The 230686-nt window shown below is 46.2% G+C and carries 185 protein-coding genes (2 of these 185 running past the window's edge); 45 read left to right on the top strand and 140 right to left on the bottom strand.

Features of this window, described 5'->3' with window-relative positions:
- Positions 1 to 1126: the 5' portion of a CotH kinase family protein gene (locus MHI14_RS25670; protein WP_341131526.1), read on the bottom strand. 875 nt of this gene lie to the left of the window's left edge; 1126 of the gene's 2001 nt are visible here — the first part of the coding sequence; its start codon is at positions 1124 to 1126; its stop codon lies off the left edge, out of view.
- Positions 1127 to 1591: 465 nt separating this feature from the next.
- On the opposite strand from MHI14_RS25670, the gene MHI14_RS25675 reads away from it, so the two are divergent.
- Entirely contained in the window at positions 1592 to 3328 is a 1737-nt protein-coding gene (locus tag MHI14_RS25675) for a methyl-accepting chemotaxis protein (protein ID WP_091035139.1), read from the top strand.
- Positions 3329 to 3427: 99 nt separating this feature from the next.
- Here MHI14_RS25675 and MHI14_RS25680 read toward each other — a convergent pair whose 3' ends face one another.
- Positions 3428 to 3964 carry a hypothetical protein gene (locus MHI14_RS25680; RefSeq protein WP_341131527.1) on the bottom strand — a complete coding sequence of 179 codons (537 nt, stop codon included), beginning with the start codon at positions 3962 to 3964 and terminating at the stop codon, positions 3428 to 3430.
- A gap of 105 nt (positions 3965 to 4069) precedes the next feature.
- Positions 4070 to 4432, bottom strand: a complete 363-nt coding sequence (locus MHI14_RS25685; protein ID WP_091034290.1) for a hypothetical protein — start codon at positions 4430 to 4432, stop codon at positions 4070 to 4072.
- 306 nt (positions 4433 to 4738) lie between these two features.
- Here MHI14_RS25685 and MHI14_RS25690 point away from each other — a divergent pair, with 306 nt between their 5' ends.
- Both MHI14_RS25690 and MHI14_RS25695 read left to right on the top strand, forming a co-directional pair.
- Positions 4739 to 5335 (top strand): TetR/AcrR family transcriptional regulator, encoded by a 597-nt coding sequence (locus MHI14_RS25690; protein WP_091034292.1) that lies wholly within the window; start codon positions 4739 to 4741, stop codon positions 5333 to 5335.
- Positions 5336 to 5394: 59 nt separating this feature from the next.
- Positions 5395 to 7581: a YhgE/Pip domain-containing protein gene (locus tag MHI14_RS25695; protein ID WP_341131528.1), complete on the top strand. Its 2187-nt coding sequence runs from the start codon at positions 5395 to 5397 to the stop codon at positions 7579 to 7581.
- 129 nt (positions 7582 to 7710) lie between these two features.
- Here the strand turns inward: MHI14_RS25695 and MHI14_RS25700 are convergent, their stop codons facing one another.
- The 4 genes from MHI14_RS25700 to MHI14_RS25715 all read right to left on the bottom strand — a co-directional run bounded on the left by MHI14_RS25700 (position 7711) and on the right by MHI14_RS25715 (position 10954).
- Positions 7711 to 8085 carry a DUF4190 domain-containing protein gene (locus MHI14_RS25700; protein ID WP_445670355.1) on the bottom strand — a complete coding sequence of 125 codons (375 nt, stop codon included), beginning with the start codon at positions 8083 to 8085 and terminating at the stop codon, positions 7711 to 7713.
- 537 nt (positions 8086 to 8622) lie between these two features.
- Positions 8623 to 9378 carry an amino acid ABC transporter ATP-binding protein gene (locus MHI14_RS25705; RefSeq protein ID WP_341131530.1) on the bottom strand — a complete coding sequence of 252 codons (756 nt, stop codon included), beginning with the start codon at positions 9376 to 9378 and terminating at the stop codon, positions 8623 to 8625.
- 33 nt (positions 9379 to 9411) lie between these two features.
- Positions 9412 to 10071, bottom strand: a complete 660-nt coding sequence (locus MHI14_RS25710; RefSeq protein ID WP_091034303.1) for an amino acid ABC transporter permease — start codon at positions 10069 to 10071, stop codon at positions 9412 to 9414.
- A 112-nt stretch (positions 10072 to 10183) separates the two neighbouring features.
- Positions 10184 to 10954 carry an amino acid ABC transporter substrate-binding protein gene (locus tag MHI14_RS25715; protein ID WP_341131531.1) on the bottom strand — a complete coding sequence of 257 codons (771 nt, stop codon included), beginning with the start codon at positions 10952 to 10954 and terminating at the stop codon, positions 10184 to 10186.
- 412 nt (positions 10955 to 11366) lie between these two features.
- Between MHI14_RS25715 and MHI14_RS25720 the strand changes: the two genes are divergently transcribed.
- Entirely contained in the window at positions 11367 to 11789 is a 423-nt protein-coding gene (locus MHI14_RS25720) for a hypothetical protein (protein ID WP_341131532.1), read from the top strand.
- A gap of 118 nt (positions 11790 to 11907) precedes the next feature.
- Here the strand turns inward: MHI14_RS25720 and MHI14_RS25725 are convergent, their stop codons facing one another.
- Both MHI14_RS25725 and MHI14_RS25730 read right to left on the bottom strand, forming a co-directional pair.
- Positions 11908 to 13413, bottom strand: coding sequence for an alpha-glucosidase/alpha-galactosidase (locus tag MHI14_RS25725; RefSeq protein WP_091034312.1), 1506 nt, complete (start codon positions 13411 to 13413; stop codon positions 11908 to 11910).
- 189 nt (positions 13414 to 13602) lie between these two features.
- Positions 13603 to 14616 carry an AraC family transcriptional regulator gene (locus tag MHI14_RS25730; protein ID WP_341131533.1) on the bottom strand — a complete coding sequence of 338 codons (1014 nt, stop codon included), beginning with the start codon at positions 14614 to 14616 and terminating at the stop codon, positions 13603 to 13605.
- Positions 14617 to 14796: 180 nt separating this feature from the next.
- Here MHI14_RS25730 and MHI14_RS25735 point away from each other — a divergent pair, with 180 nt between their 5' ends.
- A complete protein-coding gene (locus tag MHI14_RS25735) occupies positions 14797 to 15414 on the top strand; it encodes a histidine phosphatase family protein (RefSeq protein ID WP_091034321.1) in 618 nt (205 codons plus the stop codon).
- A 445-nt stretch (positions 15415 to 15859) separates the two neighbouring features.
- Here MHI14_RS25735 and MHI14_RS25740 read toward each other — a convergent pair whose 3' ends face one another.
- The 8 genes from MHI14_RS25740 to MHI14_RS25775 form a co-directional block, all read right to left on the bottom strand.
- On the bottom strand, positions 15860 to 18196 hold the full coding sequence (locus tag MHI14_RS25740) for a rhamnogalacturonan lyase (protein ID WP_341131761.1): 2337 nt from the start codon (positions 18194 to 18196) through the stop codon (positions 15860 to 15862).
- A gap of 652 nt (positions 18197 to 18848) precedes the next feature.
- Complete coding sequence (locus MHI14_RS25745) at positions 18849 to 21293, bottom strand: glycoside hydrolase family 6 protein (protein ID WP_341131534.1); 2445 nt, start codon at positions 21291 to 21293, stop codon at positions 18849 to 18851.
- A 572-nt stretch (positions 21294 to 21865) separates the two neighbouring features.
- Positions 21866 to 22942, bottom strand: a complete 1077-nt coding sequence (locus tag MHI14_RS25750; RefSeq protein WP_341131535.1) for an efflux RND transporter periplasmic adaptor subunit — start codon at positions 22940 to 22942, stop codon at positions 21866 to 21868.
- 28 nt (positions 22943 to 22970) lie between these two features.
- Positions 22971 to 24341: an ABC transporter permease gene (locus MHI14_RS25755; protein ID WP_341131536.1), complete on the bottom strand. Its 1371-nt coding sequence runs from the start codon at positions 24339 to 24341 to the stop codon at positions 22971 to 22973.
- Positions 24342 to 24359: 18 nt separating this feature from the next.
- Positions 24360 to 25043, bottom strand: coding sequence for an ABC transporter ATP-binding protein (locus MHI14_RS25760; RefSeq protein ID WP_105600927.1), 684 nt, complete (start codon positions 25041 to 25043; stop codon positions 24360 to 24362).
- Between the two features lie 217 nt (positions 25044 to 25260).
- Positions 25261 to 26424 (bottom strand): hypothetical protein, encoded by a 1164-nt coding sequence (locus tag MHI14_RS25765; RefSeq protein WP_341131537.1) that lies wholly within the window; start codon positions 26422 to 26424, stop codon positions 25261 to 25263.
- Positions 26421 to 27887, bottom strand: coding sequence for a sensor histidine kinase (locus MHI14_RS25770; RefSeq protein WP_091034335.1), 1467 nt, complete (start codon positions 27885 to 27887; stop codon positions 26421 to 26423). Before MHI14_RS25770 ends, MHI14_RS25765 begins: the two co-directional genes overlap by 4 nt.
- Positions 27884 to 28597 carry a response regulator transcription factor gene (locus tag MHI14_RS25775; protein ID WP_036606313.1) on the bottom strand — a complete coding sequence of 238 codons (714 nt, stop codon included), beginning with the start codon at positions 28595 to 28597 and terminating at the stop codon, positions 27884 to 27886. The genes MHI14_RS25770 and MHI14_RS25775 overlap by 4 nt, the downstream gene beginning before the upstream one ends.
- Positions 28598 to 28812: 215 nt before the next feature.
- Here MHI14_RS25775 and MHI14_RS25780 point away from each other — a divergent pair, with 215 nt between their 5' ends.
- Together MHI14_RS25780 and MHI14_RS25785 are read left to right on the top strand one after the other, a co-directional pair.
- Positions 28813 to 29289, top strand: coding sequence for an RNA polymerase sigma factor (locus tag MHI14_RS25780; RefSeq protein ID WP_091034338.1), 477 nt, complete (start codon positions 28813 to 28815; stop codon positions 29287 to 29289).
- Between the two features lie 221 nt (positions 29290 to 29510).
- Positions 29511 to 32297 carry a DUF5689 domain-containing protein gene (locus MHI14_RS25785; RefSeq protein ID WP_445670379.1) on the top strand — a complete coding sequence of 929 codons (2787 nt, stop codon included), beginning with the start codon at positions 29511 to 29513 and terminating at the stop codon, positions 32295 to 32297.
- A gap of 502 nt (positions 32298 to 32799) precedes the next feature.
- Here the strand turns inward: MHI14_RS25785 and MHI14_RS25790 are convergent.
- The 5 genes from MHI14_RS25790 to MHI14_RS25810 form a co-directional block, all read right to left on the bottom strand.
- Entirely contained in the window at positions 32800 to 33060 is a 261-nt protein-coding gene (locus tag MHI14_RS25790; protein WP_105600932.1) for a hypothetical protein, read from the bottom strand.
- 315 nt (positions 33061 to 33375) lie between these two features.
- Positions 33376 to 34182: a phosphonate ABC transporter, permease protein PhnE gene (gene phnE / locus MHI14_RS25795; protein ID WP_017690380.1), complete on the bottom strand. Its 807-nt coding sequence runs from the start codon at positions 34180 to 34182 to the stop codon at positions 33376 to 33378.
- On the bottom strand, positions 34179 to 35030 hold the full coding sequence (phnE, locus tag MHI14_RS25800; RefSeq protein ID WP_105600934.1) for a phosphonate ABC transporter, permease protein PhnE: 852 nt from the start codon (positions 35028 to 35030) through the stop codon (positions 34179 to 34181). The genes phnE (MHI14_RS25795) and phnE (MHI14_RS25800) overlap by 4 nt, the downstream gene beginning before the upstream one ends.
- On the bottom strand, positions 35027 to 35824 hold the full coding sequence (phnC, locus tag MHI14_RS25805; RefSeq protein ID WP_062837418.1) for a phosphonate ABC transporter ATP-binding protein: 798 nt from the start codon (positions 35822 to 35824) through the stop codon (positions 35027 to 35029). Before phnC ends, phnE (MHI14_RS25800) begins: the two co-directional genes overlap by 4 nt.
- Positions 35825 to 36001: 177 nt before the next feature.
- Positions 36002 to 37000 (bottom strand): phosphate/phosphite/phosphonate ABC transporter substrate-binding protein, encoded by a 999-nt coding sequence (locus MHI14_RS25810; RefSeq protein WP_419891246.1) that lies wholly within the window; start codon positions 36998 to 37000, stop codon positions 36002 to 36004.
- Positions 37001 to 37258: 258 nt separating this feature from the next.
- Between MHI14_RS25810 and MHI14_RS25815 the strand changes: the two genes are divergently transcribed.
- Positions 37259 to 38863 carry a bifunctional metallophosphatase/5'-nucleotidase gene (locus tag MHI14_RS25815; protein ID WP_341131539.1) on the top strand — a complete coding sequence of 535 codons (1605 nt, stop codon included), beginning with the start codon at positions 37259 to 37261 and terminating at the stop codon, positions 38861 to 38863.
- Between the two features lie 218 nt (positions 38864 to 39081).
- Here the strand turns inward: MHI14_RS25815 and MHI14_RS25820 are convergent, their stop codons facing one another.
- From MHI14_RS25820 to MHI14_RS25835, 4 genes are all read right to left on the bottom strand, one after another.
- Positions 39082 to 39417 (bottom strand): hypothetical protein, encoded by a 336-nt coding sequence (locus tag MHI14_RS25820; protein WP_341131540.1) that lies wholly within the window; start codon positions 39415 to 39417, stop codon positions 39082 to 39084.
- Between the two features lie 274 nt (positions 39418 to 39691).
- A complete protein-coding gene (locus MHI14_RS25825; protein WP_341131541.1) occupies positions 39692 to 41530 on the bottom strand; it encodes an ABC transporter ATP-binding protein in 1839 nt (612 codons plus the stop codon).
- Positions 41511 to 43319, bottom strand: a complete 1809-nt coding sequence (locus MHI14_RS25830; RefSeq protein ID WP_341131542.1) for an ABC transporter ATP-binding protein — start codon at positions 43317 to 43319, stop codon at positions 41511 to 41513. Before MHI14_RS25830 ends, MHI14_RS25825 begins: the two co-directional genes overlap by 20 nt.
- Positions 43320 to 43564: 245 nt before the next feature.
- Positions 43565 to 44617: a CotH kinase family protein gene (locus MHI14_RS25835; RefSeq protein ID WP_249911692.1), complete on the bottom strand. Its 1053-nt coding sequence runs from the start codon at positions 44615 to 44617 to the stop codon at positions 43565 to 43567.
- Positions 44618 to 44962: 345 nt separating this feature from the next.
- On the opposite strand from MHI14_RS25835, the gene MHI14_RS25840 reads away from it, so the two are divergent.
- From MHI14_RS25840 to MHI14_RS25855, 4 genes are read left to right on the top strand one after another with little or no spacing between them, the layout of a single operon-like run.
- Positions 44963 to 45697, top strand: a complete 735-nt coding sequence (locus tag MHI14_RS25840; RefSeq protein WP_249911693.1) for a hypothetical protein — start codon at positions 44963 to 44965, stop codon at positions 45695 to 45697.
- A 52-nt stretch (positions 45698 to 45749) separates the two neighbouring features.
- Positions 45750 to 45887, top strand: coding sequence for a hypothetical protein (locus MHI14_RS25845; protein ID WP_161799422.1), 138 nt, complete (start codon positions 45750 to 45752; stop codon positions 45885 to 45887).
- Positions 45888 to 47234, top strand: a complete 1347-nt coding sequence (locus MHI14_RS25850; RefSeq protein ID WP_047841808.1) for an arsenic transporter — start codon at positions 45888 to 45890, stop codon at positions 47232 to 47234. It abuts the gene before it with no gap.
- A 13-nt stretch (positions 47235 to 47247) separates the two neighbouring features.
- Positions 47248 to 47910, top strand: a complete 663-nt coding sequence (locus MHI14_RS25855) for a DUF2642 domain-containing protein (RefSeq protein ID WP_105600947.1) — start codon at positions 47248 to 47250, stop codon at positions 47908 to 47910.
- 64 nt (positions 47911 to 47974) lie between these two features.
- Here MHI14_RS25855 and MHI14_RS25860 read toward each other — a convergent pair whose 3' ends face one another.
- The 27 genes from MHI14_RS25860 to MHI14_RS25990 all read right to left on the bottom strand — a co-directional run bounded on the left by MHI14_RS25860 (position 47975) and on the right by MHI14_RS25990 (position 80743).
- On the bottom strand, positions 47975 to 48541 hold the full coding sequence (locus tag MHI14_RS25860; RefSeq protein WP_341131543.1) for a hypothetical protein: 567 nt from the start codon (positions 48539 to 48541) through the stop codon (positions 47975 to 47977).
- 146 nt (positions 48542 to 48687) lie between these two features.
- A complete protein-coding gene (locus MHI14_RS25865) occupies positions 48688 to 49791 on the bottom strand; it encodes a toxic anion resistance protein (protein WP_036606281.1) in 1104 nt (367 codons plus the stop codon).
- An 11-nt stretch (positions 49792 to 49802) separates the two neighbouring features.
- A complete protein-coding gene (locus MHI14_RS25870) occupies positions 49803 to 50555 on the bottom strand; it encodes a hypothetical protein (RefSeq protein ID WP_341131544.1) in 753 nt (250 codons plus the stop codon).
- A gap of 305 nt (positions 50556 to 50860) precedes the next feature.
- Entirely contained in the window at positions 50861 to 51910 is a 1050-nt protein-coding gene (locus MHI14_RS25875; RefSeq protein WP_091034385.1) for an ATP-grasp domain-containing protein, read from the bottom strand.
- The gene (locus MHI14_RS25880) at positions 51911 to 52759 is read right to left on the bottom strand and encodes a hydrolase (protein ID WP_091035147.1); all 849 of its coding nucleotides are present in this window, start codon (positions 52757 to 52759) and stop codon (positions 51911 to 51913) included. It lies immediately after the preceding gene.
- Complete coding sequence (locus tag MHI14_RS25885) at positions 52759 to 53910, bottom strand: cysteine protease StiP family protein (protein ID WP_091034387.1); 1152 nt, start codon at positions 53908 to 53910, stop codon at positions 52759 to 52761. Before MHI14_RS25885 ends, MHI14_RS25880 begins: the two co-directional genes overlap by 1 nt.
- Positions 53907 to 55202 carry a phosphoribosyltransferase family protein gene (locus tag MHI14_RS25890; protein ID WP_341131763.1) on the bottom strand — a complete coding sequence of 432 codons (1296 nt, stop codon included), beginning with the start codon at positions 55200 to 55202 and terminating at the stop codon, positions 53907 to 53909. The genes MHI14_RS25885 and MHI14_RS25890 overlap by 4 nt, the downstream gene beginning before the upstream one ends.
- Before the next feature lie 67 nt (positions 55203 to 55269).
- On the bottom strand, positions 55270 to 56472 hold the full coding sequence (locus MHI14_RS25895) for an HpcH/HpaI aldolase/citrate lyase family protein (RefSeq protein WP_341131545.1): 1203 nt from the start codon (positions 56470 to 56472) through the stop codon (positions 55270 to 55272).
- A gap of 209 nt (positions 56473 to 56681) precedes the next feature.
- Complete coding sequence (locus tag MHI14_RS25900) at positions 56682 to 57938, bottom strand: TerD family protein (protein ID WP_091034393.1); 1257 nt, start codon at positions 57936 to 57938, stop codon at positions 56682 to 56684.
- A gap of 25 nt (positions 57939 to 57963) precedes the next feature.
- The gene (locus tag MHI14_RS25905; RefSeq protein ID WP_036606267.1) at positions 57964 to 58545 is read right to left on the bottom strand and encodes a TerD family protein; all 582 of its coding nucleotides are present in this window, start codon (positions 58543 to 58545) and stop codon (positions 57964 to 57966) included.
- A 93-nt stretch (positions 58546 to 58638) separates the two neighbouring features.
- A complete protein-coding gene (locus tag MHI14_RS25910; RefSeq protein WP_091015801.1) occupies positions 58639 to 59214 on the bottom strand; it encodes a TerD family protein in 576 nt (191 codons plus the stop codon).
- A gap of 89 nt (positions 59215 to 59303) precedes the next feature.
- The gene (locus tag MHI14_RS25915; RefSeq protein ID WP_062837433.1) at positions 59304 to 59897 is read right to left on the bottom strand and encodes a TerD family protein; all 594 of its coding nucleotides are present in this window, start codon (positions 59895 to 59897) and stop codon (positions 59304 to 59306) included.
- Positions 59898 to 59931: 34 nt separating this feature from the next.
- On the bottom strand, positions 59932 to 60378 hold the full coding sequence (locus MHI14_RS25920) for a tellurite resistance TerB family protein (protein WP_036606259.1): 447 nt from the start codon (positions 60376 to 60378) through the stop codon (positions 59932 to 59934).
- Positions 60379 to 60721: 343 nt separating this feature from the next.
- Positions 60722 to 62365 (bottom strand): extracellular solute-binding protein, encoded by a 1644-nt coding sequence (locus MHI14_RS25925; protein WP_341131546.1) that lies wholly within the window; start codon positions 62363 to 62365, stop codon positions 60722 to 60724.
- A 72-nt stretch (positions 62366 to 62437) separates the two neighbouring features.
- Positions 62438 to 63307 (bottom strand): carbohydrate ABC transporter permease, encoded by an 870-nt coding sequence (locus MHI14_RS25930; RefSeq protein ID WP_036606256.1) that lies wholly within the window; start codon positions 63305 to 63307, stop codon positions 62438 to 62440.
- A gap of 14 nt (positions 63308 to 63321) precedes the next feature.
- Positions 63322 to 64239 (bottom strand): ABC transporter permease, encoded by a 918-nt coding sequence (locus MHI14_RS25935; protein WP_047844113.1) that lies wholly within the window; start codon positions 64237 to 64239, stop codon positions 63322 to 63324.
- Between the two features lie 269 nt (positions 64240 to 64508).
- Entirely contained in the window at positions 64509 to 65573 is a 1065-nt protein-coding gene (locus tag MHI14_RS25940) for a response regulator (RefSeq protein ID WP_091034399.1), read from the bottom strand.
- Positions 65570 to 67345: a cache domain-containing sensor histidine kinase gene (locus MHI14_RS25945; protein WP_341131547.1), complete on the bottom strand. Its 1776-nt coding sequence runs from the start codon at positions 67343 to 67345 to the stop codon at positions 65570 to 65572. The genes MHI14_RS25940 and MHI14_RS25945 overlap by 4 nt, the downstream gene beginning before the upstream one ends.
- 227 nt (positions 67346 to 67572) lie before the next feature.
- Positions 67573 to 68463, bottom strand: a complete 891-nt coding sequence (locus MHI14_RS25950) for a hypothetical protein (protein WP_341131548.1) — start codon at positions 68461 to 68463, stop codon at positions 67573 to 67575.
- 265 nt (positions 68464 to 68728) lie between these two features.
- Positions 68729 to 69460: a nuclease-related domain-containing protein gene (locus MHI14_RS25955; RefSeq protein WP_017690394.1), complete on the bottom strand. Its 732-nt coding sequence runs from the start codon at positions 69458 to 69460 to the stop codon at positions 68729 to 68731.
- A 278-nt stretch (positions 69461 to 69738) separates the two neighbouring features.
- Positions 69739 to 70632: an NAD(P)-dependent oxidoreductase gene (locus MHI14_RS25960; protein ID WP_341131549.1), complete on the bottom strand. Its 894-nt coding sequence runs from the start codon at positions 70630 to 70632 to the stop codon at positions 69739 to 69741.
- Positions 70633 to 70745: 113 nt separating this feature from the next.
- On the bottom strand, positions 70746 to 73079 hold the full coding sequence (locus MHI14_RS25965; RefSeq protein WP_341131550.1) for a helix-turn-helix domain-containing protein: 2334 nt from the start codon (positions 73077 to 73079) through the stop codon (positions 70746 to 70748).
- Between the two features lie 55 nt (positions 73080 to 73134).
- Complete coding sequence (locus MHI14_RS25970; protein ID WP_341131551.1) at positions 73135 to 75225, bottom strand: alpha-amylase family protein; 2091 nt, start codon at positions 75223 to 75225, stop codon at positions 73135 to 73137.
- Between the two features lie 10 nt (positions 75226 to 75235).
- On the bottom strand, positions 75236 to 76768 hold the full coding sequence (locus MHI14_RS25975; protein ID WP_341131552.1) for an extracellular solute-binding protein: 1533 nt from the start codon (positions 76766 to 76768) through the stop codon (positions 75236 to 75238).
- Positions 76769 to 76848: 80 nt separating this feature from the next.
- Positions 76849 to 77730: a carbohydrate ABC transporter permease gene (locus MHI14_RS25980; RefSeq protein WP_076332971.1), complete on the bottom strand. Its 882-nt coding sequence runs from the start codon at positions 77728 to 77730 to the stop codon at positions 76849 to 76851.
- 40 nt (positions 77731 to 77770) lie between these two features.
- Complete coding sequence (locus MHI14_RS25985) at positions 77771 to 78724, bottom strand: ABC transporter permease (protein ID WP_091034419.1); 954 nt, start codon at positions 78722 to 78724, stop codon at positions 77771 to 77773.
- Positions 78725 to 78727: 3 nt separating this feature from the next.
- Complete coding sequence (locus tag MHI14_RS25990; protein ID WP_341131553.1) at positions 78728 to 80743, bottom strand: family 10 glycosylhydrolase; 2016 nt, start codon at positions 80741 to 80743, stop codon at positions 78728 to 78730.
- A gap of 277 nt (positions 80744 to 81020) precedes the next feature.
- Between MHI14_RS25990 and MHI14_RS25995 the strand changes: the two genes are divergently transcribed.
- Genes MHI14_RS25995 through MHI14_RS26005 form a run of 3 tightly spaced genes read left to right on the top strand, consistent with a single transcriptional unit; the run spans position 81021 to position 84776 of the window.
- Entirely contained in the window at positions 81021 to 82142 is a 1122-nt protein-coding gene (locus MHI14_RS25995; protein ID WP_341131554.1) for a GerAB/ArcD/ProY family transporter, read from the top strand.
- Positions 82114 to 83616: a spore germination protein gene (locus MHI14_RS26000; RefSeq protein WP_341131555.1), complete on the top strand. Its 1503-nt coding sequence runs from the start codon at positions 82114 to 82116 to the stop codon at positions 83614 to 83616. The genes MHI14_RS25995 and MHI14_RS26000 overlap by 29 nt, the downstream gene beginning before the upstream one ends.
- A complete protein-coding gene (locus MHI14_RS26005; RefSeq protein WP_133386566.1) occupies positions 83613 to 84776 on the top strand; it encodes a Ger(x)C family spore germination protein in 1164 nt (387 codons plus the stop codon). Before MHI14_RS26000 ends, MHI14_RS26005 begins: the two co-directional genes overlap by 4 nt.
- An 81-nt stretch (positions 84777 to 84857) precedes the next feature.
- Here the strand turns inward: MHI14_RS26005 and MHI14_RS26010 are convergent, their stop codons facing one another.
- On the bottom strand, positions 84858 to 85361 hold the full coding sequence (locus MHI14_RS26010; protein WP_341131556.1) for a hypothetical protein: 504 nt from the start codon (positions 85359 to 85361) through the stop codon (positions 84858 to 84860).
- 48 nt (positions 85362 to 85409) lie between these two features.
- Complete coding sequence (locus MHI14_RS26015; RefSeq protein ID WP_341131557.1) at positions 85410 to 85772, bottom strand: hypothetical protein; 363 nt, start codon at positions 85770 to 85772, stop codon at positions 85410 to 85412.
- Between the two features lie 199 nt (positions 85773 to 85971).
- On the opposite strand from MHI14_RS26015, the gene MHI14_RS26020 reads away from it, so the two are divergent.
- Positions 85972 to 86505 carry a hypothetical protein gene (locus MHI14_RS26020; protein ID WP_341131558.1) on the top strand — a complete coding sequence of 178 codons (534 nt, stop codon included), beginning with the start codon at positions 85972 to 85974 and terminating at the stop codon, positions 86503 to 86505.
- 92 nt (positions 86506 to 86597) lie between these two features.
- Here MHI14_RS26020 and MHI14_RS26025 read toward each other — a convergent pair whose 3' ends face one another.
- Together MHI14_RS26025 and MHI14_RS26030 are read right to left on the bottom strand one after the other, a co-directional pair.
- Positions 86598 to 86894, bottom strand: a complete 297-nt coding sequence (locus MHI14_RS26025; RefSeq protein ID WP_341131559.1) for a WXG100 family type VII secretion target — start codon at positions 86892 to 86894, stop codon at positions 86598 to 86600.
- A 42-nt stretch (positions 86895 to 86936) separates the two neighbouring features.
- Positions 86937 to 88289 carry a lipase family protein gene (locus tag MHI14_RS26030; protein ID WP_341131560.1) on the bottom strand — a complete coding sequence of 451 codons (1353 nt, stop codon included), beginning with the start codon at positions 88287 to 88289 and terminating at the stop codon, positions 86937 to 86939.
- 156 nt (positions 88290 to 88445) lie between these two features.
- Between MHI14_RS26030 and MHI14_RS26035 the strand changes: the two genes are divergently transcribed.
- Together MHI14_RS26035 and MHI14_RS26040 are read left to right on the top strand one after the other, a co-directional pair.
- Complete coding sequence (locus MHI14_RS26035) at positions 88446 to 88697, top strand: hypothetical protein (RefSeq protein WP_091015829.1); 252 nt, start codon at positions 88446 to 88448, stop codon at positions 88695 to 88697.
- A 22-nt stretch (positions 88698 to 88719) separates the two neighbouring features.
- Entirely contained in the window at positions 88720 to 89046 is a 327-nt protein-coding gene (locus MHI14_RS26040; RefSeq protein WP_341131561.1) for a hypothetical protein, read from the top strand.
- 382 nt (positions 89047 to 89428) lie between these two features.
- On the opposite strand, the gene MHI14_RS26045 is transcribed toward MHI14_RS26040, so the two are convergent.
- Both MHI14_RS26045 and MHI14_RS26050 read right to left on the bottom strand, forming a co-directional pair.
- Positions 89429 to 89710 carry a hypothetical protein gene (locus tag MHI14_RS26045; RefSeq protein WP_341131562.1) on the bottom strand — a complete coding sequence of 94 codons (282 nt, stop codon included), beginning with the start codon at positions 89708 to 89710 and terminating at the stop codon, positions 89429 to 89431.
- Between the two features lie 231 nt (positions 89711 to 89941).
- The gene (locus MHI14_RS26050; protein ID WP_341131563.1) at positions 89942 to 91240 is read right to left on the bottom strand and encodes a galactokinase; all 1299 of its coding nucleotides are present in this window, start codon (positions 91238 to 91240) and stop codon (positions 89942 to 89944) included.
- A 276-nt stretch (positions 91241 to 91516) separates the two neighbouring features.
- Here MHI14_RS26050 and MHI14_RS26055 point away from each other — a divergent pair, with 276 nt between their 5' ends.
- From MHI14_RS26055 to MHI14_RS26065, 3 genes are read left to right on the top strand one after another with little or no spacing between them, the layout of a single operon-like run.
- Complete coding sequence (locus MHI14_RS26055; protein ID WP_341131564.1) at positions 91517 to 92773, top strand: MFS transporter; 1257 nt, start codon at positions 91517 to 91519, stop codon at positions 92771 to 92773.
- 59 nt (positions 92774 to 92832) lie between these two features.
- Complete coding sequence (locus MHI14_RS26060; RefSeq protein WP_341131565.1) at positions 92833 to 93759, top strand: DUF2268 domain-containing protein; 927 nt, start codon at positions 92833 to 92835, stop codon at positions 93757 to 93759.
- The gene (locus tag MHI14_RS26065) at positions 93734 to 94504 is read left to right on the top strand and encodes a MerR family transcriptional regulator (protein ID WP_341131566.1); all 771 of its coding nucleotides are present in this window, start codon (positions 93734 to 93736) and stop codon (positions 94502 to 94504) included. Before MHI14_RS26060 ends, MHI14_RS26065 begins: the two co-directional genes overlap by 26 nt.
- A gap of 278 nt (positions 94505 to 94782) precedes the next feature.
- Here MHI14_RS26065 and MHI14_RS26070 read toward each other — a convergent pair whose 3' ends face one another.
- From MHI14_RS26070 to MHI14_RS26080, 3 genes are all read right to left on the bottom strand, one after another.
- Positions 94783 to 95109, bottom strand: a complete 327-nt coding sequence (locus MHI14_RS26070; RefSeq protein WP_339168662.1) for a nucleoside triphosphate pyrophosphohydrolase — start codon at positions 95107 to 95109, stop codon at positions 94783 to 94785.
- 99 nt (positions 95110 to 95208) lie between these two features.
- Positions 95209 to 95481 carry a hypothetical protein gene (locus MHI14_RS26075; RefSeq protein WP_341131567.1) on the bottom strand — a complete coding sequence of 91 codons (273 nt, stop codon included), beginning with the start codon at positions 95479 to 95481 and terminating at the stop codon, positions 95209 to 95211.
- A 145-nt stretch (positions 95482 to 95626) separates the two neighbouring features.
- Positions 95627 to 96142: a HEPN domain-containing protein gene (locus MHI14_RS26080; RefSeq protein WP_341131568.1), complete on the bottom strand. Its 516-nt coding sequence runs from the start codon at positions 96140 to 96142 to the stop codon at positions 95627 to 95629.
- A gap of 143 nt (positions 96143 to 96285) precedes the next feature.
- Here MHI14_RS26080 and MHI14_RS26085 point away from each other — a divergent pair, with 143 nt between their 5' ends.
- Together MHI14_RS26085 and MHI14_RS26090 are read left to right on the top strand one after the other, a co-directional pair.
- Positions 96286 to 96648, top strand: a complete 363-nt coding sequence (locus MHI14_RS26085; RefSeq protein ID WP_341131569.1) for a helix-turn-helix domain-containing protein — start codon at positions 96286 to 96288, stop codon at positions 96646 to 96648.
- A 56-nt stretch (positions 96649 to 96704) separates the two neighbouring features.
- Entirely contained in the window at positions 96705 to 97574 is an 870-nt protein-coding gene (locus tag MHI14_RS26090) for an HNH endonuclease (RefSeq protein ID WP_341131570.1), read from the top strand.
- Between the two features lie 105 nt (positions 97575 to 97679).
- Here MHI14_RS26090 and dcm read toward each other — a convergent pair whose 3' ends face one another.
- The 12 genes from dcm to MHI14_RS26150 all read right to left on the bottom strand — a co-directional run bounded on the left by dcm (position 97680) and on the right by MHI14_RS26150 (position 107938).
- Positions 97680 to 98822 carry a DNA (cytosine-5-)-methyltransferase gene (gene dcm, locus MHI14_RS26095; protein ID WP_272907627.1) on the bottom strand — a complete coding sequence of 381 codons (1143 nt, stop codon included), beginning with the start codon at positions 98820 to 98822 and terminating at the stop codon, positions 97680 to 97682.
- A 74-nt stretch (positions 98823 to 98896) separates the two neighbouring features.
- The gene (locus MHI14_RS26100) at positions 98897 to 99085 is read right to left on the bottom strand and encodes a hypothetical protein (protein WP_237176802.1); all 189 of its coding nucleotides are present in this window, start codon (positions 99083 to 99085) and stop codon (positions 98897 to 98899) included.
- Entirely contained in the window at positions 99082 to 99504 is a 423-nt protein-coding gene (locus tag MHI14_RS26105; protein ID WP_237176803.1) for a very short patch repair endonuclease, read from the bottom strand. The genes MHI14_RS26100 and MHI14_RS26105 overlap by 4 nt, the downstream gene beginning before the upstream one ends.
- A gap of 75 nt (positions 99505 to 99579) precedes the next feature.
- Positions 99580 to 100722: a type II restriction endonuclease gene (locus MHI14_RS26110; RefSeq protein WP_237176924.1), complete on the bottom strand. Its 1143-nt coding sequence runs from the start codon at positions 100720 to 100722 to the stop codon at positions 99580 to 99582.
- A gap of 40 nt (positions 100723 to 100762) precedes the next feature.
- Entirely contained in the window at positions 100763 to 101116 is a 354-nt protein-coding gene (locus tag MHI14_RS26115) for an EcoRII N-terminal effector-binding domain-containing protein (RefSeq protein WP_307414812.1), read from the bottom strand.
- Positions 101117 to 101240: 124 nt separating this feature from the next.
- Complete coding sequence (locus MHI14_RS26120) at positions 101241 to 102122, bottom strand: hypothetical protein (protein ID WP_341131571.1); 882 nt, start codon at positions 102120 to 102122, stop codon at positions 101241 to 101243.
- A 132-nt stretch (positions 102123 to 102254) separates the two neighbouring features.
- Positions 102255 to 103202 carry a helix-turn-helix transcriptional regulator gene (locus MHI14_RS26125; RefSeq protein WP_341131572.1) on the bottom strand — a complete coding sequence of 316 codons (948 nt, stop codon included), beginning with the start codon at positions 103200 to 103202 and terminating at the stop codon, positions 102255 to 102257.
- 354 nt (positions 103203 to 103556) lie between these two features.
- A complete protein-coding gene (locus MHI14_RS26130) occupies positions 103557 to 104363 on the bottom strand; it encodes a hypothetical protein (RefSeq protein ID WP_341131573.1) in 807 nt (268 codons plus the stop codon).
- Positions 104363 to 105589, bottom strand: coding sequence for a WXG100 family type VII secretion target (locus MHI14_RS26135; protein ID WP_341131574.1), 1227 nt, complete (start codon positions 105587 to 105589; stop codon positions 104363 to 104365). Before MHI14_RS26135 ends, MHI14_RS26130 begins: the two co-directional genes overlap by 1 nt.
- Before the next feature lie 255 nt (positions 105590 to 105844).
- Positions 105845 to 106129, bottom strand: a complete 285-nt coding sequence (locus tag MHI14_RS26140; RefSeq protein WP_091034485.1) for a DUF4183 domain-containing protein — start codon at positions 106127 to 106129, stop codon at positions 105845 to 105847.
- A gap of 82 nt (positions 106130 to 106211) precedes the next feature.
- Positions 106212 to 107150, bottom strand: a complete 939-nt coding sequence (locus MHI14_RS26145) for a DUF4183 domain-containing protein (RefSeq protein WP_341131575.1) — start codon at positions 107148 to 107150, stop codon at positions 106212 to 106214.
- A 407-nt stretch (positions 107151 to 107557) separates the two neighbouring features.
- On the bottom strand, positions 107558 to 107938 hold the full coding sequence (locus MHI14_RS26150) for a hypothetical protein (protein WP_341131576.1): 381 nt from the start codon (positions 107936 to 107938) through the stop codon (positions 107558 to 107560).
- Between the two features lie 637 nt (positions 107939 to 108575).
- Here MHI14_RS26150 and MHI14_RS26155 point away from each other — a divergent pair.
- Positions 108576 to 108962: a VOC family protein gene (locus MHI14_RS26155; protein ID WP_341131577.1), complete on the top strand. Its 387-nt coding sequence runs from the start codon at positions 108576 to 108578 to the stop codon at positions 108960 to 108962.
- 112 nt (positions 108963 to 109074) lie between these two features.
- Here MHI14_RS26155 and MHI14_RS26160 read toward each other — a convergent pair whose 3' ends face one another.
- Positions 109075 to 109548 (bottom strand): DUF4362 domain-containing protein, encoded by a 474-nt coding sequence (locus MHI14_RS26160; protein WP_341131578.1) that lies wholly within the window; start codon positions 109546 to 109548, stop codon positions 109075 to 109077.
- 194 nt (positions 109549 to 109742) lie between these two features.
- Between MHI14_RS26160 and MHI14_RS26165 the strand changes: the two genes are divergently transcribed.
- Positions 109743 to 111296 (top strand): stalk domain-containing protein, encoded by a 1554-nt coding sequence (locus MHI14_RS26165; RefSeq protein WP_341131579.1) that lies wholly within the window; start codon positions 109743 to 109745, stop codon positions 111294 to 111296.
- A gap of 179 nt (positions 111297 to 111475) precedes the next feature.
- Here the strand turns inward: MHI14_RS26165 and MHI14_RS26170 are convergent, their stop codons facing one another.
- The 14 genes from MHI14_RS26170 to MHI14_RS26235 form a co-directional block, all read right to left on the bottom strand.
- A complete protein-coding gene (locus tag MHI14_RS26170; RefSeq protein WP_249911738.1) occupies positions 111476 to 114961 on the bottom strand; it encodes a glycoside hydrolase family 2 TIM barrel-domain containing protein in 3486 nt (1161 codons plus the stop codon).
- Between the two features lie 257 nt (positions 114962 to 115218).
- The gene (locus MHI14_RS26175; RefSeq protein WP_338591270.1) at positions 115219 to 116226 is read right to left on the bottom strand and encodes a restriction endonuclease; all 1008 of its coding nucleotides are present in this window, start codon (positions 116224 to 116226) and stop codon (positions 115219 to 115221) included.
- Between the two features lie 200 nt (positions 116227 to 116426).
- Positions 116427 to 118274, bottom strand: a complete 1848-nt coding sequence (locus MHI14_RS26180; protein WP_341131580.1) for an IucA/IucC family protein — start codon at positions 118272 to 118274, stop codon at positions 116427 to 116429.
- Positions 118234 to 119625 carry a type III PLP-dependent enzyme gene (locus MHI14_RS26185; protein WP_341131581.1) on the bottom strand — a complete coding sequence of 464 codons (1392 nt, stop codon included), beginning with the start codon at positions 119623 to 119625 and terminating at the stop codon, positions 118234 to 118236. Before MHI14_RS26185 ends, MHI14_RS26180 begins: the two co-directional genes overlap by 41 nt.
- Positions 119622 to 120398, bottom strand: a complete 777-nt coding sequence (locus tag MHI14_RS26190) for an HpcH/HpaI aldolase family protein (protein WP_341131582.1) — start codon at positions 120396 to 120398, stop codon at positions 119622 to 119624. Before MHI14_RS26190 ends, MHI14_RS26185 begins: the two co-directional genes overlap by 4 nt.
- Positions 120395 to 122398 (bottom strand): IucA/IucC family protein, encoded by a 2004-nt coding sequence (locus MHI14_RS26195; RefSeq protein ID WP_341131583.1) that lies wholly within the window; start codon positions 122396 to 122398, stop codon positions 120395 to 120397. The genes MHI14_RS26190 and MHI14_RS26195 overlap by 4 nt, the downstream gene beginning before the upstream one ends.
- Positions 122373 to 124160, bottom strand: a complete 1788-nt coding sequence (locus MHI14_RS26200) for an IucA/IucC family protein (RefSeq protein ID WP_341131584.1) — start codon at positions 124158 to 124160, stop codon at positions 122373 to 122375. Before MHI14_RS26200 ends, MHI14_RS26195 begins: the two co-directional genes overlap by 26 nt.
- On the bottom strand, positions 124138 to 125553 hold the full coding sequence (locus MHI14_RS26205) for an MFS transporter (protein ID WP_341131585.1): 1416 nt from the start codon (positions 125551 to 125553) through the stop codon (positions 124138 to 124140). Before MHI14_RS26205 ends, MHI14_RS26200 begins: the two co-directional genes overlap by 23 nt.
- 11 nt (positions 125554 to 125564) lie before the next feature.
- Positions 125565 to 126920: a diaminobutyrate--2-oxoglutarate transaminase gene (locus tag MHI14_RS26210; protein WP_341131586.1), complete on the bottom strand. Its 1356-nt coding sequence runs from the start codon at positions 126918 to 126920 to the stop codon at positions 125565 to 125567.
- 181 nt (positions 126921 to 127101) lie between these two features.
- Positions 127102 to 128124, bottom strand: a complete 1023-nt coding sequence (locus MHI14_RS26215; RefSeq protein ID WP_341131587.1) for a hypothetical protein — start codon at positions 128122 to 128124, stop codon at positions 127102 to 127104.
- A 541-nt stretch (positions 128125 to 128665) separates the two neighbouring features.
- Positions 128666 to 129487: an ABC transporter ATP-binding protein gene (locus MHI14_RS26220; RefSeq protein WP_340019347.1), complete on the bottom strand. Its 822-nt coding sequence runs from the start codon at positions 129485 to 129487 to the stop codon at positions 128666 to 128668.
- A 13-nt stretch (positions 129488 to 129500) separates the two neighbouring features.
- Positions 129501 to 130544 carry a FecCD family ABC transporter permease gene (locus MHI14_RS26225; RefSeq protein ID WP_340019346.1) on the bottom strand — a complete coding sequence of 348 codons (1044 nt, stop codon included), beginning with the start codon at positions 130542 to 130544 and terminating at the stop codon, positions 129501 to 129503.
- Positions 130541 to 131554: a FecCD family ABC transporter permease gene (locus tag MHI14_RS26230; protein ID WP_341131588.1), complete on the bottom strand. Its 1014-nt coding sequence runs from the start codon at positions 131552 to 131554 to the stop codon at positions 130541 to 130543. Before MHI14_RS26230 ends, MHI14_RS26225 begins: the two co-directional genes overlap by 4 nt.
- Before the next feature lie 97 nt (positions 131555 to 131651).
- On the bottom strand, positions 131652 to 132665 hold the full coding sequence (locus MHI14_RS26235) for an ABC transporter substrate-binding protein (RefSeq protein ID WP_341131589.1): 1014 nt from the start codon (positions 132663 to 132665) through the stop codon (positions 131652 to 131654).
- Positions 132666 to 133090: 425 nt separating this feature from the next.
- Between MHI14_RS26235 and MHI14_RS26240 the strand changes: the two genes are divergently transcribed.
- Complete coding sequence (locus tag MHI14_RS26240; protein ID WP_133386510.1) at positions 133091 to 133672, top strand: hypothetical protein; 582 nt, start codon at positions 133091 to 133093, stop codon at positions 133670 to 133672.
- 222 nt (positions 133673 to 133894) lie between these two features.
- Entirely contained in the window at positions 133895 to 135667 is a 1773-nt protein-coding gene (locus MHI14_RS26245; protein ID WP_341131590.1) for an alpha-glycosidase, read from the top strand.
- 355 nt (positions 135668 to 136022) lie between these two features.
- Here the strand turns inward: MHI14_RS26245 and MHI14_RS26250 are convergent, their stop codons facing one another.
- From MHI14_RS26250 to MHI14_RS26260, 3 genes are read right to left on the bottom strand one after another with little or no spacing between them, the layout of a single operon-like run.
- On the bottom strand, positions 136023 to 137402 hold the full coding sequence (locus MHI14_RS26250; RefSeq protein WP_341131591.1) for an ANL family adenylate-forming protein: 1380 nt from the start codon (positions 137400 to 137402) through the stop codon (positions 136023 to 136025).
- The gene (locus MHI14_RS26255) at positions 137396 to 138814 is read right to left on the bottom strand and encodes a hypothetical protein (protein ID WP_341131592.1); all 1419 of its coding nucleotides are present in this window, start codon (positions 138812 to 138814) and stop codon (positions 137396 to 137398) included. Before MHI14_RS26255 ends, MHI14_RS26250 begins: the two co-directional genes overlap by 7 nt.
- The gene (locus MHI14_RS26260; RefSeq protein ID WP_341131593.1) at positions 138811 to 140190 is read right to left on the bottom strand and encodes an alpha/beta hydrolase; all 1380 of its coding nucleotides are present in this window, start codon (positions 140188 to 140190) and stop codon (positions 138811 to 138813) included. The genes MHI14_RS26255 and MHI14_RS26260 overlap by 4 nt, the downstream gene beginning before the upstream one ends.
- Positions 140191 to 140641: 451 nt before the next feature.
- Here MHI14_RS26260 and MHI14_RS26265 point away from each other — a divergent pair, with 451 nt between their 5' ends.
- Positions 140642 to 142798 (top strand): alpha-amylase family glycosyl hydrolase, encoded by a 2157-nt coding sequence (locus tag MHI14_RS26265; protein WP_341131594.1) that lies wholly within the window; start codon positions 140642 to 140644, stop codon positions 142796 to 142798.
- 157 nt (positions 142799 to 142955) lie between these two features.
- On the opposite strand, the gene MHI14_RS26270 is transcribed toward MHI14_RS26265, so the two are convergent.
- From MHI14_RS26270 to MHI14_RS26285, 4 genes are all read right to left on the bottom strand, one after another.
- Positions 142956 to 144242, bottom strand: coding sequence for an MFS transporter (locus tag MHI14_RS26270; RefSeq protein ID WP_341131595.1), 1287 nt, complete (start codon positions 144240 to 144242; stop codon positions 142956 to 142958).
- A gap of 198 nt (positions 144243 to 144440) precedes the next feature.
- The gene (locus tag MHI14_RS26275) at positions 144441 to 145277 is read right to left on the bottom strand and encodes a sugar ABC transporter permease (RefSeq protein WP_017690474.1); all 837 of its coding nucleotides are present in this window, start codon (positions 145275 to 145277) and stop codon (positions 144441 to 144443) included.
- Positions 145274 to 146629 carry a sugar ABC transporter permease gene (locus tag MHI14_RS26280; protein WP_249911751.1) on the bottom strand — a complete coding sequence of 452 codons (1356 nt, stop codon included), beginning with the start codon at positions 146627 to 146629 and terminating at the stop codon, positions 145274 to 145276. The genes MHI14_RS26275 and MHI14_RS26280 overlap by 4 nt, the downstream gene beginning before the upstream one ends.
- 43 nt (positions 146630 to 146672) lie before the next feature.
- The gene (locus MHI14_RS26285) at positions 146673 to 147959 is read right to left on the bottom strand and encodes a sugar ABC transporter substrate-binding protein (protein ID WP_289391245.1); all 1287 of its coding nucleotides are present in this window, start codon (positions 147957 to 147959) and stop codon (positions 146673 to 146675) included.
- Positions 147960 to 148404: 445 nt separating this feature from the next.
- Here MHI14_RS26285 and MHI14_RS26290 point away from each other — a divergent pair, with 445 nt between their 5' ends.
- Positions 148405 to 149439 carry a LacI family DNA-binding transcriptional regulator gene (locus MHI14_RS26290; RefSeq protein WP_341131596.1) on the top strand — a complete coding sequence of 345 codons (1035 nt, stop codon included), beginning with the start codon at positions 148405 to 148407 and terminating at the stop codon, positions 149437 to 149439.
- Between the two features lie 170 nt (positions 149440 to 149609).
- Here MHI14_RS26290 and MHI14_RS26295 read toward each other — a convergent pair whose 3' ends face one another.
- Positions 149610 to 150368 (bottom strand): SDR family oxidoreductase, encoded by a 759-nt coding sequence (locus MHI14_RS26295; RefSeq protein ID WP_341131597.1) that lies wholly within the window; start codon positions 150366 to 150368, stop codon positions 149610 to 149612.
- 192 nt (positions 150369 to 150560) lie between these two features.
- On the opposite strand from MHI14_RS26295, the gene MHI14_RS26300 reads away from it, so the two are divergent.
- Positions 150561 to 151160 carry a TetR/AcrR family transcriptional regulator gene (locus MHI14_RS26300; protein ID WP_341131598.1) on the top strand — a complete coding sequence of 200 codons (600 nt, stop codon included), beginning with the start codon at positions 150561 to 150563 and terminating at the stop codon, positions 151158 to 151160.
- Positions 151161 to 151409: 249 nt separating this feature from the next.
- Here MHI14_RS26300 and MHI14_RS26305 read toward each other — a convergent pair whose 3' ends face one another.
- The 5 genes from MHI14_RS26305 to MHI14_RS26325 all read right to left on the bottom strand — a co-directional run bounded on the left by MHI14_RS26305 (position 151410) and on the right by MHI14_RS26325 (position 159018).
- A complete protein-coding gene (locus MHI14_RS26305; protein WP_289391242.1) occupies positions 151410 to 152174 on the bottom strand; it encodes an SH3 domain-containing protein in 765 nt (254 codons plus the stop codon).
- 277 nt (positions 152175 to 152451) lie between these two features.
- Positions 152452 to 153591, bottom strand: coding sequence for a toxic anion resistance protein (locus tag MHI14_RS26310; protein WP_341131599.1), 1140 nt, complete (start codon positions 153589 to 153591; stop codon positions 152452 to 152454).
- 20 nt (positions 153592 to 153611) lie between these two features.
- The gene (locus MHI14_RS26315; RefSeq protein WP_341131600.1) at positions 153612 to 155300 is read right to left on the bottom strand and encodes a vWA domain-containing protein; all 1689 of its coding nucleotides are present in this window, start codon (positions 155298 to 155300) and stop codon (positions 153612 to 153614) included.
- Between the two features lie 12 nt (positions 155301 to 155312).
- Entirely contained in the window at positions 155313 to 156044 is a 732-nt protein-coding gene (locus MHI14_RS26320; RefSeq protein ID WP_341131764.1) for a hypothetical protein, read from the bottom strand.
- 652 nt (positions 156045 to 156696) lie between these two features.
- Positions 156697 to 159018: a beta-L-arabinofuranosidase domain-containing protein gene (locus MHI14_RS26325; RefSeq protein ID WP_341131601.1), complete on the bottom strand. Its 2322-nt coding sequence runs from the start codon at positions 159016 to 159018 to the stop codon at positions 156697 to 156699.
- A 370-nt stretch (positions 159019 to 159388) separates the two neighbouring features.
- Between MHI14_RS26325 and MHI14_RS26330 the strand changes: the two genes are divergently transcribed.
- Positions 159389 to 160153: a helix-turn-helix transcriptional regulator gene (locus tag MHI14_RS26330; RefSeq protein WP_341131602.1), complete on the top strand. Its 765-nt coding sequence runs from the start codon at positions 159389 to 159391 to the stop codon at positions 160151 to 160153.
- A gap of 129 nt (positions 160154 to 160282) precedes the next feature.
- Positions 160283 to 160795: a GNAT family N-acetyltransferase gene (locus MHI14_RS26335; protein WP_338591194.1), complete on the top strand. Its 513-nt coding sequence runs from the start codon at positions 160283 to 160285 to the stop codon at positions 160793 to 160795.
- Positions 160796 to 160928: 133 nt separating this feature from the next.
- Here the strand turns inward: MHI14_RS26335 and MHI14_RS26340 are convergent, their stop codons facing one another.
- Positions 160929 to 161972: a 2,3-butanediol dehydrogenase gene (locus tag MHI14_RS26340; RefSeq protein ID WP_341131603.1), complete on the bottom strand. Its 1044-nt coding sequence runs from the start codon at positions 161970 to 161972 to the stop codon at positions 160929 to 160931.
- 332 nt (positions 161973 to 162304) lie between these two features.
- Between MHI14_RS26340 and MHI14_RS26345 the strand changes: the two genes are divergently transcribed.
- Positions 162305 to 163216, top strand: coding sequence for a LysR family transcriptional regulator (locus MHI14_RS26345; RefSeq protein ID WP_341131604.1), 912 nt, complete (start codon positions 162305 to 162307; stop codon positions 163214 to 163216).
- A 114-nt stretch (positions 163217 to 163330) separates the two neighbouring features.
- On the opposite strand, the gene MHI14_RS26350 is transcribed toward MHI14_RS26345, so the two are convergent.
- From MHI14_RS26350 to MHI14_RS26380, 7 genes are all read right to left on the bottom strand, one after another.
- Entirely contained in the window at positions 163331 to 165085 is a 1755-nt protein-coding gene (locus MHI14_RS26350) for a methyl-accepting chemotaxis protein (protein WP_249911765.1), read from the bottom strand.
- A 180-nt stretch (positions 165086 to 165265) separates the two neighbouring features.
- Entirely contained in the window at positions 165266 to 165556 is a 291-nt protein-coding gene (locus MHI14_RS26355) for a hypothetical protein (RefSeq protein ID WP_249911766.1), read from the bottom strand.
- Between the two features lie 20 nt (positions 165557 to 165576).
- On the bottom strand, positions 165577 to 165933 hold the full coding sequence (locus tag MHI14_RS26360) for a hypothetical protein (protein ID WP_341131605.1): 357 nt from the start codon (positions 165931 to 165933) through the stop codon (positions 165577 to 165579).
- Positions 165934 to 166044: 111 nt separating this feature from the next.
- On the bottom strand, positions 166045 to 166965 hold the full coding sequence (locus MHI14_RS26365) for a WXG100 family type VII secretion target (protein WP_341131606.1): 921 nt from the start codon (positions 166963 to 166965) through the stop codon (positions 166045 to 166047).
- A gap of 290 nt (positions 166966 to 167255) precedes the next feature.
- Positions 167256 to 168608 (bottom strand): amino acid permease, encoded by a 1353-nt coding sequence (locus MHI14_RS26370; RefSeq protein ID WP_283945629.1) that lies wholly within the window; start codon positions 168606 to 168608, stop codon positions 167256 to 167258.
- A 137-nt stretch (positions 168609 to 168745) separates the two neighbouring features.
- The gene (locus MHI14_RS26375; protein WP_341131607.1) at positions 168746 to 169027 is read right to left on the bottom strand and encodes a hypothetical protein; all 282 of its coding nucleotides are present in this window, start codon (positions 169025 to 169027) and stop codon (positions 168746 to 168748) included.
- Positions 169028 to 169193: 166 nt separating this feature from the next.
- The gene (locus tag MHI14_RS26380; protein ID WP_249911769.1) at positions 169194 to 169649 is read right to left on the bottom strand and encodes a GNAT family N-acetyltransferase; all 456 of its coding nucleotides are present in this window, start codon (positions 169647 to 169649) and stop codon (positions 169194 to 169196) included.
- A gap of 255 nt (positions 169650 to 169904) precedes the next feature.
- Here MHI14_RS26380 and MHI14_RS26385 point away from each other — a divergent pair, with 255 nt between their 5' ends.
- Positions 169905 to 170480 carry a GNAT family N-acetyltransferase gene (locus tag MHI14_RS26385; protein WP_206105806.1) on the top strand — a complete coding sequence of 192 codons (576 nt, stop codon included), beginning with the start codon at positions 169905 to 169907 and terminating at the stop codon, positions 170478 to 170480.
- A complete protein-coding gene (locus MHI14_RS26390) occupies positions 170477 to 170824 on the top strand; it encodes a DUF1801 domain-containing protein (protein ID WP_133386491.1) in 348 nt (115 codons plus the stop codon). Before MHI14_RS26385 ends, MHI14_RS26390 begins: the two co-directional genes overlap by 4 nt.
- A gap of 597 nt (positions 170825 to 171421) precedes the next feature.
- Here the strand turns inward: MHI14_RS26390 and MHI14_RS26395 are convergent.
- The 6 genes from MHI14_RS26395 to MHI14_RS26420 all read right to left on the bottom strand — a co-directional run bounded on the left by MHI14_RS26395 (position 171422) and on the right by MHI14_RS26420 (position 179173).
- Positions 171422 to 172726 carry a DUF1963 domain-containing protein gene (locus MHI14_RS26395; protein WP_133386490.1) on the bottom strand — a complete coding sequence of 435 codons (1305 nt, stop codon included), beginning with the start codon at positions 172724 to 172726 and terminating at the stop codon, positions 171422 to 171424.
- 86 nt (positions 172727 to 172812) lie between these two features.
- Entirely contained in the window at positions 172813 to 173985 is a 1173-nt protein-coding gene (locus MHI14_RS26400) for an MFS transporter (protein ID WP_341131608.1), read from the bottom strand.
- 117 nt (positions 173986 to 174102) lie between these two features.
- Positions 174103 to 174654 (bottom strand): MarR family winged helix-turn-helix transcriptional regulator, encoded by a 552-nt coding sequence (locus MHI14_RS26405; RefSeq protein WP_133386488.1) that lies wholly within the window; start codon positions 174652 to 174654, stop codon positions 174103 to 174105.
- Between the two features lie 200 nt (positions 174655 to 174854).
- Complete coding sequence (locus tag MHI14_RS26410; protein ID WP_133386487.1) at positions 174855 to 176033, bottom strand: alanyl-tRNA editing protein; 1179 nt, start codon at positions 176031 to 176033, stop codon at positions 174855 to 174857.
- A gap of 228 nt (positions 176034 to 176261) precedes the next feature.
- Positions 176262 to 178031, bottom strand: a complete 1770-nt coding sequence (gene dhaK, locus MHI14_RS26415; RefSeq protein WP_289391231.1) for a dihydroxyacetone kinase subunit DhaK — start codon at positions 178029 to 178031, stop codon at positions 176262 to 176264.
- Positions 178031 to 179173, bottom strand: a complete 1143-nt coding sequence (locus MHI14_RS26420) for a glycerol dehydrogenase (RefSeq protein ID WP_289391230.1) — start codon at positions 179171 to 179173, stop codon at positions 178031 to 178033. The genes dhaK and MHI14_RS26420 overlap by 1 nt, the downstream gene beginning before the upstream one ends.
- Before the next feature lie 305 nt (positions 179174 to 179478).
- Here MHI14_RS26420 and MHI14_RS26425 point away from each other — a divergent pair, with 305 nt between their 5' ends.
- Entirely contained in the window at positions 179479 to 180513 is a 1035-nt protein-coding gene (locus MHI14_RS26425) for a PocR ligand-binding domain-containing protein (RefSeq protein WP_341131609.1), read from the top strand.
- Positions 180514 to 180618: 105 nt separating this feature from the next.
- Positions 180619 to 181608 (top strand): aldo/keto reductase family protein, encoded by a 990-nt coding sequence (locus MHI14_RS26430; protein WP_341131610.1) that lies wholly within the window; start codon positions 180619 to 180621, stop codon positions 181606 to 181608.
- Positions 181609 to 181844: 236 nt separating this feature from the next.
- Here MHI14_RS26430 and MHI14_RS26435 read toward each other — a convergent pair whose 3' ends face one another.
- From MHI14_RS26435 to MHI14_RS26450, 4 genes are all read right to left on the bottom strand, one after another.
- Complete coding sequence (locus tag MHI14_RS26435; protein WP_289391227.1) at positions 181845 to 182732, bottom strand: LysR substrate-binding domain-containing protein; 888 nt, start codon at positions 182730 to 182732, stop codon at positions 181845 to 181847.
- Between the two features lie 31 nt (positions 182733 to 182763).
- Complete coding sequence (locus MHI14_RS26440) at positions 182764 to 183234, bottom strand: SMI1/KNR4 family protein (RefSeq protein WP_341131611.1); 471 nt, start codon at positions 183232 to 183234, stop codon at positions 182764 to 182766.
- A gap of 114 nt (positions 183235 to 183348) precedes the next feature.
- Positions 183349 to 184449: a threonine aldolase family protein gene (locus MHI14_RS26445; RefSeq protein ID WP_341131612.1), complete on the bottom strand. Its 1101-nt coding sequence runs from the start codon at positions 184447 to 184449 to the stop codon at positions 183349 to 183351.
- Positions 184450 to 184502: 53 nt separating this feature from the next.
- The gene (locus tag MHI14_RS26450; protein ID WP_341131613.1) at positions 184503 to 185363 is read right to left on the bottom strand and encodes a LysR family transcriptional regulator; all 861 of its coding nucleotides are present in this window, start codon (positions 185361 to 185363) and stop codon (positions 184503 to 184505) included.
- A 181-nt stretch (positions 185364 to 185544) separates the two neighbouring features.
- Here MHI14_RS26450 and MHI14_RS26455 point away from each other — a divergent pair, with 181 nt between their 5' ends.
- The 4 genes from MHI14_RS26455 to MHI14_RS26470 all read left to right on the top strand — a co-directional run bounded on the left by MHI14_RS26455 (position 185545) and on the right by MHI14_RS26470 (position 187835).
- Positions 185545 to 186534 (top strand): quinone oxidoreductase family protein, encoded by a 990-nt coding sequence (locus MHI14_RS26455; RefSeq protein ID WP_133386479.1) that lies wholly within the window; start codon positions 185545 to 185547, stop codon positions 186532 to 186534.
- Between the two features lie 393 nt (positions 186535 to 186927).
- Complete coding sequence (locus MHI14_RS26460; RefSeq protein WP_341131614.1) at positions 186928 to 187146, top strand: hypothetical protein; 219 nt, start codon at positions 186928 to 186930, stop codon at positions 187144 to 187146.
- A 27-nt stretch (positions 187147 to 187173) separates the two neighbouring features.
- The gene (locus MHI14_RS26465) at positions 187174 to 187698 is read left to right on the top strand and encodes a hypothetical protein (protein ID WP_341131615.1); all 525 of its coding nucleotides are present in this window, start codon (positions 187174 to 187176) and stop codon (positions 187696 to 187698) included.
- Positions 187698 to 187835, top strand: a complete 138-nt coding sequence (locus MHI14_RS26470; RefSeq protein WP_165980344.1) for a hypothetical protein — start codon at positions 187698 to 187700, stop codon at positions 187833 to 187835. Before MHI14_RS26465 ends, MHI14_RS26470 begins: the two co-directional genes overlap by 1 nt.
- A gap of 101 nt (positions 187836 to 187936) precedes the next feature.
- Here MHI14_RS26470 and MHI14_RS26475 read toward each other — a convergent pair whose 3' ends face one another.
- Both MHI14_RS26475 and MHI14_RS26480 read right to left on the bottom strand, forming a co-directional pair.
- Positions 187937 to 192280: an S-layer homology domain-containing protein gene (locus tag MHI14_RS26475; RefSeq protein WP_341131616.1), complete on the bottom strand. Its 4344-nt coding sequence runs from the start codon at positions 192278 to 192280 to the stop codon at positions 187937 to 187939.
- Between the two features lie 36 nt (positions 192281 to 192316).
- Positions 192317 to 194725: an S-layer homology domain-containing protein gene (locus MHI14_RS26480; RefSeq protein ID WP_341131617.1), complete on the bottom strand. Its 2409-nt coding sequence runs from the start codon at positions 194723 to 194725 to the stop codon at positions 192317 to 192319.
- Positions 194726 to 195109: 384 nt separating this feature from the next.
- Between MHI14_RS26480 and MHI14_RS26485 the strand changes: the two genes are divergently transcribed.
- Positions 195110 to 195898, top strand: a complete 789-nt coding sequence (locus tag MHI14_RS26485) for a formate/nitrite transporter family protein (RefSeq protein ID WP_017690511.1) — start codon at positions 195110 to 195112, stop codon at positions 195896 to 195898.
- Between the two features lie 264 nt (positions 195899 to 196162).
- On the opposite strand, the gene MHI14_RS26490 is transcribed toward MHI14_RS26485, so the two are convergent.
- From MHI14_RS26490 to nirB, 8 genes are all read right to left on the bottom strand, one after another.
- Positions 196163 to 197149, bottom strand: coding sequence for a WXG100 family type VII secretion target (locus MHI14_RS26490; RefSeq protein WP_133386474.1), 987 nt, complete (start codon positions 197147 to 197149; stop codon positions 196163 to 196165).
- 46 nt (positions 197150 to 197195) lie between these two features.
- Positions 197196 to 197660 (bottom strand): acetyltransferase, encoded by a 465-nt coding sequence (locus MHI14_RS26495; RefSeq protein WP_445670356.1) that lies wholly within the window; start codon positions 197658 to 197660, stop codon positions 197196 to 197198.
- A 156-nt stretch (positions 197661 to 197816) separates the two neighbouring features.
- Positions 197817 to 199376, bottom strand: coding sequence for a glycoside hydrolase family 30 protein (locus MHI14_RS26500; RefSeq protein ID WP_341131619.1), 1560 nt, complete (start codon positions 199374 to 199376; stop codon positions 197817 to 197819).
- 146 nt (positions 199377 to 199522) lie between these two features.
- Positions 199523 to 202222, bottom strand: a complete 2700-nt coding sequence (locus MHI14_RS26505) for a glycoside hydrolase family 3 C-terminal domain-containing protein (RefSeq protein WP_341131620.1) — start codon at positions 202220 to 202222, stop codon at positions 199523 to 199525.
- Positions 202223 to 202884: 662 nt separating this feature from the next.
- Positions 202885 to 207855 carry a DUF4132 domain-containing protein gene (locus MHI14_RS26510; protein ID WP_341131621.1) on the bottom strand — a complete coding sequence of 1657 codons (4971 nt, stop codon included), beginning with the start codon at positions 207853 to 207855 and terminating at the stop codon, positions 202885 to 202887.
- Positions 207856 to 207879: 24 nt separating this feature from the next.
- Positions 207880 to 208299 carry a hypothetical protein gene (locus MHI14_RS26515; protein WP_091034653.1) on the bottom strand — a complete coding sequence of 140 codons (420 nt, stop codon included), beginning with the start codon at positions 208297 to 208299 and terminating at the stop codon, positions 207880 to 207882.
- 342 nt (positions 208300 to 208641) lie between these two features.
- Positions 208642 to 210774 carry an assimilatory nitrate reductase catalytic subunit NasC gene (nasC, locus tag MHI14_RS26520; RefSeq protein ID WP_341131622.1) on the bottom strand — a complete coding sequence of 711 codons (2133 nt, stop codon included), beginning with the start codon at positions 210772 to 210774 and terminating at the stop codon, positions 208642 to 208644.
- 21 nt (positions 210775 to 210795) lie between these two features.
- Positions 210796 to 212910 (bottom strand): nitrite reductase large subunit NirB, encoded by a 2115-nt coding sequence (nirB, locus tag MHI14_RS26525; protein ID WP_341131623.1) that lies wholly within the window; start codon positions 212908 to 212910, stop codon positions 210796 to 210798.
- Positions 212911 to 213332: 422 nt separating this feature from the next.
- Here nirB and MHI14_RS26530 point away from each other — a divergent pair, with 422 nt between their 5' ends.
- Positions 213333 to 214562, top strand: coding sequence for a nitrate/nitrite transporter (locus MHI14_RS26530; RefSeq protein WP_341131765.1), 1230 nt, complete (start codon positions 213333 to 213335; stop codon positions 214560 to 214562).
- Positions 214563 to 214707: 145 nt separating this feature from the next.
- Here MHI14_RS26530 and fabF read toward each other — a convergent pair whose 3' ends face one another.
- Positions 214708 to 215946, bottom strand: coding sequence for a beta-ketoacyl-ACP synthase II (gene fabF / locus MHI14_RS26535; protein WP_341131624.1), 1239 nt, complete (start codon positions 215944 to 215946; stop codon positions 214708 to 214710).
- 138 nt (positions 215947 to 216084) lie between these two features.
- Between fabF and MHI14_RS26540 the strand changes: the two genes are divergently transcribed.
- Together MHI14_RS26540 and MHI14_RS26545 are read left to right on the top strand one after the other, a co-directional pair.
- A complete protein-coding gene (locus tag MHI14_RS26540; protein ID WP_091034663.1) occupies positions 216085 to 216948 on the top strand; it encodes a helix-turn-helix transcriptional regulator in 864 nt (287 codons plus the stop codon).
- Positions 216949 to 217082: 134 nt separating this feature from the next.
- Positions 217083 to 217757 (top strand): response regulator transcription factor, encoded by a 675-nt coding sequence (locus MHI14_RS26545; protein ID WP_091034665.1) that lies wholly within the window; start codon positions 217083 to 217085, stop codon positions 217755 to 217757.
- 20 nt (positions 217758 to 217777) lie between these two features.
- On the opposite strand, the gene MHI14_RS26550 is transcribed toward MHI14_RS26545, so the two are convergent.
- The 9 genes from MHI14_RS26550 to MHI14_RS26590 all read right to left on the bottom strand — a co-directional run.
- The gene (locus MHI14_RS26550; RefSeq protein WP_341131625.1) at positions 217778 to 221017 is read right to left on the bottom strand and encodes a hybrid sensor histidine kinase/response regulator; all 3240 of its coding nucleotides are present in this window, start codon (positions 221015 to 221017) and stop codon (positions 217778 to 217780) included.
- 179 nt (positions 221018 to 221196) lie between these two features.
- Positions 221197 to 221502: a PAS domain-containing protein gene (locus tag MHI14_RS26555; protein WP_036672654.1), complete on the bottom strand. Its 306-nt coding sequence runs from the start codon at positions 221500 to 221502 to the stop codon at positions 221197 to 221199.
- Positions 221503 to 221573: 71 nt separating this feature from the next.
- The gene (locus tag MHI14_RS26560; RefSeq protein ID WP_176872869.1) at positions 221574 to 223532 is read right to left on the bottom strand and encodes a methyl-accepting chemotaxis protein; all 1959 of its coding nucleotides are present in this window, start codon (positions 223530 to 223532) and stop codon (positions 221574 to 221576) included.
- A 374-nt stretch (positions 223533 to 223906) separates the two neighbouring features.
- Complete coding sequence (locus MHI14_RS26565) at positions 223907 to 224764, bottom strand: MetQ/NlpA family ABC transporter substrate-binding protein (protein ID WP_339786124.1); 858 nt, start codon at positions 224762 to 224764, stop codon at positions 223907 to 223909.
- A gap of 45 nt (positions 224765 to 224809) precedes the next feature.
- Entirely contained in the window at positions 224810 to 225481 is a 672-nt protein-coding gene (locus MHI14_RS26570) for a methionine ABC transporter permease (RefSeq protein ID WP_047841707.1), read from the bottom strand.
- Positions 225478 to 226287, bottom strand: a complete 810-nt coding sequence (locus tag MHI14_RS26575; RefSeq protein WP_341131626.1) for a methionine ABC transporter ATP-binding protein — start codon at positions 226285 to 226287, stop codon at positions 225478 to 225480. The genes MHI14_RS26570 and MHI14_RS26575 overlap by 4 nt, the downstream gene beginning before the upstream one ends.
- A 131-nt stretch (positions 226288 to 226418) precedes the next feature.
- Positions 226419 to 228722 carry an outer membrane protein assembly factor BamB family protein gene (locus tag MHI14_RS26580; protein WP_341131627.1) on the bottom strand — a complete coding sequence of 768 codons (2304 nt, stop codon included), beginning with the start codon at positions 228720 to 228722 and terminating at the stop codon, positions 226419 to 226421.
- Between the two features lie 101 nt (positions 228723 to 228823).
- Positions 228824 to 229618, bottom strand: a complete 795-nt coding sequence (locus tag MHI14_RS26585; protein WP_133386461.1) for an energy-coupling factor transporter transmembrane component T family protein — start codon at positions 229616 to 229618, stop codon at positions 228824 to 228826.
- Positions 229593 to 230686, bottom strand: the 3' portion of a protein-coding gene (locus tag MHI14_RS26590; protein ID WP_249913841.1) for an ABC transporter ATP-binding protein. The gene runs 478 nt beyond the window's last position; 1094 of the gene's 1572 nt are visible here — the last part of the coding sequence; its start codon lies off the right edge, out of view; it ends in the stop codon at positions 229593 to 229595. Before MHI14_RS26590 ends, MHI14_RS26585 begins: the two co-directional genes overlap by 26 nt.

Genomic DNA, 230686 nt, shown 5'->3' on the forward strand with positions numbered 1-230686 from the left:
CATTGACGTAGCTCAAATATTTTTCCTTATACTCCGGTACAGCAAGCAGGTTATTAATCATCGGTACATTTTCCATGTTAATGCCCAGTACGGGCTCGTCCACAGATACGTTTGTTGCGTTGGTGTTGGTCGTGGTTGATCCGGTTGTTGTGCCACGTCCGCCTCCACCCGAGTACCCGTTGAAGGACATGTTAAAGTCCCAAGGAACAACGGTGAACTTGCCATCGGCATCACTGTAGAGCATGTAGTTGTGTCCTTTGTCGCCGTTATAGCTGTCATAGTTGCCAAAAACCATGTTGCCTGCAATATATTGAAGTGCTGAATCTACGTCCAGTACACTTTCAATATCGCCTTTTTCACCTTCTGGCATCTCGTTCAGCGTTTGGATGAAGGTTTTGAGTTTGGTTTTGTCCTTATCCGTACCCAAGTCTTTGGTGATTGTACTGTAGTCACTGCCCTCTTCATATTGAAGATAACTCTTCTCATCCGTATCATAGAGGACGCCTTCTTCGTAATCCTCACCGTAGTTGCGCTCCAGATAGCTGTCATCTACTGCTTCAACGCCAGTATAGAAACCCACCAGCTCGCCGTTAACGTACAGATTAACATAGTTTGTCATTGGTACATCCATGCCAATACTCCGCAGTGCTTCATAGTGAAGAACTTCACGCATATACGACGGATCGGCGTAGTTGTTGTTCAGTACCATTTTGTCCAGTCCAAGCAGCGTTTGTGTTTTGTCGTATTTATCAAACTTCAGTCTGAAGCTGTAACGGTTCGAATCTTCCATTGAGGCTACGGCTTTCAGGGTCAGATTGCCCTTGGTGGAGAAACCGACGTTGTCCAGCTTGTTGCCGTCCACTTCCACACTAACATTCTTATAATCCTTATCCAGCGGACTTTCGAGCATGCTCTTCCAGTCTGCATCATCAATCGTTACATTCACGTCAATGACGTTATCCGTCTGGAACAACGATTCATAAGCTTGCGTCACGCCTGCACTCGTGGTTGTCGCTGTACTTTCTGCAGCATATGCTGCATTCGGACTTCCGATCAGCCCAAAAGATGACGTTACCATGGTCACGGATAATGCCGTTACTGCAGCTTTTCGTAATAAAATATTCAAGTGATGAATCCTCCTTCTTGGTTTCTGTTAAGCAACTGTGGCTTATGTAAACATGTTAGGGGATGAACCTTTAGTGAATCTTAAACGCGATAAACCATAAAAATAAATAGTATGTATCACTATGAAATTTTCATGGATATACAAGAAATATAATGAAAAAAGCGCAAATATAACCTTGGAACCGGTTCATAAGTCCTATTTTGTTGCAAATATCTAACATTAGTATGCCTTTATAACGATATATCTGAAGAGTAGAACTTACCTGGAGTTCATATACGTGAATAGCAAAACTCATTATGAAAAACTTTTAGAAACAAAAAAGAATTTGATCAGATAGGTTATTTAGGGACGATTTCACATTTTTCAAGTTAATAATTACATAGCGTGTACAACACCAGGATAAGTCCTTCGTCACAATCGTAGAAGGAGTGAACAATCTTGTTAACTAAGCTTCGCTGGAGTACCATGCCTTTCTTCATTAAAAATTTGGTGATCTCGTTTGGTAGCATCACCTTGATTGGTATTATCCTGATTACTGCGGCTTACCAGCTGCAAAAAAACATTCTGGTTGAACAGTTGCACGATCAGGCTACCGTCATCACCCAGAAATGGTACGATGATCTCGACACTGCCAAAGTGGCAGAAGCGGCTAAGGAAAAAAGCTACTCCGGTCCTGTACAGCTGGAAATGAAAGCTTATCTCGATTCCATCCATGAATTCTATCCAAACATCGCGCAAGCGTACATTTTTGGTTCAGAACTTGAGCAAGGAAACGGAACGTCCATCATCGCGATTCCAACGAACCTATTGGAACCATTCGAGGAAAGTAATCTGCCCGCAGGTGCCATGTACCCGCTGCCTCAGAATAACGTTGTAGTGCTGGAACAGATGAAAAAGGACGGAAAGCCTGCCTTCAGTGATTTCTACACGGATGAATACGGAACTTGGACCACTCTGATCTATCCAATTAATAACGCAGATGGCTCCATGTACGCTGCTCTTTACTTCGATGTCGATGCAAGCGCGGTTCCAAAAGGACTGAACGAACTACTCACGTACGGTTTGATGTTCCTGATCGGTTTCCTGATCCTGTTCATGGTGTTGCAATTCATTTTGCTGAAAAGAACGTTGCTTCCGATCCGCAATCTGATGAAAGGTATCGAAGAAGTCAGCACGGGTAATCTGGACGTAACTATCGATACCGGGCGAGATGATCTGGGTATCATCAACGAGAAGTTCAATGCGATGATCCATCGCTTCAATACAACCATCTATAAAGTACAGAATACTTCGCATCACCTCTCGGAATCTTCCAAACAACTACTGGGCATTTCCGAGAAAAATAATGTAAACATTCAATCCATCAGCACCAATATTCGGGAAATATCTACTGGACTGGTGTCACAGGACAAAGCCACTGTGGAGAATGCACGTGCCATGACAGAGATGTCAACGGTAGTGCAGACAATCGCCAGCAGCTCAGCCGATGTAGCAGATGAAGCACTCAGCATGGAGCAGCGCTCCAGCACGGGTAATGTGGTGATGCAACAAGTCATTGAGCAGATGCGCCTGATCTCCGGTGCCGTGCAAAATACGTCAAACTCGATTCAGTCCTTGGAAAATAACTCGAACCAGATTAGCAACATTGTTAACGTAATCACGGAGATTGCCGGACAAACCAACTTGCTTGCACTTAACGCTTCAATCGAGGCAGCCCGCGCAGGTGAGGAAGGAAGAGGTTTTGCAGTGGTTGCAGGCGAGGTACGTAACCTGGCAGAGCAATCGCAGGAATCAGCGAAGCAAATTCGACAGTTGATTGAAGAAATTCAACGGGATATCATGCAGTCTTCCGAAGCGATGCAGTTGGGTTCCAAGGAAGTCACCAAAGGCTTGGAAGTTACCCAAGAGACTGGTGTATTCTTCGAGAATATTCTGACTGCTACGAATAAAGTTGCAAACCAGATCCAGGATATCTCCAGTTCTACTGAAGAGATCTCGGCAAGCACACAAGAAATGTCTGCCACGGCCGATGAACTGTCTGCCAATGTCAGTAAGGCAGCAAGCAGCAGTAAACAAATTGAGCAGTCAATTGATGAGCAGGAAGCCTCCATGGCAGCCATTGTGAGTGCCTCCGATGAGCTCTCGGTTGTATCCGAGCAACTGCAAGAACTGATCTCATTCTTTAAAGTACGCGCAGAATAGAATTAATAGGATACAGATAACAAGAATACGACACAGTAAAAACCAAGGCTCATGAGTGACTACACTCAAAGCCTTGGTTTTTTGTTGTTACCAGGTGTTTTATTCCTTTTGATCAGCATCTACTTGTTTAAACAGTATGTCTTCCCCACTTATAATCATCTTTTTCTCGTCATTGTAGCCAGATTGTTCGGATCGAAATCCAGCATTAAGAATAAGATCGGCCTCACCATTCGATATATATTGAACCTGCTCCGGTGTAAGGATTATTTCAACTTCTTCTGAATACCAGCTATCTTTCTTTAATTCAGTTGCCAATTCTTCACTGGTACTTGACCTCGACGGGAGAAGCGTCTTTCCATCCATTTGAAGATCAATATCGAAAAGCTGTTTCGAATGGAAAATCTCGTGGTTGGCATCTTGTCCCCTATACCTTATCCCTGGTTTAAAAGTGAAGTCGTGATCACCAAATTGTTGGACACTTAATCGGAGTTCATATTCACCCAATTGCCTGGTTGCCGTCATCGTCTGTCCTTCTCTTTGAATTCGGTATGGTGCTGTATCGTTGCTTTCCAATGATGAATCGGAACAACCCATTAGGACAAGACACATCATCAGGAGGTAGGAGAAATATTTCAAAGTAGACCTCCTCTCACTCTAATATATAATCTGACTCTTAGAGTTTGGACGCAGAATTGTACCATTAAGTTACATTGTTAATAAAATATATAAGAAGTTCTCCACTTAAGAGAAAGCATATCTAAACAGCCCATAGTATAGAGGTCCAATCGCGATAACTAATGTTATCAACATCCAAACTCTCCTCGTCATAATTGGTAATCCATCCAAAATCTCTTCCCCTTCGTTATCCTTTAAAAGCATTGCGAATAATACATCCCATAACAGAGCTGTCACAGTAATAATTTTCCACAAAGAAGGATTTAAAATAGCCGTTTCCGTTACATATCCTAGCAACCCTATCCATGTAATAACGGATACGACAAAATCGATTTTGCTAAGGCTCGACTTATACTTTCCTTTAATAAGATACGATAGTGATGCTGTGCCAAGCAATCCAAGATAGATCGTCCATAAAACGTGTTCCATACGTACTCCTCATTCTTTGCTGTATTTTAATATTTACTGTTTCTTCGCCACCCTTTGCTATTATAGCTATTCAACTCTATAACTGATATATTTAGCACTTTTCCATATTATAGAAACTTCTCATCCGCACTTTCCTATACTCATTTATTGTTTTCATCCCCCAGCCCACATTATGACAAAGCTCACATCCTCATTCCCTGTTTAAGTGCTACATTTGTTAACGACCAACTGACCGTAATAGTAAAACGGTCAATAAAGGATTTACCTTACTATTATCCTTTCAATCTACAAGGAGGTGTATATGCGATGAAAACGATAGATCGAAGGCAACAGGTGATGGATTCTGCCGAGAAATCCTTTGCCCTGTTTGGCTACAAAGCCACAACGATGGAGCAGGTTGCGAGACTTGCCAATGTGGGCAAGGGAACGATCTATACTTTTTTCGAAAATAAAGAAGAACTGTTCAGCGAGATTCTGCGCTCGATCATTGCAGATATGAGACAGATTACAGAGCAGACGGTGAAGGAAGAGAACTCCTTTCTGGATAACGTGCATATGAGTATGGATTCTTTGCTGGAGTACCGGGAGGAACATGAGCTGTTGATCAAGCTCTTTCAGGAGGTCAACGAGTTCGGTACGCCGCAGGCCAATGAAGGTCTGCAGAAAGTGGAGACAGCCATTCTTGAATATCTGGAGCGGCAGGTGAGCCGTGCCATGGAGTTGGAGCAGATTCGCAGGGACGATCCCAAGCTGGTTTCTTTTGTCCTGTTGAAGCTGTATGTCACCTTAACCTCAGATTGGAACAAAGCGCATCCTACGTTGCACAAAGATCAGATCAAAGATTTTGTGGGCCTCTTTCTCAAGAATGGCTTATCCCCCACCTCGAGAAAGGCATGCCGCTAGATTCAACACATAATAGAGATAGAACAAACGGATTAGCGTAAGGATAGGGAGAGAACATGATGAAATCATTCCGCGTATTTGGGCAGGATCTGAAGTCCGCCTTCAAGAAACCAAAAGTATTTATTCCAATTCTCGTTGTACTGTTCATTCCCGTGCTGTATAGTGGCCTGTTCCTGAACGCATTCTGGGACCCCTATGGCAAAATGAATGAGTTACCTGTGGCCGTGGTCAACACGGATCAGGGTGCAGTCTACAATGACAAATCACTCGAGGTCGGTCAGAATCTGGTCGATGAATTGAAAAAAAGTGATGATTTCGACTGGCAATTCGTGACTCGTGAACAAGCAGAACAAGGTATGGAGGACAACACGTATTATATGACGATTGTGATCCCAGAGGATTTTTCAGCAAAAGCCACCACTCTGATGGATGAGCGCCCCGAGCCGGCCGACCTTATCTATGAGCCCAATGAAGGATACAACTTCCTCGCGGGTCAGATCGGCGGCACGGCGGTCAAACAAATTCGCTCCAAAGTCGCTGCCAAAGTCACAGAATCGTATACCGAAACGTTATTGGATCAGATTGAAAAAATCTCTGGCGGTTTGGCGGATGCCGGGGATGGTGCAGGTCAGATTCATGATGGTGCGATTAAGCTGGATGAGGGTGCTGCTACATTAAAAGAGAACCTCTCTAAACTGGCGGCAGGCACCGACAAGCTGGAAACGGGCGTAGTTCCGTTAAAAGAAGGTACGACTACGCTCGCCCATGGCATAGGTGATCTACATACTGGCGCGAGTGCCTTGTCCAGTGGCCTGTCTCAATTGGCAGCAGCAGGTACGAAGCTAAGTGATGGAGCAACCCAGGCTGAAACAGGCGGCAAACAGCTACAGGCTGGCCTTCAATCTGCTCAGGAAGGCGCAGTCAAGCTGGATGCAGGACTGGCGGCTTCCGAGGAAGGCAGTGCAAAGCTGACTGCTGGGCTGCAAAGTTCTGTTGAGGGCAGTGGCAAACTTAGCGAGGGTGCCAAGGCTGTTGCGCAAGGTCTTACTCAATTGGCCGAAGCGAGTCCGGAACTTGCCGCAAGTCCTGCTGTGCAGCAGCTACTAGCAGCTAGTCAGGCCGTAGCGGCAGGCAGTGAACAGCTGTATCAGGGTGGACAGCAATTGGTCGCAGGCAGTCAAAACTTGTACGCTGCACAGCAACAACTGCATCAAGGCAGCAGCCAGTTGGTACAGGGTCATCAACAACTGGTAGAAGGAGCTACGGAGTTGTCCGCCGGACAAGAAAAGCTTGCAACAGGGCTGAAACAGTTCAATTCCAAATTATCCGAAGCAGCCGCTGGCGGAGCCAAACTTGCGGATGGTTCAGCTCAATTGAATGCTGGTGCAGGCAAGTTGGTTGCAGGTGTAAGCCAGCTTACAGACGGAATCTCAACCTTGGCAGATGGCTCACATAAGCTCGATGACGGCGCCGGTCAGTTAAAAGAAGGTACGCTTAAGCTAACGGACGGCTCTGGCGAACTTGCCACCAAGCTGAATGAAGCGGCTGAGCAGACGGGTAGTGTGAAAAAGACCGATGAATTGGTAACCATGTATGCAGAGCCTGTTCAGGTCGATGAGCATAAATATAACGAGGTTCCTAACTATGGTACAGGATTCTCGCCATACTTCCTGTCACTCGGGCTATTTGTAGGGGCATTGATTGCCACACTGGTAGTGCCAACACGCGGCAGTACGGTTAGTGACGCAAGTGGCTGGAATCGTTTTGTGAGTAAAACGCTGGCTTTTACACTCATGAGTGCTGTACAGTCCCTGCTTGCTTCATGGCTGGTCTTGTATGGCTTGGGTCTGAATGTTCAGAGCGTTCCATTGTTCCTCTTGTTCAGCTTTGTTACCAGCCTAAGCTTCATGTACATCATTCAGGCACTGGTAACTTGGCTGGAGAATCCGGGTCGTTTCCTCGCGATTCTGATGCTGATCTTCCAGCTTACTACCAGCGCGGGCACCTTCCCGCTCGAACTTATTCCTAATTGGTTGAAAGTATTCAACCCATGGCTGCCTATGACCTATTCGGTAACGGGATATAAAGCAGTCATCTCAAGTGGACAGTTCGGCGTGGCTTGGGATCAGATCGGGATTCTGTGTATCTTCGCCGTGATTGGGCTTGGAGGAACCTTAACGTATTTCCTTATGCATCGGACCCGTGAGGTTGAGGACGTTAGCGGTGAGGTCGTACTTCATATGTAAAAAGTAAAATAAAAAGCAAAGGCGTGTACCTATGCTCCACCCTCTTCTGGACAACAAGGGGTGTCGGCTAAGGTACGCCTTTGCTTTTTTTAGTTTTAGCTACAATCTAAGTTTGCTAACTTCATATTTCTAGTATGTAGAGTACATATCAGAACTCGAAACAGCGAAAGTAAATAACAGTACGAGCGCAATCAACAATAAATATAACGCTACACTGATGATTCCACAGACAAGCCCAGCAATGGCTAATCCTCTGCCCTGCTCCATGCGGTTCTTAATTTCTTTGAGTGATATGGAGGCAATGATGATGGCAACAATACCAATCAGTAATCCCACGTATGGAATCACGATGGACAATATCCCCAAGACAAGAGCTGCAATCGATTTGCTATTGGTTTTTGGTATTACATAAGGTGGTGGTGGAAGTGTGTCGTTATAATAACGATCCACATCACTTTCACGATGTTCCAAGGTAAATCCTCCCTGTTTATTAAGTATGTTCATTATAATCGATTAATAGGAATAACAATATCCATATTATTCTAATTATGAATTACTATTAGATTTATTTTATCCCCATCATCCCGGTCACATATCTTAATCCATAAGCTTATAGATTGTACTTCAAGGATATGAATTTAAGAACCGTTTATCCGTGTGAAGACATAAATCAAGAATACCTCTAACATATAGATATTATTATAGTCGTAATACTTTTCTGAGTATCTTTGGGGGATCACTACGATGAAAATTGATAAAGTAATGAACATACTTATGATTGTGATGCTTCTACTTATTGCTTTTTATCAAAATAATGTAGCGGTATTATGTTTTAGTATTGTTTTGTTTGGAATCATGAGTTACACCACTTATCGAATTCGAACACGTTGGAATGTAGTAACTTATATCGTGTTGGCCCTGGTATTGATGATCTGGAACATATACCTGTGGACATAAGCTATTACTTTCAAAAAAAGAACGCAATCCCTTATTACTTATAGGATTGCGTTCTTTCCACATTTCTTAGATTTGAAGTTTCTTCTATCCTTCCACTTCCACCCGCTGCAAAAACGTCCGGGTACGTGCAAGCTTTGGATTGCCAAAGATCTGCTCTGGCGGACCTGCCTCTGCGATCTCGCCGTTATCCATGAAAAATACACGATCCGCAACGTCACGGGCGAAGCCCATCTCATGCGTGACAATCATCATGGTCATATTTTCCTGTGCAAGCTGTTTGATTACGCGTAACACTTCTCCAGTCAGCTCCGGATCGAGTGCCGACGTCGGCTCATCGAACAGGAGAATGTCAGGCTGCATCATCAGTGCGCGAGCGATGGCAACACGTTGTTTCTGTCCACCAGACAGATTGGCTGGATAGACATCGGCCTTGTCCGACAGCCCTACTTTGCCGAGTAATTCCAGACTACGATATCGAATGACATTTGAGCTTTCTTTTTTCAAAGTCTTCGGTGCAAGTTCCAGATTATCCTGTACGGTCAGATGCGGGAACAAGTTGAAATGCTGGAATACCATACCCATACGATCCGTCATCTTGCGAATATCTGCGGCACCCGCGTAACGGCCATTATCAACCAACGTCTGATCCTGAATGCGAATCGTTCCACCCGAAATATCCTCCAGATGGATCAGGCTGCGCAGCATCGTACTTTTCCCCGATCCCGAAGGACCGATCACCGCAATCACTTCGCCTGGTTCCACGTTGAAGGATACCTGCTTCAGCACATCAAGGGTACCGAAAGATTTTCTCAACTCTTTTACTTCTATTATATGTGTCATATGCAGACAGTCCTTTGATTGATCAGATTTAATTTATTCAAATGAAAAGCGCTTCTCCAGTGCCTTGAACAACAACGTGAGTACGAGTGTCATGAGCAGATACATCACCGCTGCCACGAAGAAAGGGATCAACTGCAAGTCCCGATTTACCGCCGCTTGTGCATAATACAACAGCTCTGGTACAGCAACAGCATAGAGCAGTGCCGTATCCTTGATGAGCGTAATGGACTCATTGGCCGTTGCGGGCAATACTACACGAATCATCTGAGGGATGATGACTTTGGTCATTGTCTGCCACTTCGTTAATCCCAGAACTTTCGCCGCTTCATGTTGCCCCTTATCAATGGAAAGCAGTCCGCCCCTGAAGATTTCCGCAAAGTAAGCCGCATAGTTCAGGATGAACGCAATCCCTGCCGCAACAAAACGATCAAACACCAAGTATTCCCCAATTACCGGAAGCAACGGTAACCCGAAGCAGAAGAATAGAATTTGGAGCAGCAGTGGTGTTCCTCGCATTACGTAGACGTAGGTATGGGCAATCCACGCCAGCGGTTTAATTTGGCTTCTCATCGCGAGCGTGACTGCAAATCCAAGCGGCACAGATAACACGATCGCCAGCAAGAACATGAAAATGGTGGTCTGTGCACCCTCTAACATCGGTTTTAAAATGGTCGATAGATAATCCCAACTCATTATTTTGTCTCCTCTAATCTGTTAACCCCGCATTCCTCCGAAGCATAAATCGCTCCAGCATGGAATACGGGGTCCGTTTTGTTTCTAACTATATATCAGGTGTGTAACCTGCCTATTTCAGAACCTTATCTTCACCCAACCATTGAGTGGAGATCTTAGCCGCTGTTCCGTCTGCATTCAACTCATCCAGCGCTTTTTGCAGCTGATTCAGAAGCTCTTCATTGCCTTTTTTGATACCAATGCCATATTGTTCCGGTGCAAGAGATTCATCCATCAGTTTGAATGTTCCCTCTTCTTTGGACATGTAGTATCTCGCTACCACTTCATCAATGATGACCGCATCCAGACGTTTTGTCTTCAGATCCGTCAGTGCAAGCACGTTATCCTTAAATTCGGAAGCTTTGACTTTATCCTTAAGCGGACTTGCTGCCAATGCATCTGCCGCGGAGGACAGCGCCTGCAATCCCACATTTTTGCCATCGAGTTCATCCAGCTTTGTAATTGGTGAGTCTGCCAAGGTAATAGCAACTTGGCTGTTTTCCAGATACGGCTTCGTGAAGAGCACTTTTTCTTTGCGCTCATCTGTAATGGTGTACCCGTTCCAGATCATGTCGATCCGGCCACTATTCAGCTCTGACTCTTTGGAAGACCAGTCGATTGGCTGGAATGTGATTTTTTTACCCATTTTCTCCGCTGCAGCTCTTGCGTAATCAATATCGAAACCAACAATTTCGTTCTGCTCATCCCGGAAACCCATTGGAGCAAACTTGTCGTCAATACCTACAACAATCGTGTTATCATCTTTGCTTGCGGAACTGGAACAACCAGCCACAATCAATACACATATACTAATGAATAATAGTAGAATCGCTTTTTTTCTCATCTCTTGTACCCCTCCATGTCTATAACCAAAACCCAAACGCTTTAGTTCGTTACCACGTTATCAGAGATTTATAATAACATAGCATGGGAGAAGAGTCGAGTCTCTTGCCTATTTCCTTCTATTTCATGCAGCTTAATTGTCAACAATCTGTGAAAAAACCTCTTTCACTTGTGCCGGTTCTACCAGCTTCTCGCATATTGGAAATCCCAATTATGTAGCCCCTTCAACTCCGTACCCACTCATTGATTAGCAACATTTCTCTCTCGCTTTTCGTCTGGAAAATATTTGGGAGGTGGATGAAATAAAATTCTTCAATACGATAAGAACATTGACCACATTGGTTTTTCTTTCAACTATGCTGATATTATCCGGCTGTAATCCTACTCCAAGTCATAGTACAAAGGAAGTCGAAATGGGATCAAAACAGGTTCATGAACCGGAGCCCAACTTACCTCTGAAACTGCCTACGCCAACTATTCAGAGCGAAAGCGGCATCTCTATTCCTGCTATACAGGGCAGTTATTGCTGGGGAGGCACCTGCGCTGATTACGCTAGTCTAAATTTTGAAGACAACACTCCGGTCCAAGTTCTTGCCGGTGAGGATTTATCCATAGACATGGGTATAGATATCCCCCCGGATGAGATAAGTATTTCTGAATATGTGGACAACCGCAATGCATACGTTACTTCTACGGATGGGACCTTCCAACTTCCCAAGGAACCAGGGACACATTATTATGGAGCATTTGTCCGCTGGTCTTCCCCTCAAGATTCACAGATCAGCCTGGGAGATACGTCTTTTACGTTTGTGGTTCGTGTCGTTGAGAAAAAATAGAATCAAACAGAGCCCCTCCAATACTGGAGAGGGCCCCGTCTACTCTTTATATTTCTTATTCATTTTTCTTGATTTTCATATTCCGTTTATATTTCGTTGTTGTACATCCTGCCTTTATTTATTGCTGCACTTTCTCGCGATCTTTTCCTTTATCGGATTCACCCGCGTTTTTGTTGGCAGCATCGCGATCCTGCTGCATCTCTTCAACGGTTTTCACCTTGAGACGCGCGGCGCCCTCATATTCCTTCGTTGGAATCAAGTTACCTGCAGCAAGTCTTGCTTCTGCGGCGGCAATCGCATCTTCGTACTGTGGCAACCACTGGGCCTGTGCAACGAGCATCTCGTCGACCATCTGCCAGATCTCTTTCGGATTACATACGGCACCCACGAGCGGGTCCATCATGAACGCCTGACGAAGTAATTTGTCATCTCCGTTCACCGCGGCTTCAACCGCGAGCCGTTGCACGGAAATGCTCACACTACATACCGCAGCCGGACCAAGTGGCAGATCGCCTACATGCGGCATAGAGATACCGTTACGATCCACATATCCCGGTGCCTCAATAATTGCATCATCCGGCAGGTTGGAGATGACTCCATTATTAACGGTATTGAAATGTCCGCGATAGACGCGTCCGGTCTCCAGTCCCTCGATAATATACGAACCGTGCTCCTCACCCCGTTTTTCCGGAATGAATTGCATCGGTTCATCCTTCATCCAGTTTGGAAAATCAGTTTCGAACCAGTTGCGCCCCTCGGTACACACCCGCAAATATCCACCCGTCTCTCCGTTGATCCAGTTGCCCAGGTCGATCCATTCGTTGATCTCTTCTGGACGTTTGCGGTACCACGGCACATATTCACTCAGGTGACCATTCGATTCCGTACTGTAATACCCAAAGCGGCGCAGCATATCGATCCGCACTTTCTCGGTGCGGCTGTACTCCGGATGTTTCTCGAAGGCTTCGAGCAGATCTCCTGTAAGGTCTTTACCTTCATGAGACGCTTGAATATACCAGGTCTGATGGTTGATGCCGGCACAGACAATATCCACTTCACTCTTTTTCAATCCAAAAGCTTCCGCAATCTGATGATGACCATGCTGTACGCCATGACACAGTCCGATCGTCCGCACACCGCCGTACTTGTTGCAAGCCCATGTGAGCATCGCCATCGGATTGGAATAGTTCAAGAGCAGCACGTCAGGTGCGCTCTGTTCACGAATATCTTTACAGATGTCCAGCATCTCGGCGATTCCGCGTTGTCCGTACATAATGCCGCCTGCACACAGCGTATCGCCAACACATTGATCTACCCCATATTTCAGTGGAATATCCACATCGGTTGCAAATGCTTCCAGTCCCCCGACACGAATCGTACACAGTACATACTTCGCATCTTTCAATGCTTCTTTACGATCCGTTGTCGGCTGAATCTGAATATTCAATCCATTCTCACGGATATCCCGCTGACACAGCTCAGTCACCATGTCCAGATTGTGCTGGCTAATATCGCAGAACGCAATTTCAATGTTGTTAAACTCCGGTACCGTGAGCAAATCCCTTAGCAATCCCCGTGTAAATCCGATACTTCCTGCCCCGATAAACGCCACTTTAAACGACATCCCTAAGTCCTCCCCTAATCCGAATCTTTCGCTTCGGTTAATGACTCTCTTCATGAGATCATTGTACCAACCGCAAAAGGGGAAGCGTTATCAAAATCATGACCTGTTCAAGATCTTGTTGTCAAAAATCCTAACTTTTATGTCTTAGATTCACTAAACCAAGTCTATTCGAAAATAACAGCAATTGGCCTATTCATCCGGTGGGTACTGACTGACATGTCGTTCCATAGAGGAACGACATTCAACCGGCGTACGACCTGTATATTTTTTGAACAACATATGAAAATACTGACGACTGCCTACTCCAACATAGTCAGAGATTTCCGAAATCGGAATATTGGTCTGCTGAAGCAGCATCTTGGCCTTCTCCATTCGAAGCATCGTCAGGTAGTCGGTTGGTGTCCGCTGCGTGTGCTGACGAAAAATACGATGTAAATAACCCGGATGCAGATTGACCGCTGACGCGATATCCTTCATCTGAATATTGCGATCCATATTGTGATGCATGAATTCAATAGTTCGTTTGACATACAGCTCCGCCTGATCTGGCGCACTCCGACTCATTTCTCCGCGCAGACGTGCAACACGGACCAGCAACTGGATGAACAGCGTACGCACAAGCATACCCTGTTCCGGGGACGAGAGATTCCGGGCTTCGCGATGATGCGACCGTTCCTCTGACGGAATAATCCTCATCGGCGCAGTTGATCTTCCTTGCTCCATCAGACCGCGCTGATCAAGTTCCAGCACCAGACTTTTCATAATGTGATACACCTCTTCCGGATCAGGCAGTACCAGATATGGCGAAGCATTAGTTAGTAAAGTATGGACTTCTTCCTCTTCCAACGCGAGCTGACGGATGGATAACTGTCCGGGAGGTGAGCCTGAGAATCCAAACTCCACATTAAGCATCCGGCATGGGACGCCATCTTCCACCAGCAAACGGTGCGGGACACCTGCGTCCAGCATAATGAACTGCCCTTTTTTCAAAACGGTCTGCTCTGAGCCCCCATCCGGCATCTGCACATCCACCCGGCACATTCCCGAAATAATATACATGATCTCCGTCGAATCATGATGGTGATAGGACATACGGTAGTTGTCCCACTGCTTGTAATAATACGCGTAGAAACGCGGACCGCAGTCCTCTGTTCGCAATGCCTCCTGATACAGGCTTCCTGTCCAGCGCTTCGTGATGCTCATGTCCATACCTCCAGTCCTCAACAAACGATCCTCACTTTTCTCCATTGTAGCAATTCTATAGGTTGAAAATAAACTGTCTTAGTTAAACGCCTCATTGCGTTATTTGATTAGATAAATATATAATTAGCATGTTATCTAATTATTGTATGTGACTGTCTATACTTAAGGAGGATTCTAATCATGAGTACCACCTTTCATTTGGTGAGACATGGTCTCAAAGAACGACGAATCGGAGATGTCTCCCTCACTTCCAAAGGGGTTTTACAAGCCGAAGCCACAGCACTTCATTTTGCCAGAGCTACCTATCCTGTTACTAAAATCCTGACCAGCCCACTTCGACGAGCCCGAGAAACCGCAAGTATGATTGCCCGCCACACCCCTTCCTGTATAACCGAAGATCCTCGCCTGCGCGAACGTGCCAATTGGGGCGATTGCCCGGATCAGTCATTCGAAGAATTCATTGCGATGTGGGATCGATGTACGTCTGACCCAGATTACATCCCACCCGTGGGAGACTCGGCCAAACAGGCTGGTGAACGTCTGGCCTCCCTCCTAACCGAATTAGCTAATGAAGAGCCAGAGAACAGTAACATTATTGTGGTTGCACATGGTGGACTCATTACTGATTTTCTGGTGCAAACCTTTACCGAGCGCGAGCTTAACGTCTGGCATTCCGATTTTATAGCTATGCAGAACCAATTGATCCCCGAGTGCTCCATTACCACATTGATCCATGATCAAGGAAATTACACCATTAAAGCGTTCGCTTCTACCGTGCATCTATATAAGTTGAAATAAAGATTATTAACACTGACACTACGATGACAGAACAACCTTCCAATCGCTGTTATCCCCAGATTTATTGATTCCCTTTCTAAAGGGAAAATCCGGGGATAGCTTATGCTTCCGATGCAGCTTTCTTTCAGAAAGCATTTAGGCGAACGCTTCGCTTTTTCAGGTTTTTTCTGTCCTCTCTGTTATCGTGTAAATGATTAGTTCAACTTATTTAGACTTAACTTATGTAAAAGAATGATGTAACACGGATGGCTGGGAAAACGCCAAGCTTTATCCGCAGATCCTTATGTGAAAAAAGCTCTGAAACTCCATGTGCGAGACACATTGGAATTTCAGAGCTTCCAAGCTTCGATAAAAATACTTAAAGCGGATGACGTTGCGTTACGTTACAGTCTGATCATGAACACATGTTATGTTGTTATTGCTAGCTATTATTACTCAAGCCTGTTTACTTTCCGCCCTTACCTGGCGTGTAGAACTTAGGCAGCGTTACTTTTGACCACTCAATATCCGATGCCATGTAGAAGGACGGGTAGGACGGCTGGTTGTATCCACTGTTCTGTCCGGCAATGCCGACACGATACATCGCATCATGCATCAAGGTGTACAACTTGCGGTCCGTTTTCTCGGTACTGAGATAGATACGAATCGCTGAGCTGTCCGTGGTTCTCACCAGCATCTCTTCCCGCCAATCCCCGAAGATATCAGCTACAAGAGAAGGCGTACCTTTGGTGTGATTGTTGGTCAATGTGCCTGTTGCCGTCAGCAACGTGCCACGATTCCAGTCTTTGATGGTTGGTGTAACATCAATCGCACCATCAACGATCTGTGTCGTCATATCGGCAGCCCAACGTATATTCATATTTGTTCCCGGCATCTGATCACTGATTTTCTCACCCTTAGCTGTCCACAAACCTACAGCCCATGTCTCCAGTCCACGACGAGTCGGATCAACATCCCCCACCATGCCGCGACCGGTATCTTTCCCTGTGTACCCACCGTAGATTACTTCTCCGGTCTTCGCATCACGCAGGGAATAACCGTATGGCGCCCACGGACCACCCTCGTGAACCATGAAAATCTCCAGCCTCGGACGATCTGGGTCGATGTCTGCCACATGAAGAGCATCCCCATGACCCAGACGGGCAATGGTTCCCGGTGCAGCACTTTCGGCAGGCATCAGGTCTGTGGAGCTGTACAACACACTTCCATCATGATCAATCGTAGCGGAGCCATAGATGATCTCCTGTTTGCCGTCTCCATCCACATCCGCCACACTGAAATAGTGCGCACCCTGAGTTGTAATGGAGCCATACTGCGGATCTGTGCCATCTACGCCGTGCGGTCCATCATTAAACGGGTTCTTCATCGGTGTCCAGCCGCTGTCCACTTTCCATTCCTTTTTCAGCTTCTTGCCGTCCCAATTGTAGGCAACCATCGTTGAACGTGTATAATATCCGCGTGCAAAGATAGCAGACGGTGTCTTGCCATCCAGATACGCCACGCCCGCCAGGAAACGGTCCACACGATTCCCCGGTTCGATCCGTGCCATGGCATAATCGCCCCACATCAGGCCGTCATCATGACGTTCAGGTTCATAGGGAATGGTCTCCAGCTCTTTGCCTGATTTGCCTTCAAATACCGTAACATACTCCGGTCCATCCACGATAAAACCTTCGAACTTGCGCAGCTCATTGCGGTTGCTGCGTTCTACTGCGTACACATCAATGAAATAGTCGGCCAGGCTCTCGGCATCCTGCTGAGATAATGGGTAGTTATATTTTTTCTCAATTCCAAAAGCCTCTTCCAATGTTGCAGGCCAGTTGCCCTTCACAACCTCGTCGTGTTTATGCCAGTTCCTGAACATATCCACCACGTGATCGTAGTAACCATCCGCACTTAAACGATAATCATCTTCGTTCGAGTACCCTGCCTTGCGATCCTGCTTCGGAAGCGTGATGTATTTCTCGGAGGTCACTTTTCCTTTTTTGTTATATTTGATAATCTTCGTGCCCGGAGCGGTCTTGAACATCATCTCGGCTTTACCATCCCCGTCAAAATCATAAACGAGCATCTGTGTATAGTGAGCACCTGCACGAATGTTGACCCCAAGATCAATTCGGTACAGCAATTGTCCGTCTATGGTGTAAGCATCAATGTAGGTTTTACCGGTGTATCCTTTCTGCGATACGTCCTTGGCATTGGAAGGGTCCCATTTGACGAAAAATTCATATTGGCCATCCCCGTCCACATCACCCACGCTCATGTCATTGGCGGAATACGTATAAGCTTCTCCCGCAGGCGTCACACCATCGGCGGGTTTTTGCAGTGGAATGTCCACATACCCGTTCGCCCAAGGTTTGACGGATGCACTGCGTTTGCTCTCCTTGCCCTTCTTGTTCACCGCTGCCACTTCATAACGGGAAGACGATTTACCCGCGGAATCTACATAGTTGGTGCTGTCGGTGACCGTAGCGATCTTTTTGCCATCACGATAGACGTTAAAGTCCGTACCTGTCAGCCCTTTGTCGCTATACCCTGTGGCCTCGTCACCAAGCAATCTCCAACTGAGAAAAACACCTTCAGATGTCGATGCAGCCACCAGACCCCGATCCAGATATTCCAGTTGAATCTCTTTCACGTGACTGCCCCCCTTATATGATTGCAGGCCAGCCTCCGTCGCCCCATTACCGTTGGAAGCTTCCGCTCCCGTAACGCCAGCTGTTCCTCCAATGAGCAAAGCTACGCTGAGTGCCGAAGAGAGCACCTTGGCTGCAAGTGGCATACTTGCCTTCCTGCGACCGGATTGCCGACCTGACACCGATCCCTTATGTACCGGCACTGTTGTTCCTGAGTTCATCCACCTTCACGCTCCTTGAGACAGAATAGGTGACGCATATACACATCGATGATGATTAGACGTTCGATCATTCGTACAGACCTTCTTCGACGGACCAGACTCGCCATAATGATTACGCTTACAAAATTAAAAAAGAGAAATCAGCTTACCCGACTACCGGAGTGCGGTCCCCCTTCCATTCTCATTCCAATCCGAGCGAGGTGATCCCGCCCATCGGGTTCTATTATAGACATCCTGCCTGCCAGACCCTAGGCAAATATCCGTCCAAAACGATCAATAATCAGTGTTTTTAGAGTCATTTGAGAAAAAGAACTTGCAGCTGTGAGGGATATCCGTTCCGGTTACGAATCGTTCTTATGATCGCTGTTATCCCCGGATTTTCTTCCATCCCCTTTCCAAGGTTAAAATCCGGTGATAAAGGCGAACACTTCGTTTCTTCAGAATCGATTTCGTCCCCTCCACTACGTTCCTCAGTTGATCAAATACTTCAATCGAGAATGACTCTTGTAATGCATAGCAAAAAACCGCGATCCTCTAACACACCGAGGATCGCGGTTAAGACAGTTACAAGTAAAGTTTAAGGCTCAATACCCCATACCAGGTTTCCACCTTGGTAGAGCGTTACCTTATTCCAATCCTGGTAGGATGTTTTCGTTGGATCGAAAGAGTAGTCATTCGTCTCGTCAAAGTTGGACCAGTCTGTTTTGTACATGCGAAGCTGGATGTCTCCAGTCTGTCCACCAGCCTGAATGCTGCCAGCGCCCGATGTGAAGCTCAGTTCTACATACGAGTCTGTGAAGGTCCGCTGGATATTGGCTCCACCAACTTGAGCGTAATCGATGGCAGAATCCATCGCAGCCGAGCCTTCTTTGGAGAAGTAATACCGGATCTTCAGATCACTCAGATTCACAGCAGTACTGCCCAGATTTTTGATGTTGAAATACGGTTTGATCTGGCTATCCTGAGCATTGGTATCTCCAGCACGATATTGCACGACAAGATCACTGGTTGGTACAACGACACTTTGAGGTGTCGCGGAAGCTACAGCGGAATTGGCACTTTGCCCTGCTGTATTCACTGCACTTACCACATAATGATACGTTGTGCCGTTCGTGAGGGCAGTGTTCGTGTAGGACGTACCACTCACATTCGCCGCGATCGTTGTGAACGGACCTGTTGCACTCAGCGCGCGTTTCACATTATAATTTGTTGCACCTGTAGAAGCGGTCCACGTCAGGCTCACCTGTGCATTGCCCGCGGTTGCTGTGAGAGCAGTCGGTGCAGCTGGCGCCGTTACACCTGCAACGGGTGTAGCTGTTGCTGTTGCAGAGTTAACACTTTCACCTACTGCATTTGTTGCCGTCACCACATAATAATAGGTTGTACCATTGATCAGGCCGGTATTGCTGTAAGATGTTCCACTTACATTGGCTGCAATTGTTGTGAATGGACCTGAAGCACTCAGTGCCCGCTTCACACTATAACTTGTAGCCCCTGCGGAAGCAGTCCACGTCAAGGAGACTTGAGCGTTACCGGCAGAAGCCGTCAATGCTGCTGGTGCTGCCGGAGCTGTTGTTCCCCCCGGAGGATTGCCTCCACCGTTACTTGCAGGAAGTACGGGGAATGCGTTTTTCACCAGTGCCACGAATTGATCATGGAACCAGTGACCCGATACTGGGGCATTAGGCAATGCACCTGTTAATACACCATCACGAGTTGTGAAGGTTGGATCACACATCCGGTCGAAACCTTTACCTTCGTTATTCGGAATTTCGGAGCTGGAGCCATCGGATTCACCCGGAGGTTTCACCCATACATAAGCATCCAGATGCGCTGGTCCTGGTGCAGCCTTAGGTGCTTCACCAATACCTGCGCCACTGGCATTACACCAGTTCCCCCGATGCTCCCGGCGATCTACACGTCCGGAATTCACATAATCGTTGATGTTGCTGCCCGTAGCAGAAGCTGGACGGTCTACCCCGCCCCACCCATTCCGGCTAGTATCAATCAGGAAACCTGTGCTGCTTGGCCAGCCAGCTTGTACGAAATCGGCATACAGCGCAGCAGTGAAATCGGTTTCGTCAAAATAAGGATTCCACTCATAAAACTTGGCCGATTTAATCGGTTGTCCACCGATATTGAGATCAGGGTTAGACAGGTTCGGCTCCCCCAGCGGTGTAGTGTTTGCTGTATTTGTAATGAAGCCATCTGCACTGCTCAGACCTGCGGCTGTTCCTTGCACAACACTTGTATATAGCGCGACTGCTGCAGAACGGTTGTTATCCCATCCAAGCCAGCCGGAGTGGCCGATGTCCAGATAGTTGTACACATTCGGAATGGCGTGCAGCTTGTCCAATGCATACTTCACACCCGCCTCATAGATACCTGTTGAGCTGGCTTGACCACAAGCTGGTGTACTCAGGTTGGTTACAAGGTTAGGCAGACTGTCCGGTTCAATGACAGCAATAATACGAATATCCTGATACTTCGGATCTGCAAAGATATCTGCTATGACATCAATATAATCCGTTTTATACGTCTGCAGTGCTGCCTGTGTTAGTGGAAGTTCACCATTCGATGCAAGTGCATGACAATCCCGTCCGGGCAGATTGTAAATAACAAATGAAGCCGTTATTGGCGTACCCGGTTTCTTTTGAGCGAGAACGGCATCAAGATGTTGCTCTACACTTTTGCGACCAGCGTTATCCGAGCCGCCATAGATTGCAGCAATCCGGTCAATCCATACTGCGGTTGGATACGATTTGACTGTCTCCATCTTGGCCTTCAACGATGCATCGTTGGTCAGCGCAATGGACGTATCCACGAGAGCCGAATAGTCCTGGTTCAAATAAGCCGTTGCCCCTACAAATGGATTATCCACATGTGCTTCAGCCGCCTGAGTCAAGCCTGGAGACAATCCAGGGAAAATCCCCGCAGCGAGCAGCGTTGCAGCCAGCATTTGTTTTACACCTTTGCGCAGGATTTTCTTACCTCTCGATTTGGTTTTCAATTTAGTCTTCATAGTTCCACCTTTCCTTTAGTTAGATTGGGTTGTACTCATGTCTGATCCTCTGTGTCATTATGATGCTTAGCACGAAGAGAACGTTCGGATGAGTTGGTTGTATCACCTCCAAAAAGAAATGGTTGTATAACTGGAATCTTGAGCAAACAAATGGTGTGTGAGGGCGAATCATGTGAATGAGTATAATATGGTGGGTGTGGTTGAACGTGTGTTAGACATGAAGAAGTGTGAACAATGACTTACGGGATGTCTGATTCCCAAATTCGGTAAGCGCTTTCTTCAAACAGTTAAAAAAAAGGTCTTCGCCTATCCATCTACAAACATGATGTTCGGTGTCACCTCCTTATGTTCTGATTATACGACATGTAAATATTACTGTAAATTGAATTATATAAATTTAATTATATTTTTTTCCATAATTCAGGCAGGAATCTGGACATCCCTTGCTCCAAACGACACACGAGGTTCATCCTGGCAATCTGCCACAATGAACCTCGTGTTTTTCAATGCCGAATGAACCCGCTCGTCTAGATAGTCATTACATATAATGCCTTGTTCTTATATTCCTACATCTAAGGCAAAACGACAATGTCTCCCGGTTTCAAGCCACTAACCACTTCCGTCTTGTCCCCCGATTCCATTCCAGCCTGGATGGTCAGCGGCTCGGTCTGTCCGTTCCCTTTGTCTAACAGTACGTAAGGTTCGGTCTGATCTCGCATGATCGCGAGGCTGGACACTACCGTCACTTTATCCTTCCGCATTGTCTCGATATCGCCTTCCAGACTCACGCCTCCATACATTCTGGCATCCGGCTTCAGATCAATGACCACGTCAAACTGTGAAGCTTGCTTGAGGTCCGTATCGGTACTCTTGCGGGCGAATTTGGATACCTTACTCACCTTCCCGGTGAATTGCAGGTCTTTCTGCGCTGTCATTCGCACCTTAACTGGCATGCCCACCTTGAGTCTGAACATTTCTTCCTCACCAACAATCGTCATAAATTTCAGTTTGCTGATCTTTGTAATGGACCCGATCAGCTGTCCTTCCGTCACTGCACGTGTCTTGCTGTCCTCTTCATTCATCTGAAATATACCGGAAGCAGAAGCATACACAACAGACTTACTTATTACTGCCTGCTTTTTCTGTATCTCCTTCTCCTTGAGGACCAGTGCTTTTTGATTCAACTCATTTGTCAGGCGTTTGCCTTCCCGGTCTGCAAATGCCTTCTTGCGCTCCTCTTCCGTCACGCCAAGCGCCTCGCTCATATTCGCCTGATCCAGGCTAACCTGATTCATCTTATTTTCCAGCTGGGCTTTCTCCAGATCACTCTGCAACTGTTCTACTTCTGTTTGTAACGTGGAAGTATCGAGGGTAAACAGGATATCGCCTTTGCTCACCTGCTCACCACTTTTCACATGCCACTGCTTGATGTTGGAAGCATACGGAGCAAAAATATCCGTCTGATCGGTGTATACGGATTTCCCCTTCACCTGTATCGTTTGCGTCATCGTTTCCTGTGTCACATCAAAGGTAATCGGGGGCGGAATTTCTATAGGCGCCTCCGGTTTTGGCTTGTACTTTTCATACAGCCAGTATCCTGCACCTGCCAAAAGTACAACGGTGATGATGATTTTAATCCATTTCTTCATGTGCCCAATTTCCCTTTCGCTGATAAAATTACATTGATTTGATCACAGTTAATGCATTGGTCCGAGATGCGCTGATTGCCGGATATATACCCGATACAATGCCAACCAGAACAGCAAAAACGATGCCAAGTGGCAGAGCCGACTGCTGAATAACGACGGTCATCGGACCATTCATCTGATCTGCCATCTGACTCGCCAGCAGACTGTTCACCCCGTCGAGGGCAGCAAAGGCGATCCCCACACCAGCTATGCCGCCCATTAATCCAAGCATCGCTGCTTCTGTAATAAACATCTGACGGATCTGCCACAGATTTGCGCCCAGCACCTTCATCACACCAATCTGTTTACGACGCTGATGCGTGGACATAATCATCGCTACAATAATGGATAATGAGGCCAACAGCATGATAAAACCACCGATCCCCAATGCCGCTTTTTGGTACATCGCCAATTGACCTGCCATCGCTTCCTCTTGGAACAGATTACTCTGTGTGTTTAACGTCAGCTTTTTAATCTGTTCTTCCACCTGGGATACATAACGTTTGTCCTCAAACTTGACCAGAGCCGAGTTAAGATGTTTGGCCGCACTGCTGTCGGCCTGCTGTAATCCAAGCTCATCCTGCAATGCACGAGCTGTATCGAGCGGCAGAAATACCTTTTTATCATTTTGAGCACTCATCTCATCCATGTTGGAAGGCTTCGTCAACTCTCCAGACACGCGTATAGAGCCACTCATTTTGGTTTTGCTCGCATTTGCATAATCTTCATATCGGAACTGAACCAGCTGCTGAACCAGCTGATCCTGCTTGGCGGACATTTCCGTAAACTGTTCCAAAAGCTCGTTGTTATATGGATCAGCATTCAACTGCTCAAATAACTTCTGAGTTACTTTGGGGTCCACGAGTCCAAATGCAGCCCCATAACTGGTTACCGCCATACGACCATCCTCTGCCCCACGTCCCTCAGCATACTTGTATCCAAACCCGCCCAGGGTCTCCAGCTGGGTACCAATGACCTCAACATACGTGCTACGACCATCCGGAAGCACCATTTCCAGCGAATCCAGCTTTAACATGGGAGCCACGGCAACAACATGGGGTAGTCTTTGGATAATCTGAATCTTTTCCAACGTCAATGCTCCCCGTTCAAACTTCGATGTCTGACCATTCCCCTTGCCGTTCCCAGTACGTATGCCTTCATTGGGTGTAATCGTGATTTCATCCATCTTGTAATTGTCGTTCAATGTTTTCTCGCTATAGGTCTGTACGGACTGCCCCACGCTAAGTGCAATGATCATGGCGGCAGAGCCGATGGACAGCCCCATCATGCACAGCAGTGTGACCATTTTTCTGCGAATGATCTGTCCCCAGGCCATACGTGCTACATCCAGTATTCTCACATTTCCTCTCCTTTTGCCTCAAACATCCCTTACAGCTTCTTCGACCAATATTCCATGTTGTAGTGTAAGCACAACTTGCATCTGCTCCGCGACCTCTGCTTCATGTGTCACAATGACAAAGGTTGTATTCATATCCCGGTTAAGCTGCTGCAAAATCGCAATAATCTCTTCCTCCGTCTCGGTATCCAGATTCCCGGTAGGCTCATCTGCAAAGATCACCGAGGGTTCGGTAATGAGCGAGCGTGCAATACTGACACGTTGTTGTTGACCGCCCGACAACTGGGACGGGAACAAGCTTGCTTTTTCACCCAGTCCAACCTGTTCCAACAGCTTCAATGCTTTTGCTTTGCGTTTCGAAGGGCTTATCCCCATAAACACCAAGGGTAACTCTACATTTTCCCGGATCGTAAGATTGGACAGCAGCTCATAGGATTGAAAAATAAACCCGATATGACTACGCCTGAACTCAGCCAGGCGATTTTCACTGAAACGTACAATATCTTGTCCCGCAATTAGAATCTTGCCCTGATCCGGTTTCATCAGCCCCGCCATCAGATTCAGCAGTGTGGATTTGCCCGAACCAGAACTGCCCAGCAGGGCTACCATCTTGCCTTCTCCAATCGTCAGGTTGATATCCTGAAGCACCGGCACGGTTCCCTGGCCATTGCGGAACGAGTGGGATAATTGTTCAACTTGAAGCATTACTACATGTCTTCCTTTCTACTTGCTAAATATGTACAGAGGTTGTTCAAAAAGATTCGCGTAGCACATTTCTATTTAATTATAGGGTGGAGATGTATCCGGGCTGACCGGAGTTGTATCCAACTTGTAACATGTCATAACAAAAAGACCTTGTCCACAGAGCAGATATCGCCAGCTCCATCAGACCAAGGTCTTATATTCGTATGCCTTCCGCAGCTTACCAGGCTCTGAAACTAAAGCGGTACATCTCACTTTTATCCATCGTGCTGCCCACTGCAAATAGCTCATCGTCTTTCCATTTCAGATTGATGAAGTTATCAATATTGCGGTAGATCACCGTATCCGACGAAAGCTTGCTGTCATTCAGGTAGGCAATATGCAACTCATTCTTCAGATTCTGATTATCCATTGGATGAAAGTAAGCGATTCGCGATTCATCTGCATCCAGTTCGAAGTTCCAGATGGAACCTTGTAATACCAGATCATACTGCTCCTGCGCTGCTCGATACCGATACAGCCCCTGTACCTTATTCATCGTTCCCTGGATGAGCATATCACCATTTTTCAACAACTTGAATTGTTGAATGTCTTCCATTGCAGCATACGCCTTCACTTCATGCTCGTCCTCAAGCGATACACGATAGATGGCATAATTGTCTTTCAGCATCACCAGCATATAAAACTGCTTCAGATCTTCACTGACCTGCAATACATCCATCACGATAAACGTATCACTCGAACCCTTCCCTTGTCTTGGTCCTGTGAACATGCCCATTAGCTCATCATACGTGTAGATGACTTGATTCGTCCCCTTGCTCAGATCAACCTGTTTAAATGAAAGATCATCCTGACCGATGTAGGATTCGTTCCCTGTAAACACTCTATAATACGAGTTGTCGTTCGGAAGCTTGCGACGTTCCCCGCTCTCAATCACATACTCATATGTCGTCTTCTGCGCCTGCCCCGCCCGGTACTGGGAGTAGATGATTTTCTTGTGATCCGGGCTAATCGCAACGCCATAATCCGTATTACTCGCAATACTCTTCACTTCATTATCATCCAGATGCAGGAGAGACAGCTGAAGCCCGGAATAGGAGGATTCCAGTTGATTTAATATAATCGTGTTCCGATCTACCACTTCAAAATCAAAGATTGCAAAGTCATTCGGAATCTTGGTAGCTGACTCGATCTGAATCGTACTACTCGGTGGCGGTGCCAGACGGCTATTGAATTGCTCACTTGGCAAAATTACGGTTCGTGGCTTGAGATTTCCGATACTGAACAGGCTGCCAATTCCGAATATTCCCCCGACAAATGCGATCAACAGCCCTGACAGCATCAATCTGTCGCGGTTTTTACGCCAAAATCCGGGATGTCTCATGCGTTCATTTCCCCCGGAAGACTGATATTTACTTGTGTCCCTTGCCGCATGATGCTCTTCATCTCCACTGTTCCTCCATGACGCTCAACGATGTTCTTCACAATAGACAGACCCAGCCCGGCACTGCCTTTCTCGGCCCTGTTGATTCCTTTATCCTGGTAAAAGGGTTCAAATACATGCTGGAGCGCTTCAGCACCGATTCCTTCTCCCTGATCACGGATCACAATAGCAATGGAATCACCTAACCGGAAGGATTGCACTTCGATGATGGAGTTCACATCACTGTACTTGACCGAGTTATCCAGAACGTTGAGGAAGACCTCCTTCAGCTTATCACGATCTCCCTGTAGATACTGATGTTCCTCCAGCTCATAATGAATGCCTATATTGTACTTACTGGCCTTAATCGACATATCCTCGCAAGCTTCACGGATAATATCGGATACATCGATACGTTCGAATCGGTACGCCTGAATGACCGCAGACGAGACCGAAACCTCCAGAATATCCGCAACCATCGTGTTGAGACGCTGGCTTTCTTTGATAATATAATTCATGCCTTTGTCAAAAAAGTCCTGATCGGTAAATCCGTTATCCCGCAAAATCTGGGCGTACCCCAGAATCGTCGTTAGTGGTGTCTTCAATTCATGTGTCACATTGTCAAAAAAAACTTTGCTTCTCGCCTGTACTTGCTTCACTTCGTCCCGCTCTCGCTCAATCACATCAATCTGCTCCCGAACCCGATCAATCATGACGGTGAAGCTTGAAGCCAATTCACCAATTTCATCTTTGGTTGTAATCTGAATGTCCGCATTCAGACTTCCCTGGGCCACTTCCGCAGAACGTTTTGTCAGTACACGGATAGGTTGCGTAATTTTCCGGGAAATAAAGATGGATGCGATAAATACAAATACGAAAATAACCGCTGCAAAAAACTTGATCGTATTTTGAAAACGAAGGTTCCGTTTGAACAATTCCGTGTAATCCTTCTTCATCTGTACAATTCCAATCAATTGTTGATCCATCTGGAGCGGGAAGGACAGACTGGCTGTGACCCGGCCCTTATCCACAACTGTGGTGTAAGCAATCCGGGAATGTATGGCTTCCTCCACATCAGGATGGTCAGACCGCTTAGCAACGTTAACCTCGCTGCCAACAGATCCGTATGGCGAAGCATCGGGGCCATATACTACAATCTCCCCACCAACGGCTGATCCAATCTGCTCCGCGAGCTCGCGACTCCCTGCTTCAAGCGAGTCTCTGCTCATGCGTTTGTTATGTATCAGGAAGTACTGATTCAGCGCGATGTCCAGATTTCTTTTGGATTGCACCATATCCTCATGCACTTCCCGGTACATATTCTCCTGAGCTACCTTATTGGACAGAATCAACAGGACGGAGAATCCGATAAATACAATGACCGAGAATAGCACCACCATTTTGAACTGGATCGTCCACTTCATGTCTGTACCTGAATATTCAGCTTGTACCCCACTCCGAATACCGTTTCAATCATCGAAATGCCTTGCACACCACTATCCAGTTTCTTGCGAATCCGTTGCACATGAATGTCCACCGTTCGGGTATCCCCTGCAAAATCAAATCCCCATACCTTATCCAGCAGTTCAGAACGTGTATGAACCTTACGATGATGGGTCACGAGAAATAACAAAAGATCATATTCTTTATTCGTGAGTCCTGCCCGTTCCCCGTCTTTCCACACTTCCCGTTCATCCTTGCGGATCTCAATATGCTTGCCTAGCCTTACCACCTCATAGGACTGATTCTCCAGTGTCTCGCTGATCAGATCAATCCGGCGAAAAATCGCCCGAATGCGCGCAACCACCTCACGGATATCAAAAGGCTTCGTGATATAATCATCCGCCCCAAGCTCCATGCCAAGTACCTTGTCCAGCATGTCCGACTTTGCAGTGATCATGATGACAGGTATCTTGGAGTTCACAGATAGTTGCCTGCACACATCAAAACCGCTCATATCTGGCAGCATCAGATCCAGCAGGATCAGATCCGGCTTCGAATCCCGAAGCAGATCCAGACCCTCTTTTCCCGTAGCTGCTTCCTTGATCTCAAATCCTTCCTTACGTAACGAATAGGACAGTATATCGCGAATGGACTCCTCGTCCTCAATAATTAAAATCTCTTTTTGTCTCATGATACCTTCGTAATCTCCCTGCTCTATGAATTTCCTTCATCTGCCTATATTTTGTATCCCAAGCCGTATGCTTGAATAGAGGGAAGCACGAAATGTTACAACTCCGATACAACTCTGAACCTTTTGGAAACAACATCCCGATATACTTGGATCATAAGAGACTCATACCAGACCGGACCCAAGCCTGATTTTTATCCAAGGGGGATTCACATCATATGAACAGCACACTAATTAATGATGCTTATGTCAACTATAAATCAGAAATCACAAGGTATCTATCCCATATCGTCAAACAACCGCAAGACGCAGAAGATCTGGCACAGGATTGTTTCATTCGACTAATGAACGTTACCGTGGATATCCCTGAAGACCGCATTCTCTATTATCTCAAACGCATTGCCCGTAACCTGGCGATGGACAGCTTCCGCAGGCGAACCCGTACACTCAGACGAGACAGCCGTCTGGAGGTACCTACCCATCACGTCGATACACCCCACCTTGAAATTAGCGAAGGTGTTCATGATCTTGTCTCCCATATTAACAACACCGAACATCGTAAAATATTAGAACTTCGCCTCATCCATGGATACTCTATTAAGGAAACGGCAGAGCTGGTGAATCGCAGTGAAGGCATGATTAAATCCTCTGTCTTCCATGCCGTCAATCGAATTCGGGCCAAAGTCATCTCATAAGAGATGGCTTTTTCTTTACGAAAAATCATTAGTGACGGCGGATGGAAGTGTTAAGACAGGATCGAATTACCTATGGATATGTCAAAAGACCCAATTTTACAAATATCGAGTTAATTTTTACAAATTGTTATGACTATGTGAGATTTTCATGTGGTAGAATATGGACGAACTCATGAATCAACTAATATTTGGGAGGGATTTGGTTGGGTAAATTAACAGGTATGCGAGGAGTATTTTTAAAATCACTCCTGGCATTGTCCATGGCTTTGCCGCTTCAGATCGGATTATGGAACGGAGATGCATCGGTTCATGCGGAAGGACCGACAGACCCGGCACCGTTCATCCAGGCAAAGGTTGTGAACCAAAATGCAGGTAAAAAAGTATTGTTCGACAACTCTCACGGCCAAACGGCTGGAGCTGCAGACTGGGTCATTGATGGAGGTTTCTCCGACTTCGGGAATGCACTCGCGAATGATGGTTATTATGTCAAAGAACTTCGCAAGACAACTCCATTTACCTATGATGATCTGAAAGAGTATAACGTATTCGTTATTGCAGAGCCTCAAATTCCTTTCAAAACATCCGAACAAGCAGCACTCAAACAATATGTTGAAACGGGTGGCAGCATCTTTTTTGTTGGAGATCACTATAATGCCGACCGTAACAAAAACCGCTGGGATGGCTCTGAAGTCATCAACGGTTACCGTCGGGGAGCTTTTGAAGATCCAACCAAAGGTATGAGCACCGATGAGCGTAACTCGGATGCCATGCAAAATGTAACTAGCACGGACTGGTTGTCCGATAACTTCGGCGTACGTTTCCGCTATAACGCACTTGGCGATATCAACGCCAATATCGTTGTACCGGCAGATCAAGCCTTTGGCATCACAGAAGGGGTATCGGCTGTAGCCATGCACGCCGGTTCAACACTCGCAATTACCGATCCGGAAAAGGCAAAAGGTATTGTGTACCTGCCAAAAACCAACGCAAAATGGAATAACGCGGTGGACCAAGGTGTCTACAACGGTGGCGGGATTGAAGAAGGTCCTTACGTGGCTGTATCCAAGCTGGGCGCAGGTAAAGCTGCCTTCATCGGTGACTCCTCTCCAGTAGAAGATGCATCACCAAAATACTTGCGTGAAGAGACAGGCACACGCAAAACAACTTATGACGGTTTCAAAGAAGCCGATGATGCCGTGTTGCTCGTGAACACCGTAAACTGGCTCGCTACACAAGAGAACTACACAAGCCTAACTGAAGTGAACGGACTTGAACTGGACACAGCTACAGCGCTGCTGCCATTTGAAGAGCCAGCTGCTTCCACAGAACCACAGGCTGAACCTTGGGCCGCACCTGCTGCCGGATATAAGTGGTACGATCGTTCCACGTTTAAGGCTGGTTCTTATGGCGGACCTGCATCCAGCGCAAACGCTGCTTACAGCTTCGTGAAGCAGGATACACTTCCAAATGCAGAAGACTTCCAGATTCGTGTAGTTGTGGAGAATATGGCTCCAAACACAACCGTATCCGGTTATAGTGCCGGTATCTATCTGACTGGCGGAACACAGGTCGCCATGATCCAGAATGAAAGTGGTACATGGCCAACTTCGTACGGCTATAGCTCCACATTCAGTGTAACCTCGGACAGCCAAGGTCGCGGGATCAAAGACCTGAACGTCCGTATTAAACCGGGTACAACTGGTGCTGCCAGCTTGCGTCTGCGTCTGAATGGCAGCAACCTGATCACCAATGCCGTGACTGTTGGCAATGTGCCAGCAGAACAGCTTCCAGAAGAAGAAGGACCGATTCCAGCAGCTATCACTGTTGCTGAAGCACGCACCAAAGCGGTTGGCACTACCGTAACTATCGAAGGTGTTGTGACGACAGAACCTGGTGCATTTGGTGGACAAGCCTTCTATCTTCAAGATGAAACTGCTGGAATCTACGTATTCCAGCATACTAGCGGCTTCCATGCTGGTGACAAGGTGAAAGTAACGGCAGCAACAACCATCTATAACAGCGAGTTCGAGCTTACGGATATCGTTGCGATTGACAAAACAGGTACGGCTGCCGTACCTGCTCCAATCGAAGTTACAGCAATTACAGATGCGAACCAGGGTCAACTGGTTCAACTGAAAGATGTAACGATCGAGAATATCATCAGTGCTACACCAGTTGGATCTTTTGAATTTGACGCGGTAGCAGCAGATGGCACAAGCACACATATCCGTGTAGACACCCGTACAGGTGTGACGGAGACTGCCTTCCCTTATGCTGCTGGTGACAAAATCGATATCACAGGCGTTTCCGCTATTTTCAAAGACGTATATCAATTGAAACCTAGAAGCTTGAATGATTTTGTACCTGCTGAAGATCAAGGTGGAGGCGAACTGCCTTCCACTCCAGCTGCGGGAGCACCGGGTAAACCGGTGCTTTCCTCTGATAGTGGATATACAACCGGCCTGTTCGAAGGTTCGTATAACGTAAGCATGAACCTCTGGTGGGGCGAAAATGGTTCCGAGTACAAGCTGTATGAGAACGGCGTTCTGATCGATACACAGAAGTTGACTGCGGCTTCACCATCGGCTCAGTCCTCGAAAACCGCCATTACAGGTAAAGCCAACGGCACGTATACCTACGTAGCTGAGCTGACCAATGACAAAGGCACAACACGCAGTGACGAGCTGACAGTTCAAGTAACGAACGCTGCTCCCGGGAAAGCGAACTTGTCCCAAAACAACTGGGATGGTGACGGCAACTACAACGTATCCATGAACCTCTGGTGGGGTACAAACGCTACTGAATACCGTCTCTATGAAAATGATGTTCTGATTGATACACAAACATTGAAAGCTGCTACACCAGCTTCTCAAAGTGCTACAACGGAATTGTCCGGTCGTGCTAACGGAACGTATACGTACCGTGCTGAGCTGATCAACGCCGCAGGCGTAACCAGCATCGAGTCAATTACGGTTCAAGTAACCAAAGCGTTGCCTTTGGCTAGCTAAGTCTCAGCTAAGAAGCCTAACGTTTAACCAAGCAACTAAAAAACCGAAACCAACATTGCCTGATTCACAGGGCAACATGGTTTCGGTTTTTTAGTTGAAAGCACATATGTCGGTAAAACGGGTGAAGTGGTCACGTTTTTTTTGACAATCGTGCATGTAGAACCTCTCCCCAGAAAGTAGACACTTGCAGCATTAATGATAGTTATGCCGCTTCAGCCTTTCCAGATTGCTGCACTTCCTAGGCGCTAACGAACCTGACAGATCTTATTCGGCCATTTTGGCCAAATTATAGAATCTAACGAACCTCAGCATCGCTATTGAGCTACATTTCAGTTCCCAAAGGATCAAATCGGACAAAACGCAACATATAACGTCACTACGATTCGTTAGAATTCCAGTGATGCCTTATGAGGCATTATAAGAACTCTCAGGTTAGTTAGCCCACCTCCTGCAAAATACGCTACATGGTTTAAATCCCTTAGCGAAGATGTAGAGCGCCTGTTCATTTCAATCGTTCCGGCTCATTCCATTTCTTCCAACCTAGAATACTGTTCCATACAGCAGCATAAACAGCTAGGGTGGCAACACTGATGACAAAAATCCAGTTTATGTTGGGATACGGATAACTTCTTCCCGTGAAAACGATCAGAATTGCACTAAGTCCAATATTCTCTATGTTATGTTTTTTAAACTTCTGAAAGATCATTCTGTACAGTAGTAGGAGTACCATAAACCCAATCCATATAAAATAAAATGTTTTCATAGGTCACCTTCCTTTTAAAAACTCACTTCTTGTATGGATATCTAAGAGTAGTATTAATTAATATCCTTAATTCCCTTTATATAGAAACCTATTAATATTACATGTAATTGGAAAATAATTCAATCATTTTTATAGATATTCTTGGAACACTCTTATTCCTTAACGGTTAGCTGTGCAACAAGAACGCACCGTTGTTTTTTGCAGACAAAAAAAAAGACTATCCCTGCCAATATTCTGGCACCGAATAGCCCTCTCTTCTTCCGCTATCATCTAATCTTACTTTATCATCTAATATATTCTTAACGCCACATTAACCTACACCAATTTCTTACGGATATAACCCGAGATCAGGTCGATAATCGTGATCATCACGATTATACCCAGCAGGATTATACCTACTCGCGGCCAGTTCCGAGTGCTAAGTGCAAAGATCAGCGGTGTACCAATCCCCCCTGCTCCGATCACGCCCAGTATGGTCGCGGAACGTACATTAATCTCGAAACGATACAACGTATAGTTTAAGAATCCAGGCATAACCTGCGGCAGGATGGCAAACCACAACTGCTGCATGCGATTGGCTCCAGAGGCAAGCAGCGCCTCAGATGGGCCATAGTCGATATTCTCAACTTCATCTGCGTATAATTTACCCAACATGCCGATGGAGTGTAACCCAAGGGCGAGTACCCCTGCAAACGATCCGGGACCTACTGCTTTAATGAACAACAAGGCCATGATAATCTCAGGGAACGTGCGGATAAAGCTGAGTACCATTTTGCCTGCACCCGAGATGGAACGATGCCCACTCATGTTACGGGCAGACCAGAATGCAAACGGAATACAGAGCACAGCCGAGATCACGGTACCCAGCACGGAAATCGCCAGCGTATCCAACAGTCCGCGCAGCAAGTCTTCTCCCTCAGGCAGATATACAAAATCCCAGTCCGGTGAGAAAATTCCGGCGACAATGGCCTTCATAATCTGAGCAGCGGTTTCCTTGAACCCAGTAAACGGTACACCGGCAAGCGCCCAGACATACACAAGGATCAGCAGTAACACAATGACCCAGCGAAGCGGGTTCTTCCGTGGTTTAGGCCGGATGCGGCTTGTTTCATTTTTCATCATAGCAATTTCTCCCGCAGCTTAGTACTTACATAATCAATGATCAGAACGATGACGAGGGTAAACAGAATGATTACGCTGGTCTTGTCATACTCCAGGAATCCAAGTGTGGCCTCATAGTAGAGTCCAATTCCTCCGGCTCCCACCAGTCCGAGAATGGCAGCAGCACGTATATTAATTTCGAAGGCATACAGCACATAGGATGTGAACTGGGCAGCCAGTTGCGGCACTACGCCATATACAATGAGCTGAATCCGGTTCATACCAACAGCCGTCATCGCTTCCAGCGGCCCCTGATCAATGGTTTCCAGCGTCTCATAGGTCAACTTCGCAATCAGACCTATCGAGAACACAGCCAGTGCCAAGATTCCGGGGATGGGCCCCAAACCAAATACAGCAACAAACAAAGCAGCAAGCAACAGATCTGGCACGGTTCGAATCAGGTTCAGCAGAAAACGTGCCGGATAGTAAATCCAGCGACTTGGCATCAGGTTACCAGCACAGATGATCGAGACTGGTATCGCAATAATCGCACCAATGGTTGTCCCAATCAGGGCCATTCGGATCGTTTCCAGCATGCCTTGCACGATATTATCAAAGTAACTCCAACGGGGTGGGAACATTTCCTTTAGCAGATCCAACATGTTGGGAAAACCTTCAAACAACTCCGTGAAGCTGGCATCCGTCTGTTTGGCACTGGCCCACAGAAGGAGCAGAATGATCACTAAGGTGAGCAAATGTTTCGTACGCCCAGGCGGCTTCGGGCGATTCACAACCTGAGACGGGCTGGAACCAGGTTCCTTCCCTACTCCGCCTGAATTCTGAAGTGGAACGTTGGACTGCCCCTTCATACCACAACTTCTCCCTGCTCATGCACAGCCTGCTTGTCCAACAATTCGTCAGCCAGAATCGGTCTGCCGTATATTTCTGCAAAGCGCTCATCCGTCGCCTCTTCCACCGGACCGTCGAATACGACCTCGCCTGCTCTCAACCCGACAATACGGGTCGCATACTCTCTCGCCAGATCAATAAAGTGAAGGTTGACGATGGTCGTAATCCCAAGGTCTTGATTGATGCGTTTCAGGTCATCCATAACCTGCTTGGTTGTAAGCGGGTCAAGTGAAGCAACCGGTTCGTCGGCCAGTATGATTTTTGCTTCCTGTGCAAGTACACGAGCAATAGCGACACGCTGTTGTTGTCCACCAGACAACTGATCTGCACGGGAATAAGCTTTCTCCGAGATATTCACACGATCCAGTGCAGTGAATGCCAGTTCAATATCCTCTTTTGGAAAACGACCCAGAATGGTACGCATGGTGGAATGGTATCCAACCCGTCCAGCGAGTACATTACGTAGTACACTGGACCGTTTCACCAGATTAAAACTCTGGAAGATCATGCCGATGTCACGTCTGATCATGCGCAGCCGTTTGCCTTGTGCCTTCGTGATGGAACTTCCGTTAATCAGAATCTCGCCCTCACTAATGTCGTGCAGTCGGTTAATGGAGCGTAAGAGCGTTGATTTACCCGCACCGGACAGACCCACAACAGCAATGAATTCACCCTGCTCAAATTTCAGATTAATATTATCCAGGCCCTTGGTGCCGTTAGCGTAAGTTTTGGTAACGTTATGAAGCTCAATCATGACAATATCCTTCTTTCATTCATAATGATCAACCATACATGACTCCTTGTTATAATGGCACAAGCCAGCGCAGCGTAGATCACGCTGAACTGGCCTGTCCATTGCTACGATTAAGCTGTTCCCATCCAAGAAAGCTACTACAAAGTGAACAGATCCCGAACTACTTTTGGATCAGAATTATTCACCTTTCACTTTTTCGCCATACTGGCGAACGATCTCAAACTTGCTATCATCGGACTCTACATAACCTTCATGCGTATAGATTTCTTTGATGATCTGGTGACCTTCAGTATCTTTACCGATATCGATGAAGGCTTGTTTGATCTTCGCAGTCCAATCTGCATTCATGTCTGTACGAACGGCAATGGTATCGTTAGGAATAGGCTCAGTGAACGCCAGTACACGTGTATCTTCAAATACAGTCGGATAGTCTTTAGCTACCGTGTTGCGGGCATCTTGGAAAATAGCTGCTGCATCAACGTCACCGTTCAATACAGCGATAACACCTTGGTCATGACCTTTCAACGTTACAGGTGTTACATCTTTTAATGGATCAATGCCTCTGTCCAGCAACAGACCGGCTGGCCATACATAACCTGCGGAAGACGTTACGTTTTGGTAAGCGACTTTTTTACCTTTAAGGTCCTCGATGGATTGAATCGGCGAATCTTTTTTCACAATGAACATGGATTTATATGAATCTGCCAGTTGCTCTGTAGGAGCTCCAGTCTCATCATTTACACCAAAACGTTGTGCTTGCAAGATAACCTGCGCAGCGCCTTTTTCTTTAGCCAGTACATAAGCTGTCGGAGGCAAGAAACCTACGTCTACTTTGTTGGAAGCCATTGCTTCAATAATTGTGTTGTAGTCGGTGGATACGCTGACTTTTACCGGAATGCCCAGTTTGTCACCAAGCAACTTCTCCAGCGGTTTCGCTTTGGCTTCAAGCGTGTCTGCGTTCTGGGAAGGAACAAATTGAACCGTCAATTCAGTTGGCACATAACCTTCGACAGCTTTCTCTGTCTCTGCTGTAGACGTACCGGATGCATTGGAACTCGAATTATCCCCGTTAGCCGAACCTGTTGTACTACTGCTAGACCCACAAGCACTCAGAAACAGAACCAAAATCAACAATGGTAAAAATAAAGCAGACTTCTTCAAACGAACACCCTCCAAAGAGTTTCTATTTTTCAGTACTTATCTACTATAGTTGCCAAATATTTGCGCGATGTGAAACGAAATTTGGAGTTTTGTAAAGTTTCCTGTCAGGCTGTCAGCGCGACTTGTATCTGTTAGAATAGGCTCATTATGGTTGAAGATATAAGAAGAACATCGGAGATAACTGGGTATACTTCGGTTCTTCAGGCTATTCATTCTTCTCCGTTTTATGGTAATTCCATATATCTGAACTTATATATTAGAGGAGATTGTAAAATGACATCCACAAACCATACGGCAAGCTTCGACATTCTGTTCACCAGTGATCTGCACGGGGCCATCCGCCCCATTCATTACAACACCAATGCATACCGCCCGGCTGGACTTGCCCTGCTGGCTTCCCTGATTCGTAAGGAACGTGAACGTTCACCTGAATTGATGCTGGTGGATAACGGGGATCTGCTGCAAGGATCACCCTTGGCCTCTTATGCAGCTTCACAGGTTTCCAAAAACGAAGTGCATCCATTCATAACGGTACTGAATGAACTGGGTTATGATGCGGCGGTGATGGGCAATCACGAGTTTAACTATGGTCAGAATCTATTACGTGGAGCAGTTGAAGCTTCCAACTTCCCCTGGCTGTCTGCCAATATTGTGAATGATGAGCAACCAGACGTACCTGCCTTCGGTCCTCCGTATCTAATCAAAACCTTATCTACGGGTGTCAAAGTAGCCCTGTTGGGCGCAACTACGCACTACATCCCAAACTGGGAGCACCCGAAAAATATTGAGGGGTTACAGTTCCTTGATGCCTTGGAGACCATTCGTACATGGGTTAGCTATATTCATGAGCATGAACAACCAGATGTAATGGTTGTGAGTTATCATGGCGGATTTGAGAGTGATCTGGAGACAGGCGAGCCCGCCGAACGTTTAACTGGAGAAAATCAAGGTTATGCCATCTGCCGGGACATCGAAGGCATCGATGTGTTGCTTACCGGACATCAGCATCGTCAGCTTACCGCTAATATTCATGGTGTAACCGTCATTCAGCCGGGATTCAGTGGAAATGGTGCGGGGCATGTATCCATTCAGTTGGAACAATCATCAGGCGGGAAATGGCAGATTACAGATAAGAAGGCTCGGTTGTTACTTCTGGATGAACATCATGAGGTTGAACCTGATGCAACCGTCATGAAACTGACGGATGTGCTGGAAACTGAGGCACAAGCATGGCTTGATCAACCTATTGGCGAGGTGGCTGGGGATTTATCTATCACCAATGCTACGGCTCTGCGACTCAAGGCACATCCATTTATTGCTTTTGTACATCAAGTGCAGATGGAAGCGACTGGAGCGCAGCTCTCCAATACCGCCATGCTGAGTGAAGAAGCTCGCGGTTTCGGGAGTCACATCACCGTTCGGGACGTGTTATCCAACTTCATCTACCCTAATACTCTGACGGTGCTGGAGTTGAGTGGTCAGGATATCCGGGAGGCACTGGAACAAACGGCTCGTTACTTTGAAGTGAATGCTTCTGGCGAGGTGGCAGTCAATCCGGCTTATATGGAACCCAAACCTCAGCATTATAATTATGATATGTGGGCTGGCCTAGAGTACGAACTGGATATCTCCCAACCTGTGGGCAGTCGAGTTGTGAAGTTGGAACGTGAAGGCAAGCCAATGGACATGAATGGCACATACTCTGTGGTGATGAACAGCTACCGCGCTGCTGGCGGCGGGGATTATGCGATGTATCCAGGTAAAAAGGTACTGCACGAAGGTGCCACGGACATGGCCGCACTGGTGGAAGATTACATCCGCAGACATCAACCATTAACGGTGGAGCAGGCGGATAACTGGAAAGTTATTGGAAGTTAAATGAGAAAGAGTAGGTCCTGTGATCAGGATCTGCTCTTTTGTTTTCAACCTATAACTTCGTATAGAAACGTAATGTAGTTGATTTCAGTCTCATAATTTCAATACATATTGGAATTGAACTGACCATTAGCTTAAAGAAAAAACAACCAGTTGGTCGACCGGCTGCTTACTTGTTCTTATTTGAATTTTCCTATCCTGTCCTGTCCTGTCCTGTCCCGTTATCCGATATATTGAAGGATTAACTGATATAACGCTATTGAAAATCCTAAGATACTCGCTTTCATTTTAGATGGATGATTTCTTTCGCTGCGAATCAAATATAAGAAAACCACAATAAACCCTGCGGGGATCCATAGCTCAAAGACACCTTTTGTTGTACTTTGAGAATAAATTGAAGTAATGAACGTACTAATCAAAAAGTAAAAGAAAACCGTAAAACGTCTTGTTTCTAATTGCTTGCTCCACCTTACTAGAATGAAAATAATAATGATTGCGATAATCGTAATGTGTAAAGGGGGAAAAAGAAGAGCAGCATTCCCAAATTTGAATTCCATTCCACATTGCCCTCCTCTCTTTTAATGCATCACATGACTGACTACAGGCATACATGTAAAAATTCATTCTCATGCTTCAAAACCGCTGGCAACCTTCCAAAAACGGACCTATTCCAATATATCCTTATTTTAACATACAATCACAGTTCCATTTCCCACGTTTATTCAATAAAATATGCAAAAAGAGCAGAATTGAGGAGCATCGTGCCCTCATCCCTGCTCTTTTTACATACCTACAAGTTTTCTAATACATGTCACATAATATCCAAAATGACTACTGTGCCTTTTTACGCAACTGACTGTAATACAGCTCGCTGTAGAAACCGCCTTGTTCCAGCAGCGCATCATGCGAGCCTTGCTCTAGTAGATGCCCATCTTTCAGCACCAGAATTCGGTCGGCCTGGCGGATCGTGTTCAGCCTGTGGGCAATGACAAAGCTGGTACGGCCTTGCATCAGGCGTTGCAGCCCTTCCTGAATTTTGATCTCCGTGACGGTATCAATACTGCTGGTTGCCTCGTCCAGTACGAGTATCGATGGATCTGCCAGAATTGCCCGGGCAATGGCGAGTAATTGCTTCTGCCCCTGACTAATGCCGCTCCCATCGGCCTGGAGCACTTTGTCGTATCCATCCTTCATTCTCACAATGAAGGAATGGGCATTAGCCAGCCGGGAGGCTGCTTCCACCTCTTCATCCGTTGCGTCCAGACGGCCAAATCGAATATTTTCCCGAATCGTACCCTGAAACAGAAATGAATCTTGTAGTACAAATGCCATATGTGACCGCAGATTCTCACGCCGAATGGTGGTCATATCGCGACCATCTACCGTTAATGTGCCACCTGTCGGATCATAGAAACGGGATAATAGCTGAATTAATGTTGTTTTCCCCGCTCCGGTCGGACCTACAAGGGCAATCATCTCACCCGGTTTGGCTTCAAAGCTGATGTCATGCAAAATATTACGTCCTTCATCGTATCCAAAGGATACTTTGTCGAAACGAACGGCTCCCTCCACCTTTTCCAGAGATACCGCTGCCCCTTCATCCTTCGCTTCCTCATCTTCATCCAGCACCTCAAATACACGCTCAGCCCCTGCAATTGCGGACAATAACGTATTCCACTGGTTCGCCAGATCATTGAGCGGACGGGTGAATTGACGGGCATATTCCACAAAGATAATAATCACCCCGACTGTAACCGAACCCTGAATCGCCAGAATACCACCGATGCCCGCAACAATCGCAAAGCTCAGGTTGTTCAAACCATTCATCAGTTTCGGGATAAAACCAGAGATCGTCTGTGCCCAGAAACCGGAAATCCTGATACGGGTATTTCGTTCCTCAAAACCGCGAATCACCCGCTCCTCTTGGGAGAATGCCTTAATGATTCGCTGCCCGGATAATGTCTCTTCAATGTAACCGTTAAGTTCACCGAGATTACGCTGACGCTCCTTGAAGAGTGGTCCCGTTCTACGCGTAATCCAACGCATACCAATGGCCATCAAAGGCACAACGATAAAGGTGAGAAGGGTCAGCAGCGGGCTGAGCCAGAGCATAACCCCAAACGTTCCGAGCAGTGTTAATACACTTGAGAAAATCTGGATGGCCGAGCTGTTCAACGTACCGCTGACATTCTCGATATCATTGGTCACCCGACTCATAATCTCCCCCTGCTGGCGTTTACCGAAGAATGGAATCGGCAGCTTGTGCAGATGGGCGAACAGATCATACCGCATGCGGAACACGGTTTCCTGTGCAATTTCGATCATCCATATATTTTGTAACCAGGATGTAAGAGAGAACAAGACATACACTGCGGTTAATCCAATCAGAAACCGAGTCCAGCTTGAGCCGGCTTCACCCGCGATGAAATCATCCACGGCCACCCCCACCATGTAAGGGCCAAGCAAAGCGAGTGCGGAGCTGGCAAACACCATCAACAGTACCATGGACAGCTTGACTTTACGTCGTGCCAGATAGGTCCAGATACGACCTAGCGTACCTGACCAGTTCTTCGCCCGTGCCTTGGGTTTGCGACCACCGCCTGACCGTAACGTCTCAGGATCAATCGGTGGCGGCGGCTGACGGAAAGGCTCAATGAATGCTTTGAACATGCTGTGCACCCTCCCCGTATTGTGATTCATGAATTCGACGATACAGCTCTGACGATTCCATCAGGTCTTCATGTTTTCCCTGTCCAATGAGTTGTCCATCATCAAGCAGCAGAATCAGGTCCGCCGAAGTGGTTGAACTGATCTTCTGGGTGATGATAAACGTGGTACACGACAATTCTTCCAGCGCATCCAGCAGTCTGCCTTCTGTAGCTACATCCAGCGCACTCGTGCTATCGTCCAGAATCAGAATTCTTGGTCTACGTACCAGTGCTCGTGCAATGGAAAGTCGCTGCTTCTGTCCACCGGAGAGATTCACTCCCCGTTGACCCAGCAATGTATCATAACCGTTTGGTAAATTCTCAATCGTTTCATGGATCTGCGCGCGCTTCGCGGCTTCCACGATCTCCTCCAAGGTAGCATCTTCCTGGCCCCAGGCAATATTCTCCCGAATGGAACCCGTAAACAGGACAACCTCCTGAGGCACATAACCAATCGCACCACGCAGCATGGACAGATCCAACTCTGATGCATCGGCACCATCAATCCGTACCTTTCCTTGATCCTCTGTATATAACCGCGGAATGAGCTGTACGAGCGAAGATTTGCCTGAGCCAGTTGCTCCCATAATGGCAATGCGCTCCCCCGCTTTTGCCGTGAATGTGATGTTATCCAGTACTGTAATTTCACTATTCGGATAACTGAAGCCTACACTGCGGAATTCAACCGCTCCCTGCACAGCGCGCTGTTTCTTCGCTGGATATACAGATTGCGGAAAATGCGAAGAATTCACAGATCCAGCAGATGGTACAGACGCTGATACTGCCTTATTCTGTTCAGTCTCCGATGTATCCTCCGTATTAAACACTTCATTCAGCCGTTGCGCCGAAGCGCTTGCTCTCGAGAAGGTTACCAGAATCCATGACAACGCAGACATGGCACCAATTGTGCGAAGCAGGTAGTTAATGACGGCGACCACTTCACCCACGGTTGCATTACCGGAGGCAATGTCGACTCGTCCAAACCATAACACGGCGATGATACAAACGTTCATCATCAGCAGCATGAACGGCATCGTAGTCTCCGTCAGGCGCAGCGCGGAGATTGTGCCTTTCATCAGCTTGCCGCTGAATCCGGCAAAGCGTTCGATCTCATGGCCCATCCGTACGAAAACACGGATCAGCCGAATGCCTGTCAGATTCTCCTGGATGACTCCATTGACGGCATCCAGTCTGCGCTGCACATTGCGGAACAGCAGCGCTGCCTTTTTGATCATCCACACTACAACAATGAGCAGTACAGGCACCATGACAACCAACAGCAGACCCAACCTCGGGTTCACGATCATTGCCATAATCATGCTACCAATCACCACCAGGGGCACACGTGTCATGAATCGCAAACTCATGAAGACGGTGTCCTGAACCTGGGTCACGTCCCCCGTTAATCGGGTAATCAGGGACGATGTCGCGAACCGGTTAAAGACAGCATAAGAGAACGTTTGCACTTTCTCATACAACTTCTCCCGCAGATCGTATCCGAACCCCAAGCTCGCATGGGATGCAAAGAACGAACTCGCAATTCCGGCAGCAAAAGCCACAACAGCACTGCCGACCAGCACGCCACCCCATAACCAGACGACAGACAAGTCTCCCTGTTGAATGCCGTTATCAATGATCTTGGAGATCAGATAAGGCTGAGCCAGCTCCACCGCAAGCTCAATTAACATCATGACCAGGGCTGCAATCGCGGCAACTCGGTACTTCTTCAAGTAGTACAACAGCTTGATCATAAGCATTCCTCCGGCTCGGAGCACCCTAAACCGATAACACGTTCCAGCTCAGAGCCTCCATTAGACATGTTGTTTTCTCCACAGCGTCCAATATGTAATCATTTCTATGTACACATATGGTTATTATAGCGTATTTTACAATGCCGCTTCTATTCTTATTACCCTACTTTTCCCAATACAATAAACTTCTCATCATTTTGGCAGTAAAAAAAGGAAGGTCTCCCTTCCCCACGCTAGTTAAGTGCTTACAGCTGACGTAGTTTTTCACTTAGATGCTCCCGACGTTTCACCACATATTCGCGAATTCTTTCCGGTTCACCTGCAAATACATCCATGGGCCATTTCATGTAAGGATCTTTGTTGACATCTTCACGAATCTCATTGTGCAATCGATGGACTAGTGGCATAATTCGCTTCTCTGTAAAAGCATTCATCAGATGCTGGCGCATCAGCTTCTTATATTGTTGACGGAAACTGCGAAATGCCAGCAATCGTCCGGTAAGTCTGTTATACCCCTGAATACGAACAAGATTGGGGTCAACTCGTGTTCCATAACAGTTCCTCCCCCAAGTACCCTCATAATCCCAAGGCAGGATACCGTATTTCCCACTTTTGATTTTCTCATACCATGTGTAATTCTGATGAAATCCATCGAAGTTCCCTGTGAGCACAGCTCCGCTTAACCAGCGTAAATAATTGTCCGTATCCACCCTCGACTGTAAAAAACGAAACAATTCCAGCTTGGACTTTGTGTTCAACTGCTGAATAAAATTACGCAGTCTTGTGCGGTCCACATCTTTGCCCCGAATTAAGCTGTACCCAGATAATAGATCGGTACTTGTTGAAGAGGTATCCGAATTTATCGTAAAACCAGCATGATCATTCACTGCATAGAAGATACTGCGCACAGGGATTTTCCTTTGGCGAAAAAAGAAGGATTTCACCCCTTCAATCCGCAGGTATACACCCAAAAGCTGCCCGTTCAGATAGAGTACGCAGTGTTGTGTAGACGGTGCGGGTACACGAATCGACTCAAAAAACCGAAAAGAAAGTGCATTGCGCAGCAACGAAGGATCATCATACTCCGCATTAAAATGATACGTCCGGCTGGCTGTACGAATCTCAAATGATTTTTTGGGATAACCGCGTGTATGTCCTCCCCGGTATCGAAGCCGTATCGGAAACGGCTTGCCGTCCATCTGCATCGTGCTGTTTACAAACGTCTCTGACCATATATTGGACGTTAACTGTTGATATTCGGTTGGAGACAAGCTGATATGGTAGACAGGTAGAGCCATTTCCATCCGCCTTTCGAATACCTGTAAGATTCGCCCGTAGGCTCTTACACCATCCTATGCAGATGCACAGAAAGTCGTACGGGCGAATGCACACTCCTGATACTTATCACATCCGAATTCACTTGTCATAATGCGGAATAACCGAGTTATTAATCTATAAATATACATAAATTCTAATAGATTATAGCCAAAATAATATAAATATAGTTAACTGGCTAGTCCCTCCAAGAGGCATGTCACATATGCTTAAACTACAGACAGACACGAATGACGAATGGAAGGGATCACAATCACATCCACCATTTTTGTCCATCTGAACTTATATCATGGAAGGGGTCAAACACAATGTCTATGAATGGTCAAGGAATGAGAGGTTTGTTGGGAAGAGAGATTAAGATTAACCGGGGAGGACCTGATTCAGTACAAGGTACACTTACGGACGTACGCTGGGACTATATGGCAATGAATTGCAAAGAAGGAATTGTCTACGTTAATGAATCACATGTAAAAAGCATAACAGATACAGGCCGTTCCGGTGGTAACCGAAATGCAGCCATGGGGAACCCAATTCCTTCCAATACGTTTCTGGGCGTAATGCAAGCACTCCGCTTCCGCCGTGTTCAGATTAACCGGGGAGGACCTGAAAAAGTCGAAGGCATCCTGGCCGATGCCAACCAGAACCAATTGATCATGGCTTTGAAAAATCAGGAGATTGTTCGTATTCCGATGCAACATGTGAAATCTGTATCCCTCGTACGTGGTGGTGGGAACAACAACAACAACAATAACAATAACAGTAGCAATACAAGTCAAGGGAACCAAGCAGCCCAAGGTAATCAGGCGGCTCAAGGCAACCAGTCGCGTGGCAACCGTTCTCAAGGGAACCAAGCAGCTCAAGGGAACCAATCCCAGGGTAATAAGTCCGGCGGCAACAAGTCACGGAACAACCAAGGCAATCGTTCTCAGGGGCAACGAGTTCAAGGCAACCAATCCCAAGGAAATAAATCTGGTGGTAACAAGTCGCGAGGCAATCAAGGCAACCAGTCCCGTGGCAACAAATCCGGCGGTAAAAAGAAGTAACTGAAATAAACTGAAAACTAAGTTATTTACCAGCTTAAAGGGGGGAATTATCATGTTGATCTTCGTCGCATTAGTCTTGATTGGTGTGCCTTTTTACTGGATCGTTGCACCGGGAAGGCCCACTCCATCCCATGAACATCTGCTTCAGGCTTCGTCAGGACTTCTCCCCCTGGGAGGTGAATCACAGTAAATGCCTGACTACCAGTTGTGGTTAACCTTCGGGGTCTTTATCATCACTGTCATTTTCCTGATGTGGCGTCCTGGCGGATTGAATGAATCTATACCCACCTCGCTTGGCGCCCTTCTTCTTATTTTAACTGGAGTGAGCAGCTATGCTCACATTGTTGGAATCTTCGGGATCGTATCTGGTGCAGCCGTAACAATTCTCTCTACCATAGTCATGTCGATTATTCTAGATAGCATCGGTTTTTTTCGCTGGATCGCTTTGAATATGATTGAGAAAGCGAGAGGTTCCGGCTTTCGATTGTTCTGGCTGATTCTATTACTTTGTTTTCTCATGACCATCTTCTTCAACAATGATGGCAGTATTCTGATCACAACTCCGATTATTATTCGAATCTGTTCTATACTTCGTCTGAAAATGCATCAACAGTTGCCCTACCTGATCTCCGGTGCCCTCATCGCTACGGCTTCCAGTGCGCCAATTGGACTTAGTAATCTGGCTAACCTGATTGCTTTGCAAATGGTTGGCTTAAATCTGAATACTTATACTCAGATGATGTTTGTGCCATCCATGCTTGCGATTATGGTGATGACCGTACTGCTATTCTATTATTTTCGCAGAAGTATTCCCAAAGTTATTCATCATTTCCCTGTATCCCTGCAGCCTTCATCAGGTTCAGGATATCATCCGCTACAGACAACTGAATCCGAGAATAAAGTAGACTGGTGGTTGTTCCGTGTCTGTATTGGTATCGTTGTATTTATCCGTGCAGGATATTTTCTAGCTGAGCAAGTCGGTATACGCATGGAGGTAGTTGCAATCACTGGTGTTATTCTCATGCTCGCTGTGCGTTGGTATCGCACCCGGACTGGACTCAAAGATGTGATAACACAAACGCCTTGGCATATTCTACTCTTTGCCTTCAGCATTTATGTTATTGTAGATAGTCTTCACCGCGCAGGCATGACCGCATCGATCATTCAGTGGATGAAACCGATAATAGAAGGAGGAAATGCCAGCATCATTGCTGTGTCGGGGTTAATGCTCACTCTGCTTTCCAATCTATTCAACAATTTGCCCTCCGTCATGATTGGGACCTTTGCTGTTACAGATCTTCCACTAAGTGAATCTCAAATGCATCTTGCATATCTTGCGAACATTCTGGGAAGTGATATCGGAGCCTTGCTGACGCCTATTGGCACCTTGGCAACGTTAATTTGGATGTATATATTAAAGACCCATCATATTCGAATCTCCTGGAAACAGTATATGAAAGTTACCTTTATTGTGATACCAATCAGTCTAATTGTTAGCCTAATTTCACTCTATATTTGGACATCTATTCTCTATTGAGAGGAGGAATACTGTGGAACTTCTTACGCATTGGCTGGGTAAATCCGTCGAATTGGAGCTGTCTGGCTGTAAACTACCGATCCAGGGTGAGATCATTGATGTAGGCCAGGATCTGATTGTAGTCTACGGAAACCAGCGATTTGTTTATATTCCACTTCATCATGTTCAATCCATGCATGTCGGCACAGCAGATGATTCAAGTATGATTGTGCCAACACCTGACCCCGAGATGGATCACACCAACATCTCTTACCGCAAAATACTGATGAATGCCCGTGGACGATTTAGTGAAATCTCCATCGGAGGAAAAACATTGCATGGGTATATTACCAATATTATGAATGACTACTTTATGTTCTACTCTCCGTTATATCATTCTATCTATGTTTCCATTAATCATCTGAAATATATTATTCCTTCTCCTACTAACAGCACACCCTACTCCCTTAGTAAACAACATTTCCCTATGCAACCCTCATCCATGTCACTCTCCCGTACACTTGATCAGCAACTTCATAAAATGATAGGTGAACTTGTTGTACTCAACCTCGGTTGCAAGCCTTACCGAGCAGGCTTATTGAAGAATGCAGATAGCCACTTGCTTGCGTTGGTAGAAGCAGATGGGACTTCTTTAATTATGCATACCGATCATATCCAAACCATTCATCTCCCTTGAGTATCAAAAGAACACAAAGGTTCATCTGCCTATGGCTGATGAACCTTTTTTTCAACTTTATATCCTACCATCTTCTACGTCCACGATCACCCCGCCAGTCATCATTCAACTCGCCCAGGCGATCGTACGTCTCTTTATATATCCGAATCACGGCCTGAACTTTGATAAAATCGGTATCCTCAGGTCCAAGTCCTTCCATAAACATTCTCTGAATGATCTGTTGGAAGAATTGCACTCTGGCCTCAATCTGTTCTTGCTCAAGCTGTAATATGTCTTCGAAACTGTGGTTCCCTATGTAATCCATCAACTCATCATCATGACTGGAATAATCTGCGTTTCTTCGATCTGCAACCCATTCATCCGGCTCATTGGACTGGAGGTTAACACTGGTACGCAGCTGGGATAGGATAATTTTCTCTTTGGCCAACATGACATGAAAATCTTTGTTACGGAGCAGTTCAGACACAATCAGACTGCACATTTCACGATTTTGGATCAGTATGCCGTCAAATGGATGCAGTGTCCACTCCCCGTTTGCATAATACAGGTTAAAGTTAAAGAACTCACTGCCATATTTGTATTGAATATTAATCTTGGTCTCATCAATAATCTCAAATGAAAAGTCCAGCATGTTCAGCAAGCTCCTTCGCACAACCCCAGATTTTAGCTATATTCTATCAAATAAATGAAACAAAGAGACGCACTCAGCGTCCCTCGTAGAAAATAAATACATGTAGCAATCTTGATACGATATACAGCGAGTCTTACCCTATTACCCTAATCCAAGAAAGATCCTAATGCGCTGGAATCCGGTTTATTTTTCTCCGGAATAGCAGCAGCCTTCGGCCCTTCCAGACCCAGTCGATCACTCATTTTGGCGTTAAGGGTTGTCATCTTGTTGGTATAGTCATTACAGCTCTCGATGATCCGGCGATTAGACTGCTCGGACAGATCCAGCGCAGACATCAGATCACCCATCGCCTGATTGACCGCTTCAAGAGACATGGCCGGTTTGGACAACAGTTCATTCGTTTTCTCTGTTGTTGTCTTCAACAACCTGGCGTTCTCCTTGAATTGATCTTCAATCGTCTTATTCGTAGCTTCCACAGCAGAAATGACCTTCTCCTGATCATTAAGAGCCATAGCAATCATGGCCGAAACGGTGATCAGATTCGCTGTTTTATCAATGGCGTTATTAACGGAATCAATCAGCTTGTCATTGTTATCATTAATAATGTCGGTAGCTGCGATCGCCTGATTGTACAGCATGATCATCTCTGTCATGGATTGGGTACGTGTTACCACTTTGCGCAACCCACGCTCCAGATGTGCTTTACGATTCTCGTTCTCAGGCTTGGCGATCTCGGTTTCGAACAATGCTTTCAATTGATTACCAAAAGAGATTTTGGTCTGCAGATTGTAGATCTCCTGAATGGAGGAACGTTTCAATTGACGCATGTTCACGATGCTTTCTTCCAGGTTGTCCTTGCCGTCCCGCAACCCGTTAATGATGGCATCAATGTTCGTGCGAACGGATTGATAACGGTATACATAGTTTTTCAGCGGGCTTTTACGTAACAACTTCCCGACAAAACTCACATTTTTACTCTGCTGCAAACTCTCACATTCATCACGGAGCTTCAGGATCATGTTGGATACCTCTGCCCGATTCCCGGACATCAGTTCATTGACTGGACGATCAAGCAGCTTGAGAGTCTGTCCTGCTCTCTCTTGTGTTTTCACGCCCAACTTGCCGATATCATCCATTAAGGTATCCAGGTGAGCCGGATCACTTTGGGACACTTTCTGAATAAGCTGCGTTGCTTCCTGGTTAATCCGTTGCTCATCTTCCTGCTTCAACTGAGCCCATTCCGTTGCCATGCCAATCCCTCCTATAATTCAGAGCTGTTATACCGTTGATGTATTAGTTCCGCTTTGTTCTGAAGCTCCATTAAGTCTTTATGTTCAATCGTTGATACAATATCCGATATCTTGGAATCTACGTCTCGAAGACCATTCAGCAGCATACGCCGATTATTGCGTTTGGCTTCTCCACTTAAACGCAGAAATGGATTAATAAAACCGTTCAGGTCTTTCAAAATCAGTCTGCGCACCGTATGGTTAATATCCCCGTTGTTTAACTCCTGAAGGGAAGGAATCACACGCTGAAGACGGGCAAACAACGCCAATGATTTCTCCACGATCTCATTATCCAGCTCGTTCTTCTGACCTTCAGAGATGATCATATCCTCCAGAACCTCCAGGTATTCAATCACTGGATCAAATACAGGATCTGGTTCGGTGCGGGAAGGCTTCGCTTGTTCTGCACCCGCATGTTGTGCGGGAGTGGAGCTCGAATGGGGCTGAGCCAGAGAAGCTTCTCTTGCCCCTGTTGGCACTGCGCTTGGCGCTTGTCCACCATTCAAGCGGGATGGTTCATTTCCGATATCTGTAATGGGTACAGGGGCTGATGACGAACCCTCGACCTGTGTGCGTGGCGTGGATCGTGAAGGAATCAGTCCCCCGACCACAGTTGCCAGTGCCGGAATTGCCCACGTGATGACATCCGGTAGAAAAGGACTCGAGATTGCCGCGAGACCATAACCGACCAATGCGCCTATACCTATCTTCGTTTTCCGTAACATTACTTGTCCTCCTGCCTTAACAACACATACAGTGCATATTCAAAAAGTCTGGTTTTCAGTACCGAGAAGATGGAATGAAGATAGAAATGGAGTAGCGGAGCGTAGGAAAACTACGTGAGCAACCACAATGTTTCCATAGGAAACATACTTCGTAAGCCTCCCGCTTATTTCGGCTGAATTTCAACTTCGATGCTGATGATGCCATAAGGCATTATTCGTAATCAAAAGTGGACTTTTTGAATAACCTCTCATCCGTATTGTAAAAAAACCATCCAGAAGGTGTCAATGTTGAGGAAAATTCTCAGCTAGACGTGGTGTACTCCGCTTACCTTCTGAACGTCGATTATAAATGGCTGTTCGATATGACTTCCCAGTATGCCAAACTTCGGATGAAGTGGTCCAATATCATGGCCAAGTGCAGACTTGACCGCAAGATAAGGGAAGTTCACGCCGGACAGACAAGACATGTGCAACCCACCCGACATACGCGGATTGATCTCCAGCAGCTTCGGTGTATCCTTGCGATATTTCATCTGAATATTAAAATTATAAGGAATCCGATATACCTCTGCCACATTGCGGGCAATCGCCAGCAATTCCTCGTTTTCTTCAAGCAAACGCAAACGTCCTCTTTCTTTTCTACGTGGAATAGCCGTTAATAGTTTCCCATTGCGGTCCGAAAGACAATCAATGCTGTATTCATATCCTTCCAGTACCTCCATCACCATGACGTTGGGAAAGGACGGAGCAGAAGAGAACGCACGCAGGGCATCTTCATACGAAATGGAGTTAAGCGCGTATCCGAACAACTCCTGCAACGGATCACGCTCATTGTTGATCACCCGGAATCCCATGCCGCCCTCACCATTACATGGTTTGAAGCATACATCATGTCCACGTGCACGCAGCGCCTCATAGGCATGCTGGAATTGTGCAGCATTACTGACCGTGAAATAATCCGGAATCTCCATAATGCCTTTCTCACGCACCGATTCATAGAACCGGTCTTTCTCCATCAATTGTTCCAGCAATTCCGTGTCCGAGCATACGATAACCCGTGTACCGATCTCTTCGAACAGGGAGATATGTCTGCTGATGTCCAGCATGTTCCAGCGTGGAATAAACACATCAATCTGATGACGACGGCAAAAGTCGAGGCAAAAATCAACATATTCCCGGCCCGTTACACGCGGTTCAACTTCCGCAACATCACAGCCCTGTAATGCCATGTGTCCCGGATCAGGATGAGTACCGTAGATCTCAAATTCCATGCCGTCCTCATTGTCCCGAATCGCATTCATATAATGATACGTTACAGAGAACCAACGGTTGAAGTAAATCTTCATTTTTTTCATTTATACGGTCTCCCTTATCTCGGCATGGTCTATCTGGGTCTGTTGATCGTTATGAATACGGTGGACGTAATCGAGAATCTCATCTGCTGCAAAAGCACCGAATTGTTTCGTAAATTGATACGGTACTTGCTCAGGTACACGCTGTCTCTCCACATGTAACTCTCCGTGGGACGGAGCAATAGCATGCTGCGCAAAGTCCAGCAAACAGCGATCCAGCAAGGAATCGCCCGAAGCAATTACAGGCACATCGCCAATGCGTTGCCTAATGTGCTCCACTGCAGCTCGTTTGTTCACGGCCGAAGGTACCAGATAGAGCTTCCGACCCTGAATCGAACTCTCCCATCCAAGCGTCTCTAACACCCGAATCTTGTCCGCAATGCGCTCCATAGGAAGCTTGTCACGTTCGATCAGCAATGCAAAGAACAGCTCATCACACAATCGCTGATTAATCACCCATTCCGGGCTCAGTACATCGTCAAACAAATCCAGGATCTCTTCAGGAGTAGCTGCCTGCTGACGAAGCAAAGAACGAATATGCAAGTTCCATTCATCGTCTACCTGACCATCAACAATAATGTTGCCACCATTACTCGTCACCGCATATTTCGGAATACATTCGCTCTGAAAAATATGAATGCGCCGGTACTGCTCCACGGTACGTGTCGTCACAGGCATAAATACAATGTCTTGTGGCAAAGACTGCAACCGCTCCAGTGCATATGCTGACATAAAAGCGGACAACTTGCCGTTAATCCACTCTGCGGGAACAAGTCCCGGTGTATCTTCGGGAATACGGAGCGCACGACGGGAGTACACCAGCGTCTGGTCCAGATCACTTGCGTAGATCATCATTCTCCTCCACCTCCCAGGGATTGAATAATGCCACAACAGGAATAGGTTAATCCCGGATATACCTCAACCGGCACATTTCTGTCTCTGGCGAGCATCATGATATGTTGCAAATCCGGATTATCCAGACGGTCCACAAGAATCTTCCAGGGGACGCGACGCAATAACACCCGGGTTGTTTCTCCGATTCCAGGTTTGATCAGATTGATGTTCGCAATGCCAAAGGATTGCTGGATGGACTCGATATCCTGCCAACCTTTCCAGGTAATTTCCGAAGTACCAGTAGCATTGTCCTCCGTTTGAATCTCCGCTAGATCTATCATTTGCTGAAAATGCTGAGCAATAGTATCCACGTATTGGGTCGACACATCCGCAGAGGACCATTCACGATACCATTTGGCCCCGTGAAAATCTGCCGGCCCAATCAGATCAACGCGAAGTACTGTGCGACTCACCAGTCCAGAGACAGTGGAATTCAGACAAGCGCTAGGAATGAGATAATCTTCCCTCGTCCCAAAGGTGCCTGAGCATTGCCCCGGATCGGCCAACACGGCAAGATCATCATCGAGGCTTACACCATAAGTCCGTTCCATTTGGTCACAGGACTCTTTCAGCACTTTGCGAATAGCCCCTTTGCCTGTCCACCCGTCTACAAATTGAATGGCAGTTTCCAGACCATGCTGCTGTAAAATATATAAAATTGCGTTCTCGTCCATACCCTTGCCACGAATAATCGAAATGCTATAATGCGGAATCGTCACCTTGTATTTCAATTCAATATAACGCTTGATCAGGATGCCTACAGGCGTTCCGGCTCGAGCCAGAGATACCAGCACCAGATTCAGTCCCCTGCGCTCTACAATCTTCTCAGCCACAATGGCGGTATGACGAGCGATTCTTGCAGCGGATTGTTCCAGCGTCTGATGGAACAGCTCGATGTATTCTTTTGTGGGCTGATATTCCACGGGCAGCATCTCCGAATAATGAACCCCGGATTGGATCGCTTGCTCCCGTTCACCCGTTCCCTTTTCCAGATCTACATGGCTGATATCCTTCAGTAGGAAAACAACGTCCGATGCAGCATAACTGCCCATCGGTTCGGGAGACTGAATCTCACGTTGTCTGATTAGCTCCAGTGTAGTTAAGTTCATTGCTCGTTGTCCCCTGTCTTCTCTGGCAAGCCGCAATACACAATATGAATGTGTCCGCATCCCAACTGCTCAAGTGCCTTCACCATCGGTTCCATTCGTTCTTCGGACATCTGTCTCTCCAGCAGAACAAAAATCTCATCATATTGTCCCGGGGCGATGTTATAGATAAAGTTACGAACGGATGCGTCTTCCGGTGAGGCATATCCGGCACCACTACGAACAGCATATCCTGGAGCCGGATGTGTATGGATTGGACTGCGGGTAGTCGATTGATACAACACGCCTTCTCCCATCTCGGCAGCAACACGCATTGGAATGTACATGAACTCCCCTGTTCCCATCACCAACGTCCGTTCTCCCTCACGCTGCGACCGAAGTCGTTCTGCGATCCGGCTAATCTCCTGACGTAATACGCCATTATGTCGGGATTGCATACCAAACCTGCCCGTATGCTGGACATAGCTGGCTGTGCTACGTTTACCTTCACCATCCTCCGAAGTGGCATGAAGCTGATGGAAGGCATCTGCAACGATAGAAGTCTGAAGCGTTACGGCAGGATGGGATAGCTGCTCATCTTGCTGTGTTGGTTCCAACTGTGGAGTACCCACCACTTCAATGCGGCCCTTCAACAGGCTTAACGGTGTAATGGTAATTCCCAGTTCAGCTTCCAGCTCGGCAAATCGATTCTCGTCCGCTTCCGTACGCCAGTCCAACAGTGAAGCAATCACATATTGCTTCCGTGGATATCTGGCCTGAATATCCCGAATGATATTCAACGTGGTTTTACCGGTCGTAATCTCGTCATCCACCAGAACAATCGGGCCCTCTCCTGCAAAGGCTTCATGATCCAGCGCATAACAACGATGAGCCATCGCGTGGGAATGTTCTTCTTCAAATTGAATATCTGGATGCATCGCTGGAACATATTCGCGAGTGGTGTGAATATAGGAAGCTTGATCAGCAAACATCTCATACATGCTGTGGCCCAGCGCTGTAGCGGTCTCGGCAAAACCAACAAAACGAATTATTTCCGGCAAACTCAAGCTTTCTTGCAACAGCATGTTGTACACTTGCCGGGCTTGCTTGGGATCAATCAATCCTTCGACCATTTCCCGTTTCCACTCGGTGATCTGAACTTTCGTCTCTTCCGTCTTTTCAGTCAGGTGCTCATATAACAGAACAGCCAATGCCGCGCCGCTCAGAAGCGAGGTATACGGGTTAACCGGGATGTGCTTGCCCAGCAGTCTGCTTACAAACAGAAATGAACGTTTCTTATTGATTCGTGCGGCCATGGAAAATAGAGATTCTAGTGGAAGTTGCAGCGGGTTATGTGTAACCTGAACGTTCAGACTGAATTGATCAAGAATTGGGAACGTAGTTATGTTGTTGCTCATGCTTGGGCAAGAGCCCGACAAAATGCTGCTGTTCATGTAACACCCCATATATTTGTGATCGGATTAGAATTCGATTCGCCCAGCTCAAGTGTGGTTTAATCTCATTCATTTTGTTATAGTAATTACTTTTGAACACACCCAGGCTACCGTCATTACGGGCGATGATGTCTTGTGCATCGGAATATTCCTCATGTGTAACAACGTACATCGCTTGTACGGGCTTAATATGAGAAGGATGAATGATCGTTTTGCCTACAATTCCATTTTCCTTGTCCATCATGACTTCACGCATCAATCCATCCATTGTGTTCGTAATATATTTCATTCTCAGATGCAGCCCTGATTTGCCAAGGGTTTCTTCGAATGGAGTCTGTCGTAATTGAGGTTTGAACACGCGCTCCCGCTGACTGAAATATTCCCAGACAGGACCCGAGATCACATACGGCTTGTCCATCCGACCAAACAGATTGATAATATCCGAGATGCAGTCACGGATCGTGGCGATATCGTATATGGTCAATTCCGGGCTTCGGCGTAGTCCAAAAAGGCTGGAGAAATCGGTCGCGCCAATGCGTACATTGAGTACATATTCAACATTTTCATCGAGGATGTTTCGAAGGCCCAGTAAGGTCTCCCAACGTGTCTCCCGATATATAATTGAAGCCGTTTCCAATATAGGCATTCCATAGAGAACGGGATAATGATCCGGTTTCCGTTGATTATACTTGCGGATCTGGTCAAAATAAGCTCTTCCATTGTCCACGCAAAACTTGGGCAATGCCACGCCTGTCAGCATGGACACCAGTTCTCCCAACGTATCAATGAGACGTTCCAACTGTTGTGGTGAACGTACACGAGCAAACAGAAGAGGCATTTGATCCTGACTCAGCATGCCTGTCTCCATATAAGTCATCAGTTGAGTTAGATGCTGTACCAGACACTGCTCGGCAAACTCTACTTGGTCGTCACCCACAGCGTCCTCCAGATCAATAATAATGGTCGTCAGACCTTCATGTTTACCATTCATAATGTCGTCCGCGATATGTGTGCGCGTCGCGGGCATATATAAAGCAGCCCCAACAGCATATGCCAGTAGATCTTTGGATGTCCGGTGATTGAACGAGACGGGTGAAGAGAAAAATAAAGTATCTTCTTCTTCCAGACTCAAAAAGTTAAAATATTTCAGGATTGTCTCCTCCTCGCACCTTTGGCAATAGCCAATCTGCAATAGTTGATTCCAGCTGTCGGGGCATAAAAACCAATCCCTCCTTAGTCTGGAGGGATTGATGGTCTATTATCGAGGATAACGTTGGTCAACAGTATCCTTGCAATGGTGCTGACCGATACAGCGTTTATATATTGAATAAATACAAATGATTACTTTCTTCCCGCAACCCACTGCATTCCCCAATCATGAGCCTCGTCCAACGCCTGATGCCCATTATAGAACTGCACGATTCGTTCAATACTGAATGTCTCATTGTTCACATTGCGTAACATCGCGATACCACACATGCCAAGCGGGCTCCCGTATTCATTCATTCGGACAATGATATCCGGGCCGTCCTTCTGCTGGATAGTTACCACACCGTCTACTTGAGACCAGTTGGCCACACCACCATAAATATAGGTGAATACCAAGATGCGCTCAATTTCCGAGATACGGGCACCATTAATCCGCAGATTCTCTCCCGTCTTAACCGATCCCGTCCGGTCATCCCCATCCAGTGCAATGTAAGGGAAACGGTTCAGTGAACCAAACGTTTGTCCCAAGGCCTGAATCACATCTCGTGTACCATCCTTCATCTCGAACAGGCAGCCCAAGTCCAGATCCACACTCTTGCTGCGACCAAATAACCCTTTGCTACCCTGTTGATTCCAGTTGAGGTTAATCAGGATTTCACCAAGTCCCCCCGCATTTTTCTTGAGGTTAATGGTGTCCCCCTTCTTCTTCAATTCAATTTTGCTGAAATTGATCGAATTCACAGGAGAAGGCGTCGGTTCTGGTGCGGGCACCGGGGGTGGTGGAGTCGGTAAAGCTGTCGGAGGAACGGTTGAAGTCGTTGGTGCAGGGTCCGATCCACCATCCACATCCACACCAAAGTTAGCGCAGAGTGCATCCAAACCACCTGCAAAACCCGACCCTATCGCATTGAACTTCCATTCTCCGTTATGACGATACAATTCACCGATGACAATCGCGGTCTCTACTGTAAAACCGCTTCCCAGATCATATCTCATCACTTCCTGACCTGTAGCTGCATTGGCAAACCGTAGAAAACCATGCTGAACCTGTCCAAAATGATGGCGTCGTGCTTCCCCATCATGAATCGTCAGACTGAAGGCGATTTTCTCAATTCGGGCAGGGATTTTGCCAAGATCAATGGCGAATTGTTTCTTCTCGCCACCAACCTGTCCACCATCCATATACGTGATGAACGAGGTAGAGGGCTGATTATAAAAGATAAAATCCTCATCTCCAGCCACTTTATTGTCTGAACCCAGAAGGAATGCTGATGTGTCCAGCTCCACACCCGAGGCTGCCTCCCAACCAATGCCTACCGTTAGACGGGACAAGCCCGGATTGGTTTTGGTCAGATCACTCTTCTGGCCTTTCACGACAGAAATTGCCATAGCAGACTCACCTTTCTATGCCAAGTTATTGTGCATCCAGTCCGTAATTTTTGCATAAAGCAGATAGTCCACCTGTGAAGCCGCTGCCGACCGCCTGGAATTTCCAGTCCGCACCTGCACGGTAAAACTCACAGAACACCACAGCTGTTTCTGTAGAGTAGTCCTCTCCGAGGTCGAACCGAAGCACTTCCCGATCACTTGCAGCATCTACAACACGAACAAAAGCATTGGAGACTTGTCCAAAATTCTGCCCTCGTCCATCTCCATCGTAGATCGTTACCGTAATTCCGATCCGGTGAATGTGCGCAGGGATTTTGCTAAAATCAACGACAACTTGCTCATCATCGCCGTCACCCTCACCCGTACGATTATCACCGGTATGTGTCACTGAACCCGCACCGCCGCTTGGATTGTTGTAAAAAACAAAGTCATCCGTACCTTTGGCTTTTCCATCTTCGTACAACAAAAAAGCCGAAGCGTCCAGGTCAAAATCGACTCCACCACTATATTTGTTTGTGTCCCAACCTAAACCAACTACCACACGGGTAAGGCCCGGATTCGTCTTAGTCAGGTCAATACGTTGTCCTTTGGCAAGACTGATCGTCATTTGTTTTTCCACCTTTCCAAAATATGTGATTAAATGAAAAGGAGAACCGTCCAGGAGACGGTTCTTCCCATCCTGTAAGTCGTTCTGTACGTCCTATTGCAAACCGTAATCGCGTGTCAATCCAACCAATCCATCCTGGTAACCACTACCAATGGCACTGAACTTCCACTCACCGTTATGACGATACAATTCACCAACAACTACACCCGTTTCAATGGAGAAGTCTTCTCCCAGGTCGAAACGAATCAGTTCTTCGTTGTTTGCTTCATTGACGATTCGCACATAAGCACGGGAGACTTGTCCAAAGTTCTGGCTACGTTCTGTAGCTTCGTAGATCGTAATAGAGAATGCAATTTTCTCTACATTTGCGGGTACGTTAGGCAGGTCGATATTGATCTGCTCATCATCACCATCGCCATCTCCTGTACGGTTGTCACCGGTGTGAACAACAGAACCATTTTCATTTTGTGGATTGTTGAAGAAGATGAAGTTTTTCTCGCCTTCTACTTTACCGTTTGCATTGGCACAGAATACCGATACATCCAGGTCAAAATCTTTTCCGCCATCATACTTATTGGTATCCCAGCCCAAACCTACTGTGATTTTTGTCAAACCTGGGTTCGTTTTAGTCAGATCGATTTTTTGACCTTTAGAAAGATTAATTGCCATCGTATGATCATCCTCGCTTATTTAAGTGTATTGTATTATCGTGACATATGAATATCAGGATTATTGTCGATTTAGGTTAAATCTTGTACTTAGGAGTACCTGCGAGCGAGTTCATTGATATGTACCGCATGGGAACCCTCTCCAATTGCCGAGAATTTCCATTCGCCTCCATGACGATACAATTCACCACAGATCAACGCTGTTGAACCTGTGTAGTTATCGGATAGATTGAACTTCACGAGCTCACTGGAATTTTTACCATCCAGAATACGAATATAAGCCTTCTCAATCATGCCAAAATCTTGCTTGCGATTGACACAATCATAGATATTAACAACGATTAATACTTTATGAACATCAGCAGGAATACGGGACAGATCCATTTTGATCTGTTCGTCGTCACCGTCTCCCTGTCCTGTTAAATTGTCACCTGAATGGATAACCGAACGACATGCACTTTGCTTGTTGTGGAAGCAAACCAGGTTGGAATCCTTGACCAACTTGCCTTCCTCATTCAACATGATCGCCGATGCATCACAATCGATATCCGCTTGTTTTTTTCTTCCAAAGAAACCTTTGGCAGTTACCGGGTCCCAACCGAGGCCAGCAATCACCTCAGTAAGTCCTGCATTGCCTTTGGTTAAATCAATTTTCTGTCCTTTGACCAAATTAATGCTTGCCACTGATTTTCACCTCCCTTCATATGTAAATAGCTGCTTAGAGATTGAATTCACTCGGGTTCAGTCCAAGTACGATGCATATCTCGGCAACGACTCTTTTCTCCTGATCATCAAAGTTGCCGTCAGCTGAACCAATCGCACTGCATACGCCCACAATAACGCGTCCTACATCCGGCTTGGCTTTGAATTTCCCAATGGCTTTCAGCGCTTCCTGCTTCCCGATCTCTGGAGAGAACTCAAAGTTCGCGACATAATGATTAAAGCGTGTAATCACTTCAGCCATATCAAATACTTTCAATTCCTGACTCAGGTTGATATAACCGGCCATCTTGTTCTTTTCCGCTTCGTCAATGGAACCATCTGCAAAAGCAACCAGTGCACATCCTGCAACCACGGCATCCATAAAATCTTTATTTTTAAACTTTTTGACTTGCTCTTCAAGTCCTTGTTTTGTTGAATTTAACCAGCTTTTAAATGAACTCATACTCAACCTCCAATAGTTTCAACCTGGTGTTCCGTACATTATTTTCAAGATTTTTCAGTAACTTTCATGTCTACATCATGTTGAATATAAGTTAAATTATTCCTTAACTATACTCTGAAATACGGCAATATTCTACATTAAAAAACAATTAATACCTTATGATACGCATCGTTCTGGATATAGTTTCAAGCGAGATGCGAGAACTTTCTATTCACTTCATTTTTCAGACAAATATTCCCCTATTTGAAGTCCAAACATAAAAAGGCTCTGATCAGGGGATCAGAGCGCTTATTTCTACCAACACCAAAATTATAAATTTTATAAATGATATGAATCCTTTAATTCACTCTGCTTTTTCAAAATCAGCCTGTTGTTGTTCATAGATTTCATAAAAATCGTCCCAGACTAGTACATTATCCTTTTCCTTGCTCCACCAGTCTTTGTACCATGCTTCAATCTCCGGGCCACCGCCTTGTTCCCACTTCTGCTGTGCTTCCGTAGCTGCCTGTTCGACCGTATATTTGCTTCCGCCAATGATGGAACGGGTAAAAATATCGTTGATCGCTGTTGTCACATTGGTCAACTTCACCTGAAGCTCCTTGGGTAGCTGCGGCATATGTTCTGAATGGGTAACACCCTCTCCTACCGGAAGATCCGTCATGTATACCTCACGCGCTTCCTTGAATAGTCGAAGTCCTTCCTTCTGCGACGGGATCTCTTCGCTGAACAGCATTTCTGTATACCCGCATTTGCCTTCCTCCAGACGGCTGTACAACATGGCGTAATCGCCTGCCCAGCTGATCTCCTGCTTGTATTTCTCCTGATCAGAGATGCGCGGACAGCCTTGATCGTTCAGCGTGTAATGCGTGTTTTCAAATCCATTTTTGAAGGTTCGCCCTGACTCTGTTTTGGTAAGAAAATCGATATATTGCATAACTGCTTCCGGATTTTTGGCTCGCGCATTCACAGCTGCAGTCATCTGAACGGGGTTATTCCACACCATCGTGTGCTGTCCTACGGACGTGGTTGGCAGAGCGATGACCTTTAATTTGGCCTCAGGAACATTCTGCATCAGTGTATCCAGTTCCTTCGCTGCAAACCCGGTATAATCCGAAGTCATGGCCGCGTACATACCGATTTTGCCATTCAGGAAATCCTGCTTCGCCTTGGCCCCGTCCTTGTCGGTCAATAAGTCCTTATCGACCACACCTGCTTCATATAATGCACGTTTGAATGCCGTGGCTTCTTTCATGTTGTTGGGACCAACTACCATCTCTCCGTCCTCCACATTCACCCAGTTGGCGTTGTACATATAGCGAAACAGACCCGCTGTATCGCCGAACTGAAATCCACCGATGCCATATGTATCATTAGCTCCGTTTCCATCGGGATCATTCTCCGTGAAGGCCTTGGCTACCGCCAACATCTCTTCCTCATTGGTCGGTACCTCCAGATTCAACTTTTCCAGCCAATCTTCCCGGATGAAAAAGCTCGTTAGTGGAAACACCTCGTTCATACGTCCCACTTCATAGAGCTTACCATCGCTTTTGATGCCAGCCTTCTTGAGCTGGGGATATTTCTCCATCAAGGCTTTGTATTCCACACTCGAGTTCTCGATCAACTCATCCAGCGGCATCAGCTGTTTCTGATTAAACAGTGTGTTACGGATCGGCGTACCGAATTCAAAAATGATATCTGGTGCGCTGCCAGAAGCGAATAATACGTTAAGTTTCGACTGAGATTCCCAGCGGGGAACTGCTGTATATTTTACATTTGCCGGGCCATTCTCGTTAATCCACTTGGACCACATATTATCTTCGATCGTACCCATGCCGCTTGGGACCGCGCCCCGATCATAGATCGTTGACGTGATGCTCCCCCTGTTGCCTTCACCTTCCGCCTGTTCGCTACCGTTACCTCCTGTACATCCCGCCAGCAAACCACCGATCAAGCCCAGAACGAGACCCGACTTCATCCATGCCTTCATCGTTAACGCCATAGATAAGACCCTCTTTCTCTCCTGTAATATGAACCTATGCGGGTTAACCCACAGCCTGCTTTAACCTTTAATTGATCCAAGCATGACCCCTTTAACGAAGTACTTCTGCAAGAACGGATACACTGCCAAAATGGGTATAACCATCACAATGACAGCTGCTGCCCGGATGCCTTCCGGGGTCAGATTCGATATCATCGTTGGATCGGTAAAATCCTGTACATTCAGATTGGACATAATCATATTTTGGACGAGCACGGTCATGTTGTATTTGGACGTATCATTGATATAAATCATCACGCTCATGAACGAATTCCAGTAACCCACGCCGTAAAAGAGAGCAATAGTCGCCAGCAAAGGTTTGGATAATGGCAACACGATTCGGAACAAAAGCCCCAGTTCACCACAACCATCGATGCGCGCAGCCTCGTCCACTTCCCCCGGCAGATTTTCAAAATAAGATCGCATAATCAGCATGTTGTAAGTGCTCACCAGGCCCGGTAGCCAAAGGGCGCCGTAACTGTTCACAAGACCGAGATTTTGCACGACCAAATAAGTCGGGATGAGTCCACCGTTAAAAATCATCGTGAACACCATCGCCATCGTAAAGAAGCGCCGGTGATAAAAATGTCTACGTGACAGCGGATATGCCGCCATAATCGTCACCGCCATGCTGAGCCCTGTACCGATCAATGTGATCTCCACACTGTTCCAGAATGCATTTAGAATCGGCGTTCCCGTAATTAGGCTGTGATAGGAGAACCAGGTGAAATCGACGGGCCATAACCCCACTTGACCTGAAACAACCGCTCTCGCATCACTAAATGACAAGGCAACAATGTTCAGTAAGGGCAGGATACAGCTGACGGCAACCAATGACAACAATACATAATTGATTAGATAAAAGACTTTTTCTCCTTTGGTTTTTCTCATGCTGTTCTCCCTCCCTACCACAAACCTTCGTTAAATCGACGCGCGATATAATTTGCACTGAAAATGAGGATAAATGCAACCAGTGATTCGAACAATCCCATCGCCGTTGTCAGGCTGAACTGTGCTCCCTGAAGACCGGTGCGGTAGATATAGGTACTGATTACATCCGCTATCTCATTGACATTGGAATTCTGAAGCATATACACCTGGTCGAATCCGACCTCCATCACCCGCCCCATCGAAAGAATCAGCAGAAGAATAATGGTGGAGCGTATACCCGGAAGGGTGACATGCCAGATCTGGCGCATTTTACTGGCCCCATCCATCTGTGCAGCCTCGTATTGGCTCGGATCAATGGTCGTTAGTGCCGCGAGAAAAATGATGGCATTGAAGCCCATGTCCTTCCAGATCCCTGAGCCAACAAACACCGCAACCCACGAACCCTTGTTGTACATGAACGGATAAGGTGCTCCCGTCCAGGCCTCGACCCAGCGGTTGACGATCCCATTTTCCAAAGAGAAAACCGTCATGATCATCATCGCAATGATGACCCAGGAAAAGAAGTGTGGCATATAGACCACCGTCTGCACCGTTCGCTTAAAGGCCATGTTTCGCACTTCATTCAGCATAATGGCCAGAATGATCGGAATAGGAAACCCGATAATGATGCTTAACAGACTGAGGAACAAGGTGTTGCGAATAATCTCCACCGTGCGCGGATCACTGAACAGCGTCTGAAAATGCTGAAAGCCCACCCATGGACTGTTCCACAGCCCATCATAGAAGTTGTAGTCCTTGAAGGCCATGACCAGCCCTCCGATGGGTGCATAACGAAAGGTAAGGTAGAACATAATCACCGGAACAAACATCAAGATTAACGGAATATTCATCTTGAATCGTCGAAGCCGCTGCTGCCGAATCCGATGCTTCATTTCACTGTCCGGCGGTTGTAATCCAGACGGCGGACCTGCGGTCAGTTCCCCCTTCACATCCATCACTCCTCTCTGCTGTTGATGTACTATAGTTGTATTTTAGATAAAAATGTAAGCGTAAACATTTGTTATTTAACGATCCTTTTATAATTTTCTACGCAAAAATAACCCCACATGGTGGGGTTGACCTTGGAAACGAACAGATATTAAGAGAAGGCTTCTTTAATTGTGACCCTGCAGCAGTTCAAGGAGGATTGCTACCGGGCACTTCACTTGGCTACTTGCTTGCGATATTCGCGGGGCGATACCCCCGTCATCTGTTTGAATACGGTTGTAAAATAACTGGAGTTATCGAACCCGGTCAGTTCCGCGATATCTGCCATACTCTGCCGAGTGCTATGCAGCAGCAGTTTCGCCTTATCAATTCGGCGCTTGCTGACATATTGGCTAAAGCCTTGTCCTGTCTCTTTTTTGAACAAATGGCTCAAGTAGTTGGGTGTCACATGAACATGGGCAGCCACGGCCTGCAACGTGCATGTGCTGGAATAGTTCATTTCAATATACTGTATAACTCGTGTAACGACATGATCCTGCTGTTCCTGAGTTAGCCGCATCAGCATATCCAGCCACTCTTCGCTCTTGCATCTCGCCCAAGCGATGACTTCAGGTATGGTATGAATCCAGAGCAGTGGATCTGGGGAAGTGGGGTCCATACCACCGGATTCCTGAGGCTGAAGCTGTTGTACCAGTAAGTCCGTCATGACCTTCATAAGCATATGAATCTCCGCTTTGCCTTGTGACAAGCTCATCCCGGACGCTTCTTCTAGCAACATCTCTATCCGATTCATTATCGATCCGAATTGATGGTGGAGCAGCAACGAAGTCAGTTCCTCTCGCAGTCTCTCGGTACGGTCCACCTGGCTGTATTGTTCCCTGATCCGAATGTCGGACTGTTTTCGGCGATATCGTTCATGTGCCTTTTGTAACACCTGACATGCTTCATCAAGCGAGAACGGCTTTAACAAAAATTCAATTGCCCCATACCGGATGGCACGCTGTGCATATTCGAACTCACGATAACCTGTCAAAATGATAATCATAATGTCCAGTCCACTCTCGTGTATGCGTTCGGCCATATCTAGACCATCCATCACAGGCATGTTGATGTCCGTAATGATCAGATCAGGTGTGCAGCTGTGTACAGCCTGTATCGCTTCTTCTCCATCGGCCGCTTCCCCAACGACCTCCCACCCGAGGGGGTTATTACGAACCAGATGAATCAGACCCTGACGAAATAATGCTTCATCATCCACTACGAGCATACGTCCATTCAACAGAACCTACTCCTCTCAGTCACCTGAATTTCCCGGCATGAGTCCTCACCGATCTGATAAGGCAAACGAAGACGTACTAGCGTTCCCTCTCCCACAATCGACTCGATCTGTACACCGTAGGGTTCACCGTGTATCAACTCAATTCTTCGAAGTACACTCCGCATGCCAATGTGCTGACGTTCCTCATCTGCATGTGCCACTGGCGTAATAATGCGTTCAATGACCGATGCATGCATGCCGCAGCCGTTATCTGAAATTTCAATGATGAGCAGATCCGGCTCTCCTTCATGCCCGTTTTGCCGCGAGCCACGAATCTCCAGATGGCGGTTGCTCCTTTTGTCCGAGAAGGCATGAACAAAAACATTCTCCACGATGGGCTGAAGCAACAGTCGGATCACCTGACAGCGAAGCAATTCAGCAGAAACGGCAATTTCAATCGACAAGGCTTCCTGATACCGGGCCTGCTGAATCTGCAGGTAATGATCAATTTGCTTCATCTCATCCTGCACGGTCGTCAGTTGCTGCACGGGTTCCAGCGTATACTGCAGCATCTCGGACAAGGCAGTGACCAGGCGAGCCGATTTCTCATCACCAAGCATATAGAACTTCCAGAAAAACATGCTCAAGGTGTTATACAGAAAATGGGGATTCAGCTGGGCCTGAATAGCTTTGAGTTCAGCTTCTTTTTCACTGAGCTCCCGCTCGTACACTTCATGTATAAGCGTATCAATCCGGGAAGCCATTGCATTGAATCGTTCACCGATGAAACCGAGCTCATCCCGTGTCTCGATCCGTACCCGTGTATCGAACTGTCCATCACGCACTCTTTTCATCGCGTTGACTAGACTCGCAAGTGGACGCAACAGTCTGCCGCTAATTACGGTAATGATGAACCAGGAGCATAATATGCTGGCTACCGCAGAAAACACAGCAACTTTTACAATGATCTTTCCCTTGTTCTGAATCTGAGCGAGTGAGACCTTGCTGACCAGGGTGAAACCCGCTTTGTCTGACGTTTGCTTCGTATACAATTGGGTTGTTCCCTGCTCGTCCCTGATCTCAGTCGCCCCTAGGCTTAGCTCGGTAAGTGGTGGTGGATCCGCATCCTGATTATGAAAGGCATAAAGAAGCTCACCATCTGCGTCAAACAAGTAGACAGCAACTTCCTCGTTCAGTCGCAGATCTTTGAGATACGATTCGAACAACGAGGTGTTAAACAGAATTAACATTACGCCATAGGTCTCCAGATCAACAGACCGCATTAATCGTCCCGCCAAAATCCAATTGGATTGTTCCTCCTGCAAGAAAGCATCCGGCCCCAAACGATTCCAACCATATTCGCCGCCCGTTCCTTCCAGTCTATGAACCATCTCTGCCAGATAGGAAGGATCCATCTGTTGAAATGAGCCAGCAAAGGCGCCGAGATTAAATATGTTTTCCTTCAGGTCATATATGCGGAGCCCCATGATCTCCGGTGCATCCAGCCTTACCTGATACAACTGATCATCCAGTTCATCTTCCAGCTTCATCTGATCATAGGACGAGATGCCGGAGGTCTGTGCTTTGATGGCATTTTTTACGGAGGGATTCAGTGTGATATAATCGGTGACTTTATACATGTCGTGTACCCTGGAATCCAGACGTGCAAGAATCTGCTCTGCGGTAAGACTATACTGGCGACTGACCTCTTCATTGAACAGGTCGATATGAATGCGATAGGTGATCAATCCTGTGATTCCGGAGATTAAGACCGTTGCGGTAGATAAAAACAAGATTAGCTTCGTTTTAAATTTAAAGCGTTTACAAAAGTTCATCCACCACATCTTTCACACACCTCACCTATATTCCGTACATGTCTTACACCTAAAAACATATCATACACCTATTGGAAAAAACCAGAAAAACCCTGACCCCGCTTCAATCGGTAGTCAGAGTTTGAAGGCATGTGATCCAGACATGTTACCGGGATGATCCAGATTAACTCTGAATCACGGCATTTTTATTCCCCGTAAATCTCTTTGATCCGTTCTTCCTCATTCGTAGACAACAGAACATTAAGCAACCCCATGGCATTATTGGCATCGGTTCTCGTCGTCTTATACATCTCGGCAAACGCCGCTTCATCCTGCTCCGGGTCCATCGCAGCAAGCTTGCCCCACGACGTGCGGGCCTTGTCGTATAGCGTACTCAACGTGATGTCACGCGGATGTTGTGCAACAGGTGCCATGGATTCAAATTTCGCTGTGACCCTGAAGAAATCCTTGGAATCCTGGAACGATGAACTGTTATAATCCTTATTTTTCATCGCATCTTCGGTGATCAGCAGACCTTCACGGGCGATAAACAGTGTTTTCACCATGGCACGCTCCAGATTGGTTGCTTCTTCCCAAGTTATATAAGATTCATCTGGTGCTTGTACGGTCGTAAAAAACGGAAAAGCATCATCGATTAACCGCTGCGAATCGGAATGAATGGGAACCTCTGCATTCATGTCCACAACGGCATCGCTATAATTGGCTACATTAATATTTTTGGAACCCGCCTCACTGACCCGACGCACTGGATGATCCGTAAGCGGGATACGGATATAACCGAGCTTATCGGCATACTGCTGCTTCAACTCTTCCAATGTGGAGTCCTTTCCAATCTTGCCGTCGTCGGCTGAAGAAGATTCTTCTGTAGTTGAACCTGTCTCCTCACTCCCATTCGAACCGGTTGCTGCGGTTTCCGTTACGGTCGCATTTGAGCTACTTGTCTCTGACGAAGCAACTTCTGTACCGGAAGCAGACTCCGGCGATGACGTCTCTTTCGCTCCGCCACCACAAGCTGTCAGAATCGCTGCCAAACCGAGCATAACTGTGAACGTCTTTATCGTATAATTCCATTTCATCGTATAATCTTCCCCTATCGTATGTATATTCCTGAGAACCATTAACCTCTGCTCCAAGACTTGAACACTTACTTACAAAAATATCCTTTCATATAACATGCTTGATTCACACAATTGGACATGGTCTACATTCTATCATAAGTTAAAAATCGGTTGTATACGACGATATACCTGTGTCTAAAGCCTTTTACTAGGCGCGCATTAACTACCACCGCAACACAAAAACACTGCCGCCCGTATGGACAACAGTGTTCGTGAAGCGTAATTATTTGATACCTTTAGCCTTCTCCATATGCTCTGACCGAATCTGAGGATCCGTGGAATTGACCGATGATAACAGAGCGTAGATCGCCTGGATATCCTTCTCTTGAAATACGGTTTCGGGAACCTCAGTCTCAAGTCGTTCCGTCTTGCGCTGAATCGTTTCCACCAATTCATGATCGTAGATGATCAGTTCATCCGAATTCACATACCTCACAGCAGGATCAACACTGATGCGGCAACGGTTGGTGAAGGTCACCATGGAGACGAGACGTACTCTTTTGTAGTCTCCGAGGTGTGCATGAATGGCTTCAACATGGGCACGATGCTGCATGAGTGGATTGTACATTTTGACCCGGCTGCTGCTGACCGACCAATTGGCCTCTCTTCGTCCGCCGCGAATCTCACCTGTCGTCAGATTTCGGGTTTCGATCACAAAGATTGCCCGAGGACCGATCACGACATGATCAATCTGCGAATAACCGGAGCGTGACTTCGGATTGGTAACGAGCAGGTCGTTCAGCACTTTATATTGACTTGGAAGACCTATCAGCTGATCTGCTGTGCTAGGCTCCTCCGGCTGGCGTGTCCAATCCCCTTCCGCTTTTTTCTTGCGCTTACTACGGACCATACGCGGGGGAATGGTTGTCGTTGATGGTAACGCTGAAGCGGAGGCTGTAATCTGGTTCGCAAGCTCTGGTTGTGTCTTGAACAGAGACAGGATTTTCTTGAACATGGGCAAGCTCCGTTCTATTATAGTGTGGGTTACGGGTGACCATTACAGGAGGAATAACATCCTTTGACATATTCATTATGTAAACTTCTATTACTTATGTCGGATAAAGCGGGGTAAAAATAAAGGGAAAACGATCAAAATCTCTCTAAAACGCAAAGTACATATGAACATTTAACCAATTCCGTGACTTTAGACGCATAAACAAACCGCAAAATTGAAAAAAAGCAGCGCAACCCTTTCCTGAATAGAAAAAGAATACGCTGCTGTTCTCTTGGATGTTAAGCCTGAAGATAATAGGTGTAGAGCACCTGTGTACCCTTCTCTTCCAGACCATTATTCGCTATTTCCTGATACAGAGATTCGGCCAGAGCCAACCCAGGTGTTTTCATGCCCATCGCTTTTGCAGACTCCAGTGCAATTCCCATGTCTTTGATAAAATGTTTCACATAGAATCCAGGCTCATAATCGCCTCCGATCATGCGCGGACCGAGATTGCTGAGTGACCAGCTTCCGGCTGCACCGGTAGCAATGCTCTTCAGCACGGTCTCCGCGTCCAGACCAGACGTCTTGGCATAGGCTAGTGCTTCGCATACGCCCATCATGCCAGAGGCAATGGCAATTTGGTTGCACATTTTGGTATGCTGTCCGGCTCCCGCCTTGCCTTGCAGCACAATGTTGCTGCCCATCTGCTCAAACAGCGGACGCACGGCTTCAAAGGCCTCCGAACTACCACCAACCATAATGGACAGCTTCGCGTTCTGCGCTCCGATATCACCGCCCGACACAGGTGCGTCCAGTGCATGCAGTCCTTTGGCTTCCGCAGCTTCAAAGATTCGTGCAGCCAGTAACGGACTGGATGTTGTCATATCAATCAGATATGAACCCGGTTTCGCATTGGCTACAAGCCCATCCTCACCGAGATAAATCTCCTCCACATCCTTCGGATACCCCACCATCGTGATGATGACATCACACGCGGCAGCCAGTTTGCCTGGTGTGTCATGCCATACGGCACCCTCTTTAACCAACGCTTCCGCTTTGGCAGCAGTTCGCGTGTACACATGCAGCGGATACCCTGCTCTCTGGATGTGCCCAGCCATGCTTTTACCCATCACGCCTGTACCAATAAAGCCAACCTTAGTCTCTCCAGGTACCTTAGTCGTTATTGTCATCGCAGGTTTCCTCCCTATTTCTCTAAGTTTTGTGGGGTGCTTGTTCTGAGATCGATAGCTATATCTGTATGTTAAAGCTTTCGTACCCCGCCGTCTATCTTTTGTCTCCAAATCTAGCGAACCGACATGCGGTATTGGTTCGGGGACATATGAACGAAACGTTGAAACGCACGGTTCAAATTACGTTCAGAATAGCCTACCTTTTCAGCAATTTCTGTAATGGTACAATCGGTGTCCTTTAGCAATTGCTTTGCTTTTTGCACTTTCATATTCATCAGATATTCGATAAAGGATACTCCCATCTCCTTCTTGAAAAGCCTGCTCAGATAGGAGGGGCTGACGTTCACGAGTTCCGCACAATCCGAGAGGGATTGGACACCTTCAGGTTGAAAGTTAAGGTGCTCGCATACACGCTGCACAATATGACGGGATGAATGTGTACGGAGGTCTTGACTGATCTCTATGCATAGCGGAAACAACACACCAATAAACCAATCATGCATCTCTCGTGACGTCTGATTTTCCTGCAACTGATCGAACAAGTTGCCACCAAGACGTTCAAGCATGCCTGGCCCTTTGGTTTCCATATATTGAATAATGGCCGACAACAGCATGTGGTAGCCCTGGATCATGATTGTATACGATTCGGAACCACGGACCCTTTTGGAAAACCTGTGAAGTACATCTTCAGCTTCGGAAAGGGTGCCATTCCATAATGACTCCATCATCTCCGTCTCCATCTCTCGTGGATACATAAACACTTGATTTCGCTCGATCGCTACAATATCTTCGTAAAACAGGACATTCTCCGCATCGTCAAACAATCGGTATTGCAGCGCAAGCTGTGCTTCCCTGAACGACTCTGCTACAGTTTCAAGTTGAACTGAACGGCCCACACCAACCGTACCAGAGAAGGAGAGGTACTGATTCAGAGCATCATGAATATCCTCTGCATAGCGACATACCCTCTGCCTTATATCAACAGAAGACATCTCTGCATCAAAGTGTAATATCGCTACCGAGTCACTATCATTTTTATCCACCACGTATCCTTTAAGATCATCATTCTGACTGAGCAGTTCATCCATTACATTTTTCAAAGCGAAAACAATGACAGGACCTTCACTTGGTAAAAAACGTTTCTTCTTCACCAGATTCTCTACTTTCACCACCAGCACAATGTACTGTCCTTCGGTTGAAACATCATGTCTGGCGCATTCCTCAGCAAACGGAGTGCCTCTCCATGAACCGCTGAATTGCAAGAGCTTCTGAAAGAAACGATCACGCAAATCAGGTTGTATGCCCTCAATATAACGTTTAAGCTTCTCCGTCTGGTCGTTGAGATAACTAAGTGAAGACCTGATATATTCAATTTCGTTCCCTTGGGGAGTTGACTCCTGCCCATTTCTGCGCAGATGTTCTCCGTAACGCAGCAACTGTTGAATTGGATTATAGGCCAGCCGTGAGCTGAACCAGGTAAGCAGTAATCCAACGAACACAAAGATCGACACACAGATCAGGATTAATACGCGAATCCAGTTCAACTGGGCAATCATCTCCCGCTCCGGCAACTGGGACACATAGGTTCTTCCCATTGATGCCCCCACATAAGCCACAAGTTCGTTACCCTGCTCTCCCTTCAGTACGTCATGCGCTGACCTTTCCCTCCCCTCCAGATACGCAATCTGCTGTAATATGGCATCATCAGACGCCGCTGTACCAATCGCCTTGGGTCCGTCTGTATGCAAAATAATTCGTTGATCTGAATTCAAGATCGCCAGGGACTGATCTTCCAGACTAACGGAATAACTTCGTAGCAGACTTCGCAATGCCTGTTCTTTCATCTGCAGAATGATCACCCCACTGGGTGGCCCCTGACCCATGATCGGCAGTTGTCTGACATAGGAGATATAACCCGCCTCTCCGGACCCTGGCAGATACATCCATCCTGCCCCTTGGCTTCCTTCAAGCGCGACCTTCATATCCTGCTTCTCTCGGTAATCTACCAACGGGACCAATCCATAATAATGGGATAAAACCATATCCGTTTTGCCGTCAAAATAGATCATTTCTTCAATAAGATTATTGGTGTTTTTGTGAAGTTGAAACATCTCCAGCAGATCCAGATGCAGAAAGTAATCGCTCTCATAATTGGCATTCCCCAGTGCATTACGCATCAGGGGACCACTGGCGAGCTGCATCGATTCATGCTCAATATTGGACAGAATGTTCTCGACCCGGTCTTTGAGCAAATTAAGAGAGGCCATGTTGTTATCCTGAAACTGACCGGTCAACTTGATCATAGAAAAATGATAATAAGCACTTCCGGCAAGCACCACCGGAATGACCACCGACATGCAGCCCAGCCAGATCAGCCTTTTCAAATACCCATTCGTTGCGAACCAGCGATCCAATATGGATTGGACGGTATGCATGATACGTCTCATGGATTCCCCCCCCGTGTGCTGCCTTATGCTCATTACCCTCAACTATTAGGGTTCATTATATCAAGAGCGGTATGCGGATACACTCCCAAACATCAAGTCGGGGAACGTTTATTTTCAATTCACCTTCAACCCATTGCGTTTTCAGAAGATTTTCGGTAATTAAGGCTTCCGCTTCTCCTGCAGGACTCCCCTCACCAGAGCCCACCGTAATCTCAATATCGTGGAGCGGAAGGACGGAAGACAATGGTCTGCGTCCTGCTCCGTTGACCAGATGAATAAGCAGCTCGTCGTCTTTGCGAAAAACCGTTAATTGTAGTCCCGGAATTGCTGTCACAGATACCGTTGCCTTTCCATCCAGCAGAAGGTCTACGGCGTTAGCAAAGAGTCTGAAATGTTCCTCCAGCTTAAATTCATGGATTAGACTGCTAAGCGAAAAAGGTAAATAACACGCCTTCCCCCCTCCAAGTGTACGAAGCAGTGCCAGCGGCAGATCCGTCTGCTTCACAGCCAGTGAAGCACGTTCAGGAGGTGCGCCGACACTTTCCAAAGGAGAAAATGGAGGCACCAATGTTGCCAATACCTGTACGTCTGTATCGATCGGTTGGCAGTACATTACCTTGCCGCGATGGGGGATAAGTTCGGTCTCTTCCAATTCACGCTGCAATGGGTTCGTGCCCTTAGGTGTGTCTATGCCTACAAGTGCCGAAGATTCGAAGCGCAAATAAGAAGCGAATAAATACTCACTCTCTTGCATTTCCCCGGTAATACCGAACAGATCAGCCATAAGGGACTTGCTCTGCTTTTCTTCCACGGGCAACTGCCCTTCTGCAAACACACTGCCTCCTTGACTCACATATTCATGTAACGTTTTTGCAAAATCAGGCGGATACGTGCATCCTTCAGGCAAAAGAATGACCTGGTACCGATGCAGATCCACGCTTGCCAACTGTTCCGGCAGAATCACATCAAACGGAATTTGCTTATGAATCAGCGCTTCAGCCAGACCTTCTGCAGAACGGTCTGCATTCCACAGTAATGCTACCTGACATACCGGCTGTGCACCGTCCATATATGAAGCAAGTTTTGCCGCATCCGTGTTGACTTCCCTCACCGTACGCAAGATTCGCTTATCCGTAATTGTATCCGGAATTCCGGTCAGGGAGTGCCAGAGTTGGCCTCCATTGGCCGGGATCTGCGAGAGCCAGAACCGGTACTCGGCTGGTGGAAGCCCCGTGTGGCGCCAGTCCATCCCCGGACAGGAATGAATGATGCCGAAGGGATCTGGACGTCCAGGAACGGAGCGCCCCACTTTGATACTAAGCGCCGGCTGCCAAAATTCCGGTATACGTGTATGTCCCAGTGACAGGACATCCTGTGGCTCCGTGCAGAGCATATCCGTAATGGAAACCCTCTTCTCCAGATGATCCCGGTGCAGATTATAGTACAGAATCATTGGTACTTCAGGTCGGACAGTCTTAATCTCCTGATACATCCGTCCCAGATTATCATCGAAGCAACGTGCAGCAAAATCGGGCTCGAGCTCGGCAGACGTTCCAGGCAGATCCGCACCATATAGACCTCTATATTTCTCCTGACATTTGGAGCATTGGCAGAAGACATATCCGGGGGCGTTAAAGAAAACACCGTCGATCTCATAACGTTCCAGCGCCTCCCGAATGACTGGAACAGCCAATTCCTCGTTCCGATAACCCCCGTTAATGCAGGTCGACATGAGAAGCGGCCAATGACCCGGGCGTGTAGCCCCAATAATATCCGGTTGCCCTCCTTCCTTACGTGCAAACCATTGGGGCCGCTGCAGATAGACGGAGTCCTCTGCCTTGCTAAAATCAAAGCGGGCGATAAATCGAATTCCCCGCTGATGACAACTGTCGATCAACTCCCGCAGCAGATCACTGTCTCGGGACAAATAGCCATTATGCACATGAAAATTCACTTGGGATGAATACCAGGCATAGATCCCACCGGTATTGAACACCATCGCATTGGCGCCCATCTCCATGATCTGATCCGCAAGCTTTTCGGGATTAATCTTTGCCGTATCCTTGACCTGCATATTGGGCTGGATGATGCTTAGCGGCTGCTGCCACCATGGACGATGTTCCTGCTCGGTTATTGGGCTCTTCATCGTTTCTCCTCTATTCCGTTATTGTAGGTTGATTGAATTGATCGTACGCTTTGGCCATTTCCTGGTACGCCTGCTTGATGTCAGGCTGATTATTCAATTTATCTACATAGGCTCTGAGTTGTTCCACACTGGTTTGACCGACAATCGTCCGGGTTAGCATGGAACTGTATTCGTCTGCGTATTTAGGCCACGTTTCTCTCCATGCTTCTGAAGTGATGACTCGATAGAAATCAATCTTGCCTATCTCATCAAAGTTCTCGACTTCCTTGATTTTGGCATCATTATAAGCCTTGTCACCAGAAGCACTGATCACCTTGCCCCATTTGGCGTAAGCGAGCACTCCCGCCCCTTTGCTGGTCGTATTCACTTCCTTAACTCCCTGTTCCGTCAGAACCTTCTGACCGTCCTGTTCCGTATAATGAACACCTTCAATTCCATAGTAAGAGAAATCTGTCATCTCCTGAGAAGCCGTCATGTCAAAATACTTCAGAAGCTGCTTCACCTTTTCTTCCGGCACCTTTTTCGAAATATAAAATCCACCAGCTACGCCGGTTTCCAGCCCGACTGCCGCATCTCCATGAGGACCTGTCAGGGACAGATTCAGAATCTTCGCATCCGGTTGGCCGGATTTCTTCATGGCCTGCTCCCATTCGTGATCCCACCAGATTGGACGTCCATAGGAAGCGGCCCGATTGGTCTTGAAGAGTTCCTCAGCCTGGCTTTCTTTCATGACGGCATACTCTTTCGATAACAATCCATCCGCATACAATTCACGGAACCACTCAATCATCTCGATATACTGAGATGTTAAGCCGGGGCTCATCAACCCGCCGTCATTATCATAGGTGGGATTATAAGCTCCGAATCCCGCCTGGAACATTGCTGGTGGATTGTTGATGAACAATAAGCCGACGGTATCCTTATTCCCGTTGCCATCCATGTCACTATCTACAATCTTTTTCAAGACTTCCCTATACTCTTCGAATGTCTTGGGAATCGGCAGGTTCAGCTTCTTCAGCCAGTCCTCCCGAATCTTCAGCCCTCCATCAATACGAGAGCGGGAACGCGGCACCGCATAGATTCCTCCATCGACTGTCAGATACTTCAGGGCATCGGGTGCAAGATTCTCCTTCAGATTCGGATATTCGCTGAGATCTCCAAGGAACGGCGTCAAATCCCAGAACGCACCATTTTGAATGGCAGTAATCAGAGTTGGACGAATCTGATTCTGGTAGGCTACCACTTCGGGCAGGTCACCCGACGCGAGCAGCAGATCCAGCTTCGTATCCAGATCTCCAGAGGGTACCCATTCGATATCCAACTTGGCATTCGTTCGTTTCTCCCATTCGGTCCAGTATGCATTGTCCATATCAGGAATCTCATTGTATAAGCCTGCAAACATCTTGATATTCAGCGTCTCATCTCCCCCAGATTCCCCTATACCTGGATTAGTGGCTTCTCCCGATCCACTGCACCCGGCAAGCATGGAAACGGTCAAAAGAATGCAGAGCCAAGTCGTCCATCGTTTATTGAGCTTTTGCATTGTTATTTCCTCCCCTAAAACCTTTTAGTAAGCGTTTGCATATTTATTGATAAACATTTTGTTTATTCACTTTGTAACCGTCACCCTTTGACCGAACCAATCATGACCCCTTTGGCAAAGTGCTTCTGTAAAAATGGATATACGATCAGGATCGGTACCATCGCCAGTACAATGGAAGCCATTCGAATCGTCTCCTGCGGCACAACACTTTCGTCACTGGCTCCCGCCTGAGCCACGGCGACCGAATTCGAATCGATTACAAGAGTTTTGATGAGTAACTGAAGCGTCCATTTGCTAGAATCGGATAGATAGATGAGTGCATTGAAATAGGCGTTCCAGTGTCCCACTGCGAAGAACAGCGTAAACGTCGCGATGGCTGGCATCGATAACGGGATTATGATGCGGATGAAGGCCGTCAGGTCACTGCATCCGTCAATCTGTGCCGCATCTTCCAATTCGGAGGGCAGCGATTCGAGAAAGCTTTTAATCACAATCAGGCTCCATGCATTCGTCAGTCCAGGCAGAATCATGGACCAATATGAGTTCAACAGCCCCAATTCCTTAACAAGCAAGTAGTTGGGAATAATGCCGGCACTGAACACCAAGGTGAAAATGACCAGCCCCATGATCCACTTATGACCGGGCAACGACTTCTTCGTTAAACCATAGGCCATCGTGAAGGATACGATAATATTCAGTATGGTGCCAACCACCGTAATAAACAATGTGCTTTTGAAAGCGTTCAGGAAGCTATTCGTTGATAAAATGTAACGATACGACTCCAGCGACCATTTTTCCGGAAAAAGATAAAACTTCAGCGGCACATACACTTTCGGATCGGTAAACGATACGCTGAACACGTACAGAAACGGGAAAATGCAGGCTAGCGAGATCAAGGCAACCAGGCTGTAATTGATCCAGTCAAAGAGTGTCAGACCTTTTTTCTGCACAACAAAGCTCATTTCTTATCCTCCTGTCCAAAAAGAACAACGACCCTCCGGGTTAATAGATTCCCTCGTGTCCAAGTCTTTTCACAATTTTGTTGGCAGCCACAATCAGGAACAATCCGACCAGACCTTTGAACAGTCCTACGGTAACTCCGATGCTGATCTTGCCTTGCAAAATGCCATACGTGTAGGAATACGTATCGAATACCTCCCCTACCGAGCGCACCAAGGGGTTCATCATCAGCAGGATCTGTTCAAAACCGGTATCCGCCATGCTCCCAAGGCGTAGAATGAGCAAAATGATAATTGTTGGCCGAATGGCTGGCAAGGTAATATGCCAGATCTGCCGGAAACGTCCGGCGCCATCCACAACCGCTGCTTCGTAACGCTGAGGATCGACCCCCGCCATCGCAGCAAGGAAAATGATTGTCCCCCAACCGGCTTCCTTCCACATGCTTTGGGCGGTAAGTAAACCCCAAAAATAATTCGGTTCGGATAAAAACGAAATCGTGTCTTTCCCACTCTGCGCAATCAGTTTGTTCACAATGCCAACGTCGGTGGAGAGCAGGAAAAACGTCATGCTTGCAACAACAACCCATGACAGAAAATGCGGTAAATATACAATGGATTGATTGATGCGTTTGAACGTCTCATGCCGGATTTCATTCAGCATCAGTGCCATCAGGATCGGCAGTGGGAAATGGAACACCAGCGCGATCAGATTGATGGCGAGTGTATTGCGCAGCATGATATAGAAGTTGGAACTGCCAAACAGTTCATTGAAATGCTTAAATCCCACCCATTCACTGCTCGTAAATCCAAGGAATGGATTGTAATCCTGAAAGGCGAGAAGCAGTCCCCAGAGGGGAACAACTTTGAATAATAAGAAGTACAACAGCCCCGGCAAAATGAGTAAATAAATCATCCGGTGTTTGTACATGCGCGATAGCAGACTGCCGGATTCCAACTTGCCACTTGAGCGGCTTATTGTCTTTAACTGGGTGTTCATCGGCTACATCACCTCTCTCTTCGAGGCATGATCCATGCCAATTACAATGGCCTCATACCGTGCCAACATAGTGAGGCTAATCCTTGTTACACTTGCCTCTCTCTTGATGGGAACAGCTTTGGACGAACACAGGGAGTACGCATGTATGGATGTGCCGATGTTGTTAAGTTCAATTGCAAGGTCATATAACGGTAACGCTTCCATATATGTCGTGCCATTGAAACCGGACAAGTTCAATAGCTGAACCAACAGGTTGCCATCTTCCATTTGGTTCAGGAACAGCTCTACACTGGCTGGAAGGTCTGTTCTCAATGAGCGTTCTCCAATGAACCGATCGAGTATATCCGTCACTGCATGTTTGTGATCTTCGAAACCGTGTTTGTAATACAACGCACCTGGATTCCAACCGTAATAGATGCCTGCCCCACGATCAACATATTGGGTGATCCCCAATCCGTAACTCTCTCCCATCTGATGACCATAGGCCCGCTCCGGTGGACCAAAAGAGGCTGGTTCGATATAAGGCATATATCGCTCCGTATGCGATGGATTGAACTGCATCCGCGAAAAACCGCCGCTGACCGTAATCCAATCCCGATCCTTCAGACTGGGAAAGAGATTATTGTCACCTACATGCAAGTAGGCGGCAGGCAGCATATCTACATCCCCTGAGTGGACAACCCCAAACCATTCCTGCAAACATTCCGCATCATTCTTGAAGGCATTGCCTGTAGCAAGCAGCGCTACTCCCTGACTTTGCACTTCTTTTAATGCTTCTAATGTTAGTGGTTCAGGACGTTGCATCCCGGGCAAGATGACTACTTTCACTGCGGCGAGTTTATGCGCCATGGCTGCAATCCGTTCTTCCACGATGACATCAAACAGTATGTGGGCTTCTTTTAACATTTTGAACAATCCTAGATATTCCCTTCCCGCCCCAGCCGCGGACGGTTTGATCAAAATCACTTCTGCCATGGAAGCGAGATGCCCATAGATATGTTCATGGTCTGCATGATAGCGGAAGATACGCTGTGCCACGGGAAAGTTCCTTCGATCCGGATATCCCTCAAATGCCCCAATGACACAGAAGTCCAGCCCTGATCCGTTCGCGATATTCTGAAGTAACCGCACTTCAGTCTCATACGGAGAAACACCTGTGAACCGGTAGGTCAAGTCGATGGCATTGATGCTGCAATTGCTGATCAGCTTGTTATCCCAACTCTGTACGACAGAAGCTACATTTTCAGAAGCAGAGTACTGCCATAAAGGTAAGGCACGGGTAAGTGATGTGTTGGATTCCTTGCGAATGATATCGACCTGGTGAGGATGGTAGGTACTGATTGCCACATGAGGCCAGCGGGATTTAACCAAGTCATGAATTTTGCTCAGAATCTCTCTGGAAGTGACCTCCTGAAACTGAAGATACGCTGCATGCAGCTCATGCTCAGGGCCTGTATAGTCCAGTAGCTCACTCCCGCAGATCTCTTTGAAACGACGCTGACAATTGTCACAGTAACAAGGACCATAATAGTTACCACTGTAATCCCAGTGCTGATAACCAAACATATTGAAGAAAATGCCGTCCACCGGATACTTCTCCAAGACTTCCGTGATGGTTTCGAGCGATTTTTCCTGCTGATACGCACTGTTCAGACACGTATGCACAATGCCATAATAATTCACTTCTTGTCCTTCACGATCACGATAAAACCATTCCGGATGTGCTTCAAAAAGCGATTCATGAGCTTTGCTGAAATCAAAACGGGCGACAAACTTCATATCCAGCTCATGCGCCTTAGTGACGGCTTCCTGTAGCACATCCGCATGAAGATAAGGTGTGACGTATTGGTGCTCCAATGTGGAAGGATAGAAGGCAAAGATGCCTCCCGCATTCATCATCAACACATTGGCTTGAAACTCCTGAAGTTCTTTCATCAACAGGTCCACATTCATCCCCGCATCGATCTCACGGAGATTGTTCTGAATCAGGCGAAGCTGGTTCGAAGACCACCAGTTCATTCGCATCGTCCTCCTCTTGTCTGCGATGTACTTTAACCGTATACCTTGGATGACAGGCACAGTAGGGACATTTTTTGCAGAAATCGGTTAGGAAATATATGTCTGTTCTACAGAGCCAATGAACAGTATGAAGGCATACACGCCAGATATGGCAGACAATAATTGTCCGTTTGCTACTTTGTTGAGTTTTTTGATTCAAAAAAACTGAAAAAGGAATCAACTTCCTGTATGCTGTACAACCTAACGGAAACTTCCTTCATTGGAAAGGAGGATTCCCATGAGTCGTGAAAAAGGTCAAATTACCATTTGGTTGTCCTTTTCCATCATTTTATTAAGTGCCGGACTAGTCTGCCATGTCTTGTCCATTCCAGCAATTCTCGAAGCGGGCGGCAGAGATGGATGGTTGTCTGTTGTAGCCGCCGCTCCATTGTTCATGTTGTTCCTATGTATGATGTATATCATCATTCGGCGAGTACGTGGACAACGATTAACAGATTGGATTACGCGAGAATTCGGGGCGGTCCCTTCCTGGATCTTCCGGATCTCCGCTTCCATTCTACTGTTCACGCTTGGTACACATACGTTGTATGAGACAACCAACTGGACCGTATCCACATATCTTCAATTCACGCCACCTTACGTTCTGGCTGGTGGCGGAGCACTGGTTGCCGCATGGGCGGCGGCTAAAGGTATACGCTCCATTGCGATGACTTCCAGTCTGCTGCTGCCATTTGTCATTTTGCTTGGTTATTTTGTAATGTCCGCCAATATGAAATACAAAGACTACAGTCTATTGTTCCCGATCATGGAGAACGGCATGGGCCCCGTGTGGCGGGGCATGATCTACTCTCTTGCCGGGCTTATGGAAATCTGGATTCTCATGCTGTTCCAACATGAAGTCAGAGGCAAAATCCGGTGGTGGTATATTCTGATCCTTGGCATTTTCATGCTCAGTATGGCTATTGGACCAACCATCGGAGCCATTGTGGAATTCGGTCCTGAAGAAGCAGCGAAACAACGGAACAGTCCCTATGAGCAATGGAAACTTGTGAATATAGGGAAACTGTTGCAACACGTTGATTTTCTGTCCATCTATCAGTGGCTCAGTGGTTCCTTTGCAAGGGTCGCCATATCCATGTATCTTATAGTGGATCTGCTGAATTTCCGCAGACCGAAGAAACGATATATCGCGATTCTCACCATTACCGTCATCATGAGCTTCATGGCGATGCAATGGTGGCGCATTGATTACGTGGACTATTACGTGGATCATATTCAGTTTCCGGTCATGCTGGCCTATGTCTCATTCGTTACCGTGTTATTAACCATTGCTGCATTAATCCACAAAAAGGACAAGGAGGCTCCCAAACGTGCCGATCTCAACCCAACCCAAGAATAATCGTGAAGTTGAAGCGTTCCGAATGAACGAGCACAACTTGAATACCTTTTTTGCCGGATCTGATGATGTCATCATCAATAGTCATATGTTCGGAGAACCTCCGATGCAACTCCTTATGACCTATTGCAGCGGTATGGTAGATAGTGAAGCAATCTACGATATTATTCTCCCGGAACTCAAACGAACATATGAAATTACACACTTTATCCGTACATCAGACATTGAAAAGTGCATCAGCCTGGATTGGACCCGAATGGATCTGCAAGATCCGGCATTTGGAACTGAACTGATGTCTCTCCGTGTATTTGAAGGCCATATGTTGATCTGTATTCCTTCCCTTCAAGCCATGTGGAGTATTGATATATCTAACATCCCTACTCGAACACCGGAGGAATCAACCACCGAAGTTTCGATTCGTGGGGCAAGAGATGGGTTCATCGAACCACTTGCAGTCAATGTTGCCTTGATACGCACCCGTCTGCGTACGAACCAACTGGCCTGTAATATCGAACTGATCGGTACACGTTCTGCAACCAAGGTGGCATTGATGTATATCAAGAATATCGCCAATCCGGAGCTGATCGAAGACGTCCAGGATCGGTTGCGTAAGATTGAGACGGAACGCATCTTGACCGCCAATGAACTGGAAGAATTGCTGTCGCCTTCGAAGATTACTTTGTTTCCCGTCACCCATTATACGGGCAGGCCTGACTTTGCTGCAGAATGTCTCCTGAACGGACGTTTTATCCTCATTGTAGACGGCAATCCCAGCGCCATTATTGGGCCAGTCAATCTGTTTCTTTTGCTCAAATCACCGGAGGATGCCAGCTTTCCCTTCTTGCCTGTGAACGTAGGACGGATGCTGCGCTTTCTTGGCCTGATGATCACCGTATTCCTGCCTGGCTTTTATATTGCGCTGACATCCTTTCATATGGATCAGATCCCCTTTCCTCTAGTCGCGACGATATCGGTTGGACGCATGGGACTTCCAATGGAATCGGGAGTGGAGATGTTTCTCATTATGCTGCTAATGGAGCTGTTCCGAGAGGCGGGGGTACGTTTACCAAGTGCCATCGGCCAGACATTAACGGTCGTTGGAGGTCTGATTATCGGAGATTCCGCCATTCGAGCCGGCATGGTCTCTCCCCTCATGATTGTCATTATCGCAGTTACCGTCGTAGCTGGAGCAACCATTGTGAATCAGGTCATGACCAGTTCTGTGCTGATCCTGCGGTTCCTTTGTTTTGTCTTGGGGGCATCCCTCGGCATCTATGGGTTCATCCTGTCGTTGATTCTGTTCCTCATCTACCTGACTGATCTCAAATCATTTGGCATTCCGTATCTCACGCCGTTAACACCGCTTCATTTCAAACAAGCGATAGCTTCATTATTCAAACTGCCAAAGGGGTTAGGTAAACGAAGACCCGTCTATCTTGAGACTCAAGAACCGCGTAAGAAAGGAAACGGACGATGAAACACTTGTTACAGCGATGTTTGCTGGGTCTGTTAAGCCTATCGATGTGCGTGATGACAAGCGGATGCTGGAGTGCCTTTGAGATTCAACAGGTGGACTACGCCAAAGCCTTTGGGATTGATTATAAGGACGGCATGTACCACCTGTATGTACAAACGCTGGATTTTGCCAGTGTCGCCAAAAGTGAAAGTTCGACCAAAAGTGCAGATACACCGCCTGTATGGGTCGGACATGCCGAAGGGAAAACCATGAGTCTGGCGCTGAACGAGCTGTTCCGCACGGCTCAATTACACATGGCTTGGGGGCATGTGACAGCCATCGTTATGGCCGAAGGTGTGCTGACTAGCAAACATATCAAAGAAGTGTTCGACATGCTGGGACGATTTCCAGAATCCCGTTATACAACCTGGGTGTACGGAACACGAGAGCCTCTGGAGAAAATTCTGAGTGCAACGTCCATGTATAATATGTCGCCACTGGACAGCATTCTTCACAACCCGCTCCCGACGTACATGGAAGAATCGTTGTATCCGCCTGTGCTTAGCTTTAAACTCATTGCAACACATAATGATCCGGCTACCACGACGTATCTGCCGAGTCTTGCATTGAACAATACCCAGTGGGCTGAGAATGAGAAGAAACATGATTTGTTTCTGGTGGAAGGGGCCTTTTTTGAGAAGACTGGCTATGACTTTGAATACTTTCCACGCAGTCAGCTTCCCGGTTATCACTGGCTAATCAAGGACATGCGGCGGGCCCCCCTACTAGTTCAGAAGGATGGAACGATCTACGGGGCACTGAGTGTAGGATTGCCAAAGATCAAAATTAAACCTGTCATTCATGGGGAAGAGGTCAAGTTCAACATTGACGCCCAATACCTCACCGCCCTGTACGAATACCTGGTGCCCACCTCTTATGAAGAGATGATCCAGATCAGTGAAGTGAAGTTACGTGAGCAGATCATGCAGACCTATCGTCATGGCCTTGAGCGTGGTGTCGATATTTACGGCCTTCAGGAGAAGCTGTATCGCAAAAATCCAAAGCTCTGGCGTAAGTTATCAAACAATGGCAGCAAGATGATGCTTACCGAAGACTCGATTCAGGATCTGAAAATCCATCTCACGATTCCGTATACAGGGAAATATAAACGGAAAGTGTAGGAAACGCGTAAAACACCCCTTGTCCGTCTGGAGCCGGATAAAGGGTGTTAAGTTTATGATGTCGTTCGTTTGCAATTCGAATCATGCGGATCTGTTACTGCGAAGTTTCCATTCCATTAGCCAGCCTATCAATATGGAGAAAGATAGGCCGAACAGCAGGATCGGCACGTTGTAAAACAGTGTGTTCGTGTATTGGTTCAGCCAGCCAAAACGGTACACTGCCGAATTCGGATCATTCGTAAATCCATTGAGTTGCATTCGTAAGTCATCGATAATACGTAACTCCAGAAAGACTGACAACACACACAGTGGGAGAGCAATCAAGGGTACACAGACATGCACCTTTCCTCCCCAGCGCTGACGCTGATCATATAACCACCATTTGGACAAAGTTGTCGTCCAAATACATAGAATCGGGAAGGTCAGAAGAGATGGAGCTAACACTAGAAGTCCCAGGTTACCGTTGCCAGACACCCCTCTGCCGGGTTCGTGCTGGAAGGTTAATCCACGTACAGCGCCGATCATGAGTACATTCCATATGAGGAAGATGAAGTACGGCTTGTTGATTCTTTTTAAGCGACTCATATTTGCTTCCCCCTAATCCTTGTACGTTCGCCTATTCTAAATTGACTTTCACTTCTTATAATAATGCATTACCCGCAACCGAGTAGTCAGAATTAAGGTCTGGGGAATGAGCACAAAGACAATATACATAAGTACAATTAACCATAGATGTGCGGCAAAATTCTCCGCACCAAACGATGGTTTCGGACGTTCAATCCAATACCACCAACACGGGATGGCAATAAACCATGTTAGTCCAGTCGAGAGGAACATGTCCTTTACATCGCTCCACAGAAAGCAGAACAAAGCGACAAACAAAATGGGCCCCGCCCAAGAATCCAATATCGGTCCCCAACTCTGGAAGACAAAGATAATGGCAGGATACAGAAGATTGATGGTCCAGCGCCATATGTTATTAGTATAAAGATTCATAATGCTTCTCACCTCATTACATAACGTTGCAATTGTAACTTCACTTATTGGGGTCATTTGCTACATTACTATCACTTTGATTATCCGTAGCCAAAAGTATGTAAGCTCCATTTTTATGGGAAAGAAATGAAAAGATGAAGCATGATTTTGGATATTATAGCTCATACTACCTTCAGGAAAATATCGAAGGAGTGACAGCATGAGGTTAAAAAGTATCATCGCCGTTGGAGCCGTGTTAACCTGCTCAACTCTGTTATGGGGCTGTGGCAATGGCACTGCGAATAATGCTTCCCAGCAACAGAATGACACCGTTCGATCGGAGAGTTGGAGTGATCCCAAACGACTGGAAGCTTCCCATCTGGAGGCGCTTGAACGTATGGAGAAAGACCATATTCACCGAATGGTCTCGCTTAGCGCAAGTACAGATGGAGACAAAGTGATGACCACACTTGAACGATCGAGCCAAAAGTTGGAGGAAATGCGACCCCTCGCCGAAATGCTCCAACATGAAGGACATCCGGCATTATTACAGCGAATTCAGGACATGTCCGGCGATATCCAAGGTTCCAAATCCGTCATTGCTGAGATGAAAAAATTGCCTCAGGACGGTAAAATTAAGATCCAGTCCGAGAATTCTGATTCCTTGCATCACATCAGCAGCTTCCGCGATTACCACCAGTATATCCAAGAGAAAATTCAAACTTTGAACAGGAACACTACTGATACACACTAATCAGTTATATTACTGCTTACCCAAGGGAGTAAATAGTTAGGTGGGAGGATTACTTCCTATCTGACTATTTACTTGTGAGCAGATATAGACAATTACTGCATCCTGCTAAGATTTCTTTGATCTTCTCTGTCCGCTTCTTCCATCTTGCGAATGTATCGCTTCAATTCCTCTTTATGAGCTTCTAGTTCACTTAATCTCACAGCAGCTCCTTCAACAAAAGACTGCATCTTGAAAGTTAGCACCGATGCTGATGTCCCTACCCAATCCTGCTGCAACCTTCCATGAATCGTACGCATCTTCTGTTCCTGTTGTATAAGCCGTTGCTGCAATTGTTCGCATTGTTGAACGGCTCTTCGTAAATCCGACAGAGATACGGATATTCTGCCCATGTCCACTTTCCTCCTGTTAATCTATCTATATAAATCCCATTATTATTGTTGCTGATCAGCGATTACAAAATCTTCTCTCTTTCGTTCAATATAATCTGCAATCTCACTTATGGACTCTTGGTACCAACGGTTAATTTTTTGCAAAGTAGCTGTTGCATTATAAGCAATCGGTGTAAAAGACTGACTTTCGCTCGTTGCTATATGGGTCTGGAACATCTGAATAGAAGCTTGTGCATCGTTGGAAAATCCGCTCAAACTCAGTCTCATTTCCCGAGCAGACTGCGCTAATTCTTCCGGTGTTAATTGAATCTTACCGCCACCAGAACTACCTACTCCGGATATATACGAAGCTACTGCACCAGACATCACATTAGAGAACACAGCCATTGCTTTCTGATGTGCAGTCCATCTTGGAGAAATATCAAGCGTCTCTCCCGTACTCCGATCGATTAACGGGCCAATTAAGTTGCCATCCTTATCAAACTCATATTGCTTCATGGAGTGGTACCCCTTGCCTTCGTCCTTCGAGAAGGAATCCAATAATCTAACGATATTTCCAATGTACAGCTTATCTAGATCTATATCTATTCCAACGTCATGAACCAACATCGGCGAGCCTGCACCGAGAGGTTGAAAAGGAACCTTTAACTGTAATTGAAACTTCCAGTTCTGATACATCGCATTAGCGGTGTCAAAATCCTGTCCCTTGTACACCGTAAGCCCAACGTGCCTGTCATATTCACTTACTCCGCCAGCTCCTACAGAATCACTCGGATGAACCACATTAACCATTTTGTTGTCAAAGTGACCTTCATTCACCTTAGCCAAACTTATATCATCCAGCAGATTCATTACACTTGGAGCACTATACGTCATACCAGATACATCATGACGAGCAGCTACATATTGAGCTAAACCACCGCCAAGAGAATGGCCTGTTAGCGAAATATCTGAATCAGGATAAGCCTTCTGTACAGCCTCATATAATTCTTCAGCTTGATGAAACTGATTGTTTTCCCAACTTGAATTATCCATCAAGAGTTTGAATGGACTATTTTTGAAGATATTATGACGCTCTGGGTCGGTTATGGAATCTTCAAGCCTTCTGCTTCTGCCCCCTACGACATCCAAAGCATCCGTCTCCCAGTCCGCGATTTTATCTGTCAACTTCCCTTCCGGTTCAGTCCCGCGATAACCGATGACAATCTGATCTGTAAGATCATTCTTTAAAACAACTGCGTCGAACCCAGACTTTCTATGCAATTTTGCTCCATCTGGCTCAATCACTTTCCAATTAGCCGAATCCAATGTATCAGGGTAATCTCCTTCATTCAAATTAAGATAGGCCAGTTCCGAAATTTCCTTATATGTTTTATCAGTTATATAGGTATCCATAAAAACTCCTCTCTGTTTACTGAACTAAAAAGTTAAAGTATATTTATAAAGTGTTAAGTTCACATATATAGGAGGTTGAAGAATATTTTTAAAAATATTCAATTTGTACCTATTTCACTTATAATCTTAGCCCTTATATTGGGAGGATGTAATTCTATGCCGAATCAAGACAAAATTATTGAAGAAGCAACTCAAGTGGGTCATCAATACTTTATTGATCACTATAATACTGAAGTGGAATTCACTGATCATAAATTTATGCCAAAAGATCTTAGTCACAATATCAGTTTGAGTGGTCATGTTAAAAATAATAAAGAAACCGAAATCACCATCCTCATTGATTATGACACGTTTGAAGTCCAAACAGCCGTTGTACCGAAAGAGCTACTTGACCAAAAAATCAAGTAGGTTCCAACAAGGAGTAGTAGATATGCTTATTATTAAATATCGTACACCTCTAACCCTATTAATATTGATTAGTATAAGTATCACTGTATTTTGCGGTTGTATGTCGAACGGGCAAAAAGAAATTGTACAAAAAACCGAGATCGCAAGCCTAGCTTATTTTAAAGGTACCTATGGAATTGATGTTGAGTTTACAGGCCACAAGTTCATTCCGTCTGACTTGTCTCATACGGTGTCACTAACAGGGTATGTAAAAGGAAATATGACCCAAGAAATATTCTCAATGGTGGATTATGATACTTATGAAGTCAAAACAGACTCAGTGCCCGAAGACATCAAACCTCTTAAGTAGTTTATAAGAAATATTAACTTTTAAAACTCTAGGGCCTTGTACAAATACATGGCTCTTTCATATGTAATAATAGGGATTTCATAGCCTAATCTTATCCTCTTTTTTCCAAAGAAGTAGAATCATTATAGTCCATCTTGTGTGAATCGTGTATACGACATATAAGAAATGAGCACAAAGTCTTTATAAATTTCAGGTATTAAATCTTACACATTACAAGTTATAGGACGTTGTTACCAGAATAATTTCAGTAATTTGCATAAATATGTGAAAGTAATGGTTTATAACTTTGTCAGGCAGCGACGCTCTATATAACTCTTCACACCCGTCACTGCCTCTAGACTAACGTCGCTCCGGCTTCTCCCCTATTCTCTGCCTCACCTCTTCATTCCACCCACAACGATACCCAGATGAACATGCTAAACAACAAGACTGGTGCAAGTGCACCTGTGGCTAATATGATCCAAAGTGTCGCGGGCTTGATCTTATGACAGTATGCTTCGACTTTGCGCATCCGGTCTTTGCGCCACTTCGCGAACCTGAGCTGTCTGATCATCCGATTGAGAACTATTTGCCGCTGCTCACCCTCTTCGAATTCATCGATCCCACACCGCAACTCCTCGTATAATTGAGCCTCTTCCTGACCAGCCACTGTAGGTGTAATCATCTGACCCTTCCTCCCATATGAACAATATTGAGATATAGCCTCTCACCTATTCAGACCATCATCAATACGCCTGTATTCTAGGTTACTACCTTCCTCACTAAACCACTACTTAAATAACACATTACAGACCTTCAAAGTTTGAAGTTTTTTCAAAAAAATGGACAATCCAAAAAGCCCGGGCATAGCCCGGACTTCGTAGAATCATGTTAGAACTATTTATCTGAGTGCTATTTAGCTCGCGTTAGTGATCAATGCATTCAAGCATACCGCACCCTGTGCGCGCACATTAACAACAATGATTGGCGTTTCCAGCATGTCGTGCATCCATGACATATACTCTTCTACTTTTTCGTTCGGAAGGATCGTCAGAATAACCCCTGCGAATCCACCACCATGAATACGACAAGCGCCGTCACCCAGGTTTTGCAGATAATTCTCGGTCAGTGCCAACGCGATGCCAATCTCCTGTTCCTTCACAGCACCACTCTGATATACATTCTGCAGCCACTTCCATGACGAGTTACCGGACGCTGTAATCAGTTTCAAGAAATCAGCAAAACGTCCATCACGCAACGCCTGAACCTGACCATCGACACGATTGTTTTCTTCCAGGAAATGAAGTGCACGCAGCACAGCACGATCCCCAGCAGCTTCGCGAACCTTTTTGAGGTTGGCATAGATTGCGTCAGCTGTAATTTCTCGAACATACTCACTGCCCAGTGCCTGAGCAACCGCTCTCATCTCATAAGGTACAGCAGCGTAATCTTCCGTCAGATCAGCGTGGTTACCACCTGTATTTACAATGACCAATGAGTAGCCATTTTGTTGGAAATCCCACTGAACAGGCTCGATGACTGGCTGTGCAGGATTTTCAAAATCAATGGCAATGAGTCCCCCGTACGCACAAGCCATCTGATCCAACAGACCGGAAGGTTTGTTCCAATAGTGGTTCTCCGCATACTGACCGATTTTGGCCAAAGTGACAACATCCATTGTTCCATCATTATAGAAGTGATTCAAAATCGTACAGATCAGCATCTCGAATGACGCCGAAGAACTCACCCCAGATGCCGAGAACACGTTACTGGAGAGATACGCCTGAAAGCCGCCAACCTTATATCCAAATTCTCCAAATCCCGCAGCCATACCACGAATCAATGCTGTTGTGCCATCGTCTTCCGTATTTGGCGTGAGGTCCGTGAGATCGATTACATATTTCTTGTCATAACCTTCTGAGTAAAACGTAATAACTGACTCCGCAGTTGGTGCTGCCACTGCAATCGTATCCAGCGTAATGCTGCCTGCGAGCACTTTACCGTGGTTATGATCCGTGTGGTTGCCGCCAATCTCACTGCGTCCTGCTGCGCTGAACAACTTGCTTCCCTCTTGCGCACCAAAGTACTCTTCGAACGTTGCGCTCAGCTTCGTGTAACGTGCAGTCTGTTCCTCTACTTGTGATTGTCCATACATTTGGGCAAGCAACGCTTGGCCCTCCGTGGATTGGATCAGATTCAATGGTTGTGTCGTCATTAATAATCCTCCTATGGATGTGCAGCTTTTATTTTTTGGCTGTTAGTGAACATGGTTGTCGCATCTGTTTCATGTCTTATTCCTCTCCCATTATCTCAGCTTCGTAGGGGAAAAGGTAGGGTAGATTTGAAAGTTTGTAAGCGTTTTGTGAAGTTATTTAATGTAAAAATAGGATTGAAAACCATTTTGTAATAACTTAAATTTGGTTTAAGTGAAAACACATTATTTTCCAATCTCAAAGTTGGTATGCTTAACATCTTATTGGAGGAGGGAACGATGAAAATCAAGTCGAACTATCCCAAGTTATTTGGTGCATTTTCTCTTACATTTTTGGGTGATGGACTTACACTGGCTGCGGTTCCTTGGCTCATATCAACACTTACGAGCGATACGCTGTATGCCTCTGTTACCATGACGGCACTTCGTTTACCCTGGCTTCTCTTCAGTCTGCCTGTAGGTGTCCTCATCGACCGTTACTCACGCAAACATATGCTGATTGGCGCAGGCTTTACTCGAATGTTCCTTCTACTTGCTCTGACATTGTGCATCTGGGGAGGATGGGTGAGCATTCCGATTCTGGCACTGTTCATGTTTGGTATCGGCCTGAGCCGAGTTGTATTCGACAGTACAGTGCAGACGGTCATTCCACAACTTGTAGATGAAAGTAAATTGGAGAAAGCGAATGGGCAGTTCACCGCCGGACAGTTAATCACGAGTGATATTCTGGGCGTTGCTCTGGGAGGGTTTATCATAACCCTGCATATTGTTTTTCCTTTTGCCATAGACACGGTAACGGCTGTTATTGCTCTACTTTTTTTGATCAGTTTGAAGGGAAACTTCTACCCAGGGGATACGGAAACAACCAAGAAGGAAGTTCGCCCGATGAAAAATTGGAAACGCGAGATGTGGTCCGGTATTCAATATGTCTATCGTGATCGTTTTCTCCGCGGACTAGCCATTCTATCTGTCACCATTACGCTGATGTGTTCGGTCATTCTGGCTACTCAGATCTTTTTTGTACGCGATGTGCTTCAGTTGGATGCTTTTGCATTTGGTATCCTCATCTCCATTGCAACAATCGGCAGCATTGTGGGGAGCCAGGCTGTTGCTTATATGCGCAAGAAATGGAGTACAAAACAATTGATTATCTCTTCCATTTTGTGCATGGGAATCATCTACGGTGTGGTGGGTTTAACCACGAATGCATATATGGTAGGTGGACTGTACTTCTGTGCTGCATTTTTCATTATTGTCTACAATGTTACCCGTTCCTCCATCCTGCAACGTTCCGTTCCTAATGAGATGCTCGGCCGGGTCGGAAGTGTGTTTCGCTTTCTATCCTTTGGGATTAGTGCTATTGGTACGCTGCTCGGCGGATTATTGGTGCGGGTTAGTGAAACGACTTTTGATCGCGTATTCTCGCTGCAAATCCCTTATCTCTTGTTAAGCCTGATCTATATCCTGTCTGGTCTGATATTCGCAATGAAGATGATGAATCACTCAGAGAGCCAGCAGCGTAACATCAACGCTTGACTGTTACGTTAGGTCATACTTGATAATGATCTCAAGCTTACATGAAGGAGAGATTAAGGATGAAGATTACCGCGTTACGTTCAGATCAAATCTATGAGGAGATCATCCAGGCTGCACCCGATGAGAAATTGGAGTTATACCGCGAGCGAATGATGAGTCCATTCATGAACAAATGGAACATTCAACAGATCCCGTTTCGCTCTCAAGAGCCTCACGGATTCGACGTGATCATGATGAATAACTTTATGAATATCACTCCCGCAGATATCACGACCGACATTAACGAATCGTTAGCAGCAATCTCGTCTGAAGCATTTTGGCAACAGTGTCATGAAGCTGTTTGTACGAGTCTATCCACCTTTACAGAGCACGGAATTGAGCTATCGGTCTCCGAATATCTATACACGATTTTATTAGGCGATAAGAACAGCCCTTCACTCATGATGAACGAAGGCATCAGCGGAGATGGTGGAATCCCCGGTTATATTATTGCGAACCTGATCCCGAGTAGATATACTCTACCTCGTATCCAATCCGTGTTAGCCCATGAATGCAATCATAACGTGAGGTATCAATATATCCAGTGGAATCCACAGATTACGCTTGGCGAGATGGTTGTTAGCGAGGGGCTGGCCGAGAGCTTTGCCACATCCCTGTATGGAGAAGAATTGTTAGGCCCCTGGGTAGCCAAAACGGATATGGAAACATTGAATAAAGTTATCAAACCAAAGATGAAAGACCAGCTGCATGTCACCGGTTTTGACCAGATTAATCCGTATCTATACGGCGATGAACTTGCCACGCTGCAAAATTTCACTCCCGTAGGTATGCCCTATGCGGCTGGCTATGCCTGCGGTTATCACTTAATTCAATATTATCTGAACAAAACAGGTACACCGATCACCGAAGCAACCATCACTCCGGCAAGTGTCATTCTTGCTGAAACAAAGGAATTTTGGAATGAAGACACCCTATTTCACCGTTAAAGATATCATCCAGATTACAGGCGTCACCAAACGCGCATTACATTATTACGATAAAACGGATCTATTGAAACCGAGCAAAGTCGAGGACAATGGCTATCGGTATTACGATCAAGAGGCACTGGGGAATCTGCAAATGATTCTGTTGTTCAAAGAAATGAATTTCTCCTTGAAAGACATTGCAGCCATGATGCAACTCTCCAAAGAAGAACAGAAAGACATCCTGAGAGAGCACCGGAGTACACTCGTTCAACGCAAACAAAAGCTCGAAACCATCATCGACCAGTTGGACGAGTATGTGGATGGGACAGATATCTCTCATCTTAATCTGTTTGACGACTCTTCCATTGTGTCCATTCAAGAACAATATGAATCCGAGGCGAAGTTTGTATATGGAGACACCGAGAAATATCAGGAATTCGAAGCTAATGTGAGCGAGCTGTCTGCGGAAGAGCAACAACAAGCCTACCAGCAGTTCTCGGTCAACATGGAGCAGGTATTTCGGGAATTGTCGAAGCATCAGGAGTTGTCTCCTGCTTCTGGTGAGGTGCAAGCGTTAGTGCGTGAATGGAAGAATTGTCTGGAACAGTTTATGGTCTGTGATGATGAGATTTTGAGGTGTATCGCTGAAGCCTATACGATGGATCGCCGCTATGCGGGTTATTTTGATCAGTTTGGCGATGAGGATTTTTTGAGGTTTTTGTATCAAGCGATTATGGTTTTTATACAATCAGCATCGAACAGATAAGCTTTCGTGTGAAAAAAAATGCCCATACTTTGCCACAGCCGTGTATCAATTCGTGGATCGACCTCACAGAGCGCCCGCAAGCCTTCCAGCTGTGTGATATACAGATAGTCTCCCGCGAGCATCCGCACCTCGGCCCCCACGCTCCGCCGCCCGCTTTAAGTGCGGGGCCAGTAGTTTTCCCGGACTGCATGATAAAGGACGTCATAATATAAATCCCGGATGCATGCTGCATCCGGGTAATCAGTTCGTCTGCCAAGTTATCTGTAATGAGTTTTACGTTAAGCTTCGTCGACATCGATCAGATACACCCGTTCCTGGAATCCACCACGCTCCTCGGCTTTGTCTGCCCGTAGCTTATCCAGCTGCGCCGCATTCGCACCATGCACCTCCGCCAGCGCCCGAATCACTTCGAGCATGTCTGCCAATTCTTCCAGAGCTTCCTGATCGCTTGCTGCTTTTACATACTCATCCGATTCTTCTTGCAACTTCGTTCTTAATTCTTGCTTGTACTCCTCCGGGTCCAGAATGCGTGTGCGGCATTCCTTACCGCTGGATGTGATAATATGCGGAATCTTGTCCCGCACCAATTTGTTATATGTAGGCATGTGGTATAACATCCTTTCTGCTCTTGAAGTCTCCCAGCATCGATCCAGAATCTCCCTTGTTGCCATTATACAAGTTGCTATGTGGAGGGAGGGGTTGATTTAATAGAAAATAATTAACAAACACACCAACGGGCACGCCGTCAACAATGCCGCTGTAAAACTGATCTGTGCCGCGACTCGTCCTCCGGTAAACTCTTGCCGTGAAAAGAACATCCAGATCGAGAGGTACGTAGCGCCTAGTGGGAATGAAATTATCCCGCTAAACGTACTCGGTTCCATATACCCAATCATCATGCTTTTACCAATTAGGATTAGAGTAACCAATTCCAATATAGATAATATGAAAAACACGATAGCAATTACTCTTTTCAAAATGTACACCTACTTTCCAGATGCAAAGCAAAGAGCATCCTTTGTAATCTCTGCATCATATATCCTTTATTTGGATGATGTCATCTTGTAAGCGTAACACAGATAAATCAAACATTTAACTCAAATGATCAATTAAAAAAACATCTTACTCTGATGAATCATCCTCCAATCGAGTGGCTAACTCGTCCAATATCTCTTCTGTTCGTTGAAGAAGCTTTTCGATGTTGTCCAGTTCTATTGGCTGGTCATGTGGGTAATCCGCTAGGGATGACATATGTTGCATCGTGCCGATGAACAAGGCAATATCTAGTCCGGGTTCAGTCTCCGTATGCACTAAAGGCAAGATTTCATTCATGGTGAGTTCTTTGGGTGGATGAACTGAATGATACTTATGGATATAAAGCGCCTTAATCATGGAGGCTAGAGCCCAATCACATAGAATTAGACAGGCTTTAAGCTGATTGTGATTACACATGATGGCGGCAAGTTGGAGATGAAACTTAGCATGTTGGTGATAGCCCATTATTGTAGTACGTAGCATATGGTAAGCAGGAATATGTTTTGACCTAGATTGTGTGGAGATATCTTGGTCTTGCAAACGTGGGGTAAAATCTACTTGGTGATTACAATGTGCTTCGGTTATGGACCAATTTCTTGCCATTGTCATCCCTCCAAAGAGTTAATACCAGTATTATACAATAAAATAAATACTCAAAGATATAATTTTGTATAAATTATACGATTCATATAGTCATGTTTAGCCCCAAAAATCTTGTCTACACTTTTACATAGGGGGTGCGTATGGTGGAAGACAGAGAAATTTTAAATTTAGTCGGCGCTCGAATCAAGGTTTTAAGGAAAGAAAAGGGACTATCCCAAGAGGCACTTGGAGAAAAAGGTGGATTTCATTTTACATACATTGGACAAGTGGAACGTGGGGAAAAGAATGTATCTTTAATTAATCTCGCTAAAATTGCTGAGGCATTGGGAGTGAATATAACGCAATTATTTGCTTATGTGAATAAAGAAATGAAGTTCATGGAGTCAGAAACTTTGATTCAGGAGATCGTAAGTATATTAAAAGATATGCCAATTGAAAATATACTACTATCTAAAAATATTATTATTGAAATCCTAAAAATGCATGTTGATAAAAAATCCGAATAAAATTTGAAAATTGCACTGTCATCATTACTAATTTTTTCTTAAGGAGATAACATTGCATGCCTCTTATACTTTCTCAAAGGATAAACTTTGATTCCAACTATCAAGATATTCCTTTTAAGGTATATCACTATCCAAAAAAATATAGAAACAAAATTAAATCAGGTGATATTTTCATTTATCATCAGGGTGACAAAAAAAATCCAACTAATAGATTCTATTATGGATATGGTGTAGTAGGACAAATATCATCCATGGATGGTGAAAATTATTTTGCGGAAATAATAGGCGGTACGCCTTTCCCCTACAAAGTACCACTAAAGTATGAGACATCACAATATTATGAAAATTTTGGAGATGGCTATAATGAACGCAAAAAACCTGACTGGCAAAATGCTATTAGATTTATTTCGCATGATGCATTTAATTTAATTATTGAAGCAGCTCATGTAAGTGATATACAGTCCCTATACGATATTTCAAATATCGAATCTATTAGTGAACCTCTAATGTTAATTTCAAAATTAAACAAGATTTATTCTAATTATAATTTCGAAATGAGAAACAAAATTGTAAGTGAACATTTAGACCGTGGCACTTCTGTAACGAATGCTTTAAAGAAAATATTGGGACCTAACTGTCAGATATGTGGAGAACCCGGATTCGAAAAAAAGGATGGGACAAGATATATAGAAGCACATCATCTTATCCAACTATCCAAAAAAAAATTAGCTTCTTTATGTTCTGATAACATTATTTTACTATGTTCAAACTGCCATAAAGAAATTCATCACGGAAAGCATTTCAGTCATTCAGCAGATGAAACAAAATTATATATTGAACTAGGGGCCAAAAGAGTCAGTATACAAAAAAATACTATTGATTATCTTAAGAAACTTGAACAATGTCAGGCTCTAGTACCATCATAATGTCATCTCACTCACCACATAATATTAGAACGAAATCTACACCTCTGAGTATAAAAAATCCCAAAACGGCCTCATTTTTAATGGGGCCGTTTTGGGATTAAACATCTAAACAGTAGATTTATATACTTTCTTCTTCTGTCCTAAATCTACATTTATTACAGCTGCAATCTGTTTGGCAATATCCTTCACTAATGGAACAACAACTGAATTACCAAATTGTCTGTACGCTTGAGTATCAGATACGACTATTTTAAAATCTTCCGGATATCCTTGCAGTCTGGCACATTCCCTTGGTGTCAGTCGCCTTGGATTCCCGCCATTAATACTGGGAATAAGGATTTCAGAACCATCCTTGTGATATCGTGCACTTAATGTTCTTGCTATTCCGTCAAGATCAGTTAAACCAAAACCAAATCCGTTCCCTTTAAGCCTATGCTTCTCAGCGTAATCCTGAAGATATTGCCATAGTTTGTCGGACAATGTATATTTATCTTCGACTGTTTGATCGAGTATGGACTTAAAAGGGAGTATTTCACCGTTAGGTATCGGAAAGTTGAATGTTTCCTTACCCTTAAATATATTTCTATCAAATCCCACGATAAAAATACGTTCTCTATGTTGTGGGACATAATACTTACCATCCAGTACGGTGATATGCAAATTGTAATCAAGTTCTTCCAATGTGGACCGAATGATCTCAAAAGTTTTGCCCTTATCATGCGATCTCAGATTCTTTACATTTTCCAGCAAAAAGGCTTTTGGGCGCTTTTCTTTTATAATTCTGGCAACATCAAAAAACAAAGTCCCCTGTGTTTTATCCAAAAATCCATGTTCTTTCCCCAAGCTGGTTTTTTTAGAGACTCCAGCCAAAGAGAATGGCTGACAAGGAAATCCTGCAACGAGAATGTCATGATCTGGTATTTCTTGTGATTGGATTTTTGTGATATCACCTTTCGGCAGTTCTCCAAAATTGCTGAAATATGTTTTCTGTGCGTATTTGTCCCACTCCGAAGAAAAAACGCAATGTCCGTTGACGGATTCAAAGGCGATTCTCATTCCCCCTATTCCAGCAAACAAATCAATGAATCTAAAGTCTGCATTTTCAGCTCTATAAGTCGCTTCCGTTTCTTTAAGAACCTGCGAGGTAGCTCCCATAACAAAATCCTGAATCGAGACCCCTTGTATTTCTGAATACTGTTTTATTTTTGAATGTAATTCTTCATTCAACTTTATATGAATCTGTTTCAATCGGATCCCTCCGGGTCAAGTTATATACCCATATTAACCCTTGTTAATTAATTTGGCAAACAAATATTCGCATTTCATGATTTTTTAATTGAATTAAACCATAATTCAATGTCCTCGCTCATTTTTGAGAGTTCCACATGAAAAGGATAGTTCTCACTCACGGTTTCTGGAACCACTGACCAATCAATCTTTTCCCATGTTTGACCCAGTTCTTCAATAGCTTTGGACAGTGCGTATACCTTTTCCAATAATTCTTCCTTCAACACTTTCTCCTCCTTGCATCGACTATATAGTTATAAATTTTATTAATAGTTATATCATAATCGGTTTTGAATTCGTGCTCCCAAACACGAAGAATATTCCAATCATTTTTTAAATAAAATTCATTCACAGCCTGATCCCTTTTTTTATTTCCTTCCAGTTTATTAGCCCAAAATTCTGCATTGTTCTTTGGTCTGTTCGCGTGGATTGAACAACCATGCCAAAAACAGGAATCAATAAAAATCACAACTTTATATTTTCTAATTGAAATATCCGGTCTTCCCATTAACACTTTTGTATTTCTTCTAAAGCGTAGACCTTTCCTCCAAAGACTGCTTGCCACCCTATTTTCCAGCTTGGAAACGGACTTGATGGAACTCATCATTTTGCTTCGGGTCTCTTTCGATACAATATCACTCATAATATCACCCCCACACATGGATTAATACCCAAAAAAGGACAGTATCACATCGAGTGATTACTGCCCAACATTAATTTATTTATTTTTCACATGGGTAATAAATGATTCCAAACTCATTAATTTATCCCTATATTTTTTCGGAAAACTTGTGATGTAAGATTTGGGAACTACAAGCCTCACCTTATAATCATACATTTCCTTTAACTGGTTCTCAGAAATGCCTTGTTGAAGTGTGAAAAGATGTTTCTCTTCAATTCTGTCAGCTTCATTAAGTACCTGTCTCCAACGATCCTTGCAAGTGGTTTTAGCAGCAAGGAAAGTAAGTTTATCACTACTGACCGAAGAATTATGGTAGTCAATCGATCCAGGGAACAAAAAGTCAGGCTTTTTTCTACCTTCAGTAACAGCCTGTTCTTCAAAATTCAATTGGTGATCCTTAAATATCCTGCTCAGATGATTTTCAAGAGATTTCCCTGCCCTGCTTTTCCTTCTGTTTAACAGCGTATTGGCACATCCCACCAATTCTTCTACAGAATTGAACGGTGTAGAGATTCTTTCTCTATATCTGGAACTTTCAATAGCACGGAACAATGAATACTCAGTTTCTACCCAATTCAACAACAATTTATCAGGATCATTTTTCCTAATATTATAGAATACTCCACTTATCTCTCTGGCTTTTCTAGAGATTTCTTTTGTATCAGGGAAATCCACAGTAAGTTCTTCTAAATATTTTTGAAAGAGTTCATCAATGGAAGGCTCGGTAGAAATGTCACCCTTTTCAATTATAGAATTTGTTTGGGTCACATCCATACCTATTTCAAGAAAGAATTCCTCAATTTCTTCATCGCCACTTAAAATATACGCATTATAAAAAGTTTCTTCCATTTGTATCAGAACAAAAAGATCTCCAACATGTTCCTCGTTTAAAAAGGGAAAACCTCTTCCAAATCTAGTGATTCTATATTCATTCCTGCTACCCTGACCATAATAAATAAATCTGCTCTCAGTCTCAAAATCTTGTTGCCACTTGATTGTGACTCGTTTTTCCTTGTTCTCTCCTTTAGAACCTGGGCTATCAAAAAGAATGCGCCAAGCATTCTTTGCTATGTAAAAGCCTGATTGATGTGACCCTGTAGAACCAGCATCGTTAGCTGAAATAAATTTGACAAATGATAATTCATTACTAAGGCAATCTTTAATCGCATCCTGTAACACTGTCAAACAATTCCCCTCCACTTCCTATAATCAGTAAAATTTATTCTTGCTTCGTTCTTTCACAAACTATTTTCAATTTCGATTCTTCATGCAAGAGGGTAATCGTATCCCCTGCTTTTATATTAAACTGCTCGAAGTACTTGTTCATGGGTGTTAATCTATATTCATCTCTTTCCCCTTTCTCTGTAAAATATTTGTTATTGTAATGAATAAAATCAAAACTCCATACTTCTCCGCATTCATCTTCAAAATTAAGAGTAACACGCGGATTTTTCTTATCCTCTGACAATTTAGGAAAAAAATTTACTTGATTTTTTAAAATATACATACCTGCCTGATGTGCCCTAGTCTCACTAACATCGTTTTTGCTCAAAACTTTTGTTATAATTCTCATGATTATATTCTCCTTTTACGTTAAGTAAGAAATAATTCGGTCACCCGACATAGAATCTTTATTTCTCACATTCTGATTATAAGCTTCTCGCTAAAGCTCCTCAATTATGCAATACTTTTGCTAGTCAGATTCTGTAATGGGAATCCTCAGAATTCTTATTTATCTTCTTCCTGTAACTGATATAATCTGCAGTTAATTCTTTCATAACCCTGTCCATCGCAATATATAGAACCCCCGATCCACCCAATACAAACAGGGATTCATTAAAATCTTCTGGACCAGTAACCCGAGACAGTGCTTCATATCTTATAAAGAGTTCATACGTCACATAAACAAACATAAGGAAATATAGGCATATTCTTCGTATAAGAACTTCTTCAGAATTCATATTCACAGTGAATATCTTCTTGTAATATACCCAATAGTTACCATAAAAAGGAATTAAGAACAATCCCAAAAAGTACATATTATATGACCAGGAAAGCTGTGTTAGAAAAACAAGAGGAAAATATAATATAAATATGGACTTGACTAAGTCAGGAATTTGTTTAAATAATAGATTCACTCTGTTAATAAAATAAATCCTATTATTTTTTTTGTTTAAATCTGTCATAACCTTTAATTTCAAATTTATCCATTCTATTACAACAAATTTATATTCAGGATGTACTTTTTTGTATTCTTCAATATATGTCGTAGTAGGGAGAACCCAAAATATAAAAATCAGAGTCATAATCGACCAATAATTAATAAAAGGTTGGTTTTGAAAGCCTATAGTTATTAAAAGATAAACATTTGCACAAAAATAAACAATGGGGACCAATATTCCTGTTACTTGAACAGCCATTACGAACCACTTGTGATCAAAACGATCCATCGTTCTTTTTCCTATCCATTTCCCCAAAGGCTCCATCCATTTAGAGAAAGCGTAATTTAACCCAAACCAAATGGCAACCATTAATAAAATGGTTAACGATATAATCAAAAAATTGAGCCATAAATTCAAAGCCTTTCCCCCTCAGCAATTTTTATTTCAGTTAACTTGTTTGTATAATAGCAAATCCATACGACAACATAATGCCAGCGAACGTAAGTTCGTATAATTAAAAGGCGTGCCATAATATGCACGCCTTTTTGGTTAGTAAATCTGGTTCCATTTATTTAGTTTTTCCTTCAATTGTTCACGGACCGCCTGTGGTTCCAGTACTTCTGCATCTGGTCCATATCTTAGCAACCACTTGATAAATTCCTTATCATTGTTGACGGTTACCTCAAAAATAATGCTGCCATCACTCTCATCGGTTATTCTTGGATGTACAAATAGTTCTTTTTCCTTGACATACCTAGCAACATCTTCTTTAAACCTGACCTTGAATCTTGTATTTTTGTCTCCTCTTTCAATCGACCAAGTGTTTTTAAAGTATTGTCTGATGCTGAAGTGATTCTTTTCAAAAGTCTGATCTGTAATGTCCACTTTGAGAAATCGACTGATCCGAAATGTACGAATTTCCTTTTTCATGTGACAATATCCTATCAGATAAAATTTCTGATCTCTGGGCACAAGAAAATAAGGATCAATCCGGCGGGCTGTCGTCTCATCCCGATATTGAGTATGGTACACTGTCTCAATCGAACGCAACTCTATCGTAGCTTGAATAATGTTTTCCAAAAAATTGTTGCTCTCCTTTTGATAAGAGGGGATACCCATTTGGATAATATCAGCTATATTATGTATGATATTGTTTTGTTGTCGTTTTTCCTTAAAATGAGCAGAAATAACTTTGTCATAAGCAGATTCAAAACCAGAGGGGAGTTTGTCCTTATTAATAAAAGAAGGCAGTAATAAGAATGCAAGCGCCTCTTGCTCGTTGAAATCAAGTGGGAATATATTGAAGTTCCCTTCAAATCTATAGCCCGTATTTTTTCCCTCATTCAGAATCGGTACAACCGTAGTAAGCAGCTCCAAATCTCTGTAAATGGTGCGTGGATTGACCTCACATTTTTCTGCGAGCATGTTGGCTGTAATTCCCGGATTCGCCTGGATAGCTATAATGATTTTCATTAATCTAATGATTTTTTCTTTCATGGCTACCTCATTTCAAAAGCACAAATTCAATATTTTTTTCTTCTTATTCCTAACCTTTTCTCACTTGTTTCAAAAGAACTAGAGTAGGCATTTAGTCAAACAATACTATCTCATTAATTTTAATGGCTTCATGTAAATATCCTAAACCATGTGGGGTAAGTTCACTAGCTCTTCTGGATATGCAATAATGCTATACACTTCTCTATTATTATCGTCAAATACATTAAAAGTTTTGATTAAATGAACAAAAATATCCCTGATAAGAATTTTATCTTATCAAGGGAACTTAATTTCAGTTTTTATAGGTACATTAAAAATTTAAATTTAATTCCTATTTCCATTCATATTCATATCTTATTTATCATTATTTTGGTCTTGGTAACTAGCAGATCCCTCCTTGATATGTACTTTGAGTATTCCTGAATCTACTTTATCAAGATGCCACCACCAACTGTTAATAGGTAGGTCTCTATTCTCTTCCCCAGCAGTAATCAATAATTTTTCATCATCTATTTCCAATAATCTCAAAATCAACTCATCTACCTGATTTATCTTTTCTTCAAGAGATTTATTTATAGATTGAACTTTTAGATCTTCTCTCATCTCAAAAAGGTTCTTAAATAAGTCTAAGTATTGCAGCTCCTCACCATCCCATCCACCGTCTTCTTCAATACACTCTATTCCACCGACAAGTTCTTCGTTTAAACATTGGATAATATCTTCGATTACTTCATCATTAATTAGTCTAGAGTCATAAAATTGTTGAGTGTTTTTAAATTTCAGATTCTCTATCTCATCATTAACAAATAATCCACTATCACCATGATATATAAACACATCTTTGCTTTTATCAAGGATCGAGTAAATCTCTTTACAAAAAGATAACGCCAAGAAGGTAGCATTTCGATCCTTACTAGGTTGTATAAATAATGCAGTTTTCAGATTAGTATTAATAACCTTATCCCCAGAAATATCAAACCACATATTCCTTATCTCATCAGCATCTTCAAGAATATAATAGTTAACCCATATCCAACTGTTAGATCTTTCTATTCCCCAAGAGGATATTTGATCTTTGGCACCAAACTCAGATAGCACACTGTTTAATTTTTCAATACTAAGTTCTTCTTCCATGTACATTACTATATTGGATTGTGACATTATCTTTTTTCTCCTTTTAGGGTATTAATTAATTCTTCTGGAGATGTTACAATTTCAACACCAATTGAACTTATATTTTTTGCTTTCACAGTATCAATACCATTTGGGGCATATAAAATAACTCCTTTATGATCAGGATTTATATGTGGCTGCTTAACATCGCCTTCAAAGTATTTATAAAAATCACTTATTGATTTTGATTTACCTCCAGTAGCATTGAAACATTCAATAATATAATTCGATGTTCCCAGATCAATCTCCCCTATCCTACCACCTAATTCCTTAGCATTATAAGTTGTACCAGCCTCTGTTATTTTTATTTTATTATCAAGTAATAACTTAGCAGTATCAGCTTCCAGTCTAAAACCTTCCCTACCGGATTTTGATCCTTCTTTTAAATTTTTTAGAATCTTTTTTAATGTGTCCTCACTTGCAAGTCCTGAACTTATAAGTTCATCGGAATTCACTCCAATGTACTCAGATATCTTTTTTTGTTGGATTTCAGTAAGTTTTAAATTCTCGTTATACTTAAAAATCCCACCATGCTCCGGCTTAGCTCCACCCGCTCCACCCAGATCGGTATGCTTATCATCCATCGAACGAAAAGCTTTACCAAACAAAACATATGCCAGGGCCTGTCCTGTCATCGCCCCACCGTAATACCCTGCACCATTCTCATCGATCTGCTTCTTCTGATCTTCTACAAATTGCTCTATGTCAGACCGCGCCGTTCCCGTGCCCCAGGCGGTGTCCCATGCAAACTGAATACCACGCCCAACGTCAACAACTTTGCCCACTGTCATGGCATATGCCACACTGCTTAATGTACTGAATGGGTTCTCGAAGAAAGCTTCTGCCGTCTGACCCATTCCCGTTATTGTTTCTCCTACTGATTTATCAAGCAGCCCTACAGCGAAATTTCGCTTTAGTTCTTCTGGAATGTACAGCGCAACCTCGCCTGAGCCGTCCGTTGTTTTGAAGTTCTTCGCGATAAACGTAAACTCTTTCTGGATTTCGTCCAACAGCCCGATTGTAGTCGGGAACACTTCTTTCACCTGCATAAAATCCCAGAAGAAACGCTCTCCTGTCACACCCGACCACTCGGATTGCAACATATAAATTGATTTCTCCAGTTCCCAGACCATTCGCTCCAGTTCCTGTTTCTTCTGCTGGACCAACCGGGCCTTTTCCTCCAATAGATCGGGATGTACCTCAATTCGCTGCATTTCCTTATCACCCGCCAACCTGACCGTAGTTTATGTACCTAAATTTTAACAAGTGAGAAGGAGGTTTGGAATCAAACGGAAGGATCATTTCCTCAGAGGTTATACGGTAGTAGAGCAACATCCTTGGGTAACCATTTTTGCATATTTATGCACGAATGAATACCGTTGAGTCGACTGGGTATCTTGTACAAAAAGAACGACTTCTATCACAGATAGAAGTCGCACAAGATAACGATACAGTAGGATTAAATCTTCTTAAGACACTACAAATTGTACAACAATTGGAGTTCCATCATTTAATGCATCTCCACCGGGAATTGTAATTGTAGTCGTCGTAGCCGAGGAAGTATCTGCTGTCTGCATAAGGCCATTAATATAAAGATTGTAGTAGTTGTAGGTGCCTGGAAATGCGGTTGCAGCTACACCAGCGTCGTTTGTAAAAGCAGTCGCAGCAATGGCAAACGTTGCCCCAGTGCCGGTCCCATCACCAATGGTTGCAGCAAATCTCAAACTATTCTGAAATGGTGTCACAAGTGGCATGTTTCTCACCTCCTACCTAACATAGTATATGTGGTAGGTTTTGGAGTAGTGAAGGCTAAGGAACCAGCAACTAAAACCAATTTTAACCATTTATTATATTGGCTGTTATTATAATTATCTCGATAGTAATAGGTGTCCCTGCAAAGATCACACCGTTTTGTGACGAAAAAAACAAACTCTCAGCACTTACATCGTATGAGTTTCCAGGTTGGACGATCCCGTTTATATAAAGATTGTTAAAACTAGTAAGTCCAACCCCGGCAAATTCGGTTATGCTGCCACCATCGTCATTTGTGAATGCTGTGGCAGGAATTGTAACTGAGGCCGACAAATCCAGATCGGTGTCCGGAAAATAGAAGTAGCGGTTTGCCGTAGGAATGATTTCAATTCCGGGTACGGTGCCCGGTGGACCTTGCTCACCTGGGGGACCCGTTGGTCCTTGGACTCCGGGAGTTCCCGGTTGACCTGGCTCTCCCTGAGGACCAGCGGGACCCTGCGCTCCGGGAAGCCCCGGTTGTCCCGGCTCACCCTGAGGGCCTGCGGGACCCTGGGCTCCGGGAAGCCCCGCTTGACCCGGCTCACCCTGAGGGCCAACGGGACCTTGCGCTCCGGGAACTCCCGGTTGTCCCGGCTCACCCTGAGGGCCAACGGGACCCTGTGCTCCGGGAAGCCCCGGTTGTCCCGGCTCACCCTGAGGGCCTGCGGGACCCTGGACTCCGGGAGTTCCCGGTTGACCTGGCTCACCCTGAGGACCTGCGGGACCCTGGGCTCCGGGAAGCCCCGCTTGACCCGGTTCACCTTGAAGACCAGCTTGGCCTTGCGCTCCCGGAACTCCTGGTTGACCCGGCTCGCCGTGAGATCCGGCGGGGCCTTGGACACCTGCCACACCTTGCGTTTCAGGGAGACTCACCGTCCCCAATTCATGTTGTCTCAACGGAGCGAGCAGGGGGCCGGGCTCAAAACATACCGGGTTGCTGCCTCCCCCTCTCGGTAATGCAATGACTTTTTTGTCACGGACCATTTTCTGTGATCTTAATGGACGCTTCAGTGAGCAGCGCTTTCTCCGATAAGATCTACGGATAATATGGCATTTCTTTCGTTTTACCAAGTGTTTGTTTCTGCATTTCGACGTAGAACGACTGGGCCTTAATTTGTTGAGGGTGGCTGTCCTCTTGTTCAGATACTTCAAATTGGTCATCTCCTTAGGCCAAGGCACACAGTATATATGCCCTATACTATGTCCTTAGCACATTCGGAGAGTGTGCGAATAACTATGAGGGAAGCCCAATAAAAAAGACAAGAGTCCTTCTATAGTTGTCCTTTGTCTTGCCAGCATGGCTTCATTGTCTTGCCAGCATGACCTCACATATCACATTTTATGTTTAACTCAGCCGATCCATCGGGAGCAAACTTCTTTTTAGTAGACTCTTACCCCTTCTTAAAATGCTGAACGATCTCTTCCGGCTCCTGCGTCTCCAATGTGATCTGGCCTTTCTCGAACAGGATCATGTACGGATATGATTTCAGACCGAAAATTTTCTCATAATCAAACTTATTTTCATCACGGACATTGTAAAAGGTTACGTTAGTTATTGGGCCCTCTGCCCTCAAATTGTCGTTAATCACTTCATTTAATTGCGCCTGTAATTCAACAATAAATGGCCGCTCCGAAGGTCGGTCGGTGAATACAATCAGTGATGCATCATTTCTTTGATTTTGCGTTAGATAATCAATAGCTTTCTCTCTATTGTTCTGACCACACCCTGTCACTAAAAGTATCAAAATACATAACACCCAAAGCTTCTTCATTTATATCACCACCCAAAATATGATATAATTGGTTATTAACCACTAAATTCACTTCATTAAAAATCTTTTCGCTGAAAGGAAGATACACATTGAACAAAAGGAATATTATCATCTTTATCATGATTACTCTTATCATATTGATACTTCAACTTGTGCTTTATTTTTCTGTAACTAATAAAGAAGAATCCGCACTTCCCGATTCAAACATCCCATTTCAAACCAAAACAGTAGATGAGCTTACCATCACACAGCGTAATGCAAGCTATACAGAGACAACATTACTACATCACAACCATAACAAATGAGGTTCGCACTCTTCCGGAGCAGTTGGGCTCACTTTTGAGATTAAAGCCCGTTCAGACTTGGCAAGACAACACGATATCATCATCCATTTGAACTGAACCTAAAGAGAGTTCATTTATGACTTTCATGAGTTACTCTTGTTAGTTATTAACACTATTACTCTTTTCTCAAAGCCAAGTTCCTTGGCACATAAATACTCCTGTTTATAACTTTCCTCTACATTCTTTTCATAGATGTCGATCCAACTGAGCTTTAAAGTATAATAAATGACATACTACTATATACACCTCTCGTTTTACAGGAGCAAATGATCCAATTCGAAGGAGGTTTATCCATGCAATTAGAACGACTTGACCATCTCGTGTTGACCGTAGAGAATCTGGAAGCAACCATTTCATTTTATACCAACATATTAGGCATGAAGGTAGTCGAATTCGGTCAAGGCCGAAAAGCATTACAGTTTGGACAGCAGAAGATCAATTTGCATGAACAGGGAAAAGAATTTGAACCGAAAGCTCACACCCCTACACCGGGTTCGGCAGATCTTTGTTTTCTGGTCAGCACACCGTTGGAAGAAGTGATTCTCCATCTCACGCAACATCATACGAAGATCGAAGAAGGTCCGGTGGAACGCACGGGAGCACTGGGTCCCATTCGTTCGGTGTATGTACGTGATCCTGACGGAAACCTGATTGAATTGTCCAATGCTTTGTACGGATAACCCCATTACTCCCCATCTTTTAAAATGCACAAAAAACCTGCACATCCTCAGCTTCGCAGGTTTTTTTGGATCTATTAAATTCATTAAGAGTTTGCATGTGGATACATCCCATTTAAAGCTTAGGCATCCAAAAGGGGTTCTCTTCCTTCTCACACCCGGTTAACACGTAAAAAATACGTCCTTGCTCACTCTTCATTGTACCGATCCCTTTGCAGATGTCGGTCTTCACTTCCTGTTTGGAGCCATAGGCATCCCTTGAGTTATCGTAAGTCGATTGAATAGCTGAGCCATCGTATATCAATTCATGGATAATGGCTCCACCTTCGATGGTATACATCGTCACACGAACCTGATCCTGCTGTTTTTTCTTCACATTTTTCATAAATGTGTTCCACTTATCCCCGTTCCGCATGCCCCCATGAAGCACAACTACATCCCCGCTTTGCTCCGCTTGCTCTGGATTATGGGGCTCAATAATTTCTGGGAATGATTTCGTGATTACTGGATAATCCACTGTCCGATTCTTTGCCTCACACGCTGTTAACACTATTAAAACTAACAAAACCGTAAGCAGCACTCTTTTCATCCAATCACCTCATGTTTATGACGCTAAAGACTACGTGCAGGTTACCTAGTTTCTGTTAGAAAGGCTGCAATTACGTTCAGCCCTCTTCAATATAAAGGAAATTTTATCACTTGTATGTAACTTCATCCCTTCATAGAGCGTTTAGAAAGAAATGCAACATTCATACCCAACTCATCCGAAAACGAGGCGATATCATGCAATCGGTAAACTCATCCGATCACATAGCAAAAGAAAAACGCTCCACTTCACGCTTGAATAATCGATCCAAGGGTAACGGTAAAAAGACCCATCGATTCACCATTGCAATAGCTACAACATTAGTTGCGTCAAGCCTGCTGATGGAGCTAGCTGCTGTGCCAACGACTCATGCAGCCACTAACATGTCCCCCTCCACTAGTAACACCTCTGTTCAACCGACTTCATCAAGCAGTGTAGAGAAGAAACTTTACTATACCTCTGTACAGGGTGCTTATTATTACACAGTTGCATTGAGAAGTGACGGTTCCGTATGGGCCTGGGGCCGTAATCTCTGGGGAGAACTTGGTGTGAGCGACAACGTTCGATATCGTCATACATTTAGTCCGATTCGTATTCCCAAACTATCCAATGTAACAGTTATTTCATCCTCCGGTGGTGGGAACAACGCAGCCATTCAAGCTGATGGAACCATCTGGGAGTGGGGTAACGGCAACATGCCACGTCAAGTGCCTAATATTACCTCTGCCACGAATGTTAGCATAGGGGCTTTCTCAACCATCGCCCTTCTCCAGGATGGAACCGTTCGGTCTTGGCAAAACCCGCCTCAAGCCGTAGCCCTGGAACAGACACGTAAGCTACAGACGATCAGTGGACTAAAAGATATCATTCAAGTTGAATCCGCTGGCCTGCACGGCTATGCTCTGAAAAAAGATGGCTCCGTATGGACATGGAACGAGCCAAACGAACCCGGTAAAGCCCCTTCCAAACCAACCAAATTAAAAGATTTGTACAACATATCCTCGATCACCGGTGCAGATGCATCTCTACTTGCACTGGATAAGAAGGGAAAGGCTTGGCAGCTAGACCTGGAGGGCAAAGTCACCCCCTTTCATCACGAGCTCAAAGTGAAGAAGATGGATGGCAATTCAAGTTATACGTTGTTACTTACTACTTCTGGTGAGGTGTATAGCTATGGGAGGACAGTGACCGGAAAAGAAGGGAAAGTAAACCATCTGTCCGGCATTACCGATGTTTCAGCGGGATATCACCATAGTCTTGCATTATCCTCCGAAGGGATTGTCTGGGGCTGGGGAAGTGATAAATATCAGGAAGCGGGAGGACCTGCAACATCTTCTGGAGGCATGGTCTACAAACCGGTTCAGGCCAAGCTCGGCACAGATGTTTATCTGAACGGTGAGCTGTTCCAGTCGATGTATCCCGCGGTGGAAACGCCCAAGACCATACAATTACCAATCAAAGCAATCGCCGCAGTACTCGGAGCAAAATTTGAGGTTCATAAGGCGGAAGGTAGCCTTAGTTACTATACGTTAAAATATAACAATCGAACAATTACGATCTACCCTAACGAAGCACATTATCAAATAACTTCCATGGATGAGTCTGGAGAGCAACTCATAGAGCTATCTGAACCCATCAATAACTACTCAGGAGCAACCACTGTACCTTTTGAAGTATTGCGTAGTTTGGGTTTGAACGTGTCCTGGGATCCAGAGAAAGCCAGGCTATCCATTGATGATGTGGACAAGTAAAGGTCAGGGCTCTAAACGAACGTTTTTACAACATCTGAATCCCCTTAACATATAAAAAATCCTCTTCAAGTAAACGGCTTGTTCGTAACGAACATCGTTTATTTGAAGAGGATTAATCTGTTTAACAACACACCGCTCAACGGGGCGATGGAGGATATTATTTTATTCCAAGTATGGTCTTATTTCTCGAATCGGAACCAGCCGAAGTCAAACTGACTGCCTGGCAGGAAGATAAAGCTTACTTTCTGCTCACCTGTCACCTGCTCAAGCTCAAACACCCGCTCCTCATATCCACCCGACTGTGTGAACTCAACCAACTGGTTGCTCTGTCCGTCCGCACCTGCGAAGCGAATATGAATCGTATTTTTATCAATCGGTGAATGACCGTAGATCACGAGCTTGGATGTGCCTTCTGCCGTAAAGTCCATGTTTTCAAACTCCAGCGACACGTTGTTCCCGATACCTTCTACTCGATCAGCTTCAATTTTGAACGTATCTCCATAGAGATGGTCACAGGATGCAGCCGCATTCTGCTCAAAGGCCCGACTCTGACGTTCGAAGGAGAAACCTTTAATATGAATCTTCTGTTTCAGTACAAAACAGATTGATGTAATTCCGCTAAGACGTTTGGATAATTGGTATGTCTCCTCCTGATATACATTCCAGATGGATTCTTTGTCATACACCACATCTGCGATCATCGTACTTCCTTCTTCATCCGGCATACCTTCCCATATCTGAATGAAGTAATCCTCAGTGGACAACGTAAAGATCGGAATGGTAATCGTATCGGAGCCGTACGGTCCGAAGTCAATATTACGGAAGCCTACGTGCGTTTCCCCGTCGCGACTTGTCGCTACCCCACGCTCATTACCGTTACCAACCTCACCTTTGGTGTAATCGTACAGTCCGCCCGTGATGAAGCCGTATGGATCTTTGTAAGCTGTGCCGAGACCGTCCGCCTTGAACTCCAGCTGGGAGATAAGTTTGGTTTTATCCGTACCATTAGTACTGGTTGCGCGAAGTCGGAACTCCCCGTCACCTATAGCCGATACCTTTACCGCATGTTGGTGCTCAACATTATCGCCCGCTTCCGCTTGAACAGCTTCCACTTTGGCAATGTTGGACTCAATCCCCGCATCATTTACAACAGCCCACTCGATGTCCCGGTAGGAGGTGTTCTCCGGATACAGCTTGGCGGTTACGACCAGCTTCGGGTTGGACGGATCGAGTAACTGTCCTGCTTTACTGATGATCTCAATTTTCCGCAAAGGAATCTCCTGAGCGTTCCCCGTCAGCACCGGACGTTGTTCATTGTTCATGAAGACAGTTTGCACTTGCTTCTCATCAACCAGTTCCGCATCCACAATACGCGATTCAAACTCAGCTAGAGCCCCTTCCAACCCTTCAGAAGAAACTTCAATCCGTACTGTTCCAGGTTCATTTGTTGCTCCGATAATCGCCATCAGTTTGCCGCTGAACAGTCTTCTACTCAATCCTTTGTATGGATCATAGTCGGTGCTGTCCCCGTTATCCAGACCCAGCAATCTTCCTGCACCCGTCACCTGAACTTGTACGCGGTTGTTTGCATTGTGAACTGGATTACCCGCTTCATCTTCAACATCAATTTCTACAAAAATGAGGTCTGTACCATTCGCTTGTAGATGCTCCCGATCCGCTTGCAGACGGATTTTCTTCGCATCCGTATAGGATCTTTGCACATCGGTTGCAATGATCTGACCGTTCTCATCGTAAGCGATCGCTTTCAGCTCGCCCTCTTCATAAGGCACTTTCCACCAGCCCGACAACTGTGTTCCATTGGCATGATCGATATCGTACGTGCCAATGGTTTTACCGTTGAGTTGCAGTTCAATCTTCGGCGCGTTGCTGCACACGCGTACATCAATAATCTGACCCGGACTGAAATCCCAATAAGGGAACAGGTGAACCATCGGACTTTTCTTATAATCCGTCCAAGCCGCTTGGTAGATGTAATAAGAGTCTTTTGGGAACGTTGCTGTATCCAGCTGTCCAAAATACGAATTCTTCGTATGATACGGTGTCGGCTCTCCGATATAATCGAATCCGGTCCACAGGAACTGACCCAGCGAATACGGTGTATCCCGCTCTGCCAGAATGCAGTATTCTGCCGACTTCGCGCCCCAACTGGTCGTACTGTTACCCAAAGCCGAGCACTGCTCATCATCATCTGCCAGAATCGGCTGTTCGAATGGGAAATGATATATCCCACGACTCTGCACCACCGAAGACGTCTCACTACCATAGATAATCCAGTCAGGATGCTCTTCATGATGTTTGTCGTAATATTTTTCCGCGTAGTTGTACCCTGCCAGCTTCACGATATCTGCACATTTTTGTGCATTTTCCCAAGGCATGTAGTTCGAACCAATTGTCACGCCAGCATTACCTTTTGGATCAAATTCCAGCACATAATCCATCAGCATCCGAGTTACTTCCTGTCCACGCTCATCCGCATGGGTATCATAGATTTCGTTCCCAATACTCCACATGATCAGACTGGCATGGTTACGGTCGCGTTTCACCCAACTCTTCACATCCGTATGCACCCACTCTGGGAAAAATCTCGCATAATCGTATGGCGTTTTGGCACGTTCCCACATATCAAAAGCTTCAGACACAATCAGCATACCCATCTCATCCGCAAGTTCCATGAACTCTTTAGCAGGCATATTATGCGCGGTGCGGATGGCGTTAACACCCATTTCTTTGAGCAAAACGAATCTTCTACGCAATGCCGTCAGGTTAAACGCAGCTCCCAGTGCCCCGAGATCATGGTGTTCACACACGCCGTTCAGCTTCATCTTAACTCCGTTCAGGTGGAACCCTTCATTGGCATCCAGCTTGATATCCCGGAATCCAATACGCTGTGATACCGATTCAACTGTCCGTTCTTCCTGATCATCCGAGGTCAATCGCAGCTCCGTCACCAGTTCATACAGATGCGGTGCATCCGGGCTCCACAAGTTTGGACTCTCCACAATGATCTGTTGGCTATCTGCCGATACCACCATATTCTCACCCACCGAAGCCGTAACATTCGCTTGGCTGGATGCCACCATCTGACCTTCATACCGGATCGTATGCACCAGCTCTGCTTGCTGATTCTGTTCCAGGTTCAGCTCCGTATCCACTTCCACCTGCCAGCCATTCGGCTGCTGATTAATGGATACATAGATTCCATCCGTAACAATATGGTTGCGGTCTCTCGTCTTCAGCCACACATGGCGATAGATTCCGGCCCCGGAATACCATCTGCTGTTCGGGCTCTGATGCACCACTTTGACAACAATCTCATTGTCGCCTTCCACCAGTGCATTCGTGATCTCATGTTCAAAAGCAGAATAGCCATACTTCCACTCCCCAACAAGCTGCCCGTTCACATACACCGAAGAGTCCATGTATACGCCATCAAAACAAAGCAAAAGCTGCTGCTCCTCATCCTTCGTATAATGGAACGTCTTACGGTACCATCCAATGCTGTTCTCATACAGTTCAAGCGTATTATATATCAGCCAATCATGGGGAAGTTCCACAGGTTCATATACCAGACCCGCAGGTTCCGTAACATCCAGCTTACTTTTCGCAAATTGCCATCCATCATTAAAAAGCCTCTTCTGATTCATGGTAGATTCTCACTTTCTTGAAGTAAATTATGATTGCGGTTACAACAATAGATGTCGCTTTTTCCGAAAACCTTTTCGGTAATACACAAGTATGACTATAACACATAACCCGATTATACCATCAGTCTCTTTCCTATACCTCCATTTCATAAGATTTTTTAGCCATAATGATGAACGTTTTATTCCCTCCAAGCATTTTAACTTTCGATGACAACAAACCAAAAAGGCAACCCGTCAAACGGGTCACCTTCTCTATTCTATAAAGGCCAATATATCTTCTTTAGGGGCATTAATGATTTAGCCTCTGAATCAAATGCATCATAATGCTGATTAATCAGCTCTACCAGAAGATCTGCATCTACCAAAGAAACTGGAATGTTAGAACGTTCTGCTTCATACTTAGCCTCTCTGGTGAATCCCCCAGTTGAAACATAAACCCCTTGATCACCGGGTCTTAACCCTCCGATAAAACTTCGAATTTCATTGGATCCCATCGCGTTTTTCCTATGTTTAACTTCCACCATAATTCTAGGCTGTTGCAGCCCCAAACCATCTGGTGATGCAATAATATCTCTTCCACGATCAGGTCCTTTTACAGATATTCTTGTTTTGTATCCCATGCCTCTTAAGACACCAGCTACGAGACTCTGCATTTCTTCCCAATCTAAATGATTGAATTTGTCCTTTATAAATTCATGTGCTCTTTCAATTACATCTTCCTTGATTGTATCTAGTTCTGCCTGTTCTTTCTCAGTTTCTTCCGGTTGTGATTCAAAAGACTCGGTACTTTTGGTTTTCAAAAAATGGATCAGTTCCTTCACTGTTTCATTTTGCAATGCAAAGAGAGTCATTATCGAACCTAGAGAATTACGAGTGTTCGCTGTTAAAACATCCCGATTAACTAGTCCGTTCCACAACACCTTTCTATAGTGATTTTTGTCCGAAATAACCCCTTCACCAAATTTATAGTCTGAAGTAATTTCCCCAATTAGATACTCGCGTGTTTGAGGATTATATGTAACAACCAAATCTCCTACTTTCATTTCATTAGCAAATCTGATTAACTGACCCGCTGTTATATTTACTTTGCCATCCTTATAGTCGGGATACTCGTCACGAAGTCGCTTCTTCACATCATCGATATGTCTCACTTGTGCCAATGAACCTACTTCATTCCAACCAATGGCTATCATCTGTGTTTCTTTGAACTCTTCAAAGAGATATGCATTCTCCCCGGCTCTAATAAACCAATTATTTTTACTCATAAGTTCCTCCATAACTTGCTTATTTCTAACTTAATTAGAAGTTTCGGCATGGAAATGACATTCCCTGCATGAAGACTGTATATAGTTCAGTAATTTATTACACTTCGAACTGCAAGATTATTGTTAAGCAAATCTAAAAGATGACTTGAATTACCTCAAGTCACCTCTTCTTTGAATATGTTTTATACATCTTTAAATCTCTATCCCTTGTAAAAAGGGTTCCACCCTATGCCTTTGCCCGATGGCATCGCACCAGGCACCCCATCCGCTTCAAGCAGCGGACGGACAACTAACTTCACGGGCCACTCCCTGCTCTCGAATATCGCATGAGCGAGCGCGGCCCGGTCGGATTCAGGAAGCTGCACATGTTGCAGCGCTTCCTTCCATGCCTGCTCGGTGATCTTCCATAACTTCGTTTCCGGGATGTGATACACCTCGCTCAGTGCCTCCATGATCGCAGCCAGATTCACCTGCGTCCCCAAAGACTGCACATAGAAAATCAACTTCTGGATCGTCTCGTTATACAGGCTGTTCGAGTAGCCTGGACGAATATGATAGGCAGGGTCTGCAATGCCATGCTTGTCCAGATAAGGCTGATGCAAACGCACGGAATCATGATCGCGGAACAATAGACCTTTTACCTGATTATCCCGTAACACCAGACAACAGTTCTGACCATGAATCTCAGGTACAACGCCCACCTTGAACAGACGCATTACGATATCATAAAACGTAGTAGCTATACTCGTATAAAAGCCTAGGACATCCGCGCTACTCAGGTTATCCCCCAGAATCTCGGTTAATAGATGATGCCCTTCCAGATTCACACCCAGTGCGGCCATTGGGATTACTTTGTAGGCTTCATTAAGCAATTCAGCGGGATACACACGAATCTGTGCAGCCAGATGCCGGGGATGATCATCGAACAGTCCCATGGATTCTGGCATCAAGCCCCACCAGTTCTGCTCTTCACACATGTACACCTTGTCCTTCAACGTCTCGTCACAGGCAACGGCCTGTCTTAACATCCGTTCTCCGGCAAGACCATTCAACATCTTGACTACCGGAAGATAACGAGCAGCCCCCAGAGACAGCACACTAACCGGTAGCTTGAGCATCAGGGTGGATTCGGTTGATGGAGCCATCGAGCGCAGAGATGATGTGGCCTGTACGTCGCCCACTTCCACATCCAATACCACAATGCTGCCTTCTTCGATCTCTCTCGTGAAGCGGGGCAGAATTACATGCTCCAATTGCCACGGGTGGACAGGCATCGGCAGGTATTCGTGCAACGTAATTCCTTTCCGGGCAAAATCGTCTTCCACCTCTCCGCGCTGAACATCGTCTAACACATCCAAAATGGACAATCCATCTTCACACCCTTGCTGCACGGCATCCAGTCGTATAGCCACCCAGCGTAGCGAAATCGCCTTCCCGAATTCTGCTGCATACCGTGTGACATCTTCTGCGTTGAATCCCACTTTGGCTTTGGATGATGGGTGAAATGGACGATCCCGCAATGCAGCAACACGTTCGCCTTTGATAAACCATTCATAAGCAGATACCGGAAAGTTGGCGGACAGATACTGGACTTGTTCCCAGGCCAAAGCAAACTGCTCCACAGCAATATCCAGACTAGTCAGGAATTCCGCCACTCCGGGCTGCGCATAGGCCTCATCCGACAAAGCCCTCTGTAACACCGCACGTCCAACCTCTGCCGGAGAATCAAGGAGAACCCAGCTCCCATCTACCTTCTCCTCGTAGATCGGTGAACCCTGAACCCACTGAGTCCCCTGTCTTACTCCTGTCTCAACCAGACACAGTACACCTTGCATATGCAATCTGACATGAGAAGAACCATTCTGTATGTGCTCTTCGCTGTCATATCCCTTGTACAATCGACGGAACGGTGCAGGTGCTTCGGCAAAATCAATGAATGGGTTATCCTCAAGTGGAAGCAATTGCTCCGACAAAAATGAATTCATCAGATCCGCCATAATCCGGCGTTCAGCGGCTTGCAGACTGGAACGCTTCATCAGTGTTGACATGATTATTGTCCTCCGTTAGATAATGGAATGCCGGGTGCGGATGCCCCAGAAAATCATGATGCGAGATGGTCCAGCAATAAGCCCCAGACTTTTCAAACAAAACAATATCTCCCACGCGCAGCAGTGCTACCTCCGCATCGGAATGCATGCGATCCTTGGGTGTGCATAGCTCACCTACCACATGAACTCGACGACCTCTTACCTCTGGCCGGGCAAATGAATGCTTCCAACGGTCCGTCTCCATAATCTGGAACGGGTGGTTATGCCCCCATGAAGCAGGCAGACGATTGTGGTGCGTACCTCCTCTTAACACGGCAAAATACTGATCATGAGAAGTTTTGATATCCGTAACCTCTGCTGCGTAGTACCCATGGTCTGCCACCAGAAGACGGCCCGATTCAAAATACAGCTGACCTCCGCGTGAAGCAAGGCGTTGTCTGGCTTCACTTTGTTCAAGTAAGGAAGTAAACAACGGCCAGTCGAATCCGGGACTGCCATCATACGTGACACCGAATCCGCCTCCTGCATTCACCACTTCTATAGGAAGATCATACTGCTGCTGCCACTGCTCCACCTTTTGCAAATACAGCTCGATCATCTCGGTGTGCAGCCTTGCATCCATATTGTTGGACAAAGAGTGAAAATGGAAGCCGCTTAACCGAACCACACCCGCGCCTTCCACACGAATGAGTTCAATGGCTTCTTCCACCGCCTCTTCATCGATTCCAAAAGGACTCGGCCCACCGCCCATGACAATCTTCGTCCGAGGCAACGTACTGCTTCGCAGATTGATTCGGAGCAGAATGCGCACCTCCTGCGCTTGCTTCTGTTTTTGCTTCTGTTTTTGCTTCTGCTCTTGCATCAGTTCCTCGCCGTATGCTTGCGTATATCTCTGCTCCGGGTTCTGCTCCCATTCTTGCTTCTGCCTGCTCTCCTGCACCTGCTCCTGCTCCATCTCTCGCTCTTTCGCAATTGCAATGATGCGCCGAAGTTCCAACAGACTCTCCACATGGATGTAACTCACGTCATTCTCAATCGCCTGCCGCAGTTCGCTCTCCTTCTTACCCGGACCTCCAAACAGAATCGGAACCTTTCGACTTACCGCTCTAACCTTGAGTAACTCTCCAATCGAAGCCACTTCAAAGCCCTTTACCAATGGAAGCAACGCCTCAATGATCCGCGGATCTGGATTCGCCTTGATAGCGTAGAACAACTGTGTGTTGCCGGGCATGCTGCCCAGCATCTGACGTACCTGTTCCTGAATGCCAGCCAGATCATAGACATACGCACATACCGGGTCTTCATTCCTCCGTTGAAGTTCATCGATCACCTGCCATACACTAGGTTTCATATCTGCCCACCCGCATTCCTGTAGTCATTCCGTTTCTGAGCATATGCCCGAAAAGCCGTATTCCGATCATCACCCAGCACGTATATATGTACTCCCCGCTCAGCCCAGAGCGACATGTCTTCCACGCCTCTGATGACCGTTGCATAAGATACTTCGCACTGTTGCGCAGTAGCATGCAATTCATCCAGCACACGTCTCACATCCGGGTGCTCTGTCTGCCATGGCACACCGAGAGATTGCGACAGATCAGCCGCACCTTCCAATACAAAACTCACCTGAGGATGAGAAAGGATCTGTGCACTTTGCCGAACGCCCTCCACACTTTCGATCATGGGAACAACCATCACTTGTTCGTTCGCTTCCCCAATGTATTCAGTGAGCGGATATTTCCCAAATACACCGGGACGACCGCTATTCAAGCTACGCATGCCAACCGGATGATAGTAGGCGTGGCGAACCGCTTCCTCCACCTGCTCCAGTTGCTCGACATGCGGAATGACGATGCCTTGGGCGCCACAGTCCAGCACTTTCAGAATCTCCGCTCGTTCCACTTTCGAGATACGTACCAATGGGGTTAGGCCGACCAGTTCCGCCGCACGGACCAACTCTTCCACCGATTCCATCGATGTTGCGGCATGTTCCAGATCAATAATGACAAAGTCATATTCTGCATGTCCGATCATCTCAATGATCACCGGGTGTGGTATGGATACAAAAAGACCATAAACTGGCTGTTTGCGTGCAATCTTTTCCTTCAGCGTGTTAACTTTCATTCGACGATTCCCTTTAATTCGGGCGTTCCCTTGGATTCAAGAGCATCCTTCGATACCTTGAGCGGATTACTCGCCTTACGGAAATATAACTCCCCATCCCCATACAGACGGCGCTTGGTCATCTCTTCGATCAGTGCATCTTCGGCAAAAAGGTCAAATGCTGCGAACCGCTCCGTATACTGCGGGTGCTGCTTCTGATAATCTACAATCACACCTGCGCACAGCTGCCAGAACGCTTCCTCCGACAACCCAAACTTCTCAAGCGCCAACGCAATATCCGTCATGCAGATAAAAAAGAATGCATCATACGTATAGTCACGGACTTCCGACACATCTCCTGCATAGATGAAGGAGTACCGATTGAACTTGCGATGGGTTTCCGGTTCCGGATTCAGCTTCGGTGCCCGTTCCGGGTGCAACAGTTGATCCGGTACATAGCGAACACCATCATGCAGATCCTTGATAAGGATTCGTTTCGGCAGATCGTCTTCCAATACCAAAATAATATTCTGAGCATGAGATTCCAGTGCAATCCCGTGTGCATAGAGCAGATGGATAATCGGCAGTGTAACCGTGCGAACTAGGGCCTCGCTCCACTTTTCCACACCATGTCGTTCTACAGCATCCTGGATAAATGGAACACCATCTGGTTGTACCAACATCAGTGCATTCAGCGGCCACGCCGTCTCACCTTGCTTCAGATGAACCGATACATTCTCTCGCCAGATGGCTCCGAGTGTACCGTAGGCCCGTCCATACTGCGTTGCAGGCAACTGCTCATATCGGAACGACAGCCCCATAATTTCTTTTAAAATGCCAAACTGACCCTGCTGCAACAGCTCATCATCACGAACGAGTTTATCCAACCAATCGCTGATCAGCGGTGCGTTCTGGGTTGTATGCTGTGCCAGAATACGTGTGCTCGACGTGTTGGTGATGCTGAGTGCCAGTTTGATGTAAGGGGCTTCTGGATTCATCCGGTTCGAGAGTGAACGGATCGACTGCTGCGCGCGATAGGGCGAAGACGATGGGCCGAGGTACACGATGTCCCCATCCATCAGCTGACGGGCATATACCGACTCCAACTGATGCTCCCACTGCCATGGATGAACCGGAATGAATACATATCGATCACCAATGTCAGAACCTATTTCTCCAACCTTGCCTGTTTCACTTCCAGGGCCGCAGACTGCTTCGCTGTCCTTTCCATAAGCTGTTTCATGATTGGTCTTCCCAACACTTCCACGAATGGTCCCACGAACTTCTGTATCGATTGGATACCCGTCTGCACCCGCTTGTGATTTCTCATTCATATCCCCTCGACCTTGTTGTTGCAGGATCTGATGAAATCGCTGTGCGTCCTCTACGGTCAGATGTTGCCCCACCAGTTCTTCAGAGCTATATCCCGCGGATACAGCGGTCTGAGCAAATTCTTTTTTCACAGCAACCCAGACTAATGCAACCTCTGAGTTAAACTCAGGGCCATAGTCCAGATTGTCTTTCAAAGAAAATCCCAACCTCGACTTATAACTCGGGTGGTACAGATGACCATCAGTCATATGACTTTCGAGCGCATCATAATGTCGATCTTCATTCGGAATGTTCAAGGGCAACATAGCTTGGCACTGGCTGTCCTTTGCCATCGTTTCGAGCAGTTCCTGGATAAAAGCCGTCACATTTGTACCCTTCAAAGCGTTCAGCACGATTTCCTCCAAAAACAGATCCAGATCGGTGCAGGCTACGCCCTCTCTTTGAATCGAACCCTTCTTCACTTTCACCCGGCCAAATGAAAACTTTCGCTCCGCTTCACACGTGTACGCCACAGAATCGCCGGAAGATGTAAGGCCGCTGATTCGCCATTCGCTCCCACTTACTTGACTGTCAAGAATGCATTCGAACCACATCGCCTCCAACGTCTGCCGCATAATCCGTTCCTGTACACCCACGTAGACTGCTTCTGTCCTGCCGCCTGCTTCAGCCCTGTATCCCACGACTCCCACGCACTTCACTCCCTATTCGTTTCATTACATTGCTCACCGGCACGTAGGCCGGGGTCTGGCTGATCCCCCTTAGACAACTCACCAAATTTTGTTTGGCCAGAAATGCATCCGTTGTCAGCAGATGTTGCACATATGCATTGCCCGTTCGTTCCAGTTCCTCCACAAGTACCTCACGTACCTGCTTCCAGAAATGCTCCTCCGGGACGTTCACATCTCGCGCCAGGACATGAATCAGAGACCCCAGATGATTGACAATAAAATAGTACGATGTCCGCGCCCAGGCTTTCTCTCGCGAATAAAATAATAAATCGGACGCAGCACGATCCTGCTCACTTATAAGTTCCTCATCTACACTGACCCCTTCCAGATCGCGGACGATAAACTCCACAGGCATCCCATCCTTTAAGGTCACAAGGGTATTCTGCAAATGGGCTTCAAAGTGAATGCCTTTCTCTCCCGCCGCTCGTACAATCGGCAGCAGAGAACATTGCAGATATCGATCCAGCCAGCGCTCAGCTATGTCACGTCCACCACCCAGCATCGTCATCAGTCTCGACCACATCCCGGGAAGTGGTGACTCAACCAGACTGGATAAGACATACGTATTCTCAACATCAAACTCAATGGGTCGATACGCTATCGTAAACAGACTGGTTAACTCTTCATCTTCAAAAGCACAAGTGGCTACACCTGTCTCATACGCAATATACGTGTTCGGTTCAGCACCGAAGCAGTCATGCTGCCTGACGTACTTGGAGGCATCCAGTGTTCTGCGCATCTGTTCAGCACTGTTGGTGCGAATCATGTTGGTGATCTGCATGTTCAGTGACAACTTGATATTGCAGTTCCATTCGGGAAGATAAACTGTACGGACCGAAGAGGTTGGATAGACGGTAGGCCCCGCACTACCGAGTAGGATTAATTTTTCATCTCGAATATAGTGCTGTACCTCGGACAACCGTGATATGTATGCGTATTGCCATGGATGGACAGGCAGCAGCTCATACATTTCACTCTTTTCTTTTAAAATAGGCTCCACATGGCTCCACAGTAAGTCTTGCAAATCCATTGCCGTCTCGTCATCCACCCATTCCTGCACGTAGACATCCTGCCTCACGGCGATATAACAGAGTTGAAATGATGTCCGTAACTCCGGACTGTACTTCTGTACATCCTGCTCGCTGAAGCCTTTGGAGTTCTTCGGAAACGGATGGAACGGATGACCATACAACAGTGACTGTTCAGATGTACAATAGTCGTGGATGTCAAGACCGGCTGCTTGTTCGATATACAACGTAAGGTTGCCCACACTGTTATCTACCTTTTGTGCAAAATCTCTGGCATACGCCGCCTCGTCACGATTCGTATTCTCGCCCTTTGGATGTGCAATATCCACCTCAAGTGAACTCTTCATTTCCATCGCACTCTTAGGTACTCCATGGGAATAAGAACTCGCTCCCCGTGCCGTATCTCCACTTAGCTCAGATGTGATCCAACGAACCAGGTCGCCATAATGAACTATTTCCCCGCCAGATTCCATGCTGAGGTATTCATGCTCCCCCATGGCAGAGTAATAAGACAAGCGTCCTGTCACCTTCACCCTACTAGCTTGAAAAGCAACAGCGTACGTCAGCGTACTTGGATTGATCCAAATATCGCTTTTCTTCTCTAGCGCAAGTTCACGGATGTAACAGTTCAGCAGCAGTTTGCACGAATGTTCATGCGCCTGCTGCTCAGCTTCAGACCGGAGCTTGTTTTCCATCTCGAACAATGATGCCAACCTTCTTTCGGGTTATAAGTAAGACCAGGGGAAGTGTAAGCAGTATGGCGCAGCCAAGTCCGATACAGATCTCTTTGAGTGCTCCCCATTTTGCCATCTCCATGGACGTTCCTGCCCCGGCAAGCCATTGCCAACGCATATCGTAATATAGGGTCATGCCCATCACCGCAAACGAAGAAGCCAGACGCTCAATCGTGGTTGATAACACCGACCCTTCGTGCATGTCTTCGTCCGGTAATGCTTGCAGACCAATAGCAGAGATACTCATGCCTGACAGGCCAACGCCAATTCCGCGGCACGCCATGAGCATCCCGATGATCCAGATCGATGCTCCCATGGGCAGAAACGCAAACGATAAGATCGATATCGACACCAGCAGCGTGCCCCATGCGATAAAATGTATGGATCGACCGCGATCCAGCAAACTGCCGCCAATCCACATGAACAGACTGGTGCAGGTCGACAACGGAATGAACAGCGCACCGGACAGGGCTGGCGACAGGTGGAAGACATCCTGGAACAACAGTGGCAATGCAAAGATCACGCCAAACATGACACAATCCTGAATGGTCGAGATCAGCACGGTCAGCGGAAAGACGGCATTACGCCGCAGCAACTGGTACCGAATCAGTGGTTCCTTGCGACCGTTCTCGGTCTGGACAAAACGAATAAGTAATACCACACCAAGCGTAATCAGCAGCCAGGGTACCCATACCGCCACGGCAGGACTTGCATACAACTGTACACCCAGACTAAGGGCACCTACCGCGCAGATCAGCAGTATGACACTGGTTGGATGCCAACGTTTCCTACGGGCAGGAATATAAGTCTGAATAACTCGACCGCACCCGATGAACGAGAATACAGCCAGCGGCACATTGAGCCAGAACAACATTTCAAGCCGTCCATACTGAATGATGAAGCCACCCAGCGTTGGTCCAGCAGCCGGAGCCAGCATAAGCAGCAAGCCCCACGCTCCTGTAATTCGTCCCCTTACCTCCGGTCCGTATACATCAAACAGCAACACAAGCGATAACGGAATCATAAGCCCGGCGGCAACCCCATGCATGAAACGGACAAGCAACAGTACCTCAATAGAGTGATAAAATAGTGCACCTGCCACCGAGAATAGTCCATAGATGCTGATGCCCAGCATATACGTCTGCTTACGCCCCAGTCGGTCCACGATTAGGGAAGCCAGCGGCATCGTTAACGTCATAGCCAGCATGTACAAGGCAATGATCCATCCGCCTGCTGTCGTAGAGATCTGATAATATTGCACAAAATAAGGCAGCAGCAGGTTAAATGCACTGTTGGTCAGTACCAACGAAAAAGCACCGAGCAGAATCGCGAGTAATACTGCATGCCTCTTCATCAGGGATAGGTTCAACATGCAGCCGTTGCTAAGGCAATCGCTTCAGCTACCGATTTCTCAAAGATCGCAAGGATTGCGCCCGATTCTTGCTCCGTAATATTCAGTGGCGGCAGAAAACGAACAACAGCTGAATGACGCCCGCCCAGCTCCACAATTAATCCATTCTTGAAACATTCACGTTGAATAGACTCAGCAAGTGCACCATTAGGCAGATAATGTCCCAGACGATCCTTGCGTCCCACTGGATCAACCACCTCAACGCCAATCATCAGTCCTCTGCCTCGCACATCTCCAATCTCTGCATACTGCTCTTTCAATGCATGCAGTTGATTCATGAACTGCTCACTGCGCAGTTGAACGTTGTGTAGAACATCCTGTTCCCGAATATAACGAAGTGTCGCAAGTCCCGCTGCCATGGCCAGCTGATTGCCACGGAACGTACCTGTGTGTGCACCAGGTTGCCATTGGTCCAGCTCTTCCCGGTAGATGACAACAGACATAGGCAGACTTCCGCCAACGGCTTTGGAGCAGATGATTACATCAGGTACAATTCCGGCATGTTCAAATGAAAACATCCGCCCTGTCCGTCCAATGCCTGTCTGCACTTCGTCGATGATGAGCGGAATGCTTCGCTCTGCTGTGATTCGGCGCAGCTCCCTCAGCCATTCAATGTCTGCCGGAATCGCCCCGCCTTCGCCCTGAACCGTTTCCACAATGACCCCACACGGTGCGGCAATACCGCTCTCGCAATCATCGAGCAGGTTCTCGATATACTGTGCGCTCAACCGGGCCGTCATGCCTTCACCAACACCAAATGGGCAGCGGTATTCATAAGGAAACGGCAGGAAATGAACATCGGGCAGCAGGCTTTGCAAATGCTGTTTCTTGCTCAGGTTGCCACTCATCGACATCGTCGCTTGTGTTGAACCGTGATAACCTCCTTGAAAGGCAAGAATGGACTTGCCACCTGTTGCATGTTTGACCAGCTTAATGGCTGCTTCTACTGCATCCGCTCCGGTTGGACCACAGAACTGGATTTTGGCTTGGTCTCGCATCTCTGCCGGAAGAATGGAGAACAGTTCTTGCATATATGAAAGTTTCAGCGGTGTTGCTAAATCCAGTGTATGAAGCGGAATCTGCTGATCCAGGACATCGCGAATGGCGTTGATCACCGTGTCATGGTTGTGCCCCAGCGCCAATGTTCCTGCACCAGCCAGGCAGTCGTAGAATACACGGCCTTCCGTATCGGTAATCTTCACTCCATGGGCCTTGTTAATGACAAGCGGGAAATGTCTGGGGTACGATCTTGCATTGGATTCCTTCTCATTTTGCATCTTCAGATATTCCGTCTGCACCTCTACTGACATAGCCCTCTAACGCTCCTTATAATCGATTCAGGCTGAACCTGCTGCCTGTGTTTCTTGTTCTGCATTTTGCATATGACATGGTATTGGTTCAAAATCATGTAAGGTCCGAATTATACATGATGGTATCCGTCATCTGTTATCCGTTATCCGTTATCCGTTATACATTGTCATCTATACGTTGTTATAAGCTATACATTTTATATTCAAGTTGCTCCTGACACAGGTATTCCAGGTATAACCGAACCACATCACGAGTTGTTCCACCATGGGGAAAGACGTGGTGCGTCAGATCTGGCAAGGCGTTCACTTCCAGAATGCCCCCTTGTTCTCTGGAGATTGGAGTGCGGATATCACGACAACGAACATCGACTCCTGCTACATCAATCTGAAGAGTTTTGGTCGCTTGAATGATCATTCGGGCATTTTCAGGATGAATGATTTCGGTACAATCCTTGTAGAATTCACTGATTTTTCCGGCGGCAGAATTGCGGAGATCATATAACTCGATTTCTTTTCCAGCGGCAGGAACTTCATCCAGAGTTGTCCCTTGTGCATGTAATACCTCCAGCACTCGTTCCGTTTCTGCATCAACCTGAGGAAAAGCTTCATACTCGCCAATGGGTGTCATCTCGATTCGTTCCTGATTCAACTGCTCAATTAACGCCCGAACGGTTGAAGTTCCATCTCCCTCGACATAGACAGGTCGATACTGGTTCACAGCCGCCACTTCACCGTTAATAATCAGCACTCTGTAATCGATCCCGGTCACATATTGCTGCAACATAATACTGCTGCCATGGACACTCGCAAGATTAATGGCTGCCTCCAGTTCATCTGGGGTACGCACATCCAGCGTCACGCCCATGCTGCTGCTCGCATCCAGCGGTTTCACTACAATGGAGCCATGCCTTTTCAGAAAATCTGCTGCATCGCTTCCCATCTCTGGGATTACGATAAATGATGGCACAGGCATTCCCTGTTCATGCAACAACATATTACATGCCTGCTTGTTCTTCGCGAGCAGTCCAGCGATTAACGGCAGACGATGAGATCTGGTTTTGTTAATGATGATCTCTTTGTCCCCTACAGACAGCTTCAGAAAATCTTCGCATCCCTCAAGAAGTGGCTCACAGGTGATGCCCATTTCTCTCGCTTTGCTTATAATGAGTCGGTTTTGCAGATTATGAATCCCTTTCGGAAACACTGAAAATCCTCCTCGATCGAATGAAGGTACTCGCTCCTATATAAGTTGAATTAAAGATTATTTACGCTGACACTACAATGACAGAACAACCTTCCAATCGCTGTTATCCCCAGATTTTTTGATTCCCTTTTCTCAAGGGAAAAATCCGGGGATAAAGGCGAACGCTTCGCTTTTTCAGGTTTTTTCTGTCCTCTCCGTTGCATGTAAATGATTAATTCAACTTATATTGCTCGTACGTTCATCAATTTTTATTGTAGTTTTATATTGATAATGATTATCAATATCATATAAAATCTATTTTATGGCAATTCGAGTTATATTGTCAATAATAAACTTTTAAGTAAAAATAAGAATTAATTTAGTGTGGGTTTGAGTCGGTACAGGTATGCTTTTATCGAATAATAGGCACAACAAACCGGGCAAGCCTGGGACATGGTTTTACCAACGGCTTGCCTAATTTATTATCTGCATGCTCATGCAATGCAGTTGATGTGGAGTTTTGAATCATTATTGAAGTAATCGAAAGCCGACTTTTTGATCGTCAAGCCAGTTGTGTATAACGCTGTTCTCCATTCAGCTTCCTTCCCCGTCCATGCGGGATACAGGTTGGTGTGCCGAACAGTGGATCGATTGCAATCTCACACTCCATCTGGAAGACTTTACGGACCATGTCCTGTGTAACAATATCTTCCGGTTTACCTTCTGCGTAGATGGACTTGTTGTGAACAGCCACAATGTGATGCGCATAACGACATGCCAGATTCAGATCATGAAGTACCATAACAATCGTGCGTCCTTCCCGTTCATTCAGCTCAAACAACAGATCGAGGATATCAATCTGATGTGTCATATCCAGATAGGTTGTAGGTTCATCCAATAGCAGCGTTTCGGTGCCCTGCGCAAGTGTCATCGCAATCCAGGCACGCTGACGCTGTCCACCAGACAATGCATCCACAGGTCGATCCGCGAGTTCTGTCAGATGTGTGGATTCAAGTGCCAGCTTGACCATACGCTCATCCTCTCGGGACCATTGCTTCAGCCACGTTTGATGTGGATAACGTCCTTGCTTAACCAGTTGGTTCACCGTCAGGCCCTCCGGAGCGGTCGGGCCTTGTGGCAGGATGGACATGCGTCTTGAAATTTCCTTGGTCGGCAGCTTCGCAATCTCTTCCCCATCCAGCAGCACCGAACCGGAGCTGGATTTCAGCAACCGGGCCATTGTACGCAGCAGCGTAGATTTGCCACAGCCGTTGCTGCCAATCAGAACGGTAATCTGTCCCTTGGGAATGGTCAGGTTCAAATTTTCAATAATGGGATCTGCTCCATAGGAGATCGTAAGCTCCTTGGCTTCCAGAATACTCACAGCCCTCTCCTCCTCAAAACTGATTTCGATTCTTGAATAACAAATACAGGAAAAATGGTGCGCCTACGCCTGCGGTAAATACCCCTGCGGGAACATCCAGCGGTAGAAAGGCAGTGCGGGCAATCAGATCTGCCGCAAATACAAGCAGAGCACCAACCAGTCCAGACACAATCAGCATACTGCCAAACATACGTCCAACCAGCTTTCGGGCAATATGTGGAGCGATCAGGCCTACAAAACCAATGGTTCCGGCAACCGCAACGGCGATTCCCGCCAGCAGTACACTGCATAACAACAACGCTGAACGATGCCGCTGCACAGTGACACCCAGCCCTGTAGCCAGATCATCTCCAAATTCCTGTGCATTCAGGCTACGGGCGAACCAGATTGCCAGCGGTACAACAATTACGATAACCGGAAGAATGGTTCGGACATCGGTCCAAGATGCTCCGTACACACTTCCAGTCAGCCAGATATAGGCTTGACCTGCCGTGTAGAACGGACTCAGGATCAACATAAAGGTTGTTCCAGCTCCGGTAATGGCTGACACTCCAATTCCGATCAGCACCAGACGGATCGGACTGACTCCTTTTTTCCAAGCAAGCACGTAGATGATTAATGCCGTCACAATTGCGCCAGCGATGGCGAACAATGGCAACAACTTGATACTCACCGCTCCGCCCAGCAATGTAACAAAACCTACAGCTGCAACGGCCGCGCCGCCGGTGATGCCGATGACATCCGGTGAGGCCAGCGGGTTACGGATAATACCTTGCAGGAGCGCACCTGACATACCCAGGGCTGCTCCTACGAGCAAAGATAATAGCACCCGTGGCAGTCTTAAGGTCAGCACGACGAAGTCATGCTCCCCTTCATTCAGACCAAATATCGTTCGAAGTACATCCAGCGGAGAGATAAAGTCACTGCCCACACTGGTACCAACAACCCCTGCCACCAGAAACAGGAGGATACATATGCCGATGACAACCAGTGATTTTTGTTCCATTTGTACTGAGACGGTGTCTTTTTTGTTGCGGAAAGTCAACATCTTCCTCATATCTTCGTCACCCCCTTGCGTGCAATGTACACGAAGAAGGGTCCGCCAATCAGTGCAGTCATGACACCAAGTGGAACTTCCTGCGGCATGATCACCAGCCGTGCAACCACATCCGCGGACAGCAGCAGAATCGCTCCCCCTACAATAGAGTAAGGAACGAGCCAGCGGTAATCATTGCCCACCAGTGCACGCATGATATGCGGGACAACCAGACCAACAAGACCGATTGAGCCGGCTACGGCAACTGAACCACCCGCCAGCAACACAGTAACAATTCCCATGAGTACTTTGACCAGTAGTACATTCTGTCCCATGCCTTTGGCGATATCGTCACCCGTCAACAGCAGATTGATGGCTCTGCCCATGAACAGAGAGACAATAGCTGCACCTGTCATGTACGGCAACACAGGATATAACATTTCCAACGTCCGACCACTTACTGAACCGGCAAGCCAAAACAGTACATCCTGCAATCCGGTTCCATCCAGTACCAGAATGGCTTGTGTGAAAGAGGCAAACAATGCTGAGATGGCCGTCCCCGCCAGTACAATTTTGATCGGTGTCAGGCCATCACGACCGAGTGAACCCAGTGCATATACAATCGCCGCGGCAACCGCAGCTCCAGCAAAACCAAACCACATCATCGTGGTTAGCGAGGATACCGACAATACAACAATGGCAATAACAATAAAAAAGATCGCACCTGCGTTGATCCCGAACACACTTGGTGATGCCAGCGGGTTACGTGTCAATGCTTGCATCAGTCCACCCGCCACGGCCAAACTTGCTCCCACAACAGCAGCAATCACCGTACGTGGCAACCGTTCCGTCAGCAGAACCACATGTTCCACAGAACTCTCGTCATAGAATTGCAGTGCATCCCATGCCATCTGAAACGTGATATGCGTACGTCCCAGAATCATACTGGCTAGGCAAGCAAGTAGAAGTAATATGAATAAACCAGCCAGTCCATAGATCTTGGCGCTTGCCTTTGTAAAAAGGGGAAACATACTCTCACTCTCTCATCTGTAAAATGAAATAGGACCTGCCTGCCCATACACTTCGTTAACGAATGTCCTGGTGCATGGCAGGTCCTGCTCCTGTTAGTTAGTTCAGGTTGAACTGCTTATATAGATCGTCCAGCATCATGTTGGCCGATGTGTATCCACCTGCCATGTTCCAGGCCACTTCATCGACCTGAACCAGTTGGTTGTTCTTGACTGCATCAAGGTTTTTCCACAGTGGACTGCTGGTCCAATCATCATAATTTTTCTGAATGGCATCTGTTTCTGTGCCTGAGTTAAAGTTAAAGATCATGTCTGCATTCATGTCCGGAATGTTCTCTTTGGAAGTCAATTCAACTCCCCATGTGTCTGCGTCATGTCCGGCAGGTCTGGTGAACCCAAGTTCATTCAGAATCTTACCTGCGTATCCCATGTAGAAAATACGAACCTGATCGGCTCTAAAGTTCGTGATGGTTGCTTCAATTGGCAGACGATCGCCCATTTTCTCTTTGAAATCTGCTACACGGCCATCCCAATCAGACAACAGTTTATCCGATTGCTCAACCATATTCATCGCTTCTCCAACAGTTTTCACCGTTTCTTTCCAGTCAAACAGGGTCTCCGTCACTACCGTTGGTGCGATCTGGGACAATTGCTCATAGATCTCTTCATGTCTGATCTTCGTAGCAATAATCAAGTCGGGTTTCAACTTGTTGATCTCTTCCAGATTGGGCTGGGATTCCTGACCCACTTGTGTTACTCCGTCCAGATCTGCTCTCAGATATTCATAGACTGGCTGCTGAACCCAGGATTCAACCACGCCAGTCGGTTTCACGCCAAGTGCAACGACAACATCATTAGCACCTTGGAACAGTGTAACAATCTTTTGCGGAGTTCCCTTGATTGTGGTTTCGCCCATAGCATGTTTGATCACTCGGGTCTGATCTTCAGTCGCACTGGCACTTGCATCACTTTCATTATTGCTCTCATTGCTGCTTGCAGCTTGGCTGGATGTATTCGTTGTCTCAGCACTTCCACTCGAAGCACAGCCAGCAAGTAGTGAAATCATCAGAATAAGTGCTGCATAAATGTATAGCTTTTTCTTTACTTTATACATGAAATCCGTCTCCCCTTTTTTATCTAAATGATATTGAATCTCATTATCAATTGTATTGTAATGGAGATGAAATCAATATACAAGCATTTTATTTGGAAAAACTTCTCACTCCCTGTCGAACCCTGTAACTTCGTAAAACAACATTAAATAAAGATATATTAACTAAATCAATACAATACATATCGATACAATACGCCTACACATAAACCATATATGTAATTTTTTTCTCACCTGCTAAATATACAAATCTCTCTTCTTACTTTTAGCTTCATCTAATACATGCCCTTTTTGCTGGTGGATCATTATTCAATCATATGCATTCAACCAAGATATTTACTGTAAAACAATTCCTGTAATTTCTTGTCGTACTATGTTAGATTATCCATTGGAATATAATCACATCTATAGATAGGGGATATTAACACGTGAAGAAATCATGGGTACTATCAATCATTATGAGTTTTGTCTTGCTTGGCGGGGTATTTGCACCTGCAGGGTCCTACGTCTCTGCTGCGGATGACTCAACCACTACATATTCGGAAGACGAATACTATGAAGAAGTTGACACGTCAGAACAAGAACCGATCCCTACAGTCGAAGAAGAAGATTTCCTGAGCTACCTTGATCAGTTGGATATGGCATCGGTATATGAGGAGAAAGCCTTCAATGCTTTGGGAGGTGGATTTTACATTACATCATCCAATCGCAAGTCCGTTTTCTTGAAACTGACCAACACAGCGATTCCTAACTACACCAAATATGTTTCCAAGCTGAAGCTGATTAAACCGCAAAATACAGAATTGCAAAAAATCCATGCTAACCTGATTAAAGGTAGCTATACACAGCTGGAAGGATTCCAACTCGCTAAAAAAGCGGTCTCCAAAACAACGGTAAACAGTGCTGTCCTGAAACAAGCCAATGCCAAAATTGATGCCGGGAAGAAAAATATCGAGAAGTTTCACAAAGATTTCTCTGCATATGCCAATAAACTTGGATTTGATTTATAAAAAACAGTAATTGCAGATATGCGTCCTACATTTCGAATAAAACAATTTGTAATTTAAGGAAAAAAAGTGTTTTCTTTTGCTGAGTTAGTTCGTATAATAGCACTATAATCAAAAGGCTATGCTGCCGAAAGGTACAACCTCGTGAACAATTGAGGTTGTGCCTTTTTTGCGTTTAATGGCCACTTTTATCTGAATTTCATCATCTGACGAGGAGTGATTTACATGATTCTTGAAGCCGTTTACCATCGCCCCAAACTCAATTGGTCTTATGCTTATGACCGCTCGACCATGCATTTGCGACTTCGTTCAAAACGCGGTGATTTGGATGCAGCGATCGCTATTACCGGGGACAAATATGCTTGGGATCGGACGATTACACACATTCCCATGCACATCTTTGCCCGGGATGAAATGTTCGATTATTGGGAAGCCGAGACTTCACCTCCCTATCGCAGATTACGGTATGGCTTCCAACTGATTCAGGGAGAGGAATCGGTCTGGATGACGGAGCGTGGGTTCGAGCAGGCGCTGCCTGATCATCCACTTGAATTCTTTGATTTTCCATTTATGAACCCGGTCGACATTTTTGAGCCGCCTGCTTGGGTTAAGGATGCTGTGTTTTATCAGATTTTCCCTGAACGTTATGCCAATGGCGATCCATCCATCAGTCCCAAAAATGCTGAACCCTGGGGAGGGGAACCTACACCGGTGAACTTCTTCGGTGGGGATCTCCAAGGTGTGCTTGATCATCTGGATCATATAAGCCAGCTTGGCATCAATGCCATCTACTTCTGTCCGCTGTTTGAGGCCACGACGAATCACAAATACAATACAGGCGATTATATGAAAGTTGATCCTCACTTTGGAACCAATGAACAGTTCAAAGCGTTTGTGGATGCCTGTCATCAGCGCGGCATACGCGTTGTTCTGGATGCGGTATTCAATCATTCCGGCAGAGAGTTTCCTCCTTTTGTCGATGTCATGAAGAATGGAGCCTCTTCCCCCTACGCAGACTGGTTCTATATCAAGGACTGGCCGCCGCGTGTGGAGGATGGCATACCGACTTATGACACCTTTGCCTTTGAACCGCTTATGCCGAAACTGAACACGGAACACCCTGAAGTGAAGGCATACCTGCTAGAGGTAGGTCGTTTCTGGATAGAGGAGATGGACATTGACGGCTGGAGGCTCGATGTAGCCAACGAGGTGGATCATCAGTTCTGGCGCGAATTCCGTCAGACGGTAAAAGCCATCAAGCCTGACGCCTATTTGCTTGGTGAGATCTGGCATGATTCGCTAATGTGGCTTCAGGGAGACCAGTTCGATGCCGTGATGAATTATCCGTTTACCAACTCGGTATTGGACTATACGGTGCACGGTAAGCTCGACGGACTCGGATTTGCCAATGAGATCGGAAAACTGCTCGCAGCCTATTCACAGCCTGTAACGGAAGCGGCCTTCAATCTGCTCGGAAGTCATGATACCCCCAGACTGCTGACCTTATGTGATGGAGACGAGCGCAAGATGAAACTTGCCGTTACGTTGTTGCTTACGTATCCAGGTGTGCCCTGTATCTATTATGGAGACGAAGTGGGACTTGATGGAGGATATGATCCGGGTTGCCGCAAGTGTATGGAGTGGGATGAGACCAAGCAGAATCGCGAGCTTCTGGAATTCTTCACCCGAACGATTGCCCTTCGCAAACAGCACCCTGCCCTGCGCAGCACAGAACTGAAGATTGTATATGCAAAAGCCGGAGACCCTTGTCTTGCTATCGAACGATTGGATTCGCATACGGGTGAGCGTATGCTTCTTGTTCTTAATGCTGGTGATGAGCCGTGTACCCTCGAACTCCCCTTGGGAGATCGTAACATCTGGCGAAATCTGTTCACATCAAACACCGTGGAAGCTCAGCAAAATAAACTGACCCTCGATCTGGAAGCATACGGATTCTCCTTACTGCAAATGGAGATCAAACAACCAGCGAAAGCCTGATATGAATACGGCTAACAAGGGAAAATAACTTTAAAGAGGCTGTCCCATTGGTCATATTGACGACCAAGGACAGCCTCTTCTGTATCTTATACGTCTTGTGCATCTCATACGTCATACCCTAACGAACCCAGCACACGTTATTTGCTTTATTATACGCGGGCTAAATGTCTAACGAATCAGAGAGACCTTATTTCGTCCAATAAGTCCATTTTCGAGAGTAGAAGCCGTGTTTTCGACGCAATAACGTTGCTGAGATTCGTTAGGTTTTACTTTTCTTGATTATCCTCTCAATAGGATGTTTGAGGTTCGTTAGCTATAGCCATTCAAGCGAGGTGAAACTCTTCGAGGCAGCGACCTATTTCCCAGCTGAGGCGAAGGATATTGAAGTCATCGGTTTTCGTATTTTCTTCATTCTTGAACTTACGAGAGCTTCCTGTGTAATTACGATTTTCTGCGGAATCTTGTATGAAGGCAGCTTGTCCTGACAATATTCCCAGATGGACCGCCGCAGATCGGTGAGAGTACACTCCGCAGCCAGCCGGATAGTCACCTTCACCCTCTGACCGGTGATACCACTCTGTTCTCCCGAAACTACGGCCGCTTCAATACATTCCATCTCTTCCAGAACACCCTCGACCTCGGCAGGATACACTTTTCGTCCACCTACATTAATGATCTCGGAACGACGTCCCAGAATACGAATGTACCCCTGCTCCAGCACGGCTTCATCCCCTGTACGAAGCCACCCGTCCTCTGTAAAAGGTGATGGTGCATTCAAATATCCGATCATCGCTGTTGCTGTATGAATCTGCAATTCTCCTTCCACCACCCGATACTTGACCTCTTCATCTTGAATGGAGAACAGCAGAGAACCTGGCTCTTTGGAGCGGGTTGGCAGAATGCCAAGTTCAGACATGCCATAGGCTTGTATCGTCCTTAGTTGTGGAAATCTCCGGTTCCAGGCTGCCAGTACGGATTCAGGCATCACTTCCGATCCGTATGACACAACTTCGAGACTCGACAGATCATACCCCTCATCATTTCTGCCCAGCAGCAACAGATTCATGAATGTTGGAGAGACCGGAAGAGCCTGCACACGAAACTTCTCAATCGTTCGGCACACTTCTTCGGGAGATCGATCCGCAATGATACAAAGACAGCCCCCACTGGACAGGGATTGCAGCATTGTATTCACACCGCCGATATGATCAAACATCATAAATGGAATCGTTCGCAAGGGCCGAACCTGCCGCCGAAAACGATGTAACAGCCGATCTGCACGATGCACAGTCGCTTTACTCACTCCGGTTGATCCGGATGAAAAGAGTACTAGTCCCCCTACGCCCTCCTGTGCCAGCGAGGATAACAACACGGGAACCTCTCCAGATAATTCACATGTTTGCCGAATGCACAACTTGCCTTCTTCAACGCCCAAACGCCATTTCACCTGTGCCAGTTCGATGTATTCCTGTCGTTTGGCTTCGACCAGGTACCGATCCATGGGAAGCACGATACACCCTTGTCCGAGCAAAGCAACCAATGCTGCCGCCGCATATGGGGAATAGTCTTCCTCCAGCGTTACAAGTTGCCCAGTCAGCCCTTCTGCTGTAATCCACTCACTCATGATGTCAACCTGTTCCAGCAGCCAACTGTAGCTGTACTCCCGATCCTTCCAGATCAGTGCAGGTTGCTGTCCCTGTTCCGCGAATCGTTCAAGCAAGAATTGGTTCAACATCTTGCATCCTCCTCACCGGCAGGCGCCCATTGCTGTGCGAGATAATCAACAAGTGAACCCACGGTCTGATACGGGCTTTCCGGCATAGAAGCAGCAGCCATCTCCGCCAGTGCGGCTCCCATCCCCGTCCCCCATCGATCTTCGATTCCCTGCTCTACCACTGCAAGCAAGGACACGAGTTCCAGCGAATCCAGTTGCCCATTTCGTCCATATAGCGGAGCGTTACCACCCTCACCAAGCGGAATCGATGTATTATGGTATGCATTTAACTCCCGGCAACTATCCAGCACGATACGAAGCAAAGCCTCCCTGTGTCGTTGTCCAATCCTTGGCACGGTCTGACGTTGAAAGCAATCTGCCCGAGGTATGGACTGTCGAAGTGATTCATACCAGTGCCATTCATCCGTGACCAACATTTTAATGACACCTGTTAGCTGTACTTTCCAGTGCTCACGGTTCTTCATCCGGCTGACCTGCAACATATTGTATGCCTTCTCCCACCGTGCAATGATGTCGCTGAATTCTCTTGCATATTGATCAAGTGGAGAACCGAGCCATAAGGCAGACTCCTGAAGAAGATCTCGAAGAAAATACCGGCTCCATCGCATATCAAACAGCAGACTGGATATCAGCATTTCATTGGCCTGCTCCCCTTCATTCGCCACATGCAGTGCATGTAACAATTGCAGCGATACCGCATGTCCAAAATGATAATTCCGCTCTCCTTGTGTAATCGTCCGGCCTGTTAGAAACTCTTCAATCTGCGTTGTTAACGCCTGAGTCAACATGTCTCGGTACCCGGCAGAGTCAAGCTTTACAGTCGCCCGAATGTCCATGGTTCCATACGTTCGGAGTTCTTCTTTGCGCTTGGCCTGAGCAAGCTCGGGTATGCTTTGGTTCCCTTTCCAGAAATCATGAAAGGCTGCTTGAGTAACCTTTCCCTTATACTTGGAGGGCACGGGATCGTAGACGTGAACATGCTCATCTTCCAAGCCATATACGGCAATCCAATGATCTACCAGATGCAGTCGGGAGCCTTGCTTCACGTGTTTGCGAATGTACTCGGGATTCTGATAATCCTCACAGTAAGGCAGATGATAACTGGTTCCTGTAGCCAAAAAAAGCCCACCTTCGCCGATATGCTGCCTGATCTCCGCCTTGCCTTCCTCGAAGCTGCCCAGCTGCCGCTGACCATACATCTCCCAGATCGGCTCTACATAATCCAGTTTGTGAAAATAAGGCTTCACCAGTCCGTTATCCCCGCACGAAGGAAGGCTGTACAACCGACTTGCCGCCAGCAGTGCAAGACTTGTGATGGATCCTTGTCTATGGAGCACTTCATGAATCAGAGGAAAATTGCAGGGATAATAATAGGGAATGTCCAGCACTGGAGCGAATGAAGGAATGATCATTTTGGGCCTCCTGTTCCCGTTTTGGCTGACGTACTGCCCCAGGATTGGATTAGGTAATGCACAGACATATCATCTGTCGCTCGAAATACCCGATTTGCAATAGTTTTGCCATCCACATCGGTCTCGAAACGACGGAAACCGCGAGTAAATCGGAAGGAAAAACCACTATCACGCGGGACTCGGTAACAACCTTCATATCGACCTTTACCGGAACGGACAAGCTTCATGCCCATGCCACCATATATCGTTTCCTCCGGCTCTTCCTCTGAGGTTACCTCCGCATGAATGCAGACCTCCACATGAGTGGACAATTCAGGAACAACCGTGTAGATGCGTGTAGTAGACAGTTCCCCCAAAGTTAGCGTGATGGATGCACTCCCAATACCAACAGGCACCAGCTCTCCACTCGAACGAACCTGGATGACACCCGGGTCACTTGAAGTATAATTGCCATGCAGCAGACTCTGAACCAATCCGCTCTCGTAGTGTATTTGCGCATTGATACACACGGTCATTCCACCCTGTAGTCCGATGGCATCCCTTCCAAGCAGTTTGAGCGAAGAGGGCTTACCCACGTGGCCGAACATGTATAGTAACGGGAGATGAACGCGTGCTCCCCAGTCACCTTCCTGATGACAGGCATCCTGCTGTTCCAGAAATGCCAATTCCTCATCCGATCCTACTCCGCGTTCAAGTAATTGATGAGCTACCCTTCTGACCTGGGAAGGCAGAAACAGACCTTCCGTATCTCCAATATCCATCCACATTCGAACGTCGGGTACCTCTTCTGGCAAGCGATACATGTTCTCTTCCAACAGTCCACTTTCCGATGTGTCGTCCAGCTGCACATCCACATAGAATGGCGACATCATGATCAGTTTTCCGAAAACATCCGGATTTCGCATCCCCATGTGCAATGTACAAAGCGCTGCGGCAGATGAACCCAACAGCCCGGTATTCGACTTGTCCGGCAGCGTCCGATAACGATGATCAATGATCGGCTTGAGTTCATGAATGATGAAATGCTCATAGGCGATGCCTGAGCAACCCACACTCACGGCCTCTCTCTCCGGAGCGATGAAGTGATAGAATTCGTTGTGTGTGACTGGACGGACATGCGTAATGCCGACAATAATCAGGGATTCAATCTGCCCGGAGGAAATAAGACCGTCTGCTGCCTGGTCCATATTCCATGTTTCATTGCCTGGCCCGGATGGACCAAAAGCCCGCTGCCCTGCATGAACGTACAGAACCGGGTATTGCCGGGCTGTCTGCTCATGATAACCAGGCGGGAGGTACACATAAATGTTGCGGATATTGCCCAGCCGTGACGCCTGAATGCCTTCCAAACATTCAATGGCAGAATGGGTACTCAACGATCATCAACCGCCTCTCTTCTCCCGATTTGACTGCATAATACAAACAAATAACCCCGCCTCAGAAGAGACGGGGTTGTCCCAGAACACACGTAATTGTCCGGGGATACATAGCCCTTATATTGTGAATCTGCGAATAGTTTAAATCCCCGGACGTGCTTTTGTAAACATAAAAATAGAAAATAAATGCTCCCAAAAAAGTTATTGACATAAGATCCAATATTTCTTACGATAACGTTGTGATCATAACTCGAGGGCCATGCTTTTAAACCTGAGCGGTTTAGGACAACCCCGGTAACTCCCGAAGGAGATGCCGGGGTTGTTAGCGTGTCAAAAGGAGGGAAGTCTTCAATCCACTGCGTAACACTCCGTTGTATTGAAAGCGCTATTATTCAAGAGCCAGGTTGGTTGTTTATCTAAACTACTACATTCACGAGAAGGGTGGATTACTATGTTTCAAATGGCCAAACGCTTACTCCTCAGCACAACACTGACACTCAGTTTACTTGCAGGGGGCGCACTTCCCTATCTGCCTGCTTCAGCGATCTATGCCGATGCGGATACCGCGGTTACCAACAAGCAGAACTTTAGTACAGACGTCATCTATCAGATCTTTACAGATCGCTTCCTGGACGGCAATCCTTCCAACAATCCTACCGGAGCTGCCTACGATGCCACTTGTAGTAACCTGAAGTTGTATTGCGGAGGCGACTGGCAGGGTCTGATCAACAAAATCAACGATAACTATTTTAGCGATCTGGGCGTTACGGCACTGTGGATCTCCCAACCAGTCGAAAATATCTTCGCCACAATCAACTACGGCGGCGTGATCAACACAGCGTATCATGGCTACTGGGCACGTGATTTCAAGAAGACCAATCCGTATTTCGGAACGATGACTGATTTTCAAAATCTGATTACAACCGCTCATGCCAAAGGCATCAAGATCGTCATTGACTTTGCCCCAAACCACACATCTCCTGCCATGGAGACCGATACCTCCTTTGCTGAGAATGGCAAGTTGTACGATAATGGTAATCTTGTTGGCGGATACACCAATGATACAAATGGATATTTCCATCACAACGGCGGCTCCGATTTTTCCTCCCTGGAGAATGGTATCTACAAAAACCTCTATGACCTCGCTGACCTGAATCACAATAACAGTACCATTGATCAATATTTCAAAGATGCAATCAAGCTATGGCTTGATATGGGCGTGGATGGTATTCGCGTTGATGCGGTGAAACATATGCCTCTCGGCTGGCAAAAGAGCTGGATGTCCTCCATCTATGCACATAAACCTGTATTCACCTTTGGTGAATGGTTCTTGGGATCTGCTGCATCCGATGCGGATAACACGGAATTTGCCAACGAATCCGGGATGAGCCTGCTTGATTTCCGCTTTAACTCTGCTGTGCGCGATGTCTTCCGGGATAACACATCCAACATGTATGCCCTCGATTCGATGATTACAGGCACAGCCGCAGATTACAATCAGGTGAATGACCAAGTCACGTTCATCGACAACCATGATATGGATCGGTTCAAAACAAGTGCCGTGAACAATCGTCGTCTGGAACAAGCGCTGGCCTTCACCCTGACTTCACGCGGCGTACCTGCCATCTATTATGGCACCGAGCAGTATCTGACAGGTAACGGGGACCCTGACAATCGGGCCAAAATGCCTTCTTTCTCCAAAACGACAACGGCCTTCAATGTGATCAGCAAGTTGGCCCCTCTGCGCAAATCCAATCCAGCAATCGCCTATGGCTCCACTCAGCAACGCTGGATCAATAATGATGTGTATGTCTATGAACGCAAATTCGGCAAAAGTGTAGCTGTTGTTGCGGTGAACCGTAATCTCTCCACACCAGCAAGCATTGCAAATCTAAGCACTTCACTGCCAACAGGCAACTACACCGATGTACTGGGCGGCGTACTGAACGGTAATAACATCACTTCCACCAATGGCAACGTCTCTTCCTTCACACTGGCAGCCGGAGCAACCGCGGTATGGCAGTATACAACAAGCGAAACAACACCAACGATCGGACATGTAGGTCCGGTGATGGGCAAACCGGGTAATGTCGTTACCATTAGTGGACGTGGATTTGGCTCCACCAAAGGTACCGTATACTTCGGTACAACAGCCGTTACCGGTGCTGCGATCACATCCTGGGAAGATACACAGATCAAAGTGACGATCCCAGCGGTTGCAGCAGGCAATTATGCTGTAAAAGTAGCTGCGAATGGCGTCAACAGCAATGCGTATAACAACTTCACCATCCTTACGGGTGATCAGGTCACTGTACGATTCGTCATTAACAATGCGTCCACCACACTGGGTCAGAACATCTATCTGACGGGTAACGTAGCAGAACTGGGCAACTGGAGTACGGGCACAACAGCTATTGGACCTGCATTCAATCAGGTCATCCACGCCTACCCAACTTGGTACTATGATGTGAGCGTGCCAGCCGGGAAACAACTGGAGTTCAAATTCTTCAAGAAAAATGGTGCAACCATTACGTGGGAAGGTGGTTCAAACCACACGTTCACCACACCAACCAGCGGTACAGCCACAGTCAATGTAAACTGGCAATAGAATATTCAGTCCACAAGCTAACCCGGAGTTACGCTAACGCAGCGTATGCTCCGGGTTTTGCTGTACCTAGCGAGGTTGCTTAGATTGCTTCTATCCTCTCTCTGTTAAATTTGTACGTGTGGGTTCAATTCATATCATTTTGATGTATCATAGAATGTCATTGATAGGTTCGGATCGACTTCAGTGTTGTAGCGGCCAGAATACCTGTTGCCAGCAGCAATATGCCCACACCTTGCAGAACAGAAGCTGCCCCCCACTGATCTGCCAATACGGAGACAACCGTCAATCCCAGAATAGGCGCTGTACTGGTGATTGTTCCAACCACACCATAGACCCTTCCTTGCAGCTCGTCCGGAACGGCTGTCCTCAGCATAATCTGAGTGAGCATCGTACAGCAGGCAAACATCGCACCTCCGCCCACGATTAACGGCAGTGCCATGATTGGCGAGGATACGTTCGATAAAAAAATATATATCGGTCCCAACACAATCAGACCGATAAATACCCATCTCCCTCTTCGCTTCAATCGTTTTCCCGAAGCAATCAGCATTGCAGAGCCAATCATATATCCAAGTGGAATACAGGTTTCAATTAATCCAAACTGTACCGGATTCGCCTCCCATACCTTGACCGCCATCACTTGGACCAGCATCATGGCTGACATGAAAAACAAAATCAGCACCGGATTGAGCAATACGATGGATCGAATCAGACGATTCCGATAGATGTAGCCAAACGAACTGCGCCATTCCTGAGCAAACGTGGTCTGCTGATTAATGGATCGCTGTACCTCAGGAAAGCGGCCTGCCACCAGCACACAGACTGCGGACAACAGGAAAGTTGCCCCTGTAATTAATATGGCGACGAATCCGCCAAATGCAGCAACAGCAACGCCCGCTGCGGCTAGTCCGCTGATTCGGGCAAGATTATCCACCATATGAATGGTTCCGGTTGCTTGTTGAATATGCTCCCTGCCTACCATACTTGCTACAGAGGCGTGGAATGCAGGTGCCTGAAACAAACTTGAAAACATGGACAGTGAGAGCAACAACAGCACCACCGGGAACGGCGCATGCCAACCGAATAAGCTAATCGAAATCAGCACAGCCATCACACCGCGAAATACATCAGACGCCAACATCAGCTTCCTGCGATCCAATCGATCTGCGACCGTACCTGCCACCGATCCAAATAAAAAACTGACGGCCATATTGCAGATCTGTACGGCCGCCATGCTCTTCGCACTGCCTGTGGTCTGTAACACCCACAGACTGATCGCAATCCCATTGAAGCAATCCCCGAAGACCGAGATGCCGTAGCCGTACAAAACCCTTCGAAAGGTAACATTACGCCAAAGTGTTGGCGGAGCTTTAGTATTATACAATGCAGCTTGTCCATCTTGGTATCCCATAATCTCGGGCTCACTGGACGGGTTCATGCCCATACATCACGTTCCTCCCTAATCATGATTCGAGCCCATACAGAACCAGGCACTTCCGCAGCATTGCCAGTCGATAAAGACATGACAATACGGAAGTGCCTGAGTTAAGTGAGTGTTACGCTATCGAGACTAATCATGCCGTCGTTAGCTTAGCTGATGATATTGTCTCTAGACCTATAATGTTTCTTGCTGAGTCTGCGTTTACCCTTTCGAAGCTCCTGCCGTCAGCCCTTGAACAAGGAATCGTTGCAGGAAAACAAACAGCAGGGTAATTGGGATAGCAATCAGTACCGCCCCCGCAGCAAACATCGTAAAGTTACTGTCCTGATACCGGTTGACCAGATCCCACATGCCCACCGCAAGCGTCCAGTTCTCTTTCGTCCGCAGCACCAGCCGGGCGAAGATAAAATCCATCCACGCACCGGTGAAACTGGTTAGTGCCACATAAGTCAACATCGGCTTGGATAAAGGCAGGATGATGCTGGTGAATACCCGCAGGTGACTCGCACCATCCATGCGGGCCGCTTCATCCAGACTGCGGGGAATCGTATCAAAGAAACCTTTGACGATAAATCCACCCAGTACCGCCCCTGAAGAATAAACCAGAATAAGCGCAGCGTGGGTGTCGAGCAATTTAATTTGCAGCAAAATGATATAGATTGCAATCATGCTCATAAAGCTTGGGAACATGCCGAGGATCAGCATGGTGGAGAGAATCGTTTTACGTCCACGGAAGCGGAAGCGGGACAAGGCATACATCCCAAGTGTCACCATCAATGTGGAGAAGATCATCGTGAAAAAGGCAATTTTCAGCGTATTCATATACCATCTGCCGTACATAAAGGACGGGTTATTGAACAGCTCACCGTAATGGGTCAGCGTGAAAGCTTCCGGCCACAACCGTTCACTGAACAATGCCGCGCCGGGTCTCAAGGAAGAGAGAAAGATCCAGAGTACGGGGTAGATGGAGACAACGGCGATGATCAACAACAGCACATAACTCAGGGCCAAACGCAGCGGATTATTACGTGTCTTCATTGAATCATGTCCTCCTCCTTGAATGATTTGGATCGGCGGAAGTTCCAGATAGAGAATGAAGCGATTATAAGGAAGATGATAATCCCTACCGCTGAAGCCATATTGAACTTGTTATTGTCGAGTGTGAGCTTGTAGAGCCAGGTCACCAGCAGGTCCGTTGCCCCTGCGTACTGGTAGTCTCCCCGCAGTGGATTTCCGTTGGTCAGCAGGAAGATGACATTGAAGTTGTTGAAGTTTCCGGCGAACTGCATGATGAGTACCGGAGTTGTGGCAAAAAGAATGAACGGCATCGTAATGATCCTGAACTTCTGAAACGCAGATGCTCCGTCCACTTCGGCAGCCTCATAGAGGTCACGAGGGATGGCTGTTAATACACCCAGAATCAGCACCATACTGACCGGAATACCGATCCACATGTTGACAACAATGACGGTAACCTTAGCCCAGAACGGATCTGTCAGCCAGGGTAATCCCTCCAGCCCAAATGCTCTCATGTACGTATTGATCGGACCAAACTGACCATTGAACAGATTACGCATGAGCAGCAAGGAGATGATCTGCGGGATGGCATAAGGCAGAATAAAAATCGTCCGCCACAGCTTCTTGAAGCGTATGCCCCGCTGTTCAATCAACAGTGCCACAAGCACGCCACCAAAATAGGTGGTGACTGTAGCCAGGATGGCCCAGATGACCGTCCAGGTTAGAACGCCGTAGAATGTCTGGCTCCAGGATTTCAGCTGGATCAAATCGCTGAACGTCTTGAAGCCTACCCAGTCCACGAGTTTGGCTGGCGGAATATGATCCGGGGCCGAATAGTTGGTAAACGCAATCGTGATTGTAAACAGGATGGGCATAACGGTGAAGAAGAGTATCCCCAGTGCCGGAATGGACAGAAACAGATACGGAAAGTTTTTGTCCATCATGTTCCGAAGCGAAGCCGCTGCGCCCAGGGTCTGCTTGCCTTCCTCCCTCGCAAGTCCCGTGACGTACGCATCCCGAATATTCAGGATGTAGATCAGAATAAACACAAGAAACACCAGTAGTACGATAATGCCATCAAGCAGCAAAAAGATGGAATGGTCTCCCCTTTGAAGTACAGTGGACCCATTCACTTTGACAAAACGCTGTGTATTTTCCCCCAGTGTCCATATGCCCCATACGGCCTGTGACAGGCGAGGAAGCAGGTACGCAAGCCCTGCTCCCTCCAGTAACAGTAGACAAATTCCCTTAATCCACTGTCGATTGTACAGCTGTCCAAGACCTTGCAGTATGATGGAACATATAGCCGCTGTCATCCGGTGCTGCCTTTCCCTGTTCGGTCCAACGGGCACCGGGACATGCTGCTGTTGCATTCGCTCTCTCCTCCCCGCCTATTGCTAACCTGGTCGTTCGTCCTTATTGGACGGTTGCAAGGCTCTCCTGGATCTGTTTCACTGCATTGTCCAGTGACGCCTTCACGTCCTTATCGGTATCCCATATATCCGTAATGGCCGAAGTGATCGGTCCCCATACGCTGTCCATGGCAGGAAGCGAAGGCATCGGTGTCGAGTTGTTGAACTGTTCCAGGAATGCCTTATTGATTGGGTCCTCTTGCAGCTTCGGATCAGCAGCTACGTTTTTGTTCGCAGGAAGTGTACCGTTCAGGTCAAAGTTCTCCATCTGAGCTTCTTCATTGGAAAGGAACGCTGCCAAGAGCTTCGACGCATTCGGGTATTGCGTAAATGCATTCACATAATAGGCTTTAACACCTGAGAAGGAGGTCATCGGTTTGCCATCGATTGCTGGAAGCGGAGCAACGCCGAAGTCGATACCTGCATTGCGATAATCAGCAATGGTCCACGGACCATTAATGTCCATAGCGAGTTTTCCGCTGGAGAATAATCCTTTTTTGATATCATAGTTCACGTCACCCATCTTAAGCGGCAGTACTTCCGACTTCAGCGTCTGCAAGAACTGTCCACCCTTCTGGGCTCCTTCGTTATTCAGACCGAGATCCGTGCTATCCATCCCGTTATCTCCAAAAATATAACCGCCCTGTGAAGCCAGGAACGCATAGTTATAGTAAAATTGCTGCAATTCCCACATCAGCGCATACTGATTGGACTTCACATTATTGAACGTCTTGGCGAAACTGATAATCTCATCGAAGTTTTTCGGAGCTTCTGGATACAATGTTTTGTTGTAAAAAAGAGCGTAGGTCTCAACGCTGTACGGATAGCCGTACAGGATATCCTTGAACGTCACTGCCTTCAGCGCGTTGTCGCTGGTGTTCTCTACGGTCTCTGCTTCGAATATGTCATTGGGCAGAATAAGTCCCGCTTCTGAAGCGCTACCAATCTTATCATGCGGGAAAACAACCACATCTGCCGCCAGACCCGCTGGGCCATCCGTCGTCAGCTTGGTTACCTGATCGGTTGGAGGTAATTCCTCCATTTTGACCGTTACCCCATATTTTTCTTCGAATTTTTTGACCCTTTGCTCAATAAAGCTGCTTTGATTTTTATCCTCCCAGATCACCAGGGTCGCCCCTTCTTCCGGTTGAAGGTTCTCGGATGTCAGCTCTACAACTTCCTCCGGATTCTCACCTGCCGTAGTTGGAGATGGACTTCCGCCTCCAGCCCCGCACGCAGCCAGTGTAAAAGCCATCATGACGGACAATGTTGCCCCTTGCCATTTTCTCATGTAAAATGTCCCCTTCCCTCTGCTTGGTCCAACAAAGTTCGCGCTTTTCACCCTTTTGTCTGCGTATGTTGTCAGGTTTTGCATCCCATATTCCCATTTGTACAAACGTTTGCTCAAATGGAAGACAAGATGACCTCTCCGTTCAATATTTAGGGGTAAAAAAGTCAAGAAGTATGTAAATCCAACGATGTAAGCGCTATAATAACAATCACATCATACAATAAGGAACTTTATTTGCACAAACGTTTGCACAAGCCATATTCGTTCAATTTTAACCATTTTCTTTCTTCTACCTACAGTAATTTCCTGTTTCCTTGTTCTGACTCTTTCTTCCTTAAATTTACTTCACGTGTATCCCTTGCTCGGCAGTTAGCAATTGATTTCTCGTATCCTTTGGATTACCATAGGAGAATATTTATACGATTGTTCAGAAGGGATTTTTTACATGATTACGATCAAGGATATTGCCAAATTGGCGGGTGTTTCCCCTTCTACAGTGTCACGGGTGATTTCCAACCATCCCAGAATCAGCACCAAGACATCTCTCAAAGTGAAGCAAATCATGAAAGAATTGAACTACCATCCCAACATCATCGCGAAGAGCCTGGTTTCCAAAACAACACATACCCTTGGGATTATGCTTCCGCGTCCTGCAGAAGAGTTGTTTCAGAATTACTTTTTCGGGGAACTGCTGCGAGGTATTATTACACATGCCACCCGTATGAATTATGAATTGCTGCTAACAACTGAATCATCATCAGACAATGAACTGCATGCGATATCCCGCCTTGTGCATGGCCGTAGAGTGGATGGCATTCTGCTGCTTGGGTCCAAGCGAGACGATCCCATCATTTCATTTTTGGAAGCGGAAAAGTTTCCTTTTGTGTTAATCGGTCGCAGTGAAGCTCATCCAAATGCCCCCATGGTGGATAACGATAATGTGCAGACTGCTTATGATGCTACTCATCATCTAATCGCTCAGGGACATACGCGAATCGGATTTGTCAGCGGTCCTCCGGACATTACGTTATCGCATGATCGTATGTTAGGATACCAAAAAGCGCTTGCCCAAGCCGGGCTGGATGCGGATAGTGATTGGATTGTGGAAGGCGAATTTCTGCAGGAAAGTGGATTCAGAGCGATGTCGCTGTTCATGTCCTTGCCGGACAGACCCACCGCAATTGTTGTCATCGATGACAATGTGGCCTTTGGGGTATTGAGAGCTCTTGCCGAGCTTCATTATCTGGTACCTGAAGATATCAGTGTGGTCAGTTTTAACAATATTGCATTATCGGAACTGGCTTCTCCACCCCTAAGCTCTATCGACATCGGGACTTATCAGCTTGGTTATACAGCCGTTCAGGTATTGTTAAAAATTCTTAGTGGGGAACCACAGCTTCATAATCCGGTCATTATCCCCCATCGTCTAATCGTGCGTGAATCCTCACTCTTTTCCAAGCCAAAGCCACCCTCAGATTGATTCATTTCGGGCATCCGTGTAGTAATGCAAACGTTTGTCCTACACGGAATATGCTGTTATCCACCGTACGTAGGTGCATAGGTGCAAAAAAAAGAAGCCGCATATACTCATGCGGCTTCCTTAATTCACACACTATTTCCGTACTCCATGCTCGACTGCACTTGAATGGATTAATAAGAGCTCCAGCCTGCATCAGCTGTAACGACAGTTCCGTTCACGAAGCTGGACTCGTCAGATCCGAGGAACAGGGCCACTTTGGCGATCTCTTCGCTCGTCCCGATGCGTGGGTTGATTGCCATGCCCAGCTGTTGCCGCCCTGCACCGAAATGGCTAATGCCAGCCATAGATGCGCTGATGTTGGTTGCTACGGCTCCTGGAGCGATCGCATTACAGCGAATGCCTTGCTCAGCATACATGTATCCTGTATTTTTGGTGAATCCTACGACCGCATGTTTGGAAGCTGTATAGGCTGCGCCTGCACGTCCACCATGCAATCCACCCGCTGAAGCAATGTTCACGATAACACCTTTTTGTTTTTCCAGGAAGATCGGCAATACTTTACGCGTTGTCCGCATCACACTGGTTGTGTTCACAGCAAACAATCTCTCCCACTTCTCATCCGTTACATCTGCTGCCGGCTCCATGCCATCCATAATTCCCGCATTGTTAACCAGAATATCTACTGTACCGTATGTGCTCACCGTTGTATCGATCAGATTTTGCACATCTTCTTCTTTGGCTACATTGGCCAGAACGACAATCGCTTCTCCGCCCTGGGCCTTAATATCATTAACTACCGCTTGTGCGGATTCTTCGTTAATATCCGATACGACGACTTTCGCGCCTTCTTGAGCATACAACGTGGCAATTGCTTTCCCCATACCTGAACCAGCACCTGTAACAACTGCAACTTTATCTTGAAGTTTCATTCCATGTATCCTCCTTTGTGTATTCGTTTACAATAAGTTAACAAACAATTGTTCATTAACTCCTCTCCTTAGTATAATAAGTCATAGCGTTTCACTTCAATCAGTAAAAGCTTGTCCAGTTGTACGTTAAACAACACTAATAAGCCCGAATGTACTTTAATTAATAAAGTGAACTCGCGAGGAGGAAAATAGATGTCTGAAACTCTGAATTCAATGGACCGAAGAATTAAAAAATCAAAAGCTGCACTGAAGGATGCACTCATCCATCTGATGCAGAAACATCCCTTTAAAGAAATATCGATTACGGATATTGTGCAGCGAGCCGACCTGAATCGGGGAACTTTCTACAGACATTATCAGTACAAAGAAGACCTGTTCAACGAAATTATCGATGATGTGATTCAGGATCTGGTAACTTCTTTTCGTAAACCTTATCAGGATGAGGAAGAGTTCGAAGTCAATCTGATGCCCTCTTCAGCGATCACTATATTTGAGCATGTGCACCAACACGCACAATTCTACACACTGGTTGTGAAATCTGAGGCTTCCTCCAACTTCCAGCGCATGATCTGTGATGTTCTTCGGGATCTGGCCTTACAGGATCTGAACCACATCTTCCCTCCGCACATCAACCATGAAATATTGGCAAGCTACCAATCTCATGCGATATTTGGCATGATCATGGAGTGGATCAGACAGGATTTCAAGCACAGCCCCACCTACATGGCCGAGGAATTGTTCAAGATCATCCATTACAAGCCTGACAACACTTTAAAGCGTCCCCCTGTATAAAAGTCTCCTTCTTAGCCTTTGATCCATATTGTCAAAATAAAAAGAACGGTTGAATCGGCAGGTTACCCTGCATTCAACCGTAAGTTCGCGGATGTATCTTCCATATACGTATTTCTCATATCCTAGTGAGTAAATTCAATAAAGAAGCTGGTGCTCCTCAGGCTCTGGTCCGTTTAGAATTTGTAAATATAGCAAAATGCTAATATGTATCTCTTTTAAAGTTGGTATATAAAAATCCTAGTCTCCCGTCTACCAAGTGATTACTTTGCCACTAATCCATCCGTACTTCCCACTACTTGTCCATACTTCGTACCACGTACGACCATCCGATGGATCATAAACGGAACCGCCCCAGTGTTCCAATTGATCTCCTTTGTCCACAACGGCAACAGCAGATCCGTTGATCGAAGGTATATCTCGCATATTGGCATGGGCCACCGATACGGTCACGAACTGCGCTTTAGATGTGGAATACGCATTTCCTTCGTAATAACGACCATCCGATTGCTTCACCACTTTACTGCTCACCCATCCGATGCTTCCATCCGAAATACTTACCTGATACCAGGTACGACCGTCCGAGGGGTCAAAATTTTTGCGGTGCAAATATACAGCTTCATCGTCTTGGTATAGGATACCTACTGATCTTGCATTGATACTAGGTGCAACGCGCAGATTTATTTCTGAAGACGTTGGCTTCAGATAATCAATACTTTGTTCTGCTGACGTCTCAGCCACAGCGTAGCTAGCTTCTTCCTTAGGCTTCTCTACTGCTATTCCCTGAGCCGTATCTTCTTGAACCTTGTTAACTTCCGTTTGAGCTTCACTCTTCGAGTCAACCGCTAGCTCTACCTGCTCTCCGCCTTGAACTACATCTGACTGTACAACTGGTTTGGTTGTCTCCTGTAATTCTTGGCTCTTCCCTTCTTCCTTAATGGTAATCTCAATCCCGCCACAACCGCTCAATACAACAGACGCCCCCAGCAGTATGGCAAAAACCTTCTGACCCTTCATCGTATCCCTCTATTTCCTGTATATAGTTAGTCCAACTCCCCGACTACAAACCTCTTTAATTTTAATTCAATTGGCTATAATTGTATATGGAGATTCCATCAATGGTTGGATTAAAACACTAAGCAGCTCCCCATCAGCAAAAGGGAGATCGGAATGATTCTGTTCGTCGAATTTTCAGTACCCGGGAGCAATGCCATGAATTAAGCAAAGCTTATATCAAAAAAGACTCCGTGGGAGTCTTTTCCGACAGATTATGTCCTTGGGCTTAATCTGCTCATTACAGCCCCAGCTTCTGCCCTTTCTCCAACCGTTGAATCTGCTGCTCTCCGGTATCCGCAAGTTCACGGAACTGGTTAATCGTCTCGCGCATTTTTGGCAGAGCTTCCTGTTTATAAAGACTAATTGAATCGAGTGCTGACAACACATCGGTAAACGCCTGTTTCATCGTATCCACGGAGATGCTGGCTTCATATGCCTGCTTCTGGATGGCAATGCCCTGATCCTTGAGCATCTTGGATGTTCCGGCGATCAGATCGTTGGTTGTCTGGTTCAGCAATTCAATTTTCTGCAATACAATCTTCTGATTATACAAAGCACTTGCGACAGTAACGGCAATTTTCAATGCCGAGATCGTTACATTCTTCGCACGGTCTACCCCTCGAATCAGTTCCTTGTTGTTGCGAATCACCACTTCAATCGCCATGATGCCCTGCTGATTCACCACTAACATCTGCTGTAGATCCATCACCCGTTGACGAAGCGGGAATAATACTTCTTCCGTAATAAAGCGGACTTTCTCGGGGTCTTCATTCCGAACCTTGGCGGCTTCAATCTGCGCGTCGATGGACTCATCCATGAGCACGCCAAGCTGAATTTCCTTTTGCAGTCGTTTGGTAAGTTCCCGCAGGTTCTGCTGTTCAATCTCCAGGGTTGTATTATCGTTACGCAGGGTGGATCTGCCTTTATCCAAAGAGGTTACGATGTCAGCGATGACTGCGTCAGCCTTCTGGTATTTCAGGAAATAGGCGCGAAGCGGATTGAATAATTTCCCGAGGAAACCGGTCTTGGCAAAGTCGACCACGCTCGGGTCGAGATCCTTCAATTGCATATGCAGCTCGGTCAAGCCTTTGGCGACCTGACCGCCCTCGTCTCCCGTCTTGGACAGATGTCCAACGGAGACTTGAAGCAAGGCGTTTTTCTCAGAAGAGGATCTCATCGTGTTCATGCCAAAGCCGTCTATGGATTGCAAAATCTCTTTGCGCTTCTCCAAGGATTCGAGATCCAGTGTCATGATCATCTCTACGTTGGCATTTGCCACTTGTTGAAGCTCCGCAACCTCGGCGGGCACAGGTTTCACCTCTTCTTCGATCACCTTCTGAATTTCCTTCTGGCTTGGTATTTCCATTGAAAATGACATCTACAGTTCCCCCTTTAAATTTACATCTGTACGTTAAACAGGTTACCAATCTTGTACACGACATCGTCGGTATCGGCATTGATGCTTGCTGCTTCGTTAATGCTGGAGATACTCTCCAAAGCCTTGATGTCCGCGTTGTACCCAATCGTATAGATTGGCACTTTGTACGTCTCGACCAGATCCCGGATATCCTTGAGGGTATGACCTTCGTTGGTCTCGCCATCACTCAGGACAAAAATCAACGGCTTCACGTTCGGATTAGCAGCCATATAATCTTCCAGCATCTTCATTGCCACCACGATTCCATCAAAGGTCGCTGTACCACCGCCAGCTTGTAGACTATCAACTGTTCCAACAAACATGGACTGTTGGTTCGTATCATACTTGGCAATCGGCAGATTCACGGTTACGCCGCTGGAGTAAGAAACCAGGCCAATACTGTTGTCTGTGCCCAGGTACTTCTGCCCTTTGCGCAGGGACTCCTTCAGTCGGTTAAGCGGTTCGCCGTCCATGCTTCCAGACACGTCTGTCACGAACACGGCAGCAATAGGTTTACTGCCATTCTTCTTCTCTTTCCATACTTTCTGCGCGGACAGCAACGTGCCGCCATCCACAGTGGCCAGTTCGGATTTGTAATCCTGCAGCCCGTTGAAACCGAACTTTTCCGCCGATTGTTGGTACTTCGCCTGGGTTACGAATTCCGCAAACTTCTGGATAATCTCCTGTTTGTTCTGCGGCAGTTGACCTAGTGCATACAGCGGGCTGTCATGTCTCACGCCAAATGGTGTAAAAACGTATCCACTCTTCAGATCTGCGGTATTTACATACGTCTGGTATTCGAGTACAAAGGCATCCAGTCTGCCTGACTTGGCAGCTTCCCGCATCTGAATGGTTGTTGAGGCCGTAAACGGTACATTCGTCTGGAATTTCTCAAATCCCTCAATAGCCTTCTCTCCCAGCGGATTGGCGCTATCATACGTATTCAGTGCAGTCACCAGAAAGTTTAGTCCTGTGGAGCTGGCAAATGGATCGGTATATCCCATCGCGAGTTCATTGTTGGCAATCGCTTCGGTTACGGTTTTTACATTAACGGAGCCGTACGTATCAACCAGTGCGTCATATTTGGCTTTGGAAATGACAATACCAGGAACATTCCCGACCAATCGCTTGGATACCATCTCTGTCTTCACTCCACTGGCCTCAACCATCTCGCCCCACAGTTCATTGGAAGGTGTGAATGCATCCGGCATATACTTGCCCGACTTGATATAATCGGTAGCCGTTCCGGAAGCAATGTTGCGGATTTTGACCGATACTTGTTTCCCACCAACGGTGATATTTGCTTTGTTGAACTCCTCGCCCACTTCGGTTAACCAGCCGTCTACCCCGCTGCCTGACTTCTCTGTGGAAGAGAAGATTTCGACGTAATCATTCGTTGTATTCTCTACGGCAATCGCAAATTTGGAGATATCCGGCAGTGATTCTGCCACATCGACCGGGTCGAGATCAATCTGTCCTTTGACCGGTTCCGCCGTCGCTGGCGCAATGTCCGCGTACAGTTTCCCCAGTTCCTTACCTGCATTCTCTGTGCTCACCTGTGTGGTTGACTTGCCAAAATTCGACGTCAGTGTAATCCCTGCATAGACCAGACCAAATACGAGTACCAGCATTACAATCGATATGAAAAAAAACTTACCTTTCTTCGCCATACGAGCAACCCCTCACTGTCTGTATAATTTGGTGTGCTTGATTAACTGATCAATCTCCTGCATACAAGGCATCTGTTCAATATCTCCCGCCTCAAAGCTGTCGAGGCGTGAAATCTCCAGTAACAACTGATCCAGCTTGAGCAAAATCTCCTCATTGGTGTGGAGTGCATTCTTCACATAAGACAGATAATCGTTGTATACCTTGTTTTTTTCCTGAAAAAGTTTCTGGGGAAGTGTGGAGGATTTGGATTTCATCATGTTGGCATAGTCAGCTTCATCGAATACATTCAACCGGTTCAGCACACTCCGAATGTTCAGGTATAACAACTTCTCCACTTCCATTGTGACCGAAGCAAATTTCTTGTAGCTCAGTTCCCTGGGATCAAACCGTTGATGAAGCACATTCAGGAGGGTTTCTTTTTTCTTTTTCATTCGACTAAGTTGGGACAGCCCCAGCGTAATATCTTCTTCGAGGACTTTGATGCGTCTATAAAAAGATAAGGCTTCCACATAATCTTCATGTGTTTCGATATGCTTCACGGGCAGGACTACCGGCTGTCTGAACAGCAAGGTGTAACTCCCATACAAGAGTGCCATTGCACTGCCGAACAACAGGGTAACGGATAACGCAGTTGTGAATGCACCCTCCCCGAAATTCAGTCCGATAAAGCCGGGTGAGAATGCCAGAACATTCACAGCCACAATACTGAGGATTAATCCCAACAATTTTATGTACTTGATCATGTTCAATCATCCGACCTCCTTTCATGTTATATATTGGTGCTTCATGTCGTAATTTTCCTGTTCAACTTATTCTTATTGTACATGATGTTAACGCTCTCAGGTGGATATGATTGGATATTTGGATACTCATAATATACGTGGTTTGGGCTTATCCCATTTCATATTTTCAGGGACAACGTGGAACTTGGCAGGAAATTTTGTGGTCAATCCATAAAAAGTGAGTTTTACTAGACAGCAGATTGTGGAGAAGAAATGTTATCAGGTAATACGTGGAAAATAGCTATGCGTGTCATTTTTTATATAAGACTTGTCTGAAAAAGCAGCAAAGCAAAAAGGACAAATCGGAGATCATCCGGTTTCGTCCCTTATGCGTTGGTTCATTATTTTTCGTGTTCATATTGAAATTTTGATGCCGTTTTCTACAGCTAACGAACTGAGGTGACGCTATTTGGCGCATTTCAGCTCATCTGAAAATGTAACGAACCTGAGACACGTTATATTCGCGTTTTAGGTGCGTAGAAGTTGTATATCACCTATTTCGAATAAAATAGCGTCACTGAGATTCGTTACATTTCCCACCACATCAATTCCCGATATAAGGTGTGTGTGGTTCGTTAGATGTGTTTTGCGCCTTTTCACACCATGCCTCTTATTACGAAAAGATGGATTCCGGTTTGCTTCGCGTGGTGCGTACCTCTACAACTTTTCCGGCACAACCATTGTCGCCCTTCGCCTGGAACATTACCGTAACGCTGTCTTTGCCTGATGTAACCGCCTCAGGAATATCATAGGTCACATAGAACACTTCGCCGATTTTGTTCATATGAATTCGCTGCTCTCCGATGACGGTACCATCCACAGAGATGATGAATTGTCTGTCATATAACGTACCTTCCCGTTCAAACGGGGAATGATCTCCGCCCCAATAGGCCACACATAGATAATTGGTTGTCTCGCGATCTACCGCCAATTGGTAACTGAAGTAAGCCCCACTGACGCCAAAAGCCTCTCGCCACATATGCAACTTCTTACGGCCATCTGTGGTTGAACCGTTGTGATGCTCCCCACGGCAGTTGCTATCCAGTTGATGTCCAATCTCATCCTGCTGACCATCCGCTTGAACCCTGTCGATCGTGATATCGTTCAACTCTTTCTCCAACGCATCACCTTCGTCGTTAAACAGCCAGTACACAGTATAAAATTCGTGATGCACATCATAGAACGGAATGAGCTTCACTCCTTCGCCCGTGGAAGTGACATCTTTGCTAAGTTCAAATGTTAACGTGTCTGCATCCACAACCTTGATCCACTCTCGTACATCCTCCTGCTCCGTCCAGATCACAGGTACAGGTGCAGTCTTGGGATTCAGCGCTGTTTCGTCCACAATCGTATCCTCGGGAAGATCCTCGTTTCCTAGTGCACCAGCGAGTACAATCGGGCCGTACAAGAAGGCTACTTTGTGGGCATCATCCCGGGAAGTGTACTGGCGGAGTGACATCGGCAGTGTGATTGTGATGACATCGCCCGTTGTCCATGTGCGGTCGATGGAAAGATAACCGGGTTCCATCCGTGTATACGGATGTTCCGTATCCCCATTAACCGTTGCCGTCATTGGCTGTTGCAGCCACGAGGGCACGCGTAATCTTAGATGGGCCGAGGCGTTGCCTCCGGTGATCGTCAGGGTCACCTTTTCCGAATAAGGAAAGTCGGTTTCAAGCTTCAGGGATAATCCCTGTGACGCCCAATCCAATTGGGAAGCGATATACAGGTTGACGTACAGGTCCTGTTCATCCTCAAAATAGATGGCCTCGGCATATTTGCCCGGGTTCTCCATGCCTGATCCTGTGCAGCACCACCAAGCGGTATCGTGAGTACCATAGATTTTGTAGTGGCCTTGCAGCGTTGATGCAAAATACGTTTTGTTCCCTGTATCGGGGTCCTGCGTGCCAAGGATGTGATTGTAGATGGCGTTTTCATAATAGTCCATGTAGGCACTATCGTGATTCCAGGCGAAGAGTTGCTTCGTTAGATGTAACATGTTATGAGTACAGCAGCTCTCTCCTGTTTTGATGCCAAGACTCTCCATACCCTTTGCTTCGTAATGCTCCGAGATGCTCGTCGCACCAAATACGTAGGAACGATGATGAATGGTGGTGTCCCAGAAAAATTCTGCCGCCGTCCGATAACTTTCGCGAGAGTGATCCTGGTTGTAGATTTCGGCTGCACCGATCACTTTAGGAATCTGCGTATTGGCGTGTTTGCCTTGAAGATCGTCTTGCTTGTGCTCCAAGGGTCTCAGGATCAATTGATGGGTGAACTTGTTAGCGATCTCAAGATATAAGGCTTTGCCTGTGATCCCATACAAATGTGCAAATACTTCATTCATACCCCCGTGTTCACTTTGAAGCATCGTCTGCATCTGTTCTTCTGTCATCGGGAGCAAACCTTCTACCGCCCAGTCTGCAAATCGGGTAACCACCTCAAGTGCCTGTCTATTGCCAGTGAGTTTATACGCATCAATCAGGCCGCGATAGATTTTGTGCACACTGTACCAGGGAACCCAGTATTCACCGATATTGAATCCACCAATATTCTCTGCTCGAAAAGCCATGTGGAAAGGTTCTTCGGACAAACCACCGATATACCCGCTCCCCGTGGTCTGCTGGATTCTCGCCAGTTCGGTAACCGCATAATCCAGTCTTTCTTTTAACGTGATATTCCCGGTTGCCTGATACGTCACAGCCAGGGCAGACAGATAATGTCCGAGGGAATGTCCGCTGATGGTACGTGCCTCCCAACCCGCGTAACGCTCTTTTTGGGCAGGTAAACCATGAGCTTCGAAGCATGGAGCCAGGAATCGATCAATATCCAGCGATAACAGGTAACGCTCCCCCACCTCTTGTGATGTTTGGAACACACCATTTAACAAATCTACATGTTCCGGTCCCAGAAATCCTTTTTTCGTTTCAATCATTACACTCACTCCTTCTCGGATGTACTGTATAAGTTGAACTAAAGATTATTTACACTGACACTACGATGACAGAACAACCTTCCAATCACTGTTATCCCCAGATTTTTTTGATCCCCTTTCTCAAGGGAAAATCCAGGGATAAAGGCGAACGCTTCGCTTTTTCAGGTTTTTTCTGTCCTCTCCGTCATCATGTAAATGATTAGTTCAACTTATATAGATATCGATTCATTCTTGAGGGGTAAAATCCGTGTTCTGTTCCATATGACTAATACTCATCAATCCACTTTAGAGCTTGAATATCCTCATATTATCAAATAAAATACAATTACATCAGACTCATAATCCAAGAAAAGGTGGATAAATCCGTCCTATGCAAAAGCCACTGGAGCATTACCTGTGCGGCAAGTTCATATCCGAAGGCAACTGGAGCCACATGAGACGCAGCATGCCTGTGCATGAGATTATTTTGATGCTGGAAGGTGAGATGTACATCGCGGAAGAAGAGGAACAATATGTAGTTCGTGCCAACGATCTGTTGTTTCTGCGCGCTGGTCGCACCCACTATGGCTACCAAATCAGCGACGCCCCTGTCAGCTTCTACTGGGTTCACTATGATGCCATGTCGGCAGAATTCAACCAGTTTAGGACACATGCCACCATTCAGGTACCTTCCATGGCCAATCAGTTATTCAAGCAGTTGCTGCATGTGTCATCCTTCTCACCAGAAGAAGCCGACGCTGCTTTGTTACTGTTGTTCAAGGAGCTGGAGCGCAATATAGAGACGGATTATCGCCCGCACAATGCAATTGTGGACCATATCTGCAAGTGGGTCGATATTCATCTGCATACAAACATCACGGTGAGTCAGATTGCGGAAAATTTTAATTTTAACAAAGACTATATCTCCAAAATGGTGAAACGCGAGAAAGGTACTGGACTCAAAACCTATATCCTCACAGAACGTATTCGCCGGGCAAAACAATTGCTGCTGAACACCAATGCCAGTGTAAAAGAAATTGCCGGACAGTGCGGCTTCTCCGACTACAAGCTGTTCCTGCGCATGTTCAAGCAGTACGAAGGCAATACGCCAACCGAATATCGCAATCATCTGTATTCCACACAGCTCAATCGCTGATATGCTTTGATCTATAGAAATGACTGAGTTACCTATAGAAAATTTGAATGAATCGGATTGAATCCGTTATGGTAAAATGCAAGAAAACTGTATTCCATACTTAACCCATAAGAGAAGGGGAATTATAAGATGACAACGGCTGCCGTTACGATTCATCCTGCCACAGAAGCAGACCATCCAGAAATTGTAGATATCCTTGTTGCAAGTTATGCCGAGTATCGGGAGACTTTTGAACAAAATGAACGATGGGAAGCCTACCTGAAAGACATTCGAGAGTCTGTGGTTAATCCGTACCTGACACAATTATGGATCGCGAAGATTGATGATCAGATCGTCGGTACAGTTCAATTATTCGAAACAGCACGCAAGGCTTATCCAAACTTTGAATTGCCAATCGATTATCCGTTTATTCGGCTGTTGGGTGTTGATCCAAAATGGAGAGGTCACGGGATTGCCAGAGTATTGCTCCAGCAATGCGTAGATTCTGCCAAAGAAATGGGCAAAAATACGGTGTATTTATATACAGGCGGTCAGATGGTCAATGCCATCCGTTTATATGAGCGTTTCGGATTTACAGAGGATGAGGAATTCAGCTCCGAGAGTAGCGGGGGCAAGGCGATCTGTTACCGTTATGATTCCTAGTGTTGGGTAACAGCCACCCGGGATCAGGGAGCGAAGAATGAAACGTAAAACAGACCGATCATCTTATGACGGTCTGTTTTACATTTATAAATGATCAATAAACATTTGCAATGTTACATCGCTATTGATTTTTTTACCCGCCAATCTCCACCAAAATCTTCGCATGACTCTTGTCGCTCATTAACAGCTCAAGCCCTTCCTGCACGATGTCGTCCAGTTTGATTTTCTTGGTGATGACCTGTTTCACATCGAGCGACCCTTCTGCAATCAATGAAATCACTTCAGGGAAAATGTGGCGATATGCCAGCGTTGCCGTTAGATTCGCTTCTTTGACCAGAAGATCGAAGAAGTTCACTTGAAGCGGATTTGGTATCGCAGCGATGACAACAACTTCTCCACCTTTTTTGACAACCGCAATGGCGCTATCCATCGTTGGTTGTACACCCGCTGCTTCATAAGCCACATCAATGCCACCCGATTGTTGCAAGATCACCTCTGTTGCATTAACTTTGCCACTGTTCACCGGAATCGCTCCCAGCTTGGCTGCCAAGTCCAGACGTTCCTCAAATACATCAACTGCATAGATCTCAGAGGCTCCTGCAGCTTTGGCAGACAGAATGGTCAATAATCCAATTGGACCTGCTCCATATACGGCTACTTTGTTCCCCACTTTCAGCTTGCTGTGACGAACCGCGTGAAAGGCTACTGCCGTAGGCTCTACGAGCGCGCCTTCTTCAAAAGATACGTTATCCGGTATGGGATGAACCATGTATGCTTCAACAACGACATACTCTGCAAAACCACCATCACCATTCAATCCAACAAATCCAAATTGAGTACATTGGTTGTAACGCCCCTGGATACAGTACTCGCATTTTCCACAATGGTACACTGGCTCTACCACAACTCGATCCCCTACACTGATACCGCTTACATTACTTCCCAATTCACTCACGATTCCTGCAAATTCATGACCCAGTGTCAGCGGTGCTTTCTGTCCTGAGAGCGGATGATTCTCGCCTTCTTGAATCCCCACACCATGATGATAAGCATGCAAGTCACTGCCGCAGATCCCCGCATATTCCACTTTGATTTTAACCTGACCCGCTTGAGCAACCGGAACTTCCCGCTCTTCCACACGCACGTCTTTATGGGCATACCATACTGCTGCTTTCATGAAGTTCATCCCCTTTATATGATTGTCTATATAAGTTGAACTAGACATGTTACACCTAATTAAGCTGGTTGCAGTACCATCTTTCGATCGCTCTTATCCCCAGATTTTCTTCATTTCCTTGATCCAAGGGAAAAATCCGGTGATAAAGGCGCACGCTCTGCTTCTTCAGATTGGTTCTGCACTCTGCGTTTCTGGTGTAAAAGAAAGGTTCTACTTATATAGTAAAAAACTATAACGCTTGTCTATATATTATATCGCTGTTCATGTATTATTCATATTTATAGATACTAATGTTAACATTAGTTGTATTAATGCTAAACGGAGATGAAATCATGAATCTGGAACAGCTCGAATATGTCGTTGAAATTGCGAAGACGCAATCATTCTCCGCCGCCTCGGAGCATCTACATGTCACACAATCGGCGATCAGCCAATCGGTTCATCGTCTGGAGAAAGAATTGGGTATCATCCTGTTCGAACGCTCGCGGCAGGGAACTCATCCCACTCCCGAAGGCAAACAATTCATTGCCAAGGCACTGGACATTTTACAGCGGATTGATGAATTGAAATCCCTGAACGCAGAAGCCTCCTCTCTTAGCGGAGAGCTTCATGTGGCTACTTTTCCAAGTGTCATGCCCTATCTTGTCCAGTCTGCTGCGGATATGAAGCGTGAGCACCCGCAACTTAACATCTCCATTGAAGAGAAAGGGTCCATGGAAATTATCGAGGATATTCGCAATAACAAAACCCATCTGGGCTTTATCGCGATCTATGCCAAACAATTGCGGGAATTCGATGGACTTCACTTCAGTCCCATGTACTCGGGTAAGCTGGTAGTTGGTACGCATCACCTGTCTGAACTTGCCAAGCACAGCCGTGTATCACCTGATCAATTAAAAGAATACAAGCTGGCACTCTATCGAGATGGTTTCATCGAAGACTTCATCAAGGAATTCACCTATGATTATGGACCTCTGTCCATTCTGTTTAAAACAAATAATTCAGAAGCCATCAACATGGTGTTAAGAAACGATATTGCCGCCACGATTGGTCACGACTTTTCCTTTCACCAAAACCTCTTATGGAAAGAAGGTCTGGTGAAGATGGTGGAGATCGCTGGAATCGATCAACCCAAAATGCAAATCGGCTTCGTACAGACGGAGTCCAAGGAGGCCGCCGTAGCCGCAGAACGATTCGCCCAACGCTTCAGACAGGCGATAGAGCTGGATCATTTAAAAGTTTAAATCTAAAAAAGTGCTCCACCCTTTGAAGGAAGTTTGGGATGAACACCAACTTCTCCAAGAGCGGAACACTTTTCTAACTACTTTTTGCGTTACTATTACTACACCTTACTCAAACTATACTTTAACTTTACGTACGGCTTCACTCATCTCGTTCGTCTGCTGCTCCAGCATTGTGGAGGTCTGCGCCACCCTGTTGAACATGGCCGATTGTTCACGCATCAAGCGATAGATTTCATCCGAATGATCCGACACACCAGCTGATATCTGCGAGATCGTATTGACGGAGGCTGCAGCCTCTTCCGATCCTGCCGAGATTTCCTCTGCCGCAGCGGAGACTTCCTGAATGCGGCTGGTCACCAGTTGGAACGCATCAACTACATGAGCGAAAGCTTGCTCCGCTTCTGCGGTAATCGTAACACCTTGTCCAATCTCGGTTGCAGTAACCCCCATCTGTGAGCCAATCTGCTGTGATTCTTGTTGAATACGAAGCAACAAGTCGGAGATCCGTTCCATGGATGTGCTTGAGGCCTCAGCAAGCTTCCGAACTTCATCCGCCACAACCGCAAAACCTTTGCCGTGTTCTCCTGCATGTGCTGCCTCTATGGATGCATTAAGCGCAAGCAGCTTCGTCTGACTCGCAAAATCACGAACCGTGTGCAGGGCACCACCAATTTCCTGGGAGTAATTGTTCAGCACCTGGACCATCGCTACAACTTCACTTGAGACATTTGAGATGCTCTCCATCTGTGTTTTCATCAGTGTCATGCTCTGTTTACCGGACTCCGCCGTAGAAAGCGCACTTGTTGCCGCATCCGATACAACCATCGAGGATTCGGAAATATCCGTTATGCCTTTTGCAATCTCTTCCATCGCATGCGCGCTATCGCTTGCACCCTGCTTCTGCGTATGTGCACCCTGCCTAATCTGTTCGACAGATTGATCAACCGTCTTGCCCATCTCAAGCATCTCTTCGGTACTGCGATTAAATTCCTTCGTTGATTCCGATAAAATATCTGTGGTTACTGCTACGCCTTCAACCATGTTACTCACAATCTTATTCAAGTTACCGGACATATGTATCATCGCTTGATATGTGGTTCCAATCTCATCTTCACTCCGCAAACGATATGACGTCAAAATTTGATTCGCTTCTGCAAGCTCACCCTGTGCCATTTTTTCCACACTCGCCTTCAGCGGTTGAAGTGGTCGCAGTCCTCTTACGATAAACCACATGACAACAGCAATGCCTATAAGCGTAATTAGTAGCAATAAGGCATAGAAGGGAATACTCGATTTCATAATATCCGATTCAATGCTTCCGATGACCGATACCGCCGTATCGATACCAATTACACCTGTTACAGCGCCATTACTATCCAGCATGGGAGCGTAAGAGGAAATATAGTCGCCGTACTCCTCATTGTTAATAATCGAAGAACTGGCTGTTTGCCCCTGCAACAGCTTCTGCACAGCCTCTTGAGGGACATCCGTTACTTCATTAATAGGCGAGGCTTTATCTGTATCCTTCATGCCGTCCACCATAATAAGTGGCGTACCTTTGTCATCTATTTTGACGAAATACACATACATTGCACCAATGCTTACGCGAAAGTCATCCAATTCATCACGAATCTTCACGAATTCGTCATTCTCCTTGGGGTCCTTGGCAAACTCGGCATAAGATGCTGTATCCAGCTGATTCACATAACTCTGAGCAATCTGGATGTTGTAACTCGAAATGGCCTTCTGCGCAGCTAGTTTCATATTGGCCACCTGTAACAGCATGCTTCCAACGGCTATAATCGTAATGACCAGTGTGACTACTGCAACAATGCGCACCACCAAACGTTTTCTAAAAAAACCAATCATCCGCTCCTCTTCCTCTCCCGTGAACCCAAGCCTTTTTGACTAGGCGCTACCCAAAAAACGCATGCTTGAAGCACTATGTATGGGAAAATAGTAAACGAATATGTCGAATTAGGCAAGAAAATATTGGGTTAATATAAAAACGCTATCATGGCCGTGGTAGCTTTGTTCATTGGATCAGTATTAGGAGTTTTGTGTATACACTATTGAGTTAATAGGGATCTCGGATTGTCTTATTGATTTACCAACGCATATTCCAATGCTTTTTTTATTCATTAACGAACTTGAGATTTGTATTGAAACCACTTCTATTGAAAATTCTTTATTGTCAGGTGTTCGTACAAATATATAATTATTGATTCGCTTTTTAATTTGATCATGGCTCAGATTATCAAGATCAGGATTAATTCCCACTAAAATAGTGCCATGTTCTGACGATTCAAAAATATCTCCAACATTCATTAATTTATACATAATTACAATCCCTTCTCCTTCTATCTATGTTGAATATAAAGTTCGTTTTTTACATCCTTTACACGGAGATCTGCATTTTTCAATCTCGTAATCGCATCTCTGAGTAGTGTTATTCTCTCTACAGAAGTTAACTCTGGGGCAAATCTCGCTGCTCTTATACTGGCTTGTGCTTCGTCCAACGCAAAATTTCGCGCATACGTTGCATCATCAAGATTATATAATTCGAAAGCTCTTCCGCTTTTATACGCTTCATAATGTCCAATAATCTCATGAGCTATAGTAGCTCTACCCGAAACACGTGTATTCGCACTTAATGTGCCTATTCCAAGAGACTCTGCTGGTAAAACATCTGTATTGATATACAGTCTGTCATACATCATACCGGTATTCCAATGTTCTCGAAATACTATATTCTCTTCCGGAAAACCTAATCTTACAGAGTAACTAACCAATTCAGTTTTCTGAGCATCTGTTAGTTCTATTTCATTTCATAAACCATCAGATGAAATTTGTCGATAATCCCCTGTCCCCGCCTCTTTTTCCTTCTCCAGATATTCGGAAAACTTAGAGGTTTCTCTCACCTTTTTACTCTCAGCAATGTTATCTAGAACTCGAAGGCGTTGATCTTGAAGTCCATTAAAGCCACCTGTTAACTGCCCTGTACCAGGCGGACGATTGAATGAATTAATCTTCGCACCGCCTCCTGACGAAGTCAGAAGATTATGCGGCTTGATCATCGTGGAAGCATAACCCCCTCCAACCATTAGACCTCCCAACCCAATCATATTCGCCCAGTGTTCACTGGACCAGGCATTGGTCGGAAAGGTGGCTTCCCGTATCGTTCCATGGATACCAAACGTGAGCCAGTTGGCAGCATCATTCGGAGAGTTGAATGCTTTATCCGCCCTGTCTACATACCCCTGAACAAGACCACTTGGAATACCAAATGTCCAATAATCCAGAAATCCACCTACACTATCATAACGCTTTTGATATCGATCATCCGCAGATTGCATAAAGGCTTGTCCCAATTCGACTAAACTGTCAGCAGACTTCTGAAAAGCATTACGTGTATCGGCTAATGGTGCCCTGCATTCATCCGGCGGTGGTGGTACGCAATTCACATCATAGGATTGTACAGCTTCCTGATCAGCAAGTCTGAATTTTTCCGCATGCCCTTCGAGCTCCTTGGCGATGGATAAGGATAGTGAAACAAAGTCATCCATCACCCGCTGCACAACCATAAAATCAATATAAAACCTTTCCTTCGTGCTACCATCCCACTGCCTTTCGATTTCGAATAAATGTTGTTTCAAGATGTTATTCATCTGAAAAACCTGATTCTGAGCTGCTGCAAATTGTTTCGAAACAGATATCAACTGTTCAGGTGTTACTTTTATTGTTGTCATGTGAGACCTCGTTCTAAATATATTTCGTTGTTACACGAATATTTGTTGTTTAGAATGCTATAAGTTTTATATGTACAGATGGGCTTTTATTATAAAGTGAACACAGATCATTTCGTAGAGACTGTCGGTTTATTTATCTAGTTCGTATTACCCCTAATTTGTCCTAGATATAACAAAAACAGATCTTCCAGTTCCGAAATAAGATCGTTCCTTTAGTGCATACAAAAAAACACCCCGGCGCAAGCGCCGAGATGTCATGTTGTTCTATATTTGCATACTACCCATCCATACTAAACTGTTCGTCCATTCGTCCTTCTGAATCGAATCAGGGACCAGATAATCAGCAACGCGAGTACGGCAAGACAGATGCTAATGCTGAACCGATTACCCTCATCAAACACAAACATCACCGCAATCACACTGAGACATAGTACCACGACTCCGGTTATATAAGGGAATCCCCAAACTTTGAAGGTCGGTTGAACCGGATATCTCTTCCGCAATTTCAACTGTGATGAGGCAATACAGATCCACACAAGGATTACGACAAACCCCGGAACGGCGAGCAATACACGGAACAGTTGATCCTGCGCGAATAGACCAAGCATAGAACCTCCGAGCAATACAACCGCGCATACCAGCAAGGTATTAACCGGGCTACCGCTGCGATTTGTCTTTGACAATGCCTTCGGAGCTTCCCCGCCCACTGCCATGGAGTGCATCATCCGGGATGCACCATAGATCCCTGAATTCGCAGCAGACAGAACTGCCGTCACCAAAATAAAGTTCATTATGTGTGCTGCTCCCGGCAGTCCCGTGGAGGCAAGCACTTGTACAAACGGACTGCTTTCCGGCCCAATCTCATTCCACGGGATAAGACCACAGATGATGAGAATCGGCAAGGTGAAGAACAGAATAATTCTGAGCATAAAATTGCCCACGATTTTGGGCATCACTTTTTCTGCATTTTCCGTCTCGGTCAGGGTCAGACCAATCAGCTCCGATCCCCCATAAGAGAACATGACCACAAGCAGTGCCGAGAAGATCGATGACCAACCGTTCGGGAAGAACCCTCCCGCTTGCGTGTAATTTTGCAGATATGGCGTGTTGTCACTTGGGATAATGCCAAAGATCAACCCTGCACCCAGGAAGATAAAAATAATGATCATGGCAATTTTGATCCCGGCCAGCCAAAACTCAAATTCCCCGAACACACCTACACTTAACAGATTAACCAGTATAATGAACGCCGCACAAGCCAGACTCAGCATCCACAGCGGTACTTCTGTGAACCAATACTGCAAAAAGCTCCCGGCAGCAATCACCTCAATGACACATACCGATAACCATAGAAAGCAATACATCCATCCCATAACAAAGGATACTCGGCTACCAAATGCTTCCTGCACGAAGTCTTTCATATTTTTGTTCTTGTACACCGTAGCCATCTCCGCCATCGCGGCCATAACAACCAGCAGCAATAATCCGGCAAAAATGTACGTGACAATAACGCCCGGACCTGCGAGTCCAATCGTCTCTGCACTGCCTTTGAAAATTCCTGTTCCAATGACACCACCCATAGCCATAAAACTGATGTGTCTTGGTTTAAGCTTCTTCTGTAGTGTTCCTTCTGTCTGAGCCAATTCAAGTCCTCCTGATGTAAAAAACGTCTGTAATGCTGTCTTGTTTCATAGACATAATGTCCAGTATACCCTATTGTCCATCAATCAGCCCAGAAGTTCCTTATGGCCAATTCATCCCAAACATTTATGAACATAACCTATGTTTTATACCCCACAATGGCACGGAGCAATCTGTGTACAATCCAGGTTAGCAAACTGTACACTGCCCCATAGATGAACCAAGCCCCTATGTTACTACCCATTGTTGAAAGATCACTCGCGATATACAACAAAGGCAGCATAAAAGATATAACCAGCGCTCCCAAGAGTCTACACCAATTGGCAAAATAACTGCATACTCCAAGCACCACAGCAATTATTGGACATAACACCAAGACAGCAAACAGCGGATTCATATGATCGAACCACCAATATATCATGCACGACTCCCTCCACATTCTTCGTCACAAGGCCACGTTGCTTTAATGCTGTATTATTGAGTTTATTCTACTCTTTTTCCAACTTTTAAAATGTACGATATGTTGCAAAATAAAAAAACCAGCATCCTGTAAAAAAACAGAATTCTGGTTTCTCATGCGATTCCACTTAGATTGTTTTTGTCATAAACGTGCTGTTCGGGTCCAATATATAATCTGCGAATGGTTCGCAATATTCGAATCCGAAGTCTTCGTACAGCTTCCGTGCCGGGATAAACGAATCCATCGAGCCCGTCTCCAGACTGATTCGCTTATAACCACGATCTACTGCAACGTCCATAATATGAGCCAAAATTTTTCTCGCTACGCCTTTTCTCAGATGAGCCGAAGCGGTACGCATCGATTTCAACTCTGCATGCTCTGGATCAAGTTCTTTGATGGCCCCGCAGCCGAGCAAGTCGTCTCCTTCCCAAGCACACCAGAATGTAATTTCGGGCTTCTTGAGTCCATCCAGATTCAACGCATGAATACTCTCTGGAGGCGAATCGGCTGCCATCCCTTGCAAGTGCTCTGCAATTAAAGCCTTAACTTGTCCTCCACTCAAATCATCCACTTTAATCTCCAAAACGTATCACTCCTGCCAACATTTTTAGTGTATCTGTCACTGAATATATATCAATTATTTCATCTTACTACCGTGTCAGGTTTTATGACAAGAGGTTACTTATATCCACTGAAATACGTTATTGTAGTTCACCTATAATTTCCAGTATGATGAGGCTATCAGATGCCAAAGGGGCGAGGTCTATTGCGAAATATACATAGAGTTAAACGTGGAACTAAGGTGAAGCAAGCTTAACTTAATTTAAAGGAGACCCCTATGACACTGACAACGGACAACCTGTTTTATAGCAAACGATTAAAGATGACGCCACCACGCCCTGAAGACGTGCAGACCATGCTGCAATGGAACGAAGACCCGGAGTACCTTCGGAATGTGGATACTGATCTGGCCATTCCCTATTCAGAGAAACAGTTGGAAGATGAGGGCGAAACGAAGAACAAGGAAGTTTACTTCAGACTTCGCACGCATAAAGAGGATATGCTGATTGGTTTTGTCGTCATTCATAGCATTGAATGGAACAACCGCTGCGGCCAGCTCGCCATTGGCATCGGACTTGCCGAACATCGCAACAAGGGATATGGCACGGAAGCGTTGAATCTTATTTTACGATATGCGTTCCACGAGATGAATCTGGACCGGGTTGGCCTTGATGTCATCGCCTACAATGCCAAAGCAATCCGTTCCTATGAGAAGGTTGGTTTTCAGTTGGAGGGTCGGGCACGCTCAGCTGTATATCGTGATGGTAAGCGTTATGACCGCTTGATGATGGGAATCCTAAGACCAGAATGGGAAACACACAATCAGATCCATACGGAGGGTGAACAAGTATGACCAAGAATGCAGAAGTTACTGCGTTTATTGAACAGATTCAGATCCCTTGGCAAATACAAGTCTCTGAACAATTGCGCGAGTTAGTGCATGATACCATCCCTGATGTAGAAGAACGCGTGCAATACAAGAAACCTCATTTTTTGAAAAACGGAAAGTATGCTGCGGTCATCTCGCCATCCAAACAGGCCGTGTCTTTCACCATCTTCCATGCAACCGGACTTGATCTACCCGATGGGATCTTCGAAGGCCCGGAAGAACGCAAAACGATCAAGCTCAAGGAAAAAGATACACCCGATTATGAATGGTTGGCTGGTTTGTTAAAGCAGGCATCTGCGGACTTGTAGACGGATGTAGTGAAGAGGCACATACGCCGAAGTAGTAACTTAGGTAGTAATGTGCGGAACGTATGGTTTGGGCCGTAATGTGCCGGTGGTATGTATGGGGTGAATTTAGGTTTAGGGTTAGGTTTGTGGCAAGCGCTAACGAATCGGACACACCTTATGTCGCAGTTTTACAAACATATGAAATTCTAACGAATCTCAGCAGTCTTATTACAGACAAAACCTCCGATTTGCTTCATAAAAACCTACCAATAGAAGCAATAACGTGGCTACGATTCGTTAGAATACTACACTGCTGCATATTCGCCCAATAAGACGTGCCAGGTTCGTTAGACTATGTAAGAACGACAAACTGCCTCTGCACGTAGAAAAAACAACCCATTGTCTCTCTGGTGACTAAATAACATAACCTGATAACTGTAGCAGAAGTCCCCATCCATCCTGCGCAGGGCAAAGGGGCATCCCATGAAGTTCCAAGAACTTCGGGATACCCCTTGGTTATAGTCTGTCTACTACTGTCATTCCAACCTTAACAGCGGTGTAATATTATAATAAGATAACTGCTTATAATTACTTAATAGCTCATACTAGCTTCCACCATCAAGATTGCTGGTACGATACGGCGGTCATCTGGCACGGCTCACATATGAACATGTAATACATGCCCTCACCATATTCCTCTACCTCACCCCAATCCAATTGTGCGACAGCCTTCATTCTCGCGGAACAGCGTGGACATGGTGGGTACTCCGCATCCTGAACCCATCCCGGATGGCCGCCAATCTGAGATAGCGATGGCTCCATCGCCCACTCACTGGCATGGAATGCATGACGCGATGCATTCGCAATCCGAAACTGCCGGCCAACATCCGCTGCAAGTTTACCATAGTCGTCCAGGTCAATCTCGTCCATTCCCGCAGGCATGACATTATGTGAACTCCATAACGGTTCCCCTGCTGCGTCCAGCTCCATGTAAACCACACCGTAACTGCTGCATATCACGCATGTCTGTATCTGAAGTCTCTGGGCATGCCAAGACACGTCTTTCAGAGCGGGATGTTTAACATCCAGACTAATTAAGGTGGTTAACGCATTGCCACACCATGGACAGCCATTCTTGCTAGGGTTCAGCATCGAGAGTGAATTTCCGGTTGACTCCACGTTAGCCTCTTCATTCTCTTTTACTTTATAGAGTGAATAACTTGGGGTGGTGAATAATTCTCTGCGCTGCCCGTCTTTTGTAAGCTCCCAACCAGCTTCAGTGGTGTAGTGCTCTGGCGCCACGTACAATTCACTCGCCCAAGATGGCGGAGACTGTCTCCATTGTCGGAACTGCTGCACGACAACATCATCCCCGATATGGGCCAGCATGAGCAATATGTGATTTCGATTTTCATCATCGGTGTTCACCTGTTGCAACAGACGATCACGAACCTCACCCGAGGCACTTTTATACAAAATGGCAGGATAATAGATCTCCTGTTCCAGCAGCTCAGGAATTTCGGCAGTCAACGATATATCATGGTAGCAGACCAGATATACCAGAATGTCTTTGCCCGTATCTTCATTACGTGTACGAATCCGTTTCATCGCGTAATCCTTCATCTGATCTTGTTGCTCTACAGACAAAGATAGATATACCTGTTCCTCGGATTGTTCATAGGGTGTATAACGAATTAGTGGATCGCGAACCTGAGGTTTGTGCATGATTTTCAAAACTTCGACCGGGTCTGTGATACCTGCATACAGGTTCACGTCACATCGATTCGCTTCAATGTATCTCTGGCGCTCCTCGCGTTCCATCTCCTGCTTGCAAGGCATGCAATACCCACCTGTTCTCGCAGCCGTTGCTGGCAAAATGGTATTTGCACACCCCTCCCGTATACACGGAATTCGTTCTGTCATCTATAGGTACCCCCTCTGCATGTAGTGGCTATCATTGGAGTATATCATAGTAGGAATTGGCCTCCATTTAGAGAACGGATAGTCAATTAGGATGTTATCCGTTCCTGAGTTGCTTCCGTCGTCCCTTTCCCTATAAAACAGGCTGCCGTCAGCCCGATTACCAAGACAAAAGCAAGCATCAGAAACGTGAGCAGATAACTGCCGCTTCGCATGAATTGAATGGAGAGGATTGGTGCAATACTTGTACCGGCAAACAGAATAAACGTATACACTGAAACTGCAATTCCCCGTGACTTACCTCCAAGCTCACCCACCAAAGCTACCAAAGAAGGAACCGACACAGCGATCCCGGTCACAAAAAGTAAACTCATTAGGATAAGCAAAGATAAGTTGGTGAAGAAGCCCATACATGCGAGTCCAACCACCGCCATTGTAAGTCCTAATCGTAGAACCGAACGTACACCTAGTCGCTGAGTTAATTTCCCTGCAAAAGGCGAAACAAGCATGCCCAGTATACCTGCTGCACGAACGTACAAAATCTGCTGCGCACTTAATCCAAATTCAGGCCCGCTCAAATAACTACCAAGGACACTATACATGCTGACAAAGGACATCAGCAGAACCAGAGCCACCACGTAGCTCAACCGTAATTTGGGCTGTTTCAGTACAGTGCCGATCTGTAGAAGAGATTCCCAGATCGAAGTGTCTTTTCCTCGTTTGATCTCATCTCCCGGCAACAGTAACCAGACTACCAATGAAGTAATCAAGTACACAACAGCCAGCAAAACAAATAGTGTGCTCCACCCGTATTGCTGACTTATTATGCTGCTAATGATTTGGCCTACAATGCCAGCTACCAGAAATCCGGTACTGATGAATCCGATCGCCGTCACTCTACGATTCGCCGGATACATCTCCACAGCATACGCCAATGCAACCGGAGAAAAAGTGGCCGCAGCTGCCCCCTGTATTCCCCTCAACACAATAATCCAGGCAAAAGAATGTACCAGACCCAGCATGAATGAAACGAACGATAATATGAGCATGCCGATCAAAATCACTCTTTTACATCCATACTTGTCAGATATCGCGCCATACATTAAACACCCTACTGCAAACCCTAGCGAAAATATACTGCCCGCGCCCGAAGCCTGGGTTGGTGTTATTCCAAATTGATCAGCAAACACGGGGATGAGCGGAACTGTAACATATAGACTGGACATGACGACCAGACCAGACCAACATAAAATAATAGTCATGATGAGGTAATTTCTGGAGATAGCTCCAGTTTGCATTAATTTCGACATCGTACACCTCTATAAACTTTAGTATCAATCATTTTAGTTAGATAATCTAATTATATATCCAAAAAAAATTTATCTCCCCATACCCAGCCTCTTCTCTATGTTTGTATTTAATTTTAATAAAACCTTCTCCAATACGTCCCTTTCATCCGGCTCCAGGTCCTCCACGAGGGATTCACAGGTGGACCAGAACGAAGGTAACACTTTTTCTACCAAGTCCCTACCTTCTGGTGAGATGCGTACATGAACACTACGACGATCCCGGGCACTTGATTCCCGAATAATCCAGTTCCTTTTTTCCAACCAATCCAGCAATGCTGTGACAGATGCCCTGCGAATACCGAGACGTTCTGCCAATGTCGATGGCGTCACTTGCGTGTTCCCCTCATGCAGGGTTAAGAGTAGTAACAGATCAAACTTGCTCTCGGTAATATCATACTGATCCAGATTCAGATCCATGACATCCAGTATGTTATCGCCAAACCAAAGTGAGAGCAAACCTATATAGGCTAACTTTTGATCCGTACCTTTCGTTGCCGTCTTTTGCATCAGTTCTACATAGGGTTCAGGCCCCAACTTAGGGAGTGGTTCTGTTGTATGTTCCCTGTTATTTTTTCCTTTCATCGTGACCTCCGCCAATACTCGTTATATAATTAGATTATCTAACTAAATGTGATCTTATCTCAAATTACGAGAATTTACAAGTTCAAAATAGATCAGTTCATAAAAACACATCTATCCACTGCAAAAAAAGCACGCCACATCGTGACGTACTTGAATTTAAATTTGCAAACATTCGCTATCTCTAGCCGAGAAGTTGTACATCAGTGATGTCCCAACTGGTCCTTGGTGAATTCGTAAAAGGCAAGCGCATCTTCACTGCTGGCAAAGCCTGCCTGAGCCATCTTTTCACTGCCGCCACCTTTGCCATTGTAGGCTCCAAGATTGCCTTTGAAGAAAGGTCCACAAGCCCATTCAGACGGCTGTCCATTCTGTGCCAGAACAACTTTGGCCTCTGAGATACTGGCAAAGAGCACAAGGCCTTCATGTTCTGCCGTCAGCTTGGTAGCCAGGCTCTGCATATCCTTGAGCGATTTGTCTTCAAAGACCTGAGCAATCACCAGCCCTTGCCGAGCGGCCAGAAGTTCCTCCGCATAATAGGCATCGTTCGTTGTTTTCACTGCATTCAGCTCGGTTTGCAGCTGTTTTTGCTCCAGCTCCATTTTCTCAATACGCTCCAATAATTCGTCCTTGCTGGTCTTTAATTTAACCATGATACTATTGAGCACGTTTTGTGTGGATGTGAATTCATTCAGCGCCCTTGTTCCACATTTGAAATAAATGCGTGTGCCACCCTTCACTTTTTCGGTTTTCAACAGTTTGATGATGCCGATCTCACCTGTCGCGGACACATGGGTTCCACCGCAGGCGTTATACTCCACACCCTCGATCTCGACGATGCGAATGTCCTCCGTTACCGTAGGTTGCTTCACCAGTGGCAATTGTGCGGCCTCTTCTGCTGTAACCCAAGAGGTGTTGATGCAAGCGTTACGATAGATCTGACGATTCACTTCTTGTTCAATGGCAGTCAATTGATTCGCGCCCAGTTCAGGCGCAGCCACATCAATCGTGTCATACTCCGTTCCAAGATGGAAACTGAGCGTCATCGCTTCTGTCAGCTTCAAAGTGATTGCCGATAACAAATGCTGACCCGTATGCTGCTGCATATGATCGAATCTTCGCTCCCAATCCAGCTCACAATGTACCTCGTTCTGTTCAGGGGCGCGTTCCACCTTATGCCATACTTCACCATCTTCGATGTTCACATCCAGAACAGTGATGCCGCCAATTTGTCCCAGATCACAAGGTTGTCCGCCCCCATGCGGGTAAAAAGCAGTCTCCGCCAGCGTGACATATACGCCGTCTTCCTTGTCCACTTTGCCTGTAATCGTTGTATGCCACTCTCTTGTATAAGCAGAGTCATAATAGATTTTTTGCGTCATTGAATCATCCCGATCCCTTCTCGTTCAAATGGTTTTTACCGATCTGCACCTAACCTCCAGATTACACTATCTGGAACTGCGAATCCAATTTAAGGCACACGAGATCGCATCTCCATATCAAAAAGACCGCCCTGTAAGCCATGCTCCAGAGCGGTCTTTTTACCTATACCTTATATTACCCATTTCACTTTTAATGCATATCACATTTAAATGCTGACAGGCTCGACTTTACTTCATCGACTCGGACAACTCTGTGAAAATAACACCCAGCGCATACGCGCCAGCATCCGGGTAGCCCAGACTACGATCGCCGACAGTACCTGCTCGGCCCATACGTGCCACGATGTCTTCGGTTTTCTTCGCACCTTCAACGGCTGCTGCTGCACCTTTGGCAAATGCTGTTTTGAAGTCATCGCCAGACTCCGCACTTTGTGTCCAGGAATCGGCACACGGCACGAGCGCATCAATCAAGGTTTTATCACCTACAACGGCACCACGTCCGAAGGAACGCTCTCCAGTAGACTGAATCCCTTGTACAGCTGCATGGATCATCTCAGCGAATTCAGCAACGTTTAATTGCTGTTTATCCCCTACTGCTTTGCCAGCCGCACGGAATGCCGAACCCCAGATCGGGCCGGATGCGCCGCCACAATATTCCATAATGACCAAGGAACATGCATCCAGGAACGATCCGATGTCTTTTTTATCTTCGTTAATGATGTGATTCCATTCGCGTTTCAACTGGCGGAAGCCTTTTGCCACACTCATACCGAAATCGCCATCACCGGCATGGGAATCCAGTTCACAGAACGGTACCTCGTTCTTGATGATGATCTCACCCATTTTATCGATCAGATAGACGACATTGTCCAGTGAAAATTGATTGCCTTTGATTACCGCAGCTGATGCATCCGTCTCCACTTCGTAAGATACGGGAGCGTCTTCACCCACAACAGCTTCCAGTGCTTCGGAATACGCCACTTGTGCTACTGGAGGGCCAGACACTTTAAATGCAGGTGTATCACTTTCCTTGAACAACAGCGTTTTTAGTTCCTCATCCAGTTTCAGGATCGTAACCGATGCACCCGCCATATCGATACTTGTCATGTAGTTGCCTACAAACGTAGTAGCGACCTTCAGACCTGCATGTCCTGCAAGCTCACGCTGAACGGAATTGTTGAGCAGGTACAGTTCTTGCAGTGGCGTTGCACCAAAACCATTCACGAGCACCGCAATCTCAGCGGATGCATCCTTATCCAACTTCATATCTGCGAGCAATGCTTCGACCATACGTCCTGCCAATTCATCAGCCGATACGATTTTCTCCCGGCGAATCCCTGGCTCACCATGAATCCCTACGCCGAATTCCATCTCATCTTCAGCAATTTCGAATGTAGGCGTGCCTTTGGCGGGCACGGTACAGGATGTGAATCCAAAACCAATACTACGAACGTTCTGAGCTGCTTTCTCGGCAACGGATTTCACATCTGCCAGACTGCGACCTTCTTCTGCTGCTGCTCCAGCAATCTTATGAACCAGTACAGTTCCCGCAACGCCGCGACGTCCAACGGTATACAAGCTGTCTTGTACAGCGATGTCATCCTCAACACGCACATATTGTACGTCGATGCCATCTTCTTCAGCCAGATGCGCTGCATTCTTGAAGTTCATCATGTCGCCGCTGTAGTTCTTGATGATCAGAAGTGTACCCTTGTTGCTGGCTGTTGCTTTAATCGCTTGATACACCTGGATTTGGGAAGGAGATGCGAATACATCTCCACATACCGCTGCATCCAGCATGCCTTTACCGACATAACCAGCATGAGCCGGTTCATGTCCGCTGCCACCGCCACTGATAAGGCTGACTTTATCAGCCTGAATCTCTCTGCGTTTGATGACTTTATATTTTTTCAGAAATTCCAGCTCCGGGTGTGCAAGCGCAATCCCGTTACACATTTCCATAACAACATGTTCGGCTTGGTTAATAATTTTCTTCATTATTTGGCCTCCCGGCGAGCTGCTTTGTACTGCCGACCCATACGGTCAGCCGCTGCAATGGCAGCAGCCACTTCAGGAACGGTGATCGGGAACGGCATGGCGTGAATGGATTCTTCCGGAATACAAGCGATCTCGGCAACTTTCAACAGCTCTTCCTGACTAATCGTATCTACACCGATGTCCGCCAAGCTGATTGGCAGTCCCACTTCGAGACAGAAGTCCATGACTTCGTGCAGCTCTTCAGTAGGTGCATTTTCAAGAACGAGTTGTGCAATCGTACCGAAAGATACTTTTTCACCGTGGAAGAAATGATGTGTGCCTTCCAGAACAGTCAAGCCGTTGTGGATCGCATGTGCTGCGGCCAGACCACCACTTTCAAATCCAAGACCAGACAACAGAATGTTCGTCTCAACGATGTTTTCCAGCGCTTGTGTCACAACGTTGCTGTCACTCGCTACTTTTGCTTTTGCACCGTCAGTCAGCAGCATTTCATAACACAGTTTTGCCAGTGCAAGTGCCGCATTTGTACCTACTGCAGATGGTGTGTATCCTTCGCGGGAACCCATTGGCAGACTTGCGTTTACACGGGAATAGGATTTCGCTGTTGCTCTTGCTTCGAAGTATGTAGAGAGCGCATCTCCCATACCGGATACGAGGAAACGTGTTGGTGCATTGGCAATTACGGTTGTATCAACGAGAACCACACTTGGGCTTTGTTTGAAGTAAGCATAGTCATCAAAAGAACCATCCGGTGTATACAATACAGCGGAGTGACTTGTCGGTGCGTCTGTTGCCGCAATCGTTGGGCAGATGATCAGTGCTTCGCCTTCTGCTACACATTTAGCCGCATCAATGGCTTTACCACCACCAAGACCGATGGTAGAGTCACATCCTTTTTCCTTCGCGATCGCTTGCAGACGAGCAACTTCCTCACGGGAACATTCACCTTTAAAACCGCTTTCAACAAACGTAATATTGAATTTCTCCGCTGTTGCATCAAGCTTTGCTTTGACACGTTGTACATCATCCGGATGTGCAATCAGCAAGGCAGATTCTCCGAAAGATTTAACAAAGTACCCCAAGTTCAACAATTCGTCTTCGCCTTGTACATATTTGGTTGGACTGATAAATGCTTTTCTCATAATAATATATGCCTCCTAATGATATGAATGGGTGTAGTGATTACATCAAATTTTAATTTCTTACAATTGACCTTAATATAACGCATGAGCAGCAGGTTTACAGTGGACTTTGATAACAAATTATTATAATTTACAATCGTAATTTTTTGCTTTTTGGCACAATCATGGTATCTTATTGTCATGAGATGGTTGAATTTTGACCTCCCATTATACATTACCCGTCATCATTACATCTTAATATGTACAACTTGCTAACTTTTAACGGCCTAAATTATGATTCAGGTTAGCCTATGGAGGTTGCACCAATGATCAAACAATATCTGCATATCAACAAAATTCTCGACCTTAATAAATGGAAGCGTCTACAAGATTCTCTCGCAACAGTAACCAAACTGGCGATCCTCACCGTTGATTATAAAGGCATTCCCGTAACCAGTCACAGCAGCTGTCAGGCTTTCTGCCAGAATGTACGTAAAGACCCCGAGCTGCTTCCCTACTGCCAAAAATGTGATTCACGCGGTGGTCTGGAAGCGGTCCGGTTGAATGAACCTTATGTGTATTTATGCCATTTCAATATTATTGATATCGCGATTCCAATCACGATTGATGGCAAATATATCGGCGCCGTCATGGCAGGACAAGTGAAACTCGCCGATCCGGAAAAGGGTAGCGACTTGGAGCAAATTGTCACGTCCAAAAACGTACCCATGCATTCAGCCAAGCTGGAGGAATTAAAGGATGATTACGCCCAGCTGCCTGTGATGACCTATGAAGAGATTGTGAAAATCTCCAACATGTTATCCCTGCTCTGCAACTACATTGTGGAAGAAGCGCTAAACAAAAATCTGTTAGTTGAAATGTTCGAGAAAGCTTCAGGCAATCAGGAGTCTCTAAACCTCTCCACCATTCTGCCCGGGTACTCCATTCGTAATATCGAGTCGATCAAAAAAGAGATGACCAATGCGATTGCGGATGCCTATCTGAAGAACAGCCCAAGTGATGCGGAAAGCTCCAGTCCGGTGCTCCAGCCTGCTTTTGAATACATTCACAGTCACAAAAGCGAGCAAGTTTCGCTCAAACAAATGGCCGATCTATGCCACCTGAGTCCGAGTTATTTTAGCAGACTGTTTGCCAAGGAAACGGGTGAGAACTTCACCACCTACCTGGCAAAACTCAAGATAAAGTGGGCCAAGCAATTGCTGGAGGTCACCGACATGCCTGTCTCACAGATCAGTGATGAGCTGGGATTTAATGAATCGGGATATTTTATCAAAATATTCAAAAAGTTCGAGGAGATTACGCCTGCTCTCTATCGCAAATACCTCCAGGAGAAAATATAGGTTCACTGATACTTTTTTCGTATCAAAGATGAGGTTAAAAGATATTTCACCTATTAATCTGCCATTGCTACAATAGAGTCCAGATGACTTAGGGAGGCGACATGAATGGAATATCGCAAATTAGGAAACAGTGGATTAACCGTCAGTGAGATTTCACTCGGCAACTGGATTACGCATGGAGCGCAAGTCGAGGATGGAATAGCAGAAGCTTGTGTGCGAACCGCATTGGAGGCAGGTATTACCACATTTGATACCGCAGACGTGTACTCCAATACCAAGGCAGAAACCGTACTGGGACAGGCTCTTAAGGATGTAAGAAGAGAAAGTATTGAACTGTGCACCAAAGTCTGTCACCCTACTGGCTCAGGTCATAATGACCGCGGACTTTCACGTAAACACATCATGGAAGCCTGCAACGGTTCATTACAACGGTTACAGACTGATTATATCGATGTCTATTACGCTCACCGTTATGACTACAACACTCCGCTGGAAGAGACGTTTCTGGCATTCTCCGATCTGGTGCGTCAGGGCAAAGTTCATTACATTGGCGTAAGTGAATGGAACGCGGATCAGATTGCACGAGGAGCCGCTTTGGCGCGGGAACTTCATGTACCCTTTATTGCAAGTCAGCCCCAATATTCAATGTTATGGCGTGTGATTGAGCAAGAAGTGGTGCCTGCAAGCGACCAAGCAGGACTTGGGCAGATTACATGGTCTCCTCTGGCTCAGGGTATACTATCAGGCAAGTATGCGCCTAACGAAGCATTGCCCACCGGATCACGTGCAGCTGCTGAGGCAGGAGCACCCTTTTTCAATAAATTGGCTGGTCAGTGGTTACGTGAAGATGTTCTTACCGCTGTGCAACAGCTTGTTCCTTTGGCAAAAGAGATTGGTCTAACGCTCCCCCAACTCGCTGTGGCGTGGGTTCTTCAGCATAAGTATGTCAGTTCCGTCATTATCGGTGCATCCCGGCCCGAGCAGGTATTGGAAAATGTAAAAGCCTCCGGTGTGAAACTGGACTCTGCCATCATGACTCGTATCGACGAAATATTGAATCCATGGATTGAGCGTGATCCAGCCAAGACGGGATAGTTTCTTTTTTACTACTCAGACCATACTAAGTTGAACTAATCATTTACACGATAACGGAGAGGACAGAAAAAACCTGAAAAAGCGGAGCTAAAAGCTTTCTGCAAGAAAGCTACTTCGAAAGCATACACCTCGCCTTTATCACCAGATTTTCCCCTTGAGAAAAGGGATCGAAAAAATCTGGGGATAACAGCGATTGGAAGGTTGTTCTGTCATCGCAGTGTAAGTGTAAATAACCTTTAGTGCAACTCATATTCCCCCTCAACAATGCTCATAAAGCGGGAAACCACTTCCTGATTCATATCCGTCCGCCATGCCGTATACAACGGTACGGAGGGCGGATTTTCTTCTAATGGAAGAAAGACTACACCCTTCCGCTGGAACACATCCACCGAAGAAGGAACAATAGAAATGCCCATGCCCGCCGCAACGAGATTAACAATCGTATACATCTGAATCGCTTCCTGCGTAATTCGAGGGTCTACGCCATGCTCCCTGCAATAATCCAGAACGAGACGATGGAACGGAGAACCCAGATGCCGTGGGAATAAAATGAAATCTTCATCCGCCAGTTCTCGAATTGAAACTTGAGTCTGAGAAGCCAACGGGTGATGATCTGGCAATACGGCAATCAACGTTTCCATCTGACAGGGGCGGAACGAGACATGACGAGTATCTTCCTGATATCGCAAAAATCCAATATGGATCTGTCCGTCTTCCAGTGCCTGCAATTGTTGGGATGAGGTCATCTCACGCAGCGTCAATTCAATCTGCGGATACGCAGCACGAAATTTCCTGAGCACATCTACCATAATGCTCCCCGAAGCCGAATCCACGAAAGCTACGGTTATATGCCCGATGATACCCTGATCTGCCTTTTGTGTAAGCTGAATGGATCGATCGAGTTGGGCCAGGATAAGTCTGGCCTGTTCCAGAAAGACGGCACCTGCCGGGGTGAGACGAACCATTTTCCTCGTGCGCTCCAACAGCTTCACACCAAGCTCTTCCTCTAAATTCTGAATCTGTTGGCTCAGGGGTGGTTGTGTCATATTTAATTTCTCCGCTGCACGGTGGAAATGAAGTTCTTCTGCCACAGTGATAAAGTATCTTAACTTTCGGATATCCATAAGCCGATTGCGCATCCTTCCGTCTACCCTGTTAATTCATCTGTTCCTGAACCCAGATTGCCGACTCAGCCAGCATTGTCATTAATTCATTAAAGTCCACAGCAATCTCCCGCAGAGGAGTTTCCCCTGCATCGTGGATCAACATCAGCACCTTGCCTGAACTTTGATCCAGTATAGCCATACTTCCTTCACCAAATCCACCAATCGGAAAAGGCTGGAGGTCCGCTGGCAACTCGTATTCTTTCTCATATTCACGGTAGACTTCCAGAAATTCAGGATAAGCCCAGCTCAGTTCTTTCACCGAATACAAGGCAGGGTCGCCGAAATTACATGCACCGAATTCAAGCAAAAGTGCGCGATACGCTGCGGGCAGTTTTACATTGTGCTTTTGCTCAAAATCCTCAATGTTCTGTTGCGTTTCAGGAGTACACCCATCTCCCATTGTCGTATCGTAGGCTTTTACCAAAAGATCACGAATCGGTTCCAACTCTATTGACGTCACTTGAACTCCCCCTTTTAGGTACCTTTCCCAACTGATCAGCCGTTGTGAATTCAATAGTTCTGCTTGAAGTGCAACACCTTACCCAAAAAAGAGTCGAATATTAAAATCAACTTGTTATCTCACCTGTTTACGCAACTCTTGATCCAGCCATTCCAGTGCTGCACGCAGCTTATCCTGGGGAATTTTCTCATAACGATCACCCGTAGACAATTCAAAGGCGCAGCTGTTCCCACTTGTTTTGTTCAGATATGAAGTCATTCCTATGCCATACTGCTGAGCCATTTGCACAAGAATGGGTTCAACTTCGGCAGCAGCGAGCTCAAAGTGTACATGGAACATATTCGATACCGGTACCTCGGGTAAAGTATGTATCCCGTGACACGCATTCAGTAGGGAGGCGAGTTCTTGAGCCTGCTCGTAATACAGCTCCATTTTGCCAATCCGTTCATTGTAATAATACTGAGAACTCAGAATATACGGATACAGGCCGATCAGATCTCCGCCGTGCCGCCGTTTCCATACTTTAGACTCTTGCATCACATCCGTGTCGCCGGCCAATATGGCCCCCGCAATGCCTCCAATGCCTTTGTAAAAGGACACATACACCGTATCAAACAGACTGCAAATCTCCGCAGGTGTTTTCTGATAATAGGGAGTAATCTCAAACAGGCGTGCCCCGTCCAGATGCAGCTTAATCCCGCGTTCACGGCAATAAGCCGAGATCGCTTCCAGTTCTTCATACGCCGGCAATTGCCCACCAATCTCGCGTTGCGGAAGTTCCAACAGCAGACAGGCAATGTCCTGATCAAGCGCTTGTACATCTTCCAAACGAATCAAGCGATCCTTGTCCGCAAGTAAAATTGATTCAATCTGATGCAACTCTTTCAGTCCGTCTTCCTCATGGATTTCAAGATGACACAGAGGGTGATAAGCTACTCGCTTTATCCCTTTGCGGTCACACCAAATCCGTAATGCAATCTGCTGCGCCATCGTTCCACTTGGGAAAAACACCGCCGATTCCTTGCCAAGAACGTCAGCCATCTGTTGCTGAAATTCTTCAATGAGGGGGCCGTTGCCGTAGTGGTCACTAAACAACTCCCCATCGATCTGCTCCAGTACGTTCTGAAGTACCTTCACTTGGCGACTGCCGTGACCGCCTACAATAAAGTCTGACTGATTAAAGGCATCAGCCAACGTTAAAACAGTATCCTCCAAAGTCATTCACTCCTTTATAATGTGTGTTCAAAAGCGAACTTTTGATTAACCTCTTATAATTCTGGTTCTGTAATAATCTCAACCAAAGCGCAGAGCGCACTAGATATATGTTCACCACGGGAATACACAAATCCTACTTCCAACCGGCAATAAGGATCGGGCAAAGATAACACTGCAATCTCACCTCTTGATTCTGCTTTGGTAACCGAAGAACGTGGCAGCAATGATACACCGAGTCCGGCAGATACACCATTCAGAATCGTGTCCAGTGTTCCATATTCCATGATGTTAAGCGTGTGGATACCCTGATCTTTCAAAAAGGATTCCGCCTGATCGCGATGTGTGCATCCGATCTCAAAAAATAACATCGGCCTGGATAATAACGTGTACAGCTCATGTACTCCAGGTTCAGCGATCAGCACCAATTCCTCGTCATACATCTTCATATAGTTCAGCTCAGGATGATCAATCGGGCCATATATTAAGGCTCCATGCAATTCATGTTGGATGACCTTCTGGTTCAGTTCATGGGTCCCACCCGTGACAAGCGAATGTTGTACTTCCGGATAGCATGAAGCATATTCAGCCAAGAGCGGCGTCAGAAAAGTAGAAGCTGCTGTCTCTATGGCACCTAGACGAAGCATGCCAGCTGGTGGGTTACCCACTTGCGTGGCCTGCTCTGCTTCATATAATAATTCCAATATCCTATCCGCATACCCAAGCAGGTTCTCTCCTGCTGGTGTAAGCGACATCCCCCGATTGGAACGATGAAATAGCGGTACTTGCAGTTGGGTCTCCAACTGTTTAATCCGTGTTGTTACATTGGACTGCACATAATTAAGTGAGAGCGCAGCTTTACTGATACTACCTTCGCGGGCAACCGCCTGAAATATTTTCAAATCACCTGCATCCATACCCTGATCACCTGCTCGTCGTTATATCGGCATTCTGCATCATCCGATTCATGCAAAGTGCTTATCTATTATTTTCAATGATACTGACAATCATTTTTGTTCATTTTACGTGAATCTGCTCCGTCTGTACAATGAGGCTCAGTAGTGAAGTCTGGCTACATAGACAGGAGGAATATTGAATATGAAAGCTATCGTTCATTCAGGCCAGAGCTGCCTTGCAGGTCTTCAATATACAGAGTCAATCTCTCGGGCACCAGAAGCCGGGGAAGTGCAGATTCAATTAAAATCCGCTGGAATCAACCATCGGGATCTATTCATCATGGCAGGACGCGGAACCCAGGATACCCCGCTCATTCCCGGTTCCGATGGAGCAGGTATTATCGTATCGATTGGCGAAAGCGTAAGAGGGTTCGCGATAGGAGATGAAGTCATTATCCATCCTACACTCGGTTGGGAACATGCATCTGAAGTGCCCATCGTACCCGATATTGTTGGTGGCCCTACGGATGGAACGCTCGCGCAATATATAACGTTGCCTGCTGAAAATGCCCTGCCTAAGCCAGCCCATCTATCCTGGGAGGAAGCAGGTGTGCTGCCCCTTTCAGCGCTGACGGCCTATCGCGCCTTATTCACTCGCGGCGTATTAAAGCAAGGTGAACACATCCTCATTCCCGGTATTGGCGGTGGTGTAGCGACCTATGCTCTGCTCATGGCGGTAGCGGCTGGTGCCAAGGTGACCGTCACCTCCAGAAGTGAAGCCAAAAGAAATGAGGCACTGCGCTTGGGTGCTACCCATGCATTGGATAGTCATGCCGATTGGAGTACGCAGAACGATCTGGAACCTGTGGACATCATTTTGGATAGCATCGGACAAGCCATGTTCCCAAAATATTTTGATATAATCAGACCAGGTGGACGTATCGTGATGTATGGTGCAAGCTCGGGGGATGATCTGACCCTACCGATTCGCTCTATCTTCTTCCCGCAGATTAGTCTGATCGGCACCTCTATGGGCAGCCGTGAGGAGTTTATCCAGATGCTGCAATGGGTGGAGCAACATGACATACATCCTGTCATTGATGGGGTATATCCGTTGCAAGACGCAGTGAAAGCATTCGAACGTATGGAAAAAGGCGAGCAATTTGGTAATCTGGCTATCCTTATGGAGTGACATCTATTTTGAGATGGGCTTTCATGAATTATTGAAAATTGATTTACGATAATGGGGTGAATCCATCTGACCCGTCTCGCTAAACGTATACTAATTGTTCTTGTTGCTATTATGCTTTTGGCCCAAATTCCTATGTTAAAAGAAACCTTAGCCCGAGGAGTTACTACGTTATATGTGAAGATAAAGTATCCCGAACATTCCTTTCAATTCCAAAACTTCAACTACGAGTCTCATTTCGGGAACTATTTCATTTCATATACTGATCAGGACGAACAACGCATTAGTCTGATGCTTGAGCCCAAATTTTTTCCGGTGCTCATCACGTATGATCCATTGAATCAGCCCATGAAAGACTAGTTGGTTCACGCTATGAATCATTCAGGAGGTATCGATATGGACAATCAATTACATTTGGTAGAATTGGTTCGCAAACTGATGGACTCTGAAGGAACGGAAGCCGAGTTGGATGACATGTTGACGGAGCTACAGCAGCAGGTTCCACATGCGGAAATCAGCAATTTGATTTTCTGGGATGATCGAGACCTGACGCCTGAACAGATTGTGGAAGAAGCCTTGGCTGCCCGTCCCATCCTGCTCCCACCCCAATCTTAATATTCTTCAGGAGGTGAACGGTAGGATATGTCTGACATGTCTGATTTAAATCATAATAACAACAATGAACACCCTGATTTTAACGAAATTAGCGGAGAAGAAAAACTACAAGCACTTCGTGATCTAATCCAACTAACCGATGATCACCTTACTCAGCAAGTTCTCGCTATTGGCATGGATACACATGAAGAAGATCTCATCCGTATCGAAGCATGGCGAGCTTTAGGCATGGCAGGCTCCTCTGCTCTTCTGGGTGAAATCCTTCATGCTGCGGCGCAACTTGTTCGTGACTCAGAAGAAGATGAGGATGTACAGAATTACGTCTTGCAAACTCTCGCTCTACTGCCCGTCACAGAAGCCGAGATCCAATTGGCTCTGGAAGTGCTGGAGGGAAATGCCTACATATTAGTCAGAGGAGCTGCCTTTGCTATTCTTGTTGCACATCAACAAGTTAATGGTGCAACATCCGCGTTAGAATCGCTTCAATCCGATCCTGATTTTGGCTCTTCTGCAATGCGGGTACTCCATTCGAAACAAGGAAGCGATCATTAATGAGCGAATATGCAGAGCGTTTCATGCGCGCCAAGCTGGGACGTTTTTATGCAGAAGAATCAGCACCGCGTGAACGAACGCAAGAACACAAGATCGAGATTCTCAGATCCTGCATGTATCCATATCCGGTTAAATAAAAATCCTCCATGCTCACGTTGGGAGCATGGAGGATTCTTGATTTATTCTTTATTGAATCACACTATCTGTTAAACTAAACGCCATTGTAGCAAATACAAGTCTACGGTGTATGATTACCCACGTACTGTAAAGTTCCATGAGGGAACTCATTCCATTCACCGGTTAATGAGAACTGTTGTGAACCTGTATATATCCCGCGTTTTCGGATAAACGTCCCGCCAGCAGGCATGAATTGGTCATGTGAAGTTGGATCACCTAACACATCTACAATTCGTCCATCCTTTTTGAGAACCAAAGCAACGACGTTATACTCATTCGGATTATACAATTCCAACTCATCATTGTAGTACCAAGCTGGCGTTATATCGAAAAAATCGTAAAAAGTATAATTGATGTTTAAATAAGGTAACCCCGAAGTAACATCTAATATGTTTTTGGTTGTCACTTTCATTGTGGATGTCTTTTTCAACCACTGATGAACTTCCAATTGATACCCGGTTGCTTTATGTGACGGATCACCGTCACCTGTGTAATAAAGTTGAACAACACTGCGTCCATTCCCTGCATCTGCATACTGAGAGAAGAACAACTCTGACGTGCCCTGATTTTTCGAGTTCACCTGAACGACCACGGCCCTACCGTCATTCCCTATGATCCAGAATAATAATGGAGATACACTCAAAGGGATCTGGGAAGAATTAATCGTATCCGGCCCTGTAAACGTTGAATCTGGTGTACCGCTATAAACTTTAAAACTCGTCTGCCCAGGGAACCAATTGGACGCTGTAAGAATCAGAGGATCTATGACACCGGACTTCGTGTTGATCTGCATGACACCACCGTTAACCAGAGAAGCAGTCCGAACGTTGAAGGTGTAATTTACCTGTCCACCTTTTCCATCCTTCGCTGTTATGGTTAAAGGAGCAACTACATTCCCAGTCCCCGGTTTTAGTATGATCTGGTTACCATTAATGCTTGCATTCACCGCTTCATTTGAGCTGTTGCTTATCGTGAATTGCATCGCATCTCCATCGGGATCACTGAATAGTTGACTTAGGTCAAACGTGCGCTCATTCGTTACATTAGGTGTTAAAACTTGTTCGTAAATGCTACTTACTACCTCAGGGGGCAAGTTAGGGCCAGCAGGCTCGCCTTGTATAGCCAGGCCAAAGGACGCTTGTTCGCTACGCCCTTTCTGGTCATATACCGTCAACGTCACTGTTGTATTCCCTTCAGCAACTGGAGCAACAGCTATCTGTGAACCATTGGCAGAGACTGTCGCAATATTGGTATCTGCTGAGGAAGCATCCACTGTTAACGTGGCTGTATCAAAATTCATCAGGTACGACGTCAGATCAAGATTCAGAGCAGACCAAGGCCATGTTACCGTTTGATCCGGAATTGAACTGATATTTCCAGATTCAAAAACTTCAATATCAATATAGGCTGTCGCTTCTTTTCCATACATATCTTTTGCTTTGATGTTAGCTTGGAATTTACCAACCTGTCTCGGATGAATAATCAGCTTGTTTTCTTGAATAACCATCTCTGCGATCAGGAGATTGTTGAAATCAAGTGGTGTATGAAACTCTAATGCATCTCCATCGGGATCATTAAAATATTCCGAGAGATTAATGACCGCATCTTCCTTGCCTACAAACAACGTTTGAGCAGGCAGATTCTGAGTAAGCACCGGAGAAGCATTAGGCTTAGGATTAACCCTTATCTGAAATGCGGTTGAAATGGAACCACCTTTTCCATCCTCTACCGAATAATAAATGATGTATTCTCCAAATTCTAGAGCGGTAAAGCTCAGTACACCCGATTCCTCCTCAACAATTAAATCAGGATTAGAGGAGTATGCACTGAATGTGAGTGGGTCACCATCCGGATCTGTATAATAATCATTTAAGTCCACCGAGGGGATAGGATCTGTCAGGAAACCCAAGTATGCTTCAACCCATCCTGGTGAATTTCCTACCGGACTATGATTTGGCACTAGTAGGATATCGATGATAAAGAAATCCTCAGTGATTCCTCCGTTACCGTCATTCACTGTATAAGATATCGTATACGTCCCATTTTGAAGTGATGTTAACTTCAATTCACCCGCATTCTCCTCTACTGTTACCCCGTCTGGATTGGATGAAGTCGCTGTATACGTCAAAGGATCCCCATCTGGATCAGTATATACCTCGTTCAATTTCACTACAGGGATCTCATCCCCCAGGTATACCTCTATTTTCGCTGGAGCTTCGCCGACAGGCGCACGATTGAGTGGTGGCAGAACAACAACTTTCATGTCGAGTTCAGTAATTCCCGTACTGCCATCATCTGCAATTTGCCCATCATCCACCTTAATTTTAAGAACAACTTCCCCCGCCTTTTTAGGCGTTAACCTTAATACAGATTCAGCATAGTTCGATTTTACGATTTCTGTGCCCACGATTTCCGGAGCACTGTTCGTTACACTGTATAGCAATTCCGATTCATATTTCTCATCATCCATAACATAGACCATGAGATCCACATCCTTGCTACCTGACTCAGCTATCAATTCCTGATCAGGAATTGGCGATGCAATAGGAGGTCTATTCACGTAGACTTCGAATGTGGATCTCAGCCTTTTACCACGACCATCATTGGAAGTCACCGTTATGGTAGCCGTGCCATCCCCCAAGGGAACAATATCTAATTGCGATCCATTAAGGATAACCTTTGCAACGGCAGATTTGGATGAACTGACCGTATAAGTTACCAAGTCACCATCCGGATCAGTCACATAGTTGTTTAGGTTTAACGTTGCTCCCTGTCCATTCTGCGTATACTTGCGACTTTCAAATGGTTTCAGAAGTTCAGGAGCACGATTAGCAACAACAGGAGATGTTTCGCCTCCACTCCCCCCACTCGCTCCCCCTGACGAAGGAGATACCGTATTGGAAGATGCCGTTCCTGTATTTCCACTCACAACTGAAGACGAGACTCCGGCAGCCAAGGAAATATCTGAAACTTTCACATTCCCCGCCACATTAATCTGCGTGGAAGGGTTATTCACTTGAAGCTGCTGAATGGTGCCTGCTGCATTAATGTTGACAACGCCTGTCCCATCCACATGGAGTTGCTGTAAAGTGACGTTACCGTTAAGTTGCAGAGATTTGGATGTATTCACATGGACCGTCTCAATGGCTCCTTGTAGCTCCACTTTGCTTGCACCTTCGAGAATATTTAATATCGAGAGATTAGCCGTTTTCTCGATATCAATCATACTGTCTGATCTAACGTTAACTTCTTGAGTACGGGTATTCCCTGTTAGTGCAACATGTACATCGCTTTTATCTACACCCACAGTATTGAGAATGGAATTTTCAAATACAACCGTATTACTATCGCCGCCATAAACGAAGACAGACTGTGCCACATTGATATTTTTGGCATAAAAATCATGCTTCACCTCGGGGGCAATCGTCAGCTTGCCCTTGACTGTAAGTCCTTCCACTGTAACAAAGTCTGCTTTCGTGGTTAGATCCCCATGAATTACAGCGTCTCCGCCATCCAATAGCAGATTGCCGCTAAATTCAGCTTTTCCTGGGCCCGCCTCTTGACCACCTGTTCTAATTTCCAACCCGTTAATTTCAGTGAGCGTATGATTTCGACTCTTGAACTGTATTCCAGCCTGAGCCAGTACAGCCTTATTACGATTATTCAGAAGACCTGCCACTTGTTCAGAGATCTGATAGATAACACCGTTGATCTGAATCTGCTTTCCTTCGATTGACTGAATGACAGACAAGCGGGTTTCCGGGAACATGGCCGAGAGCAGCATGCCTATGGCTTCGCCCCGAACAAGCCCTTGTTTAACTTTATTCTCTCCCTGATATTCGCTTAGAAGTTCATCCTTCTCAGCAGTTCGAATATATGGAGCAGCCCACGTACTCGCTCCTTTCCAATCTGAAGGAAGGGGATCTCCCTGAACTTCTTGTTTAGCCAAAGCTGTGGCTCTTACCAGGACTGTCACCAGTTCCTGTCCAGTGATCTGGGCCTGTGGACGGAAACGCCCTGTTGCATCTCCTTGCAAAATCCCCGCCTTCTTGACCGCCTGAATGGAAGGTGCTGACCAGCTAGTAGATTTCACATCCGTAAAAGATGCTGAGACTGACTTGTCCAGTGTGAGACCCAGAGCTTGAGCAAGAACAACTGCCAGTTCCTGACGGGTGATTGGATCAGCTGCACGAACGTTTCCATCTGGATCTCCCTTGATGAATCCCATGGATACAGCCCTATTCATAACATCGTTTAACTTACTATTGTTATGATGAGCTGAGGATATGTCAGACACAGACATAGTCTGTGCCTCTGACTTATCATGTTGTGCAGATACGGGTACAGTGTTGGAAAGAAGCAACGCAATCAAAGCGAGCTGCACAGTCCTTCTTATTGTTGGCATAGAGGTTCTCCTTCATGATGTGGGATATTTCAAAAATTAAGGATTGGACGGTGAGGATGTGTAGTTACCCAGACCGTTGTAATAGTTCTCTCCTTGTTGGATCCACCGTGCCTCGTCATAATTTGCATCACCATGAAAATTACCTGACATTCTTGTTAAAGATTGCGCAGGCTTCAAGATGGCTGTATCCATAGGTTCTCCATCGCTAATCTGATAGAGTATCAAAGTGATGTCTTGGGGTTGATCAATATCAAAATTAAAGGACATATAATAAATCTCGTCCTCATTAATCGGGAAATCTGTAGAGTCATCGGCAATGACCATCGTTTTATAAGGTGCAATGATAGTTCCAGAAGCAAACGTAATCGGATCGTCTATATCACTACGTTTAATTTCAAACTGACTGAGTTCAATTGGTTTGGACGTTGGATTATACAGTTCGATCGCCTGAGTAGTGTCTTCTCCCCAGACTACCTCGGAAATAAACAGGCCCTTTCCTGCATCCGGGTCCTCCACCTTAACCGTAAATGTCGTCTCAACATCTTTACCAGCGGGATCAGTAGCCTTAACGGTAACGGTTGCGGAACCAATAACGTTCTTGAGATCTAAAGTCAATATATTTCCTTGGACACTCACTTCTACCACAGCTGGATCAGAAGATTGTGCTGTATACGTTAGAATGTCGCCATCCATATCTGTGAACACATTAGTCAAATCAACCGTCTTACTCACGGTACCCAGTTCAACTCCAACAGTTGGCAGTGTTTTTACCACTTCAGGAGCATGGTTGATTGGTGGTTGTGGAATGATGATTGGCGGAAATGGCGGTAAAGGTGGAAATGGTGGTGGAATTAAGACCGGTTTGACCACATAAGTGAATGAAGCCGATACACTTCCTCCTTTTCCATCTGCAGCTTTCACCGTAACCGTTGTTTGGCCTGTAGCAGTGGCCATAATTTTTAATTTTGAACCCTGAATATTCGCTGTAGCGATGTTAGAATCGATCTCCGTAATCTCATAGCTCAGCTCATCCTCATCCGCATCAGTAAATACAGCACCGAGATCAATCTCTTGCATGCCATCTCCGAGATATACCATCATGTCAGAAATGCTAGACTGAACAACAGGCGGTTGATTCTGAGGAGACGGAGGTACAATAACCGGCGGCTCAGGTTCTGGAGTTGGTGTCGGCGTGGGAGTCGGTGTAGGAGCTGGTGTTGAAGATCCTGAGCCAGAATTGGAGTTGCTTGTCCCTGTATTGCTGGATGGTGTGGTCAGTGGCGGTGCACTGCGAATGATCTGTGAGGTTACGCCGCCCTTTGGAAGAATAACTGTATTCGTTTTCACACTTGTTGGTAATTGAATAATGGATTTCACGTTTTTCAACACAACTTCCTTCCACGTCCCACTTCCAAGAACAGTGACTTTGTCAGTCGTATCTACAGTTACCGCATCGATATCACCATCAATCGTTATAGCACTTACACCTGGTTTTAATACAACCTTGGACAAGGTATCAGCTTTCAGAGCAACGTGATTTGAAGAGACTGTAACCACACCTGGATAGGAGGTACCGACCAAATTCAATGTCACGTAATTTTGAAGCGTGCCTGCTTGGGTAATCTGGATTTCTGATAAGGCAGACAGGTTACGTGTACGTGCATCATAAGTAATTACTGCGTTCTGCAATGCTTCTTTGTTCTCATCATTCAAAATTCTTTGCAATTCCTGACTGATCACAAAAGGACGTCCATCCATATAGGCAACATCTCCGTCCAATGCAGTCAAAGAAGCTGTTCGTTCACCCGTCTGGAAAACATCTACGAGAACCTTCGCTATATCTTGTCGTTGTACCAGAGCTCTGGATTCAAATTTCCCCTCATTTGAATCCAATAGCCCCAATTTCAACGCAGTATGTACCTCTTCTTTAGCCCAGCCACTCACCTTGGATTCATCTGCAAGCGTCTGTTGTTGTCCTCCTTTTGCTCCTTGTGTTCCTGTCACTCTTACCAAAATGGAAGCAAGCTCTTCCCGACGAATCGGATCGTTAGCACGGAAATTGCCTGTTGCATCTCCAGTCATCCATCCCTTTTGACGAATTGCTTCAATATAAGGAGTCGCCCAATCTGAATGTTTAAGTCCAGTGTTGGAAGTCTTATCAATCTCTAATTGTGATGCTTTGGCCAGTAACACGGCCATTTCTCTTCGAGTCAAAGGCTGGCCTGGGTGAAATGATCCATCTGGATAACCTGAAATTAATCCTTTCTCTACTGCTTCCTTTACGGCCTGAAGAGAGGTCGAGCGAATATCGGTCTGATCTGTAAATACCGACGATATGGAGTCTGTTGATTCTCCAGTTTGCTCTGCTGCGTTGACAAATTGAGTTCCCCACAACATGCCTACTACAAGTGAAGTCAGCAACACTTTCTTCCAATCCTGATTCATATTTGTTCCTCCCAATAAAACTCGTTTTCGGCACATAGTTTATCAAGTTTCTCTGAACAATTTCTGAACAAAATAACTAGAAAAAATTCCAGATCAAAGGAGCTTATACAGAAGGAATCCACACTGATTTCGCTTAACATGGGAATACATTGTTCTATATAAATTTTTGGGTTTTGGCATAAGAAAAATGTGCAAATAACTAATCAAAAAGTGCAAATAATATAAACCCATATTATACGTGTTCATCCAAAATAACTTAAACTGGTTAAAGATATTCTTTTTCTGAAAAAGCGTGTTACTATCTCAAAAATCGTTATAATAAAAGGAACTTGGTGAGATTTGTAAGTTAAAGCAATCATTCAACTTAGCTATTGGAGGATAATTATGGAAACAGAAGCTTTACGCAACGTCGAACAACTAGCTTTGAAGAAACACAAGATTTACAAACAAAGCTTAATTAGGTACCTTGCACGCTCCATGCTGGCCAGTATGTTTATCGGATTCGGCGTCATCGTGGCGTTTAAGACAGGTAACTTCTTTTATATGGAGCAGTCCCCGTTTACCTATCCGATGGCAGCAATTACGTTTGGAGCGGCCATCATTCTGATCGCCTATGGCGGGGGTGACCTGTTCACGGGCAATACGTTTTATTACACGTATGCGGCGCTGCGCAAGAAATTGCGCTGGTTCGAAGTGATCAAGCTGTGGATAGCGAGTTATAGCGGTAACCTGATGGGCGCAGCTGTGTTTGCCCTGTTAATCTACCTGACGGGATTGTTCGATTCGTCTCAGGTGAATGGTTTTCTGTTAAGCGTGGTGGAGCACAAGATGGAAGTTCCGACGATGCAGCTCTTTTTCCGGGGAATCCTGTGTAACTGGCTTGTATGTATGGCGTTCTTTGTGCCGATGTTCATGAAGGAGAATGGAGCCAAAATGTTTGCCATGATGCTCTTTGTATTCTGCTTCTTCATCTCGGGATACGAGCACAGCATCGCCAATATGTGTACGTTCGCGATTGCACTTGTGCTGAACCACCCGGGGACGATCTCATTTGAAGGTGTGCTTCACAACCTGGTTCCCGTGACCTTGGGTAATCTGGTTGGTGGTGTGCTGCTGATGGGCTTTATGTATTATGCGGTGAACAAACCGTTTCTGGATGAAGAGACCCATTAATCTCTGGCAAAAAAAGAGTCCCTTCCAGCCCGGTCCATTGACCGTGGCGAATCGGTAAGCAAAACTATAAACACCCCGGCAACCTTCCCATCTCAGGGAGAAGGTTGCCGGGGTGTTTCTCTATGGGCAGGCTCACGGATAAGCTGCCTGCCCTCCACACGCATAGCCATGTGATACACAACCACATGGCTCCAGGGGGTGGGTCGGCAAGCAGGCAGCAATCAGGTACCCCTGTGTTGCCCGCTTGCCAACCCCATCCGTGGCTTAGAAGTAATCCCGCCACGGAGTATATTCAATATCGTTGTCGCCACGCGTGACCACGATCATATTTTCCATTTTGCCCGTTTCCTTATTGGTACGGTAGATCATCGTACGTGTCTCGCCTTCCTCCGGCACGGAGAACAGGAATTTGTCCGCGACGAAGGATGAACCTAGTCCTGTCGCATGTTCCGTGAAGGCAGAGCCCGTCTTGCTTGTGAGCAGCAGACCAATGCCGTAGGCTGTAGCCGTTTGTGCTGCTTTGCCAAAGAGATGCTCGCCTTGACTGGTGGTGTGCGTTTGCTCCGAATACTTATACTTTTCCGTATCTTTGGTGTAGTCCACTACATTGCCCTGTTTATCCAGACTGATGGTGGTTGTTTCGCCCTTATCGCTTTTCACCTGATACGTGCCTACGATGGAATCCTCGGTAATTTTCACCGTCTTGCCCGTATTGGGGTCAGTCTGATAGATTACATCTTCATACTGAAGCCGAATGATGTTCATACTGGCCTGAATCTGCTGCGCCAGTTCTTCGTCCCCCATCTCTTTGGCTTTCTTCAGCATTTCCTCATAGTTTTGGTATTTCTCGGCATCCTTCTCAGCCCATTCATCCATGTTCTTTGGTGGACCTGGCGTTTTGTCCAGATCATCGCCTTTATTTTTGCCCATGGTTGATAGCGCCCGCGCTGCGGTCAGCGCCGTCATGATTGCCTGGCTCACCGCCTCTTCATCTGTCGTGCGGAAACGCTCGGCAATTTTCTTAAGCTCCGACTGAATGGACAGAACCAGTTCCAGAACAGATTTCATCGTGCCTTGAGCCGTTGAATAATCGTTATAGAAGCGTTCCCGTTCCATCCCATCCCAATTGCTGCGCATGACACTCATCTTGCCGTCCAATGTGGACATGAATCCCGATAATTGCTGATGTGCCTGAGCGAACTGCCCACTGACCGTCTCCAGTTGTTCCGGTGTCACCTTGATCTGTGTCATCCTGCACACTCCTCATCCTGGTCATTTATAACTCATGGTCTATCCATTACGACAATCTCTCAGCCTGTTCCTGTTGGATCTCCAGATGCAACAGCGGAAACGGATTACCGGAACCGTCCAATTCGGAACGACCTGTCTGTACAAATCCCATTTTTTCATAGAATCGGGCTGCTCCAGTATTCTGCTCATTAACATCCACCTTGAGGTGACGGCCTTTGATTTTGAAGGTATAGTCTATGAGCAGACGTCCCAGACCCTGTCCGTGTTGACTCGGATCTACAAACAACATTTCGATAAAGTTATCATACAAACCAATAAAACCTACGGGTTGTTGCTCTGTATTCAGCGCTTCCCAAACCTCGACTTGCCTGTGCTGCAACACATCACTCACCACTTTTTTATAGAACTGAATGTGATGCTCTTCCAAAAACGTATGTGTTGCCCGAACAGCACTCTCCCAGATCTCGACCAACTTGTCATGATCCTGTTCCCGATATGCAACCACTATCATGTCCAACGTATTCTCCTTTTCTAGTAAAAGGTTATGTAAAAGTCCGATCTTGGGATCGGACTTGTTTGATAGATCAAATTTGAAATAACTCTTCGTTTATTTTACCATGTCCATCATTCAATCTGTACCCATAATTGCCAAACTTGAGTTAACGTTCTACCCCATTTTTGGTTTCCAACGGAAGGTAACTGCCGATTGGGAAGACAGTACATATCGAAACGAATCTCCGCCCATAACTACATCAAAGGAAACTTCTGCCTCACCCGTGTTAGCTGCAACCAGCACCATCGTTCCATCCGGATTGCGGAAGGTTACGTTCTCGAGCTGGCCCTGTTCTTGCGTGGAGTCTATCCTTACAGCTCCCGGACGTACATAACGGCTGATGTGGCCTAACGCATAATACTCGACATTTCTAATGATTTCATCACGCTCCGGGTCAATCGTCACAACCCCACGACAGTTCTCACAGCCACCGTTCGTGGGTCCACCTTGCGGATCGAGTGCGATGTTCCAGAGCAGTACATTTTTCGCCCAGTTGCGAGGTGCACCAATGATGAGATTGGACATCTGCCAGCTCAGATTCTCGCCAAAATCAGGACTCCACTCCCCACCACTGCATTCGGTAAAATAGATGTTTTTGTCTGGGAAGCGCTCATGCACTTCCGACATGGCAGATGGATCACCTGCATAACAGTGGAAAGCAGATCCATCAATATAGGCAGCAGCCTGCTCATCACCAAGCACCTTGCTGGTATATTCGACTGCCTGATCCCAGTTATGATCATACGCGATAATTCGCGTGTCCAGTTCTGCATCCTGTAGCGCCGGGCCGAGATAATCCCGAATGAACATCGCTTGTTCTTCGGATCCCATACTCATACTCGGATATTTATCCGAGGTGAACTCCGGTTCATTTTGCAACGTGATCCCGTAGATGGGAATGCCCTTTGCCTGATAAGCTTTGATATATTTCACGAAATATCTCGCGTAAGCTTCATACACCTGGGGATCGTTGTAATCCAGATACCAGCCGTTGGTGGTTTTATCTCCATATTTCATCCAAGCCGGGGCCGTCCACGGTGTGCCAAGGACGTTAAGATCCGGTTTTAACCTAGCTACACGCTCCAGTATATTCACAACTTCCTGGTCTTTATCGATCGAAAAGTGTTCCATCTCATAATCCGTGCCAGACTCGATATCATCATAGGTATAACTCGAAGCCACACCTGTTTCATCTACCGAATAATCGGAAGCACCAATCGTATGACGCACCATATCCATGTTCAGCCCTTCCGTCGTAAAGAGTTCCTTCATCAGTTGCTCTTGCTTTTCCTCTGGAAGCTGATCAATCAGATGCGCAGATGAACCCGTCATCGCTGCGCCGAAACCATCCATGGTCTGGTAGGTCTTGTCCGGATCAATCTGTATGCTAAACTCCGACGGGGAAGTATCAGACTCCTGCGTTGTAGAATCTGAAGAGCTTGTGTCTGCATCATGTTGATCTGTAATTGGAATGGGTTTCTGTGGTATAAGCAGATTTTGCTGATCTCCCGTGGTTAACCAGACTTCGGCCGTTCTCTGTTTGTCCATAACCGGTGGCGGAGCGGGTTGTTCACTTCGGTTGAAGATAAGCCAGCTTCCTATACCGACACAACAAACAGCTGCGATCAATAGGATTATCCATCGTTTGGGATACTCTCCCCAGCCTATGTTCATCACGTTTCACTCTCCTTCCATTGTGGAAAAAGCCGCGGCCACTAGGCCACGACTCATTTTCCTAATCTATATGAATTAGAACAAACTGCATTTGACGAAAATAACTTCACTGGGAGAACAACCTTCCAATCTCCCTGATTGCAATTTTATTTACCGGACTTGCTTCCGATATTCACACTGCCTGTCAGACGGATATCATCCGATGCACTGCCAACATACACTTGGACTTTACCCTTAGGCATTACCCATTCATGCGATGTTTCATCCCAGTAGGACAATGCGCTGCGATCCAGTTGAATGTTGACCCGTTGCTGCTTGCCTGCTTTCAGATCAACCTTCGCCCAGCCAGCAAGCTGCTTCTCTGGCGTTTCAACTTTGGTTGGCAGGTCGCCGACATAGACCTGTACAACTTCCGCACCGCCAACTTTACCGGTGTTACGTAAGTTCAGGGATACTTCTACGGTTGCTTTGTCGCCTTTGCCTGTGTTTTTCACATGCAGATTACGATAATTAAAATCGGTATAAGACAGTCCGTGTCCAAAGGCAAACGCCGGTGTCATGCCTTCTTTGTCATATCCTTTATACCCTACAAAGATACCTTCGGAGTAGTTGCCCACCCCATTCACACCCGGGAATTGTTCCGCAGTGGATACCGGAGTTTGGGAATCATCTGATGGGAACGTCACCGGCAACTTACCGGATGGATTCACATCGCCGAACAGCACACGTGCCACTGCATTACCTTGTTCCTGACCTGCATACCAAGCCTGAACGATGGATGGCACTTCTTTTTGCCAGGAATCCATTTCAACAGCGCGACCACTCATTTGAACCACGATCGTTTTTGGATTGGCTGCCGCTACCTTGCGGATCAGCTGCTCCTGGTTATTCGGCAGTTCCAGGTCGGAACGGTCTACGTAACCTTCACTGTCATACGTGCGAGTTACCACAACGGCAACATCGGATTTTTTCGCCAACTCAACTGCTTTTTGCATCTTGGCATCAACAGCATCTTCTGGAGCTTCCCAGCCGAAACGAACCTGAGCTCCCATATCATGACTGGTCTGTACCGGGAAATCCGTACGATACTCAATTCGAATATTGTGGGACTCGCCTTCTTTGAATGTGATTTCTTTCTTTGTAGTGCTCAGTGTCGCACCTTGATTGTCTACCAGCAGCTGATCATCCACGTATAGTTTTGCAGAACCCAGACTGGTCAGAGACAGTTTATAATCACCTGTTTTCGGTGCCGTAATGGAACCTGTCCAACGAGCGGACATTTTGCTATTAAACTTCGTTGGCGTCACCGGAAGTTTAGACGACTGTGCATTGAAGCCTTCATAGTTGTAAAATCCAAGATTCATGTTCACCTGATTATCCGTGCGGACCAGTTCAGGATTGCCCTCCATGTCCTTGTTCGTCCAATATTCGGCATGCAGTCCGTTTTTCGCATTGTCTGAACCACTTTCGTTAACACCCGCTGGAGACAAGAGCGTGGATGGTACCGCGGACGGTCCGTTAAACGCATCTCCTGCCGAGATTGGATCGGTTCCGGCTGCATATTGCACATCTACACCGTTTCCTGCACGGTTACGAATCCCTTCAAACGGGCTCACCGTATACGTCGGATTAACCAGACTGCTACCACCACCGGCTGCGGATGCGTTATCTGCATCCGGTCCGATGACAGCGATGGATTTCACGTTTTTCTTGGACAGCGGCAGTACATTATCGTTGTTTTGCAAAAGAACCATGCTCTCTTCTGCAATTTCACGTGCCTGTTTGCCGTCTTTCTTGGCATTGATTTGTGTATTCGTTACAGGGTTATCGAACAGCCCTTTATCGAACATTTGAAGCAAAATGCGTCTAACCTTCTCATCAATGGTTTGCTCGCTGACTTCGCCATTGTTGACGGCTTCCAGCAATTTGTCTCCCCATTTGCCGTAAGGCTCTCCCGGTGTCTCCAGATCCAGACCCGCATTGGCGGACTTGGCTGTGCTGAAGTTTGCACCGTAGTCACTCATGACAAACCCTTCGAAGCCAAACTGATCCCGAAGGACATTGGTAAGCATCTCCTTGTTCTCACAAGCATATGTACCGTTCACCTGGTTAAATGAACACATGGCAGAACCAAGATCCGCTTTTTCAACCATCGCCTGGAACGGACGTGCATAGACTTCCTGAATGGCACGTTCGCTGGCTGTTGCATTGGTCGTGAAACGTTCCGTCTCCTGGTTGTTCAGGATATAGTGTTTCGCTGTAGCGATAACCGGATTACTTTGAATCCCGTTCACATACGCTGCACCCATGCCCGAAGCCAATAGCGGATCTTCCCCGAGAGATTCGAAGTTCCGGGAACCCCATGGTGTACGTGCAATATCCAGCCCAGGGCCGAGCACTACATTATGTGTTGTATCATGTGCTTCCTGACCGATCAGATCGCCATATTTCTTGGCCAGATTGGTATCCCAGGAAGCGGCAAGCGCGATGGGTGCAGGCAGTGCCGTGGACTTTTTGTCCTGCACATCCGGGTTAGCCACACGTACCCCTGCAGGTCCGTCTGCCATCTGTAATGCCGGAATGCCGAGGCGCTCCAATCCATCATTATAGAAACCATAATAGTTATTGACTTTACCGGTTACGAATCCAACTTTCTCCTCCAGCGTCATCTCCTTGAGCAGCAGCTCGGTGCGTTCCTCCGCAGACAAGGATTTGTTCATCCAAGGACGATTGGCCCCAGATTCCGCCTCCGCGGCGAAGGCGTGCAGCGGCATAGCCGCAACCGCCACGATGATTAATAACATAAACCATCGTTTGAGGAAAATCAGATTGAGTCTTCTGTTCATGTTGTAAGCTCTCCTTCTCTCTTGATCATTTTTCTTGTGCACATATTGAATACATGTATACAAGGGAATGCAAACTGGCTTGATCCCAGTCTTTCAAGCATTCAGGTTGTCCTGCACATGGCTTCTGAAACTGCAGCCTGCAAGCAAGTCAGCAGATTTCGCTTCCTAACGATAGCCGACATGATCATGAATTACATCCCCTTAAATTTGGTAAATGACCGATTAGAACAAGCCTAGTTCTTTGGAATCACCATATTAACAATTCAGATAACAAAACAAGAAAACGAATTATTTACATTTCCGTAACCACTTTCGAACAAATTCTTTACTTTTAAAAACAGTCGGTTCGACCCACTCCCGATCAACCAATTAATGCAATTAATTATCAGATTAAGGAATATGTCGACACACTCTGGGTCCTAAGTCTATTTGAAAACGGAACCAATCCGGTCCATTGAAATATCCAAAAATATAAAAGCAACTGAGGTCCCTTTTAACAGGTTCTTCAGCTGCCTTTATGTTGGAATTGCTCCATATTGTCCACTTTCCGTCCATGATTCTTGTTCTACACTCGTTATATTGAGATTCGAAGTTACATTAAAATCGGAGTAGCAAATAAAAAACCGCCCCAAGAGGGGCGGCTCACTTCTGTTCAATCACTTCTAGTTCTGTAATTGTGCAAGAATCTGCGGGTCCTTGATCTTTTTATCTTCGGCGAGCAACATCACCTTGGACAAAATCTCAGCTGTTCTCGGATCTTCATCCAGGAATGGCAGGAAGATTCGACCCCGATGCTGACTGTGCACCGGAACAATATGAAGTGCACCTGTAGCTTGTTTGAACACATTACCACTCCCCAGATGAACAGCATACTCACCCAATTCACCATCAATTCGTGCGTAATTCCCGTCCAAACGTACATTGTCGATCTTCAGCAGACGCAACGACTCGTTCACAATGACGTGACGCATCTCGATTGTTGTCAGGCTGGCTTCCGGATCTACGCCTCCCACATGTGCAACGCTGACCACCAGATCGATATCACGCATAACTTCCGAGAAGAACGTCAGCGGCACATCTTGCAGCGCTACAGGTTTGTAGCTCTTACGATCGTAGAACTGCACCGTCTCCAAGGTAGGTGCCTCCGTATCTGCTGGTGAGAACCAATCTGCCATGGCATAGAGATTCGCAATCAGATTGTGCTCGTAACTTACCTTCTGCAGACCTTCCTCATAACTGACAGTCCATTGGCGTCCTTTAAGCAGAGCTACTGCTTTTTTCGGTTGAATCTGATATCCGGCGTATCGACGAGACACCGTACCATTAGCCAATTCGTCCTCGTTAGGAAGATACAGCTCACGGAATACCTGCTTGAAGGGCTGACGCTCCTGACGGGTGAACAGATCCCGCTGGAATTCACTCCAGCTTCCGCTCTGATACAGATGAAGCGGATGAGCAATCAACAGTTGATCCTGTTCCGATAGTGCATGGTTCGTACCCTCCGGCCCAGGAGCAACCAAACCATTGGATGATACATCGAATCGTCCCGTCTTGTCACCTGACTGGAATATAAGCGTTCTTACCAGCGGATGTATAACCGGATTTTGCATCAGACTGGTAATTTCCTCACGTGTAAAGGATGTTCCAGCAGTCATCGAACGTTCCAGCTCCTGCCGTGCCCGGCGATACTGATCCACCAGATCCGATTTGAGCTCTTTCAGTTCAGCGATATATCCATCTTTTTTGAACCGGGCAGGTACAGATTTGAGTGTCTTGCCTTTGCTAACGATAACCATTTCGGGTTGGCCTTCCTCATCAATGACCAATTGTGCTGTCGTGTCAGCATCCAATGCATGAGGTTCAAAGAAGGATTTCATCTCATCCAACTTACGTGCTTCCATGTCCCACATCAGCCGCGTAACATCAGCATAACCTGCATTACGAGCGAGATTGCCCAGTGCAATCTGTGATGCTACACCTTCACTGGCACGGCGTTGTGCACCGAATTGCTTGCTCTGCAACAGAAACTTCTGAATGAAGTCGTATCGCTCACGCAGATCCTGTTCCCGATTTACGGCGAATGGGATCAAACTGTAGGTTAACAAATGATCCTTGTTTCGCTTGTCTGACACGGAATCACGCATATCGTCCAATCGAAGCTTGCCCAGTGCAGCATCTGCGAACAATTGGGATCTGCGGTGGTTAGCTCCCCCGGAAATGTACTTGGCGCAATCGTATAACAGATTGAACCGTTCCTCACCGACAGCAGCATAGGCTTCTTCAAACCAAGCGATATCAAACGCACCTTCATTAAAGTCCTGTGGTGAGATTGGAGAATAGTGGGCCACGATGGTTTCTTTCTCCGCAGTAAAGCGTTCATTGATATGGGCATGGAAGTACCATGCCGCACTGCGGAGACCTTCCCATCCCAGATGTTTTGCAACAATCTCCATCCACTGCGGGGCGTACATAGCCGCTTCCAGCAATTTTTTCTCATTCACCGGATACTTCTGGAGTAATTCTCCAAGACGCTTCTCATCTTCTCCATCCCGTGGATGACAATTCTGAATTAGATAGCTAAACGTCTCTTTACGTGTTGTGTTGTCCCCATAACTGTAGATATATCCACGGACAAATGTATCCTGATCCATCGCCGAGACCAGATGTACCCAGTGTTCCATGCCTTCAATTCGTTCCAGTTTCATGGCAAGTGTACTTACTTCTGTAGAGAGTTCTCCCCGGGTCAGCTCGATCTCCAGAATCCGATTAACGACCGTATCCCGTAAATGAATCAGCTTGGGATCACTTGCGATCACTTCTGTACGAGTGGATGTTAAGTCCCGAATAAACATCAGACGATTCCCACCGACCAGAACCTGTCGATATATCTCCTGTTCATCAATCAGGTTCAGCTGGTACGCGCGCAGGAAATCTTCAAGTGACAGCAAGGACAACGGTTGACTATTTTCTACAAGACTGGCGAACTGGTAGGCTGTCTGGAAGAAACGTTTGAAGCTGTTATCGTCATGGATTTTGCCACGAACCACATAATTCCAAGGTCCAGTCAGAATATGAAGCATGCCTGACTCTTTCTCGAGTCGATCAGCAGGCATACTCGCGATGATGGAGGCCCAGGTTTTCTCAGCTATTTCAAACGTGTCGATCGGATCGCTATCCAGAAATGCCGCCGATATCAGTGCCACTACCTGATCCTTATACGTTAACGAATCCAGCATCTGCTGTAGCTTTTCGATGTCATCCAGAGGATAGATCTGGTCGGCAAACGACTTGCGCCAGCCTTCCAATAATGGAATCTTTTGCAGTTCTTCATAGCCATACTGATCATGGAAGTAACTGTAATGGTCACTCAATTTGCCATTGAAATCCCGGAGCTGTATAACCATGTATAGCTGCATCAGTTCCACACTGCTAAACCCAGCATGTTGAATAAAGTTTTCCCATATCTCATGTAGCGGGAACTGTTCCATCTGCTTCATTTCATTCCGCTCTCCATACGGAACCTTGGAGCGAAGACTCGCTCCGACTAACAACGTGTCTTTGTAGCCAGCATAGTACTCCACTTCATACTCATGATCCCTGTGTTCATGCACTAATTCATCGAGCCCCTGCAGGAATGGTCTGGTCTTATCCAGAGAAAGTGTAAAGATATCCTTCGGACTGTGGCCTTTGAGGTCACGCTTCTCATCCAGCAATGGCTCACGTCGCTTCGGATCGAATAAATTAAACCCATTAGCGGCCGTATAGCGACTCCCCTGATCCGTCAGCTTGTCGAGCAACTTCTGTTCCTTCGCGGTTGGCGTCTCAATCAGCTGTGCCAATGGCTGCAATTGCTCCTGCTGATCTGCCCGATCCGGATCTGCCGCAATCTCGGTCAACAATTCGAGCGCGCCTAGACGCTGCAACTCACTCTTGGCCTGCAAAAGTCGCTTCAGTGAAACCGTCAATTGGTCCACGGGTTGTAGTAACAATACATGGATGACCTTCTGACGAAGTGAGCCTGTCTTGAGCTTCATCAGCGCCTCCATCTGTTTCATCTCTTCAACCGTCAACGTGAGCTGCTTCGCCTTGGAGAGCGCACTTTCCCTATTACTGATGCTTTTATCAGACAAACTCTCAAACACAAACTGTCTTTGCACCTCATTATCGGGATGCTGAACAAACTGGGACAACAGTTCCCCGCGCAGTTCTGGGCTCAAACGGTCCTTGATTGCGATGACTTCGCCGATCCATTCCGGGTCCATATCATAAGCGGCCAGATATAACATTTTCTTCACTACATCATCTGTATCAATCCGGTAGTGAACATACTCAAGTACACCCGATGGTCCACCTGATCCGCCTTTTGGAATGACAGCCAACATCTGTTTGAATTGATCAAAGTCCTGACGTCTCAATGCCTTATCTTCAAGCGCAGGCAATGGCCACACGTAGACACTACGCTGATTCTCTCCATTCTCGAAACTCCAGTTGTACATATACATGGCATCATAGTTGGTCACAATCCAGTGCATCAACTCGGTATCCTGCGCCTCCAGATAACGACGTGCAATGTGCAAACGAAGCTCTCTGTTCTGGCTGTTAGCCAGTACGTATTGGGCAACAATCTTCTGATATAATTGGCCTTGATCCATAATCTCGATGATCTTGCTCGTCAGTTCATTCTCTTCAATGACCGCTGTCGCCCACAGGCTGATAAAGAGCTTGTTGGCGTTCGCTTCCTGCTGCCAGGATTCGCGCACTTCTGGTTGCACAAGCGCCGCATACGCCTGTTCAATCAGCTGTGCAGCAACACGCTGATTGGCTGCTTCTATGCCAATTCCCGTCCATACGGCGAGTGCTCTTACCACCGAACTGAAACGGATCAGGTTGTTGTCGATGATGATTTTTAATATGTAAATATAGGCTTCCAGTGTTCCTTCATCCATCCGCTCCACAATGCTTTGGCGCAGCCCTTCCTGCAACCTTGCTGCAACGAGCAACTCACCCACCATCTGATAGGCATCTGCCTGATCGCTCATGAATATACCTTTGATCATTTCATGGGTTAACAGCGCCGTCTGATTGTCACCATAGATAATATCGTGCAATGCCTGCTTCATATCTCCGCCCTGATGATCCAGTTCATATGCGATACAATCCGCCAGAACCCAACGGATCTCATGCAGATAATCCAGCTTGTACTCACGAAGTGACACATATTCACTCAGGGAGAAATTCTTCATCTCCATTCGGAACAATCCCATCAGTTTACGGATGACTTGTGCTACATGCTGCTCCGGATCGGATGTGCGGAAAGGGCGGCGTTCATAGTTGTTACTGTATGGGAAGCGAGTCGCACGCTCTGCGATATAACGGAATCGTGCAACCAATGACTCGCTCGCCAGATGCTGGAGCACATCCAATAGTGGCTGGAATAATGGTTTCTGCGTTTCTGCAGCCAACCTTCCAAGCAACTTATCAGTATTCAAAAACATCTTTTCATCTCCACGCAAATACGTAGACCCGGCGATCTCCACAACATAGCCTGCCAGCTCAAGCTGTACCCCTGTTAACGACTTGGCTCTTTCCTGCAATCCATCCATATACACCTGTACTTGCTCTTCCTGATTCATCCTGTTCTCCTCCTTCATCGCTCTCTACCACAGACGTCCGGCAAGCATTGTAAAACGAACAAACACCACGTTGTCGCCGTCTTGTATAACCACGGAATTGTCCAGTTCCTGCAATTCTTCATCGTTGAGAAACACTTTGTACAACCCATCCTCATAGGCGGTTATAGCTGTCTCCATCGCACTATTCAGATCAGGAGCGCCCTCATTGTATACTGCGCCAAACCCGACTTTCCCCGTCGCTCCCTGCGTCTCAATCTCATCCGGCATGAGGAAGGCGAGTAATTCTGCCTGTTGCTTCTTGTCCTGAAGGACTTTCACTTGCAGAGCCACCATGTTCTCAATGAGCTGCCTCAGCGTATGGGTTGTTTCCGGAAGTTCGGCAGCTTGTTTGGCAAGTGCCGGCTTGCGCTTACCCAGACTTTTTACCGTTATCCATATGTTCACCGTGTTCCCTCCCTATGTCCTGCCCTATTTGAAGAAGCTTCCATAAGCCCCGATATCTATACCACGATGCGTAATAACCTAAACTCTGAATGACGATCTGTCTCAAAATAAAATCAAAAATACGTACATATGTACCCCTAATGAACATCATAACTAAAATTCAAGCCATATTCATGAGCCAATCCTCATGTTTACGTGGAACCACGGAACTATGACCTACTTGCGTACATATACGCAAAAAAAGCCGCCCGGTCTCATATAACTATGGGACTGGGTGGTTGCTTAGCTACCATTAGAACAGCTTATAACACCTGGAAACCTGTAATCTGAAACCTGTCTGAATCATCTGACCAATCGCAACGGTCGAATGTTTACTGCCGTCGTCTTGAATCCAGGCATACGGCAGAACGGATCCAGCTCTGGTCTGGTGGCCCGGTTCACATTCTGAATGCCGCCCCAATGCATTGGCACAAACAAGGTATCCTCCCGAATCGAATCTTTGATGCGCGAACGAACCGTGAAGCTTCCGTACACCGATTGAATCTCGACCCACTCTCCATCGTGAATACGATAACGGGCAGCGGTAGTCGGGTGAAGTTCAACAAAGTTCTCCAACTCACGGGCTGCAAGAGCCGGGCTGCGATGTGTCTGCACCCCTGTAAGATAATGAGGAAGCACACGGCCATTGGTCAGAATTATAGGGAATTCCGGTGATACATCATTCCAGCCCGGGCTGGATTCGAATGTGAATGCCGCTTTACCGTCCGGGTGAGCGAATCGTTCACCGAACAGCAGCCCTTCTCCCTGCTCCTCCAGGGCAGGACACGGCCAGTATACCCCTTTTTCGTTACGCAAACGCTCATAGGTAATGCCATAATAATCAGCGACTCCGCCACGACTCGCCACCCGAAGCTCATTAAAGATATCCTCAGCAGTGTCATATTCAAAATAAGAAGCTTTACCCAATTGCGCGGCAATCCGGCATAATATATCCCAATCATCGAGTGTTTCTCCCGGCGCAGGCCGCCCCTGTTCACGGAGCAGAACACGCCCCTCCAGATTGGTCAGTGTACCTTCATTCTCCATATAAGATGTAACCGGGAGAACCAGATCAGCCATGCGTGCTGTCTCCGACAGGAACATATCTGCCACAATCAGAAAGTCCAGCTTACGCAGACCTTCTTCCACCAAACGCACATTGGGATTGGATACAACCGGGTTCGAGCCCATTACGAGCAATGCCCGAATCTCCTGATCATGAACCTTCTCCATCATCTCGTAGGCGGAGACCCCTTTACCTGGCAGACTTGCAGGGTCCACACCCCAGACGGATGCCACATAGGCACGATCGGCTTCATTTTCAATGGATCGATAACCCGGCAGCTGGTCGGCCTTCTGCCCATGCTCCCGTCCGCCCTGCCCATTGCCTTGACCTGTGATGGCACCATATCCGCAGCCTTCTCTACCAATTTTGCCAGTCGCCAGCACCAGGTTCAAAAAGTGTCTCACTGCCATATGTCCATCCGTCTGCTGCTCCACACCACGTGCTGTCATGATCATGCCTGTCTCCGCCTCACCATAGGCCATCGCCGCCTGACGAATCAGCGCCAGATCAACCCCGCACGCTTGTGCCGCCTGTTCGAGTTGCAGATCAGCCAACCCTTGTATCAATTGCTCGTAACCATGCGTTCGTTCGCCTATAAAATGAGGGTCAACCAATCCGGCATCCATAATCACCTTCAACATGCTATCCGCCAGCAGAGCATCCATGCCAGGTTTCACCTGCAAATGAAGGTCGGCAATGGCTGCGGTTGCCGTCTTGCGTGGATCAATAACAATAATGAAGGCTCCGTTCTCCTTCGCTTGGTTGAAGTATGGCAGAAGGGTAGGTTGGCATTCTGCAATATTGGTACCTGCAAGTACAATGCAGCCCGCCTTGGGAATATCGGACAGACGGAACGTCAATCCACGATCCATCCCGAATACTTTACTGCCAGCTGAAGCCGCAGCTGACATGCAGAACCGTCCATTATAGTCGATATATTTTGTCCCCAATGCAACTCTGGCAAACTTGCCGAGCAGATAGGCTGTTTCATTTGTCAGAGATCCGCCTCCGTATACTCCGACCGTATCTGCTCCGTATGAATCTTTCAAGTCCTGAACCCGCTCTGCGATGGTCTGAATGGCCTCCTCCCAGGAACAGGGTTCAAGCTCGCCATTACGACGAATGAGCGGATGCATTAATCGTTGACCACTAAGCGCATGTTGATGAGCATTCATGCCCTTCACACACAACCTGCCCTGAGAGGCTTCATTCGGGACACCCTGAACCGTATACTCACCACGACGCTGGCCCGCAACAGGTGCAGCCAGTTCTTCAACAGTCATCTTGCATTGCACACTGCAATACGGACACTGGGTTTCCTTTACATAGAGCTTGGAGGCTGTTGGTTCTGAACTCACGGATAATCCCATCTTTCCATCCCCGCCTTTCATCTATATATCAGCTTCAAGTGTAGCTGCAAGTTCCTTCTGTAACTGGTCATCCAGCAGCGTTTCCCGAATCGTCATGAACCCCAAACGCTCCGTCCATGCCCATAACGGCTCATCATACCAGGCAGTTTGGCGATACCATTGAAGGCAGGCTGATGCGAGTGCTGCCGCTTGTATCTCTGTTTCAGCCACCCCGAGCAAGCCACCTTGCTTGACCGGATGTTCTGCGTGACCGCCTGCGTATATCTCCCATCCAGCCGGTGAAGCCAGCAAGCCGATATCCTGCACTAGTGCGCTCACCAATGACCCGGGTCCTGGTGCGACTCCCATATTCACCGGCGACGGCATCGCTGCGTCGATCCAACGCGCACGAAGCTGTGCAGCCAAGCCACCCGCATCCCTTGCATAAGATAACTGTGGAATATGATCATCCCAGCGTACCTGAATCTCTGAGTGCCCTTCCATCTCTCGAACAACCATCGTTCCACCGGATACCTGTAAGTAATAATGAATTACGGGGCGACATACCGAGCAACCAAGCTCCGAACCCCAACCCAGCTTCTGTAAGATCAAAGATATGTCTGGTAGCACTGTCTCCAGAACAACGACGTCAGCCAGTATTTCCTTCAGTTCTGCATGCCCAAGATCCGTACAACTGCATACAGGCATTGGAGCAGGTTTATCCGGTGTGGCGACCACGCCAGTACCCCCGTTATTTTTCAGGTTATGCGTATGTTTCAATAGAGCAGCCACCATCGGGCGACAGCCACCGCATGAACCTGACGCCTTGGTCTGCTCCTTCACCTGATCTGCCGTTTCCAGACCCTGTTCCTGAATGGCCTTCATTATCGCAGCCTTGGTCACATTGTTGCAGGCACATACGGTCTCTTGAGCCGATAATGCCGCAGCAGCCATCTCAGCAGGGTCTGGGGCGCCTTCACGCGGAGCCAATTCCGCCACATCTGCACCTCGTTGCACAAGTCCAAGCAATGCCGTTCCTTCGGTTGTATCTCCAAATAAAATGGCTCCACGCACTTTGCCAGCCTGCATCAGCACTTTTTTGTATGTGCCTTGAATGCCATCCAGATGTTGAATTGCGGTCTGCATGCCTTCCCCACTGATCTCACCCGCCGAGAAAACATCAACCCCCGATACCTTCAACTGTGAGTAGGGAATAGATCCTTTGTATTCAGGCGTTTCCTGTCCACAGAGCGTACGTGCGAGCACCTTCCCCTGTTCGTATAAGGGGGCCACCAGACCATAACTGATTCCCCGATGTTCGGCACATTCCCCAACTGCATATATATCCGGTACACTGGTGCGCATATAGTCATCTACCATAATGGCCCGATTGGTGGCGATCCCGCTTCGTCTGGCCAGATCCACATTTGGCCGAATCCCTACAGCGACAATGACAACCTGAGCTTCAAGCTTGGAACCATCTGTGAATAGCAACCCCTGGGCCTGCGATCGCCCGGTAATTTTCTGCGTATTTTTGGTCAAAAGAAAAGACATGCCCTGCGCTTCAAGTTCCTGTTGAAGCATCGCGGCAGCCTTCTGATCCAACTGCCGGTTCATAATGTAAGGTGCGTTATGGACCACCACAGCTTCCATGCCCAGATGCAACAACCCGCGCGCAGCCTCCAGCCCAAGTAATCCGCCACCAATGACGGCGGCCTTGCGATAGGTTTTAGAATAATCAGACATGCGCGTACAATCATCAATCGTTCGGAAGGACATGACCCGCTCTTTATCAATCCCCGGAATCGGTGGGATAAAAGGTGAAGACCCTGTCGCCAGAATCAGGACATCATAGGTTTCTTTTAGTCCGGATTCTGTCTCTATATATTTTCCACGGGTATCAATGCGGTGTACCGTTTCACCTGTACATAGCCGTATATGATGCTCGGCATACCAAGTCCAATCATTGATAATGATATCCTGTAACGAATGCTCACCCTGCAACACTTTCGATAACATGATCCGATTGTAGTTGGGACGGGGTTCATTGCCGTAGATGACAATCTCATACGTATCAGGCTCCAGTGCGATAATCTCTTCGACACACTTCACTCCAGCCATGCCATTCCCGATAATCACCAGTTTCCTTCTGCTCATGGGCTGCCCCCTATCTCTCACCTGAAAATAAACAGAAAAATCCCTTCTCCACAATTCGGAAAAGGGCACCGTTGCCTCCGGAATCCACACGCCTTTGTGTGGATTCATATTAGATTCAGATTAAGGGAATCCCAATCTAATGTCAACTAAATTAACATTAAAAGTGCGAATAACGATTAAAAAACGAATTATTTAAAATTACATGTAATTTTTGTTGACATATATATTTTCTCTTGATTATAATTTGAATCAAAATCACAGTGCTGTGATCAACTCAGATGCGGGAACACAATGACGTGTACCGCCTGTCGGCAACGGGGCCGCAAATCGTTCTTAACTGGACGAATTGCGGCCTTTTTCTGCCTTAACACGACATAGACAAATCACGAAGATCTCAATTGGATGAGGAGCGATGATGGATGATGGAGAGCAAAAGTTTTTGGAAAAGCGGGCATAAGCCCACCCTCTTCGGGGCGTTTATGTATTTTGACATCAGTTTTATGATATGGGGGATGCTTGGTCCGCTCGCAGTTGTCATAGCGTTGGATTATCCGATGACTCCGCTGGAAAAGGCCAATCTGGTCGCATTGCCTATTCTCGGCGGCTCCATCCTGCGCCTTGTGCTTGGCTTCATGTCTGATTATATTGGTCCGAAACTGACCGCACAGATCGGGATGCTCGTCACCTTAGTTCCTTTATTACTCGGCTGGTTATGGGTCGACTCTTTAAGCCAACTGTACGTGGTGGCACTCTTGCTTGGTGTCGCAGGCGCTTCCTTTGCTGCTGCGCTACCTCTGGCAGGCCAATGGTATGGCAAGGAGCATCAGGGTCTGGCCATGGGTATTGCCGGGGCGGGTAACAGTGGAACCGTACTCGCGACATTGTTTGCCAATCGCTTGGCTACGCATTTTGGCAGCTGGGAAGTTGTGTTCGGACTTGCTATTATACCAATCGCTATTGTATTCATCCTCTTTTCTATCTTTGCCAAGAATAGCCCTAACCGGCCTGAACCCAAGAAATTATCCCAATACGGAAGTCTGCTTAAACAAAAAGATGCCTGGGTATTCTGTGCCTTCTATTGTGTAACTTTTGGTGGTTTCGTTGGATTATGTAACTATCTCACCATCTTCTTCAACACCCAGTATGGGCTCTCTCCTGTTCGTGCCGCAGACATTACCACCTTCTGTGTAATCGCAGGCAGTTTCTTCCGGCCTGTCGGGGGTTACCTGGCGGACAAAATTGGCGGAACCCGCATGCTGACTTTCCTGTACACTGGAGCCTGCATCATGTTGATCGGAGTATCCTTCATGCCACCACTTCCAGTGGTAGTAGTCATGCTGTTCCTCGGTATGATGTGTCTGGGAGCTGGAAATGGCTCCGTGTTCCAACTCGTTCCCCAACGCTTCGGTAACGAGATTGGTCTGATGACAGGTATTGTAGGTGCCGCTGGCGGATTAGGCGGGTATGCACTACCGCTGATTCTCGGTCAACTGTATAGCAGCTATCAATCTTATACACCAGGTTTTGTCATTCTTAGCCTGATTGCAGCAGCTTCCCTGTTCCTGGTGCTCTTCATGCAATCCCGCTGGAGTGTAAGCTGGCTGAGCCGAGGTAACAAAGGCATGGCCGATTCGACATCCCTCTCTTCCTGAGGCGTACAACCACTCGGCCGTTAACCAAGGTACAGTGTTTACGAGTGATCCATAAGTAACCAAAGAAACAGCGTTGCCCCATCAGGCAGCGCTGTTTCTTTGGTTACGGCTTTCTTTCTGCTTAAAGCTGCTTTTTCTTTTTGGCTTAAGATGAATATTTTTGAAGAACAATAACCGCATTATGACCGCCAAAACCAAAGGAATTAGACATCCCAATCCGCAAATCCGCTTTTCTTGCCTCGTTTGGTACATAATCCAGATCACATTCAGGGTCACTCTGCTCCTGATTGATGGTTGGAGGAATGATGCCATGCCGCAGACTTTGAATAAGTGAGATCGCCTCCGCACCACCTGCTGCACCAAGCATATGTCCCGTCATGGACTTATTCGCTGTGACCGGAATATCATAGGCACCTGTCCCAAAAAGTTGCTTAATCGCTCTCGTCTCAGAGAGGTCACCCGCCTCCGTACTGGTGGCATGAGCATTAATTACATCAATGTCTTCAGGCTCAATCTGAGCTTCTTTCAGTGCTGCTTTCATCGCCAGGTATGCCCCCCTTCCTTCCGGGTGGGTAGCTACCATATGATACGCATCTGAACTGGCACCATATCCAATCACTTCGGCAAGAATATTCGCCCCTCTTCCCAGTGCATGAGATAGTGACTCAACAACCAGAATTCCAGCGCCCTCCGCCATGACAAAACCGTCTCTCCCCGCATCAAATGGACGACTTGCTGCTTGGAACGCTTCATTTCTTGTTGACAACGCTGTTGCATTACCAAAGCTTGCCAGTGACACTTCCGTTACAGCCGCTTCTGTCCCGCCGGCAATAATGACATCAGCTCCGCCATGACGAATTAACCGGAAAGCCTCTCCAATGGCTGTATTGCCAATGGAACAAGCTGTTACTGGCGACAATGTCGGCCCCCAGCAACCAAACCTCATACTGACCATAGCTGCCGCCATATTGGATATCATCATCGGTACCAGTGTTGGGCTGACTCGCGCAGGTCCCCGATCTGACAGGACCTTGCCTTGTTCCATTAATGTCTGGATGCCGCCTATACCTGAACCAATATATACACCTACCCGTTCACGGTCCAATTCATCCATCACAAGACCCGATTGTGATACAGCCTGATCCGCAGCAGCAACAGCAAATTGAACGAATCGATCCATACGCCTTGCTTCCTTGCGTCCAAAACGCTCTTCACCATCAAAATCACGGACTACACCAGCGATTCTGGTTTTGTACAAAGCTGTATCAAAATGTTCTATAGGCGATACACCTGATCTACCTTCAATTAATCCATTCCAGAATGTATGTACATCATTTCCCAAAGGAGAGATGACTCCCATACCTGTAATCACGACTCGTTCCATGTCCATCCTCCTTCAGCGCTGTTGTCTACCTTATTCTTACGCTCTGCCACTAATAGTGCACTTTTGAATATCCTATTACAAGTTGTCAATTATAATAGTATAATGACTACCATGATAACGAGGATTGAAGGTGATGGATTGAACTACGATGTCAGGTTACAGGCATTGTCCACTTTTCTGAAAACACAGCGTTCCAAAATTTCTCCCGAATCGGTCGGTTTACCCACTGGAAGTCGGAGAAGAACGCCTGGGCTGAGGAGAGAAGAGGTTTCCCAACTAGCAGGAGTGAGTACAACATGGTATACCTGGCTTGAACAAGGTCGGGATATTCAGGTATCCCATTCTGTGTTGGATAACATTGCTTCAGCACTGAGGCTTACTGCAGATGAACGAAAGTATCTGTTTTCGCTCGCCATGGAGCATCATACAGAGCTGCCCACACTGGAAGAAGAACCGGTTCAACTTCACCCTTCCTTGCAGAAAATTTTGCAAGAACTTCATCACTGCCCTACCGTGATCTCGGATCGGCGTTGTTACATTGTCGGCTGGAATGATGCAGCCCGGCATGTTTTTATGGATTTTGAACAGATTGCCCCCGAACAGCGGAATATGATCAGTCTGTTATTTGATCGAAAGGAGTTTCGCAGGCTCGCGGTGAACTGGGAGGATTTTGTTAGCGGATTTCTGGCGATTTTTCGTGCTTACTATGGCCAGTATGTTGATGATGAATGGTATAATTTATTTCTGGATGACATGATGAACAGACATCCCGATTTTCATACCCTTTGGAAACAAAGCAGTGTCAGCAGTGCCCCGGACGTATTAATCGAATTCAGGCATTCCAAAGCAGGCAAAATGTTGTTTGATCTGACTTCGTTGCAGGTTCAGGGCAGTTCCGATCTGCGTTGCAGCGTCTACACTCCTGCGCCAGAGAGCGCTACCGAGCGCAAACTGATGCGCCTGATCGAGCGTGAAGCTGATCCACATCTTGGCAAGCATTAAATCGGAGTCTCTCACCTTCTTGGAGTCATGTTAGTGTCTTGACATCTTCATGTTGCATGTTTTAAATATCAGGTATATTAAGTAATTCATGGATCTTAGTCCTTCTACAAGAAGGGGGTTCAGAAAGGAATATCATGACGAAAGTGCTTATCATAGAGGACGACAACATGTTAGGCGATACATTATCCTTGTATTTGCAAGGTGAAGGGTATGATGTTATTCGTGTCGATAACGCAAGAGATGGTCTTCTACAGCTTCAAGCGCGGCCTGATATCCTGCTTCTTGACTTGATGCTCCCTGATTCGGGTAATAAGAATCCTTGTTCTCTCATGCGCCAACATACGGCAATCCCCATTATTGTCATCTCTTCATTAACCGAGGTTTCTGAGCGGATTCGATCATTAACAGATGGGGCTGATGACTATGTATGTAAGCCTTTCAGCATGCAGGAGCTGAAGGCACGTATTGAGGCCGTATTGCGCCGCTACTCTATATTGAACAGCTCTGTTGTCACTGAACAGGAATCCGGAATATCTCTCGATCTGGCCCGAAGAACTGTTCTGTTGAATAACCAGCGCGTAGAGATGACGTTTTCCGAATTTGAGATCATGAAGCTGTTTATTCTCAATCCTGGCAAGGTCTACAGTCGGTATGCCCTGATTGAAGCCATTCGTGGTATTGATGCGTACATTAATGATCGCACCATCGATGTGCACATTACCAAGCTTCGCAAAAAAATTGAGGACAATCCAAAAAACCCCCAATACATTCAAACCATCTGGGGGGTCGGATATAAGTTCACACCTTAAAACCACACAGCTTCATTCGATCACCATGGCAGGGACTCGGTAATTTTATCAATTTCCTGTTGTACCTTCTCCAATGCCGAACGCAGATCCTCTTCTTTGAATAACGGACGGGACAAGAGCGATTCCAATTGGAGAACCGCACACATCAGGTCCACTGCATGCAGATTCGCAGCTACGCCTCGAAGAGAATGAACACTACGAATGACATCAGCAATCTGCTGTTGCTGAAGCTGAATCGCCAGTTTTTGCTGAAACGAGCCATACTCCATTCTGAATTTAGTGAGTGCATATTGCAGAATATGCGGCTTGCCATCCATCTGTCTGATCGCCTTATCTGCATCAATTCCATTGATCTCCCTTATGCCCTTAAGATCAATCCATATTTCCAAAATGTCTGCGAGCTGTTGTTCATGTATAGGCTTAGTCAGGATGGCATTCATGCCTGCTTCAAGATATAATTCATGGTCGCTTTTCAAACTATTCGCTGTAAGCGCGATAATAGGTGTACGATCATATTTCCTCATCTTGCGAATGTGTCGCGCTGCATCAATTCCGTTCATAGCTGGCATATAGAGGTCCATCAGAATCAGTTCCCATGTTTGTTCGTCCAATTTCTTCAAAACCTCTGTGCCACTGTCTGCCAGCGTCACCTTGAATCCGGTATGTTCCAGCATGGCCCGAATGACCAGTTGATTGATTTCATGATCTTCAGCGATCAGAATGTGCCCTTTGGATTTAAGCAAGTAGGATTCATCACCTTCTATCATCCGCTTTTTCTCCAATGGCCCTTCACCCTGAAGTGCAAGTAACACTTCGAACAATCCCAGACGTGTAATCGGTTTGATCATCATGAGATCCGGGCGAAAGGATCTCTCCTCACTCCACAGGGCATTTTCACTAAAAGCATGGGTATAACCCACTATTTGAAATTTGGTTCGGTTCAATCGCTTCATGAAACTTTCCCATAACGATCCGTTGACTGTGTCCTCTGCATCCATATCCATCATCATCAACATGGAACTTGCCCCATCTACATGAGAGACACACCAATCACTTTCCATCATATGGTTCAACGAAGGATACAGCTTCGGCTTCATTCCGAATGAGTAGAGTATCTGCTTCAGATTTGTGCCCATCCGTTCATCTTCTTCAACGATAACCACCTCATCCGCACAATATAGAAGAGGGTATGTTTGCAGGAAGGAACTTTCTTCTTCCGACTCTGCAAGTTCAAATATCAAGTCGAATGAAAACAAACTGTACTCTCCAAGCACACTATCTACCCGCAAGTTTCCTCCCAAGGAAGTCACCAGAAGGTAACAGATGACCAGCCCAAGACCAGAACCACCATATGTTCGATACGTCGAGGGTTCCGCTTGAGTAAACGGTACAAAGAGCCGTTCCAATTGTTCGGGTGACATTCCGATTCCCGTGTCCTCTACCTTAAAACGGACCTGAACTCGCTCCGCCTCCAATGAAAGCACCTCTGCTTGCAGCGTTACATACCCATGCTCCGTAAATTTAATCGCATTACTGAGCAGATTCAATAACACCTGTTCAAGCCGGAACGGATCACCAATCACCGTTAGCGGCAGATCGGGATCGGTTGTAAAGATCACTTCGATATCTTTGTGCCCGATGGCTACACCGATCTGATCTGCCACACGTTTGATCACATCCTCTGGTGAAAAAGAGACCTTCTCCAAAATCAGCTTGCCTGCCTCAATTTTCGAAAAATCAAGAATATCATTTACGAGGGCAAGCAAGGTTTGGGAAGACGCGTTGATTTTACTCAAATAATCCTTTTGTTGTGGAGATAGATCTGTTCGTTGGAGTAACAACGAAAAGCTGATAATGCCGCTCAGTGGGGTACGAATCTCGTGGCTCATGAATGCGAGAAACTCACTCTTCGCCTGGCTTGCTTTGTCGGCCTTAACACGTCTATAGTGATCCGAAATGTCTCGAATGACTGCCTTAATTTTCTCACTCGAGTTTAATACTTTAACAGGGTATAGGTGAACCCGAACATGCTGCTCATGACCTTCTCCAATAATGAAACTCAGTTCCGTATCCTGGGCTATATTGTGATGTAAGGCTTTTTGGAAAACGAACAACCAGTTCTCCAGCTGCTCAATGAACAACAATTCTTCAATCTGACGCCCAATCACTTCCTGCCTGCCGAGACCGAGAACATCCAGAAATTTCTGATTAACCGACACTATACATCTGTTGTTATCCAAACCGACAAACCAATCTGCCGACACTCGCTCAAGTGTTCGATATCGCTCTTCACTTTCTTGAATCCTTCGTTTAACCGCTCTGTGTTCCGTAATATCAAGTCCATATCCCACGACATATTTCACCACACCCTCTTCTCGCAGAGGGCGAACTTTCACCAGCGAATAGTACCCTTCATGCTCAATCTCGTAAAAAAAAGATTCCCCTTCCCATGCCCGGTTAAACTGCTTTCGCAGAAATTCTACCTTTTCCTGAGGTAAAATATCCAATGTGCCCAGTTTGTAATCTCGCTTCAGACTACTCATATCCAAGCCCAGTTGGGAGAGCATCTCTCCTTCAAGCACAAGATACTCGAATTTTCCGTTCTGTTTTCGGATTTTAAAAGTAAAACCCGGCTGCATACGAAGCATCTCCAGCATTTCCTGATCCCTCTGAATGACCAATCTCCTATATCGATGATTTTGGTTCAGATAATACAGGAATAATATAACGGACAGCAGGCAGATACATTGAAAAAGGAGAATCTGCCCCATCATTAGCAGAGAAGGGGAATGTGTCTTTAGTACAGAAAGTTCATACACAGTAATCACCAGCAACGCTCCGGACAACCACTTCTGCATAAATCCCCTGATATACTTAAAGATCAGACATATGGCTACAACAAATAACAACTCTGTCAACGCATACTGCCAGTTCTCCAACAAGGGATTACGCCCCATATTAATCCGAAACATCCACATGAATGCAAAAGTAACGAAAGCAGATCCACTCCCACCAAAATAAGCAGCAAGCAGATACACACTGGCCCGGAAATTCAACAATGTACCATCCTCAAGCACAATAGAGAAATAATAGAGCGCCGTGCCCAACATGCTCAGCGTAATACCAATAATGATCCGAGTCGTGATGGATGTTGAACGGGTAGCATTTGTATGGTTCAGATAGTGATGAATCAGGAAAACAAAGATCAAAATTAGCGTGAAATTTAATACAAGATCGCGTAGCAAATGGTCACCGTCCACATTACGACTTCAGGATTTCATGCATTCAATGAATGTTGTCAGATTCATGGTCGCAGTTCCCCAGTACACAAATCATAGTATGCCGCACTCCCTTATTCAATTGACGATATTGACCATTTTTTTGAAAATAATTACTACTTTCAGCTAACATACCCTTATCACCAAACAACGATTTTTTTTCATGAAAATTCATCATTAAATATGCTGATATAAAAAAGAGAATCATCCAAATGAACCGATGTAATCGTAACTTGGGCTTCCCACACTTCCTGATCGGCCTTCATCAGTTTGGCTACGCCGGACCAGGTCTGATTTCCTCTCCAGTGGGTATCCATTAGCAATCGGGCAGGCTGACCTATGGTGCTCTCCCGTGAGAATCCTGTTTTGGTTACATAAACGGAATTCACATCCAGAATCACACCCTCCTCATCTGTAATCATGACCGCATCCGTTAGCAGTAAGAAGGCTTTGAGTTCCAGTTGCATGGTTGTCCACTCCCTCTAATGAAACATGATATGATGCTGTCGCTGTGTGATACTCTCTTCTACGATCCCGTTTAATACTTAAACTGTCTAATCAGGCGCTGCAGCTCTTCAGCCAGGGTAGACAAGCCACGAGCCGATGAAGAAATCTGCTCCATCGCTGCCAGTTGTTCCTCTGAGGAAGCGGCCACTTCTTCGGAAGTTGCGGCGTTGCCTGACGCAATGCCTGCCAACTCATTGGATACAGCAGATACTTCCTGTACACCTGCTGTGATCTCTTGCGACGTGGCAGCAATTTCTTCAATCTGAGGTGTCGTTTCCCGCATGCTATCCAGAATACGTTCAAACTTCCGAATCGCTTCTGTGGAGATGTCCATGCCCTCTCCAACCTCTGAAGTCACCTTCTCCATCATGCGAACGGAAGCAGCCATATCTTCCTGAACCGCCGTAGTCAGCACGGTGATTTCATTGACGGACTGCCCGGATTGCTCTGCCAACTTGCGAACCTCTGCTGCTACAACGGCGAATCCATTGCCATGTGTACCTGCACGAGCAGCTTCAATGGATGCGTTCAGCGCGAGCAGGTTTGTCTGTTTGGCTATATTTCCGATTAACTCCGTGATCGCTGAAATTTGGTGTGATCGTTCATATAACGCCTGAATCAATTGGTTTGTCTGTTCTACCGTCTCTTGAATCGATTGCATCTGACTCACCGTCTGCTTGACAGTGTTGCCACCTTCTTCTGCTTGTACGGTTGTATGTTTCGCCAAATCAGCGACATGTATGGAACGTTCGGCGATTCTTGTAATCCCAATCGTAATTTCATTCATGGCCTGATGGTTATGTTCAATACCTTCGGTCTGTTTCTCCGCACCACTCGCAATTTCCTGAATGGCTCGCGCTACCTGTTCACTGGCTGCGCTGGTTGATTCCGCACTCTGAGTCATTTCATCCGATGAGATGACTACCTGACTGGCGCTGTTCTCCACATTTTGAATCAGCACACGCAGATTGTGCTGCATTTTGCCAAAGGCATCACTCAGTTCACCAATCTCATCATGGCTTGTACTTGTTATGGTCTGGGTTAGATCCCCTTCACTCACCTGAATCGCCTGATCCTTCAACTGACGAATCGGTTTAACAATCGATCGCATCACCAGCCAGATGATCAAAATTCCGATGACAAGACAGGAAACGATCACCATAATTGTTCGATTCAGAATAGGCGCAGCCGCATCCTCTACTTCAGAAGAGAACATGGTACCTGCAACCTTCCATCCCGTGGATGCATTCGTGGCGTAATACATGACCTTATCAACCTGATCAAAGGTATAGTTGAAGTTACCGGATTCATTCGTATACACTTGTGTCCAAAAATCTTCTGTTGCATCTGTTCCAGGTTGCATCGTCGGATGATAGATATACTTTTCGCTGGCATCCAGCAGAATCAGATGTCCCTTTTCTCCTACTTTAATTCCGCTAACCAATTGACTAATGTCCGCCAGATTGAGATCCAATTGGACCACACCAGATTGGTCTTCCAGTGCCTTGGCGATGGTGATGGTGATCTCGTTTGTCTCGGCAGAAATATAAGGGTCTGTAACAATGACCTGCTCTGGATTTCCCATTGCTTCGGTATACCATGGTCTTACTCGGGGATCGTAATCCTTGGGCATCTCTGCATCAGAGGACATCAGATACACACCGGCTTCTGTGCCCACACCTATGGTGATGATATCTGTGTTCTGCGCAGCGTACCCCTTCAATTCGTTCACAACCCGAACCTCGGCATCATCTTGACGTAATTGCTCTGCAAGTGTATTCGCATAATATTCAATGTGATTCCGCTTGGCATTGATCGAAAGATCAATCGTTGCACTGGCAAGGTTCACGTTTTCCATCGCACTATGTAAAATTTGCTTCTCCACTTCATCTTTTGCACTGTTATACGACAAAACGCCAATACTGAACGATGGAATGGCCAGGAAAGCAATAAAGGACACGATCAACTTCGTCTTAAAGTTATTATGCATCTTGTTGAACCAATTCGATTTGCTATTTTTTTGGGACAAATTTCTCTACCTCTTCCAGATTAATTTTAGATTTACTTGATCTAGCTCTTGTAAAGCTCTCATAGATTGTAAACCATCTTTTAAAAAAACTAGGTCTCACTTCTTGTAAAAAACACTTTTTACACTAAGAAACTCGAACAAATCTCTTAATTTATAATCCTAAAGAACTATTTTCAAACAAATTATACGAAAAAACTATTAAATAAAGTGTTCCGGGGATATGACCAAATTGTTAACTTTCTAAATACTTATTAATAAGCATGCAGATGACAAAAAAAAGATCCAAGCGTTATCGCTCAGATCTAAAGGTTATTTACATTGGACCAACGTATTCTCTATTTAAATGCCGGGATCGCAATATCTGCGTATTTCTCTTCGAAGAAAGCTTTGACCTCTGGACCCGCCATACGTTTAGCCAGCTTCTGGATCGCTTCGGAATCCTTATTATCCTCACGAGCAACCAGGGTAATCGCAAAATGGGAATCATCCTTCTCGGTTAACAGTGCATCCTTTTTCGGTGTAAGACCGAGCGGACTCGCATATGCAGGTGTCATGGCTACCAGATCAGCATCATCCATCATGCGAGCCAGCATCAACAAGTCCACTTCCTCAAACTTGAAGTTCTTTGTATTCTCGGTGATGTCTGCCTGTGTGGCGTTAAAACCTACGCCCTCTTTCAGCTTAATCAATCCGTTCTGCTCCAGCATCACAAGAGAGCGACCAATGTTGGAAGGATCGTTTGCAATTGCAATCGTTGCACCTTCTGGCAATTCCTCAATCGTTTTGTACTTTTTGGAGTAGCCGCCATAGATGGCATTATAGATAGGCTGTACAGCCACCAGATTGGCATTGTTCGCTTCATTATACTGAGTCATGTAAGGCACGTGTTGGAAGAAGTTTGCATCCACTTCCTTATTCGCGAGTGCTGTATTTGGTTGAACGTTATCTGACAACACAACAACTTCCAGGTTGACGCCATCTTCCTTCAAAAGTGGTTTAACAATATCCAGCACATCTGTCATCGGCGGAATCAACGTGGCCACTTTCAGCGTAACTTCTTGTGCAGCTTGTGTGTCTTCCTTCGTTCCTTCAGCCGCAGGTGTTTCTTCTTTTTTGCCACAAGCAGCTACAACCAGCATTACTGCAAGCAACATAAGCATCATTTTTGCTTTCATTTCATGTCTACCCCTCATCGTATAATCTGTATTGGTTATTCTTGATACTGCTCTGTCATCCGCTTAAGATCTGCGATCCAGCCAGTGGGACAGTCTGCTGCCTGTGAATTGGATCATCTGTACCAGGATAATCATAATGATGATCGTAAATACCATAATCTCCGTTTCGAAGCGCTGATAACCGTAGCGAATGGCAAAATCGCCAACCCCTCCGCCACCTACAATGCCCATCACCGTCGAGTAGGAGATGAAGCTAATTGTAGCTGTCGTGAGTCCCAGTACAAGGCCAGATCGTGCCTCCACGTACAAGAATTTCACCACAAGTTGCATCGTTGATGCCCCCATGGAAGCAGCAGCTTCAACCACCCCCCTAGGTACATCCAGCAACGCTTGTTCCACCAGTCTGGCGTAGTAGGCAATCGCAATGACCGAGAGTGGCACGGTTGCCGCCAGCGTACCTATGGACGTTCCCACAACAATCCGTGTGAATGGAATCATGAATACAACCAGCAGTAAGAACGGAAACGAACGAACGATGTTGACGACACTGCCGAGTACAAAAGACAGCGTTTGATTCTGATAGCGTTGTCCTCTCCGGAATAAGTACAGCAGTGTACCCAGAGGTAACCCGATCAGAACAGCTGCCGCAATGGAGATGCCCACCATGACAAAAGTCTCTCCGATCGCCTGCCATATCTCATGCTGATACTTCAGCACAGACTCAGGTAACCTCATGACTTGTCCTCCTGTTCTGCCTGACGGAACAAAGACGAACCTGTCATCCCGTATTCGTCACCCGCAAGCAAGGAGGTCAGCAGATCAGGCTGTGGAGCGGGGATACTGCTCACTTCCGCTTTAGACAACGTACGAACGAGTCGCCCATCCTTCATGACGGATATCCTGTGACATAGTCTGCGAGCCACTTCCATCTCATGCGTCACTACAACAATGGTCACACCCAGCGTTTCATTGACATGACGCAGCACATCCAGGATACCGTTTGTGGTCTGTGGATCAAGCGAAGAGGTCGGTTCATCACAGAGCAGCACATCCGGACGACTGGCGAGCGCCCGTGCAATCGCCACACGCTGCTTCTGTCCTCCGCTAAGTTGAGCAGGATATTGATCTGCCTTGTCTTCCAGTCCAACAAACCGCAGTACCTCAAGTCCACGTTTAACTCGCTGCGCACGAGATATACCCGCCAGTTCCAGCGGCATGCAGACATTGCCACTCACCGTTCGATTACTGACCAGATTGAAGTGTTGAAAGATCATGCCAATGGATCTTCGTGCCTGACGCAGACTTTGTTCATTCATCTGGGTCAGGTGCTGCCCATTCACAACAACCTCACCATCATCCGGCTTTTCCAATCCGTTGAGCATTCGCAGAAGCGTGGATTTACCTGCACCACTCGATCCGATGATGCCATGTATTTCTCCTTGTCCCACTTCGAGGGACACCGAGCTTAATGCTTCGAATCCCTGATCTGCACGGGAACCGCGCTCGTTATAACGTTTGCTTACACCATATAATGAGATCATGGAGAGTCCTCCCGTGAATGATCATGCATGGTTCTTCAAGAACACATGAAGAAAGCCCGCACAGCCGATAACCGGAGCGCGAGCAATCCTGTTCATTTATAATAAATCAACATCCCTGATGAGACAAGCTTTTAAGGTGAGATTGCCTCCTGCAGGCGGCTGGCTTCATATACACGAAAACGTCCGTTGGACGAACCCACGTAAACTTCATTGCCGATCCGGTTGATCGTTCCATTCTTCGCATCCCGGTCGCGATGCTCCGGGTTTCCCATCACAACATCATGTACACGACCTAACAGTGCTCCATTTTTTTTGTTCATTACGAGCAAATTCTCGTCCATGGGCAACAGCAACTGATCATCAATGACCAGATAACTTCCCTGATTCGTCGGATGCCTTAGTGTTGCAATCGTATCTTTGGCATTCCAACGCGTCTCCCCCGTTTTATAATCCACAGCCGCCGGGTAGCCATTCTTAATCACATACAACTGATCATCTTCCACCAGTCCTCGTTCAATCTTGCCCTTGAGCGTCCAGCGTGTTTTGCCTGTCTTGGCATCATACAGGGTAGTTGTAAAATCTTCATATTCTCCGTAATGATTGCCGTTTTTGTTCTCACGGATCAACAACATGCCATCATTCAGCTCCTCAAATCTCTGTCCTACCCGAGCAGGGAATTGGGCAAGCTTTTTCCCCGTGTTCAGATCAAGCAGAAGCCACTGATTATCTAGTGATAGCCATCTTCCAGCATTCGTGGTTGCAAAGGGATCAAGACGTTCAATTCCACCAGTATATGGATCATTCCAAAATTGTTCTATGGTGGATCGTTTGCCCTTTAAGCTCCATACGGTTCGCCCTGATTGCGGATCGACTGCAACCAGCTTATTCTTTTCCCAATACAACACATAGGGGTCATCTGCACTCTTGTTCAATAATTCATAACCCGTAGCCAGTTTTCGCGTCCACAATGTTTTTCCGTTTGCACTGTCCAGAACCGTTAACCAACTGTTGCTTGAGCTCTCAACAACCGGGTTATCCACAACCACAACGTTCTTCGCAGCGGTGATGCCATTTAGTCTAAAATTTTGCTTAGGAGTGTACGTCCATGTGACCTTTCCGTTCTTCAAGTTCAGATGACGAATACGATCCACGTATTTTTTCTTATCAGGGTCATAATCGGTGTAGATTGTAACGTATTTGCGCTCTGCATCCACCTCTGCCTGCTGTCTTCCAAAACCCCCGTTGATCTCCCATAATTGCTGGCCGGAATGTCGGTCAAGGGCATATATGGAACCTTCGTAGTAATCCCCGCTAAATCCACCGTCATCGCCTTTCATCAGGAGCACATCATCCGTGGCTACTTGTAAAAAAGTGTAGTTAATATCCCCCTGGTTGGTCCATACCGGTTTCCAAGGGATTGTCGTTGGCAGTGTTGTGCCATAGATTTTTGTTGTGAACCCATATTCATCCGCCCGACTGATGTTCCAATCGGAAACAACAGCATTTCGATTATCCTGTGCTAAATTCCAGCGTGTTCTGACCAGTCTGCCATTCTTGTTGAATGTGACCAGAAATTGCGCATCTTCCCGCTCATATCTCCAGGTCTGTCCAATACTCATTGAATAACCCGTGAAATTTAGATTGCTTGAACTCTCTTTCCAATCCGGCTCGCCTAACCACCCAGCCACTTGTTTGGAGGTGGTTGCCTTGTTCAGCTTAATATCTGTCAGATGGCGTATAACCGAAGTTGGCAGCGATGCATCCTGTTGGAACCAACCATCCGCCACATTCATCCGCTGTTCTATAGCCTGTGCCTTGATCCAGAAGAGTCCTGGCCGATACGTGGAGGATTCTTTATTCCTGACTCGTGGGGCAATGGAGACCCCATACCATCCTTTCCACTTTGCAACAATAAGAGCCTTACCTGTCAGCGCTTTCTCACTAGACCAGGTTGTAGAACTATCTGGAGCCAGATACAGCTTACTGCCTGATTGGAGCGTGAAGCTTTGGGGAGCCGTTTCCGTCATGCTTCTGCTCTCCTTCAGTGCATACCAACTTGGCAGCCAAAAGTTCCCATGATCGATTGACTTAAGCTGCACCCACTCACCTCGAACCGAGGCCAACGTATACTTTTCGTTTTTTGTTGTATAGTATTCAATCCCCAGCTGGTCAGCAGCCACACTGCCGTCCCTTCTGTTTTTGAACAGAGGGATGTCATTCATGAGTGTAACGGTATCTCCTTGTTTGTAGGCCAACTGTGTTGATGAACCTTGAGGACTTGCCCCTAAGGCTTGTGGCGTTGTAGCCAATGCTTGTCCTCCAAGCACAACCATTTTGGAATCCAGCAGCATCCATCCCGTCAACAGCACAGCTGATAATCCAGTCATGGTAATCCATTTGTACCCCGTTCTCTGCCAGTCAGGACCCGTCTTCACTCTCGTTCATCCCCATCCATTAGAAGGTATTTCCAATAGAGACGCAGCAAAAAGGAAAAAGTTACCGTTTACCTCAATATATTTCTATCTATCTCCCAATATTACCTTACATCCACCATCGTAGCATGATAAGGAAAGGTAACCCCGATGTAATAAGCAGCTGTTAAGGTGAGGATATAATAAAATACAAACCACAGATCAGCTCGCGAATAGCCAATCTGAATGTAATACGTGCGGCTCGCGCCATCTATGAACCCTTTCGCTTCCATCGCTACCGCCATTCGCTGTGCACGGCGAATGCTCTGTGCCAGCAGCGGAATAGCGTAACGCTTGAGTGTACCATATACATTCCAGCGAGAGCCACGTTGCTGTGTTCCACGTATACGAATAGCGTAACGGAGCGTCTGGAATTCATCCAGCAAAATCGGGATCATGCGCATCGCGGCCAGAAAGCTATAGGCATATTTTGCAGGAAGCTTCCATTGCTGCATCAGGGAATAAAACAGCCGTACCGGCTTGGTCGTAAGACCAAAGAGTAACCCAGCCGCTGCCATAGTCAGCGAGCGAAAACCCAAGTGTAGACCGCGATAAAAGCTCTCTTCGGTTATGTGGATCAGTCCCCACTTATACCATGTGGTCTCGCCCTTACCAAACATCATCATACCTGTAGACGTGGAGATAAACACCAGAATGAATGGTGATGCGTACAGCATCAATCTATACCATGGGTGACCTGTCCAACACAGTAACAACATCATCGCCAACGCAACGTTGGCCATTACATTCAGATTGTGAATAAGGATAACGATGACAAACATCATCGTCAGAATGATCATCTTTAATCCCGGATTGACGTTATGAAGCCAGGTTTCACGGTGAGGAAACGACAGTTGCATCAGATAACCTCCCCTCATCTACCGTCCAGATTCGGGTGCAATATCTTTTGACAATCTCACGATCATGGGTAACCATAACAATAGCTGTTCCCTCTCTCCGCAATTGCTCAAGCTGTGCTAACATGGCAAACGTATTGCGGGCATCCTGTCCAAAAGTAGGTTCATCCAACAGCAGTATTCGCTGCTCTCTCACCAGTGCAGAGGCAACGCTCAAGCGTCGTTTCTGCCCCATCGATAATTGGTAGGGATGGCGCTCGGAGAGGTCGATTAGTCCAAATTGATTCAACATATGATCAGTCCTGACAAGTCTTTCTTCCGTTGTAAGCCTGCCCCCCAGCAATGAGAATTCCACTTCTTCCGCGACTGTGTTAGTCACAAATTGAAACTCCGGGTTCTGAAATACAAACGCGATTTGATCTGCAAGCTGCTCCGTTTTGCCAAAAGGCTGGCCTTCAACCTCATAATGACCAGTTGTTTTCAGGATATTCATCAGAGATAACAACAATGAACTCTTTCCAGCTCCATTAGCTCCGACAATACCAATCCAGTCTCCATGCCATACTTTGGCCTGCTCCACCTGAATGAAGGGTGTTTTCCCACGCCATCCGGTGAACTGCTTCAAGTCCAGTGCAGGCTGATAGGTGGGTGATACAGGCGATAAGGATGAGACGTGAGATATGGGGGATATACCCGGTGTATCGGATAAGCCAGACGGTTGCTGTGCTTCCAAGTTTGAGATGCCGTGATCCACACACACTTGAAGCTCTCCAAAAGCACTTCCCTCTTCTTCCTTAGCTGCCTGCTCGTACTCATCCCACACACCCGGATACCAGATTCCATAAGCCTTCAGCTTGCCCCGTTCATCCGTAAATACCTGCTGTGCTGGCCCATCCGCCACGATCTTTCCTTCAGGTGATAACACAATAATTCGGTCGACCATATCCACAATCTCATTAATTTTGTGTTCAACAATGATGATCGTTTTGTCACTGGCGATCCGTTTAACGGTATCCCACACCTGGGAAGTGCCCTCATCATCCAGCAGTGCAGTGGGTTCATCCAAAAACA

It is taken from the genome of Paenibacillus sp. FSL K6-2393 (assembly GCF_038002545.1).
Classification (GTDB): Bacteria; Bacillota; Bacilli; order Paenibacillales; family Paenibacillaceae; genus Paenibacillus.

What these genes read in the sequence shown, in the direction of transcription:
- MHI14_RS25930 (WP_036606256.1), bottom strand. Translation starts at nt 63,307, where the DNA reads ATGAGAAAAACCAAAGGAGAAAAAGTCTTTTATCTAATCAATTATGTA.
- MHI14_RS26010 (WP_341131556.1), bottom strand. Translation starts at nt 85,361, where the DNA reads ATGAGTCGCTTAAAAAGAATCAACAAGCCGTACTTCATCTTCCTCATA.
- MHI14_RS26470 (WP_165980344.1), top strand. Translation starts at nt 187,698, where the DNA reads ATGAGCGAATATGCAGAGCGTTTCATGCGCGCCAAGCTGGGACGTTTT.
- MHI14_RS25850 (WP_047841808.1), top strand. Translation starts at nt 45,888, where the DNA reads ATGCCTGACTACCAGTTGTGGTTAACCTTCGGGGTCTTTATCATCACT.
- MHI14_RS26410 (WP_133386487.1), bottom strand. Translation starts at nt 176,033, where the DNA reads ATGACGCAAAAAATCTATTATGACTCTGCTTATACAAGAGAGTGGCAT.
- MHI14_RS25740 (WP_341131761.1), bottom strand. Translation starts at nt 18,196, where the DNA reads ATGCCACTTGCAGCCAAGGTGCTCTCTTCGGCACTCAGCGTAGCTTTG.
- MHI14_RS25900 (WP_091034393.1), bottom strand. Translation starts at nt 57,938, where the DNA reads ATGGCAATTTCTGTCGTGAAAGGCCAGAAGAGTGATCTGACCAAAACC.
- MHI14_RS25935 (WP_047844113.1), bottom strand. Translation starts at nt 64,239, where the DNA reads ATGAAGCATCGGATTCGGCAGCAGCGGCTTCGACGATTCAAGATGAAT.
- MHI14_RS26020 (WP_341131558.1), top strand. Translation starts at nt 85,972, where the DNA reads ATGAGGTTAAAAAGTATCATCGCCGTTGGAGCCGTGTTAACCTGCTCA.
- phnE (WP_105600934.1), bottom strand. Translation starts at nt 35,030, where the DNA reads ATGAAGGGGCAGTCCAACGTTCCACTTCAGAATTCAGGCGGAGTAGGG.
- MHI14_RS25725 (WP_091034312.1), bottom strand. Translation starts at nt 13,413, where the DNA reads ATGTCGTTTAAAGTGGCGTTTATCGGGGCAGGAAGTATCGGATTTACA.
- MHI14_RS26530 (WP_341131765.1), top strand. Translation starts at nt 213,333, where the DNA reads ATGGAGAGCAAAAGTTTTTGGAAAAGCGGGCATAAGCCCACCCTCTTC.
- MHI14_RS26575 (WP_341131626.1), bottom strand. Translation starts at nt 226,287, where the DNA reads ATGATCTCATTATATGGTGTAAGCAAACGTTATAACGAGCGCGGTTCC.
- MHI14_RS25960 (WP_341131549.1), bottom strand. Translation starts at nt 70,632, where the DNA reads ATGACAATAACGACTAAGGTACCTGGAGAGACTAAGGTTGGCTTTATT.
- MHI14_RS26310 (WP_341131599.1), bottom strand. Translation starts at nt 153,591, where the DNA reads ATGTCATTTTCAATGGAAATACCAAGCCAGAAGGAAATTCAGAAGGTG.
- MHI14_RS26250 (WP_341131591.1), bottom strand. Translation starts at nt 137,402, where the DNA reads ATGTTGAACCAATTCTTGCTTGAACGATTCGCGGAACAGGGACAGCAA.
- MHI14_RS25890 (WP_341131763.1), bottom strand. Translation starts at nt 55,202, where the DNA reads ATGGCCGCACGAATCAATAAGAAACGTTCATTTCTGTTTGTAAGCAGA.
- MHI14_RS26080 (WP_341131568.1), bottom strand. Translation starts at nt 96,142, where the DNA reads ATGGCAAGAAATTGGTCCATAACCGAAGCACATTGTAATCACCAAGTA.
- MHI14_RS25875 (WP_091034385.1), bottom strand. Translation starts at nt 51,910, where the DNA reads ATGAAAAAAATGAAGATTTACTTCAACCGTTGGTTCTCTGTAACGTAT.
- MHI14_RS25790 (WP_105600932.1), bottom strand. Translation starts at nt 33,060, where the DNA reads ATGAAAACATTTTATTTTATATGGATTGGGTTTATGGTACTCCTACTA.
- MHI14_RS26145 (WP_341131575.1), bottom strand. Translation starts at nt 107,150, where the DNA reads ATGGTCCGTGACAAAAAAGTCATTGCATTACCGAGAGGGGGAGGCAGC.
- MHI14_RS25745 (WP_341131534.1), bottom strand. Translation starts at nt 21,293, where the DNA reads ATGAAGACTAAATTGAAAACCAAATCGAGAGGTAAGAAAATCCTGCGC.
- MHI14_RS26150 (WP_341131576.1), bottom strand. Translation starts at nt 107,938, where the DNA reads ATGAAGAAGCTTTGGGTGTTATGTATTTTGATACTTTTAGTGACAGGG.
- MHI14_RS25700 (WP_445670355.1), bottom strand. Translation starts at nt 8,085, where the DNA reads ATGAACATACTTAATAAACAGGGAGGATTTACCTTGGAACATCGTGAA.
- MHI14_RS26305 (WP_289391242.1), bottom strand. Translation starts at nt 152,174, where the DNA reads ATGAAGGGTCAGAAGGTTTTTGCCATACTGCTGGGGGCGTCTGTTGTA.
- MHI14_RS26255 (WP_341131592.1), bottom strand. Translation starts at nt 138,814, where the DNA reads ATGATCATTCCTTCATTCGCTCCAGTGCTGGACATTCCCTATTATTAT.
- MHI14_RS25990 (WP_341131553.1), bottom strand. Translation starts at nt 80,743, where the DNA reads ATGAACTGGTGGTCTTCGAACCAGCTTCGCCTGATTCAGAACAATCTC.
- MHI14_RS26405 (WP_133386488.1), bottom strand. Translation starts at nt 174,654, where the DNA reads ATGAAAGGAAAAAATAACAGGGAACATACAACAGAACCACTCCCTAAG.
- MHI14_RS25760 (WP_105600927.1), bottom strand. Translation starts at nt 25,043, where the DNA reads ATGCTTCAAGTTGAACAATTATCCCACTCGTTCCGCAATGGCCAGGGA.
- MHI14_RS25980 (WP_076332971.1), bottom strand. Translation starts at nt 77,730, where the DNA reads ATGAGCTTTGTTGTGCAGAAAAAAGGTCTGACACTCTTTGACTGGATC.
- MHI14_RS25880 (WP_091035147.1), bottom strand. Translation starts at nt 52,759, where the DNA reads ATGATCTACGCAAGTGATCTGGACCAGACGCTGGTGTACTCCCGTCGT.
- MHI14_RS25830 (WP_341131542.1), bottom strand. Translation starts at nt 43,319, where the DNA reads ATGATCAAGCTGTTGTACTACTTGAAGAAGTACCGAGTTGCCGCGATT.
- MHI14_RS26400 (WP_341131608.1), bottom strand. Translation starts at nt 173,985, where the DNA reads ATGACTATTATTTTATGTTGGTCTGGTCTGGTCGTCATGTCCAGTCTA.
- fabF (WP_341131624.1), bottom strand. Translation starts at nt 215,946, where the DNA reads ATGGAACGAGTCGTGATTACAGGTATGGGAGTCATCTCTCCTTTGGGA.
- MHI14_RS26245 (WP_341131590.1), top strand. Translation starts at nt 133,895, where the DNA reads ATGATTCTTGAAGCCGTTTACCATCGCCCCAAACTCAATTGGTCTTAT.
- MHI14_RS26180 (WP_341131580.1), bottom strand. Translation starts at nt 118,274, where the DNA reads ATGTCAACACTGATGAAGCGTTCCAGTCTGCAAGCCGCTGAACGCCGG.
- MHI14_RS26465 (WP_341131615.1), top strand. Translation starts at nt 187,174, where the DNA reads ATGTCTGACATGTCTGATTTAAATCATAATAACAACAATGAACACCCT.
- MHI14_RS25815 (WP_341131539.1), top strand. Translation starts at nt 37,259, where the DNA reads ATGACATCCACAAACCATACGGCAAGCTTCGACATTCTGTTCACCAGT.
- MHI14_RS26365 (WP_341131606.1), bottom strand. Translation starts at nt 166,965, where the DNA reads ATGACAACAATAAAAGTAACACCTGAACAGTTGATATCTGTTTCGAAA.
- MHI14_RS26490 (WP_133386474.1), bottom strand. Translation starts at nt 197,149, where the DNA reads ATGACACAGATCAAGGTGACACCGGAACAACTGGAGACGGTCAGTGGG.
- MHI14_RS26455 (WP_133386479.1), top strand. Translation starts at nt 185,545, where the DNA reads ATGAAAGCTATCGTTCATTCAGGCCAGAGCTGCCTTGCAGGTCTTCAA.
- MHI14_RS26015 (WP_341131557.1), bottom strand. Translation starts at nt 85,772, where the DNA reads ATGAATCTTTATACTAATAACATATGGCGCTGGACCATCAATCTTCTG.
- MHI14_RS26565 (WP_339786124.1), bottom strand. Translation starts at nt 224,764, where the DNA reads ATGAGGGGTAGACATGAAATGAAAGCAAAAATGATGCTTATGTTGCTT.
- MHI14_RS25970 (WP_341131551.1), bottom strand. Translation starts at nt 75,225, where the DNA reads ATGAAGAGCCCAATAACCGAGCAGGAACATCGTCCATGGTGGCAGCAG.
- MHI14_RS26315 (WP_341131600.1), bottom strand. Translation starts at nt 155,300, where the DNA reads ATGGCGAAGAAAGGTAAGTTTTTTTTCATATCGATTGTAATGCTGGTA.
- MHI14_RS25905 (WP_036606267.1), bottom strand. Translation starts at nt 58,545, where the DNA reads ATGACGATCAGTCTTGCCAAAGGACAACGTATTGACCTGACTAAGACG.
- MHI14_RS25885 (WP_091034387.1), bottom strand. Translation starts at nt 53,910, where the DNA reads ATGAACTTAACTACACTGGAGCTAATCAGACAACGTGAGATTCAGTCT.
- MHI14_RS26270 (WP_341131595.1), bottom strand. Translation starts at nt 144,242, where the DNA reads ATGGGCATGAACCCGTCCAGTGAGCCCGAGATTATGGGATACCAAGAT.
- nirB (WP_341131623.1), bottom strand. Translation starts at nt 212,910, where the DNA reads ATGAGCAGAAGGAAACTGGTGATTATCGGGAATGGCATGGCTGGAGTG.
- MHI14_RS25685 (WP_091034290.1), bottom strand. Translation starts at nt 4,432, where the DNA reads ATGGAACACGTTTTATGGACGATCTATCTTGGATTGCTTGGCACAGCA.
- dhaK (WP_289391231.1), bottom strand. Translation starts at nt 178,031, where the DNA reads ATGAAGAAAATTATTAACCAAGCCGAACATGTTGTTATGGAAATGTGT.
- MHI14_RS26390 (WP_133386491.1), top strand. Translation starts at nt 170,477, where the DNA reads ATGACCAAGAATGCAGAAGTTACTGCGTTTATTGAACAGATTCAGATC.
- MHI14_RS25985 (WP_091034419.1), bottom strand. Translation starts at nt 78,724, where the DNA reads ATGAACACCCAGTTAAAGACAATAAGCCGCTCAAGTGGCAAGTTGGAA.
- MHI14_RS26265 (WP_341131594.1), top strand. Translation starts at nt 140,642, where the DNA reads ATGTTTCAAATGGCCAAACGCTTACTCCTCAGCACAACACTGACACTC.
- MHI14_RS26050 (WP_341131563.1), bottom strand. Translation starts at nt 91,240, where the DNA reads ATGACGACACAACCATTGAATCTGATCCAATCCACGGAGGGCCAAGCG.
- MHI14_RS25705 (WP_341131530.1), bottom strand. Translation starts at nt 9,378, where the DNA reads ATGACACATATAATAGAAGTAAAAGAGTTGAGAAAATCTTTCGGTACC.
- MHI14_RS26325 (WP_341131601.1), bottom strand. Translation starts at nt 159,018, where the DNA reads ATGATTGAAACGAAAAAAGGATTTCTGGGACCGGAACATGTAGATTTG.
- MHI14_RS26040 (WP_341131561.1), top strand. Translation starts at nt 88,720, where the DNA reads ATGCTTATTATTAAATATCGTACACCTCTAACCCTATTAATATTGATT.
- MHI14_RS25720 (WP_341131532.1), top strand. Translation starts at nt 11,367, where the DNA reads ATGGGATCAAAACAGGTTCATGAACCGGAGCCCAACTTACCTCTGAAA.
- MHI14_RS26175 (WP_338591270.1), bottom strand. Translation starts at nt 116,226, where the DNA reads ATGAGTAAAAATAATTGGTTTATTAGAGCCGGGGAGAATGCATATCTC.
- MHI14_RS26280 (WP_249911751.1), bottom strand. Translation starts at nt 146,629, where the DNA reads ATGCAACAGCAGCATGTCCCGGTGCCCGTTGGACCGAACAGGGAAAGG.
- MHI14_RS26025 (WP_341131559.1), bottom strand. Translation starts at nt 86,894, where the DNA reads ATGGGCAGAATATCCGTATCTCTGTCGGATTTACGAAGAGCCGTTCAA.
- MHI14_RS25775 (WP_036606313.1), bottom strand. Translation starts at nt 28,597, where the DNA reads ATGAGACAAAAAGAGATTTTAATTATTGAGGACGAGGAGTCCATTCGC.
- MHI14_RS25730 (WP_341131533.1), bottom strand. Translation starts at nt 14,616, where the DNA reads ATGAGCATCACGAAGCGCTGGACAGGAAGCCTGTATCAGGAGGCATTG.
- MHI14_RS25870 (WP_341131544.1), bottom strand. Translation starts at nt 50,555, where the DNA reads ATGTTACGGAAAACGAAGATAGGTATAGGCGCATTGGTCGGTTATGGT.
- MHI14_RS25840 (WP_249911693.1), top strand. Translation starts at nt 44,963, where the DNA reads ATGTCTATGAATGGTCAAGGAATGAGAGGTTTGTTGGGAAGAGAGATT.
- MHI14_RS25865 (WP_036606281.1), bottom strand. Translation starts at nt 49,791, where the DNA reads ATGGCAACGGAATGGGCTCAGTTGAAGCAGGAAGATGAGCAACGGATT.
- MHI14_RS26360 (WP_341131605.1), bottom strand. Translation starts at nt 165,933, where the DNA reads ATGTATGACAGACTGTATATCAATACAGATGTTTTACCAGCAGAGTCT.
- MHI14_RS26570 (WP_047841707.1), bottom strand. Translation starts at nt 225,481, where the DNA reads ATGAGGTTACCTGAGTCTGTGCTGAAGTATCAGCATGAGATATGGCAG.
- MHI14_RS26545 (WP_091034665.1), top strand. Translation starts at nt 217,083, where the DNA reads ATGACGAAAGTGCTTATCATAGAGGACGACAACATGTTAGGCGATACA.
- MHI14_RS26235 (WP_341131589.1), bottom strand. Translation starts at nt 132,665, where the DNA reads ATGTATAAAGTAAAGAAAAAGCTATACATTTATGCAGCACTTATTCTG.
- MHI14_RS26035 (WP_091015829.1), top strand. Translation starts at nt 88,446, where the DNA reads ATGCCGAATCAAGACAAAATTATTGAAGAAGCAACTCAAGTGGGTCAT.
- MHI14_RS26420 (WP_289391230.1), bottom strand. Translation starts at nt 179,173, where the DNA reads ATGAGAAAAGCATTTATCAGTCCAACCAAATATGTACAAGGCGAAGAC.
- MHI14_RS26155 (WP_341131577.1), top strand. Translation starts at nt 108,576, where the DNA reads ATGCAATTAGAACGACTTGACCATCTCGTGTTGACCGTAGAGAATCTG.
- MHI14_RS26375 (WP_341131607.1), bottom strand. Translation starts at nt 169,027, where the DNA reads ATGATATATTGGTGGTTCGATCATATGAATCCGCTGTTTGCTGTCTTG.
- MHI14_RS26460 (WP_341131614.1), top strand. Translation starts at nt 186,928, where the DNA reads ATGGACAATCAATTACATTTGGTAGAATTGGTTCGCAAACTGATGGAC.
- MHI14_RS25845 (WP_161799422.1), top strand. Translation starts at nt 45,750, where the DNA reads ATGTTGATCTTCGTCGCATTAGTCTTGATTGGTGTGCCTTTTTACTGG.
- MHI14_RS26165 (WP_341131579.1), top strand. Translation starts at nt 109,743, where the DNA reads ATGCAATCGGTAAACTCATCCGATCACATAGCAAAAGAAAAACGCTCC.
- MHI14_RS26300 (WP_341131598.1), top strand. Translation starts at nt 150,561, where the DNA reads ATGTCTGAAACTCTGAATTCAATGGACCGAAGAATTAAAAAATCAAAA.
- MHI14_RS26510 (WP_341131621.1), bottom strand. Translation starts at nt 207,855, where the DNA reads ATGAATCAGGAAGAGCAAGTACAGGTGTATATGGATGGATTGCAGGAA.
- MHI14_RS26135 (WP_341131574.1), bottom strand. Translation starts at nt 105,589, where the DNA reads ATGCAGCGAATTGAGGTACATCCCGATCTATTGGAGGAAAAGGCCCGG.
- MHI14_RS26560 (WP_176872869.1), bottom strand. Translation starts at nt 223,532, where the DNA reads ATGCATAATAACTTTAAGACGAAGTTGATCGTGTCCTTTATTGCTTTC.
- MHI14_RS26485 (WP_017690511.1), top strand. Translation starts at nt 195,110, where the DNA reads ATGGAAACAGAAGCTTTACGCAACGTCGAACAACTAGCTTTGAAGAAA.
- MHI14_RS26210 (WP_341131586.1), bottom strand. Translation starts at nt 126,920, where the DNA reads ATGTCAGTAGAGGTGCAGACGGAATATCTGAAGATGCAAAATGAGAAG.
- MHI14_RS26140 (WP_091034485.1), bottom strand. Translation starts at nt 106,129, where the DNA reads ATGCCACTTGTGACACCATTTCAGAATAGTTTGAGATTTGCTGCAACC.
- nasC (WP_341131622.1), bottom strand. Translation starts at nt 210,774, where the DNA reads ATGGGATTATCCGTGAGTTCAGAACCAACAGCCTCCAAGCTCTATGTA.
- MHI14_RS25835 (WP_249911692.1), bottom strand. Translation starts at nt 44,617, where the DNA reads ATGGCTCTACCTGTCTACCATATCAGCTTGTCTCCAACCGAATATCAA.
- MHI14_RS26395 (WP_133386490.1), bottom strand. Translation starts at nt 172,726, where the DNA reads ATGACAGAACGAATTCCGTGTATACGGGAGGGGTGTGCAAATACCATT.
- MHI14_RS25695 (WP_341131528.1), top strand. Translation starts at nt 5,395, where the DNA reads ATGAAATCATTCCGCGTATTTGGGCAGGATCTGAAGTCCGCCTTCAAG.
- MHI14_RS26355 (WP_249911766.1), bottom strand. Translation starts at nt 165,556, where the DNA reads ATGTATAAATTAATGAATGTTGGAGATATTTTTGAATCGTCAGAACAT.
- MHI14_RS25765 (WP_341131537.1), bottom strand. Translation starts at nt 26,424, where the DNA reads ATGAGACATCCCGGATTTTGGCGTAAAAACCGCGACAGATTGATGCTG.
- MHI14_RS25780 (WP_091034338.1), top strand. Translation starts at nt 28,813, where the DNA reads ATGAACAGCACACTAATTAATGATGCTTATGTCAACTATAAATCAGAA.
- MHI14_RS26130 (WP_341131573.1), bottom strand. Translation starts at nt 104,363, where the DNA reads ATGTCACAATCCAATATAGTAATGTACATGGAAGAAGAACTTAGTATT.
- MHI14_RS26160 (WP_341131578.1), bottom strand. Translation starts at nt 109,548, where the DNA reads ATGAAAAGAGTGCTGCTTACGGTTTTGTTAGTTTTAATAGTGTTAACA.
- MHI14_RS25820 (WP_341131540.1), bottom strand. Translation starts at nt 39,417, where the DNA reads ATGGAATTCAAATTTGGGAATGCTGCTCTTCTTTTTCCCCCTTTACAC.
- MHI14_RS26115 (WP_307414812.1), bottom strand. Translation starts at nt 101,116, where the DNA reads ATGAGAATTATAACAAAAGTTTTGAGCAAAAACGATGTTAGTGAGACT.
- MHI14_RS26185 (WP_341131581.1), bottom strand. Translation starts at nt 119,625, where the DNA reads ATGAAACCTAGTGTATGGCAGGTGATCGATGAACTTCAACGGAGGAAT.
- MHI14_RS25925 (WP_341131546.1), bottom strand. Translation starts at nt 62,365, where the DNA reads ATGAAGGCATGGATGAAGTCGGGTCTCGTTCTGGGCTTGATCGGTGGT.
- MHI14_RS26055 (WP_341131564.1), top strand. Translation starts at nt 91,517, where the DNA reads ATGAAAATCAAGTCGAACTATCCCAAGTTATTTGGTGCATTTTCTCTT.
- MHI14_RS25995 (WP_341131554.1), top strand. Translation starts at nt 81,021, where the DNA reads ATGAGTCGTGAAAAAGGTCAAATTACCATTTGGTTGTCCTTTTCCATC.
- MHI14_RS26005 (WP_133386566.1), top strand. Translation starts at nt 83,613, where the DNA reads ATGAAACACTTGTTACAGCGATGTTTGCTGGGTCTGTTAAGCCTATCG.
- MHI14_RS25825 (WP_341131541.1), bottom strand. Translation starts at nt 41,530, where the DNA reads ATGTTCAAAGCATTCATTGAGCCTTTCCGTCAGCCGCCGCCACCGATT.
- MHI14_RS25675 (WP_091035139.1), top strand. Translation starts at nt 1,592, where the DNA reads ATGCCTTTCTTCATTAAAAATTTGGTGATCTCGTTTGGTAGCATCACC.
- MHI14_RS26425 (WP_341131609.1), top strand. Translation starts at nt 179,479, where the DNA reads ATGATCAAACAATATCTGCATATCAACAAAATTCTCGACCTTAATAAA.
- MHI14_RS25690 (WP_091034292.1), top strand. Translation starts at nt 4,739, where the DNA reads ATGAAAACGATAGATCGAAGGCAACAGGTGATGGATTCTGCCGAGAAA.
- MHI14_RS26495 (WP_445670356.1), bottom strand. Translation starts at nt 197,660, where the DNA reads ATGATAGTGGTTGCATATCGGGAACAGGATCATGACAAGTTGGTCGAG.
- MHI14_RS26345 (WP_341131604.1), top strand. Translation starts at nt 162,305, where the DNA reads ATGAATCTGGAACAGCTCGAATATGTCGTTGAAATTGCGAAGACGCAA.
- MHI14_RS26320 (WP_341131764.1), bottom strand. Translation starts at nt 156,044, where the DNA reads ATGATCAAGTACATAAAATTGTTGGGATTAATCCTCAGTATTGTGGCT.
- MHI14_RS26385 (WP_206105806.1), top strand. Translation starts at nt 169,905, where the DNA reads ATGACACTGACAACGGACAACCTGTTTTATAGCAAACGATTAAAGATG.
- MHI14_RS25860 (WP_341131543.1), bottom strand. Translation starts at nt 48,541, where the DNA reads ATGCTGGACTTTTCATTTGAGATTATTGATGAGACCAAGATTAATATT.
- MHI14_RS26205 (WP_341131585.1), bottom strand. Translation starts at nt 125,553, where the DNA reads ATGAAGAGGCATGCAGTATTACTCGCGATTCTGCTCGGTGCTTTTTCG.
- MHI14_RS26435 (WP_289391227.1), bottom strand. Translation starts at nt 182,732, where the DNA reads ATGGATATCCGAAAGTTAAGATACTTTATCACTGTGGCAGAAGAACTT.
- MHI14_RS26330 (WP_341131602.1), top strand. Translation starts at nt 159,389, where the DNA reads ATGCAAAAGCCACTGGAGCATTACCTGTGCGGCAAGTTCATATCCGAA.
- MHI14_RS25735 (WP_091034321.1), top strand. Translation starts at nt 14,797, where the DNA reads ATGAGTACCACCTTTCATTTGGTGAGACATGGTCTCAAAGAACGACGA.
- MHI14_RS26585 (WP_133386461.1), bottom strand. Translation starts at nt 229,618, where the DNA reads ATGCAACTGTCGTTTCCTCACCGTGAAACCTGGCTTCATAACGTCAAT.
- MHI14_RS26230 (WP_341131588.1), bottom strand. Translation starts at nt 131,554, where the DNA reads ATGTTTCCCCTTTTTACAAAGGCAAGCGCCAAGATCTATGGACTGGCT.
- MHI14_RS26200 (WP_341131584.1), bottom strand. Translation starts at nt 124,160, where the DNA reads ATGGAAAACAAGCTCCGGTCTGAAGCTGAGCAGCAGGCGCATGAACAT.
- MHI14_RS26045 (WP_341131562.1), bottom strand. Translation starts at nt 89,710, where the DNA reads ATGATTACACCTACAGTGGCTGGTCAGGAAGAGGCTCAATTATACGAG.
- MHI14_RS25750 (WP_341131535.1), bottom strand. Translation starts at nt 22,942, where the DNA reads ATGAAGAAATGGATTAAAATCATCATCACCGTTGTACTTTTGGCAGGT.
- MHI14_RS26170 (WP_249911738.1), bottom strand. Translation starts at nt 114,961, where the DNA reads ATGAATCAGAAGAGGCTTTTTAATGATGGATGGCAATTTGCGAAAAGT.
- MHI14_RS26105 (WP_237176803.1), bottom strand. Translation starts at nt 99,504, where the DNA reads ATGAGTGATATTGTATCGAAAGAGACCCGAAGCAAAATGATGAGTTCC.
- phnC (WP_062837418.1), bottom strand. Translation starts at nt 35,824, where the DNA reads ATGATTGAGCTTCATAACGTTACCAAAACTTACGCTAACGGCACCAAG.
- MHI14_RS26295 (WP_341131597.1), bottom strand. Translation starts at nt 150,368, where the DNA reads ATGAAACTTCAAGATAAAGTTGCAGTTGTTACAGGTGCTGGTTCAGGT.
- MHI14_RS25965 (WP_341131550.1), bottom strand. Translation starts at nt 73,079, where the DNA reads ATGAGACGTATCATGCATACCGTCCAATCCATATTGGATCGCTGGTTC.
- MHI14_RS25910 (WP_091015801.1), bottom strand. Translation starts at nt 59,214, where the DNA reads ATGGCAATTAATCTTTCTAAAGGTCAAAAAATCGATCTGACTAAAACG.
- phnE (WP_017690380.1), bottom strand. Translation starts at nt 34,182, where the DNA reads ATGATGAAAAATGAAACAAGCCGCATCCGGCCTAAACCACGGAAGAAC.
- MHI14_RS26480 (WP_341131617.1), bottom strand. Translation starts at nt 194,725, where the DNA reads ATGAATCAGGATTGGAAGAAAGTGTTGCTGACTTCACTTGTAGTAGGC.
- MHI14_RS26475 (WP_341131616.1), bottom strand. Translation starts at nt 192,280, where the DNA reads ATGCCAACAATAAGAAGGACTGTGCAGCTCGCTTTGATTGCGTTGCTT.
- MHI14_RS26290 (WP_341131596.1), top strand. Translation starts at nt 148,405, where the DNA reads ATGATTACGATCAAGGATATTGCCAAATTGGCGGGTGTTTCCCCTTCT.
- MHI14_RS25950 (WP_341131548.1), bottom strand. Translation starts at nt 68,463, where the DNA reads ATGAAATGGAATTATACGATAAAGACGTTCACAGTTATGCTCGGTTTG.
- MHI14_RS26350 (WP_249911765.1), bottom strand. Translation starts at nt 165,085, where the DNA reads ATGATTGGTTTTTTTAGAAAACGTTTGGTGGTGCGCATTGTTGCAGTA.
- MHI14_RS25715 (WP_341131531.1), bottom strand. Translation starts at nt 10,954, where the DNA reads ATGAGAAAAAAAGCGATTCTACTATTATTCATTAGTATATGTGTATTG.
- MHI14_RS25955 (WP_017690394.1), bottom strand. Translation starts at nt 69,460, where the DNA reads ATGTTCAAGAAAATCCTGTCTCTGTTCAAGACACAACCAGAGCTTGCG.
- MHI14_RS26285 (WP_289391245.1), bottom strand. Translation starts at nt 147,959, where the DNA reads ATGAGAAAATGGCAAGGGGCAACATTGTCCGTCATGATGGCTTTTACA.
- MHI14_RS26060 (WP_341131565.1), top strand. Translation starts at nt 92,833, where the DNA reads ATGAAGATTACCGCGTTACGTTCAGATCAAATCTATGAGGAGATCATC.
- MHI14_RS26065 (WP_341131566.1), top strand. Translation starts at nt 93,734, where the DNA reads ATGAAGACACCCTATTTCACCGTTAAAGATATCATCCAGATTACAGGC.
- MHI14_RS25920 (WP_036606259.1), bottom strand. Translation starts at nt 60,378, where the DNA reads ATGAGTTCATTTAAAAGCTGGTTAAATTCAACAAAACAAGGACTTGAA.
- MHI14_RS25770 (WP_091034335.1), bottom strand. Translation starts at nt 27,887, where the DNA reads ATGAAGTGGACGATCCAGTTCAAAATGGTGGTGCTATTCTCGGTCATT.
- MHI14_RS26190 (WP_341131582.1), bottom strand. Translation starts at nt 120,398, where the DNA reads ATGAAAGTTAACACGCTGAAGGAAAAGATTGCACGCAAACAGCCAGTT.
- MHI14_RS26500 (WP_341131619.1), bottom strand. Translation starts at nt 199,376, where the DNA reads ATGAACATAGGCTGGGGAGAGTATCCCAAACGATGGATAATCCTATTG.
- MHI14_RS26125 (WP_341131572.1), bottom strand. Translation starts at nt 103,202, where the DNA reads ATGAAAGAAAAAATCATTAGATTAATGAAAATCATTATAGCTATCCAG.
- MHI14_RS26070 (WP_339168662.1), bottom strand. Translation starts at nt 95,109, where the DNA reads ATGCCTACATATAACAAATTGGTGCGGGACAAGATTCCGCATATTATC.
- MHI14_RS25710 (WP_091034303.1), bottom strand. Translation starts at nt 10,071, where the DNA reads ATGAGTTGGGATTATCTATCGACCATTTTAAAACCGATGTTAGAGGGT.
- MHI14_RS26340 (WP_341131603.1), bottom strand. Translation starts at nt 161,972, where the DNA reads ATGAAAGCAGCAGTATGGTATGCCCATAAAGACGTGCGTGTGGAAGAG.
- MHI14_RS26450 (WP_341131613.1), bottom strand. Translation starts at nt 185,363, where the DNA reads ATGGATGCAGGTGATTTGAAAATATTTCAGGCGGTTGCCCGCGAAGGT.
- MHI14_RS26505 (WP_341131620.1), bottom strand. Translation starts at nt 202,222, where the DNA reads ATGAACAGAAGACTCAATCTGATTTTCCTCAAACGATGGTTTATGTTA.
- MHI14_RS26275 (WP_017690474.1), bottom strand. Translation starts at nt 145,277, where the DNA reads ATGAAGACACGTAATAATCCGCTGCGTTTGGCCCTGAGTTATGTGCTG.
- MHI14_RS26030 (WP_341131560.1), bottom strand. Translation starts at nt 88,289, where the DNA reads ATGGATACCTATATAACTGATAAAACATATAAGGAAATTTCGGAACTG.
- MHI14_RS26430 (WP_341131610.1), top strand. Translation starts at nt 180,619, where the DNA reads ATGGAATATCGCAAATTAGGAAACAGTGGATTAACCGTCAGTGAGATT.
- MHI14_RS25975 (WP_341131552.1), bottom strand. Translation starts at nt 76,768, where the DNA reads ATGCAAAAGCTCAATAAACGATGGACGACTTGGCTCTGCATTCTTTTG.
- MHI14_RS26090 (WP_341131570.1), top strand. Translation starts at nt 96,705, where the DNA reads ATGCCTCTTATACTTTCTCAAAGGATAAACTTTGATTCCAACTATCAA.
- MHI14_RS26335 (WP_338591194.1), top strand. Translation starts at nt 160,283, where the DNA reads ATGACAACGGCTGCCGTTACGATTCATCCTGCCACAGAAGCAGACCAT.
- MHI14_RS25785 (WP_445670379.1), top strand. Translation starts at nt 29,511, where the DNA reads ATGCGAGGAGTATTTTTAAAATCACTCCTGGCATTGTCCATGGCTTTG.
- MHI14_RS26225 (WP_340019346.1), bottom strand. Translation starts at nt 130,544, where the DNA reads ATGAGGAAGATGTTGACTTTCCGCAACAAAAAAGACACCGTCTCAGTA.
- MHI14_RS26555 (WP_036672654.1), bottom strand. Translation starts at nt 221,502, where the DNA reads ATGCAACTGGAACTCAAAGCCTTCTTACTGCTAACGGATGCGGTCATG.